Annotated in this window: 188 protein-coding genes and 2 tRNA genes (2 of these 190 running past the window's edge); 58 read left to right on the plus strand and 132 right to left on the minus strand. The window is 60.5% G+C overall.

From position 1 onward, the window contains the following. The 11 genes from JQS30_RS08325 to JQS30_RS08375 form a co-directional block, all read right to left on the minus strand. A protein-coding gene (locus JQS30_RS08325; RefSeq protein WP_213172883.1) for a class I tRNA ligase family protein crosses the window boundary here: on the minus strand, positions 1–512 show its start. Its footprint begins 1741 nt before the window's first position; 512 of the gene's 2253 nt are visible here — the first part of the coding sequence; its start codon is at positions 510–512; its stop codon lies beyond the left edge, outside the window. A gap of 15 nt (positions 513–527) precedes the next feature. Then, complete coding sequence (locus JQS30_RS08330; protein ID WP_213172884.1) at positions 528–1583, minus strand: NAD(P)/FAD-dependent oxidoreductase; 1056 nt, start codon at positions 1581–1583, stop codon at positions 528–530. Continuing rightward, positions 1571–2899 (minus strand): lysine N(6)-hydroxylase/L-ornithine N(5)-oxygenase family protein, encoded by a 1329-nt coding sequence (locus JQS30_RS08335; protein ID WP_213172885.1) that lies wholly within the window; start codon positions 2897–2899, stop codon positions 1571–1573. The genes JQS30_RS08330 and JQS30_RS08335 overlap by 13 nt, the downstream gene beginning before the upstream one ends. Before the next feature lie 363 nt (positions 2900–3262). Next, a complete protein-coding gene (locus JQS30_RS08340) occupies positions 3263–4438 on the minus strand; it encodes a saccharopine dehydrogenase C-terminal domain-containing protein (protein ID WP_213172886.1) in 1176 nt (391 codons plus the stop codon). Then, the gene (locus tag JQS30_RS08345) at positions 4435–5466 is read right to left on the minus strand and encodes a saccharopine dehydrogenase (RefSeq protein WP_213172887.1); all 1032 of its coding nucleotides are present in this window, start codon (positions 5464–5466) and stop codon (positions 4435–4437) included. Before JQS30_RS08345 ends, JQS30_RS08340 begins: the two co-directional genes overlap by 4 nt. Then, positions 5463–6584, minus strand: coding sequence for a cytochrome P450 (locus JQS30_RS08350; RefSeq protein WP_213172888.1), 1122 nt, complete (start codon positions 6582–6584; stop codon positions 5463–5465). The genes JQS30_RS08345 and JQS30_RS08350 overlap by 4 nt, the downstream gene beginning before the upstream one ends. A 100-nt stretch (positions 6585–6684) precedes the next feature. Then, on the minus strand, positions 6685–7836 hold the full coding sequence (locus JQS30_RS08355) for an acyl-CoA dehydrogenase family protein (protein WP_213172889.1): 1152 nt from the start codon (positions 7834–7836) through the stop codon (positions 6685–6687). 1 nt (position 7837) lies between these two features. Continuing rightward, on the minus strand, positions 7838–10057 hold the full coding sequence (locus JQS30_RS08360) for an iron-containing redox enzyme family protein (RefSeq protein ID WP_213172890.1): 2220 nt from the start codon (positions 10055–10057) through the stop codon (positions 7838–7840). Between the two features lie 84 nt (positions 10058–10141). Further along, a complete protein-coding gene (locus tag JQS30_RS08365; RefSeq protein ID WP_213172891.1) occupies positions 10142–11038 on the minus strand; it encodes a hypothetical protein in 897 nt (298 codons plus the stop codon). Positions 11039–11042: 4 nt separating this feature from the next. Continuing rightward, positions 11043–11876, minus strand: coding sequence for an isocitrate lyase/PEP mutase family protein (locus JQS30_RS08370; RefSeq protein WP_213169842.1), 834 nt, complete (start codon positions 11874–11876; stop codon positions 11043–11045). Positions 11877–11944: 68 nt separating this feature from the next. After that, the gene (locus JQS30_RS08375; RefSeq protein ID WP_213169843.1) at positions 11945–12808 is read right to left on the minus strand and encodes a thioesterase II family protein; all 864 of its coding nucleotides are present in this window, start codon (positions 12806–12808) and stop codon (positions 11945–11947) included. 968 nt (positions 12809–13776) lie between these two features. Here JQS30_RS08375 and JQS30_RS08380 point away from each other — a divergent pair. After that, on the plus strand, positions 13777–14934 hold the full coding sequence (locus tag JQS30_RS08380) for a glutathione S-transferase family protein (RefSeq protein ID WP_246497824.1): 1158 nt from the start codon (positions 13777–13779) through the stop codon (positions 14932–14934). Positions 14935–14964: 30 nt separating this feature from the next. Here JQS30_RS08380 and ybiA read toward each other — a convergent pair whose 3' ends face one another. The 19 genes from ybiA to JQS30_RS08475 all read right to left on the minus strand — a co-directional run bounded on the left by ybiA (position 14965) and on the right by JQS30_RS08475 (position 32177). Beyond that, entirely contained in the window at positions 14965–15561 is a 597-nt protein-coding gene (gene ybiA, locus JQS30_RS08385; protein ID WP_213169844.1) for a riboflavin biosynthesis intermediates N-glycosidase, read from the minus strand. Positions 15562–15776: 215 nt separating this feature from the next. Further along, positions 15777–16475, minus strand: coding sequence for a hypothetical protein (locus JQS30_RS08390; protein ID WP_213169845.1), 699 nt, complete (start codon positions 16473–16475; stop codon positions 15777–15779). Between the two features lie 128 nt (positions 16476–16603). Further along, complete coding sequence (locus tag JQS30_RS08395) at positions 16604–16885, minus strand: hypothetical protein (RefSeq protein ID WP_213169846.1); 282 nt, start codon at positions 16883–16885, stop codon at positions 16604–16606. Between the two features lie 145 nt (positions 16886–17030). After that, positions 17031–17107 (minus strand) — tRNA-Pro (locus JQS30_RS08400). Positions 17108–17205: 98 nt separating this feature from the next. Beyond that, positions 17206–18609: a ribosome biogenesis GTPase Der gene (gene der / locus JQS30_RS08405; protein ID WP_213169847.1), complete on the minus strand. Its 1404-nt coding sequence runs from the start codon at positions 18607–18609 to the stop codon at positions 17206–17208. Continuing rightward, entirely contained in the window at positions 18602–19294 is a 693-nt protein-coding gene (cmk, locus tag JQS30_RS08410) for a (d)CMP kinase (protein ID WP_213169848.1), read from the minus strand. The genes der and cmk overlap by 8 nt, the downstream gene beginning before the upstream one ends. A gap of 174 nt (positions 19295–19468) precedes the next feature. Further along, positions 19469–20209, minus strand: a complete 741-nt coding sequence (locus tag JQS30_RS08415) for a pseudouridine synthase (RefSeq protein ID WP_213169849.1) — start codon at positions 20207–20209, stop codon at positions 19469–19471. Next, positions 20202–21056 carry an SMC-Scp complex subunit ScpB gene (gene scpB, locus JQS30_RS08420; protein WP_213169850.1) on the minus strand — a complete coding sequence of 285 codons (855 nt, stop codon included), beginning with the start codon at positions 21054–21056 and terminating at the stop codon, positions 20202–20204. The genes JQS30_RS08415 and scpB overlap by 8 nt, the downstream gene beginning before the upstream one ends. Continuing rightward, a complete protein-coding gene (locus JQS30_RS08425; protein ID WP_246497825.1) occupies positions 21053–22003 on the minus strand; it encodes a segregation and condensation protein A in 951 nt (316 codons plus the stop codon). The genes scpB and JQS30_RS08425 overlap by 4 nt, the downstream gene beginning before the upstream one ends. Before the next feature lie 451 nt (positions 22004–22454). Further along, positions 22455–23168 carry a hypothetical protein gene (locus JQS30_RS08430; protein ID WP_213169852.1) on the minus strand — a complete coding sequence of 238 codons (714 nt, stop codon included), beginning with the start codon at positions 23166–23168 and terminating at the stop codon, positions 22455–22457. 605 nt (positions 23169–23773) lie between these two features. Further along, positions 23774–24502, minus strand: a complete 729-nt coding sequence (locus JQS30_RS08435; RefSeq protein WP_213169853.1) for an acVLRF1 family peptidyl-tRNA hydrolase — start codon at positions 24500–24502, stop codon at positions 23774–23776. 513 nt (positions 24503–25015) lie between these two features. Beyond that, on the minus strand, positions 25016–25471 hold the full coding sequence (locus JQS30_RS17540) for a metal-sulfur cluster assembly factor (RefSeq protein WP_213169854.1): 456 nt from the start codon (positions 25469–25471) through the stop codon (positions 25016–25018). Beyond that, on the minus strand, positions 25468–25920 hold the full coding sequence (gene sufU, locus JQS30_RS08445) for a Fe-S cluster assembly sulfur transfer protein SufU (protein ID WP_213169855.1): 453 nt from the start codon (positions 25918–25920) through the stop codon (positions 25468–25470). The genes JQS30_RS17540 and sufU overlap by 4 nt, the downstream gene beginning before the upstream one ends. Further along, positions 25917–27194, minus strand: a complete 1278-nt coding sequence (locus tag JQS30_RS08450; RefSeq protein ID WP_213169856.1) for a cysteine desulfurase — start codon at positions 27192–27194, stop codon at positions 25917–25919. Before JQS30_RS08450 ends, sufU begins: the two co-directional genes overlap by 4 nt. Before the next feature lie 370 nt (positions 27195–27564). Next, complete coding sequence (sufC, locus tag JQS30_RS08455; RefSeq protein ID WP_213169857.1) at positions 27565–28323, minus strand: Fe-S cluster assembly ATPase SufC; 759 nt, start codon at positions 28321–28323, stop codon at positions 27565–27567. 16 nt (positions 28324–28339) lie between these two features. After that, positions 28340–28678, minus strand: a complete 339-nt coding sequence (locus tag JQS30_RS08460; RefSeq protein ID WP_213169858.1) for a non-heme iron oxygenase ferredoxin subunit — start codon at positions 28676–28678, stop codon at positions 28340–28342. Next, entirely contained in the window at positions 28675–29865 is a 1191-nt protein-coding gene (sufD, locus tag JQS30_RS08465) for a Fe-S cluster assembly protein SufD (protein ID WP_213169859.1), read from the minus strand. Before sufD ends, JQS30_RS08460 begins: the two co-directional genes overlap by 4 nt. A gap of 134 nt (positions 29866–29999) precedes the next feature. Then, positions 30000–31430: a Fe-S cluster assembly protein SufB gene (sufB, locus tag JQS30_RS08470; RefSeq protein ID WP_213169860.1), complete on the minus strand. Its 1431-nt coding sequence runs from the start codon at positions 31428–31430 to the stop codon at positions 30000–30002. Positions 31431–31475: 45 nt separating this feature from the next. Further along, complete coding sequence (locus JQS30_RS08475) at positions 31476–32177, minus strand: helix-turn-helix transcriptional regulator (protein ID WP_213169861.1); 702 nt, start codon at positions 32175–32177, stop codon at positions 31476–31478. Between the two features lie 78 nt (positions 32178–32255). Between JQS30_RS08475 and JQS30_RS08480 the strand changes: the two genes are divergently transcribed. Next, the gene (locus JQS30_RS08480) at positions 32256–33233 is read left to right on the plus strand and encodes a COX15/CtaA family protein (RefSeq protein WP_213169862.1); all 978 of its coding nucleotides are present in this window, start codon (positions 32256–32258) and stop codon (positions 33231–33233) included. A 146-nt stretch (positions 33234–33379) separates the two neighbouring features. Here the strand turns inward: JQS30_RS08480 and JQS30_RS08485 are convergent, their stop codons facing one another. Next, positions 33380–34432 (minus strand): heme o synthase, encoded by a 1053-nt coding sequence (locus tag JQS30_RS08485; RefSeq protein ID WP_213169863.1) that lies wholly within the window; start codon positions 34430–34432, stop codon positions 33380–33382. 350 nt (positions 34433–34782) lie between these two features. Here JQS30_RS08485 and tkt point away from each other — a divergent pair, with 350 nt between their 5' ends. The 6 genes from tkt (at position 34783) to pgl (ending at position 43396) form a co-directional block, all read left to right on the plus strand. After that, the gene (gene tkt / locus JQS30_RS08490; protein ID WP_246497826.1) at positions 34783–36867 is read left to right on the plus strand and encodes a transketolase; all 2085 of its coding nucleotides are present in this window, start codon (positions 34783–34785) and stop codon (positions 36865–36867) included. 427 nt (positions 36868–37294) lie between these two features. Next, on the plus strand, positions 37295–38395 hold the full coding sequence (gene tal / locus JQS30_RS08495) for a transaldolase (RefSeq protein WP_425498862.1): 1101 nt from the start codon (positions 37295–37297) through the stop codon (positions 38393–38395). Between the two features lie 9 nt (positions 38396–38404). Continuing rightward, positions 38405–40015 (plus strand): glucose-6-phosphate isomerase, encoded by a 1611-nt coding sequence (locus tag JQS30_RS08500; protein WP_246497827.1) that lies wholly within the window; start codon positions 38405–38407, stop codon positions 40013–40015. Then, positions 40012–41688: a glucose-6-phosphate dehydrogenase gene (gene zwf, locus JQS30_RS08505; RefSeq protein ID WP_213169865.1), complete on the plus strand. Its 1677-nt coding sequence runs from the start codon at positions 40012–40014 to the stop codon at positions 41686–41688. Before JQS30_RS08500 ends, zwf begins: the two co-directional genes overlap by 4 nt. An 11-nt stretch (positions 41689–41699) precedes the next feature. Next, positions 41700–42638 (plus strand): glucose-6-phosphate dehydrogenase assembly protein OpcA, encoded by a 939-nt coding sequence (locus JQS30_RS08510; RefSeq protein WP_213169866.1) that lies wholly within the window; start codon positions 41700–41702, stop codon positions 42636–42638. Continuing rightward, complete coding sequence (gene pgl / locus JQS30_RS08515; RefSeq protein WP_213169867.1) at positions 42635–43396, plus strand: 6-phosphogluconolactonase; 762 nt, start codon at positions 42635–42637, stop codon at positions 43394–43396. Before JQS30_RS08510 ends, pgl begins: the two co-directional genes overlap by 4 nt. A gap of 516 nt (positions 43397–43912) precedes the next feature. Here the strand turns inward: pgl and JQS30_RS08520 are convergent. The 9 genes from JQS30_RS08520 to uvrC form a co-directional block, all read right to left on the minus strand. Further along, positions 43913–44269: an RNA polymerase-binding protein RbpA gene (locus tag JQS30_RS08520; protein ID WP_213169868.1), complete on the minus strand. Its 357-nt coding sequence runs from the start codon at positions 44267–44269 to the stop codon at positions 43913–43915. Between the two features lie 294 nt (positions 44270–44563). Next, complete coding sequence (gene secG / locus JQS30_RS08525; RefSeq protein ID WP_213173020.1) at positions 44564–44809, minus strand: preprotein translocase subunit SecG; 246 nt, start codon at positions 44807–44809, stop codon at positions 44564–44566. A 305-nt stretch (positions 44810–45114) separates the two neighbouring features. Next, positions 45115–45900 (minus strand): triose-phosphate isomerase, encoded by a 786-nt coding sequence (tpiA, locus tag JQS30_RS08530; protein ID WP_213169869.1) that lies wholly within the window; start codon positions 45898–45900, stop codon positions 45115–45117. A 9-nt stretch (positions 45901–45909) separates the two neighbouring features. After that, the gene (locus tag JQS30_RS08535) at positions 45910–47112 is read right to left on the minus strand and encodes a phosphoglycerate kinase (protein WP_213169870.1); all 1203 of its coding nucleotides are present in this window, start codon (positions 47110–47112) and stop codon (positions 45910–45912) included. A 15-nt stretch (positions 47113–47127) separates the two neighbouring features. After that, positions 47128–48126 (minus strand): type I glyceraldehyde-3-phosphate dehydrogenase, encoded by a 999-nt coding sequence (gene gap, locus JQS30_RS08540; RefSeq protein ID WP_213169871.1) that lies wholly within the window; start codon positions 48124–48126, stop codon positions 47128–47130. Between the two features lie 409 nt (positions 48127–48535). Then, on the minus strand, positions 48536–49516 hold the full coding sequence (gene whiA, locus JQS30_RS08545; protein WP_213169872.1) for a DNA-binding protein WhiA: 981 nt from the start codon (positions 49514–49516) through the stop codon (positions 48536–48538). 3 nt (positions 49517–49519) lie between these two features. Next, positions 49520–50452, minus strand: coding sequence for a gluconeogenesis factor YvcK family protein (locus JQS30_RS08550; RefSeq protein ID WP_213169873.1), 933 nt, complete (start codon positions 50450–50452; stop codon positions 49520–49522). After that, the gene (gene rapZ / locus JQS30_RS08555; RefSeq protein ID WP_213169874.1) at positions 50449–51360 is read right to left on the minus strand and encodes an RNase adapter RapZ; all 912 of its coding nucleotides are present in this window, start codon (positions 51358–51360) and stop codon (positions 50449–50451) included. Before rapZ ends, JQS30_RS08550 begins: the two co-directional genes overlap by 4 nt. Before the next feature lie 480 nt (positions 51361–51840). Continuing rightward, on the minus strand, positions 51841–53886 hold the full coding sequence (gene uvrC / locus JQS30_RS08560; RefSeq protein WP_246497829.1) for an excinuclease ABC subunit UvrC: 2046 nt from the start codon (positions 53884–53886) through the stop codon (positions 51841–51843). Positions 53887–54100: 214 nt separating this feature from the next. Here uvrC and JQS30_RS08565 point away from each other — a divergent pair, with 214 nt between their 5' ends. Continuing rightward, positions 54101–55354 carry a serine hydrolase domain-containing protein gene (locus tag JQS30_RS08565; RefSeq protein ID WP_213169876.1) on the plus strand — a complete coding sequence of 418 codons (1254 nt, stop codon included), beginning with the start codon at positions 54101–54103 and terminating at the stop codon, positions 55352–55354. A 109-nt stretch (positions 55355–55463) separates the two neighbouring features. Here the strand turns inward: JQS30_RS08565 and JQS30_RS08570 are convergent, their stop codons facing one another. The 10 genes from JQS30_RS08570 to JQS30_RS08615 all read right to left on the minus strand — a co-directional run bounded on the left by JQS30_RS08570 (position 55464) and on the right by JQS30_RS08615 (position 65871). Beyond that, positions 55464–56417 (minus strand): serine protein kinase RIO, encoded by a 954-nt coding sequence (locus JQS30_RS08570; protein ID WP_213169877.1) that lies wholly within the window; start codon positions 56415–56417, stop codon positions 55464–55466. A gap of 350 nt (positions 56418–56767) precedes the next feature. Next, positions 56768–57571 carry a shikimate dehydrogenase gene (locus JQS30_RS08575; protein WP_213169878.1) on the minus strand — a complete coding sequence of 268 codons (804 nt, stop codon included), beginning with the start codon at positions 57569–57571 and terminating at the stop codon, positions 56768–56770. Positions 57572–57642: 71 nt separating this feature from the next. After that, positions 57643–58533: a hypothetical protein gene (locus JQS30_RS08580; protein ID WP_213169879.1), complete on the minus strand. Its 891-nt coding sequence runs from the start codon at positions 58531–58533 to the stop codon at positions 57643–57645. Between the two features lie 2 nt (positions 58534–58535). Beyond that, positions 58536–59723, minus strand: a complete 1188-nt coding sequence (locus JQS30_RS08585) for an endolytic transglycosylase MltG (protein WP_213169880.1) — start codon at positions 59721–59723, stop codon at positions 58536–58538. Between the two features lie 6 nt (positions 59724–59729). Continuing rightward, complete coding sequence (gene ruvX / locus JQS30_RS08590) at positions 59730–60215, minus strand: Holliday junction resolvase RuvX (RefSeq protein WP_213169881.1); 486 nt, start codon at positions 60213–60215, stop codon at positions 59730–59732. Between the two features lie 8 nt (positions 60216–60223). Beyond that, entirely contained in the window at positions 60224–62908 is a 2685-nt protein-coding gene (alaS, locus tag JQS30_RS08595) for an alanine--tRNA ligase (protein ID WP_213169882.1), read from the minus strand. 15 nt (positions 62909–62923) lie between these two features. Further along, entirely contained in the window at positions 62924–63229 is a 306-nt protein-coding gene (locus tag JQS30_RS08600; protein WP_213169883.1) for a hypothetical protein, read from the minus strand. A 32-nt stretch (positions 63230–63261) separates the two neighbouring features. Beyond that, positions 63262–63804 carry a DUF948 domain-containing protein gene (locus JQS30_RS08605; protein WP_213169884.1) on the minus strand — a complete coding sequence of 181 codons (543 nt, stop codon included), beginning with the start codon at positions 63802–63804 and terminating at the stop codon, positions 63262–63264. Positions 63805–63973: 169 nt separating this feature from the next. After that, positions 63974–64501, minus strand: a complete 528-nt coding sequence (locus tag JQS30_RS08610) for a hypothetical protein (RefSeq protein WP_213169885.1) — start codon at positions 64499–64501, stop codon at positions 63974–63976. After that, positions 64498–65871 carry a replication-associated recombination protein A gene (locus JQS30_RS08615; protein ID WP_213169886.1) on the minus strand — a complete coding sequence of 458 codons (1374 nt, stop codon included), beginning with the start codon at positions 65869–65871 and terminating at the stop codon, positions 64498–64500. The genes JQS30_RS08610 and JQS30_RS08615 overlap by 4 nt, the downstream gene beginning before the upstream one ends. Positions 65872–66381: 510 nt before the next feature. Here JQS30_RS08615 and JQS30_RS08620 point away from each other — a divergent pair. The 3 genes from JQS30_RS08620 to JQS30_RS08630 are packed head-to-tail and all read left to right on the plus strand — an operon-like array spanning position 66382 to position 70038. After that, the gene (locus tag JQS30_RS08620) at positions 66382–67431 is read left to right on the plus strand and encodes an iron ABC transporter substrate-binding protein (RefSeq protein WP_213169887.1); all 1050 of its coding nucleotides are present in this window, start codon (positions 66382–66384) and stop codon (positions 67429–67431) included. Between the two features lie 52 nt (positions 67432–67483). Further along, positions 67484–69004 (plus strand): ABC transporter permease, encoded by a 1521-nt coding sequence (locus JQS30_RS08625; RefSeq protein ID WP_343076205.1) that lies wholly within the window; start codon positions 67484–67486, stop codon positions 69002–69004. Next, positions 69004–70038: an ABC transporter ATP-binding protein gene (locus tag JQS30_RS08630; RefSeq protein ID WP_213169889.1), complete on the plus strand. Its 1035-nt coding sequence runs from the start codon at positions 69004–69006 to the stop codon at positions 70036–70038. The genes JQS30_RS08625 and JQS30_RS08630 overlap by 1 nt, the downstream gene beginning before the upstream one ends. Positions 70039–70370: 332 nt before the next feature. On the opposite strand, the gene aspS is transcribed toward JQS30_RS08630, so the two are convergent. The 4 genes from aspS to metF form a co-directional block, all read right to left on the minus strand. Then, entirely contained in the window at positions 70371–72149 is a 1779-nt protein-coding gene (aspS, locus tag JQS30_RS08635) for an aspartate--tRNA ligase (RefSeq protein ID WP_213169890.1), read from the minus strand. A 192-nt stretch (positions 72150–72341) separates the two neighbouring features. Next, positions 72342–72800, minus strand: coding sequence for an SAV_6107 family HEPN domain-containing protein (locus JQS30_RS08640; protein ID WP_213169891.1), 459 nt, complete (start codon positions 72798–72800; stop codon positions 72342–72344). Positions 72801–73205: 405 nt separating this feature from the next. Next, entirely contained in the window at positions 73206–73748 is a 543-nt protein-coding gene (locus tag JQS30_RS08645) for a hypothetical protein (RefSeq protein WP_213169892.1), read from the minus strand. Between the two features lie 137 nt (positions 73749–73885). After that, the gene (metF, locus tag JQS30_RS08650; protein WP_213169893.1) at positions 73886–74818 is read right to left on the minus strand and encodes a methylenetetrahydrofolate reductase [NAD(P)H]; all 933 of its coding nucleotides are present in this window, start codon (positions 74816–74818) and stop codon (positions 73886–73888) included. Positions 74819–74912: 94 nt separating this feature from the next. Here metF and JQS30_RS08655 point away from each other — a divergent pair, with 94 nt between their 5' ends. Both JQS30_RS08655 and JQS30_RS08660 read left to right on the plus strand, forming a co-directional pair. Beyond that, complete coding sequence (locus JQS30_RS08655; protein WP_213169894.1) at positions 74913–75974, plus strand: polyprenyl synthetase family protein; 1062 nt, start codon at positions 74913–74915, stop codon at positions 75972–75974. A gap of 183 nt (positions 75975–76157) precedes the next feature. Then, positions 76158–76718 (plus strand): hypothetical protein, encoded by a 561-nt coding sequence (locus tag JQS30_RS08660; RefSeq protein ID WP_213169895.1) that lies wholly within the window; start codon positions 76158–76160, stop codon positions 76716–76718. Between the two features lie 304 nt (positions 76719–77022). Here the strand turns inward: JQS30_RS08660 and JQS30_RS08665 are convergent, their stop codons facing one another. From JQS30_RS08665 to mraZ, 10 genes are all read right to left on the minus strand, one after another. Further along, positions 77023–78414, minus strand: coding sequence for a serine hydrolase (locus JQS30_RS08665; protein WP_213169896.1), 1392 nt, complete (start codon positions 78412–78414; stop codon positions 77023–77025). Positions 78415–78533: 119 nt separating this feature from the next. Next, positions 78534–79763 carry a PrsW family intramembrane metalloprotease gene (locus JQS30_RS08670; RefSeq protein WP_213169897.1) on the minus strand — a complete coding sequence of 410 codons (1230 nt, stop codon included), beginning with the start codon at positions 79761–79763 and terminating at the stop codon, positions 78534–78536. After that, the gene (locus JQS30_RS08675; protein ID WP_213169898.1) at positions 79760–80377 is read right to left on the minus strand and encodes a hypothetical protein; all 618 of its coding nucleotides are present in this window, start codon (positions 80375–80377) and stop codon (positions 79760–79762) included. The genes JQS30_RS08670 and JQS30_RS08675 overlap by 4 nt, the downstream gene beginning before the upstream one ends. Positions 80378–80635: 258 nt before the next feature. Then, positions 80636–81733: a branched-chain amino acid aminotransferase gene (locus tag JQS30_RS08680; protein ID WP_213169899.1), complete on the minus strand. Its 1098-nt coding sequence runs from the start codon at positions 81731–81733 to the stop codon at positions 80636–80638. A gap of 305 nt (positions 81734–82038) precedes the next feature. Beyond that, a complete protein-coding gene (locus JQS30_RS08685) occupies positions 82039–83076 on the minus strand; it encodes a 3-isopropylmalate dehydrogenase (RefSeq protein ID WP_213169900.1) in 1038 nt (345 codons plus the stop codon). Positions 83077–83376: 300 nt separating this feature from the next. Then, on the minus strand, positions 83377–84285 hold the full coding sequence (locus tag JQS30_RS08690) for a proteasome assembly chaperone family protein (RefSeq protein ID WP_246497830.1): 909 nt from the start codon (positions 84283–84285) through the stop codon (positions 83377–83379). 385 nt (positions 84286–84670) lie between these two features. Beyond that, positions 84671–86998: a peptidoglycan D,D-transpeptidase FtsI family protein gene (locus JQS30_RS08695; protein ID WP_213169901.1), complete on the minus strand. Its 2328-nt coding sequence runs from the start codon at positions 86996–86998 to the stop codon at positions 84671–84673. Positions 86999–87004: 6 nt separating this feature from the next. Then, entirely contained in the window at positions 87005–87577 is a 573-nt protein-coding gene (gene ftsL / locus JQS30_RS08700; RefSeq protein WP_213169902.1) for a cell division protein FtsL, read from the minus strand. Continuing rightward, entirely contained in the window at positions 87574–88590 is a 1017-nt protein-coding gene (gene rsmH, locus JQS30_RS08705; RefSeq protein ID WP_246497831.1) for a 16S rRNA (cytosine(1402)-N(4))-methyltransferase RsmH, read from the minus strand. The genes ftsL and rsmH overlap by 4 nt, the downstream gene beginning before the upstream one ends. Before the next feature lie 335 nt (positions 88591–88925). After that, the gene (mraZ, locus tag JQS30_RS08710; RefSeq protein ID WP_213169903.1) at positions 88926–89357 is read right to left on the minus strand and encodes a division/cell wall cluster transcriptional repressor MraZ; all 432 of its coding nucleotides are present in this window, start codon (positions 89355–89357) and stop codon (positions 88926–88928) included. A gap of 298 nt (positions 89358–89655) precedes the next feature. Here mraZ and JQS30_RS08715 point away from each other — a divergent pair, with 298 nt between their 5' ends. Both JQS30_RS08715 and JQS30_RS08720 read left to right on the plus strand, forming a co-directional pair. Then, a complete protein-coding gene (locus tag JQS30_RS08715; protein WP_343076206.1) occupies positions 89656–90885 on the plus strand; it encodes a MurT ligase domain-containing protein in 1230 nt (409 codons plus the stop codon). After that, entirely contained in the window at positions 90875–91594 is a 720-nt protein-coding gene (locus JQS30_RS08720; protein ID WP_213169905.1) for a type 1 glutamine amidotransferase, read from the plus strand. Before JQS30_RS08715 ends, JQS30_RS08720 begins: the two co-directional genes overlap by 11 nt. A 156-nt stretch (positions 91595–91750) precedes the next feature. Here the strand turns inward: JQS30_RS08720 and JQS30_RS08725 are convergent, their stop codons facing one another. The 3 genes from JQS30_RS08725 to JQS30_RS08735 all read right to left on the minus strand — a co-directional run bounded on the left by JQS30_RS08725 (position 91751) and on the right by JQS30_RS08735 (position 95233). Continuing rightward, the gene (locus JQS30_RS08725) at positions 91751–92680 is read right to left on the minus strand and encodes a ParA family protein (protein ID WP_213169906.1); all 930 of its coding nucleotides are present in this window, start codon (positions 92678–92680) and stop codon (positions 91751–91753) included. A gap of 370 nt (positions 92681–93050) precedes the next feature. Beyond that, positions 93051–94166, minus strand: coding sequence for an alanine dehydrogenase (ald, locus tag JQS30_RS08730; RefSeq protein WP_213169907.1), 1116 nt, complete (start codon positions 94164–94166; stop codon positions 93051–93053). 512 nt (positions 94167–94678) lie between these two features. After that, complete coding sequence (locus JQS30_RS08735; protein WP_246497832.1) at positions 94679–95233, minus strand: NUDIX domain-containing protein; 555 nt, start codon at positions 95231–95233, stop codon at positions 94679–94681. Between the two features lie 189 nt (positions 95234–95422). Between JQS30_RS08735 and JQS30_RS08740 the strand changes: the two genes are divergently transcribed. The 5 genes from JQS30_RS08740 (at position 95423) to JQS30_RS08760 (ending at position 100008) form a co-directional block, all read left to right on the plus strand. Next, positions 95423–96292 (plus strand): hypothetical protein, encoded by an 870-nt coding sequence (locus tag JQS30_RS08740; protein WP_213169908.1) that lies wholly within the window; start codon positions 95423–95425, stop codon positions 96290–96292. A gap of 8 nt (positions 96293–96300) precedes the next feature. Further along, the gene (locus tag JQS30_RS08745) at positions 96301–97563 is read left to right on the plus strand and encodes a hypothetical protein (RefSeq protein WP_213169909.1); all 1263 of its coding nucleotides are present in this window, start codon (positions 96301–96303) and stop codon (positions 97561–97563) included. 290 nt (positions 97564–97853) lie between these two features. Beyond that, entirely contained in the window at positions 97854–99041 is a 1188-nt protein-coding gene (locus JQS30_RS08750) for an alpha/beta fold hydrolase (RefSeq protein ID WP_213169910.1), read from the plus strand. Beyond that, on the plus strand, positions 99038–99541 hold the full coding sequence (locus tag JQS30_RS08755) for an RNA polymerase sigma factor (protein ID WP_213169911.1): 504 nt from the start codon (positions 99038–99040) through the stop codon (positions 99539–99541). The genes JQS30_RS08750 and JQS30_RS08755 overlap by 4 nt, the downstream gene beginning before the upstream one ends. Further along, on the plus strand, positions 99538–100008 hold the full coding sequence (locus JQS30_RS08760) for a hypothetical protein (protein WP_213169912.1): 471 nt from the start codon (positions 99538–99540) through the stop codon (positions 100006–100008). Before JQS30_RS08755 ends, JQS30_RS08760 begins: the two co-directional genes overlap by 4 nt. Positions 100009–100069: 61 nt before the next feature. Here the strand turns inward: JQS30_RS08760 and pyrG are convergent, their stop codons facing one another. The 12 genes from pyrG to JQS30_RS08820 form a co-directional block, all read right to left on the minus strand. Continuing rightward, complete coding sequence (gene pyrG / locus JQS30_RS08765; protein ID WP_246497833.1) at positions 100070–101770, minus strand: CTP synthase; 1701 nt, start codon at positions 101768–101770, stop codon at positions 100070–100072. Positions 101771–101879: 109 nt separating this feature from the next. Next, the gene (locus tag JQS30_RS08770) at positions 101880–104321 is read right to left on the minus strand and encodes a hypothetical protein (RefSeq protein ID WP_213169913.1); all 2442 of its coding nucleotides are present in this window, start codon (positions 104319–104321) and stop codon (positions 101880–101882) included. Between the two features lie 3 nt (positions 104322–104324). Further along, positions 104325–105422 carry a glycosyltransferase family 4 protein gene (locus tag JQS30_RS08775; RefSeq protein ID WP_213169914.1) on the minus strand — a complete coding sequence of 366 codons (1098 nt, stop codon included), beginning with the start codon at positions 105420–105422 and terminating at the stop codon, positions 104325–104327. 4 nt (positions 105423–105426) lie between these two features. Next, positions 105427–107073 carry a murein biosynthesis integral membrane protein MurJ gene (murJ, locus tag JQS30_RS08780; RefSeq protein ID WP_213169915.1) on the minus strand — a complete coding sequence of 549 codons (1647 nt, stop codon included), beginning with the start codon at positions 107071–107073 and terminating at the stop codon, positions 105427–105429. Further along, positions 107070–107954 carry a hypothetical protein gene (locus JQS30_RS08785; RefSeq protein ID WP_213169916.1) on the minus strand — a complete coding sequence of 295 codons (885 nt, stop codon included), beginning with the start codon at positions 107952–107954 and terminating at the stop codon, positions 107070–107072. The genes murJ and JQS30_RS08785 overlap by 4 nt, the downstream gene beginning before the upstream one ends. 55 nt (positions 107955–108009) lie before the next feature. Next, positions 108010–108933, minus strand: a complete 924-nt coding sequence (locus JQS30_RS08790; protein ID WP_213169917.1) for a copper transporter — start codon at positions 108931–108933, stop codon at positions 108010–108012. Further along, a complete protein-coding gene (steA, locus tag JQS30_RS08795) occupies positions 108930–110111 on the minus strand; it encodes a putative cytokinetic ring protein SteA (RefSeq protein WP_213169918.1) in 1182 nt (393 codons plus the stop codon). The genes JQS30_RS08790 and steA overlap by 4 nt, the downstream gene beginning before the upstream one ends. 97 nt (positions 110112–110208) lie before the next feature. After that, positions 110209–111975 carry a DNA repair protein RecN gene (gene recN / locus JQS30_RS08800; protein WP_213169919.1) on the minus strand — a complete coding sequence of 589 codons (1767 nt, stop codon included), beginning with the start codon at positions 111973–111975 and terminating at the stop codon, positions 110209–110211. A gap of 183 nt (positions 111976–112158) precedes the next feature. Further along, positions 112159–113055, minus strand: a complete 897-nt coding sequence (locus JQS30_RS08805; protein ID WP_213169920.1) for an NAD kinase — start codon at positions 113053–113055, stop codon at positions 112159–112161. Positions 113056–113057: 2 nt separating this feature from the next. Beyond that, positions 113058–113852, minus strand: coding sequence for a TlyA family RNA methyltransferase (locus tag JQS30_RS08810; RefSeq protein WP_213169921.1), 795 nt, complete (start codon positions 113850–113852; stop codon positions 113058–113060). Positions 113853–114011: 159 nt separating this feature from the next. Continuing rightward, complete coding sequence (locus tag JQS30_RS08815) at positions 114012–114212, minus strand: hypothetical protein (protein ID WP_213169922.1); 201 nt, start codon at positions 114210–114212, stop codon at positions 114012–114014. Between the two features lie 10 nt (positions 114213–114222). Then, positions 114223–114678: a phasin family protein gene (locus JQS30_RS08820; RefSeq protein WP_213169923.1), complete on the minus strand. Its 456-nt coding sequence runs from the start codon at positions 114676–114678 to the stop codon at positions 114223–114225. 240 nt (positions 114679–114918) lie between these two features. Between JQS30_RS08820 and JQS30_RS08825 the strand changes: the two genes are divergently transcribed. Further along, positions 114919–115260, plus strand: coding sequence for an SCP2 sterol-binding domain-containing protein (locus JQS30_RS08825; RefSeq protein ID WP_213169924.1), 342 nt, complete (start codon positions 114919–114921; stop codon positions 115258–115260). 128 nt (positions 115261–115388) lie between these two features. Here the strand turns inward: JQS30_RS08825 and JQS30_RS08830 are convergent, their stop codons facing one another. The 5 genes from JQS30_RS08830 to JQS30_RS08850 all read right to left on the minus strand — a co-directional run bounded on the left by JQS30_RS08830 (position 115389) and on the right by JQS30_RS08850 (position 122250). Continuing rightward, a complete protein-coding gene (locus tag JQS30_RS08830; RefSeq protein WP_213169925.1) occupies positions 115389–116411 on the minus strand; it encodes an HAD-IIA family hydrolase in 1023 nt (340 codons plus the stop codon). Next, a complete protein-coding gene (locus JQS30_RS08835) occupies positions 116408–117520 on the minus strand; it encodes a hypothetical protein (protein WP_213169926.1) in 1113 nt (370 codons plus the stop codon). Before JQS30_RS08835 ends, JQS30_RS08830 begins: the two co-directional genes overlap by 4 nt. Next, a complete protein-coding gene (locus JQS30_RS08840) occupies positions 117517–118707 on the minus strand; it encodes a hypothetical protein (RefSeq protein ID WP_213169927.1) in 1191 nt (396 codons plus the stop codon). Before JQS30_RS08840 ends, JQS30_RS08835 begins: the two co-directional genes overlap by 4 nt. Before the next feature lie 111 nt (positions 118708–118818). Beyond that, positions 118819–120075: a tyrosine--tRNA ligase gene (gene tyrS, locus JQS30_RS08845; protein ID WP_213169928.1), complete on the minus strand. Its 1257-nt coding sequence runs from the start codon at positions 120073–120075 to the stop codon at positions 118819–118821. 48 nt (positions 120076–120123) lie between these two features. Next, a complete protein-coding gene (locus JQS30_RS08850; RefSeq protein WP_425498818.1) occupies positions 120124–122250 on the minus strand; it encodes an RNB domain-containing ribonuclease in 2127 nt (708 codons plus the stop codon). On the opposite strand from JQS30_RS08850, the gene def reads away from it, so the two are divergent. After that, positions 122135–122662 (plus strand): peptide deformylase, encoded by a 528-nt coding sequence (gene def / locus JQS30_RS08855; RefSeq protein ID WP_246497834.1) that lies wholly within the window; start codon positions 122135–122137, stop codon positions 122660–122662. The genes JQS30_RS08850 and def overlap by 116 nt on opposite strands. A gap of 160 nt (positions 122663–122822) precedes the next feature. Here the strand turns inward: def and bioB are convergent, their stop codons facing one another. Both bioB and JQS30_RS08865 read right to left on the minus strand, forming a co-directional pair. Next, positions 122823–123806 (minus strand): biotin synthase BioB, encoded by a 984-nt coding sequence (gene bioB, locus JQS30_RS08860; RefSeq protein WP_343076207.1) that lies wholly within the window; start codon positions 123804–123806, stop codon positions 122823–122825. A 903-nt stretch (positions 123807–124709) separates the two neighbouring features. Next, positions 124710–125900 (minus strand): hypothetical protein, encoded by a 1191-nt coding sequence (locus tag JQS30_RS08865; protein ID WP_213169931.1) that lies wholly within the window; start codon positions 125898–125900, stop codon positions 124710–124712. A gap of 269 nt (positions 125901–126169) precedes the next feature. Here JQS30_RS08865 and JQS30_RS08870 point away from each other — a divergent pair, with 269 nt between their 5' ends. Further along, positions 126170–126874 carry a hypothetical protein gene (locus JQS30_RS08870; RefSeq protein ID WP_213169932.1) on the plus strand — a complete coding sequence of 235 codons (705 nt, stop codon included), beginning with the start codon at positions 126170–126172 and terminating at the stop codon, positions 126872–126874. 283 nt (positions 126875–127157) lie between these two features. Continuing rightward, on the plus strand, positions 127158–128165 hold the full coding sequence (locus tag JQS30_RS08875) for a C40 family peptidase (RefSeq protein WP_213169933.1): 1008 nt from the start codon (positions 127158–127160) through the stop codon (positions 128163–128165). Positions 128166–128385: 220 nt separating this feature from the next. Here the strand turns inward: JQS30_RS08875 and JQS30_RS08880 are convergent, their stop codons facing one another. Next, positions 128386–129414: a TerC/Alx family metal homeostasis membrane protein gene (locus JQS30_RS08880; protein WP_213169934.1), complete on the minus strand. Its 1029-nt coding sequence runs from the start codon at positions 129412–129414 to the stop codon at positions 128386–128388. 332 nt (positions 129415–129746) lie between these two features. On the opposite strand from JQS30_RS08880, the gene JQS30_RS08885 reads away from it, so the two are divergent. After that, positions 129747–130049 carry an antibiotic biosynthesis monooxygenase family protein gene (locus tag JQS30_RS08885; RefSeq protein ID WP_213169935.1) on the plus strand — a complete coding sequence of 101 codons (303 nt, stop codon included), beginning with the start codon at positions 129747–129749 and terminating at the stop codon, positions 130047–130049. Between the two features lie 169 nt (positions 130050–130218). Here the strand turns inward: JQS30_RS08885 and uvrB are convergent, their stop codons facing one another. Further along, a complete protein-coding gene (gene uvrB / locus JQS30_RS08890; protein WP_425498819.1) occupies positions 130219–132588 on the minus strand; it encodes an excinuclease ABC subunit UvrB in 2370 nt (789 codons plus the stop codon). Here uvrB and JQS30_RS08895 point away from each other — a divergent pair. Beyond that, positions 132485–134020 (plus strand): hypothetical protein, encoded by a 1536-nt coding sequence (locus JQS30_RS08895; protein WP_213169937.1) that lies wholly within the window; start codon positions 132485–132487, stop codon positions 134018–134020. The genes uvrB and JQS30_RS08895 overlap by 104 nt on opposite strands. A gap of 122 nt (positions 134021–134142) precedes the next feature. On the opposite strand, the gene coaE is transcribed toward JQS30_RS08895, so the two are convergent. The 10 genes from coaE to JQS30_RS08945 all read right to left on the minus strand — a co-directional run bounded on the left by coaE (position 134143) and on the right by JQS30_RS08945 (position 146265). Continuing rightward, entirely contained in the window at positions 134143–135333 is a 1191-nt protein-coding gene (coaE, locus tag JQS30_RS08900) for a dephospho-CoA kinase (RefSeq protein ID WP_213169938.1), read from the minus strand. A gap of 220 nt (positions 135334–135553) precedes the next feature. After that, entirely contained in the window at positions 135554–137077 is a 1524-nt protein-coding gene (gene rpsA, locus JQS30_RS08905) for a 30S ribosomal protein S1 (protein WP_213169939.1), read from the minus strand. 566 nt (positions 137078–137643) lie between these two features. Continuing rightward, positions 137644–140352: a DNA polymerase I gene (polA, locus tag JQS30_RS08910; RefSeq protein WP_213169940.1), complete on the minus strand. Its 2709-nt coding sequence runs from the start codon at positions 140350–140352 to the stop codon at positions 137644–137646. A gap of 98 nt (positions 140353–140450) precedes the next feature. Beyond that, positions 140451–141056 carry an ANTAR domain-containing response regulator gene (locus JQS30_RS08915; protein ID WP_213169941.1) on the minus strand — a complete coding sequence of 202 codons (606 nt, stop codon included), beginning with the start codon at positions 141054–141056 and terminating at the stop codon, positions 140451–140453. Between the two features lie 162 nt (positions 141057–141218). Next, positions 141219–142166, minus strand: coding sequence for an acyl-CoA thioester hydrolase/BAAT C-terminal domain-containing protein (locus tag JQS30_RS08920; RefSeq protein WP_213169942.1), 948 nt, complete (start codon positions 142164–142166; stop codon positions 141219–141221). Positions 142167–142222: 56 nt separating this feature from the next. Then, positions 142223–142873 carry a response regulator gene (locus tag JQS30_RS08925; RefSeq protein WP_213169943.1) on the minus strand — a complete coding sequence of 217 codons (651 nt, stop codon included), beginning with the start codon at positions 142871–142873 and terminating at the stop codon, positions 142223–142225. Continuing rightward, positions 142870–144102, minus strand: coding sequence for a sensor histidine kinase (locus tag JQS30_RS08930; RefSeq protein WP_213169944.1), 1233 nt, complete (start codon positions 144100–144102; stop codon positions 142870–142872). The genes JQS30_RS08925 and JQS30_RS08930 overlap by 4 nt, the downstream gene beginning before the upstream one ends. A 305-nt stretch (positions 144103–144407) precedes the next feature. Further along, positions 144408–144662 (minus strand): hypothetical protein, encoded by a 255-nt coding sequence (locus tag JQS30_RS08935; RefSeq protein WP_213169945.1) that lies wholly within the window; start codon positions 144660–144662, stop codon positions 144408–144410. A gap of 1060 nt (positions 144663–145722) precedes the next feature. Beyond that, a complete protein-coding gene (locus tag JQS30_RS08940) occupies positions 145723–145986 on the minus strand; it encodes a hypothetical protein (RefSeq protein WP_213169946.1) in 264 nt (87 codons plus the stop codon). After that, entirely contained in the window at positions 145987–146265 is a 279-nt protein-coding gene (locus JQS30_RS08945) for a hypothetical protein (protein WP_213169947.1), read from the minus strand. Between the two features lie 434 nt (positions 146266–146699). Here JQS30_RS08945 and JQS30_RS08950 point away from each other — a divergent pair, with 434 nt between their 5' ends. Both JQS30_RS08950 and JQS30_RS08955 read left to right on the plus strand, forming a co-directional pair. Next, a complete protein-coding gene (locus JQS30_RS08950) occupies positions 146700–147512 on the plus strand; it encodes a Scr1 family TA system antitoxin-like transcriptional regulator (RefSeq protein ID WP_213169948.1) in 813 nt (270 codons plus the stop codon). Next, positions 147502–147675: a DUF397 domain-containing protein gene (locus JQS30_RS08955; protein ID WP_213169949.1), complete on the plus strand. Its 174-nt coding sequence runs from the start codon at positions 147502–147504 to the stop codon at positions 147673–147675. Before JQS30_RS08950 ends, JQS30_RS08955 begins: the two co-directional genes overlap by 11 nt. A 284-nt stretch (positions 147676–147959) precedes the next feature. Here the strand turns inward: JQS30_RS08955 and JQS30_RS08960 are convergent, their stop codons facing one another. Then, positions 147960–148973: a pirin family protein gene (locus JQS30_RS08960; RefSeq protein WP_213169950.1), complete on the minus strand. Its 1014-nt coding sequence runs from the start codon at positions 148971–148973 to the stop codon at positions 147960–147962. 325 nt (positions 148974–149298) lie between these two features. Between JQS30_RS08960 and JQS30_RS08965 the strand changes: the two genes are divergently transcribed. The 6 genes from JQS30_RS08965 to JQS30_RS08990 all read left to right on the plus strand — a co-directional run bounded on the left by JQS30_RS08965 (position 149299) and on the right by JQS30_RS08990 (position 156284). After that, positions 149299–149493 carry a hypothetical protein gene (locus JQS30_RS08965; RefSeq protein WP_213169951.1) on the plus strand — a complete coding sequence of 65 codons (195 nt, stop codon included), beginning with the start codon at positions 149299–149301 and terminating at the stop codon, positions 149491–149493. Positions 149494–149839: 346 nt separating this feature from the next. After that, entirely contained in the window at positions 149840–150322 is a 483-nt protein-coding gene (locus JQS30_RS08970; protein ID WP_213169952.1) for an anthrone oxygenase family protein, read from the plus strand. A gap of 669 nt (positions 150323–150991) precedes the next feature. Then, a complete protein-coding gene (locus JQS30_RS08975) occupies positions 150992–151870 on the plus strand; it encodes a GNAT family N-acetyltransferase (protein ID WP_213169953.1) in 879 nt (292 codons plus the stop codon). A 337-nt stretch (positions 151871–152207) separates the two neighbouring features. Further along, positions 152208–152999, plus strand: coding sequence for a class I SAM-dependent methyltransferase (locus tag JQS30_RS08980; protein ID WP_213169954.1), 792 nt, complete (start codon positions 152208–152210; stop codon positions 152997–152999). A 1229-nt stretch (positions 153000–154228) separates the two neighbouring features. After that, on the plus strand, positions 154229–154504 hold the full coding sequence (locus JQS30_RS08985) for a hypothetical protein (protein WP_213169955.1): 276 nt from the start codon (positions 154229–154231) through the stop codon (positions 154502–154504). Positions 154505–155279: 775 nt separating this feature from the next. Next, positions 155280–156284, plus strand: coding sequence for a hypothetical protein (locus tag JQS30_RS08990; RefSeq protein WP_213169956.1), 1005 nt, complete (start codon positions 155280–155282; stop codon positions 156282–156284). Positions 156285–157546: 1262 nt separating this feature from the next. On the opposite strand, the gene JQS30_RS08995 is transcribed toward JQS30_RS08990, so the two are convergent. The 4 genes from JQS30_RS08995 to JQS30_RS09010 are packed head-to-tail and all read right to left on the minus strand — an operon-like array spanning position 157547 to position 161832. Then, on the minus strand, positions 157547–158047 hold the full coding sequence (locus JQS30_RS08995) for an NUDIX domain-containing protein (RefSeq protein ID WP_213169957.1): 501 nt from the start codon (positions 158045–158047) through the stop codon (positions 157547–157549). Between the two features lie 19 nt (positions 158048–158066). After that, positions 158067–158873: an SDR family NAD(P)-dependent oxidoreductase gene (locus tag JQS30_RS09000; protein WP_213169958.1), complete on the minus strand. Its 807-nt coding sequence runs from the start codon at positions 158871–158873 to the stop codon at positions 158067–158069. Then, a complete protein-coding gene (locus tag JQS30_RS09005) occupies positions 158831–159943 on the minus strand; it encodes a hypothetical protein (protein WP_213169959.1) in 1113 nt (370 codons plus the stop codon). The genes JQS30_RS09000 and JQS30_RS09005 overlap by 43 nt, the downstream gene beginning before the upstream one ends. Then, entirely contained in the window at positions 159940–161832 is a 1893-nt protein-coding gene (locus JQS30_RS09010) for a hypothetical protein (RefSeq protein ID WP_213169960.1), read from the minus strand. Before JQS30_RS09010 ends, JQS30_RS09005 begins: the two co-directional genes overlap by 4 nt. 1050 nt (positions 161833–162882) lie before the next feature. Here JQS30_RS09010 and JQS30_RS09015 point away from each other — a divergent pair. Next, on the plus strand, positions 162883–164163 hold the full coding sequence (locus JQS30_RS09015) for a helix-turn-helix domain-containing protein (protein ID WP_213169961.1): 1281 nt from the start codon (positions 162883–162885) through the stop codon (positions 164161–164163). A gap of 13 nt (positions 164164–164176) precedes the next feature. Beyond that, the gene (locus JQS30_RS09020) at positions 164177–164641 is read left to right on the plus strand and encodes an SAM-dependent methyltransferase (protein ID WP_213169962.1); all 465 of its coding nucleotides are present in this window, start codon (positions 164177–164179) and stop codon (positions 164639–164641) included. An 875-nt stretch (positions 164642–165516) separates the two neighbouring features. Here JQS30_RS09020 and JQS30_RS09025 read toward each other — a convergent pair. Then, on the minus strand, positions 165517–167268 hold the full coding sequence (locus JQS30_RS09025; RefSeq protein ID WP_213169963.1) for a hypothetical protein: 1752 nt from the start codon (positions 167266–167268) through the stop codon (positions 165517–165519). 160 nt (positions 167269–167428) lie between these two features. Between JQS30_RS09025 and JQS30_RS09030 the strand changes: the two genes are divergently transcribed. The 5 genes from JQS30_RS09030 (at position 167429) to JQS30_RS09050 (ending at position 173039) form a co-directional block, all read left to right on the plus strand. Further along, complete coding sequence (locus JQS30_RS09030; RefSeq protein ID WP_213169964.1) at positions 167429–167767, plus strand: hypothetical protein; 339 nt, start codon at positions 167429–167431, stop codon at positions 167765–167767. A gap of 1349 nt (positions 167768–169116) precedes the next feature. Continuing rightward, complete coding sequence (locus JQS30_RS17825; protein ID WP_425498863.1) at positions 169117–169587, plus strand: endonuclease domain-containing protein; 471 nt, start codon at positions 169117–169119, stop codon at positions 169585–169587. 272 nt (positions 169588–169859) lie between these two features. After that, positions 169860–171140: a DNA cytosine methyltransferase gene (locus tag JQS30_RS17685; RefSeq protein WP_343076132.1), complete on the plus strand. Its 1281-nt coding sequence runs from the start codon at positions 169860–169862 to the stop codon at positions 171138–171140. 13 nt (positions 171141–171153) lie between these two features. Beyond that, positions 171154–172158, plus strand: a complete 1005-nt coding sequence (locus JQS30_RS09045) for a DUF4928 family protein (RefSeq protein ID WP_213169967.1) — start codon at positions 171154–171156, stop codon at positions 172156–172158. 20 nt (positions 172159–172178) lie between these two features. After that, positions 172179–173039 (plus strand): hypothetical protein, encoded by an 861-nt coding sequence (locus tag JQS30_RS09050; RefSeq protein ID WP_213169968.1) that lies wholly within the window; start codon positions 172179–172181, stop codon positions 173037–173039. A 285-nt stretch (positions 173040–173324) separates the two neighbouring features. Here the strand turns inward: JQS30_RS09050 and JQS30_RS09055 are convergent. Then, positions 173325–173398 (minus strand) — tRNA-Leu (locus tag JQS30_RS09055). Positions 173399–173750: 352 nt separating this feature from the next. On the opposite strand from JQS30_RS09055, the gene JQS30_RS09060 reads away from it, so the two are divergent. After that, positions 173751–174446 (plus strand): Rv1352/Rv1906c domain-containing protein, encoded by a 696-nt coding sequence (locus tag JQS30_RS09060; RefSeq protein ID WP_213169969.1) that lies wholly within the window; start codon positions 173751–173753, stop codon positions 174444–174446. Positions 174447–174554: 108 nt separating this feature from the next. Here the strand turns inward: JQS30_RS09060 and JQS30_RS09065 are convergent, their stop codons facing one another. Beyond that, positions 174555–177293, minus strand: coding sequence for an ATP-binding protein (locus JQS30_RS09065; protein ID WP_213169970.1), 2739 nt, complete (start codon positions 177291–177293; stop codon positions 174555–174557). A gap of 182 nt (positions 177294–177475) precedes the next feature. Between JQS30_RS09065 and JQS30_RS09070 the strand changes: the two genes are divergently transcribed. The 3 genes from JQS30_RS09070 to JQS30_RS09080 are packed head-to-tail and all read left to right on the plus strand — an operon-like array spanning position 177476 to position 180038. After that, on the plus strand, positions 177476–178438 hold the full coding sequence (locus tag JQS30_RS09070) for an ABC transporter ATP-binding protein (protein WP_213169971.1): 963 nt from the start codon (positions 177476–177478) through the stop codon (positions 178436–178438). Continuing rightward, positions 178435–179250 carry an ABC transporter permease gene (locus JQS30_RS09075; protein ID WP_213169972.1) on the plus strand — a complete coding sequence of 272 codons (816 nt, stop codon included), beginning with the start codon at positions 178435–178437 and terminating at the stop codon, positions 179248–179250. Before JQS30_RS09070 ends, JQS30_RS09075 begins: the two co-directional genes overlap by 4 nt. Next, the gene (locus JQS30_RS09080; protein WP_213169973.1) at positions 179247–180038 is read left to right on the plus strand and encodes an ABC transporter permease; all 792 of its coding nucleotides are present in this window, start codon (positions 179247–179249) and stop codon (positions 180036–180038) included. The genes JQS30_RS09075 and JQS30_RS09080 overlap by 4 nt, the downstream gene beginning before the upstream one ends. A gap of 261 nt (positions 180039–180299) precedes the next feature. Here the strand turns inward: JQS30_RS09080 and JQS30_RS09085 are convergent, their stop codons facing one another. From JQS30_RS09085 to JQS30_RS09125, 9 genes are all read right to left on the minus strand, one after another. After that, positions 180300–184253 carry an AMP-binding protein gene (locus tag JQS30_RS09085; RefSeq protein WP_213169974.1) on the minus strand — a complete coding sequence of 1318 codons (3954 nt, stop codon included), beginning with the start codon at positions 184251–184253 and terminating at the stop codon, positions 180300–180302. Positions 184254–184301: 48 nt separating this feature from the next. Continuing rightward, a complete protein-coding gene (locus JQS30_RS09090) occupies positions 184302–185345 on the minus strand; it encodes a 3-deoxy-7-phosphoheptulonate synthase (protein WP_213169975.1) in 1044 nt (347 codons plus the stop codon). Further along, entirely contained in the window at positions 185345–186163 is an 819-nt protein-coding gene (locus tag JQS30_RS09095; protein WP_213169976.1) for an isochorismatase family protein, read from the minus strand. Before JQS30_RS09095 ends, JQS30_RS09090 begins: the two co-directional genes overlap by 1 nt. After that, entirely contained in the window at positions 186160–187722 is a 1563-nt protein-coding gene (locus JQS30_RS09100) for a (2,3-dihydroxybenzoyl)adenylate synthase (RefSeq protein WP_213169977.1), read from the minus strand. The genes JQS30_RS09095 and JQS30_RS09100 overlap by 4 nt, the downstream gene beginning before the upstream one ends. Continuing rightward, on the minus strand, positions 187691–188842 hold the full coding sequence (locus tag JQS30_RS09105) for an isochorismate synthase (RefSeq protein WP_213169978.1): 1152 nt from the start codon (positions 188840–188842) through the stop codon (positions 187691–187693). Before JQS30_RS09105 ends, JQS30_RS09100 begins: the two co-directional genes overlap by 32 nt. Before the next feature lie 140 nt (positions 188843–188982). Then, positions 188983–189726, minus strand: coding sequence for an SDR family oxidoreductase (locus JQS30_RS09110; protein WP_213169979.1), 744 nt, complete (start codon positions 189724–189726; stop codon positions 188983–188985). A gap of 77 nt (positions 189727–189803) precedes the next feature. Beyond that, on the minus strand, positions 189804–190571 hold the full coding sequence (locus JQS30_RS09115; protein WP_213169980.1) for an ABC transporter ATP-binding protein: 768 nt from the start codon (positions 190569–190571) through the stop codon (positions 189804–189806). Positions 190572–190575: 4 nt separating this feature from the next. After that, the gene (locus JQS30_RS09120) at positions 190576–191646 is read right to left on the minus strand and encodes a FecCD family ABC transporter permease (RefSeq protein WP_246497835.1); all 1071 of its coding nucleotides are present in this window, start codon (positions 191644–191646) and stop codon (positions 190576–190578) included. After that, positions 191647–192723 (minus strand): FecCD family ABC transporter permease, encoded by a 1077-nt coding sequence (locus tag JQS30_RS09125; RefSeq protein WP_213169981.1) that lies wholly within the window; start codon positions 192721–192723, stop codon positions 191647–191649. Positions 192724–192894: 171 nt separating this feature from the next. Here JQS30_RS09125 and JQS30_RS09130 point away from each other — a divergent pair, with 171 nt between their 5' ends. Together JQS30_RS09130 and JQS30_RS09135 are read left to right on the plus strand one after the other, a co-directional pair. Then, complete coding sequence (locus tag JQS30_RS09130) at positions 192895–193842, plus strand: ABC transporter substrate-binding protein (protein WP_213169982.1); 948 nt, start codon at positions 192895–192897, stop codon at positions 193840–193842. Between the two features lie 4 nt (positions 193843–193846). Further along, positions 193847–194134 carry a DUF2218 domain-containing protein gene (locus JQS30_RS09135; RefSeq protein ID WP_213169983.1) on the plus strand — a complete coding sequence of 96 codons (288 nt, stop codon included), beginning with the start codon at positions 193847–193849 and terminating at the stop codon, positions 194132–194134. Between the two features lie 130 nt (positions 194135–194264). On the opposite strand, the gene JQS30_RS09140 is transcribed toward JQS30_RS09135, so the two are convergent. Then, the gene (locus JQS30_RS09140; protein ID WP_213169984.1) at positions 194265–195029 is read right to left on the minus strand and encodes a 4'-phosphopantetheinyl transferase family protein; all 765 of its coding nucleotides are present in this window, start codon (positions 195027–195029) and stop codon (positions 194265–194267) included. 144 nt (positions 195030–195173) lie between these two features. On the opposite strand from JQS30_RS09140, the gene JQS30_RS09145 reads away from it, so the two are divergent. Further along, positions 195174–196007 carry an MBL fold metallo-hydrolase gene (locus tag JQS30_RS09145; protein WP_213169985.1) on the plus strand — a complete coding sequence of 278 codons (834 nt, stop codon included), beginning with the start codon at positions 195174–195176 and terminating at the stop codon, positions 196005–196007. A 14-nt stretch (positions 196008–196021) separates the two neighbouring features. On the opposite strand, the gene JQS30_RS09150 is transcribed toward JQS30_RS09145, so the two are convergent. Together JQS30_RS09150 and JQS30_RS09155 are read right to left on the minus strand one after the other, a co-directional pair. Next, complete coding sequence (locus tag JQS30_RS09150) at positions 196022–196759, minus strand: hypothetical protein (RefSeq protein WP_213169986.1); 738 nt, start codon at positions 196757–196759, stop codon at positions 196022–196024. A 719-nt stretch (positions 196760–197478) separates the two neighbouring features. Then, complete coding sequence (locus tag JQS30_RS09155) at positions 197479–199080, minus strand: MFS transporter (RefSeq protein ID WP_213169987.1); 1602 nt, start codon at positions 199078–199080, stop codon at positions 197479–197481. Positions 199081–199168: 88 nt separating this feature from the next. Here JQS30_RS09155 and JQS30_RS09160 point away from each other — a divergent pair, with 88 nt between their 5' ends. Together JQS30_RS09160 and JQS30_RS09165 are read left to right on the plus strand one after the other, a co-directional pair. Beyond that, complete coding sequence (locus JQS30_RS09160; protein ID WP_213169988.1) at positions 199169–199711, plus strand: TetR/AcrR family transcriptional regulator; 543 nt, start codon at positions 199169–199171, stop codon at positions 199709–199711. Between the two features lie 345 nt (positions 199712–200056). Next, positions 200057–201370, plus strand: coding sequence for a S1 family peptidase (locus JQS30_RS09165; RefSeq protein ID WP_213169989.1), 1314 nt, complete (start codon positions 200057–200059; stop codon positions 201368–201370). Between the two features lie 131 nt (positions 201371–201501). Here the strand turns inward: JQS30_RS09165 and JQS30_RS09170 are convergent, their stop codons facing one another. Continuing rightward, positions 201502–203157 carry an MFS transporter gene (locus JQS30_RS09170; protein WP_213169990.1) on the minus strand — a complete coding sequence of 552 codons (1656 nt, stop codon included), beginning with the start codon at positions 203155–203157 and terminating at the stop codon, positions 201502–201504. Positions 203158–203430: 273 nt separating this feature from the next. Between JQS30_RS09170 and JQS30_RS09175 the strand changes: the two genes are divergently transcribed. Beyond that, positions 203431–205320: an AfsR/SARP family transcriptional regulator gene (locus tag JQS30_RS09175; RefSeq protein WP_213169991.1), complete on the plus strand. Its 1890-nt coding sequence runs from the start codon at positions 203431–203433 to the stop codon at positions 205318–205320. Between the two features lie 267 nt (positions 205321–205587). On the opposite strand, the gene JQS30_RS09180 is transcribed toward JQS30_RS09175, so the two are convergent. From JQS30_RS09180 to gltB, 5 genes are all read right to left on the minus strand, one after another. Further along, complete coding sequence (locus JQS30_RS09180) at positions 205588–206490, minus strand: acyl-CoA thioesterase (protein WP_343076208.1); 903 nt, start codon at positions 206488–206490, stop codon at positions 205588–205590. Further along, positions 206487–207902 carry a pyruvate kinase gene (gene pyk, locus JQS30_RS09185; protein WP_213169993.1) on the minus strand — a complete coding sequence of 472 codons (1416 nt, stop codon included), beginning with the start codon at positions 207900–207902 and terminating at the stop codon, positions 206487–206489. The genes JQS30_RS09180 and pyk overlap by 4 nt, the downstream gene beginning before the upstream one ends. Before the next feature lie 183 nt (positions 207903–208085). Beyond that, on the minus strand, positions 208086–208427 hold the full coding sequence (locus tag JQS30_RS09190; protein WP_213169994.1) for a hypothetical protein: 342 nt from the start codon (positions 208425–208427) through the stop codon (positions 208086–208088). A 145-nt stretch (positions 208428–208572) separates the two neighbouring features. Next, positions 208573–210033, minus strand: coding sequence for a glutamate synthase subunit beta (locus JQS30_RS09195; protein WP_213169995.1), 1461 nt, complete (start codon positions 210031–210033; stop codon positions 208573–208575). After that, positions 210026–214561 carry a glutamate synthase large subunit gene (gene gltB, locus JQS30_RS09200; protein ID WP_425498864.1) on the minus strand — a complete coding sequence of 1512 codons (4536 nt, stop codon included), beginning with the start codon at positions 214559–214561 and terminating at the stop codon, positions 210026–210028. Before gltB ends, JQS30_RS09195 begins: the two co-directional genes overlap by 8 nt. Positions 214562–215184: 623 nt before the next feature. Here gltB and JQS30_RS09205 point away from each other — a divergent pair. Together JQS30_RS09205 and JQS30_RS09210 are read left to right on the plus strand one after the other, a co-directional pair. Further along, positions 215185–215880, plus strand: coding sequence for a hypothetical protein (locus tag JQS30_RS09205; protein WP_213169997.1), 696 nt, complete (start codon positions 215185–215187; stop codon positions 215878–215880). Between the two features lie 390 nt (positions 215881–216270). After that, the gene (locus tag JQS30_RS09210) at positions 216271–217047 is read left to right on the plus strand and encodes a flagellar basal body-associated FliL family protein (protein ID WP_213169998.1); all 777 of its coding nucleotides are present in this window, start codon (positions 216271–216273) and stop codon (positions 217045–217047) included. A 126-nt stretch (positions 217048–217173) separates the two neighbouring features. Here JQS30_RS09210 and hisS read toward each other — a convergent pair whose 3' ends face one another. Together hisS and JQS30_RS09220 are read right to left on the minus strand one after the other, a co-directional pair. Continuing rightward, positions 217174–218508 carry a histidine--tRNA ligase gene (gene hisS / locus JQS30_RS09215; protein ID WP_213169999.1) on the minus strand — a complete coding sequence of 445 codons (1335 nt, stop codon included), beginning with the start codon at positions 218506–218508 and terminating at the stop codon, positions 217174–217176. A 115-nt stretch (positions 218509–218623) separates the two neighbouring features. Further along, on the minus strand, positions 218624–219304 hold the full coding sequence (locus tag JQS30_RS09220; protein WP_213170000.1) for an MBL fold metallo-hydrolase: 681 nt from the start codon (positions 219302–219304) through the stop codon (positions 218624–218626). Between the two features lie 122 nt (positions 219305–219426). On the opposite strand from JQS30_RS09220, the gene JQS30_RS09225 reads away from it, so the two are divergent. The 4 genes from JQS30_RS09225 (at position 219427) to JQS30_RS09240 (ending at position 224369) form a co-directional block, all read left to right on the plus strand. Then, positions 219427–219603, plus strand: coding sequence for a hypothetical protein (locus JQS30_RS09225; protein WP_213170001.1), 177 nt, complete (start codon positions 219427–219429; stop codon positions 219601–219603). Positions 219604–220039: 436 nt separating this feature from the next. After that, a complete protein-coding gene (locus JQS30_RS17545; RefSeq protein WP_281398342.1) occupies positions 220040–220891 on the plus strand; it encodes a peptidylprolyl isomerase in 852 nt (283 codons plus the stop codon). Positions 220892–221320: 429 nt separating this feature from the next. Beyond that, a complete protein-coding gene (locus tag JQS30_RS09235) occupies positions 221321–223987 on the plus strand; it encodes a RelA/SpoT family protein (protein WP_246497838.1) in 2667 nt (888 codons plus the stop codon). 94 nt (positions 223988–224081) lie between these two features. Next, positions 224082–224369, plus strand: coding sequence for a hypothetical protein (locus JQS30_RS09240; RefSeq protein WP_213170003.1), 288 nt, complete (start codon positions 224082–224084; stop codon positions 224367–224369). 226 nt (positions 224370–224595) lie between these two features. On the opposite strand, the gene secF is transcribed toward JQS30_RS09240, so the two are convergent. From secF to ruvC, 6 genes are all read right to left on the minus strand, one after another. Next, positions 224596–225801 (minus strand): protein translocase subunit SecF, encoded by a 1206-nt coding sequence (gene secF, locus JQS30_RS09245; protein WP_213170004.1) that lies wholly within the window; start codon positions 225799–225801, stop codon positions 224596–224598. 15 nt (positions 225802–225816) lie between these two features. Further along, positions 225817–227604, minus strand: a complete 1788-nt coding sequence (gene secD, locus JQS30_RS09250) for a protein translocase subunit SecD (protein WP_213170005.1) — start codon at positions 227602–227604, stop codon at positions 225817–225819. Positions 227605–228206: 602 nt separating this feature from the next. Further along, on the minus strand, positions 228207–228650 hold the full coding sequence (gene yajC / locus JQS30_RS09255; protein WP_213170006.1) for a preprotein translocase subunit YajC: 444 nt from the start codon (positions 228648–228650) through the stop codon (positions 228207–228209). Between the two features lie 134 nt (positions 228651–228784). Then, positions 228785–229948 carry a Holliday junction branch migration DNA helicase RuvB gene (ruvB, locus tag JQS30_RS09260; protein ID WP_213170007.1) on the minus strand — a complete coding sequence of 388 codons (1164 nt, stop codon included), beginning with the start codon at positions 229946–229948 and terminating at the stop codon, positions 228785–228787. Further along, positions 229949–230548 (minus strand): Holliday junction branch migration protein RuvA, encoded by a 600-nt coding sequence (ruvA, locus tag JQS30_RS09265; RefSeq protein ID WP_213170008.1) that lies wholly within the window; start codon positions 230546–230548, stop codon positions 229949–229951. Continuing rightward, positions 230545–230686 carry the final stretch of a crossover junction endodeoxyribonuclease RuvC gene (ruvC, locus tag JQS30_RS09270; RefSeq protein ID WP_213170009.1) on the minus strand. It continues 377 nt past the right edge of the window, so the window shows 142 of its 519 coding nt (coding positions 378–519); the start codon falls outside the window, past its right edge — the gene reads right to left on this strand; the stop codon is at positions 230545–230547. The genes ruvA and ruvC overlap by 4 nt, the downstream gene beginning before the upstream one ends.

Here is a 230686-nt window from a genome sequence, read left to right on the forward strand (position 1 = left end):
AAGTCGTCGCTCCCGGTCAAATGCCAGGCGTCGTGGCCGCGCCGACGTTGGTAGCGCACGTACACGTCCGCTCCCAAGTAGGGCCCCGAAAGGTGGCCCAAGTGCAGGTCGCCGTTAGGGGTCGGCGGTGTGGAGAAGACAAACTGCGGACGCCCCACCGGATGAGGCCGACTCCGCGAAGTCGCCGAGGCGGCCGCGCGACGCTCTCCGCGCCAGTACTGAGTGAAGAAAACCAAGTCCGATTCCCCGGTATTGGTGATGGTGTGTGATTCGAATGGCTCGAATAGCGCCACCGTGCCAGGCACGGCCCGATAGATGCGGCCATCGACCGACAACTCGCCGTGTCCGGCGACGATGACGAAGAACTCGGTCTCATCGTGCTGGTGGCTCGTTGAGGTCACGCCGGGGGCGACCCGCCCCCAACCAGCTCCAACGTCCAAACCGTCCACACTGGTCATGTCGATGCCGAAAGCCTCGCTCAAACGGCCCTCGTCGTAGTAGTCGAGAATCATGGGAACCTCTTTTCGTCACGTCTGAGCAGATGCGTTGCGGCGAAGATCGACCAGCTGAGCCGCTTCTTGGGCGATGGCGGGTGCGAGTCGGTAGCCCGCGCCATTAGCGGCCCCGGCGAAAATCACCCCTGGCGCCACTTCAGCGACCACCGGCTCGCGGCTGGGGCTATAGGCGTCGCAAAAGACCCGGCCCGACTTACACCGCTGGGCCAGATCTGGGCTGTACTGAGCCAGGACTTCACGCGCGGAGGCCAATGTCCGAGCGTCCAATTGCCCTGTCATCGTCATGGCATCGACATCCCACTCATCGCACGTGTAACTGAATAGCCAATGTCCGCGTCGATGCAGTGGCACGAGGAACGCGTCCTCGTCGTGGAAGATCGTCAACGGTGCCGACCGGTGAGGAACCGATTCGATGTGAACTGCGGCGACTTTCTTGACGCGCACCCCAAGGTCCCGCAACGGCTCCGCCCACACCGGCAAGGTCGCCCATGGCCCCGGGGCGATAACGACCGTTCCCGCGCGCAAGAGAGTGCCTTGGCCAAGCGTCACGGTCACGCCAGATTCCTCGGCGTCGATCCCCACCACATCCGTGCCTTCCCAGATGGTCACCTGGGAACGCAAATGCGAGAACAGCCGACGAGTGACTCCGGCGACATCGGCGTAGTGGCAGCCCTGAGCCCGCCACACACATCTACCGGCCGGTGCCTTCCACTCCTGATTGGCCGGGCGTTCCGTCGCCTGGAGCGCGGACTGTGAGATATAGGCCTGTTCTACGCTGTCGCGGCTCTCGGTATCGGCGACGACGAAAGCCTCCACCGACGTAATCGGCAACTGAAACCGGCCGCGAAGCCTATGCCACTGCTGGTGGCTGCGCAGCGTCAGATCTCGCACCCAAGGTGTGGCACCCCGGGGAAAGTGAACCCCCGCCGAATGCGTCGAAGCACCGGTGCCAACAAGATTGCGTTCCAGCACCGCCACGCTCAACCGAGGGTTGCGGTCGGTCACCTCGAGCGCCACATTGGCGCCAATCACCCCACCGCCGACGATGGCAACATCTACATACTCCATGGCGAATCACTTCCCGCCTTGGCAGACCAGTCCACAAAAGACACGGCCGATTCCATGCCAGCGCGGCCATGCAGTCGGTCGACGATGCGCTGTGCCCGCCAAGCGTTAAGGCTGAGGTTGACATCAGGCAATCCGCGCTGGCCGCGCACTGCGTTTTGGACGAAGATCGACCGGTCTGGGGGTCCATCCCACACCGCCGCGAAGTCTTCGTCGACTTTGAATTCGCCGTTTTCGGTCTCCCAGCGGCCGCGTAGTGGCGCGAGGAAACCTTTGGGGGCCGAACGGAAGCCCGTCGCCCATACCACCGCGTCGACGGTGAGGCTCTGTGTCTGGTCGGGCTCATCGTTGTGGCCGATCATCAACTCCCACCCGCGTCCGTTTGCCCCGTCGACTCCGAGCACTGTCCGGTTGGGGAATAGGCCGAATCCGCGTCGGTTTTCGTCGATGAATTGGAGGTGGTACAGCTTTTGGTATATCGCCTTCAACGTCGATTCTGAGATCCCGTCCGAAGCCAGTAGGTGCGACGTGCTCACCTGTTCGCGTACCGGGGCGGGGAGTCGGAAGAAGTAGTCCGAGTAGTGCGGCATGAAGAACTCGTTGGTGAAAGTCGAGTCATCGATCGGGAAGTAGTTGCGGCGACGCGACACCCATGCCACTTGTTCTGGCGCGGCTGGGCCCCTCCGGTTGACCAGGTCGAGGAATGCTTCGGCCCCGGACTGTCCCCCGCCGACCACGGCGACTTTGCGGCCCGCGAGCTGGTCGCAGTGGCGCAGGTACTGACTGACATGGAAGTGGTCTGGCCCCAGGTGTGGTTCGACGAAGTCCGGTACTTTCGGGACAGTGCCGACGCCGATGGCTATGTTTTCCGCGCTTAGGGTGCGTCGGTTGGTGCGGACTCGGAACATGCCGTCGAAGTCGACTTCCTTGACTTCTTCGCCGAATACGACGTCTTCGTTTGTGTCGGCCGCCCACTGCAAATAGTTGCGAAATTCCGCGCGGGGCACCTCTGAGAATTGAGCGTTGAGGAAGTGGTACATGCGCCCATGCGCGTGCAGGTAGGACAGGAAGCTGAATCGGTTCGTGGGGTTGGAGAGGCTAACCAGGTCTTTGAAGATCGACACTTGGAGGGTCGCTCCGGCGAGCAGTTGCTCGTCGTGCCAGGTGAAATGTTGTTTCTTGTCGAGAAAGAGGTGTGGAATCGTTGGCTCCTCGTGCAGCAGGGCGGCCAGGCTGAGGTTCGCTGGCCCCGCTCCGATTCCGAGTAGCCGATAGTGAGGCGAAGGAGTATCAGTCGATGTGCGTCGTTGCTGTCCCACGTTGTTCCTTCCGGTGGGGGTGGACGGAACCCATCCGTGTGGCGAGGGCTCGCTCAGCTGACCGCGCTCATGTCGGTAGCCGCCAGCCTGGGAGAACCCGGTCACGGAAAAGGGGTGGTGCATGGGGATCGCAGAGGTAGAGGCAGCACCACGAGGTGAGGCGCGTGGTACTGGCGTATTGATACGAATTGTCTGTTCGCGGGGAGGATGACAAACAGAACGGGGATGGTTCTTTGATGGAGGCGGGTGAGGAGGCCGGAGTGGAGCGTTCCTCATCGGCTGGTCATGTCGGCTTTCTCAGCGGTGGAGGCGCACGGGTTCGGATGTGGGCATCAGGGCGCCCGCGCCCTTTTGCGGGGAGGCTCATTCGTTGACGTCCTTACTGGTCGCCGAATACGTCGTGGTGGTGTGGAGCCCCCATTTCGAGAGTTGGTCCAGCCAGCGCCGAGCTTGGTCGGGGTTGGCCGTAGCCCGGTGCAGACCCGCGCTTGTCTGTGAATGCAGGATGGCGGCGATTCCTTCGACGAGGGCCAAGGAGACGCATCGTGCCATCGCGGTGTCGTTCGCGTCGCCCACGACGTCGAGGGCTTTGCGGCCTGTGAAGCAAGTTCCGTCACGTTCGGCGTCGATGTCGACCACGAGGACGACTCGGTCGCGGTCATTTTCGGTGGTGGGATATTTCTCGGCGAGGCGATGGGCCAGAGACCTCATCCGGTTGGTGTCACCGGAGGCTACGGTCGTGAACACATCGGTCCAGGCCGCCCGCCATCCTGCCGGGCGGAGCGTTCCACGGACGAAGGTGTCGACTTGTGGCACGCGAGTCAAGTCGTATTGTTCGACGAATGGCACGCTGTCGCGGTTGGGGTAGACCTCGAAGGTCTCGGCGCCCACCTGGAGTGTTTCGGTGGCTTCCCAGGGGTGCGCTACTTCGATGCGTTCGCCGTCTTGCAGGTAGGCGGCGGGCGATGCCAGCGCGGTGAGGACGCCTACGGGTGCCCAGCTGAACTGGTAGCGGAATTCTCCGGGTTGTTCGGGTATGCCGCCGCAGAAGGAGCGCAGCGAGACCCGGTCTGGGTTGCCGCCCAGTTCTTGGCGCATGTCGTCGACGAGCACGTGTGCCATGAGGTGGTCGATGCCTGGGTCGAGACCGGCCTCGGTGAGGACGGCGAGCCCGTGTGCTCCGGCGGTGGCGGCGAGGGCGGCGACTTCCGGGGAGGTGTAGCTCGTGCAGGCAAAGTGGGTGCCTTTGGCGATGGCTCGGGTCAGGAGGTCGGCGTGTTCGGTGGCGGGCAGCATTGACACGAGGATGTCGCCTGGTTCTAGATGGGCGTCAAGGTCGTCCTCGGCTAGTCCACGGATGTCGATCGGGGCGTCGATTCCGAGGGTTTCGAGCCGTTTTCTCGCCCGGTCGCGGCGGCGTCCCCACAGGGTCACCTCGGTCTTCTGTGCCAGGGTGGCCAGTCCTTCGCCTCCGGTGGAAAGGCCGGTACCGATCCAGTGGACACGCCCGCTTACCGGGGCCAGTGGTTGGTTGTTCATGTGGTGGCTCCTTGGTCGATGGCGTGTGCGTAGGCGCTGCGGGCGCGTTTCCAGGGCGCGCCGTCGCTCAGCTGCGGCAGGTGTGGGGTGAGCTGGGAGGAGAAGTCGGCGCTGGATTCGCGTGGAAGCAAAGAGGGCAGGTTGTCGATGGCTATGACGGTGAGGGGTCGGTCGACGTGACCTACGTGCAACAGTGGCCGCTCCCAGGTCGTCAGGTCCTCGTAGAGGGGCAGGAGATGTTGCGGGGAACCCACGTCGCAGGTGATGTCGGCGACGGTGGAGAGCCGGGCTCCGGGTTTCAGGTGGGAGGTGGTGAGGAACGGGTCTGCCGGTTCGGTCGTGGCTACCGCGTTGATGAGGATGTCGTGGTCTAGCAGGGCCTCGCGGTCGAGGTCCCGGGTCTGCTCGATGTCCCATCGGGTTACCGCGACACGTGAATGGGTGAGTGCGTCGGCCGCTCCTCGTCCGCAGCGGCCCAGTGCGCCGATGACGACGGCGGTGAGGCGGTCGGTGTTGGCCTGTAGCAACCGGTTGTCGAGCTCCGCACGGCTGGTGGCGGTCAGTGGTGTTTCCAGTTGGCCGCTTGCGTGTTGCACGGCGAGCGCGGCTCCGATGTATCCGGCCCAGTATCCGAAGGCGGCCAGACGTCGGCCGTTGTCGTCGACGAGGTATTCGAGGTCGAGGATCTCCCCGTTGCCGGCTTGGAAGCGTTCGAGAAGTTGGCCGGACCCATTTTGTCCTTTGTAGGCGTGGGCAAAGTAGATGTGCCGACCGGTGAGGGGCTCGTCGTTGTCCGGTAGGGCTTTCAGGCCCAGGATGAACGTATCGGCGCTCGCTGCGGCCCACGTATGTGGTTCCGCTAGTCGACAACCGGCCCGCTCATATTCGTCGTCGGCGAAGCAGCGCATGGGGGAACGTTCCACCGTCACCGTGAGACCTTCTCCGATGAGGGTGGCCGCGTCCTCGGGCGTTACCGGGGCACGGCGTTCACTGGGGTAGCTTTCGGCACGTATCCACACATGGGTCATGAAGGGCCTCCGTTGGCAAAGTTGGGGATGCGAGCGTTGCGCGAGGGGCGATAAGTGTGGGCCTCTGGCAAATCGGTGGGTTTCCATCCCTGGTGGAGTAGTTCTTCCCACACTCCGAGGGCGATGGCTATGGAAATCGTGCGCCCAGGGCACCGGTGTTTTCCTTGGCTGAAAGTGAAGTTGGTCGGCCCAGAACGAGTCTGGTCGAATATGTGGGGTTGCCGGTTGACTGCCGGGTCGCGGTTGGCGGCGGCCAGTACCAGTAGCACCGCTTGGCCCGTTTGCATCGTGTGGCCGTCGAAGGAGAACTCCGCGGCGGCAAAGCGCCGGGTGTTGTGGATGGGTGGATCCCACCGAGACACTTCCTCTACCACTGATGGCGTCGGTTCGAGGGTGGGAAAGCTGCGTGAGGCCAACAGCGTGTTGCCTACGAGTCCGGCACTCGCGTCGTACGTCTGTGACAACAGCCCGACAGTATTGGCCACGATTTCGCGGCGGGGCACCGAGCTGGCGGCGGCTGCGGCCACGATCGTCGACACGAGGCCGCTTTGCTCCTTCTCGGCGGTGTGGGCCACCTGGTGTAGATAAACGGCGGCGGCTTTGGCGGCGAGGTGATCCTCATGGCTTGTGGTACCGCTGATGCACTTGACGAAGTGGCCCACGACGCGGCCCAGATCGCTAGCTTCGATGGGTTTCAGGCCGCACAGGGAGGCTATGACGGCCACGGGCACGTTGAATTGAAGTCGTTCGTAGTCGATTCCGTCGGCCAGTTGGTCACGGGCGTGACTCCGGGCCAGCTGGTGGGCTTGACCTGGCTTGACGGTGGAGAGCGCTGCGATTATTGCGTCCTTTGTGTCAGGCTGCCCGGCATCGTCGCGCATCCGCACCAGATCGGCGAAGATCTCGGCGGCGACCGAGTCCTCAAGTTCCGGCGGTACGGGAACCCCGACGGGCCGCACTCGCATTGCGTTCGCGTTGAGGATTGCGGCGACGACATCGGCGCTCGCGGCGACCCACAGGTTGAGCTGAGGGTCGTATGACAATGGTCGCTCGCTGGTCAGGCTCGCGTAATAGGGATAGGGGTCGGCCGCACCAACCGCGGTTACCGCATCGAGCATGTGACCTCCTGATCGTTGTCGGCTCGCAGATGGGCCGAGACGTGGCCAAGAGTCGGTATCCCGATTCGTCGCCCTCCGGTAGTGGTCTTCAGTCTCGGTCTCACATTGCCTCCGCGATCGTCATTCGCAACAGTTCGCTTGGACCCTCGTAGAGCCGCAACGACCTCGCCTGGCGGTATAGGCGCTCGATCTCGCTGCCACGTTGGAGGCCAGCCGCTCCGAAAATTTGGACGGCGGCATCGACGGCTCGTCCCGCCGCCTCCGAAGCGTAGAGTTTCGCCGAGGCCGCATCGCGGACGTATTGGCCGCCCGTGTCTGCCTTCCATGCCGCGTGAGCTGTCAGCTTCGTGGCGGCCGATAGCTCAGTCGACATGTCGGCCAGCGCGGCTTTGACCAGTTGCAGTTCGCTGAGTTTCCCTTGGTAGGCGGGCCGGTTGCGGGCCCGTTCGAGGGCGAGATGTTGAGCGCGACGGGCTAGCCCTTGGGCGACGCCTCCGACGGTCATGCGGAAGCGTTCCACGACATCCATGGCGACCACGAAGCCCAGCCCGGGGCCTCCCAGGACCGCCTCGGGGCCAATGTCGCATTTGTCGAATCTGATTTGTGCCCACGAGCGGGGGGCACACAAGTCGATGGGCTCGACGGTGATTCCCGCGTTGTGGGCGGGGACGATGAACATCGTCAGTCCGAGCGGGCCTGGTCCTTCGCCGGTCCGGGCCAGCACGATATAGGTGTCGGCGACGTCTCCCTGCGCGATCCAGGTCTTGGTTCCGTCTATGAGGTATCCCGCGTCGGTCTTGGTGGCGGTGGTGGTGACGGCGGCTAGGTCGGAGCCAGCCTCGGGTTCGGAGAGAACAAACGCTCCGATGGAGCGCCCGGTCGCCAGGTCCATCAAGGTCCTGCGTTGTTCGCCTTCTCCGTAGTAGGAGATCGCGGCGGCGGAGAGTTCCTGGATGGCATAGGCGAAGTCGGCCACATCGCAGTGGTAGGCCAGAATTTCCCGGCGCAGGCACATCGCCCGCATGTCGGGTGGACCGGGCTTTTCCAGGTGCGCCAGCCAGTTGGCCTGGGCTATCTCAGATAGAAGCTGGCGGCTATTGGCGCTGCCGTTGTCTTCTTCGAGCTTTTCCCAGGCAGGTCGACGCTCCCGGCACCAGTTGTCCAGCTCCGTGGCGAGACTACGGTGTTCGTCGGTGTACAGCGGGGTGGAGAGCAGGTCCGCGTCGAACGCGGGGCGGGGGGTTGGGTTCATGTCAGATCAACAGCTCCGATTCGGCCAGGTCATGGCGCAGGGTGCGGACCAGTTCGGTTTCCAAGTAGTAGGCGAACGAGGCGTATCCGCGCCAGATGCGCTCCCACCGGCGCTCTACTTCAGCAGGGCCGGCGACTCGGCGTAGGTGGTCCAGATAGAACACGATGAGATCGACTGCCTGTCGTGCATGACCAGCTGAGAAGTTGTCAATGCTCAGGTGTGCCTCCTCATAGGAGGTGTCGAACCCCCAGCGGCGCAGTTTCTGGATTTCTTGCAACCGCACTCGGCCCAGGCCCAACATTTCTACTCCCAGGTTGTAGCCCATGATTTCTTCGTAGAAGGTGTCTGGGAAGGCCGCTAGCGACAGCTGATGTAGGGGAAAATCGTAAAGGTCTGGCAGGTGGTCCTGCTCAATGAACGCGGCGGTGCGAATATGCGGTATCGCTATGCCCATGCTGTCTAGGACCCGGTAGATGAGCGTGAGGTGATTTTTCGCGACGTCTCCGCGACCCATTTCATCGGCGTAGATGGCGGCCAACATGCCGTCGGTTCGGTGCCGCAGTCTGCCGGCTGACCCAATCCGGTGCGACCATGCGCCGTCAACCATGCTGCCAAAGGCATTAACTTTTTGGCCGAAGATGACCTCTTCGCGTCCGGGAACCTCGTCGAGCTTGCGGTAGGGCTCGACTAGTTTTGTCCAATAGATTTCCTCGGCCCGTTGTATGAGGGCCTCGGCGCTGTATGGGAAGAAGGACGCGTCGGTGTGCAGGCCACGGGCGCCGTGTTCGAAGAGGATTTCGGCTTCTTCCAGGGTTTGCAGGGCTCGTTGGTGGGCGGCCGGGAGCGCATTGGGGAAGTCTTCTATGTTCACCAGCTGGAACAACATCTGTCGTTCTCCGGCTGGAGCCCAAGTGGAGACAGTGGGTTTGAGGGTGCTCGATGCTTTTCGGACTCGGCGGATCCACTCATGGGATTCGCTGGTGCCGGTGAAATCGTCTGTCAGGGTTACTGTTCCGGTATTTCCGGCGGCGATCCATGACTCGAATACGTGGGCCTCCTCGGCATCGAATATTCCGAACATGGGCCCTCCGAAGCGGATCGATTCCAAGAAGCGATTGCCGCCATTGGATCGGGGCCGGACGGACTTGGAGGTACGGAAGGCTTCGAGGAATGCGGGGAGGTCTGCCGGTGGTGTGCCTGGGGGAAACCACTCGGTGATGAGCCGTCCGCCGATTCTCACGTTTTTGTGTTGCTTTCCCGCATAGGGCATGTGGCGGGCCACGATGCGAGCGACCTTGTCGTCAAGGCTCAGCTGTGCGTGCCATTGGGCCAATGCGCTCAGGTGGCGCACGTGGTAGGTCTCCAGCGTCACCAGCAGGGTGGCGCCTCGTAGCATGCGCTGCCAGTCGTCTTTGCCAGTCGCTGATTTCTCGCATAGCTGCCAATACGTTCGCAGGGTGTCGGCAAGTTCCTCGGCTGGGATGGTTTCGGTGGTGCCCAGTAGTTTGTCGTCAACAGCTAGCATGCTCGCGGCGCAGTGCGCGCCGACGATCTCGGGCAACAGTGAGGCCCCATTCAAGGAAAGTGCCAAGATCACGGCGGCATGAGCGGTGGTGATGTCGCGGCTTTCGCAATGGGTGCAAAAGTCGTCCGCTAGGAGGTCGGGAAGGGCGATTGCCTGGGCTTCGAGTTCTCGCCGACGTACGGCGGCGGTGGAGAGTTCGACAGTTCCTTCCCCGCGTGCGGCAAATCGGTGTGCGCCCAGCCGGTTGACGATGACGGCGGGTTCGCTCGCCGGTTGTGACACTGTGTCAAGCCAAGCTGGGCCCAACAGGGCGATGGGCGCTCGTTCTCGCAAGAGATACCGCAGCTGGGGCTGACCGCGAAGCCGCGCGATGTCGTGGCCGAGGGTTTCTGCTCGTTCAAGGAGGTAGCTCACGACCTCATCGGCCGATTGTGTATTCGTGCCCAGGTCTTGTGCTATCTGGTCGTTAGCCGCAGCGTGAAGGAACCCGTGGGCGAGACGCCGAGATAGCCATCGTGCCTGTTCGTTTTCGATGTCGCGCAACAGGGCTCCAAACCACGTGGGCGCCGAGGCGGCGATGGTGCGTTCAACGCCCACGACGGCCTCTGGGCTGACTTCTGGTGCGCGGATCGGTAGCGAAGTGGAGGTGTCGGGGAGGTCAAATGCGGGTGAGTGGTTATGGGAGGAGTGGGTCATGTCATTCTCCGTGCCGACTGATCGAGTGGGTGTCCAGATCGGTTGTCGCCATGAGGTGCCCCGTTTCACCTCGGCGGTGAATGGTCAGCGCCGTCGGGTCAAAATGGCGACGCGGGAGCCAGGAACGCTTGCGGCCAGCAGATAGTGCCCGTCGCTTTCGATGGCTGCGTTACGTTCTCGATCGGCTAGGTTGATGAGCGGGTCTGCCGCGAAGCAGTGTCCAATGCGGGTGATGTTGTCGGTATAAAGCTGGTCTTCGGTGAATCCCGCTTGTCGTTCTTTCAACGCCACGATCGGGGCATAGATGTTGTTGTGTGACAGACCGGCGATGGCGGAGGTGTCAATGCCGCTGGCGCGGTAGATGGTGTCGTTGACGTCGATGGCCAGTTGAGCCGAAATGTGGTCGTCTCCGGTCGAGTCGTGGCTGGCTGCGGCGGCTACTACGGTGTAACCGGCGGCGACGGGGGCCTCGGTCACCACGCAGGAGGCCGCACCATCGGAAAAAATTGCGAAATTGACAAATCTTTCCGTTTCGTTGGTAATACGGTCGGCGGTTATGACCAAGGCGGTGCGGCTCATTCCAGCGGCGACGGCGGCGGTGGCGGCACGCAGAGCGACCAAGGCGTTCGTACAGCGTCCCAGCGTGACGCCAGTGACGTCGGCATGGTCTAGTCCCAGCCGACTTTGAATCGAGTCGATGAGGTCGCGCTGCTGGGCCAGTGAAGAGGGGAAAGCGGTGCAACACAGATACAGCGAATCGATGTCTGCGGCCTCGATTCCGGCCTCTTTCAGACTCTGTTCTCCTGTCTGCACCGCCAAGTCGGCGATATCGCGGTTCGTGCGCCGGAGGCGGCCCCACCCCCACAGTTCGGGAAGCGGTGCCATGTTGTGCAGTTGTGCGGACTGTTCCCAGTTGGGTATGTCCTCGTAGGAAAGGTCCTCTTCTCCGAGGACGTAGGCGATCGCCGAAATATCTGTCATCGACTTATCCCAACAGCTTTCGCATATCGGCCATCGACAGAGACTCTGTGGTGAAGTCGCAGGTTCCCGCTTCGAGTACTTCTCGTGCGGCCTTGACGAAAGCGCCGTAGGCCGCCCGCGACAATGCCGATCCCAAGGAGACGCGAGTTGCCCCCGCTTGGAAAAGCTCACGCACGCTCAAGGAGTTTCCCACCCCGAGTAGGACATTGACCGGGGCATCAACTTCGGCGCAGACCCGCCTGATGGCATCGGCGTCGGGCAGGGCTGGCGCGTAGACTACGTCTGCTCCGGCAGCGGCGAACGCCTTCAGTCGAGCGATCGTGTCGTCAAGATCAGGGCGTCCGTAGAGAAAGTTCTCAGCCCGAGCGGTCAAGGTAAAGGGGAATCCGGCCCCACGCACGGCCGCGACGGCAGCTTCGACCCGTTCCACAGCGTCGGCGAAGCTGCGGATCGGCGCGGTCTCCTCGCCCGTGGTGTCTTCGATGGACCCCCCGACGGCTCCTGTGGTAGCCAGGCGGGCGAAGTTCTCCCCCACTCCGGCCGCGTCCACGGCGAATCCGTCCTCAAAGTCGGCGCTGACGGGCAATGTTGTGGCACCAGCAATAGCTTCGACATTGGCCAACGTGTGTTCGAGAGTGACGTCTTCGGCGCGATCGAGCACGCCAAGGCTTGCCGCGAGTCCGCCACTAGTGGTGGCAAGTGCCCGATAGCCTAGGCCCGCCAGCATGACCGCTGATCCAACGTCCCATGGATTCGGTATGACGAACGGGCCATCGCGATGGTGGAGATTGGAGAATTCTTGCGCCTGGTTCGAAACATTGACTGGCTTAGCGCACATCTAATACACACTTCCTCGGTGCGAGCGGGCATTAAGGCCTAGATAAACGTAACTCAATATTATGAATCTTAGATGAATTCTATATAAGAAGATTCGGAATCCGACTCCATGCTTTGGCGCGAGAAAAATTCGAAGGCATTTCGGATAATCTCGGTCAATACTTCAGGACGGGAATCAAAATAAAAGTGTCCTCCTTCGACGTCAACGAAGGCGACGCGGCCCGATGTCATTGACTCCCATTCCCTGGCCTTCTCTTTTGTCACATGGGGATCATCGTTCCCGACAACTACCACCAGGGGAATGTCCAGTGGCGGGCCTTCCCGGTATTCATACTTGGCCGCCATGACGAAGTCATGACGCAAACGCTCAAGGACGATCTCTTTCAGTTCCGCGTTTTCTCGTACTTCTCTCGGCAGTCCGCCGAAGAACTCCACCGCTTCGGCAAATTCCTCGCCGTTGAGACCAGCGGCATCCCGCACTCGTTGAGAGGGAAGCAACGGCGGCCCCGCGCAAGCGGAGACGATCAAGCCGCACGGAGATGTCCGCAGCTGGCGCGCAGTCTCGAAGGCGATCACCGCCCCCATGCTGTGACCAAAGAGAGCAAAAGCTCCCCCCTGGCGGTCGATTGCCGCGGCCGCACCGGCCGCGACTTGCGTGACTGAACCCAGTCTGCCTGATGAGAAGCGGTGCCCCACCCCCGGAGGACAAACTGCTTTGATCGCCACTAGATCCAGCAGGGACGGTTGCCAACTGAGAAAGTGCCCCGGTGAACCACCAGCGTGAGAGAAGGTATAGAGGCGGCTAGTCTCGGGGGCTGCCGCACTCGGGATCAGCGCGCTCGTCGCCCGCGCCTGGGACGATGATGACTCGATGAACCAATCGCCGGAATAGTCGTCTTCAGCGTTGCTTGTGGTGGTTTCCGCCAACTCCATGCAACTCACGGTAATGACCCAATACACGATTATCAACGTGACTTGAATCACTTAAATCTGCTTATGCAGCTAGAGGCTTCTATCAGCATTTGTCTGATCAACGACATTCTTTTCCGCAAATGAAATGGCAAGTCCACAATTGAATATTCACACATACTCGGAGCTGCGATAAAGCCCTCTTGCGAGGCAAAAATGCGATTCTAAGGCTTATCCATGGGATTCGGGTCTAGAAACGTGCGATGACTTCGGCACCGGGTTTCACCCTGCTGCGAGCAACTACAGGAATGACAAGATCAGTAAGGGCTTTCCTTTTAGCAAAGGCCGGAGATATTCACACCCTGAGATAGGTTCGAGGAGTAAATTGCAGAAATTCTTCCACTGTTCAGTCAAGGGAAAACTAAACGCGCGGCGTTAGATGTACTGTCGAATAGCTCAGTTCATGAACCGTTTCTACCGTCTCCCTCAGCAGCCAAGAACCGCAAACCTTAGAGCTCCTATCAGGTTTGTTTCCGTGGCGAGGATGGTGTGCTGTCAGTGCGTGGGGAGGCGGAGGCCCTTGTTCATACCCAGCGGGTATGGGCAAGGGCCGACAACGCGGCCAGGCGCGACATCACTCCACCGCAGTAGGAAGAGAAACCTGATAGGAGCTCTTAGCGCCAGGGCAGTTTCTTCAAAGAGTACTTCTTCGACCACACTCTCCAGAGACTCAAAACAGCTGGGGCAGATTCTGGGCCAGCGGCCCTGCCACTTCGTTAGCGCAGCTGAACGCAAGCTCATGGGAGCGGCACTTTACGACTGGCCCCGGAATCGTCTTCGATCCAGTCTGCGAAGGTGGTAATGGACGTCGCAGGGAGCGGCCAAACGCTGGCTTGGCGAGCCACCGGGAACGCCGCGGGCGCGTCACACACCAGCTTGGGTGAAATATCATTGGTCGCTATCCAAAAGCCTAAAATGCGTATGCTAGCCCCATGGCACCACATCAAGCGCAGCAGACCGAACCTGGCGAACCCCGACCAACCACCGGAAGCGAATACTCCACCAAGGGCGCATACGTGACCGGCGAGGAATTCACCCGGGACACCAACTACATCGAGGACCGGGTTGTCAGCGATGTCGAAGCGACCAGGTCAGCACCTACCGCAGAGTCTTCCTCCATCGGCGACCCGAGGATGACCGGTCTGACCGAGAACGCGGAAGCCTGGCCAGTAGAGGCACAGCGCTATCGGCTGGTTGCCGCGCGAGCGTGTCCCTGGGCGCATCGCTCCATCATCGTTCGCCGGTTGCTGGGGCTCGAAGAAGTCATCTCATTGGCGACTCCCGGCCCCACTCACGACGTGCGCTCCTGGACGTTCGATCTGAGCCCCGAAGGCCGCGACCCGGTACTAGGTACCGAGCGGCTACAAGAGAACTACTTCAAACGCTTCCCCGACTACCCACGTGGGATCACCGTTCCCGCACTTGTGGACGTCCCTTCGGCGGCCGTGGTCACGAACAACTATCCGCAGTTGACCTTCGACCTGTCGACCCAATGGTCGGATTATCATCGCAGCGGGGCCCCGGACTTGATCCCAACGCACCTCATCGACGACATGCTTCCAGTGATCAAACGGATCTTCACAGAAGTCAACAACGGCGTCTATCGGGCCGGATTCGCCGGTTCCCAACGGGCCTACAACCAAGCCTACGGACGCCTCTTCGACGCGCTGGACTGGCTCGAAGAGCGACTAGCGGACCGCCGCTACCTAATGGGCGAGGTCATCACCGAGGCCGATATACGACTCTTCACGACGCTGGTGAGGTTCGACGCGGTCTACCACGGACACTTCAAATGCAACCGGAACAAGCTCACCGAGATGCCCAACCTATGGGGCTATGCCAGAGATCTGTTTCAGACTCCAGGTTTTGGCGACACAGTGGACTTTGACCAGATCAAACGTCACTACTATGTCGTACACGAAGACATCAACCCGACGCAGGTAGTTCCGCTAGGTCCTGACCTGGAGAACTGGCTGACCGAACACGACCGCCAAGAACTCGGCGGCACGCCGTTCGGCCATGGCACCCCGCCTGGCCCAGTCTCGGCCGATGAACAGCCAACTGGTGCCAATCCGATCTATGGACGATGAGTTCACTATCCTCAGCCTGTCCAACTCAAGTCAGGGCTTAGTCGTGGGCGAAACCGTGGCTCTCGTCACGGTTTCGCCCCGACGCAAATAATCACGGACGGCCATGAGGGCGAAACCCAGTCGATTTTGGCCGGTCCATTGCCATACATCGCCACGACGAGGGTCGTCAATTGCTAGCCCGATGCCCCACAACGTGTCGTCTGAACTCGCCTCGACCAGGATGCTCTCGCCCGTAGACATGAGAAAGTCACGTAGAGGTCGGTGCTGGCTAAATTTCGCGAAGTTCCCGGCCACGACTACGTCGTTCCGGACACTCGCCCAGACGCTCTCATCAAAATCGGCCACATGGCGACCTAGCTGTTGCGCCTGAGCGGGGTTTGTGGATCTAAGTATTTGGCCAGCAATACCCACATCCTCGAACATCATCGCTTTGTGCCACATCATGAAGTGCTCGGCGGTAGCGAACCGCTGACCGTCGGCTTCTATTGGAGCGGGCCACCACTGGTCTAGGCACCCAGGAACAAGATTCCCTCCATGATTGTCCAGGTAATCCCAAAAGAATATGAACTCGAAGTCTCGGCCAACCTCTATCTGAGAGGTCAGGGTGTCAATATTCGATACCGGCACAGGTTAGCCTTCCCCAGGTCGTTTGCCAAGCTGATCGATGCGGGCGAGAGTGACCGGTTTGTTGGCACAGTAAGGTCGAGAAATTCTCCTAGTCAGAACGTGCACAGCGCTGGATTCAAAGTTCGCCGGAGAACTACTGGGCTTAGCCCTTCCCCCTTAAACGGGGAACGCTGGCGTAAACCGACCAACACGATCCCGAGCAGTCCATCGCTACGCTATCGCCATACCCAAGTGTTTACCCCGAACCCGAGCAACATGAAGCCATCGGCGTCGACAACTTCGAGGAGCTCGGCGCGGACAAGGCGGTCAGGTTGGCTGGTCGTGGTACACCACACCATGCCGGGCTCAAACCCAACCCCGGCCGGGTCTTGTGGGTCGACAATGAACTGGTCTAGATCGAAGTGGCCTTCGGTGGCCAATTCCCAGCATCGCTCAGCGTCAATGATGCTGGCGCTGGAGCCAAACCAACTGGTGGAGCCATTGGCAAGGGTAAACATGGCGTATTCGTAAGGGGTGCAGTGGTCCATGACCACATCAGCCGCAGGATGGTATCCAGAAGCGACGAACGTCTCGATCGTCCCCTCGGAATTAGGGCCAGCGTCCCAATCGACACCAGTGGGGTAACACGTCTGCGAGTCGATGACGGTAGGCCCGAGCACCAAGATTAGGTCAGAGTGTTCTTTCGTTAGCGACGGGCCAGTGCGGTCTTCTCCGGTATCAAAGACATACGGCTCAGATTCCGTCTCAAACACGGGAGGTTCGGCCTCCGCTTCGACACCGTGGCCGGGCAGCGTTTGATTCACCTCAGCGGCGTCAGATTCCTTCTGGTCAAGGTAGATCCATAGGGTGACCAAGACGCCAGCAACGGAGGCTAGGGCACCAATCGCAGCCCACTCCTTGTTTTCGCGGGTCATTTATGAAGTCTAATCAATTACGGCAAATTGGTGGGGTCTCGTTGTGCCGCTTCAGGAGTGGGACGCGGCTGGGCTACCCGCGCGGGGAGCACGAGTCGTTTCAGTGCCGTATTGGCGGCGTTGCGAGTTTATCCCTGCCTGGGCGCGGAGCATATTGATTGAGCTGGGGCGATACTGAGCAGGGCCATGGTGTCGAATCCAGCGTCGTCATGCGGGAGGGCTAGGTACTTCGTTCCGCCCCGATTGCGGTCGCGTTGAGAGACGTCGCGGCGAACCTGGACGGTCTCGGTCAGGTCGTGGCGCTTGCCGGTGAGAGGGTTCTTGCCTGCGTAGACGATTACTCTCAGTGACCCACTGGGGAGGGTCTGGATGTGTCCTTCGGGCCGGATGAAACTGTTCGTGTCACTCATGAGGAAAGAGCTTAAGAACGAACCTTTCACGACTCGTTGCACAAGACGTTGCACGACCGTTCCGGCCCTAGACGCGACAATGCCCGCCGATCAGTGATCGGCGGGCATTTGTGCTGGTTAAACCAGCTTCACAAGCCTGAGCTTTTGGTCGGGTTAACCGGATTCGAACCGATGACCCCTACACCCCCAGTGTAGTGCTCTACCAAGCTGAGCTATAACCCGTTGAGACTCAGACTTGTGTCGCTGCCTTAGAACTTGCCTTGGCAGCGAGGACTACTTTAGCGCATGCCTTACCCACAACTGAATGCGGTAGGGGGTTATCAATGCCCCTTGCCCTTGGAAGTCCTTTTGCCGCCTTTTCCGCTACGTTTGCGCTTCTCACGTGCCTTGACGGTCACCTCGATAGGTGATCCGGTGAATCCGAAGTCCTCCCGTAGGCGACGCTTGATGAAGCGTAGATACTGCGGTTCGAGATCCCCGGTGGTGAACAGCACAAAACGCGGAGGTTTCGTTCCGGCTTGGGTGGCAAAGAGGACCCGGGGTTGCTTGCCCGAACGCACGGGGTGGGGATGCGCCTGGACCAATGCGGAGATCCACTGGTTGAGCTCCCCGGTGGATATACGCTGTTCCCACCCGGCGAGGGCCTCGCGGATAGCGGGAGCGAGTTTGGTGACCGAACGACCCGTGACCGCGGAAACGTTCACGCGAGGAGCCCAAGCGACCTGAGCCAGTTCGCGATCAATTTCCTTTTCGAGGAAGTAACGCCGGTCATCGTCAATGAGGTCCCACTTGTTGTAGGCGACCACGAGCGCGCGCCCAGATTCGACCACCTGGGTCAAAATGCGTTGATCTTGCTCTGCAATGGGGTTGGAAGCATCCAGCAGCACTACCGCACACTCAGCCGCTTCCACGGCCGACTGGGTACGTAGCGTCGCGTAGTACTCGGTACCGGAGGCAAATTTGGCTTTCTTCCGCAGGCCTGCCGTGTCAACCAGGATCCAATTCTCGCCGTCGATCTCCACGAGACTGTCCACCGGGTCAACAGTGGTACCCGCGACATTGTCCACTACCGCACGGTCCTCACCCGAGAATCGGTTGAGCAGACTGGACTTACCGACGTTGGGTTTACCGATCAGTGCGATGCGGCGCGGTCCCACAGACGTCAGCGAGCCGGTCGGTTCTTCGGGAAATGAATCAAGAATGCGGTCCAGCAAGTCACCCGAGCCACGTCCGTGCAGGGCCGATATGGCTACCGGTTCACCCAGGCCAAGCGACCACAACGCGGCCGCTTCGGCTTCTTGACGGTCGCCGTCGACCTTGTTGGCCACGACGATCACAGGTTTCTTAGACCGCTGCAAGATGCGAGCTGCGGCGGAGTCCGATTCCTGGACCCCAACGTTGGCGTCGAGGACCAAAACGACCACATCGGCGGTCTGCATCGCGATTTCGGCTTGAGCCGCGATCGCCTTGGCCATGCCCGTGGCGTCGGGGTCCCAACCGCCGGTGTCGACAATGCTGAAGCGCTGCCCGACCCACTCCGCGTCATAGGCGATTCGGTCGCGGGTAACGCCTGGCTGGTCTTGGACGACGGCTTGTCGGCGACCCAGAATCCGGTTGACGAGCGTGGATTTCCCTACGTTGGGCCGCCCGACCACAGCGACAACGGGGACGTTCCCGGACGGTGCGTCGGTGGCGTCGGCTTCCCAGCCAGTGTCTTTAGTCATCAATTCCTCGGTCATTGAGAAGAGCTAGTAGTTTCGCCACCACTTCCACCACGCTGAGCTTGGTGGAATCGATGACGTGCGCGCCATCGGCGGCTTCCATCGGTTTGGTGGTCTTCGAGTCGGCCTTGTCGCGACGCTTGATGTCTTCGGCTGTGTCCGACGCCGTCGCTCCGATTTCCAGCGCGCGGCGGGAAGCACGGGCCTTCTCGTCGGCGGTGAGATAGACCTTCAAGTCGGCCTCTGGGGCGACGACTTCGGCAATGTCGCGGCCTTCCACGACGATGCCACCTTTTTTACGAGCCGCGTTGATCGCGGCCTTCTGCTCGGAAATTAGGTGCTCGCGCACCTTTTTATGTCCCGCTACCTGTGACACCGCAGCGGTGACACGCTCGGTGCGGATTTCCAGGTCGACAGACTCACCATTGAGGCGAGCATACGGGTCCTCGACGGTGGTGCCGATCTCGAGTTTGGCTTCGTTGAGGGCCGAGAGGATCTCATCAGCCGATGACAGGTCGACCTCTGCGTCAAGCGCGGCGAGGGTGGCGGCGCGGTACATCGCGCCAGTGTCGAGATAGCCAGCGCCGATGGCCGTTGCCAAGGTCTTCGCCGTCGTCGACTTCCCTGCTCCGGAAGGGCCGTCAATCGCGACCACGGGGTTGTTTTTCTTAGTGTCGGTGTCAGGCACGTCGCACTCCGATCATGTTCAGCTTTGCCCCAGCAATGTCGATAAATGCCGATGAACGTGCAGGCTAATACGCGGACGGTTTGGTTTTTTACCTGGGTTAGTGTTCGCACTGTGCAACTCGTTCGGCGCAGGCTGTGCCCTGCGGTTTGACCCGCAGAGCGCGGTTGAGCGCCGCTACAGGCCCACTTGGCGATACAGCTGGCCGATTTCGTCGGGACGTAGTTTGCGCAGCGTTCCCGGTTTCAGGTTCTGGAGCCGAATGGGCCCAATTTCGGTGCGCACCAGGCGTGAGACGGGGTGACCGGCTCGGTCCATGAGTCGACGCACGACGTGTTTGCGGCCTTCGTGCAAGGTGATTTCGATGAGTGACTGGCCGGCCGCTTCGTCGATGATGCGGAATTTGTCGGCTTTGACGAGGCCGTCGTCGAGTTCGATTCCATGCAGGATGCGTTTGATGGTTCGGCCATCGGGGACTTTGCGAACCTGGCAACGGTAGGTTTTCTCGACTTCCCAGGATGGGTGCATGATGCGGTTGGCCAGTTCACCGTCGTTGGTGAGTAGGAGGAGGCCCTCGGAGTCAGTGTCGAGGCGTCCAACGTGGAAGATTCGCTCGTCGACGCCGGTGACATACTCGGCCAGCGATTGGCGGCCTTTTTCGTCGTCCATGCTGCACACGACACCGCGTGGTTTATTGAGCGCGAAGTGCACGGTCTTGACGTCGGTGATGATGCGCTTGCCGTCCACGTGGATGACGCTGCTCTCGGGGTGTACTCGCTGCCCGAGGCGGGCTTTCTCCCCGTCGACGCGGACCCGGCCTCGCACAATGAGTTCTTCGGCCGCGCGCCTGGAGGCCACTCCTGCCGTTGAGAGAACTTTTTGCAGGCGGATGCCTTCGGCGTCAGCTTTGTTAGTCACTTTCTACTTCCGTCACATCGTCGGGCAGGTACGGTGCGAGCTCAGGGAGCTCAGCGACCGAGTTCAGGCCCAGTTTTTCCAAAAAGAGCGTGGTTGTGCAGTACAGCATCGCGGTGGAGTCGGGGTCGGTTCCACATTCTTCGATTAGACCCCTGCTCATGAGAGTACGGATGACTCCGTCGCAGTTGACACCACGGATCGCCGAGATTCTCCCCCGCGTCACTGGTTGCCGATATGCCACGACGGCTAGCGTCTCCAACGCGGCTTTGGTCAGGCGCGAGGACTGTCCATCGGTGACGAACCGCTCCACGTACTTGGCGTAGTCGGAGCGGGTGTAGAAGCGCCAGCCACCTGCTTGTCGGCGCAGTTCGAACCCTCGACCGTCTCCAGTGTATTCGGCTGCCAATCGTCCCAGTGTCTCGGAGACCTCCTGGAGTGGGCGCTCCAACACTGAGGCGAGAACGTCCTCACTGAGCGGTTCGTCGCAGATCATGAGGATCGCCTCTAGAACGCCTCCTAGTTCGACTTCGTCCGCCACGGGGACGGTGTCGAGAGCCTCGGCCGGTTCAGACGTACTGGCATCGGGGGCCGTGTCTTTGGAGTGCTGGCTATGCGCTGTTTCGACGTCATTGGCGGCCAGGGCTTGAGCGTACTCGTCGATGGCTGCGGCTGGTTCGTCTTCTGGAGTGTCGGGGCGCCGTGGAGGTGGCGCGGTGTCGCCGCGTTGCCATGGGGGTTTCCATTCGGCGACTTGTTCGGCCAGTTGGGCTTCGGTCGAGGCGTGGTCGTCGGTGGATTCGTCGTCGAGGTGAGGCTCGGTGTCGGTGCCGTAATGGTCTTCACTCATGGTGTCTGTTGCTCCCCCGCGTTGTGTGCTTCGGTTGGCACCGGTGTGTCGGTCCGTTCGTCGTTGGCATCGGGGCTTTGAAGAGGCTCGGAGTCGGCCTCGGGTGTGCCCGCGTACTCGTCGACGTCCAACTCGATGGTTTCGTGTCCGCCGATCCATCGAACGGTGAGCTCTCCGAGAGCCTGCATTTGTTCGAATCCGACGACGGCTTCGCGATAGAGCTCAAGGAGGGCGAGAAATCGGGCGACCACTTCGAGGCGGCTTTCGCAGTCGGAGGTTAGCGCGCGGAACGTCGCTGTCTCCACTCGTTGCAGTCGCCGGGTGAGGATGATGGCGTGTTCTTTTACCGATACCCGGGGAGAGTGCACGTGGTCGGTGCCGACCGTTGGTGGAGGCTTTGGTTTCAGGGCTTCCGCGGCGAGCTTGGCTAGCTCCTCAGGGGTGAGGTTGAGGTCGAGGTCGGGCAACAGACCCTTGTAGCGGTCTTCGAGCCCTGCGGTACGAGGGCTACGTTTGCTCGCGGTTTCGGCCATGCGGGCGAGGTGTCCGGCGACTTCTTTGTATGCCTTGTATTGGAGAAGTCGGGCGAAGAGTAGGTCTCGGGCTTCCAGGAGGGCGAGGTCTTCTTCGTCATCGACGTCGGCTGAGGGCAAGAGCCGGGCGGCTTTGAGGTCGAGCAGGGTCGCGGCGATGAGTAGGAATTCGGACGTCTCTTCGAGGTCCCAGGCGGAGTCGAGGCTCTTGACGTAGGAGATGAACTCGTCGGTGACTTTGTGAAGGGCCACTTCGGTGACGTCGAGTTTGTGTTTGCCGATGAGTTGGAGGAGCAGGTCGAAGGGGCCTTCGAAATTGTCCAGCGTGACGTGGAAGCCCCGGTGTTCGGTGTGGGCTTCGTCGTCGGGCCCTCCCCTTTGGGTGGGGATTGGGTCGGTCTCGGGCGATGTCACGTCGGCAAGCTTAGCCCAGGCGCGCACCGGGCGGGCCCGGATCGCCCGCTGGAGGAACGATCGCGTCGGCGCCCTGGCGCGCGCCTGGGCAATTCGGGGGGAGGTTGGTCTTTGGCGGCGGCTGGAAGCACCGCAGCGGACTGGCAAGGTTTTCCATAGGTGAGGAACGTCCGCTCGACGCCACATTGAACGTTTGGGGCCACGGGACTTTGGGACCCCACAGTGAGACAGACACCTTTGTTCTGAGTGTCTACGCTGACCCAAACGAGGAGCATTTGCTTCGGTTGGTTCAGCGGGCGCGTCGCCTACCGAGCCCAACCACACGTGTTTGCGACTTGAGGTTTGCTCGAGCGGCCACAGCCTCGCCTGCGGTCCAATCCTCTGGTGGGACTGATCAACAGATGCCTCCGCATCCAGATGTAGGTCCCCGCTTGGCGCGTGGCGCAGTCCCTTAAGCAGACTTGTAGGCGTCCAAGATGTCTTTCGCTTGGCCCTCGTGCTTGGCATACAAGGTTGGGTGGGCCGAAACCTGCACTCGCTGCGCGGCGTCTGTCAAGGCCATATTGCTGTAGTCGAACGTGTCGAGCCGCTCGAAGAAGTTGCGCGTCTGAAACTCGGGGTCCATGAGTTCCTCGACCGTTCCCCAGCCCATCGTGTGGCGCTGCTGGAAAATGCCGACCGAGTCGTGGTCGGAGCCAGTGCCGCCGCACGAGTCGTATTCGTGGGATTCGGGCACCACGCTGGATGCCAGGTTTCGGTAGTTGGTCTCCTGCGCGACCGTGGCGAGTCCGATCGTGATGGCAAAGTCATCCATGTCCATGTCGCGGCCGGTCTCAATCACCACCAATGCCGTCCCTGCCTGGCATTTGTCGAAACCGACTTCGTCGGCGATAGCCTCGAGGCGGTCTTGCTTCGACGGCTTGTCTTCACCTTTGTCTTCCTCGTCGGACTTATCGTCGCTCTTGAGAAGGCCTTCACCGTCTGCGGCGGCGGCAACCACGAAGCCTCGATCGATACTGTGCGATTTTATGGGGGAGGCCTCGACATCTTCTCGGTCCTCCCCCGCCATCACGGGGGCGGCCACGAGGGCGCTACCCGTTCCGGTGGCGAGGAGGGCTGCTCCTACTCCGGCCATGAGAGACCGGTTTCGATACAACCAAGACACAGAAGTGTCCCCTTTCAACTAAGCAGAAGGCGTTTCCTACAGCGCGCCTGAAGTACGATCGACCATGGATTGGAGTCGGTCACACTCGTTCCCCGGGCAGAGTTCGCCTAGGAATCCAAAGCTGCGACTGGCGCGGAGGCAATTTTTCCGATGATTCTTAAGTGCTGTTTGAATTCGTTTTCAGGCGCTCTAAGGGCCCTGACATTGATGCCTGAGTGAGCGGATTAAGAAATCTGGAATGTGCCTATTGGTTCTTATTCCTTGGGCACTCGGATTATGATTCTTGTGCTCAGGCCATCCGACAAAGCCCGCGACCACGCGCCACAGCACGCCCAGGGCTCAAATTCTCGGATTCCCATTAATCTATGCATAGAGACAGGCTGTTGCCTATTATTCAAAGGCGCTAGCCCGATGCACTCCTGCGAGGAGATGGCACATGGTCTCGTTACGCGTGGGTAACAGGGCCGCGTTGACCACTATTGCATAACGAAAACGCAACGCCAAATGGTCATTGCGCAGATCACTATTTTGGGCTCAGCAAGTGAGTATCACTGGGGAAATACAATGCTTTTGAGGGAGTAGGGGTCATTCATTCCGCGACCCTTTTACTCAATAAGATGAACCAAGAATCCGTTTATACGGTCCGCGCAGTCAAGCAAGACTGCCTTTTTCGCTTCTCCGACATCCCCCAAATGGAGGAGGGAACGTTTCGCATTTACTGCCGCCAATGTCGTATCAGCCAAGATCGCATCGACGGTGGGCTTGTCGCCTCCTGTGACAACAGTGTCCAGTCTGCGAACCTTCGACTCCAAAAGATCCTTGACAGCCTCAGAGGCCTTGTCCGAAGCCACCTTGGCCTGTCCCGCCCGACGGCGCGCATAGCGCTGCTGTGACCATCCGCCGGCCTTGGTCTTACCTTGAACGTATGAAGATCCTGTGCGGCTTCGTACTAGCCTCTGCCCCTCGAAGAGTCCAACGCTGAACGTACGGCGACGCGCCAACAGCAGACCGATGAGGCGCGGCTCGGCGGCCCGCTGGGCAAGCGTGTGCGCCATGTCCTCCCACTGCCTCGCAGCATCGCCCTGAGCGTCGGGCAGGTCGACCTCAACCTTCTGACGGGCCGCAAGCCACGCGGCGGGAATATCGCCCGTCTGCGCCCAAGCGACCTCACACCGGGCTTCGTCAGCTCCGGTCAGTTGCCATACGCCGTTAACCAGGCGAGCCGAGACAATCGAATGCCGCCGATCAAACCCGTGAACCCACCGGTCTATACGAGCTGCGGGAATTTCCAAGATTCGTCCCCCGCCAGGGGCCTCACGCGAGCGAACGGCCATGGGAGTGGACCTCCAACCTGGAGAGGACAGTGCGGAGCACCGCGCTCAAATCCGACAGGGCAAAAAGTGCAGAACCCCAACCTAGTGCCACCGCGATGGGCATTGAGCACCAGGACACATGGGGAGGGCGACCACCACGACTCGCCACAGTAGGTCGCGCTCAAAGCGCGACCAGCCCATTTATGCACGGGCCATGATGAACAGGCCCTATGGCCTCATACGGGGCTTGAGAGAACACCGGCCCAGGCTCGAGATGTCACCACGCTGAAGAGGGCTACGGGAACCAAATCTGAGCCGGTCGCGCGGCCTTTCCCATGACGACGACATGCCTTCACCCACGCCCTCATCGCTGGGAGGACCGGCACGACCTTCACACAGTGTGCGTAGGATCATACTACCAATGTGGCGCACTTTTTCAACGTCGTCGCCCGGCCGCATCACCTACCGGCCAAGACACCAAAGAGCCGACCACCGGTTTCCCGTGGTCGGCTCATATGAAAACGGCCAGTGTCCTTAGACGTTGAACCCCAACGCCCGCAACTGTTCCCGACCGTCATCGGTGATCTTGTCCGGTCCCCACGGCGGAATCCATACCCAGTTGATGCGGACATCATTGACCAGCCCGCCGCCAGCGCCGCCCGTCAATGCCGTGCGGGTCTGGTCCTCGATGACGTCAGTCAAAGGGCAAGCTGCCGAAGTCAAGGTCATGTCCAGGGTCGCGACATTGTCGTCGTCGACATGAGAGCCGTAGACGAGGCCGAGGTCGACGACGTTAATCCCCAGTTCGGGGTCGACCACATCGCGCATGGCCTCAGTGATCTCCTCGGATTTGGCCTTTTTCGCGGCCACATCCGGGTCAGTGGCGTCTTCGACGGACTCTTCGACCTGTTGCTCGACCTCTTGGTCGGTCGCAGGCGTGTCCGCCTCGGCCTCAGCTGGTGTGGTGTCGTGTCGGTCAACGTCGGTCATGAGTTACCTCCCGTGGTGGCGCTGGCGCGCGCTAGAGCGTCTTTGAAGGCCATCCATCCCAGCAGCGCGCACTTGACTCGCATCGGGTATTTGGAGACTCCTTTGAAGGCGATGGCGTCCTCCAGGCTCTCCTCATCCGGTTCGCCTTCGCCCCGGGAGCCCATCAGCTCGCTGAACTCCCCCATTTTGGCGAGGGCTACCTCGACTGTTTGTCCCTTTACCAGTTCAAACATAACTGACGTGGACGCCTGCGAGATTGAACAGCCAACCGCGTGATAGGACACATCGGCGACAATCGGGCCCTCGAGGTGTACCCGCAGGGTGATTTCATCGCCGCAGGTCGGGTTGACCTGGTGGGATTCGCCCTCGTGTGGGTCGCGAAGGCCCGATCCGCGTGGATTGCGGTAGTGGTCGAGGATGACTTCTTGGTATAGATCGTCGAGATTCATCGGCTGAACACCTTACGGACCTTCTCCAGGCCGGCGATGAGCCGGTCTATTTCTTCGGTGGTGGTGTAGACGTAGGCTGACAGCCGGGTCGTGGCTGTGACACCGTAACGGCTGCACACGGGTTTGGCGCAGTGGTGTCCCACTCGGACGGCGACGCCGTCGGAGTCGAGGACTTGCCCCACGTCGTGGGGGTGGAAACCGTCGAGGGTGAATGAAATCGTCGCACCTCGGGCAATGGGGACTCGGGGACCGATGACGTGTAGGCCCTCGACTTGTTCGAGGCGGGGCAGGGCGTAGGCGGCCAACTCCTTTTCGTGATGCAGGATATTGTCCATGCCCAGGTTGTCGAGGTAGTCGATGGCCGCCGCAAGTCCGACCGCCGCGGAGATGGGCGGGGTTCCGGCCTCGAATTTGGCGGGGGCGGCCGCGAAGGTCGTCTCTTCCATGGTCACCGTCGTGATCATGGATCCTCCGGAGAGGAAGGGCGGCATGGCCTCGAGCAGCTCCGCGCGTCCCCATAGCACGCCGATGCCGGTGGGACCGAGCATCTTGTGCCCGGTGAAGGCGACGAAGTCAGCGCCCATCTCGGTCACGTCAATAGGCATGTGAGGGACCGACTGAGCGGCGTCAACCAGTACCAACGCGCCGACGGCGTGGGCTCGTTTTGTCACTTGACTCAGTGGGTTTCGGGTACCCAAAAGATTGGATACGTGAGTGAGCGCGACGAGTTTGGTGCGCTCGGTGATCACCTGGTCGATGCTGTCGATATCCAGCCGGAAGTCGTCGCGCACACCGATCCACTTCAGCGTGGCACCGGTGCGTTTGCACAGCTCCTGCCATGGCACCAAGTTGGCGTGGTGCTCCATTTGGGTTACCACGATCTCGTCGCCTTCGCCAAGCCGGAAGCGTTCGTCGGCACCTTTTTCGACCGTGGCGGCGAGCATCGCGTAAGCGACGAGGTTGATCGACTCGGTCGCGTTCTTGGTGAAAATGACCTCATCGGCCGAGGGCGCTTTGATGAAGGCGGCAACGCGTGAGCGGGCGCCTTCATAGGCTTCGGTGGCCTCCGCCCCGAGTGTGTGCACCGAGCGGGAGATGTTGGCGTTGGAGTGTTCGGAGAACTCTCGCATCGCCTCTTCGACTTGGCGGGGGCGCTGCGAGGTGGCAGCGGAATCCAAATAGGCCAAGCGGTGTCCGCCGATGTCCCGGTTCAGGATGGGGAAGTCGGCTCGGATCTTCTCAACGTCTAGCCGCGGTGCGAAGGCGTCATTCACGGGTTTCCCTTAATATCTGTCGGGTTCTTGAAGCTCATTGGGTGCCTTGGGCGCGTCGGCGAACGGTCGCGAACCGCTGTTTGCGCGTAGGGCACAGGTGGCAATGTTTCTCGTTCACGTGCCATTCCACGGATTGACGGTAGCCATCGGCAACCTGAGGACAAGGCGGGAAGCGCGGTGATTCCTCGCATCTGGGATCACTACCCTGCTCGGCGAGGCGTTGGGACTCGACGACCAACGCATCGCATTGTCAAGCTGGGTCTTCACCGTGGTTCGATATCCACCACGGTACGCTTCCGCGCCCCCTCAAGTCTGGAATTGTGACGACGAACGAGAGCGTGCCGCACCCGTTTGTGGGTGGCCGACGTCGTTAGACGGCCGCGCCGGTGTAGCTTTCGTATCCCTCGGCTTCGAGCTTCTCGGCCAGCTCCGGCCCGCCCTCTTCCACGACCCGGCCCTTCATGAACACGTGCACATAGTCGGGCTTGATGTAGCGCAGGATGCGGGTGTAGTGGGTGATGAGCAAGATGCCGGAGTTGGTGTTTTCCTTGGCCTGGTTGATGCCCGCCGAGACGACGCGCAATGCGTCGATGTCGAGTCCGGAGTCGGTCTCATCCAGGATTGCCATTTTGGGCTTGAGTAGCTCCATTTGCACGATTTCGTGGCGCTTCTTCTCACCACCGGAGAAGCCCTCGTTAACGTTGCGCTGAGCGAACTCCTTGTCCATTTCCAGCTGCGCCATCGCACCGTTGAGGTCCTTGAGCCACGTGCGTAGCTTGGGGGCCTCGCCGTCGATGGCGGTTTTGGCGGTACGCAGGAAGTTCGACACGCTGACGCCCGGGACTTCCACCGGATACTGCATCGCGAGGAACAACCCGGCGCGAGCGCGCTCGTCAACGCTCATTTCCAGGACGTTTTCCCCGTCGAGGGTGACCGAACCACCGGTGATGGTGTATTTAGGGTGCCCGGCGATGGAGTAGGCCAGCGTGGACTTACCGGAGCCGTTGGGCCCCATGATGGCGTGCGTCTCGCCGGATTTGATGGTCAGGTCGACACCGTGCAGGATTTGCTTGTCGCCGTCCTCGGTAGAGATCGACACTTGCAGGTTACGGATTTCGAGAGTGCTCATGGTGGGAAGTCTTCCTTTACGCTTTCTGGGTTTCGGTGCTCTTAGGCGTCAGCGAGAGGTATACGTCTCCCTCGCGAACCTGGGTCGGATACACCTGGACGGGAACGGTGGCGGGCAGTCCGGTGGGCTCCCCGGTTTCGAGATCAAAACGGGAGCCGTGCAGCCAACATTCCAGGGCACAGTCTTCGACGTCTCCTTCGGAGAGCGCCACTGCCGCGTGGCTACATTCGTCGTATAGCGCGTGGACACGGTCGCCAATACGGACGAGCGCGATCTGGGTGCCGTCGATGTCGGCGCGAACTGCCTGCGATTGGGGCAGTTCCTCCAAAGCACATACGCGCAGGAAATCGCTCATGCCGCCTCCGTGGAGGTCAGCGTCTTCTCCAAACGCGACTCGATCGCGGCGGTCAGTTCGTCGCGCAGTTCCTCAGAGGGCACCTTCTGGATGACCTCGTTGAAGAATCCGCGAACCACGAGCTTACGGGCCTCGTCTTCATCGATACCGCGCGATTGTAGGTAGAACAATTGGTTCTCGTCGAAACGGCCGGTCGCTGACGCGTGCCCCGCGCCTACGATTTCGCCGGTCTCGATCTCTAGGTTCGGTACCGAGTCGGCGCGGGCACCATCGGTCAGTACCAGATTTCGGTTGATCTCGTAGGTGTCGGTACCGGTGGCTTGCGCTTGGATGAGCACGTCGCCGACCCACACCGTCCGTGACTGTGCGCCTTGCAACGCTCCTCGGTAGTTGACGTTAGAGCGGCAGTCGGGCTCATTGTGGTCCATCATCTGCCGGTGCTCGATGTGCTGGCCATTGTCGGCGAAGTACAGGCCATAGGCGTCAACGTCGCCGCCGCGTCCGGAGTACTCGGCCGACAAGAACTGTCGCACCAGGTCACCGCCGAGCGAAATCGCCACGTGGTTGAGTTTCGCGTCGCGGCCGAGGCGGGCTTTTTGATGCTGGAGGTGAACCGCGTCGTGGTTCCAGTCGGCCAAGGAGACAATCGTGACGTTCGCGCCGTTGCCCACCGCGATCTCAATGTTGTCAGCTAGCTGGACCGAACCACTGTGCCGCAGGATCAGCGTCACCTCGGCGGTTTCACCGATGTCGATGAACGTGTGTGCCCATGACGCGGCGTCGGCGGACGTTCCGACAATGTCCACCACTACGGGGGACTCGACGACCGCACCGCGATCCACGGCGATGAGCAGTGCTTCGTCGCTGTTGTCCCACGCGGACGCCGAGGGACGGTCGAACGGAGTGAGGATGCTTCCCAGTCGCTCATCGGTCTTGGCCACGGTGCTGACACTGACTCCCGCTGGCACATTGCGAGCCCCGCGCGTCAATGCGTTCACGGACTTGGCCTCGGCGTTGGCCAGATCTCCGATACGCCGCAGCGGCGTGAATCGCCAGTCTTCCTCACGGCCGGTCAAGGCCGGGAAGTCCGCTGGGTCGAACGACCGCAGCAGTTGCGACTTGGTTTTCGGTGGCACCTCGGAGCCTGCTCCGTGGCTGTGCGGGCGGGCCGTTGCCTCAATGGTCATGTGCTTTCGATTCTCCTCGACGTGTCTTTTCTCCCCAGTGGGTCCCCATCGCCACAGTTTTGGCGCATAGCTCGTCCAGGGGACGGCGCTAGGCAAAGCGCCAGCGGGATAGGGACCGCAGGTACCGGTGGGTTCTAACCCACGGCACCTTCCATTTGCAGTTCGATCAGCCGGTTGAGCTCCAGGGCGTACTCCATTGGCAGCTCCTTGGCGATCGGCTCGATGAACCCACGCACGATCATGGCCATCGCCTCGTCTTCGTCGAGGCCACGGCTCATCAGGTAGAACAACTGGTCGTCGGAAACCTTCGAAACAGTCGCCTCGTGCCCCATCTCCACGTCGTCCTCACGAATGTCGACGTAGGGGTAGGTGTCAGAGCGGGAAATGGTGTCGACCAGCAGCGCGTCACATTTGACGGTGCTCTTCGAGGAGTGAGATCCGTCGTTGACCTGTACCAAGCCACGATATGAGGAGCGTCCCCCACCTCGCGAAATGGACTTGGAGATGATCGACGAGGAAGTGTGTGGAGCCGCGTGGGTCATCTTCGCGCCCGTGTCTTGGTGCTGGCCAGCACCAGCCATCGCCACGCTTAGAACCTCACCTTTGGCATGTTCGCCAGCCATGACCACGGCCGGGTACTTCATGGTGACCTTGGAGCCCAGGTTGCCGTCGACCCATTCCATTGTCGCGCCCTCTTCGGCGACGGCGCGCTTGGTGACCAGGTTGTAGACGTTGTTCGACCAGTTTTGGATCGTGGTGTAGCGAACGCGGGCGTTTTTCTTCACCAGGATCTCGACCACGGCCGAGTGCAGCGAATCCGAGGAGTAGATCGGGGCCGTGCAGCCCTCGATGTAGTGAACGTAGGAGCCCTCGTCGGCAATGATGAGGGTGCGCTCGAACTGGCCCATGTTCTCGGTGTTGATGCGGAAGTAGGCCTGGAGCGGAATGTCGACGTGCACGCCCGGCGGCACGTAAATGAACGAGCCACCTGACCACACCGCGGTGTTGAGCGCGGCGAACTTGTTGTCGCCTACCGGGATGATCGTGCCGAAGTACTTCTCGAAGATCTCCGGGTGTTCCCGCAACGCCGTGTCGGTGTCGAGGAAGAGCACCCCCTTCTCTTCGAGGTCTTCCCGAATGGAGTGGTACAGCACGGTCGACTCATACTGAGCGGCCACGCCAGAGACTAGCTGCTGGCGCTCGGCCTCTGGAATGCCCAGCTTGTCGTACGTCTTCTTGATGTCCTCGGGAAGATCTTCCCAGGACTCAGCCTGACGCTCGGAAGCCTCGACGTAGTACTTGATGTTGTCAAAGTCGATACCGGACAGGTCTGCGCCCCATCCGGGCATGGGTTTACGACCGAAGAGCTTCAGGCCCTTCAGACGCAAGTTCAGCATCCATTCGGGCTCGTTCTTGCGAGCCGAAATGTCGCGCACGACTTCCTCAGTCAGTCCACGCCGAGCCCCAGCGCCAGCGGCATCTGGGTCCGACCAGCCGTATTCGTATCCGGCCAGAGAGGCTAGAGTCTCTTCCTGGCTAAGCGGAGCATTACTGGTGTCGGTCATGTCGAGTCTCACCTTTGACCTGTCGAGTTGGTACTTCGAATGTCATTACGTAGTCGGTCGGTCGCCTCTGGACGAGAGCGGGCCGGGGATGTGGGTCGTGCAAACGCCGTCGCCGTTGGCAATCGTCGCCAGTCGTTGCACATGCACTCCCAAAAGTTTGCTGATGACTTTGGTCTCTGCCTCGCACAGCTGCGGAAACTCCGAAGCCACACCCGCCACAGGACAATGATGCTGGCATAGCTGTCCGCCCCCGGCGAGTGTCGAGGAGGTTGCGGCGTAGCCCTCACTTGACAGTGCCTCGGCCAAGGCCTCAGCACGGCTCAGTGGGTCGTTTTCATCAATGTCGGCCAGCGCGGTCTTGCACCGTTCTTCCAGCCGGGACACCTGTTGATCGGCGAAGGATTCGACCGCGTGGTCGCCACCGTGGCGGTGAATCCAGCGCATGGCCTGGACAGCCAGGTCATCATAGGTGTGCCCGAAGGATTCGCGGGCAGCTGCGGTGAGCTGGTAATGGCGGGCGGGGCGTCCGCGACCACGGTGTGTGGAGCCGACGTCCCTGATCGAGACCAGTCCCTCGGATTCCATGGCGTCGAGGTGGCGTCTGACGGCCACCGGGGTGATGCCAAGGATGAGGGCCAGGTCGCGGGCTGTCGCGTGTCCGTGTTCGAGCAGCAGCTCAGAGACCCGACGACGGGTGTCGCCATCAGGTGTAGAGCAGCCCGAGTGGGCTCGCGTAGCCTTTTCCATAACACTAATGTTACTTAATTCTCTGGCTATGTCGAGTCACCCCCGAGTGAGGTGTCCCACCCGCGTATTCTGACGGTCGTGAAAAGGGTTTTGACCGCATCGATGTTCGCGGCTCCGCGCGCGATGCGCCGTTGGGCGATCGTCAATGTTTTTGTCAACGTTCTGATTGTGGTGACCGGTGGCGCGGTACGCCTGACCGATTCCGGTCTGGGGTGTCCCGAATGGCCACAATGCGAGCCCGGGACGATGACTCCTACGGCTGAGATGGGTATTCACGGAGCAATCGAGTTTGGCAACCGGCTTTTGACCTTCGTGCTGTTGTTTGTGGCACTGGGGACTTTGCTGGCCGCGTATGCGTTGAAGCAGCGGCGGCCAGATCTGGTCACTCTGGGCTGGCTGGTGCTGGCCATTATTCCCACGCAGGCCATCATTGGCGGCATCACGGTGTGGTCGAACCTGAATCCGTGGGTAGTGGGGCTACATTTCCTCGCCTCGATCGGGTGTATTGCCGCGGCCACGGCGTTGTTCATTCGCGCCGGGGAGAATTATGGCCAGCCGCGACTGCTAGTTCCCCGTCCGATCTGGCGGCTCGGCCAGACTCTCATCGGGGCGGTGCTTCTCGTGATCGCACTCGGCGTGGTCGTGACTGGCTCTGGCCCCCACGCGGGGGACCCCGACTCGCCCCGTATCAACCTGGATTCTGAGCTGTTGGCGCAGCTGCACGCCGACGCGGTGTGGGCTGTCATTGGCTTGAGTATCGCCATGATGTTCGCCCTCTTCGCCGTCAAAGCACCTGAACTTCCTAAGCGAGCCATGGGGCTTTTCATGGCGATTGTCGCGTTGCAGGCGGTCATCGGTTACGTACAGTTCTACACCGGTGTGCCCGAGCTTCTGGTCGGGATGCACATGCTGGGGGCATGTTTGCTGTGGATCGCCGTCATCAACGTGACGTTCTCCCTGCGCACACTTGAGGCGCCAGAGGCCTCACCGATGCCTGGGGCTGAGGTGCCCGCTGAGGAGGAGGCTCCGCGGAAGACAGCGGCGACTTCGCCGTAGTAGTAGGTGAGTGGCCGACCCTCGTGGTCGCATCTGCCACTTCATAGACAAGAGCGGACCGGCCAAGGCCGGTCCGCTTTCTCGTGGTGGGAGGCCACGAACCCGTCTTGGGCTCTGTGGCGCGGCCACTTGTTCTTGGTAGCGCCTTAGATGAGGAACGTGTCGACGGCTAGCGCCAGGAACAAAAGTGCAAGGTAGCTAGTGGACCAGTGGAAGAGCCGCATCGGTTTGAGGTCCTCGCCGCGCAGCGCGCGGCCCAGCAGCTTGTGGCATTCGAGTACGAACAGTCCACCGGTTACGGCGGCGACCACCACGTAAAGGTAGGTGACGCTGCCTAGCGGCCACAGCAGCAGCGAGGTCACCAGCATGAGCCAACCGAAGATGACCGACTCGACGGCGACCCGTTTGGCGGTGGCCACTGAGGGCAGCATCGGGATTCCGGCGGCCGAGTAATCGTCTTTGAACTTGATGGCCAGTGCGTAAAAGTGCGGTGGCTGCCAGAAGAAGACGACGGCGAAGAGCAGCCAGGCCTCGGCGCTCACGGTGCCGGTCACTGCCGCCCAGCCGATGAGCACTGGTGCCGCCCCACAGATTCCGCCCCAGACGGTGTTGGAGGGGGTGGTACGTTTCAGCCACAGGGTGTATACGAGGTCGTAGTAGGCAATGGCGCCGAGCGTGAGCGCTGCGGCCAGCCAGCCGACAGTCACCCACAGGCCACCGACGGCCAGAATTCCGAGCACGAGTCCGAAGATCAACGCGTTGCGTGGATCGATGTTGTGCTGCGGAAGCGGCCGAGACGAGGTGCGCTTCATCAACTGGTCTATATCGCGGTCGATGTAGCAGTTGATGGCGTTGGCCGATCCGGCTGCGAAGGCTCCGCCGATGAGCACGACGAGCACGACACCCAAGGATGGCAGCGAGTCCGAGGTGAGCCGTGAGGCTAGCAGCATCGTGGGCACGGTGGTGATCAGCAGCAGCTCGACTATGCGCGGCTTGGTCAACGAGACGTAGCCGGCGATGCGGGCCTTGAGGCTCGACGTCGCTTCGGGGTCGGATTCCACATCGCGGGAGCCCCCCAGAGGGGCACCCGGGGCAGAAGTGGGGCCGCTCGGGGCGCGTTGAGACTGTTCCTGGGTCAGGTCGAGCGCGGTAACGGGCTCTGCAGCCTTCGCGACACTCGCCGTCAGATTCTCGCTCATCGCAGGTCAGAGTACGGGTCGCACTAGTGTGACCTGGGCTTGGGTCAACGCCCCTACCAGCGAGTCACGAGTTCAGCTCACGCAGGTGGGTGAGTTCACATGATTCGGCCCTGAGCGAAGTCACTATGAAGATGCGTCTGTGTCTGAAGTAGGGAGGTAGGGTCTTGAATTGGATATCCGGGCTGGGAGAAGTCTCATTCGGACCGGTTGCCTCCAGGCTTCCGCAAACGAGTCTCAGGCGGCGTTTACGGTGGTGGGAGACCGGACGATACATCGGCACGGCGCGTATAGACAAGTCGGACGAGGGTCGCGGCACATAGCGATGAAGAAAATTAGTGAGGGAGTCAGCAGTGACTGGTAACAAGCTGGAATGGTCTGATTTGGACGATCGCGCGGTTGCGACTGCGCGCGTCCTGGCAGCCGATGCCGTAGAGAAGTGCGGCAATGGGCACCCGGGGACTGCCATGAGTCTGGCTCCAGCTGCGCATTTGCTGTTTAACAAGGTGATGAACCATGACCCGAGCTCCCCGGAATGGGTCGGGCGCGACCGTTTCGTGCTCTCGTGTGGACATTCATCATTGACGCTGTACATCCAGTTGTTCCTGAATGGCTACGGCCTGGAGCTGGACGATCTTAAGGAACTGCGCCAGTGGGGCTCGCGGACTCCCGGTCACCCCGAGTACGGACATACCCCCGGCGTTGAGACGACGACCGGCCCGCTGGGACAAGGTTTGGCTACCGCGGTCGGCATGTCGATGGCGCAACGACGGGAGCGGGGGCTGTTCGATCCCGATGCCGCCTCTGGTGAGAGCCCGTTTGACAACCGCGTCTACGTCATCGCCTCTGACGGCGACTTGCAAGAGGGCGTGACCAGCGAAGCGTCCTCCCTGGCCGGGCACCAGGAGCTAGGCAACCTGATCGTCATCTACGACGACAACCAGATCTCGATCGAAGACCACACCGACATTGCCTATTCGGAGAATGTCGAGCAACGCTACCAGGCCTACGGCTGGCACACCATCACGGTGGATTGGCGATCCGGCGACAGTTACGTCGAAGATGTCAACGCGCTGTGGGAGGCCATCGAGGCAGCCAAGGCCGAGACGTCAAAGCCGTCCCTCATCCGATTGCGGACCATCATCGGCTGGCCTGCTCCGAAGAAGCAAAACACCGGAGCTGTTCACGGCTCGAAGCTCGGGTCCGAGGAGCTGGCCGCGACCAAGGAGATCCTCGGTTTCGACCCGAAGTTGGATTTCGTCGTCGACGACGACGTCCTCAACTACACCCGTAGCTCAGTCGAACGTGGCCAGAAACTTCACACCGAATGGCAATCCCGATTCGACACTTGGGCCGCGGCCAACGAAGCCGCCAAGAAGCTTTTCGACCGTTTGTCGCAGCGAAGGCTACCTGAGGGTTGGGAAGATCATCTGCCGACATTCGAGGCCGACCCAAAGGGCATCGCGACGCGGGCGGCTTCGGGTCAAGTCCTCAACGCCCTCGCCGCTCCCCTACCGGAACTGTGGGGCGGGTCCGCCGACCTCGCCGGCTCCAACAACACGACTATGAAGGGTGAACCGTCGTTCGTACCAACGCGAAGGTCCACCGACATGTTTGAGGGCAACCCCTTCGGCCGTACCCTGCACTTTGGCATCCGCGAACACGGCATGGGCGCCATCCTCAACGGCATAGCCCTCTACGGGCACACCCGCCCATACGGCGGCACGTTCCTCGTGTTCTCCGACTATATGCGCCCGGCAGTGCGACTGGCCGCTCTTATGCAGGTGCCCGTGACATTTGTGTGGACGCACGACTCCATCGGCCTGGGCGAGGACGGTCCGACCCATCAGCCCATCGAGCACTTGGCCGCGCTCAGGGCGATTCCCGGTTTGGACGTGGTACGTCCTGCCGACGCCAACGAAACGACCGTGGCGTGGAAGACGATCCTGGAACACAGTTCACACCCTGCGGGGCTGGTCCTCACGCGCCAGGCTGTGCCCACGTTCGATCGTTCTCAGGTCGCCTCAGCCGACAACGTCGCCAAAGGCGGATATGTGCTATCCGATGCGCAGGGTCAGCCCGATGTGGTCATCATCGGTACTGGCTCAGAGGTGCACCTAGCTTTGGCGGCGCAAAAGCAGTTGGCTGACGACGGAGTACAGGCTCGCGTTGTGTCAATGCCGTGCCGCGAGTGGTTTGACGCCCAAGCCGAGTCCTACCGAGACTCTGTCATTCCGCCGACGGTAAAGGCCCGAGTCACCGTTGAGGCTGGCATCGCCGCCTGCTGGCGAGACCTGCTGGGAGACGCGGGTGAAGCCGTCTCCATCGAACACTTCGGAGCTTCGGCCCCGTACCAGCGCATCTATGAAGAATTTGGCGTGACTGCCGAGGCTGTCGCACTCGCGGCTCGCCGTTCTTTGGAGAACGCCCGGACCTAATGTCCAGTGCCCGATAGAAGAATTCGATAAGTTGAGGCGTATGCAACGGTGTGGTTTTCATACCGTGGGAGGTTCAGTTTGCGAAGAGGCTTCTGCGAAAGCGCGATCTCACGTCCACCGGAGGCGAAGTTTACGCTGGTGAACGAGCCGACGAGACGACCGAGAGCGCCTATTGCGACAGTCGCGACTGTGAACGAACCACCATGAATGAGGAAGGCCCACTCCGGGCACCTCATTCATATCCGGCATAGGTTTTGCTCGGTGGTCGAGCTCAGTAGGTGATGCAGACTCGACCACCGAGCCCGCACACGAAGAGGACATCGTGCGTGCATCTGGTAGCACTAGCGCCCTGGCACGCACATCCTCACATCCGTGAATCGACATCTGCCAGCTACACGCTGATTTAGGGGCACTACCCATGAATGCCATTAACGAGAACCTCGCCGCACTGTCCGAGGCTGGAGTAGCGATCTGGCTGGACGATCTTTCGCGAGGCCGCCTGCGCACCGGCAATCTCGACCAGTTGCGTCGCCAAAGTTCCGTCGTCGGAGTGACCTCGAACCCGACGATCTTTCAAAAGGCTCTTTCCGAGGGCAACGAATACGACCAGCAGCTCGAGGAATTGGCGGCTCGCGGAGTCTCGGTCGAAGAAGCCGTCCGAGAACTGACCACATACGACATCCGCTGGGGCTGCGATGTCCTCGCTGGCACTTTCGAGGAAACTGGCGGAGTCGACGGCAGAGTCTCGCTGGAAGTGGATCCGCGCCTGGCTCACGACACCATGGCCACTATTGCCGAGGCCAAGGCGCTTTCGTGGATGGTCGATCGTCCTAACGTGATGATCAAAATCCCCGCTACCCAGGAGGGACTGCCCGCCATAACCGCAGCTTTGGCAGCGGGAGTCAGTGTCAACGTGACCCTGATCTTCTCACTAAGTCGCTACCGAGAAGTGATCGAGTCGTTCCTCAGCGGCATGGAAATGGCACGCAACGCTGGGCATGACCTGTCCGAAATCACCTCCGTCGCCTCGTTCTTCGTCTCCCGCGTCGACGCCGAGGTTGACGATCGCCTCGACAAGATCGGCACTGCCGAGGCCTCCGCGCTCAAGGGTCAGGCAGCTGTGGCGAACGCCAGGTTGGCCTATCAGACCTATGAGGAAGTATTCTCCTCCGCTCGCTGGCAACCGCTTGCCGATGCTGGAGCCCGTCCGCAACGTCCGCTATGGGCCTCCACTGGAGTCAAGAACCCTGACTACCGCGATGTCTTCTACATTGAGGACCTCATCGCCCCCGGATGCGTCAACACCATGCCCGAATCAACAATGGAGGCGTTCGCCGACCACGGCGAGGCCCCCACGGACACCATCACCGGCAACTACGACGATGCGCAAGCCGTCATGGACTCGCTGTCCGACATTGGCGTCGACATCGACGATGTGACTTCCCTTTTGGAAACCCAAGGCGTGGAGAAATTCATTGCCTCGTGGAACGAACTGCTCGCCGACGTGAAATCGGCTCTGGAGAAGTGAGAATTGGCAATGGACACCATCATGCACTCCGGTGGCGGCCTGGCGGTCACCACCACTGTGGATCTTAATGCGACCTTGGAGCTGCTGCGCGACGAGAACATCGCCCAGCGCCTCGCCGATAAGGACGCCACCCTCTGGGGTCCCGACGCGGAAGACGAAGCCTCGATCCGCCTGGGATGGGTCGACACCTTCACTCGTTCCCGTGACCTGCTCCCGCAGGTCACCGAGCTAAAGCAACGGCTGGCCAGCGCCGGTATCAATCGCGTGGTGCTGTGCGGAATGGGCGGCTCCTCGCTCGCCCCCGAAGTCATCTGTCGCACGTTGGACCTGCCTTTGACGGTGGTCGACACCACCGACCCGCAACAGGTGGCCGCAGCGATGGGAGACGACCTTTCCGCCACGGTCGTGGTTATTGCTTCCAAATCCGGATCGACGGTGGAGACCGATTCACATCGACGAGTCTTCGAGGCTGCTTTCACCACCTCTGGTATCGAGGACACCTCGCCGCACTTCGTCTACATCACTGATGAGGGGTCTCAGCTAGACCAGTTGGGAACTGAGCAAGGTGTAACCGTCTTCCGTGCTGATGCCAACGTGGGCGGCCGCTATTCGGCGCTCACCGCGTTCGGTCTCGTCCCCTCGGCTCTGGCGGGGGCGGACATCGAAGAACTGATTGACCAGGCTGAAGAGTTCGCCACGACGATCACCTCCGAGGAAGACAATCCGGCGCTTCTGTTGGGCGCGGCTATCGCGGAATGCGAGACCATGACATTCGCCGCCGATGGGTCCGGCATCGTCGGATTGGGCGACTGGGCCGAGCAACTTATCGCCGAGTCGACTGGAAAAGACGGCAAGGGCACACTGCCAGTGGTAGTGGAATATCCTGGTTCACCGGGCGCACGTGGCGAAGACCGTATCGCGGTCTCCTATGGAGGCTCCGCTTCCGGAATCACCCCAAGTGGATCGCGTCTTGACGCGGCCGACGTTGCCGTCAATGGGCCTCTCGGGGCGCACTTCCTGTGCTGGGAACTGGCCACCGCCTATGCCGGGCGGCTCATAGGTATCGACCCCTTTAACCAGCCCAACGTCACCGAAAGTAAAGAGAACACCAACCGCATCCTTTCGGCGGGGCTTCCCGAGGATCGTCCCGACGCCGTTGACGGGGCCGTGCAGATTTTCGGGTCTACGGCAACGACGGTGACAGCAGTGATCCAACAGGCCCTCGATGACACGGGTAATGCCGACGCCTATCTTGCCGTCATGGCGTACCTCGATCGCAAAAGCCAAGGCATTTTGGACAATGTGCGTCCTGCCCTAGCGGAGCACACGGCCGCGCCGGTGACTTTCGGATGGGGTCCGCGTTTCCTGCATTCCACCGGGCAATTCCACAAAGGCGGTCGGCAAAGCGGCGTCTTCGTGCAAATCACGGGCAGTCACCACACTGACTTGGACATCCCCGGCCGCGACTATACGTTCGCGACCCTGCAAACTGCCCAGGCCGCCGGTGACCGACAGGCAATTCTCGAACGGAACCGTCCCTTCATCCGACTCCACCTCACCGACCGATCCCAAGGCATCGAACAAATCCTGGAAGCCGTGAAAGGGTTGGCCACGTCATGACCAAACGCGCCAGTGTCTCCCCGAGTCCGACCACCGATGACGGTGTCCCCAGTGAGGCTGACGCCCACGACCACGCTGGCGGCGAGCACAGCTCAACGCTGGGAGCCCCCGCCCACGACCAGCCCAGTTCCAGCGGTCTACCGCGCAGCGGTTTCGAAACCAACCCGCTGCGCGACCCGCTTGACCGTCGGCTGCCTCGCATCCCTGAGCCTTGCGCTTTGGTGATCTTCGGAGTCACGGGAGACCTGGCGCGCAAGAAACTCATCCCGGCCATCTATGACTTGGCCAACCGGGGGCTGTTGCCAGCCTCATTCGTGATGGTCGGTTTCGCCCGACGCGATTGGGACGATCGCACTTTCGAGGAGCTTGCTCGCTCAGCGGCCAAGGAGCACTCGCGCACTCCATGGAAGGAGGACGTGTGGCGACGGCTGTCGGGCAGTTTTAAGTTCGTGCCCGGGGCGTTTGACGACGACGAGGCCTTCGACACGTTGACAGACACCCTTGACGCACTACGAGAATCGCACGGCATCGTCGGTAACGCCGCGTTTTACTTCTCAATCCCTCCCAAGGCGTTCCCCACCGTCCTCAAACAGTTGGAGCGGACCAAGATGGCCGACAACTCCCGCCGGGGAGGATGGCGGCGCGTTGTGGTCGAAAAGCCCTTTGGGCATGATGCGAAGTCGGCCGACGAACTCAATTGCATTGTCGACCGCGTCTTCACCGCCCCCGACGTCTTCCGCATCGACCACTACTTGGGCAAGGAAACCGTCCAAAACATTCTGGCTTTGCGCTTCGCGAATGCGCTGTTCGAGCCGGTGTGGAACTCCCACTACGTTGACCATGTCCAGATCACCATGGCCGAAGACGTTGGAATTGGGAGTAGAGCCGGGTTCTACGATTCGGCTGGAGCCGCACGCGACGTACTTCAAAATCACCTTTTGCAGCTGTTGGCCCTGACCGCGATGGAGCAACCAGTTGGTTTCGACGCCGAAGAGATCCGGGTCGAAAAGCTCAAGGTCCTGCGAGCCATCACCCTTCCCACCGATTTGGCCAACTGCGCGGTACGTGGCCAGTATGCCGAGGGCTGGGTAGAGGGTAAGCCAGTGGTGGGGTACCTCGACGAAGACGATATTCCCGCCGATTCCACGACCGAGACCTATGCGGCGGTGCGACTGGGCATTCAGAATCGCCGCTGGGCTGGAGTGCCGTTTTACCTACGCTGCGGCAAACGCCTTCCTCGCCGCGTCACCGAGATAGCCGTGATGTTCAAAGCCGCGCCGCACATGCCTTTCGCCGACTATGAAACTGAAAAACTTGAGCCCAACCAGCTGGTCATCCGGGTCCAACCCGATGAAGGCGTGACGTTGAAGTTCGGCTCGAAGGTACCGGGTACGGGCATGGAGCTACGCGATATCGCCATGGGCTTCCGTTACGGGGAGACCTTTACCGAGTCCAGCCCCGAAGCCTATGAGCGGCTGATCCTGGATGTCCTGCTCGGCGACAAGACCCTGTTTCCCGATGCCGCCGAAGTCGCCGCTTCCTGGGCCGTTATCGACCCGCTCCAGGACTATTGGGAGAACACTCGCCCCGCCCGGTACGAGGCCGGGACTTGGGGGCCGATCGAGGCCCACCACATGCTCACCACCCGTGGCCGCGACTGGCGACGGGCCTAAGGAGTAACGACATGGAGCTCATCGACACCACCGCAGGCGAAGTCGTCAAAGGACTAACCCGTGCTCAACACAACGCCGGAGGTTCCTCCGGCCTAGCTCTGAACTTGGTCGTGTTGGCCTCCGAAGACCAGCGTCCGCAACTCGAAGAAGCCGCTAAACAGGCGGCGCAGGAACACCCCTACCGACTGCTCATTGTCTTCCCACGCGATTTCGACGCCCCCCAGCCACGGTTGGACGCGGAGATCCTCGTTGGAGAAAGGTTGGGTCCGTGCGAGGCGGTACTCATGCGACTCGACGGTCCCCTGATTAAACATGCCGCATCGGTGGTCATGCCGCTGCTAGAGCCAGATGTGCCCGTCGTGACGTGTTGGCTCACCGACCCGCCAGAGTGTGCGGCGGAGCATCCACTCGGAGCGGTAGCCGATCGGCGCATCACTTATTCGGCACTTGCCAGCGATCCCATTGGCACTTTGAAGAACCGGGCCCGTGACTATTCCCCCGGTGACACTGACATCTGCTGGACTCGCATCACCTACTGGCGCTCCTTGATCGCCAGCGCGTTCGACAATGTCACCTCTGAGGTCACTCATATCCAGTTGAAAGCGCTCGATAGCGACCCTTCGGCGCAGCTCATGGCATCGTGGCTGCATAACCGGTTGAACGTGAAGCCCGAAATCGTGGATACGGATGTGGTGCGCAATGGTGAGCACCTGCCCGGTATTGGCGAGGTGACCTTCACGCTAGAGTCGGGCGACCATATTTGTATCACCAGGCAGGCTGACGGGCAGACGTTCCTCAAGCAAGTGGGTTTCGCTAAACGGCAGTTGATCCTGCAGGGGCGTAGCCTGGGTCAGCTTTTGGCAGAGGAGTTGCGGCACATGGACCCCGACCGGGCTTTTCATGACACTTTGGAGCAGTTCGCATATGACCGGGGGGTGCGCCTCGCATGAGCGCCCCTTCGTTGGTTATTCACCCCACCCAACAAGTCTTGGTTCACGGTGTCGCCGGACGGCTCATTAACGCGTTGGCGGATGCGCAGGCGCGGCGCGGTGAGGCGTCTGTGGTGTTGACGGGCGGCCGGGTGGCCGCGCAGGTGTACGCGGCGGTGGCGGCTTCCCCGGCACGCGACGCGGTGGATTGGGCGCGAGTGCATTTTTGGTGGGGCGACGAGAGGTTCGTCCCGGCCGGGGATGAGGATCGCAATGAGATCGGGGCGCGGGCCGCGCTGCTCAACGCTTTGCCGGTCGATCAGAGGAATGTGCATCCGATTCCGGGCCAGGGCGCGTTTGCTGACCCCCAGGAGGCTGCCGCGCATTATGAGTCGGAGCTAAAGCGGGTCGGAGAGGGCGACTGGCCGACGTTTGACGTCTTGCTCTTGGGTGTGGGAGAGGACGCGCATGTGGCCTCGTTGTTCCCACATCATGAAGCTTTGCGGGTCGTTGAGCCGGCGGTGTTGGGTGTTCACGGTTCTCCCAAGCCTCCACCGATGCGGGTGACGTTGAGCCTGGGTGCGATTAATTCGGCGCGTGAGGTTTGGCTGGTGGCTTCGGGCCCGGGCAAGGCTGACGCGGTGGCTCTGGCGTATGGGTCTGTGATGGGCTCGAGGCAGGCCAGTGTGGAGGAGGCGCCCGCCAGCGGGGTGCGTGGCACGGAGGCCACGCGGTGGCTGTTGGACGCGGCTGCTTCGGCCCGGCTTTCCAGCGAGTGATCGGGTCAGTTCTCCGGCCAGGTCGTTGTGGGGGTTTCGCTAGTCATCAGGGTGTGTCCCAACGCGAAGAGAACGAGGGTCCACCCAATGGCTACAGCGATCCCCAGTATTGGGGCTAGGGCCGACACGGGCGCTTGTTCGCCTGGCATTGACGACACCAGGTTTAGCGGCGAGCAACCAACCCAACTGCTGACGTGGTCGAATACCAACGGTTTCAGAGCCTCGATCAGCACTTTTCCTCCCACGGTCGCGATGACACTGTTTCGACGTCAATCGCTTTGCCATTGCAGACACAACGACATCATTATGACGTCAATAACGAGTCTACTTGGCCGCCTAGGTAGTTCGCAGCTTGCACCCAGCCCAAGCTCAGGTTGGCACATCCGGTCGCGCACCGTAGTGACATCACTGCTCACCCAGCGTTGTGTCTAAATCCGCTGAGGCGTCCACGATGCGCAATAGGGGTGGCCCAAACATCTTGGGCCACCCCTATTCGCAGCCTGACGGCTGCCCTAGTCACGCACTCGCGCGCAGCTCACCTCGGGCCGCGGCTCGAGCGGCTAGCGCCTCGGCCAGGATTTCCTCCGCTTCTTCTTTCGAACGTCGCTCCATCACGTAGGCCAGATGGGTCTTGTACGGGCGGGATTCACGCCGCCCCGGGGGATTCTCTTCATCAAGACTGGCGGGCCAGCCGCACCGCCGACAATCCCATTCGAGCGGAAAGTCAGCGTTCAACGCGAACGATCGAGAGGTCTCGTGGCCGTTGGCACACCAGTAACTCACGTGCTGGCGCTCGACCGGCCGCCCGCGCTCGCTCATGCTTTCGGGGCCCGCGCCGACGCGAGTTCCCCGAATCGCTTGTCCATTTATCATTTGGGGCGAAACTCCTCACAGAGGGATCTACTGTGGGTTGTTCTTTGGTTGCGGCGTGGGGTGCCGCATACGTGATTTTATGACGCATTGCACAATAAGAAAAGTAAAGCTCGAAACTTTCTAACTTTATGCGGTTATGAGCCCGTACGGTGTCACCGGCGCGAAAGCCACCCAAATGGGGAATACCTCTTTGCCGATATATCTCTATTGATCCCACGACATAAAAATACTCCGGCCCCTAGTGGGAAACCGGAGTTACGTTTGCGTCGTCGCCGCACGCGCGGCGGCACAGCCTCAGCTCAGTACGCGCAGCACCAAACCGAAAGCCAAAACCGCGGCAAACCAGATGATGCCAATGCCGACGGTGAATCGGGACAAGTTCCGCTCAGCCACCGACGAACCCGACACCGCCGAGGACATACCGCCACCAAACATGCTGGACAGACCGCCGCCCTTGCCTTTGTGCATAAGCACCAACATGATCACAAGACCGCTGGAAACAAGCAGAGTCAACAGCAATGCGTACGTCACTACAGTCATCATGGCTGCTGGGGGTTCCTCTCGACTTTGGCACATGAACGGGCCGATCGGCGATCAAACAATATCGCATATTCCACGACCGGGCGTCAGTCTAACTCACCGCAGACGAAGACCATCGGGCGCATCACACCCCGACCGGGCCGTCCGCTGCGGCAGAATACCCGCAGACTAGGTCGAACCAATGTCCGAAACATGCCACGGGCCTGGTTGATCGCGTTGTTGTAGAGGTGGTGAGCACCTGAAATCCTCACCACCTCTACAACAACGCCACGGTTCTGATCGACTACGACTGGCCGACCCGCAGATCAACCAATGTGTTCGGGGAAGCGAACAATAGTGGTGAAGTCGTCGGCATTGAGGCTAGCCCCACCCACGAGAGCACCATCGATGTCGTCCTGACTCATGATCTCGGCGACGTTGGACCCCTTCACCGAACCGCCATACAGCAAACGGACCGATTCGGCGACATCGCCAAAGCTCTTGCGCAAGGCCGCACGCAAGGCCGCGATGACCTCTTGGGCATTCTCGGGAGTCGCGGTACGTCCCGTGCCAATCGCCCACACAGGCTCGTAGGCGACGACAACCTTGGCCACTTCCTCGGCGCTGAGACCATCCACCGCTGCCAAGAGCTGTTCAGTCGTATGTGCCACGTGAGTTCCCGCTTCACGAACTTCCAGCGGTTCTCCCACACACAGGATCGGACTGATACCTTCCGCCAACGCGGCCCGGACCTTCGCCGCGACGACCTCATCGGTTTCATTGTGGTACTGGCGGCGTTCGGAGTGCCCCACGGTCACATAGGTGCAACCCAACTTCGCCAACATGGAAGCCGCGATCTCACCCGTGTAGGCACCCGAGGCGTGACGGGACACGTCTTGAGCCCCGAAACCGATCAAGTAACGGTCACCGTCGATCAGCGTCTGCACACTGCGAATGTCGACAAATGGCGGTAGCACCACCGTCTCCACTTTCTCCAGCTGCTCAGGTGTGAGGCTAAATGCCAACTTCTGCACCAAAGCAATCGCTTCGAGGTGGTTGAGGTTCATTTTCCAGTTGCCAGCGATCAGCGGCCGACGCGAAGTTTCACTCATGGTTACTCATCACTCTTTCTCCAGTGCGGCAAGGCCCGGTAGCGTCTTGCCTTCCAGGTACTCCAGGCTGGCCCCGCCACCGGTTGAGATATGGCTGAACCCGTCCTCGGGCAATCCCAATCTACGCACGGCGGCGGCGGAGTCTCCCCCACCTACCACCGTATAGGCCGTGGCGTCCACGAGGGCCTGTGCGACCGTCTTGGTTCCCACCGCATACGAGGGGAATTCAAACACGCCCATCGGTCCGTTCCAAAACACCGTCCGCGCACCCGCGATCTTCTCGGCGAAGATGGCGGCAGATTTCGGGCCGATATCCAGCCCCATACGGTCGGTCGGAATTGCCGTGGCGTCAGACACCTGTGGGTCGGAATCCTCGGCAAAGCTCGTGGCGTTGACCGAATCAACCGGCAGAATTAGCTCGACACCGCGTTGCTCGGCCTCCCGAAGGAATCCCCGACAGCGTTCAATCTGGTCCTTTTCCAACAAGGACGAACCGACCTCGTGCCCTTGGGCCGCCAGAAAGGTGTAGGCCATACCGCCGCCGATGAGCAGCGCGTCAACCTTGCCCAGCAGGTTCTCAATGACAGCCAGCTTGTCGGAGACCTTTGATCCGCCAAGGATGACAACGTAGGGCCGCTGCGGGCTACCCGTCAAATGATCTCCGAGAACTCGGACTTCCTTTGCGACCAGCAGGCCCGCATAGGCGGGCAACAGCTCCGCCACGTCAAAAACCGAGGCGTGCTTGCGATGCACCGCCCCGAATGCGTCATCGACGTAGACATCGGCCAGCGCTGCCAAAGCAGTGGCAAACGCGGATCGTTCGGCGTCGTCTTTGGAGGTCTCACCTGAGTTGAAACGCAGGTTCTCCAACACGAGAACGTCGCCATCGCCCACCGCGTTGGCAGCTGCCTCGGCGTTGGTGCCCACAGTTTCGGTCACGAAGTTCACGGGGTGTTCCAGCAGCTGGCCCAATCTGGAGGCAACGGGTGCCAACGAAAATGCTGGTTCCGGCGTGCCCTTGGGTCGACCGAGGTGAGAACAGACAATGACGCGAGCCCCGGCTTGGGCAAGGGCGGCGATGGTGGGAGCGACGGCCCGGATGCGGCCGTCGTCGGTAATGGTGGTGCCGTCGAGCGGAACGTTAAGGTCGGCGCGTACCAGTACGCGCCGACCCGTGACGCCCTCGGCCAAAAGTTCGGCGAGAGTCTTCATCTGTGAATTCGGTTCCTACGCCGCAACCAGCTTGACGAGGTCAACCAGACGGTTGGAGTAACCCCACTCGTTGTCGTACCAGCCCACAATCTTGACCTGGTTGCCGTTAACACGGGTCAGACCCGCGTCAAAGATGCAGCTGTGCGGGTCGTTGACGATGTCGGAGGAGACGATCGGGTCCTCGGTGTACTTGAGGATTCCGGCCATCGGGCCCTCGGCGGCGGCCTTGACGATCGCGTTGACCTCTTCGACAGTGGTCTCACGACCGGCTTCGAAGGTGAGGTCGGTGGCCGAACCGGTCGGGATCGGCACGCGCATCGCGAAGCCGTCGAGCTTGCCTTCCAACTCCGGCATGACCAGGCTGATCGCCTTGGCGGCTCCGGTCGAGGTGGGGACCACGTTGACCGCGGCCGCACGAGCACGGCGCAGGTCCTTGTGCGGAGCGTCTTGCAGGTTCTGGTCCTGCGTATAGGCGTGGATGGTGTTCATCAGGCCCTTTTCGACACCAATGACATCGTGAAGGGCCTTGGTCATCGGGGCCAGGCAGTTCGTGGTGCACGAAGCGTTGGAAATGATGGTGTGCTTCGCGGTGTCGAATTGGGAGTCGTTGACTCCCATGACCACGGTGATGTCCTCGTTCTTGGCCGGAGCCGAGATGATGACCTTCTTGGCGCCGCCGGCAACGTGGGCCTTGGCCTTCTCGGCGTCGGTGAAGAAGCCGGTGGATTCGATGACAACGTCGACGTCGAGCGACGACCAGGGTAGATTGCCGGGTTCACGCTCGGCGAACGCCTTGATGGTCTTGTCGCCGACGGTGATCTCACCGTCTCCAGCGACTACCTCGTACGGGAGGCGACCCAAGATCGTGTCGTATTTCAGCAGGTGGGCGATTGTGTCTGTATCACCTAGATCGTTAAAGGCGACTACTTCGACATCGGCATCCGAAGCGAGAACCGCCCGGAAGAAGTTGCGGCCAATGCGGCCAAAGCCGTTTACACCAACGCGGATGGTCACTGCCCATCTCCTCGCAGAATCGATAAATCATGTGCTGGACTGAGGTCACCGTCAAAGTCGATATTGGACTCTTTCGGCAGCCTCGAACGCGATTCTGGACTCCCCCAAAACGGGCGACTCGGAACAGATCGCGCTGTTCGGCCTCGTCGCCGAGCTTGACTCGACCCTACCCAGGCTGTATCGCGCAGCTCATAGGTGGGCCCGCTGTGATGATGTCACACTCACAGCGCCAACGGGTAGTTAGTGCGGCCTGCGCCACATTTGCTGTCGCGACAACCGGGGCCTACTGATCAGTAATAACGTGGGGGATCGTGGACAACGCGAAGCGCCATCGCCCATGAGAAGACATCACCGCATACAAGACGCCCCACGCCATCGGGCATGACCATCCGCCTGTGCCGGAGCCGGCCTAGGCAACCATCATCTCTTCAGAAACCGCCTCATCTGGCCCGGGAATACCCGAGTCTGCCGCCCGTTTCGTCGCCATATTGATCAAACGGCGAATCCGTCCGGCGATAGCGTCCTTCGTCAGCGGAGGGTCTGCCAACGCTCCCAGTTCTTCCAATGAGGCCTGACGATGGGCCAGCCGCAGTTTTCCAGCGGCGACCAAGTGCTCCGGCGCTGTATCTCCCAGAATCTCCAGCGCCCTGGTGACCTTCGCCGCGGCGGCCACCGCCGCCCGGGCGGACCGACGTAGGTTGGCGTCATCGAAGTTGGCCAGCCGATTCGCCGTAGCTCGAACTTCGCGGCGAACCCGACGCTCCTCCCAGGTGAGAACCGAGGAATGCGCGCCCAAACGGGTCAGCATCTCACCGATGGCATCACCGTCACGAATCACGACCCGGTCGACCCCGCGCACGTCGCGGTTCTTGGCGGTAATGCCCAGTCGACGAGCTGCTCCCACCAACGCCAAGGCGGCCTCGGGGCCAGGGCAGGTCACCTCCATCGAGGAGGAGCGGCCCGGTTCGGTCAGCGACCCGCGGGCGAGGAATGCACCACGCCAGGCAGCTTCGGCGCAGCAGGGAAACGAGCCGACCACGTGGGCGGGAAGGCCTCGCACCGGGTAGCCGCGTTGATCGGTCAAACCGACCTGGCGGGCTAGGGCCTGCCCGTCAGCGATGACGCGCAAGACGTAGTGGCTGGTGCGCCGCAACCCAGCGGCAGCCAGTATGTGGATCTCGGAGTCGTAGTTGTACAGATTGGAGATCATCGTCCTGGTGCGCCGGGCCACCGAGCCGACATCGAGCTCAGCCTCGACGACCACCTTGCCGGTAACTAGATGCAGTCCACCGGCAAAGCGGAATATCGCTCCCAGCTCAGCGCGCTGACAGCAGTTCTTCGGGCTGGTCACCCGGCTGAGTTCGTCCTTGACCGCAGCGGTCATCGCCATAGATCAGCTACCACCTTCATCGTGAAGCAAATTGCCCAGCACTTTGGCCAGCGCTTGTGGGTCGTGGCTCGTCGAGTCGGCGGCGACGCGGCCCAAGACCAGCTGCGCTGACAGCGATTGTGCCGCCTGGTTCAACGACCGAGCTTCGTTCGAGCAACGGGTATCGTCCGCAATGACGTAATGAAATCGGACACCTGAGGCAAAATCCGCCAGGGCCTGCAGATGCCCGGGCAAGCTTAGGCCCGTGGTTTCGTTCTCCTCGGCCAGATTAACCACGACGGCCCGGCGGGCGGAGGCGGCCTTCACCGCATCTCGAAGTTTGGGGAGTAGCAGGTGGGGAATGACACTGGTGTACCAGGAACCGGGGCCGAAAATATGCCAGTCCGCCTGGCCGATGGCCTCTTTGGCCTCAGGGCAGGGTTCGACGTCGACGGGAGTGATGCGCAGGCGGTCCACGCGCCCGGGATTGACCGCGACGTTGTGTTGGCCATGAATGACGTGATCGGCACCGTTGAGGCAAATGTCGGCCTCGATGTCAAGACGCTCGTTGGCCATGGGGAGAATGCGGGCGCGGCACCCCAGCGCCTCCGCCGCCCGATCCAGTGCCTCCACCGGGTTGGGGTAACGCTCCAGCAGCGCGGTCAGGATGATGTTGCCGACGGGATGACCGGCCAGGAAGTCGGTGCCTTCGAATCGGTGACCGAAGACTTCGGTCAGGGACACCCTAGTCGGGTCGGCAGTGGCGATGAGGGCTTTACGTAGGTCACCGGGGGGAAGCACCGGCCGCGTGGCACGGATCTGCCCGGAGGACCCGCCATCGTCGGCGACGGTGACCACGGCGGTCAGGTCAATGTTGTCAAGACTGGACAGTGCGGTCAGGGAGGCGGCCAGTCCACGACCGCCCCCGAATGCCACGACTTTGGTGGGGCGCCTCATTCACGCCCCAGATCGCGGTGGTGGGTGTGGGCCGGAATGCCGATGGTGTCGAATCGTGTGGCCAGCTCTTCGGATATGGCCACCGAGCGGTGTTTGCCGCCGGTGCAGCCGATGGCGATCGTCATGTGACGTTTTCCTTCCCGTTCGAATCCTTCAGTGGTGGCGCTAATGAGCCGCTGATAGGTGTCGAGGAACGGTTCCGCCGATTCCTGGGAGAGGACGTACTTGGACACTTCGGCATGTTGACCGGTGTGTTCGCGAAGTTGGGGAACCCAGTGTGGGTTAGGCAGGAATCGTACGTCAGCGACGAAGTCGGCGTCTAGTGGGATGCCGTACTTGAATCCAAAAGACATGAACAAGATCTGCACCGGCGCTTCAGAGCGATCGACAAAGGCGTTCTCGACCCGGGAACGCAGCTGATTCTCGTTTAGGTGCGTGGTGTCGATGAGAGTATCGGCAGCTAGGCGGGCTGGGGCGAGGATGGCGCGTTCGGCGGCGATGCCGTCGGCCAGCAGGCCGTCTGACTGGAGAGGGTGGGAGCGGCGCACCTTCTTATAGCGTCGGATGATGACGTCGTCGTCGGCGTCCACGAAGACCAGGTGTGGCTTGTAGCCAGCTTCGCGCAGCTGGTCGATGACGCCCATCAGGTCGATGGTGAAAGCGTGCGAACGCACGTCTAGCACAATCGCGGTGCGGCGCGTGGCCGGGTCGTGGCTGGCCAGTTCGGCCATCTGGGCCACGAGTGCCTCAGGCAGATTATCGACCACGAAGTAGCCGATGTTCTCCAACGCGCGAGCCACGGTGGAGCGGCCACCGCCGGAGATACCAGTGACGATGACGAGGTCTAGGTGAGAACGGTCCGTTTGGCCGCCCCCATGCGATTCGGAAGTGGTGGCACTATGCGACATGGCGTTCATTATCCCCGTTTATGCGAGTGTTTTCAGCGACTGGCGGCACACTCAGCACAGCGAGTGTGCGCCTTTGTCCCCGGAATCGAGAGGTCGGATCGGTTTCGTTTCCCGCAGACGCCTCCGCGAATTTGAGCCGGGCCACCTACGGCCACGTGTAGACGCGGTGGAGGAGCTCACGACCAGATTGAACTGGACATAGGCGTGGCCCGAGGTGGTCTCGGGGCCAATGGTGAGGAGTCTATGCGGACCAAAAACAGCCCTCAGCAGCCGTGGGCTCCCGTTTGACATAGTGCACCTTAGAGCTCCTATCAGGTTTCTCTTCCTACTGCGGTGGAGTGATGTCGCGCCTGGCCGCGTTGTCGGCCCTTGCCCATACCCGCTGGGTATGAACAAGGGCCTCCGCCTCGCCACGCACTGACAGCACACCATCCTCGCCACGGAAACAAACCTGATAGGAGCTCTTATGGTCACCGAATCCTACGAGGAATCCTGGTCGTCCTGTTCCTGTTCCACCAGCTGCTCTGCCAGTGAGTGTTCCTCACCATTGGCCGGTGTCGCCGCATTCGCCGCAGAGGTATCGCCAGTCCGGCCGTCATCTGCGCCATTGTCAGTTGACTCCAACGCCAGGTGCTGGGCGATCGTTCCCGCCAAGCGGGGCCCAATACCCTCGACTTCCTGTAGTTGGGCGACGTCGGCTCGCCGAATTTGTTTGACCGATCCGAATCGCTTCAGCAAAGCCTTCCGTTTCGAGGGCCCCAGCCCAGGTACTGAGTCCAGAGCCGATGTCTTCATACGCTTACGTCGCCGGGAACGATGCAGCGAGATCGCGAAGCGGTGGGCCTCGTCGCGAAGGCGTTGCAAAAGGTAGAGGGCCTCAGAGGAGCGGGAGAGGATGACTGGGTAGTCATCACCGGGCAGCCACACTTCCTCTAGCCGTTTGGCCAAGCCGGCTAGGTGGACGGTATCGACTCCCAACTCGGTGAAAACCGCGTCCGCGGCGGCGACTTGCGGTGCTCCCCCGTCGACCACGATCAGCTGCGGAGGATAGGCGAAACGCTTCTTGTCGGTGTTTTCCATCAGCTCGCCGTCCTCGATGACATGCCCGGCCTCAACCGAGGCTTCGTCAGGTGAACCGGCGGGCTGGTCGCCCAAGCGTTTGAGCCGCCTCCGCAGCGTCTCTTGCAACGCGGAGAGGTCGTCAGTGCGTTCGCCCTTGATGACAAAACGGCGATACTCGCTCTTACGGGGGAGCCCCTCTTCGAACACGACCATCGAGGCCACAACGTCACTGCCGTGAGATTGGGACACGTCATAACACTCGATCCGCAGCGGCGCCTCCGCCATTTCCAACGCCTCGCCCAATTCCTCCAACGCTTTCGATCGCGAGGTCAGGTCAGAGGCTCGCTTGAGCTTGTGTCGTTGCAAGGCTTCTTCGGCATTGCGGCGCACAGTGTCGGCCAGCGATCGCTTGTCTCCGCGTTGCGGTACCCGCAAGACGACCCGGGCACCTCGTTTCTCCCGTAGCCACGAGGAGAGCGCCTCGGCATCGTCGGGCAAAGCTGGGACGAGAATTTCGCGCGGGAGGTCGTGAGCTGCCTCGGCGTAGAACTGGCTAAAGAAACTCTCCACGATCCCGGCCTCCCCCAGCGGCTCTGGTTTGTCGATAATCCAACCACGTTGGCCCCTAATGCGGCCGTTGCGCACGTGGAAAACCTGAACGGCCGCCTGTAGGTCGTCGTCGGCCACGCCGACCACATCGCAATCGGTGTCCTCCGACAGCACGACCACTTGTTTTTCCAGCGCCTTGTCGAGGGCGGCCAAATCGTCGCGAACTCGGGCGGCCTTCTCAAACTCCAGGTTCTCAGAGGCCTCCTGCATCTGGGCGATGAGACGCTTGCGTACCGCTGAGGTGTTGCCTCCCAGGAAAGAACAGAAATCGTCCACAATGGCACGATGTTCGGCCTCGGACACTCGTTGCACGCAAGGAGCCGCGCACTTGCCGATGTCGGCCAACAGACACGGCCGCCCCATGCGACGGGCTCGCTTGAACTCGGAGGGCGAACACGTCCGGGCGGGAAAGACCCGCAACAGGGAGTCGACCGTGTCGCGAATGGCCCACGCGTGCGAGTAGGGCCCGAAGTACCGCACGCCTTTCTTGCGATCCCCGCGCATGACCTGGATGCGTGGATATTCCTCGCCGAGGGTGACCGCGAGCCACGGATAGGATTTGTCGTCACGATAGACGACGTTGAATCTTGGATCGTAGTGTTTGATCCAGGTGTATTCCAGTTGCAGTGCCTCTACCTCGGTCGACACCACAGTCCATTCGACGCTGCGAGCCGTGGTCACCATCCGACGGGTGCGCTCGTGCAAGGAGTCGAGGTTGGCGAAATAGGAATTGAGCCGGTTGCGTAGGTTCTTGGCCTTACCCACATAGATCACGCGGCCGTCGCGGTCGCGGAAGCGGTAGACGCCCGGGTCGGTGGGAATGGTTCCTGGCGCAGGACGGTAATCGACACTCACCTTTACCAGGTTAATCCGTTGCCCTGACAAGTCCGGGGCACGGTGCCGGGGTCGATTCGCCGGATATGGGCGCCTCCGACTGTGGGTGGGAGCGCGGTGACACCTCTCATGCCAGAGTCCCCCCGCGAGGGCAGGGCGGTCATCCCGGAGGGGGACGGAAAGTTAGTTCCAGTGAGGGAGGTGATCAATCGGGCACTCTCATAGCCTTAGGTGCATGAGGAAACGAACGGTATTGACAGCGTTTTTGGCGACCAGCCTCCTGGCCGTCCCCGTCGCCGCTCACGCTCTAACACCCCAAGACCGGCTCAACTCTGACTATCTTGACGACGCACTGACCGAACTACACGACACCGGGCTCGACGCCGTCATCGCCGAAGTGCGACTTGGTGACGAGATCTGGGCCGAGGCGTTGGGAAGTCGCGACATCCACGGGCTGACCGACGCCGAACCGACCGACCGGTTCCGCATCGCCAGTCTCACCAAGTCGATGGTCGCCACGATCATCATGCAGCTGGAGGCCGAGGGCAAGCTCGACCTTGACGATCCGGTACAGAACCACCTGCCGGACCTGTTGCCCTATGAGGACGACATCACTGTGCGCCAACTGCTGCAACACACCGGCGGGCTCGGTGATTACGGCGCGAAGATCTACAGTGGCCTCTTCGAGACCGGCGACCCTCAGTCCCTGCGCGACAACATGTGGACCCGCTACTCCCCCGAACAGCACGTGTCTCTTATCGCGGGTGACCCGCTGCTGTTCGAGCCGGGAGACGCGTGGGCCTACTCCAACACCGGTTACTCGGTGCTGGGACTGCTGATCGAACACATCGAGGGCGAGGCCTTGGAGGACGTCTTCGACCAGCGCATCTTCGAGCCGCTGGGTTTGGAGGACAGTTACTTGGCCAAGCAGAACCACTTCTTCATTCGGGGAACGAGTCTGGACGCGAAGATCATCTTCAACTCCGAGGACGATCCCTATGTGGACACAACGGGTCTGTCGTTCTCCCAGCTGTGGGCTGCTGGCGGGGCGGTGTCAAACCCAGGCGACGTCAACGCCTTCTATGCGGCTCTCAGCGACGGAACGCTCGTGACCGAAGAGCAGTTCGCCGAAATGCTGGACACGGTCGCGACGAGTCCCGAGAGGCCGGAGTACGAGTATGGCCTCGGTCTCAGCACCGTGGCGCTGAGCTGTCCCTCATTGCCGGACGGCGTGGTCTACGGCCATTCCGGCGGCGGGCTCGGACACGTGTCCTATTCGCTGCACTCTCTGGACGGCGAGAAGCAGGTGACCGTCGCGTGGAACACCGATGACGGGATGGCTCCGCTCGACGGGCTGGAAGAGGCGATCTACGAGATGTTCATCGTCAGCCTGTGCCACGAGGACGTCAACAACCTCGACGTCGAAGCCATGGCCGCAGAGCTGGCCGCCGAACAACCGCTACTGAATCAGGTGCACGACCACCGGTAGCGAACGACTTCTCTGGAGGGTAGAGAAGACTGGCACGGTGGAGTAGCAAGCGCTCCATCACGCCAAGAGGAAGGGCCCGGCCGTATGGCCGGGCCCTTTTCCCACGGTCTCAGTTGAAACCCGCCTCGATCATGACGGTGGCCATCAGCCCGTCGACCTTTTCGGGTGCCATGCCTCGGTCGGTGAACCAGCGCCCGATATTGACCACGTCGCGACGCAGAAACTCCTGGCCCTTCGGGTTCAAGTACAGGTCGACGATCTGCGGCAAATCAAACAGGTACAAGCGACCCTCCCAAACGCACGAGTTATAGGCCGACAAGTCTCCGTGCGTATAGCCTTCGCGCACGATCGTGACCATGTCGTCGGTCAGCTGTTCCCACAGGCTCTTCAGTTCAACGGGGTCGGGACGCAATTGCTCCAGCCGTGGGGCGGCCTCGCCGTTGTCATCGCCGATGAACTCCATGATCACTTCGGTGCCGAAGACCTGTACCGGGTAAGGCACCGAGACACCGGCCTGCCACAACAACTTCAGGGCGTCGAATTCAGCTACCGACCAGCGGCCCGAGGAGACGAGCTTCCCGAAGGACGTGCCCTTCTTGATAGCCCGCGCCTGACGCGAGCTTTTGATACCGCGCCCCGCCACATAGTCCTCAGAGCGGTTGAAGTGCGAGTGATGGGCAGAACGATAGCGTTTCGAGGCCAACAGGCATCCGGGTTCGCCCGGAACAGCTCGCTGAATCAAAAAGACGTCGGCCTCCTTGCCGGTCTTAAGGACTCCGAGTTCATAGTCGACCGCTGCCAGTTCGGTGACCAGCCACGAGGGACGCGGTTCGGGCCCCTTCTCCAAGGGCTCCGACTGGTCCCAAATGGACCACCGATCGCCTTCGGGAGGACGGCCGTCAGCAACCTCTTGCTCGACAATCTCCGAAAAGAACGAACGGTAATACTCTTCGGTCTGCGCGTCATAAAGAGAAGCGTCAGCCTTCTTACGTTGAGATTTTTGATGTGAACGCATCCGGTGTACGGACATAGCGGTCTCTTCGTCGCGGTTCTTGCGCGCCACGATAGGTACTCCTCTGGGGAAAATCCCAGCGGCAGATGCGCGCGCTGATGAGCGCGGTACCTCAGAATGAGCAGGGACAACGGCCCCGCAGATCAGACAATGCTGTTTCAGAGAGTGTTGTTAGTTCTGCCGCTGAGAGGGAAAATGGACGGCTGCCGAACGGGCAGCCACAATGACGGTCATCATCGGTCTATCCCTCCTTCGTATCGCGGCTGGAGACTCGCAAGCCCCATAGAAAGCACGGTGTTGTGAATACACCCTCGCGCCAAAGCGCGAAATCGTCAATAGTCTGTCAGTGCTTCCAAGCAGACGCAAGCTATTTTCCGGCCACGGCCGGAAAATGTGTCACGCTAGCCGATCGCCGTGGCCAGAGCGCTGCGCATCTGTGCTACCGGGGCGTCCTTGCGTCCAGTGAACAACTTCCACTGCCGAACGGCCTGTGCCAGCAACAACTCGTGGCCGGGCAACACCAAACAACCGGCTTCCTCTGCCTTCGCCGCCAGCGCTGTGGGCCACGGGTCATAGACCACGTCGAAAAGTACGCCAGCGGGATGCCACGTGATTTCCAGGTCGTCGGCCACCCCTTTGGGAACGGTGGAAATGACGATGTCGGCCTCACCTGCGGCCCTAGCCTCGTCCCATGTCGCGGGGTGCAACGGCAGGGCCAGCGCCTCGGCGGCGGGCTTTAGTTCATCGATCGCGGCCTCACGGCGGGCGTAGACGGTGACGCCGACGGCTCCAAGTTGAGCGGCGGCCCCGAGAGCTGCCCGGGCGGTTCCGCCAGCTCCCAGGATTGCGACCCGGCCCCCGGCGCATACGCCCGCCTCGGCTAGGGCGTCGACCAGGCCCGCGGCGTCGGTGTTGTCGGCGATCCAGCCTCCCTCGTGACGCACCAACGTGTTGGCCGCTCCCAGCAGCCGGGCGATGGGTCGAACCTCGTCAGCCACGTCAAGGGCTACTTCTTTGAGCGGCATGGTCAGGGAAAGCCCGACCCACTCCGCGCCCAGCCCGGCGACGAAGGAGGCGAGTTCGTCCTCGCTCACTTGGTGCTTGTCGTAGCTCCAGTCGATCAATCCGGCGGCGGCGAAGCCCGCGTTATGGATGACCGGGGACAGCGAGTGAGCGATGGGTGAGCCGAGGACTGCTGCTCTCATGCGTTACTGGATTCCCTTAAGCGAGTGCGGACAGGTTTTGCACGTGGGCGCGGTGGCCGACTTCCTTCAGCTTAGCGGTCGCGCTGATTCAAGTCGGGAGCTTGCCAGTCACTGATAAGAGGTTCCCAAGACACATAGTCGTTGTGAGGGAAGTACGCCTGGAAAGCGCGCACGAGCGTATCTACCTTCGGAGGAGCCCCATGGGTAAACCGATCGAACTGGACGCAGATCTTCACAGCCTTGACGAAGTATCCGCCAGAGACGGCTGCACCAGCGTGGTCACCTGCTCGCGCGGCCGGTGTGGGCCAGGGATCGTACACGAGGTCCGTACACTGGACATCGGTCAGCCACGGTAGCCGTACACGGTCCAAGGCGCCTGGTGGCAGCGCCGATATGACGTGGTGGGCACCGAATGATTCCCACACATCCTCCCAGCGGCGCGCCATCAGGTCCAGTTCCAGGCGTTCCGCCGCCGGCCGCATGCCTTCTATGGCCTCAGGCGTCCTGGCGAACACCTCGACGTGCGCAGCTTCGTTTGTCCAAGCGGCACCCAGAGCCGAAAACGCGGCATTGCCCGCGCCCAGGATCGCATAATGGGTGTTACCCGCCGTTCCACTACGGCCTGCTCCGGCATCGATTCCCAAGAATTCCGTGTGGTCGGGAAGCCATCCATCATCGCTTCTCACCAAGGTATCGGCCCGCCGTAGCGCCCACGTGATGCTGACGTTTGGTTGCTGTGAAATCGGTTCCGTGGCAATCGAATACGCCAAAGGCTGTAGATCAGCCAACACGCTCAGGCCAGTCCAGGTGGAGTCCAGCGAGTCGACAAACTCGGCGAAATCCTCTGGAGCAACCGTAAACCGCTCACACGTTCCCTCCACGCCAGTGACCGAAAAACACGTTCGGAAAAGATGCTCGTAGATCTTCGGTGGCTCAGACGATCCGACAATCGCGATCTTCACGCCTATTGAATCCCGTTCTCACGTGCGACGTCCGTGCCCGCCTGGTGCTCGGCGTAGGTGTCAGAGAAGATCGCCAGGCCAGTGTCGGGGTAGGCGGTCACAAAATACTGCCAGTCTTCGCCTGGCGTGGGCTCCAGGGCACCTTCGAGTTTGTTGAGCCCGGGGCTGCCAATGGGCGTGGGAGCAAGCCCCTCGTTGGCGCGGGTGCTGACGGCCCAGGGGTTCGACTCATCGTGCATTTCGCTACCGTCCATGTCGCCCGAAGGGATCGGAGGAATTCCCATCAGACGGTTGCCGTAGTTCCACACCGCTTCCGTGCCTAGGCAGTTGCAGCCGTGTTCCTCGATAGCTCCAGGGTGATAGAGCCGGTTGTACATAACGCGAGCGATACGCGGATCGTCTTCGAGGTTGCCCGATTCGCCTTCGATGATCGCGGCAACTTGGAGCACCGCCATAGGCGTAGCGGGGACATCCATGGCTTCCACTCGGTTATAGAAGTCCATCTGCTCCATCTGGGAATTGAAATGTGCCACCATTTGTTCGAGAATTTCTTCGGCCGTGGCACCTTCGGGGAACTCATAAGTGGCCGGGTAGAGGAATCCTTCGATGCTCAGCTGATAGGTGCCGCCTTCGCCATCGTCAAACCACAGCGGGTCAACGCCGCGGGCGATCGGGTCGGAGGCGGCTTCTTCGAAGTCCTCCACAGGCAATCCGGTGTGTTCAGACAGGAGCTCGAACGTCTCGAAAATGCGGTGGCCTTCGGGCAGAGTCACGCCGTTGATAATGCGGTTGGCCGGATCAGCCAGATAGCGCAACGCGGACTCGGCCGACATCTCCTGTTCCATTTGGTAAATACCCGGTTGGATACGAGAGCCAAGTTCATCGTTTTGAGAGGCGGCGGAGACAAACGCTTGGGCCGAAAGAACAATGTCGGCTTCTTCGAGTTTTGCCCCCATTTGCGCGATACTCTCGCCGGAGGCTATCTCTATTTGTACGGCTATGCCGTTCCCGTCCCCCTCGTAGTCGGGGCCGTATCCACCTACGAATGTCTTGTATCCCCACCAGCCACCGACAGCAACGACTCCAAAGAGGATTATCACTGCTGCCATAGCCACGATGGTTTTACCCGATTCGCTTCGCCGATGGCCGCGTGGGGCGTCGTCACGGTCGTCGTCGAACTTGTCGAGCATGAATTGTCACGCCTTCCGGTGCAGCTCCAACCACTGTTGGAGTATCTCCACGGCGGCTGCCTGGTCCACAACCGCGCGTCGGCGTTTTCCTCGCACGCCTCGCTCGGCCAGTCGTCGGGTAGCCACTGCGGTGGTGAGGCGCTCATCGATCAGCCGAACTGGTACCGGGTCAATGACCTCGGTGAGGCGACTGACCCACTCGCGAGTGTGAGAGGCGGCCAGCCCTTCCTCACCGGATAGGGTAACGGGTAGACCAACTATTACTTCGACTGCCTCATATTCATCAATAATTGCAGCCAATTCTCGCAAATCCTGAGGCACATTGTCACTTTTAGTTTTCAAATCACGGCTGACAGTAGCTACCGGTGAGGCGAGAATTCCGTCGGGATCGCAGGCGGCCACCCCGATACGTACTTTGCCAATGTCGATGCCCAAACGGCGACCCCGCCGCCACTGCGAATCAGTGGCGGCGGGGTCAACGGAGTCGTTCACGTCAATACCTAATTCTGTCCGACGAGACGAGACACGGTCTCCAACAACTGCGAGGCTTCCGCGGCCGCGACGCCGCCACCTTGAGCGATGTCGTCATTGCCGCCTCCGCGTCCAGACAGGGCACCCTTGACGAGCTCGGAGGCGCTAAGGTCGCGTCCGCGAGCGGCATCGTTAACTCCGACCACAAGGGAGGCTTTCCCGCCAGCTGTGGCGACCACAGCTACGACGGAAGGCTCCGTCGAGCTCATGTGATTGCGGATCTGCATGACGAGTTTGCGCACGTCTCCGCCCTTGGTACCTTCCGGAGCCCGCACAGTAGCCAGATTGACCCCACCGACGAGGGACGCGTTCTGAGCGTGCTCGGCAGCCTTGGCCATGACGATCTGGCCACGCAGCTGCGCCAGCTCCTTCTCGGCTTCCTTCAGCTGAGCGATGGTGGCTTCCACCCGCTCACCGACCTGCTCAGAGGGGACCTTGTAGATCCCAGAAAGCTGGTTGACCAGCGCGTGCTCGCGAGCGAGGAATTGGAAGGCGTCGATACCCACCAATGCCTCCAGACGCCGCACACCAGCACCCACCGACTGCTCGGTGAGGAACTTGACCATGCCAATTTGACCAGCATGGGTGGTGTGGGTACCACCGCACAGCTCCCGGGAAAAGTCGCCGACGTCGACCACGCGGACCTCATCGCCGTACTTTTCACCGAACATGGCCACTGCGCCCATCTCCTTGGCCTCCGCCAACGAAGTGATGAAGGAGCGAACTTCCAGATCCTCGTTGAGGACCTCGTTGACCTGCTGCTCGGCATCGTGCAATACCGAGTTCGACACGGCTCCAGGCGTATTGAAGTCAAAGCGCAGACGCCCCGGGGAGTTCAGCGAACCGGCCTGGGTGGCCGTTTCCCCTAGGAAGTTGCGCATCGCCTTGTGGACCAAGTGGGTCGCGGTGTGGGCACGTGAAATCGCGCCCCGACGACGCCGGTCAATCTGCGCGAAGCCAGTTTCGCCGGAGCGAATACCACCGCGCACCACTTTGGCCCGGTGCACGATCAGCCCATCGACTGGTGTTTGGACGTCGTAGATCTCCAACTCACCGTCGGAGACGACCAAAGTTCCGTTGTCGGGCTGCTGTCCGCCACCTTCGGCGTAGAAAGGCGTGGCCTTGAGAATGACCTCAACCTCATCGCCTTCTTCGGCGTCTCGCACGGCTTGCCCGTTGGCTCCGATGAGAGCCAGAACGTCAGACTCCCTGCGATCCTCGGTGTAACCGGTGAAGGTCGACAGGCCGTTGGTGTCACGCACCTGGTGGTAGACGGACAGATCGACGTGACCGGTTTTGCGGGACTGGGCGTCGGCCTTCGCGCGCTGCCGCTGCTCGGTCATGAGCCGGCGGAAACCGGTCTCATCGACCTTGAGGCCCTGTTCCTCAGCCATCTCCAACGTCAAGTCGATGGGGAAACCGTAGGTGTCGTGCAATTCAAACGCCTTGGTACCGGAAAGCACCGCGCCACCTGAGCGCTTGGTCTCGGACACGGCAGTGTCGAGGATCGTCGTTCCGGTGCGCAGCGTGCGCAGGAAGGCGTCCTCCTCGGCGTATGCATAGGTGCTGATGCGCTCGAAGTCAGCGGCCACCTCTGGGTAGGCGTCCTGCATGCAGTCGCGGGCGACCGGCAGCAAGTCCGGGAGCGCGGCTTTGTCATAGCCCAGCAGACGCACGGAGCGGATCGCGCGGCGCATCAGTCGGCGTAGAACATAGCCCCGGCCCTCGTTGGAGGGCACAATTCCGTCGCTGATGAGCATGAGACTGGAGCGCAGGTGATCGGCGACCACGCGGAATCGCACGTCGTCAGGGTGAGACTGTGAGGCAGTCTGGCTGGTGGAGACACCGTATCGCTTACCGGTGAGCTCCGTGGTCTTGTCGATCAGGGGACGGACCTGGTCGATTTCGTACATATTGTCGACGCCTTGCAACAGGGCGGCCATACGCTCCATGCCCATGCCGGTGTCGATGTTCTTCTTCGGCAATTCGCCCAGAATGTCGAAATCGTCCTTACCCTTGCCTTCGCCTCGTTCGTACTGCATGAACACGAGGTTCCAGTATTCGAGGTAGCGGTCTTCGTCGACTTCGGGGCCGCCGTCGGGTCCGTAGGCGGGCCCACGGTCGTAGTACAGCTCCGAGCACGGCCCACATGGTCCGGGGATTCCCATGGACCAATAGTTGTCGGCCATGCCGCGGTGGACGATGCGCTCGGCGGGCAAGCCGATGACCTTATTCCAAATCTCGTAGGCCTCATCATCGTCGTGATAGACGGTGGCCCAGATCTTTTCGCCGTCGAGGCCGAAGCCTCCGTCCGCCACGGAGTTGGTCGACAGGGCCCAGGCGTGCTTGATGGCCTGTTCTTTGAAGTAGTCCCCAAAAGAGAAATTGCCGTTCATCTGGAAGAACGTGCCGTGACGAGAGGTCTTGCCGACCTCGTCGATATCAGGGGTGCGGATGCATTTCTGAATCGAGGTGGCACGGCGATAGGGCGGCGTGGCCTGCCCCAGGAAGTAAGGGACGAACTGCACCATCCCGGCAGGAATGAACAGTAGGTTCGGGTCGTCCATGGCCGGCAGGGGTGCCGATGGGACCACCGTATGGCCGTTGTTTTCGAAGTACTTAAGAAATCGTCGTTGGATTTCCGCAGTCTGCATGGTCTGGCACCTCCTTTAAATGGTCGACCGGCCCGGTGGCGATTCATCGAGCCAGATGTCTTCGTCGTCTTCTTCGCTCAGCAGCGGGGCAACATCCTCACCGCGCTCCATGGCGGTCCACAGCTGCAGTTCCTTGTCTGCCGAGGCTGCGGACACATCGTTCCAAAACTGTCGAGCTGAGGATTTTATTCCCGCCGCGCTCTCTTGGACTCGATGTGCGATTCCGCCGGGAGTGACACACTCGGCCGCTTTGGTGACCTTGCGAACCACGATCACACCGACGGCGACGCCCACTCCAAGCCACAGTATGCGTTTAAACACGCGAACTCCTCAAGCCAATTCTATCCGGCGGACTACTTCTTGCGACGCTTGCGCTCTTTGCGAGTGGCCTTCACCAAGTCTTTTGCTTCAGCCTCGTCGAGGTCCGCATTACGCTTCGTCACAGCACGACGCACCCCGAAACCGAATGCCGCAAGTTTCACCAGAGGCGTGGCCGCCGCCGAGGCAATCAAGGTAGTCACATTCGCCACATTGCCCGAGACCTGTTGCGCATGGTCAGTGATCGAAGACACCTTGACCAGCTGGCCGTTGACTTCGTCTAGTGACATGTGAACTTGACGCAGCGTGACATTTACGTTGTCTACAGTGGTGTTGACATTGTCTAGCAACGGCCCCGTGCGCTGTTCTACGTCGTCAAGCGTCTTCGACACTTTGGCGAGTATCCCCCGGACATAGACAACGAGGATGAAGCTCGCCGCGATACACAGGAGCAGAACCCCCAGACCAATCAGGAAAACTCCCATGTCCGAACCGCTGGTGAATTCAAAAGCCAAGGTCTGCCCCGACACCACTGTCCCCCACTCCTTCATGGACTCGAAAGCTCCGCGCAGTGCCACATTATGCACTTCGCCCGCAGAGCGATCATCCGTATGACTGTGCGTAAAAATATGCTGGTTGGCCACGAATGTGGCGCAAAGTCGACCATACCTTGCGTAACGACCTACATCTCGGCATGGTCACTAATGGGCGTGCGACTATCGATTATGAAACCGACGTCGCCGCTGGCTATTCGGAGAGTCGACTCCCGGCCACATTTGAAGCCACGAGAATCACCGCCCGCACACAGGCATCCTCCGAGTCATCGCAGGCCTGCTGGGGTAGCACCCACAGCAAGGCGAAAAGGTCATCGCGAACCCAACACGAGGCGCCAACCGCCCCGGGGCAACTTCTCTGCGGCCGCTCCTCCCAACTCAACTCCGTGAGCGAGGAGCCAAATGCCTCAGCGGTGGCCTGGACCGAACCATACGAATCCCACGTGCGCGTCCGCCGACGACAGCTCTCCACACACCAACGCGAACCTTCCACACTTTCATTTACTATCCCGGAGACCCAGTCCGGCACCGTGATCTCATCGACGGCACGCAGGGTTGGATCAGTTCGTAGATCTCCGGCGACAACTACCACACCCGTCATCACGAGCACTGCGGCGACAATCACCGCAACTGAGGCGGTCTTCAATCGCACGATGCGCCGATAGTCGGACGCCAGTTCACTGCGGATGCGATTGCTCGGGCTTTGCGCACGCGAGCTCATCGAGCATCACCGCCGGACTCCGCGCCACCAGAGCCCGAACGCACAATACGTCGCAACTTGTTGACCCGGTCGGACAAGTCAGCCTCGCCACCATAAGTGGTGGGCCGGTAGTAGTCCCGACCAGCCACGGGCTCAGGCGCGTAGTCTTGCGCCACGATGCCACGCGGATAGTTGTGCGGGTATCGGTATCCAGATCCATGCCCAAGCTTCTTCGCGCCTTGATAGTGAGCGTCGCGAATGCCAGCGGGCACCGGACCGACCAAACCTTTGCGCACATCGCTCATCGCCTCATCAACGGCGACAATGACCGCATTCGACTTGGGCGCGGTGGCGGCATGAATGACCGCCTGCCCCAAGGCCAGACGAGCTTCGGGCAAACCTATGCGTTCTACGGCCGCCGCCGCTGCCGTAGTCGTTTGCAGCAGCGTCGGATCGGCCATGCCCACGTCCTCAGAGGCGAAGATGACCAAACGCCGAGCGATGAAGCGTGGGTCCTCACCGGCCACAATCATGCGAGCCAGCCAATGCAAAGCCGCGTCCACGTCCGAGCCGCGCAAACTCTTAATGAACGCCGAGGCGATGTCGTAGTGGCCATCACCGGAACGATCGTAACGAGCCGCGGCCATGTCGATGGCCTTGGAAACCGACTCGACATCGATGACGGTTTCACCACGCGAAAGAACCGAAGCCGCCGCTGCCTCCAGTGCCGTAAGCGACTTGCGCGCGTCCCCAGCGGCGAGCCGAACCAAGTGCTCCCGGGCCTCTTCGGTGACAGAGACCGCCTGCGACAAGCCGCGTTGATCGGTTAGCGCCCGATCGATCAGCACTCCCAGGTCCTCGTCGGTGAGGTCGTGCAGAGTTAGGATTATGCACCTACTGACCAGCGGAGACACGACTGAAAAATACGGATTCTCGGTCGTGGCGGCCAAGAGGGTGATCGTACGGTCCTCAACCGCCGACAACAATGAATCCTGCTGGGTCTTGTTAAAGCGGTGCACCTCGTCGATGAAGAGAACAGTTTGCGCGCCTCCGGTACGCCGAATCTGGCGAGCGTGATCGATCTCGGCCCGCACCTGTTTCACCCCTGAGTCCAGGGCCGACAGCGACCGAAACCGGCGATCGATGGCCCCGGCGACCAAGTGAGCGATCGTGGTCTTTCCGCTACCGGGCGGCCCCCAGAGGATGACTGACATTGGTTGACCGCCATGCACCAGTTGCCGCAACGGCGCTCCGGAGGCAAGTAGGTGCTGTTGGCCAACCAGCTCCTCCAGGTTCGACGGACGCATCCGCACCGCCAGCGGGGCATCGGTGGGAATTGCCGAGGCCGCAGTATCGTCGTCATGACTGTCGAATAGTCCGGGAGTGTCCATCTACGCCAGAATAGTGCACTCCTAAGACAGCACGGAGAATCAGCCACTGTTGGAAATGGCTAGCGCCCGAGGTCTCACCGAACTCACATCGCTTTGTCATCGCGCCGAACCGAGCCGAATTCTTCTCACTTATCAACAATTCGGTCACCTTCGAACCCGTTCCTGCGGCACCAATCACAGACTGAGGGTGGCGACGCAATCCGAAATAAGCTAGGTTAGGCTTGCCTTAATCAGCTAAGGCTTACTTAACAGCACTAAACGACTAGTAAACGACAAACAAAACGCACGTGACATTTGGCGTTTATTGGTCGACAAGAATATAGACGACGAAGCCGGACCGAACCACATCGTGACATACGGATCAGCCCGGCTTCAACGGCCAGTGACGGTGCGCAACACCTCAGACCACCTCAACGACACTCGCCTCGTACGCGCGTGTCGCCCCAATGCGCCGGTGGCACACCGATCGCCCGCTCACAGGCCCTTCATATCGCCCTCTGGAAGGAACCAATGAAGTACCCGACTTTCAAGCGGACACTGGCGGCCTCAGCCGCCGCCGCGATGGCCATCAGTCTGGCCGCTTGCGGCAGCGACGACGACAATGACAATGGTAACGGCGACGACGACACGATCACGCTCTACTCCGGTCGCAACGAAACCCTCGTCCAGCCGCTGATCGACCGCTTCACCGAACAGACCGGCATCGAGGTAAACGTCCACTACTACAACACCGCCGAGGCCGCCAGCCTTCTGCTCGAAGAAGGCGAGGCAACCAACGCGGACATCTTCCTGGCCCAAGACGCCGGTGCGCTGGGCGCCGTCTCCAAAGCTGGACTCTTCGGCGAGATCGACAGCGACCTCACCGCTGACGTCGACCCCCGATTCAAAGCCGACGACGACACCTGGGTTGGCCTGACCGGTCGCTCCCGCGTCCTCATCTACAACCCCGACGAGATCGGCGACGCCGAACTTCCCGACTCGGTACTGGACATCACCGACGGACCATGGGCTGGAAATGTCGGCATCGCGCCGCTCAACGGTTCCTTCCAAGCTTTCGTCACCGCTCTCCGAGTGGCCGAGGGCGACGACGCCGCCGCCCAGTGGCTCCAAGACATGGCCGACACCGACGCGCCCTTGGAAGAGAACAACGGGGCGATCATCGACGCGGTTGTCAACGGCGACATCCCGGCTGGACTAGTCAACCACTACTACATCTGGGAGCGAGTCGTCGAAGCCGGAGTCGAGCTCGACGAGTTCGAAGGCCAGCTGCACTACTTCGCCGCCGGAGACGCGGGCGCGCTAGTGAACATCTCTGGGGTGGGCGTGCTGAACCGCGCCTCCGACAACGACAACGTGCGGGCCTTCGTCGAGTACTTGCTCAGCGAGGAAGGACAGAACTTCTTCGTCACCGAGACTTACGAGTACCCCGTCGTGACCGGAATCGCCGGCCCCGAAGGCCAGCCGTCGCTGGAGGAGCTCAACGGACCAGACATCAACCTGAACGATCTCGATGACCTGGAGACCACCGTTCAGATGATTCAGGAAGCAGGACTGGCCTAGCTTGCCACTTCGATCAACTCTGTTGCGGCCTGGGGCCACCCGAACACAACGGGTGGCCCCAGGCTGGTCGTACTTGTGGTGCATACCGGCCGTCATCGTTGCGATTACCCCTCTGATCTACCTGTGGGTCCGTACCTCTGAGTTGGGCTGGGAGACCATCGATGGTCTGCTGCGCAGACCACGGCTTCTAGAAATGGTCGGCAACACGCTCATATTGGCGGCAACGGTGACCGTCGGAGTCCTGGTCATCGGTATTACGACGGCGTTTTTGGTGTCGCGCACCGATATTCGATTCCGCGCGCTCATTCACATCCTGGCCGCGCTGCCGCTTGCCGCCCCCACTTACGTGACCGCCTTTGCCTGGCGGACCACGTTCACCGGATTCGAAGGATTCTGGCCCACGGCCATCGTTCTCACCCTCGCGACCTTCCCCTACGTTCACCTCCCGGTCACAGCGGCGCTCTCACGCACCGACCCCGCCCTGGAGGACATGTCGCGTTCGCTGGGGCGCGGCCCCTGGACGACATTTTTCGCGGTGACGATCCGCCAAATCGCACCGGCGGCAATCGCGGGAGGCCTGCTCGCCTCGCTGTACGTACTCTCCGACTTCGGTGCCGTCTCCATCCTCAAATACGAAACGTTCACCACCGCGATCTATTCCTCCCACCGGCTCGGATTCGCCCAAGACGGAGCACTCCTCTACTCCAGCGTCCTCGCCCTGATCGCCCTGGCGGTGCTCGCCAGCGAATGGGGAGTCAGCTCCCGGGGGCGTAACGTCCGACGCACCCGCGCTGACGGTGGAGCAGTCCGCACAGCCCGCCGCATTCGGCTCGGATGGCGGCAAGTGCCCATTTGGATCGGCATTGGAGCACTCACCTGGGCCTCACTGGGGGTCATGGCATGGAGCCTCCTGAAATGGAACATCGTAGGCGTCTCCCAGGCGGGCACCGCCGAGTTGTGGTCAGCCGCGGCCACCTCGCTGGGCTTGGCGGCGGTGGCCACAGTCGCGACCATGTTGCTGATCGTTCCCGTCGGCCTCTACGTGGCACGGCATCGAGGGCCGTTGGCGGCGGTCACCGAACGACTGATGTACATCGGGCACGCGTTGCCAGGAATCGTCGTTGGCCTATCGCTAGTCTTTATGGCCATCAACGTCACGTGGCTTCAAGAGAACATGTATCAGACCACCGCCTGGCTGATCGTCGGTTATGCCGTGATCTTCCTGCCATTGGGGCTCGGGGCCGTCAAGGCCGCAGCCGAACAGGCCCCGCCTCGTTTGGGTGAAGTGGCTCGGTCGTTGGGCCGGCGGCCCTCCGAAGTGTTCAGGACGGTCACGCTGCCGCTAACGGCGCCGGGCATCGCCGCTGGGGCCGCACTGGTATTCCTGACAGCGATGAAAGAACTACCGGCGACGTTGCTCTTGCGTCCCGCGCACATCGACACATTGGCCACCCGCCTATGGACGTACACCGATGTGTCGGCATTCTCGGCCGCGGCTCCATTCGCGGCGCTATTGGTCTTGTTGTCGGCCATTCCTACCTGGCTGCTGGCCAGTCGATTTGGGAGGAACTGATGGGTGAACTGCAACTGCGGAAAGTCTCGAAGAGATTCGGTCCCACCCGCGCATTGCACGAAATCGACCTCGACATTCCCTCAGGCCACATGACGGCCGTGCTGGGACCGTCGGGCTGTGGGAAGACGACACTGCTGCGATGTGTGGCGGGTTTTGAGTCTCTCGACGCCGGTGAAATATGGGTCGCCGGAGGCCGCATCGACAATCTGCGTCCCGAACGCCGCAACATCGCGGTCGTACCCCAAGAGGGTGCCCTCTTCCCCCATCTGACCGTCGCACGCAACATCGCCTATGGACTACGGCGCTTCGCGCGTAAGTCAGATCGAGTCAGCGAAGTGTTGGAACTAGTTGGTTTGCCCGGCTACGAAAAACGGATGCCACACGAACTGTCAGGTGGCCAACAGCAACGGGTGGCATTGGCCCGCGCCATGGCTCCGCATCCGGCACTGATATTGCTCGACGAGCCGTTCAGTGCCTTGGACGCAAGCTTGCGGGCGGACCTGCGAGCCCAAGTGCGCCAGGCCTTGGCCGCCGACGAGGCTACGGCGGTGCTGGTCACTCATGACCAAGAGGAAGCACTGAGTGTGGCCGACAAAGTAGCGGTGATGTGCGAGGGCCAGATCCAACAGGTTGACATCCCAACGCAGCTTTACAGCCGTCCCACCAACGAGTGGGTGGCGCGGTTCGTGGGAGAGGCAGTCATGGTTCCAGCTCAAGTTCGTTCGGGACGGGCCGAAACGTCGCTGGGGAACCTCCCGGTCGACGTTGCCGACGGTACCGCGCGAATAATGGTCCGCCCCGAGCAGATCCAACTGGACCATACGGCCGTCAGTGGGCCGACGGCGACAATCGCCCACATCGAATACTTCGGCCATGACACATTGGTAGACCTCCAGTTGAGTGATGGCATGGAGGTCACCGCCCGTATTCTCGGCGCGGCGCCTCAGGTGGGCCAGGAAGTCTCGGTAAGCGTCAGCGGTGACGTGGTGGCCTATCAAGCCGACAAGCCCCTCATCACTGAGAAAGCTGCCTAAGCGGATAGTGCGGGGTTTCATGGAACCTCGTACATATCCCCCAACCTGCCGAGGATGTCGGTCCACATGGGCCCACCTGTGGCCCTAAGGCGGAACCCGTAACTCAGAGACGCCCCAAGCGCTACCGCTCGCCTGTAAAATCGGCCCACCTGGTATGCCCATCGGTCACCGCAACCGTACGCAACGGCCTCTATGGTCTCGCACGTATTTCGCGCCAAGCGGCGTCGCGTTGAGAACTCCCCCAAGCCCGAATTGCCGCAGTATTCGCAGCACGAGTCGGGGGCACAGCTGTGAGTGCTGCGCCCCCGAACAACGGGCCTAAGTTCGCGACGCTATGCCTGGGCGTCGTCCTTCTTCGGCGGCACATAGTCAACGTTCGCTTCCTTACGCTGTGCCGGGGTGATCGGAGTCGGCGCACCAGTCAACGGGTCGGAACCGCCGCCAGCCTTCGGGAAGGCAATGACGTCACGAATCGAGTCGGACTTGGCCAGCAAAGCACAGGTCCGGTCCCAGCCGAACGCAATGCCACCGTGCGGCGGCGGTCCGTACTTGAAGGCGTCCAAGAGGAAACCAAACTTCTCCCGCGCTTCCTCTTCGCTGATACCGAGGGTTTCGAAGACCCTCTCTTGTAGCTGGCCATCGTGGATACGGATCGACCCTCCACCCAGCTCCGTACCGTTGCAGACGAGGTCGTAAGAATACGTCAGCGCTTCGTCTGGGGACTCGGTGAACTTCTCGACCCACTCTGGGTTCGGTGACGTGAACGGGTGATGGACCGAAGTCCAACCACCCTCGTCGGTCTTTTCAAACATGGGGAAGTCGACAACCCAGCAGAAGGCCCAGGCGTCTTGGTCAATGAGGTCGCACCGTTGACCGATCTCTAGACGCGCCGCGCCAAGCAGCTCCTGCGCCTCCCGCTTGTCCGGAGAAGCCGCGAAGAAGACCGCGTCGCCTGGCTTGGCACCAGCGGCGGCGGCGAGGCCGTCCAGGTGCTCTGCGGACAGGTTCTTGGCAACCGGACCCTTCGGCTCGCCTGTCTCCGCGTCGAAGAGGACGTAGGCCAGGCCCTTTGCTCCACGCGCCTTGGCCCACTCCTGCCAGCCGTCCAGCTCCTTGCGCGTTTGAGAGGCACCACCTGGCATGACCACGGCCCCGATGTGGCCGCCCTTGGCCAGCGCTCCCGCGAACACACGGAACTCGGTGCCTTGCAGGAACTCGGTGAGGTCGACCAGCTCGTTGCCGAAACGCAGGTCCGGCTTGTCCGAGCCATAGCGGTTCATCGCGTCCAAGTAAGTCAGACGCGGCAATGGAGTCGGAAGGTCATGGTCGGCCAGTTTGCTCCACAGTTCCTTGACGATCGCCTCTCCCAGTTCGAGGATGTCCTCCTGGGTGACAAACGAGGCCTCGATGTCCAACTGAGTGAATTCAGGCTGGCGATCCGAACGGAAGTCTTCGTCGCGGTAGCAGCGCGCGATCTGGTAGTAGCGTTCAAAGCCCGCGACCATAAGCAGTTGCTTGAACAGCTGTGGCGACTGTGGCAGTGCGTACCACGTTCCCGGCTGGAGACGCACGGGGACGAGGAAGTCGCGCGCGCCCTCCGGGGTGGAACGAGTCAGCGTCGGCGTCTCGATCTCGGCGAAACCCCGGTCGTGCAGCAGGTTGCGCGCGATCAGATTGGCCTCGGAACGCAAACGCAGGGCCTTCGTGGGTCCTGAACGCCGAAGGTCGAGATAGCGGTGACGCAGGCGCACATCTTCACCGACCTCGACATGGTCGTCAATGGGCACCGGCAGCGGTTGCGAGATCGACAAAACGGTGACCTCATGCGCTGTCACCTCGATGTCGCCAGTGGGAATGTCTTTGTTTTCGTTGCCCTCCGGTCGGCCGGAGACGGTACCGACGATTTGCACACAGTATTCGTTGCGCAGGTCGCGAGCCGCTTCGGCGGCGGCGTCCTCCCGGAACACCACCTGCACCGTGCCAGAAGAATCTCGCAGGTCGATGAACTCCACCCCGCCGTGATCGCGCCGACGAGCCACCCATCCGGCAAGGGTGACTTTTTGGTCAACGTCAGCGGAGCGCAATGCTCCGGCAAGATGAGAACGATACACGAGTTCCTGCTCCTTGGCAGTTGGAGAAAATTGACCTTTGTCGCAGCGTCCGCCGGTACACGACCGGTTTCCCGACGCTGACCAACAGTGTGGCAAACGTGCCCCACAGGCCGCAATTCTATAATGCGGCGTTGCCGATCAATCACACCGCCAAGCGCCACGTTCCCTATGCCATCGATAACCCAAGACGCTTCAGGAAGTGGTGGCGAATCCGAGCATCCGCGTCACCACCTGTTGAAACTGGCGAACCTCCAGGATGAGATCGTCCGCTTCTTGTCGAGTAACCACACCGGGGACGCCGGACTGGGCTCGGACTCGTTTACGAGCGGTCAAGGTGAAGAAGCTGGCCCACTCCCCCAGCTCAGGGGCGACTGATTCCAGTAGCGACCACGTGTCGGTGAGCGGGGCAACACGGCCGGGCGAACAATCCTCTCCCGAGTGCACCACTAGCACGGCCGCAGCAGCGCGAAGCGCCGCCAAGTGAGCCGTCGCGTATCGCAACCCCGGGTGAGAATGTTCTGCGGCGGCGGCAAGTTCCTGGCGGGAGAACCGCAGCAACTGCAACGGTGAACGGTCGGGAAGTCGAGTGGCCGACAACCGCACAGGGCGACGGCGCGTCTGAGTCGGTATCCGACGAGTATGTGCTGACATGATGTGTTGTCCTTCCCCGCCGGATGGTGCTCCGGCGACTGAGCAAGAACCCGTCAACAGCCAATAAACCAGGAGGGTATGACATTTCTTCGTGCATACGTACTGACCAGGCGTTTCGGCAGGTGACGTCGCGGTCGCGCGCGGTAGCCAATGCGGCGCGGCGACCACCTCGTTGGAAGATGCCGCACGGTCGAGTCGAGGAATCGGTTGGCCGTCGGCTTGGGTCGGGATAGGAACACTTTTCGAGCCCACGCGTCGCTAAGAGAGCTCCATCAGCTCAGCGAACCTGATCAGCCTGCCCTCCTTAGCCGCCTCAAGTTGTCCAAGCGGCGGAGAAGGTCGGTGGCCAGAGGTTGCGCGGAACCAACATACGCGAAGCTACGTGGGCGGCTTCATCTCACATGTCTAGGTCACTCCATTGCGGTTGCGGTTGTTCACCCGCAACGCAGTGTGCACCACAATCACCAGTTGGAGCAACCCCAAGGTTGACACGAGCAACCACGCGGTCGCCGTCACCGTCACGACGCCGGGCAACCAGGTTGCCAGCTCAGGGCCCCCAGCAATGGCCACCACAGCCGCAGCCGCGAAACCAACTCCGGCCAAGGTGGTCCGCACCGCCCGTTCGCCAAGTGTGAGCATGCCTAGGTGACTCAGGCCAACCTGACGGGCACGGGCTCGCGTATAGGAGTACATCCAGCACGCAGCGCCCGAACACACAACGATCCAGCCGGGAACGCCCATGACCCATAGAGCGGACAACCACGCGGCCTCGGTGAGACGTTCGACCAAGGGGGCGAAGACCAACGCCCGCCGGCTGATGTCCTCGGAACGAGTGGCCAGGAGAAGAAAGGCAGAGTCGCAAATGGCGACAATGCCCACCAAAGGAAGGATAGCCACGAGTGCGGGCCCGCCAATATAGGCGAGCATGGGCACGGGCAGTGAGGCCACTAGCGATACCCAGACCACAGTGCCTGGTTCAACGCCCGTGGACAGTATCGCCCGGCCCATCAATGAATCTGCTGGCACTCGCGAGCGCATGGCATATGTTTTAGCAGAAGCCATCGCCGGTGTCGATACAGCACTGGTCACAAGTGACTCACCAACTTCGCTTGCGGTGAAACGAGATTCGCCCAAACTTTGCGGGTGGAGTCGGAGTGATTCAGGGTGATGAAGTGAATCCCTGGGGCACCTTCCGCGATAAGTTTCTGGCTCAACTCTGTTGCTACCTCTACACCTATCGCACGTACCGCCTCAGGGCTGTCGGCTTCCCGACGCAGTCGCTGTGCCAGTTGCGGCGGAAAGCCCATTCCGGTGAGTTGAGCGAAACGTTCGATCTGATTCACATTCGTTACCGGCATAACACCGGGCACGATGGGAATGTCGCAGCCGGCGGCCACCACTGCGTCGCGCAGGCGCACGTAGTCTTGCCAATCGAAAAAGATCTGCGTGATCGCGAAGTCTGCCCCCGAGCGGCATTTTTCCACGAAGTGGCGCACATGCGTGTCCCAATCCGGGCTTCGCGGGTGCCCTTCTGGGAACGCGGCCACGCCCACGGAGAAATCACCCGAGGACTTGATCAACTCGACCAGCTCGCGGGCATGGAGGAAGCCCTCCGGGTGCTGTACCCACCGACCCTGCGGGTCGCCAGGGGGGTCTCCCCGCACTGCCAGGATGTTGCGCACCCCGACGTTGACAAAGTGGCCAATAAGGTTACGCAGCTCGGCGACCGAGTGATCAACGGCGGTGCAATGCGCCAGCGGTAGCAGCGTCGTCTCGGCTGCGATTCGATCCGTCGTCTCCACCGTTGTGGCCCGAGTCGAACCCCCAGCCCCATAGGTGACCGAGACATAGTCGGGGCGCAATGCCTCCAAACGGCGAATACTTCGCCACAGCGTCGCCTGTCCCTTTGGCGTCTTCGGCGGGAAGAATTCGAACGAATAGCGCACCGGGCCACGCCGCAGCAGGTCACCGATCGCCGGGGTGTTGTGGGGAAGGACCGAAGCGGTACCGAGTGTCATGGATTCACCTTACGAAATGAGACGAAAGTGGTCTGAGTGGCGGGAATACCCACCCATTACGTGAGACGACGACTCAAGGCTTAGGGTCGAGTCTGTGGAAGCTGCCAAACTAACAACCCGCGTCGAAGCCGAGCTCGAGGTATTTCTCGCCCGTCAGCGGGACATCATCGTCCAAATCGACCCGGTCCTCCAAGCTTACGCCGACGCGGTGGCAGATTACGTCCTGCGCGGCGGCAAAAGAATGCGCCCAACATTCGCCTACTGGGGATATCGCGGGGCGGCAGGTGTCGATTGCCCTGAGGTCGTACGCGGGGTTGCGGCATTGGAGCTGCTACAGGCGGCCGCGCTGATTCACGATGACCTCATTGACGACTCCGACACGCGCCGCGGCCAGCCGTCGATTCACCGGCGTTTCGAAGCACTGCACCGGGACAAAGGCTGGTACGGCCAGGCAAAGCACTTTGGGTCCTCGGCCGCCATACTGCTTGGCGATTTGTGCTTCGTGTGGTCGGACGAAATGTTCACTAGCTGTGGAATGCCCATGGACGTACTCATCGACGCCAGAGGCGACTTCGACCTCATGCGGACTCAAGTATCGGCTGGGCAATACCTAGATGTTCTGGCCGGGGCGCGCCGCGACACCAGCGTCGACACGGCGGTGAAAGTGGCACAGTTCAAAGCCGCGAAGTACACCGTGGAGCAACCGCTGCTCATCGGGGCATCGCTCGCTGGCGCGCCTATGGAGTTGCGTCGTCACTACAGCCGCCTCGGCCTTGCGCTGGGAGAGGCGTTCCAGCTGCGTGACGACGTACTGGGCGTCTACGGTGACCCACGGCAAACCGGTAAACCGGCAGGCGACGATCTGCGAGAGGGAAAGTACACCTATCTGGTCGCCAAAGCGTTCGCCAATGCCGACTCCGACCAAAAACAGCTCTTGGAGTCGCGGTTGGGTGATCGTGAACTCGATGCCGGAGCCGTCGAGAATCTGCGCGGAGTCCTCATTGACACCGGCGCTCTGAAAGCCACTGAAGACCGCATCGAGCTACTAGCGCAGGAGGCTCGTGAAGCCCTGCTCGAGGCACGTTCCGCCCTCACCGCCGATTCCGTCCCAGTCTTCGAGCAGCTGCTCGATGCGGCTGTGCAACGCAACGGGTGACAGGAGGGCCGCAGCCCAAGTGAGGACGCTCCCCGGCCGGTACTTCTTATGCCCCAATGCACCTTTTCGGATATTTTATCCGTCACCTGTGTGGGTTCATCCAGTGAGCGCCCAGTGTCTCCACGTCACCGTTTTCGTTGATCCCTGCGGTGGGAGTACATCGATCGCCGCTGGGAGGCACCCATGTCAGTTTTCGGCACGTTGGGCCGGGAGATCACCGGAGCCACACGGTCGTTCATCTACGACGTCCGTACATCAGGGCGATTCCGAACTGTCGTCACCTTGACTTTGGCCGCCGTGGCCTCTGGCATTGTCCTGATCGCCTTTACGATGCGTGGATTGGGCGGGATCGACGGCCCAGTGCCGGACCAACGGGACAGCGCCCACATCACCAACGGCTGGGGACAGATCGACTCACGCATCGTGGATCAACAAGAAAGTGACGAAGGCGCACCGCCCGCACCTTCTCCAGACGATGTCTCCACTCCTGCGCCGTCTACTCCGTCCTCGGCGGATACCTCGTCAGCCCCCAGTGGTTCCTCGTCTCCGCCCGACCGCATCTCTGAGTCCGGTACGCATCAGCCCGATGAACTGATACCCGTTCCGACCAGTTCGACGACACCGCCGGACGATGACGACGATGGGGACGATGACGGGGACGACGATGACGGGGACGATGATGATGAGGATGATGGCGGAGACGATGGGGACGACGACGATGACAACGGCGGCAAGCAGGATTAGCCTGCCTTCGGTCGGCTGCGGAGACATCGTCATTGATCAGGGGTAGGCCTACTATCCACGAATTGTTTAGCGTGGCCCCAACGGCCAATGGCCCCGGCAAAGGAGCCCGCGACCATCCATGGGACGGCAGCTTCATCGAATCCGGGCTCACCGCTGAGTTGGGAAATTGACCTGTGGGTGCGCCGGTGGTGCCGTGACCTAGCCACGGCACCACCGGCGCACCCTCGACCATTGCTCCGTAGCTTGGGCGATAACCCAAAGTTCCCACAGGCACTTCTCGTCGTCCCGTTCTTCACACTCGGGGTCAAGAACCGCTTTTCATCATTTCGAACGAGCCCGTTGCGATCGACAGCAACTCCGGGGTCAAAGTCTGCTCATCCAACAGCGCGGTGGAATTGTTAACCATGGCCACGACGATGTACCCGTCGCCATCGGTGTCGATACCAAGGTGAGTGTGCGCGTAGACGCCGGGCTCATTACCCCCTTTGAACCACAGTGTCGACCAGTCCTCCGCAGCCAGCTCCAGGCCTCCATCATGAACCGACATCGCCGAGTTAACCTCCTCGCTTTCCCCAACCATCGCCACGTAGGCGGCGCAAATGTCCTCAGGGGAGAAAAACCATTCCAGGGTGTCAATAGCGCGGGGTTCGGCGGTCCAGGCAAGAATGTCCGCGTCAGCTGGAGTGTCAAGCGCCTCAAAGGAGTCGAGGAACGCTTCTTTCTCCGCGGACGACGAATTCACATACGCCTCGAGGGCAGCTGGATAGTCGTTGAGTTTCAAATCAAAGAACACCCGCGTGTCGATCAACGGCAGGTTCGGATCGGCATCCGCAGCAATTGCCGCGACTTGAGCTTCTACCGCGTCACGCCCAAGGAGATCAATAAGCATGTCGGTAGCGGTGTTATCGCTGATGGAAATCATCAATTCGGCGGCCTGATAGACAGTAACGGTCTCACCGGCTTGCCGATCTTGAAGCTCTCCGGAAGGGAGACTACGAATGTCCTCGGTGATTTCGATGTGGTCATCCCAGGTGATGTCCCCAGCCGCGACGGCTTGCTCAACAGCGTGCAACACAAATATTTTGAATACCGAACCAACTGGTTGCATGATGGCCGCGGAAGATTCGTGTACAGCCTGACATTCTCCCTCGTCGATGTCCGCGGCGAGGAAACCGACGTTCTCGCTATCGGCGGCAATGCTGTCTAGGCGAGCATCGACCTCGTCCCAACTAGTCGGGCTAGCGGGGAGATCCATATCATCGGGAGGAAGGAAGAGCAGGGTCTCAATCTTGGAATCGGAATCGATTTCGATGATGATGTGAAAATCCCCTGTGCCATGGAAGGCTTCGGCCCGCAAGCGGCTGGGTTCGTCATCGAGAATGTCGGTAACGATGGTTCCCCGCATATCGCTCATGATGGGGTTAAGATCGGCCACCGGGACTTGGTCCAAGAACGTCTGGGCGAAATGTTGTTCGGCTTCCTCCTTCTCCAGTGGCAGCGATTCCAATTTGTCCAGGTACCACTGGAGTTTCTCTCCCACGGGGGTTTGCGGAATGTCCACCGCCACAGGCTCATCACCGCCGGTGTCGCCATCATCGGATTCCGCACCGCCCGAACAGGCAGTCAAGGCCAGTGTCACAGCGAGGACAGCGGCGAACAGCATCCGCCATCGGGCCAGTCGAGCGTGGTCGCGCATGTGAGTCCCTCGAAGCAAGATCGAGCGGGCCGCAGCCCCAAGCCGCTGATACCCGCTGGTAGCAATGGTGAGTCTCCACCATATGCGGCACGATCTGGCCTCGACGAGCCCCCATCGGGTTACTGATGGTTCGGCTCCTCGTGGCTAGTGTTCCTCTGACCGACTGGCTGCGGGTTCTTCTTTGCGCGCAACCGGGCCAGTTCCTCCCGGATGACCGCCAAGTTGCGTTTGCTGGCCTGCACGTCCGGAGCTTCCTCGGGATCGCCTGAGGAGCGTTGTACACGGGCCAGAGACTCTCCCAGGGACACCAGTTCGCGCTGCAACTGAGTCAGTAGCGAGCGACCGTCTTTGCCCAACTCCTTCTGGATTGCCTTGCGCTCCTGCAAACGGCTTCGCAGGGATCTCATCGAGGTCAGTTCGTCGGTGCTGATGACCCACTCGGGCTGATTGGACATGGTGTCGACGAACCAGCGCCACTCCCGTCGCGCGGCCGCCGAATACAACAGAACGAACAAACCTAGAATGATCAGGCCTTTTCCATAGGTCAATACTAGGATGAGGCCCGCGTTGAGGTCGGGGGCGAAGGGCAGATTCCACAGGGCGTGCATCGCCATGGAGAGAACGAACAAGCTACCGGCGACAGCGGCCCTCTGAGCGGTACTGCGCCGCCGCTGAGTCACGAAGTAGGCGATGCCCAGCCCCGCGACCGCACTGTAAAGAGGATGAGACCAAGGCCCAGCCACAGCGATGCGAATGATGGTGGCGCTGAGGGCTCCTGCCCAGTCGGAGTTGGGATTGATAATCGCGAAGTTGACCGCGTAGGTGACGTTTTCGACCACCTGGAAACCTAGGCCAATGAGCGCCCCGTAGATCAGACCATCCATGGGGCGGTGGAAGTGTTCCCGCACGATGAGCACGAGTAGCACCACCCCCAAAGCCTTAAACCATTCCTCGTTGATGGGCCCGGCGATCGCTGGCCCCCAGGTTCGAGCCCAGTCGGAGCCAAAGTTGGCCGCGAAGACGATCAGGGCCGAATTGTTGGCCATCATGGACACCGCGATCGAGGCAATGGCGCCCCACAGGAAGGCTGCCATACGCACAGCCACCGGCTCGCGCTCGAACAAATCCAGCCGGGCAAGTACCCACCAAAACGCCGCTGCGAGGGCGCCGTTGATAGCGATGGAAACCCACAGCGCACCGGCAATTTGGTCGAACGATGGGCCGAGTACCCCGCCGATATTGATGAGACCGAAAACGAGAAGCCCGGCAAAGAGCCAGAAAGCCGGACGGCGCACCCGCACGAAAGCGCCTTGGCTCTCAACGATGATGCGTTCGGTATGGACGGTCACTTGACCTCCAAGAGCATTGAGTCAAGGAGGCGTTCGAGTTCGGTCATCCCTTCGTCGAGGCGCCCGGCGGGCGCTAGGGCGATAACGGTGATAGCCCCGCGAGCCCGGGCGGCTTGATCATCGCCCGATCCGTTGCGAAGAACGACGATGGCCCCGGACGTAGAGCGGCCTACGAGGTCAGACCAGTACCCGTCAAGCTGCGCGGTGTGACTGCGGTAGGGGTGCGGGCGGGAGGCGATGACCTGGGTGTTGTTGGCGACTACGTTGTCGCTACGACGTTCCATGAAGCGTTCCAAGTCGTTTACTCCCGCGCTGACTTGGACGGTGAGGGTGATAGAGCCCCGCCGAATGGTGGCTTCGGCAGGGGACACACTGACGTCGTGTTGCCAACCCGAGGAGGGGATGGCGAAGCTCAGTCGGGCCCCATCTTCGGGGTAGGAATTCACGGTGATCATGCTGCCGCGTGGAGCGGCTTCGGACAGTTGGGAGGCTCCCCGCTCGAGAAAGGTCCAGAACATGATGGGAATGGCGATGGCCAACGCCACGGCCACCGCTGGCCAGGTGCGCCCCTGCTCCATCCCGAATCGGTTGAGTCGGACGGTCGCCTCTGCCACGCATTCACTCCCTCCGTGGGTCTACCTAGTCGATCGCTGGGGCCACTTCGGGTTTTGCCTCGAAGTGGCCCCTTCGTCGCGTTTCATTGTGGCTGGAATCCAGAGGGCTAGGTGGGCAAACGGCGTACTTTACCGACGGGCGGAACACGTTGGAGGAGTTTGAACGCAAATGAAGGAAGAGCGGCTAAAAGCCGCTCCTCCTTCATGCCCATCCGGGGGCGAGAAAAGTATGTAGTTTGTATAAAGTCTGGCTTCAGCTTACAGCAAGCGCTGCACCCATCCGTGGCGGTCCTCAGCCCGGCCGTGTTGCAGGTCAAGCAAGGTTTGACGCAACTGCATGGTCAACTTGCCAGCCTGGGCTTTCGAGATGGTGAAGTCCCCATCTGCTTCGCGCACGGTTCCCACCGGGGTGATGACAGCGGCGGTGCCGCAGGCAAACACTTCGGTGAGCGCTCCCGAGTTGGCGTCCTCACGCCAGCGGTCGAGGCTGTAGTCGACTTCACGCACTTCCCAGCCTGCTTCCCCAGCGAGACTGATGATGGCGTCGCGGGTGATGCCAGGCAAGATGGTGCCGAGCTTGGGAGTGTATATGACTTGGTCGTTCTCATATACGAAGAAAAGGTTCATGCCTCCCAGCTCATCGACGTACTTGCGTTCGACCGCGTCGAGGAACACTACTTGATCGCAACCGTTCTCGATCGCCTCGGCCTGCGCCGCAAGGCTGGCCGCGTAGTTGCCGCCGCACTTGGCAGTTCCGGTACCGCCGGGGGCGGCCCGAGTGTACTCGCGGGAGACCCAAATGGTGACAGGCTTGGGCCCAGATGCGAAGTAGGCTCCGGCCGGGGAGGCGATAAGCGTGTAGAGGAATTCCTTCGCCGGGCGCACGCCTAGGAACGCTTCGGTGGCGAACATGAATGGCCGCAGATAAAGACTGGCCTCAGCTTGAGTCGGGACCCAGTCCTTGTCGACGCTTACCAGTTGTTTGATCGACTCCATGAACAGATCTACCGGCAGCTGCGGCATGGACATGCGCTTGGCCGAGGCATTGAAGCGACGAGCGTTGGCTTCGGGTCGGAAGAGGCCGACTCCGCCATCGTCATAACGGTAGGCCTTCATGCCTTCGAAGATTTCCTGGGCATAGTGCAGCACCGAGGCGGCGGGGTCCAAGGTGATCGGGCCATAGGGCTCAACCTGCGGCTCGTACCATCCTTTATCCACGTGGTACTTGATGGTCACCATGTGGTCGGTAAAGAGACGACCGAAGCCCGGGTTTGTGAGGAGCTCGGCTCGCTTCGCCGCGTCAGTGGCGTGGGGATGGGGTAGCTGCGTGAAAGTCGGCAGTGCCTCAATCGTCATCTGGCAAGCTCCTTCAGTCGTCAATAAGTGCGGCCCGGAATGTTGTTCAACAGGGCACAGGTCCAACGTACTGGGCCGAAGCCGCAGGAGGGGATGCATTCGGTGCCGAGTGATTCGGCGGATGCTCTGGCAGCGCCTGGTGAACTAGCTTCCGATCACACCCTAACTTACCGTTCGTTAAGGTTGGAGAAAACCGCTACTGCCTACCTGCGGATTCACCCTGGCAGTGGCGGCCTTCACTTCCTGTTCCACCATCGAATTCGCTAGGGGTTCCCTTTCGCGCCCAAGCAGCGATTCCCACAAAGTCACATTCGCTTCTCGACTGCGGCGGCGACCCGGTCACCCACTTCGGCGGTGCGCACCGGCTGGCCGGGCTTACGGTCGGCAAGTTCGGCCGCACACGCACGGCGCACGATGTCGGCGTCTTCGGCTCGACCTAGATGGTCGAGCAACATCGCGGCCGAAATGATGGCGGCGATAGGGTCGGCAATTCCCTGGCCGGCGATATCGGGGGCCGATCCATGTACGGGCTCGAACATCGACGGATAGCTTTGATCAGGGTTGATGCAACCGGAGGCCGCCAGGCCGATGCCACCGGTAATCGCGGCGGCGATGTCGGTGAGGATATCGCCAAACAGGTTGTCGGTGACGATGACGTCGTAAGTTTCGGGCCGGTCGACCATAAACATCGAAGCCGCGTCGACGTGTTGATAGTCAGTTGTTAGTTCAGGAAAGTCTCGGACAACCTCATCGAAGGTACGCTGCCACAGGCTACCCGCGTTGACCAGCACATTCGTCTTATGCACGAGGGTAAGACGCTTGCGTTCCCGCAATGCGGCCAGCTGGCAGGCATGGCGCACGACCCGCTCCACCCCATAGCGGGTATTGAGGCTCTCTTCGGTTGCCACCTCAGCAGAGGTGCCACGCTGGACTACTCCCCCGGCTCCGGCATAGAGTCCTTCAGTTCCCTCCCGGACGACCAGAAAATCGATCTCTCCGCTCTTGACTTCTGCCAGCGGGCTGTTGACTCCAGGCCAAAGCCGCGCTGGCCGCAAGTTGACATACTGGTCGAAATCGAACCGCAGTTTCAACAGCAATCCGCGCTCCAAGATGCCCGGCCCAACGCTGGGGTCGCCGACGGCACCTAGCAATATCGCGTCGTGATCTGCCAGCTCAGCTTGTACCGATGCGGGCAAGGCTTCGCCAGTACGGGCGTAACACCGGGCACCCAAGTCGAACTCGGTCGCGGTGTGATTGGGGAGGGCAACCTCGAGAACTTTTTGCGCCTCGGAAATCACTTCGCGTCCGATACCGTCTCCGGGGATTACCGCAATGTTGTGCACGAGGCTGCCGCCCTTTCCTGCTGAAGTTTCTCTCGTTCGCGGGAAGCGTGCACGGCGGCCTATCGACCGGATGGTTCGCGTCGGTCATCGTCTTAGGAAGAGCCAGTGTCTGTGCGGATTCGCGCACGCTTCCGGGTACGCGGGGCCTGTCGTGGGCCCGCAACGTCACGAGGCCACATTACGTGGCCTCCGCGAAGGTTAGCGCAACCATCCCGCATAGCGAAAGCCGTCTCCCAATATGTGAACACGGCAACGCATGGCCACAGGTGAGGTGCGGTAGACCGGCACCTCACCTAACCGTTACTCCTTATCGGGGCGGTCCTGGTTGGCCAAGAAGTGTTCAAAGGCGGCCCCGAGTTCCTCGGCCGTGGGGACTCGCCCATCGGCAAGCATCTCGTCACTCTCGGCCTGTTCGGTAAACGAGTCATATTGCTCTTCAAGCGTGGTGATAATCTCTTCAACCTCGGAATTCTCCGCCACCTGTTGCGCGATTTCCTCGGCCACCTCTTCCCGTGACATCTCCAAAGAGCTGGTGGGCAGTTCCAAGTCCGTCGCCTTCGCGACGGCCTCTATCAGACGCAGCGAGGCGGCCGGGTACGACATTTGGGTCAAATAATGCGGAACATGAGCGGCCAAGCCGATCGCGTCGCGGCCCGACTGGCCAAGCCGGAACTGCAACAATCCAGCGGCATGGCCGGGCACCTGCATCTCTGAGAACACCGGCCGGTTGTCAAAGACCAACTCAGGGCGGGTCGCGTGCACAGTCAGGCCCAATGGCCTGGTGTGCGGAACCCCCATCGGAATGCCCTGTAGGCCAACAACCAGTGAGATCGCGAAATAGTCCACGAGGTCTTCGACCGCATCGACAAACCGTTCCCAGGCGAAGTCGGGTTCCGGGCCCGACAACAGCAAATAAGGCTGTCCCTGCGCGTCTCGCAACAAATAGACGACCAACTGGGGGGCATCGAAGTCCGACCAATGGTCGATGGAGAAAGTGAGGTTAGGCCGTCGGGACCGGTAATCCATCAACTGGTCGACATCGAACGACGCCACCGGCTGGTGATCGTTTTCCTCCAGGAGGGCTTCAACCACGCCCTTTCCAGCCGAACCCGCGTCCATGAAGCCCTCAAGATGAAGCAGCATGACAGCACCGCGCGCTTCAGGCTCGTCCGACAGGATGTCGCATAGCGACCAACGGTCAATGCTCACCGGTGAAGGCTCCTTACGTTTGAGTACCTCTGAATGCTAACTCCGGAATACGCTTTCGCATTCCACCATTTCCGCGCAAACGAGAAAATCAAGGATTTTTCACATTCTGGTTGCGAGCAGTGAGGGCACGAGCGAGGTGTCCGTACGCTCTCGACGGCGACACATCGGCAGCTCTCACTTTCAGTGTGAACGCCATTGAACCTCCTGACACCCACTCAGACGAATCCCCGCGTTGAGGCCGCCCATCGCCACATCCCTCTCTACGGGCAGAACCACCCACGGCATCGCACCCGGTTCCTCGGCCATTCTTCGCACCTGCAGCCGCCCACCGGACAGAAAGTTCACGCCAACGCACCATAGACGGCGCATCTCATCATGCCGTACCTCAGCCCCAGACATTGAACTCGGGCCGGTCGGCATCGGTCGGTGCCACCCGATAATGTCCCAGCGCGTACTCGTTGATCTGCCGAAAAGCATCAGCCGTGACCTCACCACCGCCGCCACCACCAGGTACATAGGCGAAGACCGCCACCGCGAACTGCGGGTCCTCGGCGGGCGCAAAGCCCACAAACGACGCCACATGGCCGCTAGCGTACTCTCCGTCCCGCACAAGTCCACCCGTACCGGTCTTACCCGCCAAGTGATAGCCGTTCAAGTCAGCCCGAGTACCAGTACCGGTCTCGTGATAGATCGTTGACTGAAGCAAATATTGCATCGCCTCCGCGGTCTCGACCGAAATCACGCGGCGGTCCTCGTTTCTTTCTGGCTCCAGGACTTGACCGTCTCTGTCGATCATGCTTTGCACCAGCGCCGGATTGGTATAGACACCATCGTTGGCGATGGTCGCGTATACAGCCGCCATCTGGATCGGTGTCGTGGTGATCTCGTGGCCGATCGGAATCGAACCAGCGGAAGTGCCCGACCAGTTATCGGGGTGAAGGAGCATGCCATCGGCTTCCCCGGCCACCCCTACTCCACTGGAAGTGCCTAGACCAAAGGCCTTCTGATATTCGTAAAGCTTTTCGGGCCCCAACATGTCCGCCAACATGATCGTGCCAACGTTGGATGATTGGGCGATGATCCCAGCCAACGTCAACGGCACTCCGCGCTGCGGATACGAGTCCGAGTACGTCGTGTTGCCCTTCACGATCGTCGGCGGAACCACAATGGAACCGTCCCGTTCGATCAGACCTTCCTCCAAGGCGGCGGCGATGACGATAGCCTTGTGAACCGAACCAGGGTCGACCGTCGCCTGCGTCGTGTGGTCGCGATACAGCTCCTCGTCTTCTCCAAACGGGTTCGCCGCGTCAAAGGTGGGCAGCGAGGCCATGGCCAAGGCCTCGCCGCTAGCCACCTCCAGCACCACGGCCGAGGCCCATTCGGCGTCGTGCTCCTCCACGGTCTGATCAAGAATTTTCTGCACCTGGAACTGCAAGTCCCAATCCAGCGTCAACCGCAAGTCCTGACCTGGCTGGGCTGGATCTTCCCGATAAAACGCCCCCGGGATCGGCTGGCCGGAGTGGCTCTGTTCGTAAGTGACCTCACCGTCGGTCCCAGACAGCCAGTTATTCCAGCCTCCCTCCAGACCCGCGAGTCCCTCACCCTCGTCGCCACCGGTGAAGCCAATGACATTCGCGGCCAAGTCATGTCCTGGGACGACCCGGCGTTCATCGGCACCGATGATCAAACCCTGATCATCCATCTGCGCAATTTGCTTGCCGATATTGATATCCACCCCACGCTGCAGATAGGCGAACTGTTTGGGGGTGCCGTCGGGAAACTCATCGGTGGCCAACAACGGAACCAGCTCCGAGGCGGGCCGTCCCAACAACGGCCCCAGTTCCGCGGCAAGTTCTTCCGGATCGCCTTGCAAACGGGTCGGGTCGGCAGCGATAAAGTTGGCCTCAATCGAATACGCCAGCCGATTACCGTCGCGGTCCAAGATCGCCCCGCGCGCGGCGGGCAGGGGCTGCGTGGTCACCCGCTGCTCGTGAGCGGCGGCGGCGTAGGCGGCCGCGTCAGTGACCTGCAGGTGCACCAAACGACCGGCAATGATGAGCATCAAGACCAAGCTGAGGGCATAGGCGACGCGGATTCTCCGCTGAGGATTGGCAGCTGGAGCGCTATTTCCATGTAGGCGTGGGTGCTGAACCGGGGAGGTTTCGCGAATACGGCGGGGCTTTTTAGACGGCTGAGGCTTACGGCCCTTTGACCCATTGCGGGGGGCAGCGTCAGCGCCTTTCGCGCCCGAACTACGTTGGCCGCCTCTGTTCCTAGGTTCTTTGGTCGTACCCGCACCAGAGGATGCTCCTCTACCGGCGGTGGTACGCCGGCGTCGGCGCTCGGCAGGCAACGTCTCACGGCTGCTGGTAAAACGCGCCTTTGTGGAGCGAGCCGAGCCCTTAGTCGAAGCCTTGCCGCTCTCCGCTGCGGTGATACCGCCTTTGCCGTTGGCGCCGTCGCGGGTGCGCGACTTCGGTTTCGCCCCGGTCTCGTCCTCACGCAGAATACGTAGCGAAGGGCGCTCGGCGCGCGCTGCGCGTCGGCGCAGATCCCGCCCCCGCGGGTCTTCACGTTCCCGGCTCGGGCGCTCCGAGGCAGCGTCACGCAGGCTACGGCCCCGTGGGGTCATACGTCGCGCGCGCGACATACTGCTCTGCTCGCGGGCCGGACGTGCACCGGATTCACCTGAATCGTCATTTTCGGCGCTCATCGGGCACTACTCACCCCCACTGCGGACGTTCACAGTCGTTCCATCGGGAAGGTGCAGGAAACTGATCTCCTCAGGCTCCTCCATGCCCATCTCGTCGGCTGCCGCTTGCAAGTTTCCCGGGGCGTTCAACTGCGCGAGTTCATTGGTCAGCGATTCCTCGGTTTGGTTGAGCACCGTCTGTTCCTGGCGCATCTCCTGTAGCTGGAATGCGTTCTCATTGATCACGGTGTTCAGCAACAGCAGTCCCAAAATACCGGCTGCCACGAGAGCCAGCATCGCTGAGACGAACGCGGGTTTGGGCAAGGCAATGGGATCGGGCGCGACGGCTGGTTCACGCCGCCGCTGAGGCCGAGCCTTCGGCGTGACCTTCGGTTCGGGAGCCTCAGGTACCGGCGGTGCCTCAATCGGCTCAACGGCCGGCGCAACCGCCAGCGCGCCGTCGGTTATTGGCCCGTCGGCCGGTTCGCCCATGAGCGCCCGGCGGCGGGAACTGGCGGCGCGGGTGCGCCGTCGGGTGGCTTTGATGATCTCTTCAGCGTTGGCGCGGGGACGCGCTCGTCCGTTCGGTGTGGCACTCATGATGCGCCCTCCTCTCCGGGTGCGGTGGTTGCTCGTCGTTCGGCGGCTCGCATCTTGACGGATGCCGCTCGCGGGTTTTCCTTGATCTCGGTGTCGGTCGCAGGTTCGGCTCTGCGGTTGAGCAGACGAATGGTGGGGCCGGTTCCGGGAAGGTCGACGGGCAGTCCACGAGGGGTCGTGGAGATAGATCGGGAGGCTAGTTCTTTCTTTGTGATGCGGTCTTCGAGCGAGTGGTAGGAGAGCACAACGATGCGCCCGAGGGGACGCAATGTGTCCAGGGCCGCCGGGAGGGCTCGACTCCAGACGTCCAGTTCACTGTTGACTTCGATGCGCAGGGCCTGGAAGGTGCGTTTGGCGGGGTTGCCGCCTTTGCGTTTTCCGGCGGCGGGGATCGCGTCACGGATCAGCTCGACGAGTTGCGAGCTGGTCGTAATCGGTGCTTGTTCGCGGCGTTTGACGAGGGCCGAGACGATGCGGGTGGCGAATTTCTCTTCTCCGAAGTGGCGCAGGATGCGCACGAGGTCGGCGGGCGGGTAGGTGTTGACGACCTGTTGTGCGGTGAGTGGGTCCTCGGGGTTCATGCGCATGTCCAGGGGCGCGTCTTGGGAATAGGCGAACCCTCGGTCGGCTTGGTCCAGTTGCATTGAGGACACGCCCAGATCGAAGAGGATGCCGTCGACTCCATCGAAGCCTTGTTCGGCGACGACTTCGGCGATGGCGTCGTAGACGCACGGCACGGCGATGAACCGGTCTTTGAAGGGAGCCAGTCGTTTTCGGGCGAGGGCCAGTGCGTCAGGGTCACGGTCGAGTCCGATGACGGTGAGGTCGCTGTGGGCCCGCAGGAGGGCCTCGCTGTGGCCTCCAGCGCCTAGGGTGCCGTCCACGGCGACGGCGCCCGGACGGTCCAGGGCCGGGCGCAGGGTCTGGAGTACGCGCTCTTTCAACACGGGAACGTGCGGGGCGTCCGCGCTATCCATAGCGTGGTCTGTGCTGTGGTCGTCAGTGGAACTCATGGTGTCTCGCCCCCTTTCGTCTCGCCGCCTGTGTGGTCTTGGTGTGTTCTTCGTGCCAAGGAGGCGTCAGAACGTCGTGTTCCGCGTGTGTGTGTTGTGCGCACTGTGGGTCGGAATGTCTTTCCGTGCAATGTCCTCAGGTCCTCGGCCGCCACCGGTGATGGTCTGTCACTAGGGAAGTACGTGAACGAGTCAGGCCGTTGTGAGCGACGTGGTGCTCGTCGGTGTACGACGTTGTGTCGCATTGCGTGCACCGCCGTGCCGCACTGTGACAGCCGAGGGCCTCAAGACACTGCGCTGTTGAGTTGTGGTTGTCGTTTCGTGGTCTAGCTATGTCACAAACCTGGCGGGAGGTCTCCCTCTTCGATGTCGGCGAAGGCCTCTTCCGAGGCGGTCAGGTATTCCTCCCACGCGGTCGCGTCCCAGATCTCCACTCGGGTGGAGGCTCCGATGACGACCAGGTCCCGTTCCAGTCCCGCGTAGGTGCGCAGGTGGGCCGGGATGGTGACACGTCCCTGTTTGTCAGGGATTTCGTCGTGGGCCGATGCGAAGAACACTCGGTTGTATGCCCGCGCGGACTTCGAACTCATCGGGGCCCGCTGTAGTTCGTCGGCGAGGCGCTGAAACTCCGGCGTTGGGAAGACGTAGAGGCAACGTTCCTGACCTTTCGTTACCACCACTCCCCCCGCTAGTTCGTCCCTGAACTTCGCCGGGAGGATCAGTCGTCCCTTGTCGTCGAGGCGAGGGGTGTGCGTACCGAGAAACATCGGCGTCACTCCCTCTTGCCTCAGCGGCCGTGAATTCCCTCGGCCCCACCACTTTGCACCACTGTACTCCACTCTCCCCCACCTTGGGTGCCCGAATTAGTGAATTCTCGCCGAGTGATCTTTTGAAATCGCTGGTCACAGGCGGTGGGGGAAAATGGAGGGTGACGGTGCACATCTAGCGACAGAGAGTGGACACTCATCACACCCCTGACGCCTGCGCCTGCGGCGCGGCAGTGTGACAGACTTTTTGTGGACCTATAAAGACATGACGTAAGGGCAACTTTGGATGAGTTCTCATTTGCCTCGGCGAGCAAAATTCGCCTCTGCCCTGCTGCGTACCGCCGCAGCTCTCTCGCGTGCGACTGGTCGAGGGGACGGGTCGGTCATTGGTGGCCGAGTCGGCCTGATCGTGGAGCCGCGCTTGCTCGAACTCCTGGCGGAAGGGCGCCAGGTTGCTCTCATCAGCGGCACTAACGGTAAGACGACCACGACTCGATTCACCACTGCCGCGGTCGAGGCGGCGGGTCCGGTCGCGACCAATTCCTTCGGGGCCAACATGCCCACCGGCCACACGACGGCGTTGGCCAAGGCCCCTCAGGCACAGTTCGCCATGCTCGAAGTCGACGAGCATTACTTGGGACAACTGCTGGAGGCGGCCCACCCGAAGGTGGTAGCGCTACTCAATCTGTCGCGTGACCAACTCGATCGAGCCATGGAGGTCACCTCTTTGGCTGGCAAGTGGCGGGATGTGCTCAAGGGAGTCGAGGACGTCCATATCGTTGCCAATGCCGATGACCCATTGATCGTGTGGGCGGCCTCGGTGAGCCCCAATGTCACGTGGGTTGGGGGCGGTCAGCGCTGGCAAGATGACTCGACGATATGCCCATGGTGCGGTAAACACTTGGACCGATTTGGAGAATACTGGCGCTGCACCGCATGCGGTGCCACCAGGCCAAGCCCACAGTGGAGCGTTTCGGACTTCGGTGACCAGGTCATTGGGCCGGACGGATCGCGCTATGAATTGGATCTGCAACTACCGGGGCGAGTGAATCAAGCCAATGCCGCGATGGCACTGGCGATCGCCTCGATCTTCGGAGTACACCCCGCCCAGGCGGCTCCACGCCTCACCAGCGTCAAGTCAGTGGCTGGCCGCTACGCGAAGGTGCAGCGCGACGGGCGCCAACTGCGGCTACTCTTGGCGAAGAACCCGGCTGGCTGGCTGGAGAATTTCGACATGATCGAGCCGAACACGCCGGTGGTGTTGGCCCTCAACGCCCGCGAGGTCGACGGGTTTGACACCTCGTGGATCTACGATGTCGACTTCACTCCCCTGCGCGGACGCCAGGTGTATGTCATCGGAGACCGCCGTACGGATCTAGCGGTGCGCCTGCAAGTTGACGACGTACGGTTCACCGTGTTGGAAGACATCAACGCGGCCGTGTCCACCGTCCCGGCCGGGCCAGTGGAGGTCGTCGCCAACTACACCGCGTTCCAAGACATTCGAAAGGAATTCGACCGTGTCAACTAGGTTCCTGCGTATTGTCTGGCTCTATCCCGATCTACTGTCCACTTACGGAGACCGCGGCAACCTGTTGGTGCTGGCTCACAGGGCCCGTAATCGCGGTATCGAGGTCGAGCCAGTTTTGGTGCGCTCTGACCAACGGATTCCCAGTGAAGCCGACATCTATCTCATCGGCGGTGGAGAGGACGGCCCGCAGGCGGGGGCCGCCGAACGTCTCATCAGCGACGGGGGCTTGAACCGAGCCGCCGACGCGGGGAAGCCGATCCTGGCCATCTGTGCCGGTTATCAGATTCTAGGCTCCTCGTTCTATGCCAGCGGGCAATCATACCCGGGCGCTGGAATCCTCGATCTGCATTCGGATCGGGGCGAGACCCGGGCCGTCGGTGAGGTCGCGGGTGAAGCCGACGCCCATCTGCCCTTGGGTCACATCACCGGTTTCGAAAACCACGGCGGTCGCACTCACCTGGGTGAGGCCGTGCAACCGCTGGCACGAGTCACTCACGGCATCGGTAACGACAATGGGTCCACCGAAGGCGCGTGGGCCGGACACGTCATCGGAACCTACATGCACGGCCCCGCGCTGGCACGCAATCCGCAGTTGGCCGACCTGCTATTGAGCTGGGCTACCGGTCTGCCGCTCAATGCCATGCCACAACTGGACGACTCATGGCCGCAGCAGCTACGCAAGGAACGATTTGACGCCCTAGTCGAATAGCCATATGTGTGTGGGCCCCGAACTTTCAGTTCGGGGCCCACACACATATGCACTGCAATGAAAGTCGAACTCGACTCGCACCGGCAAGGTCGCGAATGGCAGGCGCGTCCTGTCCCACCGCGCGCGACACAGCCCGCTACCGATGCGGCGAATCCGCTAATGCTTTTCGTCGACGGCGGCGATCAGTTCCCTGGCCAGTTGGCGGTAGGCGCGCGCTCCGGATGAAGCGGGTGCCCACGTGGTAATCGGCTCCCCGGCCACCGTCGTTTCTGGGAAACGCACCGTCCGCGCGATGACTGTTCCAAAGACCTTGTCCCCGAAGGCTTCCACCACTCGCTGCAACACCTGTCGTGAGTGCGTCGTGCGGGAGTCATACATCGTGGCGACAATCCCGTCCAGATCAAGGTCGAAATTGAGGCGCTCGCGCACCTTGTCGATGGTGTCCAACAACAACGCCACCCCACGCAGTGAAAAGAACTCGCATTCCAATGGGATCAAGACACCGTGCGCGGCGGTCAGAGCGTTGACGGTCAGCAATCCCAACGATGGCTGGCAGTCGACGAGAATGTAGTCGTAGTCAGCCATGACCGGCCGCAGGACTCGTGCGAGAGTCTGCTCGCGGGCAACCTCATTGACCAATTGGATCTCGGCCGCGGACAAGTCGATATTTGCCGGGAGCACGTGCAGGCCAGCCACATTGGTCTTGGTGATGACGTCTTCGATATTGACGTCCTCTTGCATGAGCAGGTTATAGACCGTCAGCTCAAGAGTATGGGGATTGACCCCGAATCCCACCGACAACGCACCCTGGGGGTCGAAGTCCACCAACAGGACCTTACGGCCGTACTCGGCCAGTGCCGCCCCTAGGTTGATGGTCGAGGTGGTCTTTCCGACACCGCCCTTTTGGTTGGCCATGGCGATCACGCGGGCAGGGCCGTGGCGCTCCAGTGGCTGCGGCTGCGGGATGCTGCGCTTGCCTGTGTAGGCCTCGGGGTCGGGGCTGGTGAAGTCCCCATCGCCTTCCGGTGGAGGCACTTGTGCCGCCCGGAGCGCTGCCCACTTGTCCTTGTTGTCCACACTGCTCATTTCTTTACGCCCATCCCAATACGAGGTTGGCGCCGCGTGCTCGGCTTGTCACCATGATGCCTGCTTCTGTGAATTTCCGCCAGGTTTCTGAGTCTATCGACCGCCGGGTTTGCGGATCAACCGGTTCCGACACACGGTGAGATAAGGCAAAACCATGGTCGGCCTCGTGTATGGCTTCTTGGGCGGACTTCCACCATAGGTGAGTTCAATTCTATGGGGTCGCTACCCGCGCGTACGACCAGAGGCCGTCGGCGCCAAGGATTGTGGCGACCGACGGCCTCGAGAGAACGTTTTCGATTATGGATCACTATCGTACGATCGACTCGTACCAGCGCATCCGCACTCGACCGGGACGAGAACTGTCGAGTTTCTAGCCCAGGACGTCAGCGACGGCTTTGGCCGGCAGGTTGTGCGCGGTGGCGACTGGCTCGTAGGTGATGAGGCCATCGTGAGTGTTGAGGCCCTCGGCCAGCGCCGCGTCGTTGCGCAGCGCTTCGCTCCAGCCCTGGTTCGCCAGCTTCATGACGTAGGGCAGAGTCACGTTGGTGAGCGCGTAGGTGGAGGTGTTCGGTACTGAGCCGGGCATGTTGGCCACGCAGTAGAACACCGAGTCGGCCACCTTGAAGGTCGGGTCGTCGTGGGTGGTGGGGCGTGAGGATTCGAAGCAACCACCTTGGTCGATCGCGATGTCGACCAGGACTGAGCCGGGTTTCATCTGCGCCACTAGTTCGTCGGAGATGATGGTCGGGGCCTTGGCACCCGGGACCAGGACGGCTCCAATGACTAGGTCGGCTTCCTTTGACAGGCGCGCGATCTCGTACTTATTGGAGACGATGGTCTTGATCTTGCCATCGTAGGTGGCATCGATCTGACGAAGCTTATCGATGTTGAGGTCGAGGACGGTTACGGTCGCGCCCATACCTGCGGCCACGGTCGCGGCATTGATGCCGGAGACACCTCCGCCGATGACGAGGACGTTGGCGGGCTCAACGCCGGGTACGCCACCCATGAGGGTGCCGCGACCACCGGCGGGTCGCATGAGCTGGTAGGCGCCGACCTGTGAGGCCAGGCGGCCGGCCACTTCGCTCATCGGTGCCAACAGCGGCAGACGGCCATCGGCGGTCTCGACGGTCTCGTAGGCGATGGCCGTGACCTTACGATCCAGTAGAGCCTGGGTGCACTCAGCCGAGGCCGCTAGGTGCAGGTAGGTGAAGAGGACCTGGCCAGCCTGCATGCGGTGGTACTCGGAGGCGATGGGTTCTTTGACTTTCAGCACCATCTCGCCAGCGGCCCAGGTGGCATCGGCATCGGGCAGGATCGTTGCCCCGGCGGCCTCGTAGTCCTCGTTGGAAATGGCGGAACCGACCCCGGCGTCTCGTTCGATGAAGACTTCGTGTCCGGCAGCGGTGAGCTCGTGAACACCGGCTGGAGTGATGGCCACACGGTATTCGTGGTTCTTGACCTCGCGGGGGACTGCGACTTTCACAGTGAGTTTCCTTCCCATAAGGCCGACCCATATGCAGGTCGGCGCCGTAGACGGCTGGATGTGGTTGTGGGACCGCAGGTGCTGTGCCGACTCAACGTCGGTGCGGCGAGAGTGGCTTCCCCGCTTGGCGTTCGGTTGTACGCAGTTCGCATTGCCATGTCGGCAACGGGTGCTGAGACTGCTTGGCTCGGGTCGCCGTCTGCGGCTGTTTTCTCTTCTCCGCGTCGACGGCAGCTCTGTGAGTCTTCCACACGCGGATCGCAGAATCCAATGCCAAGATCATAACTGATCTTTGTTTAGTTGGCAACGACCCCCACAAACCTTCTGTTACCCCTATGACGAAGTGGCTTATCGACCTATGAAACAAAGGAGACGCCCCTCAAATAGCCACCTCGCGCCGATGAAACCAAGGTCACATATCGAGAATATCCAATATCTCAAGGAGGCCACCTCAGAACAGAAAACACACGCCCAAACCCGACCCAACCATCATGGGCACTCCGAGGAGATCCTCATCCGAGGCGCAACCGCCGCGTAGCCAAGAACAGGCCCAAAGCGCACACTCCATTGACAATTTCGCCCGAGTCCAACGCGGCCAAAGCCTTGTCAAGCTCCCAAAACCGCAGTTCCATCTCCGCTTCCTCCTCCTTCCGCTCATAGCGCTGTGCGTCAGGAACCGTCGACAGATCTCGAGCTAGGTAATACATCACCTGCTCATCGGAGATGCCCGGCGAGTTATAGAACGACCCCAAATAGTCCCACCGCGCCGCACGCAGGTCAGTCTCTTCGGCCAGCTCCCGGCGAGCGGTCAGGTCAGGGGACTCCCCAGCGACATCGCGCAACCCGGCCGGTATTTCCCACAGACGCTGCCGAGCCGGGTGTCGATACTGCCGAATAAGCATCACCCGCTCATGGTCATCGACCGCGACGATGGCCACAGCACCTTGGTCCTGGAAATACTCTCGCTGGTGAACCGTGCCGTCGGACATGACGACACCATCCTTGCGCAGTTCATAGCGGTAGCCTTCGTAAATTAGCTGGGATTCGGTGATCTCATATTCATGCACTCCCCTACCCTAATGCCGCGAAAGATCGCGCACCGACTCACTGAACTGGCCCAGGCAGCCAAGGCGAACAGACCAGTTCCAACCCTGGACCCAGACAGGCAACCGGAAAAGTAAGCCCAAGACATACTCGTCGGCCTGATCCGCCCCCTTGAATGGCTCATCGAACAGGTCAGCGGAGATCCCAACGCCATGCGCAGCGCCGCCACCGTTTGGGGCCGCGTCGCCGAAGCCGACGTGGCACTTAGCCAAGCAGTGGTCAACGGACTGCAGCCGCTTTCAGACTGGGCCGGTCGCGACGGCGACACCTGCCGAGCGAAAGTGGACGACTTCGCCGCCGCCGTCCACGGACTCGCATCCGAATGCAGTGGGATTCAACGAATCCTCTCGGTCGCCCAAGTCCTAGCCGAACTCATTAAAGAGACGATCAAGTGGCTTCTCAGCGAGCTCATCAAGTACTTCGTCGCCTATATTGCCCCTCAGCTACTCATCGCACCCTTCACCTTCGGAGCCACCGCCGCGACTGCCACCGCCACCGCCACTGTTCAAGCCGCACAGACAACCAGTAAAGGTGCCAAGCTAGTCCAGCAAATGATCAGCGCGTTCACAAAGCTAAAAAGTGTCATGGTCCAATTCGCTACCGAGGCACTCCCTGGCATCGCCATCGCCGCGCTTCAAAGTTCTGTCGGTGCGGCGGACGGAGGAACGCGCGGTCACGGTGACGCTTCACAACTCGCGGGATCGAACGAATCAGTTCACCTAGATCCGGCAGCACTCCATAATGCCAAACCTCTGTTCGAGATGATCGCCGAAGACGCCTCAGGGGTGGCCGATGTGGTCGGCGAAGCCAGCGTCGACGACATGACCTGGGGCATGTGCGGATTGATCGGATTCGTCATGGACTATGAGACCAAGGTCGCCGAAATCGACGACCTGCATCGGGCCAGCTCCCGCACAATGGCAGAAATCGCCACCAAGATCGACGACATGGCCGGCGCGTGGGAGGAAACCGACAAGGCGCTCGCTGGTATTTTCGACGACTTCGACCTCTCCTTGGATTAGTGGCGTATATGAAAACAGACCAGGACCACACCACCGACGACTCTCACCCCGTACCAGAACTGTGGGACCTCACTGCGGAAGGAACCGACCACTCACATGGCGTCATCGCCATCACGGTATTCAATCCACGAACCGTGACCGACTTTGACGCGGAGACCAACACCGCTGGCCTGGTACATCCCCTCTACCCACTCATACGGGTCGACGGACAAACCGTCGAATTGAGCTCCCCGCACGCCCTGATCACTGTCGTGGCGGGTACCCGCCTCGTCGAAGTGATGGAAAACCAGTGCTATGTCTCGAAGAAAGTCGACGTCGCTGCCGAGGCCAGCCTCCCCCTGTGGATAGGAGTAGGCGGTGACACCGCTCATCCGTACCTGCTCGTGGGACCGGAGGCATACGCGCGACAAGCTAGGCGAGAGCGCGTCACACCATGGATGAAAGCCGCCGCCGCCAGCGCCGGGCTCTTTGTGTTGTTCCCGCTGCTCTTTGCCTTGGGGCTTCTCGTTGCCGAAGCGGCACTGGATTTCGAGGCTCACGACCTGGTGCGTGGTGGCCTCAGTTACGGTCTCATGGCAGTTGGCATCGGTTGCTTCTTTCCTTTGCGTTCGTGGTTCACCGGTCGCCAGGAGCGTGAATTCTACTCGGCGGAGCTATCTGTGGCGCCAGAGGAAATCGGCCCCTCCCCTGACCCAGCTCATGCGGTTACGCTTCTTCAGCCGGGCACGGCTTTGCCCTCAGCAGGTGCGGGCATCATCCTCAGCATGCGTCCCGCTCCGGCCTCACTAGCTCGTTTGATGGCATATCAAGGTGGCTCTGCCACCGCGCGCAGCCGAGTCTGGTTGCATTGCACAGATTTGCAAAGTTGGCTGGCCGCGCCCTTGGTTTATGTCGATGGGCATCGGATTTCCCAGCGGTGGGGAACCGTTTGGGTTCCGCTTTCCCCGGGCCGCCATCGGCTCACGGTGGTGTTGCCAGGGTTCAGTGACCCGCTGTTCGACGATCCGGAGCCTGTCGGCCCCAGGGCCGAAGAGTCTCTTGAGGTTGAGGTCGCCCTCGCAACGGTCGTGCGTCTGAGGGCCGAATACAACGTGATCGCTTTGGCTCGATCGCTGGCTAGCGAACATCCCGAGTCCAAGCCGTTGTGGTTGTCGGTACTCGATGTAGCTGGGCACGCGGGTCATACCAGTGATCAAGCTCGCCGTCCCCAGTTGACGCTGCGTGAGCTGGGGGTCGAACGGGTCCGACCAGGAACCCGTCTTCTCACCTGAGGCGGGTCGGCGAGGAAACGCTCACAGGTGGCTCCAGGATTGATCACGCCTGGATGCCGTGAGGACTGCCCTATCTTCGCTGAGTCTTCCCGTCACCTTTGTGTCCATTCGTGGCACGCGATGCGGCTCGGGTCTCACCTGTCCCCGCTTGAGAGCGGAAGCTCGGGTGAACGGCCGTGCCCTGAGACAGCACGCGCTGTGACGCAACCGACCGCAGGCTATGGGAACCTTTTGCCTGCGATCTGGCTCCCTATCTATACCAACTCGCCATCCAGACGCAGGGAGACCGCGTGACATCGACAGATGCCCCCACAACCCGACTGAGTCCATCGCCGCGCCCAGGTACTAGGGCCTATCCGTGGCTGAGGAGAGCCGCGCTCGTAACCGCGATTCTCCTCAGCGCACGAGTGCTCATCGGCCTCATTTGGTTCCTGGGCCTAGGGGTCCCATCCGCCCAGCCAGGTTTTTCATGGTTTAGCACTGGCCTCATCACCCTTTTGTGCGCCGCTGTGGTCGTTGCCATCCTGCGATGGGCGCGTTTCGATATGGCGCTTCTGCGCCATCGACTCGCCTTCGCGATTCCGCTACTGCTCACCGCTGGGCTCTTGTACGGAGCATACGGCTGGCAGCCCGCCGCACAGGACTATCAGGCGGACGAGGTTCCCGGGCCGCCATCGCACTATGTTGATACTGATCTGGCCCGCTTTCACTACACCGACCAGGGCGAGGGGCCGCCAGTGGTCCTACTGTCACCAGGTGCCGCTTGGACCATGGCCTGGCAGCCGCAAGCGGCGTATCTGGCCCAGACCCATCGCGTCGTGGTGGTCGATTTGCCCGGTCAAGGCTTCACCCAACTACGCGAGGATGACTTCGCCTTCGACCTACCGGCCATGTCCTCAGCCATCGATGCTTTCCTCGAAAGCCTCGATCTGCGCGGAGCTCATCTAGGTGGTATGTCGTGGAGCGCTGGATGGGCGCTGCACTATGCCTCGGAAAACCCCGAAAACGTCAATCGACTGATGCTGTTGGCTCCTTCGGGCGTCGATGAGCCCGACATCCTCACGTGGAGGCTCCTAGAGCCTCCCATCATCGGCGAGCTCGTGTCCAAACTCAGCGCCGTAGACCGCTCAAGCTACGCGAATATGGTCGCGGATATGTTCGCACATCAAGATCAGGTGACCGACGAGGTCATCGACGCGATGTGGAAACCAAATACCTTTGCGAATAACATTGCCGCGACCACACAGCTACAACGAGGACTGGACTGGCGGCTCACCGAGGCGGCCATGCCCGATCTTCCTCATCCGACACTGGTGTTGTGGGGAGAGGAGGACTCGGTGTTGTCCGTTGATCTCGCGCAAACCTTCGAGACCCTTATCCCAAACAGCGTCGTGCATCGATTCTCCGATTGTGGGCACGCACTTACCTTGGACTGTTCTGCGGAGGTCAACACGGCTATGGCGGAGTTTCTGACATGACGGTCGACGCCGAGGTGGTTGCGCTAGTCCGCCGGGCCCAGGCCGGGGACACCCTGGCCATGAACGACTTGCTCGACCACGTGGCACCTTACGTGGCCTCTCTGTGCGGCCCCATAGCCTTGTCCGAGGGCAGCGACGCCGCCCAGGAGGCACTCATCACCGTGTTTCGTTCGCTGAAGACTCTGCGCGACCCGGCTGCCTTGTACGGATGGGTGCGACAGATTTCAGTGAGAACCGCAATCCGTATGGCGTCACGCCACCGTAAAAGCGTTCCGGGCGACTTGTCTGAGCTACCTGCGTCCGGTCACGCGCATCTCCACTCAGACATCCTGGACGTTCTCAACCGTCTCAGCCCGGAGCACCGGGCGATACTGCTGCTGCGCGACCGGTTCGGGCTGACCGAACACGAAGCAGCCGAACATCTCAACCTTGAAGTGGGGACCGTGAAATCGCGTCTGCACCGGGCTCGCGATTACTTTCGAAAGGCGTGGACTTCATGACCACATGGCCGAACGCATCCATCGACACTGTGACTCGCTTCCGGGCACTATCGGCCGCAGTCGCGGGGGCTCACGTCGCGGAACGATTCATCAACGCACCTTTTGACGACGTGTGGGCATATATCTCGGACTTGGAAGGAGGCTTTGGAGACATCGAGCCAGACATGCGGAACATTCATGTTAGGCACTACGACGGCCATCGGATCGTTGCTGTGGCGCGCAGCCGGTTGGGGATGCGCGCGCTCTTGCGCGGCACGCTGCGTCCCGGATGGTGCTGGCTACAAAGCCGCTTCCTCATCATTGGCATTGCCGCGCAACCTGAGGGAACGGGCACGCGGGTGGCAATGACAGGAGGGCTGCGTGTCCCCGGACGCGCCCGTCTGGCACCACTGGGGGTGCGGCGGACGGCGCAACGATCACTTATACGCCTCGAGCGCCACTTCAGCCCAGCGGCAATCGAGGACTAGGCCAGAAGAGGATTGAGGCCGATGAGAGCGTAATCAACGCTTCCATCGGCCTCAATCCTCTTTAGCCCTCGTCGTCGTTCAAATCGAGTTCTTCACCTTGGGAGTATTTCACCGCTGCGGCGATCAACCCGTCAAAGAGCGGGTGCGGCTGGGTGGGCCGCGACTTCAACTCCGGATGGGCCTGAGTAGAGACAAAGTACGGGTGATGCGCGCGGTCCAATTCCAAGAATTCCACCAGACGGCCGTCCGGAGAAAGCCCTGAGATCACGAACCCCGCTTTGGACAACGCGTCACGGTAGGCATTGTTGACCTCGTAACGGTGTCGGTGACGCTCCGAGACGACGGTGCTGCCATAAACCTCAGCCACGATCGAGCCCGGCTCCAACTCCGCCGGATACGACCCCAGACGCATGGTGCCCCCCATGTCGCCACGCCCGGCCACGATATCGGTCTGATCAGCCATCGTGGAGATGACCAGGTGCTCGGCATCGGCGTTGAATTCCTCAGAATCGGCCCCGGTCAAGTCGCCAACGTTACGCAGCGCCTCAACCGCCATGCACTGAAGCCCCAGGCAAATACCCAGGGTGGGGATCTTCGCCTGCCGCGCGTGCGTCAGCGCGTTTATCTTTCCAGGCACACCACGGCTGCCAAAGCCACCAGGGACGATGATGGCGTCAATGTCACTGAGCGACTTCGCCGCGTCCTCCACTGTCGAACAGGTGTCCGACTCAACCCACACAATGTCGACGTTGGCCCGGTGGGCAAATCCAGCCGAGCGGGCTGCCTCGACCACCGACAGATACGCGTCGGGAAGGTCCACATACTTGCCGACGATACCGATGCGAATCGTGCGTTCAGGGTTGTGCACGCGGTCGAGCAAGTCGTCCCAGGAGCTCCACTCCACGTCCTTGAAAGGCAAATCGAGCCGACGCACCACGAACGCGTCAAGCCCCTCGGCGTGCAGATTCTTGGGAATGTCGTAGATGGACTTGGAATCCCCAGCCGAAATCACGGCTGAGTCGTCCACGTCACAGAAACCAGCGATCTTTCGTTTGAGATTGTCCGAAACCGTCCGATCAGATCGACACACGATCGCGTCGGGCTGAATACCGATGCTGCGCAGCTGAGATACTGAGTGCTGCGTGGGTTTGGTCTTCATCTCACCGCTAGCGCCCAAATACGGCACCAACGACACGTGCAGGAAGAAGCAGTTCTCGCGGCCCACATCGTGGCGGAACTGACGAATGGCCTCCAAGAATGGCAGCGACTCGATGTCACCCACCGTGCCACCCACCTCGGTGATGACCACATCGGGAACCTTGCCAGTACCCGGCTCGGGGTCAGCCATCGCCGAAATACGGTCCTTGATCTCGTTGGTGATGTGTGGAATCACCTGCACAGTCGCGCCCAGGTAGTCGCCACGACGTTCCTTGGCGATCACGTCAGAGTAGATCTGTCCGGTCGTCACATTGGCACGCTTGGAGAGATTTCGGTTGAGAAACCGCTCGTAGTTTCCAACGTCGAGATCCGTTTCTCCCCCGTCGTCGGTCACGAAGACCTCGCCGTGTTCATAGGGATTCATGGTGCCGGGATCGACGTTGAGATAAGGGTCGATCTTTTGCATCACGACATAAAGGCCGCGTGCGGTGAGAAGATTTCCCAAGCTGGAGGCGGTGAGTCCTTTGCCCAGCGCCGAAGTCACCCCACCGGTGACGAACAAGTGTTTGGTGGTGCGCAACTGGTTGTTTGAGGCGCTAGCCAAGGCGAACTCCCGTGGTGTGTGTTGTCACGACGGGCCCAAGCGGTCATCTTGGGCCGCAGATCGGGCAACCGACCTGGTGTTGGAAGCAATAACCGATACGGCCAGAGCCTCATCCACGGGATTCCACACTAACACTTTCGCCGCCCAAATCCTCATCGACCCACGAGGGCGCGACGACAATCATGTCGTTGTATTCCCCATCACGTACATGGGCCCGGGCCAGCACCCGGTGAGACACGATGACCGCCAACGGAACCATGACCGCCAGCGCCGATCCAAGCACCATGAGAGCCTTGCCCATGAAGATGCCCGCGATCAGCGAGGAGAACACGGCGGCGGAGAAAGCGGCCCGCAGCGGTGGATACAGTCCAAAGGCTCGGCGCAACCCTCCAGAGGGGCGCAAGAGCACCATCCAGCAGTACAAGCCCGCCACGAGAGTCACCACGGTCAATGGTGAGGTGAAAAGGGTGAGCATGTTGGTGCCCGCCACTCCCCTCACCACCAGGGTTGTCTCGCCTACGACCAAATCGGCGGCGGTGTTGCCCAACACTCCTCGCTCGGTGTGTTCCCGCAGTACGTCGAGGACGATGATGAGGAAGAGCGCGGCCAGACCGGCGATGATAGACCAGGCGACGCGGCCAAATGAGACCCAGCCTCCGCGAGCGAGCGCGGCCGCTAGGCACAGCCCGACGATGAGCGCCACAGCCGCCGGGATGTTGTCCCCCAGCCAGTGCGCCCCGATGAGGATCACTCCGATAATGCCAATACCGGCCATGACTGGTGCGCGTAGCTGTACGTCGAGCCGCCAGGCCGCCGAGGCGGCCAGTAGCCACAGGGAGCCGATGACGATACCGACGAGGACTGGGCCTGCCGCGACGTCGGCGGCTTCGGACAGCGAATGGTCGCCAATAAGTGCGCCCAAGTGGATGCGTCCGGTCAAGAGCATGGCCACGATCGCCACGGCCAGTCCGAAGAAGGACACCGTCATCATCAGGCCCATGGGGCTGCGTCGTTTAGGGGCGGCTATCGCCGCCACAGTGCACACCCCGGCGATGAGGATGGTGAGCCCCAGTGCCAACCAGGTTGGTTTGGCTACGTTCCACCAGCCAAAGAAGTCGACCAGGAACGCGGCGGGAGCAAGCAACGCACACCATAGGGCAGTGACGACGTTGGCCCGCATGAGCCAAAGCGGTGGCGGCCGCACTCCCGGTTGCCCGGCTTTGCGCAGCAAACGCAACAGTGGATAGGCAACCACCATAAGTACTAGGAGCGCCAGTACCAGCAACCACTGCATGAACGTACTGGCCCGTTCTGCGGCGACCAGATGCTCATCGGCCTCAGCTAGGGCTTCGGCTTGAGACTGGGCTCGGGAGAGAGCCTCGCCCTGGGTCTCAGTGGCCGGTGAGGGGATCGTGGTGAGCACCTGCCCGGTCATGGTCTCGCCGCCCGGAGCGTCGAGCATCGCCAGCAGCGTCGGCGTAAGGTCGGTCAGGTGCGCATATCCCGGGCGTCCGCCCGGACGCATAAGCTGCTGGGGCTCATCGGAGTCGGGAAGGTCCAACATCATGGCTAGCAGATGCTGCGGGTAGCCGATTTGGGAGATTCCGGCGACCAAAAGTGCGGTGTTCTCGCCTGCGGCTTCTTGGGCGATGCCGACCATGGCGTCAAGCTCGGCTAGCGCTGCCGCGCGGGCGGCCCCACGTTCGGGCAGAATGCCGCCGTCGATCATTGTCAGCGCGCATTCCTCGATGTCCAACGCGAGGGTACTGGCCGGGGGAAGCTGACCGTAGTAGTGGTTTACGCGGCCCACCGCGTTGGCCGCGGCGTAGGCAGCGGCGGGACCGACGGCGACAGCGCAGTTGACGGCGGTGGGCAAGACCCCGAGTTCAACATAGTTCTCTGGGTCCCGATTCTCGGCTACGAGATCGCTCTGGTCGCCGACCATAGCGTCGGGCCCGTTGACGATGATTTCCTCGTCTGTGACCGGGTCGCATTCAGGGCCCGATCCCAATTGGGTACCGGCTGCTTCGGCACCGGCGGAGAACGACAGCCAGCCATCCAGCGGGCAGGTGAGAGTTCGGCGCGAGTTCGTCGTCAACGCGGCGGCGGCCGAGCGTTCAGAGGTCTCCCACAGGTTGGGGGTGTGGTCAGGATCAAGGTCGGACCATTTCAGGCCCCCCACTCCCACCACGACCACCGAGTCGACCGCAGTTGGGGTCTGCGCATCGGGACGCGGTGGCAATAGCTGCCACGCCGCCAATAGTCCCAGGAGCGCGACGCCAACCCAGGCGACGATGCGGCGACGATGCCACCCGGCGGGCACAGCGGCTCCTCGGGCGGCGTTGCGGGTCCACGTGCGCATCCAGCCGCGGAAACCGGAAGGTGAGGTGGCACCGTCGGCGTTGGCGGTGGTGGGGGGGGCCTCCTCGCGGGCGTTGCCGTCCGCCTCGGCCGTTTGCCGGTCTGTCTCGGCGGCTGCCGGGGAGTTCACGCCAGTGGTTCCTGCGGCATCAGGCTGATCGTGCTCGGGGTTGGGGACCTGGTCCTGCACGACTTACCGCCCCACTAGCTCGCGATAGATCGCGTCGAGCTGGTCGATAGTGGCTGCTTCGTCGGGCCAGGTGGCAGCCTGGGCGGTGCCGGCTTTGCTACGTTCCTGACGCAGGCTCTCATCGCCAAGCAATGTCGCCACCGCTTCTGACAGACCCTCGACATCACCGACTTCGAACAGCGTGGCGGCGTCGCCGACCAGCTCGGGAATGCCACCGGTGCGGGTGGCGACCAGTGGGATTCCGGCCTGCAGAACTTCCTGAGCGAACAGTTGTCGAGCCTCCCATTGACTGGTGACCACCGCTAGGGTTGCGGCGGCCAAGAGGTTTGCGACGTCGCTGCGGTGTCCCAGCAGCCGCACGTCGACCCCGGCGGAGTCAATGAGACCTTGCAGCCTTTCGCGTTCGGGGCCATCCCCGGCAATGGCGACCACGGGTGAGGGTTCCATTTTCGACCACGCCGAAGCGGCGTTGACAAGGGTGTCGTAGTCCTTCTGTTGGTGTAGGCGCCCCACTGACACGATGAGCGGTCGCCCCTGGAGATCCAATTCTTCGGCGACGGCAGTGGGAGAGCCAGCGGCACGACGGTCTGGCGCGGCGACAGGAGCCAATCGCGCGTCGCGGGCGCCCAGTGAGATGAGGTGAGCCTGGAGGTCTGACGAGGCGGCGAGCGCGATGTCGACGCTACGGGCTAGCCGCTTCTCGGCACTGTTGGAGACGGTACGCTTTAGTCCTTCGGTGATGAGTTGGTTGTGCCAGGTGCACAGCAGGGAAGACGTCGCTGGTCGAGCCAGAAGCGCGGTAAGGCCACCGGTGAGTCCGTGGGCGTGCACGATGTCGACGCCACGACCGGAAATGCCGCTGAGGGCCTTGCGGGTGGCCTTCCATGCCAGACCGAGACCCGGCCCGGGCTTATTGCTGATCGGGGCGGCCACGAAGCGCGCTCCCTTGTCGGTAAAGCCGAAACGGTCCTCGACCTCCGCTGGCGCCACGACCGTGACTCGGTCCCCGCGCTGCGCGAAGCCGCCAGCGATCGAGGCCACGTGGGTGCCGATTCCTCCCGTAGAGGGCCCCAACACGAATGCAATTCGCCTACCACTCACAGGACTAGCCACCTTCTTCCCCATGTGCTTCCGCCGTTTGGTCGGCCGAAGTCTTCGAACTTGACTTGCGCTTAATATTCCCTAGCACTGCCACCGGATTCTGACCTGCGGCGGCTGATGCTGTGACCAGGTATGTCAGGGCGACTACAATGCCGACGACCGCACCTTGAACGAGGGCCGAACCCAAGGTGTCGGCCAATCCCCACCATGAGATTACGCCCCGCCCCACTCCAATGGCGACGGCCGTTGCGACGACTGTGGACACAAGCGCCCGACCGAAGCCACGCAGGCTCTCCGCCCCAGTATGGCGTCCAATCGCAACGGTGAGGAGCACACCCATGGCGACCATTCCCGCGCTCCAACCGATGGCCAATGCGATCGTCCGGTTCTCGATGGGCAAGGCAAGACTCAACGCCAACGCGACCGCGGCACCGACAGCCCACCCCGAGCAGGTTGCGATCGTGGCGGCCCTGGCCTGATCAACCGCGTAAAGGGCGCGACTGTACAGGGCGAACAGGGAGAATCCGACTAGGCCGAACCCAAGAAAGAACAAGGTGCCAGAGATCTCAGAAGCGTCGCCAGGAGTGGGTTGGAGAACATTGAGAACAACGGCGATGGGGTCGGAAATCGCGGTGAGGGCGACGACTCCCAGACCCGAAAGAATCAGGACTATCCGGCCAAAAGTCGCCAGCTGCTCGCGGTAGCGCTGCATATGCCCAAGCTGATAGGCCTCGGTGAGATTGGGGTAGGCGGCAGTCGCCAGCGGCACCGCCAATACTCCCCATGGCAGCAGAAAGAACATTTGACTGGCGGTAAAAATCGCATACGGGCCGCTACCGGCATCATTGGCCAAGATCATCATGAGGGCTTGGCATAGCTGCTGGGAACCCAAGATGAGGGTTCCAGCGATCGCGAGACTCCTCAGGTGAGAAGCGACCGCGGCATCGAGTTTCCAGGTCACCCGGAGTTTTACCCCCGTTTTGGCAACGGGGAAGAACAGGCAGCCACCCAAGACCAGCACGCCGAAGGTCGTACCTGCCGAAATCAGGAAAAGTTCACCGAAGGTGACATCAACCGGGTCGTCTTTTCGACCCGAGACAAGCCCGTAGGCGATATATACACCGATCATCGTCAACGAGGACAGCAGCGGGGCCAACGCGGGCCACGCGAAGCGTCGCTGGGCTTGCAAAACGCCCGTCAGCACGATGGCAACGCCATACAAGGGCAGTTGTGGGGCAAAGATGACGAGCATCCGAGTCGCCGCCGCAACCGTATCGGGATCGTTGGAGCCCATCATCACCCGCATCAGCGGGTCCGCCATAAGAGCTAGCAGGATGCCGATGGGGACCAAAGCGGTCAACGCCCATGTGAGCAAAGCCGAGGAAATGCGATTGACCTCGTCGCGGTTACCACGGGTCAACGGCCCAGTCAGTAGGGGCACCACCAACGCGGCCATCGCACCACCCGCGACGATCTCGTAGATGATATTGGGAATCTGGTTAGCCGACTGATAGGCCGTACCCAGACCCGCGAAACCGACTGCCCAGACAAGCACCATGGTGCGCCCGAACCCAGCCATGCGGGAAACGACGGTGATAACACTGATCAGGGCCGCATTCTTGCCAACTTCCCGGCCGGAATCAGTGGTCACGAGCTGGAGTTCTTCCGTCCCAGTTCATCGAGTTCACGCAGCACCGGGGTATCGGCGATGACTTGGGTAAAACTGACTTTCTCACTGGCCAGCGTCAGCGACGCGATACCAGTGAGAGCAGCGGCACGAGCCGCTGGGCCGGAACGGGCGACAAACGCCAATCCCAGTAGTGCTCCAAGCGCGTTCGCACCACAGTCCCCCAGCATGGTCTTGCCTTCTAGGTCCTCCGGCATGGCCGCGCTGGCCGATGTGACAGCGGCCGAGGCGGTATTGGCCGCCGAAACGGCGGTGGAGGGAGCGTCGGGCCCCGGTTGACGTGACAGCAACGTGCCGACCACGCTAGCGACCTTAAGCGCCCGGCCCGGTCGCAGATCGAAGAGGTTCAACAGGTTAGCCGAACCGGCGATGACTCCCGCCCCAAGACACGTGTTGACGAAGCGTTTCCAACCGCGCTGGCGCGGTTCGGTGGCATCGACAATGAGAGCGGCCGTGAACCCAGCAGCCCCTATGCTGGCGATCTTCACCGCACCCGAGGTGACTTCCCCACGGGTCAATGCCCCGAGGTGTCCCTTAAGGCCTTTTTCCTTCTGGCCCTGCGTGTCTGCCACGTCGTCGTAGAGCCCGGCCGCCCCCGAGACTAGACCCGCGGTCGCGGCGGCCACGGCGTAGCCGGAACTCTTGGCCCCGGCGACAGCTCCGGCGGTCGCACCAATGGTGACGCCCGGGCCTTCCGCGAGGGAGACGGTGTCACCCTTATGGTTGGTGCGCTCTAGGTCAGCAGCGTACTTCGACCGTTTGACGGCCTGGATCGACGCGACAGTGGCGCCAGCTGCTATACCCGCAAGAAGCGCGCGGCCAGAAGTACGAGTCAAGATGCCCACGGCAGGAACTCCAGTTCAACAAGTCAAAACGGCGTCGAGGACGAGTAAAGGCGATCTAGGAGGCGGCCGGAAGCAGACCTTCAGCTTCCGAACCAGTGCCCAGATGGCTGATCGTTCCGTCGGCCGCCAGTGCCGCGAGCGCGGCCACCACGGCCACTTCCCCCTGCGTGGACGACACGTTGTCAACAGTAGACAATGCAGTGTCCTCGTCATTGCGGACCGTAGCCAGGGGGTTGCCATCACCGGCGGACGTGGTTCCTCCGAGCACCGTATGCGCTGTGCTAGCAAAGGTATCAGCGAACGTGACCACGCCATCGTTGCGGGCCTCGGCGCCAGAATCCGTGGCGGTGCCACCGGTCAACACGATCACTGAGGTCGCCTCACCGGTCGGGTCGGCGTCAATGGTCAGCATTCCCATTTCCGTGAGGCCACTCAAGACGGCCGTGCGGTCGGAATTGGAGACTTCTTCGTCAGAACCCTCGGCCATGGTGACAGCCGCGAGCACCGAACTAATCGCTTCCACCCCGTCGAATGTCACCGGCACTTCAAAGCCTTCAGGTGCGGTTCGGTCGGCCAAGTCGGCCAGCGAGTCATTGTTAGTCGGGTCGAAGAAGTCATCGAGGATCATCATCCGTCCCGCGACCGAAGCCTCGGTGTATCCCAACATCGCCTCAACCTGATCGACCGTGTCCGAATCCACGCCGGGCAGGGCCACGATCATCGTCTCTTCAGCGGCCAATGTCCCCTCCAGGACATAGGGCGCTGCGATGGAGGCGAACTCCTGGTCATCGGCCAACTCATCTTGAAGCTCATTGATCTCAGCGCGCAACGAGTCATTCGCCGAAGTCAGATTCGACACCCGGTCGGAGAGGATTTCCACGGCTGGACCATTGAGCGCGGCCGTGCCCAAGATAAGGCCGACAGTCAAGGCCAAGAATACGGCGGTGAGGGACAGCAGGTGGTAACGGAAATTAATCAAGAGAACAGCCTTTGAATCTGAAAGATCAGCCCATCCCACCAGTCGGCGAAGATTTCCACGAAGGAACGCCCGACGGTAGACACGGCGACGGCAGCGGTCATGGCCGCGATGGCCGAGGTAATCAACAACAACATAGCCGACACGGACACGTTTTGCCGGTACAGGCGACTAACGCCCTTGGCGTCAACCAGTTTTCCCCCCACCCGCAAGCGAGTCAGGAACGTCGAGGCCATGCCACCACGTCCCTTGTCCAGGAACTCCACCAGGGTGACGTGGGTTCCCACGGCGACGATCAGCGAAGCGCCCTTCTCATCGGCCAACAACATCGCGATGTCTTCCGAGGTCGCGGCTGCGGGGAATGTGACGGCCGGGACTCCCAGTTTTTCCATGCGTTCCATGGCAGGGGCGCGTCCGTCCGCGTATGCGTGCACGACAACCTCGGCGCCGCAGCGCAACGCGTCATCGGAGACCGAGTCCATGTCACCGACGATCATGTCGGGCGTGTAACCGGCCTCAAGCAACGCATCGGAACCGCCGTCAACTCCGACCAACACCGGACGGAATTCCCGGATGTAGGGCCGTAGCACGTCGATGTCGTCTTTGTAGTTGTAGCCACGAATAACGATAAGGCAGTGCCGTCCGGAGAAGTCGGTCTCCACGTCGGGAACGCCGACGCCGTCGAGCAACAATTCACGCTCGCGCTTGAGATACTCCATCGTGTTGGCGGCGAAAGCCTCCATCTGCACGGACAGGCCCGCTCGCGCGGTGTCCATGTCCGCCGAGACCTGTTCGAGAGTCTGAGCGACCCCCGTGGCGATCTCTTCTCCCCGCACCAGAACTCGGTTGTCCTCAATTTCGATCTTCTGACCGTCCTTGAGGGCGTCAAAGACGTCCTCGCCGACCCCATCGATAAGCGGGATACCCGCTTTCAACAAGACCTCAGGCCCCAAGTTTGGGTAGCGGCCCGAGATCGACGGCACGGCGTTAACGACCGCGGCAGGTTTACACGCCACCAACGCATCGGCGGCGACCCTGTCGACGTCGACGTGGTTGATCACGGCAATCTCGCCGGGACGCAGACGACCGCACAACCGCTTGGTCCGCCGGTCCAGCCGTGCGGTACCGGTCAGTCGTCCGGTGTCCGTTGATTCTTCCCGGGTTCGTCCGGGCAAACGCATTCGACGCATCTTCCTCATCATGCCATTTGACGTCTCTTTGCTCAGGCACACTCCCGCTAGTGGCGTGGCACACCACCAACGGCCCTGAGCCGGCAGATCATCCCTCGGTGGGACGGAGCCGTAACTTTCCTGACTTCAACTTCGCCGCACTGGCCAGCAGTTCTTCGGCATGGGCCACACCAAGGTGGCTGTCAGGCATACCAGCGAGCATACGCGCCAACTCCCGGGCACGTTGCCCATCGTCGACAACTTGGACACCCGAGACAGTAACGGACCCGGACGTGTCCTTGCTCACCACCAGGTGTCGGTCGGCAAAGGCCGCTACCTGCGGTAGGTGAGTCACCACGAGAACTTGATGTCGCCGGGCGAGTCGCGCTAGACATCGCCCAATCTCCACGGCCGCCTGCCCACCGACCCCGGCGTCCACTTCGTCGAAGACCAACACCGGTGGTCCGCCTGCCCCTGCGAACACCACTTCGATAGCCAACATGACCCGCGACAGCTCGCCGCCGGAAGCTCCCTTGGTCAACGGAGCCGCGGGAGAGCCTGGGTGCGGACGCAATTGCAACTCGATGTCATCGATGCCCTCTTCAGTGGCACCATGTTCAGTGCCATCCACACACAGCCGCAAAGCGCTCTTTCCGGCTGGTCGCGGATTCACCGACGCGACGACACTCGCATGCGGCATGGCCAGATTCTTCAACTCCGATGACACGGCAGCCGAGAAGCGCTCGGCTGCCGAGCGCCGAGACTTGCTTAGCTGCGCGGCCTGGGTGGCGGCCTGTTCGGTAAGCGCGGCCAATTCCTCGGTCAATTCCTCAATGCGGTCGTCCGAGGACTCCAGTTCATTCAGGCGCTGGCGAGACGTCTCGGCCCACGCCAACACACCGTCGATGTCCTCGGCGTATTTGCGCAAGAGACCTTTGATGGCCAGTTGCCGTTGGAATATTTCCTCGAGGCGGGAAGGGTCGGCCTGCAGACCTTCTATGTAATGCAACAGGTCAGAGCCTGCCTCGGACAACGCGGCCGAAGCCTGGGACAGGCGCTCGGCGTATTCGGCCAACATGGGATCGGTGTCGGCCTGCGCATCCAGTAGGCGGGCGGCGGACCCCGACAAGTCCACAGCGCCCTGAGTGTCGTCATCGAGGCCGATCAAAGCCTGATGAGCAGCCGCGGCCGCCTGGCGCAAAGTCTCGGCGTGTTCGAGGCGTCGTCCCTCCTCGGCCAGCTCCTGTTCCTCGCCTGGCTGCGGGTCAACCGAAGCGATCTCCTCAAGCCCCAAGCGCAGCAGATCAGCCTCCCGAGCCATTTCCCGCGCGTCTCCTTGCAGCCGTGTAAGCTGCTCGGACACTGCGTGAAGGGAGTGAAAGGTTTCGGCATAGTCGGCCACCAACTTCAAGTGGGCCTCTCCAGCGAAACGATCGAGCGCAGCGCGCTGTTCACTGGGGTTGAGCAATCGCATCTGATCTGATTGCCCGTGTACGGAGACCGTCAACTCCCCCAACTCACCGAGGACGCCAATCGGGGCGGACCGCCCACCAACCCAAGCGCGGGAACGACCTTCAATCGATACGCTGCGTGCCAGGAGGAGTTCGGAGTCATCATCGAGCTCGGCACCGGCCGCAATGGCGCGTTCACGCAGTTGCGAGGGAACATTGTCGGTACGTATACGGCCCTCGACCACAGTTTTCTCGCCCGACGGCGGAACTTTCGAGGCCCTTCCGCCAAAGAGGAGACCTAGACCGGCGACCACCATGGTCTTGCCCGCACCAGTCTCACCGGTGAGGACCGTCAAACCGTCGGAAAATGGCAGGGTCGCGTCCGCGATCACGCCCAAATTCTGTATGCGCAGCTCTTCCAACACATACATGAGCCTAACGGCTGCTGACGACATACCGCAGCGCGGTGTTCGAGAAGTTAGTTCAAATAACTCACCTTTGCCATGCCCGCGCCCATTTGAGGAATCGAGAGGGCCCAGGAGGCTCGTCCGAATTGCTTTGCGAGACTTCAGGATCGCTTCCCAGCGCATATCTGTGTCAACCTGTGGTTAGGAAGATTCCCCGTGCCGCCAACCGTCAACCGGAAGCGACAGCTTCGAGACCAACCGCGACGGGAACGTCCGATCAAACATCCGCACAAGGAGTACCGGCCGATCTCCACGGGTGATGCGAGCCCGCGCGCCCCCACGCAGGTCGGCGACCCGCCGACCGTCGGCGATCAGATTGCCCTGTGTCCCATACGATTCCACCGACACATCGATAACCGCCTGCGGGCGCACCACCATCGGCTTGGTAAAGAGCGCATGCGCGCTGACGGGGACGACGACCATCGCGTCCACATCCGGCCAGACCACCGGCCCCCCGGCCGACATCGCGTGCGCGGTGGAACCGGCAGCCGTCGAACACAGTATTCCGTCACAGCCATACCGGGCCACACGAGTGCCATCGATGTCCACGATCACTTCCAACATTCGCGCTGGCTCGGCCTTCTCCACCGAAATGTCATTGAATGCCCAAGCCCGCCGCGAAGTACCGTCCGAAAGCACCGCTTGCACCTGGATTGTTGGAAGTTCCTCAAGCTCATAGTCGGCAGCCAAGATTCGGCTCACCACGATGTCCAGATCAGCAACCTCGGCCTCGGCTAGGAAGCCCACCCTCCCAAAATTGACGCCCAGCAGCGGCACATCAGCTTCCCCAGCCAAGCGGGCAGCGCGCAAAACAGTGCCGTCGCCTCCGAGGGCAATGATCAAATCGGCCTGGTTATGGCCGTTATTGGCCACGAGCAACGAATCGGGGTCGTCCAGCGTATCGGTGTCGCCGCTGATCACCGACACCTTGATACCGGCAGCGCGCAGTGAGGCGGCGACCTTTTCCGCCTGATCGGCCACATCAGAACGAAACGGGTGCGAGACCACCACAACCCGCTGCGGGACGAACGGTTCCATGTCTACTCTCCTACCGATTCGGTGACAGCGTCGATCTGGGCCCGGCTCATGGGAGAACCGTCGCGTCGCATCAAGCAGAAGAACTCAACGTTCCCTTTGGGGCCACGCAATCCGCTCACAGCGAGATCAATCGTGTTCCAGCCCAGATCCGCAGCTTGTGAGACGACATCCTCGATGGAGGAGGCCCACAAGGCGGGGTCAGTGACCACTCCGGTCGAGGAAATTCGTTCCCGGCCCACCTCGAACTGGGGTTTCACCATCGGCATAATCGTCCCGTCCTGCCTTGTACAGGCAGCGAGCGCGGGCAGCACCAGCCGCAAGGATATGAACGACAGGTCACCGACCGTCAAATCGACCTGGCCGCCAATGTCAGCAGGCTGTAGATAACGGGCGTTAGTGCGATCCCGTATCTCAACGCGGCTATCAGTTTGTAGTTTCCAGGCCAATTGGCCGTAACCGACGTCGACCGCTACCACTGAGGCGGCCCCGCGCCGCAACAAAACGTCGGTAAAGCCGCCAGTGGACGCGCCCGCATCCAAGCACCGCAATCCCTTGGGGTCGACCTCAGGGAAGGCATTGAGCGCACTGAGCAATTTGTGCGCGCCACGTGAGGCGTAGTCATCGGTCTGCCCGAGGATGCGGATCGAATCGTCCCCGGTCACGGTAGTAGCGGCTTTACGAGCGGTGATACCGCGCAGCTGAACACTTCCAGCGGCGATTAGTTCCGCCGCGTGTTCCCGGGATCGGGCGAGCTTGCGGCGCACCAGTTCGGCGTCCAAGCGCTTTCGCGCGGCCATGGGTGGTTTCCGTTTCGTTTGTGAGCGGCACGAACACAGTGTGGGCAGTGGCGTGTCCTTGCTGCGCGATACTCATCGATAGATCTTCGGCACGATGTGGGGATCTGCAACGGCCCCGCAATCGAGCTAACCGATGACACAGGCTGTGACGGCTGAGGATTAGCTCTCGTCGACGCTGTGCAAGACCTCGGCCAGCTCCTGTTGCACAGACTCGAAGACGGCCACATGTTCTACCACTGGCACATCTTCCAGTCCGTCGAGCTGCCCCAACGCCGACTTGATGGCTTCCTCAGCCTCACCGGTGTCAGTATCGGACGCGCCCCGGGTAGCGAGCTCGCCGGGGGTGGGCATCTCATTCATTGGACGACTCCTAGTTACCGCTAGCCTTCTTGGCCGTCTTTTTGGCCGTCTTTTTAGCCGTCTTCTTAGCGGCCTTTTTCGCCGGGGCCTTCTTAGCTACCTTTTTGGGCGGGGATGGGTGCTTTTGCGCGCGCTCGGCATCGTCCTCAAGCTTGACGATCCGTCGTTCGGCGTCGCGTAGCTGCTGTTCGAGCTGTTCGAGACGACCCGTCAGCGTCTCATTCTCTTCACGGGTGGCCAGGCCCAGACGGCCCAAGGTCTGATCCACCTCATAGCGGACTAGTTGACCTAGAGCCTCACGGTTGGCCGCTGAGGTGCTGATGACGTCATCTACTACGGATTTCGCCTGGTCAACAGACATGCCGCCCTGTTGCAGAAGTTTATCGACCATCTCAGTGGCCTTCTTACGTGAGGTTTCGGTCAGTCCTAGAGCGGTCTCCAGGTAACTGCGCAACACTTCTTGCATCGACGATGCCCTTTCGTCTCATTGCCGCCACAGTGCACGGGTTCAGGTGAATGTTGGTGACATTAGGCTTAACGGTACCGCGTGTCCGAGCTATTTCCGCGCCTTATCGGCAGGCGATTGCTCACTTTACGCGCCCTACCCTACCGTTGAGTAACTTAGGTGGGGCAAAGCTGCTAGATTGATCGCAACGGAAGGAGGACGAAGCCCACCAGCCAACGCATCCGGGCTTCGATTCGAATTATGGCTACAGTTGACGAATGCCGCGAGGCCCTGCACAAATTTGCTGAGCAGATGAGTGACGACCCCAAGAAGGTCAAGAAGCTCAAAGGCTTCAACCGGGCGCTAGCCTGTAATATCACCGACCTTGACGATGTGTCCTTCCACGGTCGGTTTGAAGGCGGCAAGCTCACCGACATCACCGACGGAGACAACGACGACGCCGAAATTCGCATGATCGTCAAGTCCGACGATCTCGTCGCTCTCGTGGCCGGTGAACTCAACTTCATGAAGGCATTCACCTCCGGGCAAGTAAAGGTCAAGGCCAACATGATGGACATGATGAAGCTCAAGACCGTCCTGTAATCACCATCGCCGCTGGCCAACAGCAACGGTGACACAGACATAGCAGTTTTCAGATCAGCTGCGAAAAAAGGGACGGTGACCCATTCGGGTCACCGTCCCTTTCTCGCTTCGCGGCTATACGTCGTAGCCTATGTGGTCGAGACCGGCTTATCTACATCGGCCACACCTGCGTCATGAGCGGCCCAAGCCAGTTCGCACAATGCCCGCCATGAATCCAGCTGTGTCCCCCCACCGGTCAACACCAGCTCACGACCTGCGCCGATACTGGCCTCCCAGCCTCCACACCGAACCAGCCACTGGTCGACCCACTTAAGTTCCGGATGCGCAGTGAACAGATCCGCCACCGATTCTCCCAAGTGAGTGGGGCGCCCTTCCGGAGGCAGCCTTAGCGCCTGCTGCTCATTGAGCACACCGGTGAAGACCAACAGCGAGTCGATTCCGGCGGCATTGGCACCAGCGATATCCGTGTCCCACCGGTCCCCCACCGCGATTGCCGCCGCCTCGGGACGGCGATTCATCGCCTGCTGATAGATAACCGGCTCCGGTTTACCCGCAATGAGGTGGGGGCCATGCCCAACCGCCATCTCCACTGCCTTGAGAAGCGAACCATTGCCAGGGAGCGGTCCATCGGGACTGGGCAGAGTAGCGTCCGTGTTAGTCGCAACCCAATAGGCACCCCGCCGCACCGCTACCGCCGCGCTAGCCAGGTCACGCCAACCCAAATCTGCGGCGTATCCCTGTACCACCACCTCGGCCTGGCGCGCCTCTGTAGTCGTGCGCAACCCAAGGTCCTGAATTTCTGCCTTCAGTGCTTCAGAGCCAGTCACGAGTACTGCCGGATCAGATTCGGCGAATCTTTCCGCGATCAAACGGGCGGCCGTCTGTGCTGACGTTTGCACCTCATCGGCCCGTGCGCCGATACCCATTCCAGTCAAAGCATTGGCGACCTCGTGGCTCCGGCGCGAAGCATTGTTGGTGACAAAGACAGGTTGGTTGTTGATTTCTCGCAAGCGGCGCACCGTCTCCTCGGCGCCCGGGATTGCCTGGTCAAGCAGGTAGATCACACCATCGAGATCCAGCAGGGAGAGGCCGTAGCCTGCGGCTAGCTCACCGACGCTGGATTGCAGGCGGGCGGGACGAGAGGTGGTCACCGGTCGGAGTCTCCATCAGTCGCAGTGTTTTCGACGCCGTCACGGTCAGCTTCCGAATCGGTATCCACCACAGAATCCGGTCCGTTAGTGGCAGCGGATACGGTGTCATCGGACAGGTTGCCTTCTGTGCTTGGCGCGTCTGCTCCGTTTGCCTCCTGCTCAACTTCCTCCTGGACGGGCGCGGCGAACGTAAGCGTCGTGGCCGGGGCTGTGGCTGGCTCCTCGCTCTCGGGGACGTGGGTCTCATCGCTTTCGGTCAAGGTCGGCTCGGCAGGTTCGGAAACGACGCGGTCGTCTGTGGCGTCGAGCTCATCGCCACGCACATCGCGTTCCTCGTCGCTGACATCCGCACCATCCTCGTCTGCTTCGTCCCATTCCTCCAGGTTCACGCCCTCCAATTCCAGCAGACGGTCACTGGCACCGACGTCACCGGTCATGTCAGCGGCGACTGCCTTCTTCAGCCATCGGCGTCCCTCTTCTTCGCGGCCATCCGCGAGCAATGCCTCAGCATAGGCATAACGCAATCGCGCTACCCATTCCTCTTCACGTGTGGAATTCAGTAGCTCGACTTGCAGCATGACAGTCGCGGCCTCACCCATGCCCATGTCTCGGCGGGCACCGGAGGCGACAATCAGCAGCTCGACTCGGTCTCCCAGCTGAATCTTCTTGTCATTGCCGAATTCACGAAAGAGGTCAATTGCGCGTTCAGGGCGCCCCAGGGCACGTTCACAGTCGGCAATCATGGCGACATGGTCATTGGTGCCTGAAAGTCGCTGCGCGGCTTTCAGCTCGGCCAGTGCAAGTTTCCAGTCGCCGGCGTTGTAGGCGGCGACTCCAGCAACCTCACGCACCGCTGCCACTCGTGATGCCTTGGACCGCGCATAGAGGGCGTGTTCCAGAGCCCCTTTCGGGTCTTCCTCAAGGAGGGCCGCCGTAACCAACATGCGCTTACCGACCAGCTCCGCGAGCTGCTTATTTAGGGTGCGCAGTTGACGCTTCGTGTCTTTGTCCAGGTCGTCGTAATCGAACTCCACGTCCCGAGGCATGTCGGGGGCTTGCCGAGATTCGTTCTTTCGAATCGGGCCCTCCGATAGATCGGGGTTCTTCATGGGTTTGCGTGAGTCGTCCCGACGGTCTCCATCGCGGTCGTCACGGCGATTGTCGCGGCCACGGAAGTCGCGACGTTCTCCCCGGTCGCCATAGCCACGCCGGTCGTCTCGGCGGTCACCGCCCCGGTAACCACCACGGTCATCCCGACGGTCACCGCCCCGGTAACCACCGCGATCATCACGCTTAAAATCACGCCGATCCCCACGATCATCCCGACGGTCACCACCTCGGTATCCACCACGATCATCCCGACGGTCACCACCTCGGTAACCACCACGGTCATCCCGACGGTCACCACCTCGGTAACCACCACGGTCATCACGCTTAAAATCACGCCGATCCCCACGATCATCCCGGCGATCTCCACCCCGGTAACCACCACGATCATCCCGACGATCACCACCCCGGTAACCACCACGATCATCCCGACGATCACCACCTCGGAAGCCACCACGATCATCACGCTTAAAATCACGCCGATCCCCACGATCATCCCGACGGTCACCGCCCCGGTAACCACCACGGTCATCCCGACGGTCACCGCCCCGGTAACCACCACGGTCATCCCGACGATCTCCGCCCCGGTAACCACCACGATCATCACGCTTAAAATCACGCCGATCCCCACGGTCATCCCGACGGTCACCACCCCGGTAACCCCCACGATCATCACGCTTAAAATCACGCCGATCCCCACGATCATCCCGACGATCTCCACCCCGGTAACCACCACGATCATCCCGACGATCACCACCCCGGTAACCACCACGATCATCACGCTTAAAATCACGCCGATCCCCACGGTCATCCCGACGGTCACCACCCCGGTAACCCCCACGATCATCACGCTTAAAATCACGCCGATCCCCACGATCATCCCGACGATCTCCACCCCGGTAACCACCACGATCATCCCGACGATCACCACCCCGGTAACCACCACGATCATCACGCTTAAAATCACGCCGATCCCCACGGTCATCCCGACGGTCACCGCCCCGGTATCCACCACGGTCGTCACGGCGGTCACCGCCCCGGTATCCACCACGGTCGTCACGGCGGTCGGAATGGTCGCGGCGTTCACCTCGGTCACGACGGTCATCGCGGCGGTCGTAGCCGCCCCGGCCTCCTCGATCGCTGTCGCCCCGACGGCCAAAGCCCCCGCGTTCACGACCTTGATCTTCACCTCGGCTATCAGCCACGGCCACTCCCCACAATCAAGCAATATTCGCCGCGCATAGCGCGGCGCTAAGAACCGCAATGGACACATTGCGGCAAACCAAACAATTATATCGGCCTAAGCGTCGAGCTCGGCCCCGGCAATGGTTTTCTTGCCACGGCGCACAACGGCGTAGCGACCGAAAAGCAGTGCGCTGCGGTCAACCTCTTCCGTGGCATCGGTGAGCTTCTCGTTATTGAGGTATGCGCCACCGTCTCGCACAGCTCGCCGCGCCTCCGAAGTACTAGAGACCACACCAGATTTGGCCAGCAGTTCCGCTACGGTAATTGGCTCCGTACCGACCTTCGTAATCCCGGCCTCGCTCAAGGCTGCTACCAGCGTAGCTTCGGAAAGCTCCGTCAGTGCCGCGCGGCCAAACAACGCTTTTGAAGCCGCGATTACCTGGTCGCACTCAGCCTGTCCATGCAAGAGCACGGTCATCTCCTCAGCCAGCGCCCGCTGGGCTAGGCGCGCTTGCGGCTTTTCGATCGTGGCCTTTTCCAGCTCCTCAATTTCAGCTTGGCTGCGGAACGAGAGGTACTTCAAGTATTGGACAATGTCGCGGTCATCGGCGTTAAACCAGAACTGGTAGAACGCGTACGGACTGGTCAAGTTAGCGTCGAGCCAGATAGCTCCGCCTTCGGATTTACCGAATTTTGTGCCGTCTGCCTTAGTGATCAAGGGCGTCACGAAGGCGTGGACGTGTTTACCGGAGCGTCGGCGGACGTAGTCAACACCAGCGGTGATGTTGCCCCACTGGTCGGAACCGCCAAACTGCACAGTGACGCCGTAGCGTTGGTTCAGTTCCCAGTAATCGTGCGATTGCAATAGCTGGTAGGCAAATTCAGTGAAGGAGATTCCGGATTCGAGGCGAGCGCGGACAACTTCGCGGTTGAGCATCTTACTGACGGGGAAGTGCTTGCCGACGTCGCGCAGAAAGTCGATCGCGGACAATTCGTCAGTCCAGTCAAGGTTGTTGACAGGCACTGCGGCGCTCTCTCCTTCGAACGTGACGAAGGGTGCCACTTGTTGCCGAATGTTTTCGACCCACTGGGCTACGGTCTCCGGCGGGTTGAGTGTGCGCTCTGAAGTGTCGCGAGGATCACCGATTTGCCCGGTCGCGCCGCCCACCAGCAAGACGGGGCGGAGACCGGCATGTTGCAACCGGCGGGCCGTGAGCGCCTGCATGAGGTGCCCCACGTGCAAACTAGCCGCTGTCGGATCGAACCCCACATAAAACGAGAGCTGTCCTGCGTCGATGTCTTTGCGGAGCGCATCAATGTCGGTGCTGTCTTGGATCAGGCCACGCCAGGAAAGTTCGTCGATTATGTGCATGCTGTTATTTTGCCTCACCCACCTCGGGCCCGGCATTGGCACACTGCCCTAGTCGGCGAGGAGATTGCTGTGTCGTTCGATTTGAGCGCGCAGCTGGGCGGCTGCTGCGGCCTTTGCCGCCTTCTTGGTCGCACCGGTTCCATCCGAGGCCAGTTCAGACATGACAGCGCTATTTTTGACGCCGTTGAATTTCGCGGTGGCCCGGCACGTGAATTCACGTTCGTGTGGTGGGCCGTCAAGCTCGTATTCCCAGTTCAGATCGGCTATAAGGCCGCGCTGTTCGTAAATCGTGACAGCTTGGATGGGATGAACGGCTGCTTCCAGCGCCCGATGGTTTTGGACGTTGGTCGGCACCGACGGTAGCTCATCGTCGGGTTCGGTCTCGCCTAGTCCAGCCAATTGAGCGGCCAAGGCCAGGGCCGCCAAGTTGCGGGCTTCGCGTTTGGAGCGGGCCGTGCGAGCAGGGCCGGTGTGATGTTCCTCCCCAAGTTCGAGCGTGAGGCGGGCGGAGAAGCGTGGTTCGTGGATGTCACCGCCGGTGTGAACTGACCAGGTCACGTGGGATGCGTCGAGCGGTCCACCCAAGACAGCTTGGGCATACATATTGACCAAGGAGACGGCTCGGCTGGGGTCGGCGGCAAGGTGTTGCCCGATGAGTTGTCGCAGGGGAAGCCACGCCGGGCTGACTGCGTCGAAGTACACCGCACCGAGTTCACGCAACTGTAGTTGCCCACTGTTGACACGTTGCTCGATCGTTTTGAGTAGATCCGGGTGGGTGGTGTCAGTCTCGACGGCGGCGCGCACGACCCGCGCGAAATCGGCCTCGTCGAGTTGTTCATAGTCGGCTTGAGAGAGTTGGCGGGCCGTGACGCGTTCGGCGGCTTTGCGGAAGTGTTCGCTTTTTCGTTGACGTTCTTCGGCGAGTCGCTCGTTGAGGTCCTCGGCCAATTCACGAAGTTCTTCTAGGTCATAAGGGCTGTCGTGACCTGAGGTCACGGCGAGAAGTATGCGCTGGTTGATCAAGTCAGGGTAACGCCGCAAAGGGCTGGTGTTGTGCGCGTAAACGGGCAACTGCAACCCGTGGTGGCCGGAGACACTGGGCCCGTAGGTGGCCGCGCGGGCGACCATACGCATTCGGTTGCGCAGAAGCTCCCATTCCTGGATGTCTCCGGATGTTTCAGCGGCGAGCAATTGTTCTTGCAGGTCGCGTGGATCTCCCGCTACTGCGGCGAGCCGATGATTTCGAAACAGGATTGGTATATCGCGTTCGGCGGCCCACGAGGCGATCGCGGCGTTGGCGGCGATCATAAGTTCCTGCACGATCACATAGCCAGAGTTACGGGTATCGTCCGCGAGCCGGATCAGCTGGCCTTCCTCATTGGTCGCGTATCCGCGCTGGAGGTCGTAGATGGCTAGCGCACCGCTGTAGCGACGACGTTGCAACAAGCGTTGCGCCAGGTCAGAGGCAGTTGCGAGCTGCTGATGGCAGGTGGCCTCTGGGTTGGTCGCGGCTTCTGCGGCTTCGGCGTAGGTCATGGTCCAGGCGCGGTCAAGAATCCCGCGACCTAGTTCGACGTCCAGAATGTTTCCCGCGACATCAGTACGGCAGTGGACGGTGAATGTGTCTTGGGTCTCGTCTGCCGCGGTTGTGATCGACGTTTCGGATGCGGCCGGGGATTCGCTCGGTTTGCGGCAAGCGCGCAGTGAAGCCTGCGCTTCGACTGGGCGTGGCAACATGTGCTTGGTATAGGTGCGCCTGTACAACGTGTGCATGCGTCGGCGCGCCTCGGCGTCTGCGCTGCTGCCACGAACAAGGTGGTCGGCTACACGGGCGATATGCACCCAAAATTCAAAACCGGTCTCGGTGGCGATCACCCAAATGGCATCGTCTCGATCGACCGTCTCCGCAGAGTCGATCATGATGCCACTCGTGTGGTCGAGACCCGGCATAAGCTCCCCCAATATGTCCGTAGCTTCAGGGGCTGATTCTAGTAGTACGTCCTCGCGGTGCCTAAGACCAACTGCCGAGTTGGTGTGCAATCCGTTTAAACTGGGAGGCGTGAAAGATACTGCGATTGCCAAGCCCATCACGATGTACGGCGAAGACGTTCTCCACCGTCCCTGCGCGGACGTGGAAAAGTTCGATTCAGAGCTGTCGGATCTGATCGATGTCATGTTCGCCAGCATGTACGAGGCTGAGGGTGTCGGCCTGGCTGCCAACCAGATCGGTCTGAGTCTGCGTGTTTTCGTGTATGACTGCCCCAACGCCGATGGAGAACACCAGATCGGGCACGTGGTAAATCCACGTCTGGAGCTTCCGGTCGCGGGTGCCGAGCTCGACGCCGACTATGAGGGGTGCCTTTCCATCCCAGGGCAGTCGGCTGTTATCTCTCGAACCGCGTTCGCGCGCGTGTACGGCCTCGACAAGGACGGAAACGAGATCGTCGTCGAGGGTGATGGGCAGATGGCCCGGTGCCTCCAGCATGAGACCGACCACTTGGACGGCTTTGTCTACATCGACAAGCTTCCCAAGAAGGCCCGTAAGCGGCTGCTTGAGGACTTCTACGCGGGCAACGACGAAGTTTAGGCCACTGCCCCGTCATGGGTCCACCTGCGTTGGGAACGTGTCGCCCTGTTGCATCTTTTGGGTATCAGCCCCGGCAGGCTAGCCGGGCCAGGTGGCTCTGTAAGGCAAAGTCGGGTGGAGAAACCGTAGGTTTCTCCACCCGACTGTCATAGGTGACTGTTTAGGCGTTCGGGGCGAGGCTGGTGCCAGCGCCGCGTTTGCGCGGGCGAACGAGCTCGTCGCGGCTAGCCTGTGGCTGGTTGTCTTCGACCGATTCGGGGAACGTCACCGGCTCCAGCGGTTCCATCCCGGCGTCGGATAGCAGCTCTAGGTCCTTCTTGGCTCCTTGCCCCTCGGTGGTGAGGTAGTCGCCCAAGAAAATCGAGTTGACCACCTGTAGCGCTACGGCCTGCAGGTTACGTAGGTGTACTTCCCGGCCCGCGCCGAGTCGGACTTCGGTGGAGGGGTGTGCCAGTCGCACCATAGATAGGATCTTCAGGCAACGCTGCGGGTCGAGGTCCCATGTTCCTTCCAAGGGGGTTCCCTTGACGGGGAGCAGGAAGTTCACAGGTACGGAATCAGCGTTCAACTCACGCAGGCGCAGTACTACCGACACTAGGTCTTCATCGGTCTCGCCCATACCGGCGATCAGGCCCGAGCAGGGAGAAAGTCCCGCGTCGCGGGCTGAATTGACGGTGTCGATGCGGTCATCGTAGGTGTGGGTTGAACAAATCTCGCCGTATTGGTCATCGGAGGTATTGAGGTTGTGGTTATAGGCGTCGGCCCCCAGTTGGGAGAGGCGTTCGGCTTGGCCTTCCTTGAGCAACCCTAGGCACGCGCACACCTCGACGTTCGGGTTCTGGCGTCTGATCGCGGCGATCGTTTCGCCGACTCGTTCGACGTCCTTGTCAGTTGGGCCACGACCTGAGGCCACGAGGCATACCCGGGAAGCGCCGCCTTGGACACCTGCGCTGGCCTGTGAGGTGGCGTCATCGGCAGAGAGCCACTTGTACTTGAGGATGTCGGCCTTGGAACCCAGTCGTTGTGAGCAGTATCCGCAGTCCTCGGGACACAGTCCGCTCTTGAGGTTTACCAGGTAGTTGAGCTTGACCTTGTTACCGAAGTGTTCGTGGCGCAGTTGCGCGGCTGCGGCGACGATCTCCATGAGGCGGTGGTCGGGAGCTGCCAGCACTTGGTGCAGGTCGGCGGCCTTAGGCTCCGTGCCGGCGCGTGCGGCGTCCAACAGAGAGGTGAGCGCGGTGGTTAGTTCTGCCATGCCACAGATACTGCCACAGCCCTACAATAAGTCTTAGAGGATACCTCCAGGCGTGGCGAAATCACCACTTGACAAACCGGCAGAGGCCTGAACGAAGGCTAGGTGACGACCTCACTGCCGTACCCGGACTGACGCGCCGGGTCCCTCCAGTGATCGGCCTGGAGTTGATTCGGGTAGAGACTGGGTCAACCTGGTTCCAGCAAGTCAAGGTTCAGCCCGTCCGCGCACACGTCACATATGGCTTTTGTGACTGTGCCACCCACTCTTGCGTGGACGACCAATTCGCCTGGTTCTACCAATTCCAAACTCAGCAGGCGCCCTTGCCCTGAAGTGTGCACAACCTTGTTTTCCGGGCAAGTAACGATCTGCCATGCGACGACCTTTCAGCTGGGTACAACTAGCGACTTGGAGCTGGATGGGGACTAGGCCGTTGTCATGCAACCATTCCACGTCTTTGTCATGCACGGCTTCCACATACTCACGCACGACTTTCACCGGATCCTCTTCACCGCCCAACCAGATGGGCATGGTGGCCGCGACGGCCAAGAGGAGTGCGGCCAATCCCAACAGTGCTTTCTTAGACCGAGACATTGTGGACCGTGGCGGTGGCCCCTGTGCGCCCTCCGCTGAGGTCACGTAGACCTTGATCTGTCGGGAGGATCCGGTCGGGCCTGTCATGGGTGGCCCCTCTAGCGGGAACTCCTGCAGAGGATGACCCATCGACCCGTTGACATCCCGGTGACCTCATTTGGCCGCGTTCACCCGCGTGCCGACGAATGCTCACATCGGTGGTCACAGCATGTCGCAGTCACCGCGCGGCGTCGGGACAAACGACTTCCAGCGACTGGCGTCGACTAGGCCGGGAGCGAGCCCGATCTCCTCATCATCCAACAAAACGACTTCGACATTTGATGGTTCTACAGTGCACAGCAACCCAGCGCTCGTGTTCTGATAGTAGGTGAATTCTCCGCTAGCCCGCACTTCCCCGCCGCTGCGAAGGCTGATCTCGAACTTCGAGGGATCATCTACGGCGGAACTCACCGCGATTTCGGCTCGGGTTTCGATCTGCCACTGGACGGGAGCCTCACGATCGCCATCGGTAAACCTGGTGGCATCGAATGGACAACCATTGCCGGTCGCGGCCCGTTCATAGGCGACGCACTGGTCCAACAGCTCGTCAAATGCCTCTTGCACCGTCGCGACTGTCGTCTCGTTGGGCGCAACCCTCGGAGTAAGTCGCAAGTTGTCATATACGTACTCGGTACCGAGTTCACGGTACGTACTTCCCAACACCAAGATGGATATCGGTTCTAGATCTACCGCTTCGGTCGACGTCGCATAGAACTGGTAGAACCCCGGAAACAAGAGGTAGGTGCGGGCGCGGGCATCCGCAAACGTAATACGGGTTCCATTGACGTCTACAAATCCGATCGCTCCGGGGGCGACCGAAAATCGAAACGGATCGACCCTCAACTCCCAGCCTTCACCAAAATTCTCCACATAGAACTTGTGGGCGTGCTCCGTGGAATCAGGGGCAGCGATGACAGCCTCGACCGAGGCCCAGCGATGCGCCGCAAACTCATCCGCGACCGGATCATCCAAGTCCCCCAAGGTTCCTTGGGCGATGGTCTCCACCGAGCCAATCTCCCAATCAGACCTCAGAACATCCGTACTTAGAAAATCGACGTGCTCCTCAGGACCCATTTGCGGGTAGAGGTCGTTGGCCCGCAGCCACTCCTCATCGGCGGCCCACACCGCTTCCAGGTAGTCTTCCACCAAGGCGGCTGGCTGTTGATCTGCGTGACTACGCAAAGGCACCGCCGCACCGACGGCTACAAGCGCAACTATCAGCCATGTGATGAGGAACGACCGGGCTGGAATAGGTACCAATGACCTTGAGCCAGTCCCCTTCTCTTCGGCGGAGCCATTCATGGCCGTAACAGTGAGGTTGATCTTCCCAGGTTGGGCAGGGGTAGGACTCATGCGGTTCCTCGCGTTGGCTCGGTTCGCCTGGCATCTCAATGGTATGACGTCGTACCAACCTGACCAATGTGGCACCAGACCTGGTCCTTTTGCGCGCTGGGGCTAAACTGGGCTGGAAGCTCTCTCCACTTGGGAAGGTGCGCGCGGTGATAAAACGTAGTATAAGCAGCGCGAAAAAGATACCCAATAGCTGGCTTGTGATTGCTTGCGTAGTCACCTCGCTTGCGGCATTGGCCACGATCGGGACCCCTCGACCGGGAGACCCAGAAGTGCCGACAAACGAAGTCGACGAACTCACTTTCGAGCCCACAGAGGTCGATGCGCACGTCGGGGCCGAACTAACGGTGACCGACTTCGGTTTCTACACCTACGAACACGAGCTCACAGCCGAGGACGTCATGACCTGGGGCGCTGTGGTCACCAATTCCAGCAGCGACCTCGATGCCGCATTCACCGTCTCTGTATCCGGTTTCGATGCCGAGGGCAATGAGCTTTCCCAGCTACAGATCGGCCAATTCACCACGGGAGACAGCGAAAGGTACTTGGTCGCAGCCGATAGCTCGCTGGGAATCGGGCGCAATTCACTCCCAGTGGACGTGCCAGTACACAACCTCGAGGTGGAAGTGGAAAACCTGACGTGGCACGAACGCGACCACGACTTTGATGGAACAACTCGCTTGCCCGTCCAGGCCCTCAACGCAACCTCAGCCGAACTGGAGCTGGCCGACAGCCCCGAGGGCACATCGGTAGCCCGATTCGAGATCGAGTCTGACTATGAACCAGCCGTGGCCAACGCGGCGGCCGCATTGCTCTACCGTGACAGTGACGGCAGCATCGTGGGCGCGTCAGTCCTCGACCTGGGAGTTGTACCACCGGGCTCCTCCGTAACTGGCGAGGTGGAAATTCCCGACCACCTGCCGCTGTGGTCAATCGAGCCCGAGGAAACCGACATCTATCTATATTGGGCCGAGTGACATTGACGCACGATGCTCAGGTTGCAAACGTTAATCCGATCACCGCCTGTGGCAGTTTCACGCCAGACAATTAACATGATGTCCAGCCATATGTCGGAAATGTCGTAAAAATGGCGAGGTGGCATTCGTGGCCGCAATCTGACTTGCTAGGTTAGAAGACTCAGCCGTACAGGCCGCTCAGCTCGGCCCACGCGGTGTCATCGAAGAGGCCTGATCAGGCGTACTTTTGCAAGGGAAGCCGGAGGCGACGCTCGAATGGAGTGAGCCGCCGGATGTTCCACGCATGTGCACCCGAACCAGCCTCGACCCTGATCACGCCACGTCACCCGGAGAACCCACCTTGTCATTCGCATCTGGACAGACAGCATTGGTTGCCGTTTCTGTCGCCACCCTCTGGACGCGACCAGACGCACCGCACGATCATGATCGGCTTGCGTTGGGAACCCCGGCGGCCGTACGCGACTGGGTCTCAGGACTTACGCTGAGCAAACGCACCGACGGCCTCAACCATCGGGCTATAACCCAAACATGGCTTGGCAACGAGGTCACGGTCCTCGACACCGAAGACACGTGGGTACATATCGCGGACCCTAGCCAGCCTAGGAGCCCCGACTGCAAAGAAGGCATCAGCGGCTGGGTTCCTGGCACACAGTTGGTTAGCCCACTTCGCGAAGAACCAGTCGGCCCAATACATCTTGTCAATTCCACGGCCACCGCTGTCCGCGACGAGCCCGGCGGAGACGTCAAGATTCCCGGTGTCACGCTTGGCACGCGTCTGCGCATCGCCGGAGGCGATTACCGTGGCTGGGCTCCGGTTTTCCTACCTGGTCCGCAAGAACCAGGCTGGGTACCGCTGCGCGATCTCAGCTACGAGCCAGCTCCGACCAACCCAATGCCACTAGTCTCGGGTGGCTTCGACGCCGTCAAGGTCGGACACCAGCTAATGGAAGTTCCCTACCTCCACAGCGGCATTAGCGCCTATGGCCTCGACGCACCCGGTCTGGTGCATGTGATCTACCGCCAGCTGGGAGGAATCATTCCGCGTACGACCGACGGACTCCTTGAGGCTGGCACCGAGATTGACCTTGACGACGCCCAAAGCGGAGACCTGTTGTTCTTCGAACACGGGCAGAGCAAGCACCAGGTCTCCATTGTCGCCGAGGTTGACGGAACTGACCGGCCGACCGTACTCATGGCGTCGCCCATCTATGGCAAGGTCGTGCAGGAGCAGCTATCGGACTCCCAAATGGCCACAATCTCGGCTGTTCGCAGGCCCATACCCCAGCACTAACCAGTGTCTGCGCCTGTTGGCGCAGACACTGGCGTAACGCTTCGACGCCGCTGCGGCACTTCCAGGAGATTCACTAGTCCTCTTTGTGCCGCGCGGCAGGCCACCATGGGCATGACCGTGAGATTCGGAATCCAATTCGAAGGTTCCCAGACCCTCACCGCCGTTTAGCCTGCCACCAACAGCGGGCCTCTCCGCAGCGAAAACTGCGTCTCAGGGCGGGTCAGGACTGCTTGAGCGATTCCTTAACCAACTCGTTGTCCTCAACGAACAGGGATCGGAAATTCTCGCCGTTGCGGCGCAACTCCACCCAGTTAACCACCACCACGGCGGTCAAGACCCCAAAGATCACGCCAAGTGACAGCCAAGTGGGCACTTCTGGCACCCCTACCGGCTGCCCATTGTTGATAATCCCCAGCGTGTTTTCGTGCAGCCCGTGCAACACCAGCTTGACGCCGATCCATCCCAAAATGATCGACAGGCCCAAAGACAAGTGCTTCAGCTTCTCCAGCAGACCGGCTAGCACAAAGTACAGCTGCCGCAAGCCCATGAGCGCGAAGGCAGTCGCGGCGAACACCAAGTACGGTTCCTGCGTCAGGCCGAAAATCGCTGGAATCGAGTCTAGGGCGAACAAGATGTCAGTCGAGCCGATCGCGATCATCACCAGCACCAACGGTGTCAAGAAATAGCGCCCTTTTATACGCACCCACAGCTTCGTGCCGTGGTACTCCTGCGTGAACGGCAGACGTTTCTGAGCCTGCTTCATGAGCGCGTTAGGTTCAAAATCATTTGGCATGGCTCCTTGTTTGACCAGGTGCCAGGCCGTATAGGCCAAAATCACCCCGAATATCAAGAAGACCCAGCTGAAGTGACTGATGAGCACCGCGCCTACGGCGATAAAGCCCGAACGGAACACGATGGCCAGGACGATCCCCACCATGAGCACCATCTGTTGCAAGTGCTTGGGGACGAGGAATGCCTGCATGATCAGCAGGAAGACGAACAAGTTGTCGACTGAGAGCGCCTTTTCGGTGACGTATCCCGCCACAAATTCACCGGCGTAGGTCGCCGAGGACAGGAAGAACAGACCGATAGCGAAGATAAATGCGGCCGCGATATAGACGAGCGACCACGTACCAGCTTCTTTGAGTGAAGGGGAATGTGGTTTACGAACGACGTGGATGAGGTCTGCGACCACCACAGCGCCGAGAATGCCCACAGTGACGACCCACACCCAAAATGGGAGATCCAATGCCGTGCCTCTTTCGGTTCACCAGAGTGCTAGCTGGTCTCTCCCGGCCCAACGCATGCTCGACCAAATCCCCTCGGGGACTTGGTTGGAGGTGCTGCAGTTAGACCCAATCCCACCGAAGGTGCTCATTCACACCTTGTGCTGACGATAGGACTGCCAGTGTCGATTGACGACACCTAGGGATACTCCCCATATGATGACTGGTCTCTCAACAGTATGCACTATCCAATTGTCTCTGTCTGCTGTCGGGAAAGTTACTTTCCACACGTGTCCTAGATCTCTATGCGCTACGGTTCTCTTCTCTCCTTAAACGGACACGGAAAGCTGTAGCTGTGGTTTTGGAAATAGCGCACATCACCGTCACCGAAGGTCGCGAAGACGAGTTCTCCGAGGCCTATCGGTCGGCCAGGAAGTTCGTATCGACGACCCCCGGATGCCTCTCCATGCGCATGACGCGTGGGATCGAGTCGCCGCAATCCTTCTATCTACTCATCGAATGGGAATCTGTCGCCGCCCATGAGGTCGGTTTCCGCCAGTCTGAGCGGTTCGACCAGTGGCGCGGAGCCATCGGCGAGTTTTTCGCTGTTCCCCCGACAGTTGAGCACTTCGAAGACATCGGCGAGAGCTCCGCCTAGTCACTGGGCTTCCACCAGCCAGTACGCTCAACGCAGCGGGCCTGCGCGTGAACGCACCACTGCGCAAAGGTGGCTTGCCCAGCCCAATACCGAGTAGTCGCGCATCGAGCTGGGCGACGAAACCATCAAACCTGCCGGGCCCATTCAAGGCCGTGCCCGCAGGCTGAGCCTACTCGCCGTCCACCGCTCGGCTGATCTGTCGCAGCTCCTTTTTCAACTCCGCAATCTCGTCGCGGTAGGCGGCCGCAACCTCAAAGCGCAATTCTCGCGCCGCCGCCAGCATCTGCTCGTTACGTTCCTCCAGCTGCCGCAGAATCTCCTCACGCATCTTCGAGGAGCCCTCGGCACCCTTCTTCGCCGCCTTAGAAACGGCCTTACCGTCACGCTTGGCTTCTTGTTCGGCCGCCGCAAGCGCTTCGGTGTCTTCCGCCTCCTCATAGAGGTCGGCCACGATGTCACCGATGCGTTTGCGCAATGGGGTCGGGTCGATGCCGTGCTCGGCGTTGTAGGCCAGCTGCTTGTCACGACGCCTTTCGGTCTCATCGAGGGCCGAGCGCATCGAGTCTGTGATGTGGTCGGCGTACATCAACACGGTGCCGGACACGTTTCGGGCCGCTCGACCAATTGTCTGAATCAATGACGTTGACGAACGGAGGAACCCTTCCTTGTCCGCATCGAGGATTGCCACCAAAGAGACCTCGGGTAGGTCCAGACCCTCCCGCAAAAGGTTGATACCGACTAGCACGTCGTACTCGCCACTGCGCAGTTCTCGCAGCAGCTCCACCCGCCGCAGCGTCTCCACCTCTGAATGCAGGTAACGTACCCGAATTCCGTTGTCGAGGAAATAATCGGTCAGGTCCTCGGCCATCTTCTTGGTCAACGTCGTGACCAGCACCCGTTCGTTCTTGTTCGCCCGTTCGGTGATCTCGGCCATGAGGTCGTCGATCTGACCGGTGGTCGGCCTCACCTCCACCTGCGGATCAACCAATCCCGTAGGTCGAATGATCTGTTCTACGTACTGGCCGCCAGCCTGCTCTAGCTCCCATTTCTGCGGAGTGGCGGACAGATATACAGTCTGCCCCACACGCTCACGAAACTCCGGGAACTTCAGCGGGCGGTTGTCCGCGGCCGACGGCAACCGAAATCCATGCTCGATGAGGTTGCGTTTGCGCGAGGCATCGCCTTCGTACATGCCACCAATCTGCGAAACGGTCACATGCGACTCATCGATGATGGTGAGGAAGTCCGAGGGGAAGTAATCCAGCAACGTGTGCGGGGGGCTGCCTGGCGGGCGCCCATCGATATGCCGCGAGTAGTTCTCGATCCCCGAACAGCTGCCCATCTGTTTCATGTTTTCCAGATCAAATGTCGTACGCATCCGCAGCCGCTGGGCCTCGAGCAATTTGTTCTGACCCTCCAGCTGAGCTAGGCGCTCTTCGAGTTCCTCTTCGATGGTGACCATCGCGCGTTCCATGCGTTCGTTGCCGATCGCATAGTGGCTGCCGGGAAAAATCACAACCCGGTCGGTTTCGGTGACCACGTCGCCGGTCAGCGGGTTGAGGAAGTAGAGCCGTTCGACTTCGTCACCGAACATCTCAATGCGAATTGCCAGCTCTTCATAGGCGGGGATGATCTCGATCGTATCGCCGCGTACCCGGAAGGTGCCGCGTTGGAACGCGTAGTCGTTGCGGTCATATTGTGTGTCGACTAGACGACGTAGCAGCTTGTTGCGGTCCCATTCCTGCCCAACAGACACCTCTGTGGCCGCAGCCAAGTACTCCGCGGGCGTCGCCAAACCGTAGATGGCAGAGACGGTCGCCACCACCACTACGTCACGCCTGGTCAATAGGGAATAGGTGGCACGGTGCCGCAAGCGCTCGACTTCTTCGTTGATTGACGAATCCTTCTCGATGAAGGTGTCGGTCTGGGCGACGTAGGCCTCTGGCTGGTAGTAGTCGTAGTAGGAGACGTAGTACTCCACTGCGTTGTTCGGCAGCAGTTCCCGGAACTCTTTGGCCAACTGCGCGGCGAGAGTCTTATTGTGGGCCATGATGAGGGCCGGGCGTTGTAGTTTTTCAATCAGCCACGCTGAGGTGGCACTCTTGCCGGTACCGGTCGCGCCCAGCAACACCACATCGCGCTCACCCCGGTTGATCCTTTCGGTCAACTCCGCGATCGCATTCGGCTGGTCTCCGGAGGGCGAGTACTCACTGACTACTTCAAACGTGCCGTCGGCTCTAGGTATATCGAAGCTCACGTCTCTTACCGTACGCCGCGAGTACGACAATTGCAGAGACAAGCGCCCCACTCCTAGCTGAGCCGACCGGTACATGACACATTCGCTTCCCCCAATCCAGTTACCTGTCTGAAACTGTCTCGTTATGCCCCATGTGAGTAATTCTGCACCCACTTGGAAACGCGCAACCGTCTGGTCAATGGCCGCCCTTCTGGTCATCGGCGGAGTGTCGTTTGGAGCTGCCGCCTGTGGGCTGGGCCCCGACGACGAATCCGCCCGCGACCTCACCCACGAGGAAGCCATCCGCCTAGCCAGTGTGCGGCAAACGAACGCCGAGGCCGACCCGACCGCTGTGCAGATCAGTATTCCCGCAGGCGAGCAATCCCATCGCATCAACGGATACATCGACTGGTCAGGGCCAATTCTCTATGCTTCTCTTCCGCCGATGGGCCAGCGGGAGTCGGGCCAATTCGTGCAAGTGATACCGGGCTTGGTAGCCACGCGCGAAGCCGATGACGATGCCGAGCTCGATCCGGCGAACATTCCCGCCGACGGCTGGTCAATCCGCCATATGATGTCCGGGCAGTCCGAACGGTCCGACCCATATCAAGATCAGTTCGACATCATCACCTCGGCGGTGTTCTCGCTCCAATCACGCCAGGCCGATGACGCCCGGTGGCTCCAGGAACAGTCAACCTGGCAAGAGTCCGCGGCGATCGATGGAGTGGAAGTCGACGTGTTCCGCGCACCGGTCATGCAGGACCAGGCCACGGGCGAGATCGACATCCTCGACGACGAACCCGGAGTCGAGGGCGAGGACGCCGACCAGGTTGAGGGCCCCCCGGCCGCCGGTGATGAGGCGGAAGGATCGGGAGGGGAAGAATCCACCGCGGACTCCGAGGGCTACAACGACGATCCCTCCGAGAGGGGCTCAACAGGGGCCGAAGCACTTTATTCCGTCGACGAACATGGGAAGCTGCACCGTTTTCAGGTCAATCCTGGAGGAATAGGGCTCGCCACCGTCGATTTCAAGCACACTCAGAACACCGTCATCGAACGTATCGAGTTGATCGACCTGTTCGGAGGAGCCCGGATCGATCCCGAACAAGTCGAAGAGGACTTCGCCGAAACGTTGGCAGGGATGCGGCACCGCAATTTCCAGACCATCAGCTCCGTGGAAATGGTCATACCTCAGGAAGACGGCAGCATGCTGTCAGGCTCAGGAGTCATTGACTGGAACACTTTCTCCGGATTCTTCCACCTGAGCGACGAAAGCGACCCCACCTTGTACTTGACCCGGCCCATGGGTCTCGCTCGGCAGGCCACCGACGAGCCGGAGCTACCGCAAGCCGTTCCGCAAGAGGGGTGGGACATGAGGACTTGGCTCGACATTCAGGAGAGTCAAGAGCTGGGAACCAACGAAATGATTTTCTATCGACTCCTCGAAATGGCCTCGGACCAGCTAGACGATGTCGGGCACGTGCACGAAAACTCGTACCTGCTGCGCATGGACACCGATGTGGACGACCGGCCCCTGGCAGTGGTGGAGTACCCCATGCAGGGCGATGCGGCATCCGAACCCGGGGCCGCCTCCTTCCGGTATCACGTCGGTGAGGATGGTTTCCTTCACAAGCTGGAGTTCTTGACTGAAATGGGCGTGGCAAACGTGGAATTTGCCCACGACGATGCCGAAGGTTTCGATATCCCTTGGGAAGTGACCAGTGAGATCGGCTAGCGCGCTATGATCGTCGCGGTCTAGAAAGCCGGTGTGGGGATGGAGAAACAGTCGACTGTTTCTCCATCCCCACACCGGCTTAGTTCAATGACCGCTAATGCCACCTCGGCGCTAGCCAGTGGTCAGCACAGTGGCGGCCTCCACCCAGTCTTGGCGGCCCACTCATGAGCCCCTGGCCAACCGAACTGTCCAAACCACGGTTCCTTCGCTCCCACATACTCTGTGGTGGACTCGTTGTTGGCGGCGGCTCGTTCCTTGATTTCCGCATAGGCGTTACGTGACTCGATGTCATCTCGCAACCAGTCGCGGAACATCAGCGCGTAGCGCTGACCTGGAGTCCCTACCTGGCGCATGTGAATGTGCGTGATGTTGCCTGGGTCTATCGACCCGTACAGGCGTTTCTCCCACTGGCTCTGTTCTGGAAACTCGGGTTTCGGCTCGTCAAACATTGTTCGCCCGAAAAAGCCAGCTCCGTTGAGTTGTGATTCCAGGGAATCCACAACCGACAAACGTAGAACTGTCACCTGGACATCGATCACGTCCTTGGCCTTGAGGCCCCAGATCGCGGTTGATCCAGTATGGTCAATACGCAAAGCATTGGGCCCCATCGCATATCGAAGGCGCGCCGCAATCCGTTCGAAGCGATGCGCCCACTCTGGATCGGGCTCCACCAGCTGCAGCTTCTCGGGCCGGGTCGCGGCACGCCGCAGACGCAAATTCTCCGAGGCCGGTTCGATCCGTTCGGTCCACAGCCGCCGCAACTCGGCACGCAAGTGATCGACGTCGCCACTGTTCTCTATCACCACGTCGCAAGCCTCGCGCCGCTGTCGGTCCGACGCTTGGGCGTTGATGCGCCTTTGTGCGTCCTCGGCAGCCATCCCTCGCTCAGCCAGACGCTGCAGACGCAGTACATGTGGAGCCTCGACATCGATGACTAGGTGAAAATGCGGAGCGCTGCGCGTCTCCACCAGCAAGGGGATATCTTCAACCACAATGGTGTCTTCGCTTTGGCGTTGCACAAGTTCATTCGCACGCTCGCGCACGAGAGGATGAATGATCGCCTCTAGCTGCGCCCGAGCCACGTCGTCGCCGAATACGCGCTGGGCTAGCGCCTTGCGATCAAGTGAACCCTCCTCGGTGAGGATGCCACGGCCAAAGTGTCGGATCACTTTTGCCAGGCCATCAGATCCAGGGGCCACCACCTCATGTGCCAGACGATCGGCATCGACAACGAAAGCTCCGAATTCGGCCAATATGGTGGCAACCGTGGATTTTCCCGCGCCGATGCCACCGGTCAGTCCAACTTTAAGCATTCTTATAGTTTCGCAAATGCACATTCGTCCCAACGCAACAACCCTGCACCAATCGGCAACGTGTCGCTGAATTGTTCCCAAACGAGTGACCTCATACCGACTTGTGGGCATGAAACTGGCCCCACACCATGCGGTGTGGGGCCAGTTGACGTTGCAAAGACTTCGCCACTATGGCAATCAGTCAATCAACCACGTACCGACGAGTCGCCTCGCCTGGAACTTAGTTACCAGCTAGCTTCTCACGCAGTGCCGCGAGAGCCTCGTCAGTGGCCAGGGTGCCCGAGGGCTCCTGCGGAGCCTCGGACTTCTTCTTGCTGGCCTTCTTCTCCTCGCCACTAGAGCTCGAGGACGAGCCGCCGTCGCTGTCATCGCCTTCGGAGCTGACGGGCTTAGCCGGCGGCTCGGAGATGACCTGCTCGGAGATTTGCTTGCCGTGTTCTTCCCAACGGGCACGGGCGTCGGCGTACTGACGCTCCCACTCTTCGCGAGCTTCGTCGAAGCCTTCCATCCATTCGCCGGTGTCGGGGTCGAACCCGTCCGGGTAGATGTAATTGCCCTGGTCGTCGTACTGAGCGGCCATGCCGTACAGCGTCGGGTCGAACTGCTCTTCGGCCTCAACATACGCTTCGTTGGCCTGCTTGAGCGACAAGGAGATACGGCGACGGTCCAGGTCAATGTCGATGACCTTCACCATGCACTCGCTGCCGACCTTGACGACCTGCTCGGGCACCTCCACGTGGCGCTCGGCCAACTCGGAGATGTGCACGAGGCCTTCGATACCATCCTCGACGCGCACGAACGCACCGAAGGGAACCAGCTTGGTGACCTTGCCTGGAACAATCTGGCCGATGGCGTGGGTACGAGCGAACTGACGCCACGGGTCTTCCTGGGTGGCCTTGAGAGACAGCGAGACGCGCTCGCGTTCCAAGTCGACCTCGAGAACTTCAACCTCAACGGGCTGGCCGACTTCGACGACCTCGTTGGGGTGGTCGATGTGCTTCCAGGACAGCTCGGAAACGTGGACCAGACCGTCCACGCCGCCCAGGTCAACGAACGCACCGAAGTTGACGATCGAGGACACGACACCCTTGCGCACCTGGCCCTTGGCGAGCTGGTGCAGGAACTCGGTGCGGACCTCGGACTGGGTCTGCTCCAGCCAAGCACGACGAGACAGGACCACGTTGTTGCGGTTCTTGTCCAGTTCGATGATCTTGGCTTCGAGTTCCCGGCCCACATACGGCTGCAGGTCGCGAACGCGGCGCATCTCCACCAGCGAGGCGGGCAGGAAGCCACGGAGGCCGATGTCGAGGATGAGGCCACCCTTGACCACTTCGATGACGGAGCCACGTACGACGCCGTCCTCTTCGCGGATCTTTTCGATGGTGCCCCAGGCGCGCTCGTACTGGGCGCGCTTCTTCGACAGGATCAGGCGGCCTTCTTTGTCTTCTTTCTGAAGAACCAAGGCCTCAACGTGGTCGCCCACGGCAACAACGTCGCTGGGGTCGACATCGTGTTTGATCGACAGTTCGCGCGAGGGGATGACACCCTCGGTCTTGTAGCCGATGTCGAGAAGGACTTCGTCCCGATCGACCTTGACGACGGTACCTTCTACGATATCGCCGTCGTTAAAGTATTTGATCGTCGCGTCAATCGCGGCAAGGAGATCCTCGTCAGAGGAAAATTCGTCAACCTTGGTGCTATTCTCAGCGGCGTTGCTCGAGGTGGCCTCGATGCTGCTCGTCATGTGGGCTGGTGCTCCGGATACGTTCGTTATGTCAACTCGCGTCCGCGCCGCGTGCACGGCCGCGAATGCTCGTCAGAATCTGGTCTGAGTCGCCCTGCCAGACTTCCATCACTCGATCCGCGTGGATGGACTTCGTCCATCCACGGTGTCGGAAGCGATGAGCCGCCAAATTCACGTTCCAGCTAGTTTCTCGATCCAGCCACAGCCTAAGCCTGGTACGAAACAATGTTTTTGCTGCTTAAACGCCTAGCATGTGACCTGCTCCCTTCCGAGGTCACAGGCATAACTCACACCATGTTCAAGGTTACCCTGCGCGATATCACCAATGCCAGTGGCATTGCGCATCGGTGTCTGGGCCCACGCAAAAACGTGACCGAACAGCTGGTCGGAGGTGGGTCGGCGAGGCCGACCTTTTCGAAGAGAGGAACTTCACATCAGCACGCCCAGGTAATCCGAGCAGTTACACAAGGCTGTGATTTCGATAAGCGTCTCTCGTGCCGTATCTCCTCACCCATGGCAGGCATGGGCCAGCGGTGGAACTGGGTACCGGCCCGTCCTGGTGTACCTCAGTGGGCTGCTTCATCCCAGGTACGACCGTAGCCAGCAGACACCGCAAGCGGAACCGACAGCTCACCTGCCGCGCCCATCGCATCGCTGACAACTTGTTCCAGCTGCTCGCGCTCCCCCTTGGCCACCTCAATCACCAATTCATCGTGTACCTGTAGCAATACCCGAGAATCGAGCTTGCGTGATTCCAGCTCACGATCCACCTTCAACATGGCGACCTTCATTATGTCGGCGGCCGTGCCCTGGATAGGCGCGTTGAGAGCCGCTCTCTCCGCCATTTCCCGACGTTGCCGGTTGTCCGACATCAATTCTGGAAAGTAGCGTCGCCGCCCCATCATGGTCTCGGTATAGCCGTCATGACGTGCCTTTTCCACGACTCTGTGCAAGTAGTCACGCACGCCCCCGAACCGTTCGAAATAGGTCTCGGTCAGTTGGCGGGCCTCCTCGGCCGAGATACCCAATTGTTGGCTGAGTCCATAGGGCGACAGGCCGTAGGCCAAGCCATAGGACATCGCCTTGATGCGGCGACGTTGCTCGGCGGAGACTTCATTTGTCGGCACTGAGAACACGGCGGCGGCCACCGTCGAATGCAGATCCTCGCCAGTGCGGAATGCGTCGATCAGACCCTCGTCTTGCGATAGATGCGCCATAATCCGCATCTCGATCTGTGAATAGTCAATGGTCATGAGCGTGTCATAACCAGAGCCGACGACGAAGCCATCGCGAATGTCACGCCCAGCCTGGCTTCGCACGGGAACATTTTGCAAGTTGGGATCAATGGAGGAGAGCCTCCCCGTGGCCGCGACAGTCTGATGGAACGTGGTGTGGATGCGTCCATCGCTTTGGATGGTGCCACGCAGCCCCGCCACGATCTGCTTGAGTTTCTCGGAGTCACGGAAACGCAGCAATTGTTCCAGCGACGGATGACCGGTCTTGGCGAACAATTGTTGCAGCGCCTCGGCGTCTGTGGTGTAGCCAGTCTTGGTGCGCTTGGTCTTGGGCATACCGAGATCCTCAAACAACACCTGCTGCAATTGTTTGGGCGAACGAAGGTTGAACTGCTTGCCGACAATGCGATAGACCTCGTCGGTGGCCTCCTTGGCAAGAGTGGAGAAACGGTCCTCCAGGCCTGAGAAGTGGTCGTCGTCAGCGGCGATGCCGACCGTCTCCATGTTCGCCAACACGACCCCTACCGGGTATTCCAGCGTGGAGGCCAGCTTCGAGACATGACGTTCTTCCAGTGCCTTGCGCAGTTCAACGGCCAGCTCCGCGATAGCCGCGGCAGCGGCGCAGTCGGCGGCCAAAAGAACCCGCGTATCGCTCCCGGCCTCGTCAAGGCCCGCTAGCGTGCCCTCTTCGGCCGTGGCTGCTTGATGCTCATCCAGTGTCCGTCCCAAATACTGCTGACATAGGTCGGACAACTCATATCCGCGCTGTTCGGGCCGAACCAAATAAGCCGCGAGCAATGTGTCGCACTCCATGCCCTCCACGCGCGGCCATCCGACCGAAGCGGCACCCCACAAGAAGTGTTTGAGGTTGTGCAACACCTTCGGTCGCGCGCAGTCAGCCAACCATGTAGCCCACGCGGACTCGTCGTCCTCATTGAGCTGCGAGGGTTCGAACCACAGCGCTTCGGATCCCGCCGCCAGCGCCACCGCCTCGATCTCGCCACCGCCAGCGGCGAACGTGCCACGATAGGCGATGCCAATCGGGCCCGTGGCGTGGTCGTCAAACCACTGGCCAAGGTTTCCTGGTTCCAGAGCCACAGCGGATAGGTCGAGAACGTCCTCGGGCTCGGTCACAATGCCGTCGCCTAGGGAAAACTCCGAGAGCTGCCGGTTGAGTCTCTCCCCCAGGCCTCGAAATTCGAGAGTGTCGAACAGGGAGTTCGTGGCCTCCTGAGACCAGCCTTGCCACGTCACGTCCGCGAGGTCACGGTCGAGATCGACGTCATCGAGGAGGCGGTTGAGATCGTAATTGCGGCGTACGTCGTCTAGGTGGTCACGAAAGCTTTGTCCGACCTTGCCGCCGATGGAGTCGGCGGAGTCGATGATCTGTTCTAGGCTGCCGTACTTGTTTATCCACTTGGCGGCCGTCTTTCCGCCGACTCCGGGCACTCCGGAAAGGTTGTCGGATTTCTCCCCAACCAAAGCCGCAAGATCGCGATATCGGTCGGGCCTGACCAGATACTTCTCTTCGACGGACTCGGGCGTATAGCGCTTGAGTTCGGTGACGCCTTTGACGGGGTAGAGCAGGGTGGTGGTGTCGTTGACCAGTTGGATCGCGTCGCGGTCGCCTGAGGAAATCAGCGTTTCCCAGCCCTGTCGTTGAGCGTGGGCGGCGAGGGTGGCGATGATGTCGTCAGCCTCGTAGGTGGCCTTTTCGATCCAGCAGATGTTGAACGCGTCGAGCAGTTCCTTGATCAGCGGGATCTGGCTCTTGAATTCCTGTGGGGTCTCGTCACGCCCTGCTTTGTAGTCGGCGTATTTCTCGGTGCGGAAGGTGTGGCGGGAAACGTCGAATGCCACAGCCACGTGGGTGGGTCTTTCCTCGCGCAGAAGTCCAATGAGCATCGAGGCGAAGCCATAGATGGCATTGGTGGTTTGCCCGGTGGAGGTCGAGAAGTTCTCCGCCGGTAGTGCGAAGAACGCCCGGAAGGCCATGGAGTGGCCGTCGATCAGCAGCAGTCGAGTTTTTTGGGAAGCCATCACTCCTTGAGCTTATCGGCGGAGTATGACAAAAGCGTGGGTGGCCACGCTTCGCGTGGCCACCCGAGTCGTCTATGGGGGTTGATGCCCGTGGTCGGCTATTCGCTGGCTTCCTTCGCGTCGGCCTCGTCGACAATGCGTTGAGCGACGTCCTTCATTGACAGGCGATGGTCCATCGCGGCACGTTGGATCCAACGGAAGGCATCGGGCTCGGCCATGCCGTATTGAGTCATGAGGAGGCCCTTGGCACGGTCGACCAGTTTGCGTACTTCAAGACGATCGGTGAGGTTCTCAACCTCTTTTTCCAGGGCCACCATTTCCTGGAAGCGAGTGAGCGACAGCTCGATAGCCGGCACCAGGTCGCTCTTTTGGAACGGCTTCACCAGGTAGGCCATCGCTCCGGCGCTCTGGGCGCGGGCGATGAGATCCCGCTGGCTGAACGCGGTCAGGATGACCACGGGGGCGATGCGAGCGGAGACAATCTTCTCCGCTGCTTGCAGGCCGTCCATGATCGGCATTTGAATGTCACAGATCACCAGGTCGGGTTCGTGTTCCGTGGCCAGCTGGACGGCGGCTTCGCCGTCCGCCGCTTCGGCGACCACGTCGTATCCCTCTTCGGTGAGCATCTCGGCCAAGTCGAGGCGGATCAGGCCTTCGTCCTCGGCGATGAGCACCCGCTTGCGCGGGACCTCAGCCTTGCTCATGTTCGCTTGTCCCTTTCCTACCCGGGTGTCGAGTTGGACCGTGAGTTTAGTTCCGGCTCACCTTGCGTGTAAGAGTAACCGGTCAGTACCCGCCCGGTCATGGGGCTATCGCCTCCCTCACGATTTTCCTGCGCTGGTGTGGTGTGACGCCCGTTGAGAGCGCTAGTCCTCCTGCATTGCCTCTTGCATGGGTCGGGGTAGATGAGTACGCAGGAACTCGCACGACATACGCCAGGCTTCGGCGCGAGCTTCCGTGTTGCGTTCGGGAGTGCCGCCTAGTTCGAAGATGACGCCCGGGCCAGGGCTGGTGGTCGACGTCTGGGGCTGAGCACCGGGTGGTCCGGCGACGGAATGGCCAGCGCCAGCTAGGACAATGTGGTCAAACGGATAGGGGTGTTCGTGTTCGCGTAGTCGTTCATACGCGACTTGGGAGTAGCTCACCGAGTCCCACATCTGGTCGTCCTCGGCACTGATGAGCAGCACCGCCCCCCGAATCCATTCGACGGAAATGGCCACCTGTTCCAGGTGGTCTGGGTCAAGGGGAACCTCAGGGAAGACATCACGCAGCGGGATGGGCACTTTCAAGTCAATGCGATGGCTAAGATCCTCCGGCGGCGAATAGGGCAGATAGGTGATGGCCTGCCCTTGTTCTGTCCACGAGTTGGTCCCGGCGCGCACGATGTCGTCCAGCCGCCCCTGGTAGTAGTCGATTCCCTCGGTGACAATGCCGCTACCAACCACGCTGACAACAGCGCCGATTCGGCTGTCTCGGCTGGCGTAGAGCAGCGAAGCCTCGCCGCCACGAGAGCCACCGAGCAGGCCGATCGAGCCTGCCGCGAAGCCCTGTTCCTCAAGAAAGGTCACAGCTTCGGAGAAGTACTCCAAAGGGATGTCCTTGAGAACTGGTGGCCTGTCCCCCGCGGCGAAGTATGCCAACGCTAGGGCGGTGAACCCTGCTTCGGCCAAAGCCGCGGCGTCACGTTCGTGCATGCCGCCTTCAGAACCGCCCAGCATGATGACCGCCGCGTCGGATTCAATGTCGGTGGGGCGACACAACACTCCGGTGAGCCCGTATTCGCGCAACGTTTCGCGATCCGATTCGATACTCATGTTGTTCACCGTAGACGGTCTCTGTTAGGCGCGGGCGTCTCAGCGCACGATTGTGGTCACCGGGCAGATGCGATTCCCTGCGACCAAGCCCACCCCGCTACTTCGACGCGGTTGCGCACCCTAAGTTTCTGTTGAATGTTGGCCAGGTGGTTCTTCGCGGTTCCAGCACTGATGAACAGGGCCTGGGCTATCTCGGAGTTACTCAACCCCTGGGCGACTAGCCGTGTGACTTCCAGCTCACGATCGGTCAGGCTGGTGAGGGCTGGCCCAGCAGTAGCACCTTCCCGCAAATGGCGCAACAGCCGCACTGTGACCTGTGGGCTAATGAGGGAGTCTCCGGCTACGGCGGCGCGAATAGCCTCGACCATGAGGGTGGGACCGGACCGCTTCAGCAGAAAACCACACGCGCCGCCTCGTAGCGCGGCGTAGACGTAACTGTCCAGATCGAAGGTGGTGACGACGACGACCTTCATGGGTTTTTCTATGTCGGGGCCCGCCAGCGCGCTGGTGAGTTCGAGTCCGTCCATTCCTGGCATGCGAATGTCGGCAAGAATCACATCCGGTTCGATCTGGCGGGCCTGGGAGAGGGCGCTGTGCCCATCTGCTGCTTCAGCGATAACACTCATGTCGGGTTGTGCGTCGATGACCATGCGGAACGCGCTGCGAATCGCCTCTTGGTCGTCGGCGAGGAGGACTCGGATCGTCATGAGTCTTTGCCCTCATTCGTCGGTTGCGTCGGGTTGCGGTGAGTGTGGATTTCGAGCGGAAGCCGCGCCTCGAGGCGCCAACCGTCGCGGGTCGGCCCGGCGGTGAGCCTACCGGCGAGAGCTTCGGTGCGCTCGTTTAGGGAAGGGAGTCCCACTCCGCCACGGGGTCGGACATTGGCGCAAGCGAGTCCTCCCGCGTTGTTCTCGACGACGACCACCACCTCATTGAAGTCGTTGGTGACGGCTACTGATATGTCAGTGGCGGTTGGGGCGTGCCGCCGTACGTTGGTGAGGGCTTCCACAATCAGTCGATATACGGTGCTTCCGATCTCGCGCGGTACCTCGTGGGCTTCTACTTCAATCACGCTAGTGACCTGGGCGGTGACCGAGGTTGCGAAGCGCTCCATCAAGTCTGGAAGTTCGGCCAGGCCCGGCAAGCTCACGGGGATTGCTGGCGCGTTGTCCTCGCAGCGTTGTGTGGCACGTAGCAGAGACACTGTGCGGTCCATGGAGGTCATTGCCGCGATCCCGGCCGTCTCGATCCGAGCTAGCGACTCCTTGAGCACCGCGTCTCTCGTGCCCCCTGCCGCCGAGTCGATGACCACTTGTGCGGCCTGGGCCTGGGCAATCATTCCACTGATGTCGTGGGCCACATAGTCGTGTAGATCGTGGGCGAGGCGAAGTCGCTCATCGTGCTGGGCGTCGGCGATTGCCCGCTGGCGACGGTTCTCCACGTAACGCAGGTAGACCCCGGCGATTGCCGCGCCGATGGGCCCCAAGGCCCAAAAGGCCGCGGCATAGAACAACTCCTGGCCACTGAGAGGTTCAAAGTGCTCTCCAGGCGCGACACGGTAGATGCTCGTGGCAACTGCCAAAGCTGCGAGGACTCCGGCGATGATGGCGCTGGCCGGCGGAGAGAAGCGACCCAAGAGGCCCACCAGTACGCACAGCAAGAGTGACTCGACCATCCCACTGGGAGGAACCGCTAGCGTCTCGAAACGAATTTCCAACATCGTGACTAGTAGCGATACGGCTCCGCTGATGCCTGTGAGGGCGGGCAACCACGACCGCGAGCGCGGCCACCACAGCAACGTGATGGCGACAGCGCTGCTGACGGTCGCGAGCGGAATCGACCAAGGATTCCCGAGTGCGGCGATACTCAACGCGCTCACGACGAACGTTCCCGCCAATAGGCGGGCTCGCTGATAGGGAAGGGCGGAGTCGCTCACAGGTTTAAGTCTAGGGAGTGCGGAGCTGTCTCACCTGTGCCGATCGGCATATTGAGGCCTTTCTGGGTCCGGTTTTGAGGCCGATCGGCATCTGGGCCCGGGGTTGGGCTGGAACGAGCATGGAGTGGTCAGCGAAAAAGCCACCTCGGTAGGGACTGCATCATGCGACCAAAGATCACCTTGTCGGCATCTGTCAACGATTCGAGCGAGGTCCAGCCCGGCCCACATAGTCCTGGGTGGCTTCGGCGCGGGCTGCGGGCTTGGCCTGATTGGTCGGGCTACGCGGCGGCTGCCTGGTCAGGATTCTACGGCCTGCTGGGAGGACTGTGGACTATGGGAATGCCCGGGTTTCCGTTCGGCGAGGCAGAGCCGGAGGAGGTCCGCAGCCACACGTTGTTTGGCGCGGAGACGGCCGGGAGCATGGGGCCGTGGATCGCTGCGCTGGGTGTGGCCGGTGCGGTTGTCGCGCTTTTGATGGCACGCGGCACCGCGCCGAAAACCATTGGGGTGGGGTTGAGTTTGTGGGCCATCACCTGGGCGGTTTCTCTTGTTGTTGTCATTCCTGACCACCGGCCCCTTATGGCTCTGGCATACACGCCGTTGGGCCTCGTGGGCACACCTTTGGGGTGGCCAAGCGATTCATATGCGGAGTTTTTCTCCCTGGTTTACCCCTGGACCACTCTCAATCTCTTTGTCCTCATGTTTGGGGGCTTGTTGTGGTCGCTGACCGCCATCGCGTTTCTTCGCCGATCATCAGGCCGATGTGTCCACTGCGGACGGCAACCGGGAGTGGAGGAGGACTGGACCTCTCCGAAATCGGCCGCCAGGTGGGGCCGTTGGGCCGTCTACGTTTCGCTAGTTGGCCCTCTGCTGTATGTGGTCACACGATTGGCGTGGACGCTCGGCTCGCCGGTCGGGATTTCCAGCGAGTTTCTCGATCAGATGCACCAGGACGGTTCGGTGTGGGCAGGTCTGTATCTAGGCTTGTTTGGGCTGCTGGGGGCACTCTTGACGTTGGGCCTCGTGCAGCGATGGGGTGTCGTATGGCCGCGCTGGGTGCTAGGGCTGGCCGGAAAGCGAGTGCCGCGGGCCTTTCCGATCACGTTTGCCTCCATCGTCGCCCTGTGCATCGGCTCGGCTGCCTCGACGCTACTGGTAGTGGCGGACTGGTCAGATACTGACCATCTGTTGGCCAATCCGGGTTTGCTGTGGCCACTGTGGGCTCTGGGCTTGGGGGCCGCGACGCTTGCCTACCACTACCGGACACGGGACGCCTGCTCATACGACATCACCGACCTTCGAGGCTTACTCACCCACAGGGTGCTTCCTACCTTGTCCCCGGCTCGTTGCCCCGATGTACGCACCTCCGATCGCCCCCTGAAACCTCACTCGGACAAAACCTCGCTGAGGAGGCGGCGTAGCCAGCGCGGCGAGAGGGGTTTGTTCGGAGCACGAGACAGCCCATCTCCAATACGCCTGCCATCACGAGGCACGGAGTCTGTGAAACCGCACAGAGTTGACGTCCGTGTTTGGATCGCCTCCACGTTGCAAAGACAATCGCCAAGCATATTGGAGATGGGCCGCCCTGCCCTAACATCACCGCAGGCAGGCTTTTGTGGGTCAGAATTCCGGATGTTTACTGGTGAACTCAACCAAATTCGCGTGGAAGTCAGTCAGGCCATCACCGGCGGAGCCAAACACGTACCACATGATCCACCAACCGCCCTTGGGCGTGAGATACGCGCGTCCCAGCGGACTGCCGGTACGGGTATCACTGCGATAGATGTCGAGCGAATCGCCATGGTTTGAGCCATAAAGGTGGTACATGTGCGCCTGGTTGGGAAACGAGCCATAGTGTTTGCCAGGTTCAATGCTGGCCGACATTTAGCCCACCCCCTTCAGGGCAGAGTCAAAGTTCGCCTCAGCTGCTGCCAGAAGCGCGTCCTGCCATTCGCGACTGCGGCCGCTGAACGGGGTTTCCCAATCAGTATCGGTTATGAACCCGCGCGACACCAAAATCGTGGCCACCGGGATCACCATGCACTGTCCCTGGAGATTCAGTGCCAATGCCGATCCACGTGCCGCATGTGGAGACACCATGTACGTGTCGGATTTGAAGACGAATTCCACCACTGAGTCAGAGGTCGGCTTGAAGTCTCTCATCAGCACCACCGGTTTCCCACCACCGAAAAGTGCTCGTCCCCAGCTGTTCGCATCCCTCTGTATCGGAAATCCGACAGTTCTGTCTGCCGTGGCATTGCGAGTAGCTCCTCGTAATGTCAAGACGACCCGTCAATAGTTGACCGTTTTCCCTGGCAGGTCGCCATTGTGATACCCAGGACCACCCCGGCTTCGCATCGTGAATCCCGTTGGTCCCAAACGAGATTGCTTCCACCGCAGCGTCTCTGAGGGTGAAGATTGCCCCACCAATTATGAGAATAGAAGAGCATTTGTCCTGGTAGCAAGCATAATCTGCGGCCGAGTTCTCTCACCACATTGCTTGGACACACGCAACCGTTGCACAAATTTTGTGCGGGTGACATTGTGAAATGCTCCTGCTACGGTGTGAAGATTGTTACGAGGCTTACGGAGTGCCAATGGCAATGTCAAAGTTGGCGGCTTGGTTTGTAGCGACTGAGATCCGCACACTTCGCAATGAGGCGGGCCTTTCCCAAGAACGGGCAGGCGCACTCATGATGCGACACCGCAACACGATTGCGGCTTGGGAGGCAGGAACCAGCCTCCCGGCACTGGACTCGATCAGGGGCATTTGTCATCACCTTGGTGCCACCGCTGAACGCACGGAATACCTGGAAGCCGTGATCCGACAGCATCGCACCACAGGGTTGGTGGACGACCTCGTTGACATCCACGATATCTACTGTCTCGCTCACGCCGAACGCTTCTACGGCGAAGTCAGCAAATGGGAGCCGCAATTCATACCCGGTGTCCTCCAAACTGAGGAGTACCACTTCAGTCCGCTTACACGCGACTACCGGGTCGATGAGAACATCCTGTCGCGGACCTGGCAGGTTAAGAGCAGTAGGCAAAAGGAGTATCGGGACCGCGAGCCGGTCCCGACCACCAGGGTAATCCTAGGCGGGGACTCCATCCGGTTTCTCGACCACATCGAGAACCGGCGCAAGCAAGTTGACTATCTGTTGGAGAGCGCTGAGCTCCCGGGCTGGGAAATCCGGGTCATTCAGCAACCTCACCCAGGTATGCGAGGTGGGTTCGATGTCCTGAAACCAGCGGGCTTCAAGCACGCTGGGCCCGCGTTCAGTTACGTGGAGACTCTGGACACGAGCTTGTATATCGAGGAGCAACACAGGGTCCAGGCTTATGATCAAGCCTACAAAGGAATGTGGGACCGCGCAATTCCGATCAAGGAGTATATAGATGGCACGTAATGTTTGGCGCAAGAGCTCGCGCAGTGGCAGTACCGGCAACTGCGTCGAGACGAAAGCCAGTGGTGGGGCGTTTTGCGTCCGTGACTCGAAACTCGGAGACAACTCCCCCGTGTTCGGCATGACCCGCGAGGATTTCTCCGGGTTCCTGCGGTCCACGAAGTAACTACATATCCAAGAGCGTCGCGTCAGGTGGGCTGATCAGCGGCGATAGATCATTTTTCGACACGAAGCTGGGAAGCGGACGAACCAAAGCTGGGAACTAAGGTTCGCGATTCTACGTCGGAGAGTGAACGATCCGAGACTCTCGACTCCGAGGGAATCACCAACTCGGACTGTCAGCGCGCACGCGGGCTCTTGAGACACAACTCCACACAGCATCGGGCGGCTCCACTACACGGAGCCGCCCCATCGTTGTTCGGGCCACAAACTCGATGATATGACGTTGGCTTACGTCCGACGACCGTGTCGGTTGCGAGCCTTCAGGGTTCCTCCCGGTAGCGGTGGGGCTGGCAACCGCTTAGTGGTGCCTTGGTAGCCCTCAACCTGACCAAACCGGTCGCTTTCGTTTTGCCACTCAGTGCGGAATCGCTCAATCTCCTCGTGGCTGCGTCCCACGAAGTTCCACCACATCACAATCTCCTCGGCAAATGGCTCGCCGCCCAGGAGCACAATCCTTGCCGGGCTCGATTTCAGCGTCCTCAACCGCAGAGTCTTTGCGCCCGCGTCACGGCAGCCAAGATCAGCGGGACCCAGCCGCACTCCCTCCATTGCCACCTCACCGGTATCTACGAGCACCCCATGTTCGAAGTCCGAGCGGACCTCAAGCACGAGAGTTGCGTCAGCGCCCATAGTGATCTCGACTCCCAATAGCGGGGAATATGTTGGCACCGGGGAGGTCTCGCCCGCGAGCGAGCCGATAAATACCCGGGCGTGAGCCTCCCCGCCGACGATTCGGCAGCCCGAGCGATCTGACAGGGCGATGCGTTCGGGGGCGTGATGCGTAAATTGGCGCGGGGCATCGGCGTCGGCCTCAGGCAAGGCCACCCACAGTTGCAGGCCGTGCAGAATCGCTGTCGAGGGCGTAGACACCTCCGAATGGGCGATGCCTCGTCCACCAGTCATGAGATTAACCTCGCCGGGGCGCACAAAGCCGTGTTCACCACCAGAGTCGCGGTGTTCGATTTCCCCTTCGAAAAGCCATGAGACGGTTTGAAGACCCGTGTGCGGGTGTGGAGGCACGTCCATGCCGTTGGCCTCACGGATGTCAGCGGGGCCATAGTGGTCGACAAAACACCAGGCTCCTATAAACGAACGCTCGCGATGAGGCAACGTTCGACGTACCAGCATCGACCTCGGACCGCCTAGAGGGACTTCGCGCCCAGAGAGCACTTGGATTGACGTTTCGGAGCCGGTTCCGCTGTGACAGTGGATTTCGTCTGGGCGGGCCTCGACGTTACTCATAGTGATTCCTCCTTGCGGCCATCGTGCCACGCGGACATGAGCGCCGAGGACGATTATCGCAGTACCAACGGTGAATAATAGGCACCACCGACATCGCCAGCCTGTTCGAGAATCCAAAGCCGACGCTGAGCAAGTGACAACGGGCCGCTATCGCCAATCTCTGTAGCGACCACTAGTTCGGACGGTTCCTCCCTCGGGCCACGCATGAGCTCAGCCATCCCTGCCACCGTAAGGGGCTCGAACACTGTGGCCAAGTCGAGTTGGAAATCGAACTCTTGCCTGATTTTGGATACCACCCGCAAAGCGAGCATCGATGATGCCACCTATGGAGAAGAAATCGTCGTTGGAGGCCGAAATCCTTGTGGCCCAAGATCTCCGCCCACATTTCAGTATGGTGTTTTCGACCGAGTCACCCACTCTCGTGGCGCTGCACGTCTCCGAAGCGGGTTCCAACTCTGGAGATGGGGGAACCCTTGGCGTTGGCGACGAGAAAGTCCTCTTGGCCACTGTAACCAGCTAGCATGATGACGCATAGCGCGCAATCGGTCTTAACCGCGGTGGCGCCATTGTTTTACCTAGGGCGTGGATGGCTGAAAACGAGGGACTGCAGGGTCTATAGAAAACGATGTGACTGGCTTCTCTTTGAAATGCACGATAGGCATGGGCCGAACATGACAACTGATGTGCGGCGGGAAAGATACTTCCTCGCCTTAACGCCACCTCATCTAGATCCAGGCTCGAACATCCGCCTGGGCCGGGCCCGCCCCAGTAGCGCCTCACCTCGGTATGGGCGACGCAAGAACATGGCCCCTCACCCAACACACTGTTAGCGTGGCTCTTAAGTCGGCGACCAGCGGAGGATGACCATGATCGAGTTTCTACAAAGTGCCTCGCTTTTGACCGCAATGCTCACCAGCGGACTACTCGCCGGACTGTTCTACGCCTATTCAATCTCCGTGATGCCTGGATTGGGTAGGGCCGACGACACATCATTCATCGTTAGCTTCCAAGGTATTAACGAAGCCATCATCAACGGTTGGTTCATGGCCAGCTTTATCGGCGGCCCGCTGCTGACGATCGTCGCCATTGGGTCGCATATTCCCGGCGAGCATCGCGACCTCCTCCCCTGGCTGGTCGCGGCCGCCGCAGCACATGTGTCCACGTTCGTCATCACAGGGCGGGTCAATGTGCCGCTCAACAACGCGCTGGCGGCGGCTGGTGAGGATTCCACGCCACACTCACAGGCACGGGAGCGATTTGAAACGCGCTGGAATCGATGGAACAACGTTCGCACTCTCACTAGCCTCGCAGCCTTCTTCTGCCTCGCGGTTGCCCTCTTCGTTCGCTGACAATCATCGACAGCGCCCGCCACCTCGACACGATGGGCGGAGGCTTGGCATCGGCTCCTGTAGACACATCTTTCGCGTATCTGTTCCACGCGGCCCAGCAAAGTGGGCGCACGCAATCTCGCCTCGGCAAAGTTTAGGCTGGTTGACCGACAGATGCGAACACTGGCAAGACCTCTTGCTTGAGCCTCACAGGAGTCTAATGTGACTCTCATCTTCCGTGCCCGTCTCCTCGCGGCCCCTGTTAGCCCTTTCCATAAGCTTCCAGGCAGTTGGGCCAACACTCAACGCCGTCAACATCTTCGCCAGACCTGATGTCTTCGATCGCCCTGCTGATCGCCGCACCTTTACCAGTCCGCTATGCGACCCCATCGCTGACGATCGCGTTCATTTGGGGTACTGGCGTCATCATCGTGGCAGCGATCGAACGCATCCATACGCCGGGGGCCAGCTCCTTCCTCGGGAACCTGGCCATCGCCGCCGCCTATTTCCTGGTAGCGGTCTCGCTGTTGCGATCACGTACGAAAATGAGGCGCGTTCGCCCGCGACCACATGATAACGTTTCACGACTGTTCGAAGGTCATTCTCTGACCGCTCAATACAGAAGGGAGAACTATCGCATGTCTAGTCTTGCCAATCTCGCAACCGTGCGGGATCTACTCAGGAGATTCAATGATTCATCTTTCCGTTGCCAACCTCGAACGCTTCGCACGATTGGGGAATAACCCCACCCTTCATCTCTCCCGCTTGCAAGGCCACAGCGAGCGAGGAAGCCTACTGCCCGAGCACGTGCTGGTCGCCCACGACGACGAACGCGACTTGGGACGCATCGCTATCGTGACCTATCCCGACGGAGCTACCCGCCTGTACCTGTGGGATTCGCCCCTGGACCACCCTGAGAGCGCGCCAGTTCACCGGGTACTCATAACAGGCGCCATCGATCGAGCTCGGGCTGCTGGCATGACGAACTTGGGCACCACGATCGTCGATCAAGACGATACCGACCCCGCTGGAAAGCGCGCGGCCCTCGCCGAAGACGGCTGGCTGGCCGACAGCGAACGACTGGAGCTGCAAGCAGATACGTCATCTCGACCGGTAGCCCCAGAGGTGGTACAGACGTCACCTCAGGATGCGAGCATCACCGCTGTCATGGCGGCTTCCATGTCGCACAGCCTTGACGACTACGACCGTAACCAAGTGGCGGAACTGGGAGCCGAAAAAGCTGCCATTGGTTACCGCGACATGATGACCTCCGGCAATTCGGAAACACCATGGCTGACATACCAGGGGCCCAATGGCTGCGATGGAGTGGCCGCGCTGATGCCGCTTGACGATGAACTCTGTTTGGGATACCTCGGAGTTGATCCGAGCGCTCGCAAGCAAGGCATTGGGGGCAAGCTAGTCAACGCGATGGTGGACATGGCTTACAAGAGCGGACTGAGCAAAGCTACGGCAAGTGTGGCCGTGGACAACAAGCCGATCCGGGCCACGCTGGATGCAGCAGGCTTTACCACGAGGTCGAAGCGCACCGACTTCGAACGAAAGCTCTAACACAATGACGGCCTCGCGGGAGCCCCGTCTCGCGAGGCCACTTTTTGATGCACGTTCCACAACACTGAACTGCGCATATCCTGCTACTAATAGCCCCGGGTACTACAGATAGCTCTGTATCGGCACGCCCGATAGTTCGGTGGGCCTGGAACGGCCGAGAACCTACCTACTTTTCTGGCCCGGGCTAAGCCAGCAAAACCGACACGTCAGTAGCGGCGCCGGGGCCGATTAGTTTTCTCGTCAGAGCCTCGGATGAGGCATACACACTAGACCGAGAACTATTACGCCCCTAGCGTATGTAGTGGCCACGCACGGGCTCCTGGCGCACACTGGTGCCATGGCCCAACGTTCCTTTAGCGGCGACGTCGCCGCTCTCTATACCCGTTTCCGTCGTGGATTCCCTGATCACGTCGTTGAATCTCTCCTCGCTAACCTCGAAGTACAACCGCACGACAGGGTTCTCGACCTTGGCTGCGGCACCGGGCAGCTCACCGTGCCACTCGCTAAGCGGGTAAAGGCCGTCATCGGGCTAGACCCCGAACCCGATATGTTGGCTCACGCTATCGCCAACGCCAACGACAAGGGCATTGACAACATCTCGTGGATGTTCGGGACCGATGAGGACCTTCCGACGTTGCGGAGACTCTTGGGGGACGAAGCGCTGGGAGCGATCACAACCGCGACGGCTATTCATCTCATGGATGAAAAGCAGCTCTTTACCAACTCCGTGCCTCTCTTGCGACCCGGTGGGACCGTTTCTGTCATCGCCAATGGGACACCCTTGTGGCTTCACGACGCTGACTGGTCACGGGCGATAAAGAACTGTCTGGAAGATTGGTTGGGGCGTTCGGCCGACAATCACTGCGGGACCGACTCCGCCTCAAGAGCCCGCTTCAGGCTGGAGATGGAGGCCGTGGGATTGACAGTCGCGGAAACTGTTATCGAATACACCGCGCAACTGAGCATGGAGCAATTGATCGGCAATGTCTTTTCGGCTCTATCGACCCATTTGCCGGGCGCAGCAGAACGCCTTGTCTTCGCTGAGCAGGTACGGCGAAGCCTGGGCGATGAACTCGATTTCTCCGAAAATGTTCGCGTCGCGGCGCTGATTGGCCGTAAAACAAACTGACGCGAACTCAGCCTGCGGAATACGCTAGTTACTTGCCCATACTCAGAGCCGTATGCGGAGGAATCGGCCGCTTAACTAGAGCGAGGCTACCTGATGATACAGGCTTTCCGAGAAGCGCAAGTGTGCCCTAGGCGGGATACGTCACGGACCTATACGCCAACGACCCAGCACGACTACGGCCCACGCCTGGATTCGCCATCCAGTGCACTTACGACCTACACGGACATCAGGTCGTAGCGAGTACTAAGCCTGAGTCGGCCACGTTTCTTCAAGACCAGTCTCAAACGGAAGTTGAGAGACGACAGTGACTTATCTTTATCAGCCTGCATTCTTCGTATTAACACCAACTTCAACCAGCCATAAGCCCACCAATATGTAAGTAGCTATCTGCAAGAACAGCAACTGAATGCCTCCTGAAGGGCGAAGTATTTCGATGTTAGTTTTCTACCAGGAGTCATTCCTCTGCGCATCGTCTACATCGCATCGCAACCGCGCTGTAATTAGCTCTGCCACTTTAAGTACATAACACCTTCATCGTAGAATCAGGTGCTCCGCAGCCATTATCGCAGGCAGTGGAGCCATCAGTCCGGATAAGGGATGGCAATACGCCCGTGGGCTTGCGGGCGAGAACCGTACATGTTAGGGTGCGTGACGTCAAAGATTACAGCCCCCTGCAACTTGCGTCCTGACTGACTTGCAGTTGCGCCATTGCATTGCACTTAGCCCCCAACGTTAACTGGAGTCAGATTCGCCCTTCATACACTAACTCTGCCCTGTATTAACGAGATGTGTCGCCCACCGTCGGTCTAATCCAAATACTAGGCCGCCCTATGACGCGTACCTACCGCTATTATCTTGCCAAAGCATAGCGACCGTCATCTTTACATAGGAAACTAAGGTCTACACTGGTAGTATGTCCCGACGTAGAAAAGTCTACCTCTCGTTTTTCATTTAGCCCAGCGACCTATGCTAAAGATGTTTCTTCGACGCACTCGTTGGCTCTATTGCTTATGCAAAGCTTACCTCGTGCGGCTACTGACGTAGATCTTTGCATAAGTTTCATGCCCAAAATCCCGCACAATCCCTTTATTATAAAATCCCTATAGATTTTAGGAATTCAGTGAACAGCATTTCGATAAAAGCAGCTAAGACAAGGTTCATAGCACTGCTCTCAGCTTTGGTACTAATGTTCGCTACATTCGCAATTACCTCTCAAGAGGCTCATGCGATTGGAAATAATCGAGAAATACATAGGCATTGCGGCGTTAACTGGGTTGCCAGTTTTGTTCATACCGGAGTACTCCAGCAATGGCAAGCAGTCACCAGAAAACAGAGCGGCTCTTGCCAAGGAAGACTATGGGCAGGGCTTAGCGGAGGTTCCGCTGGCGCACGTGAAGTCGCAGGAAACCGCTACGAAGCTAGCTTTAGTCGTTACCGAACTGCCACTAGAGGAATGCATCGCGGGTGCGACGGTTGCAATGTTTCATATACATAACATCAATTAGGAGCGATAACAGTGAAATCAATAATGGGCACGCTCATGAAATTCTCTATGGCACTAGTTCTGATTGGAGGATTCATAGTTACCTTTAGCCAGCCAGCGGAGGCCCTAGGGAATAACCGCCTTATAGAGAGGCATTGTGGGTCTAACTATATATCAAGCGGTGGAAACGGCTACACGGCCTGGGCACGGACCGATCGTCAAGATGGTTCATGTGCAGGTCGACTATGGGCCGGCCTAATTTATGATTATCGCCAGGAAGAAACAGCAGGTTCGTCTGACGAAGCAAGCATTCGCCGCTGGGCCTATCAGAACAGGGCAGACAATGGAATCCATCGAGGATGCGACAACTGCAATCCGAGTCTTAGTTAGTAATTATGGAAACAAAAATCTGAAAGGACCTATATTTTGTTTCTTAAGAGGGCAACGCGTTGTGCAATACTATCCACTATAGTCGTCCTATTTTCCACTCTAGCTTTTGCCGGTGCAGGCAGTACGATAGGCGACAACCGCACGATCCACCGTCATTGCGGATCAAACTGGGTCGGTAGTTGGAACAATGGTTCGGAATACGTTGCTGAAACCATTAAGGAATCCGGTTCCTGCCAAGGCAGGTTGTGGGCTGGCTTTCGCACTGTAGATAGTCGCATACTAAGACCTGGAAGTACACAGATGGCGCGCGCAACCCATCAGGGCTCCAGGGCATTTCAAGGACTTCATAAAGGGTGCGACGCATGTGCAGTATCGGAATCCTGACCTAACTTTACTTGGAGTCGTTTATGAAGTTCGTGAAAATAGCCCTAGTCTCAGTGATGCTAATTGTCGCTGCATGTTCACAGCCTGCGGAGAAGTTGACTGAGCGTGAGCGAAGTGAGATTTCAAGTGTCATTGAGTATGGCTATAGCCAGGGAGACGAGCTTGAAAAAACGCTTGAAAGACTCGCTCGTTTGTGCATGGAGGACAAAGGATTTGACATTCATCCTGGAGAACCGGATTCCTCACGGACTCCATTTCCAGCTTCATTTCCCCAAATAGAGATTCGAATGGGAATCCAGTTCATGTACCAGGATGAAGAATTTATCCAAGAAAACGGGTACGGGAGATCACCCTCTGAAATGCACCCGGACATGCTGGAAGAGCCTGGTGAATTTCTTTGGCTTAGCGAAACAGAGCAGGACAAATATTACAGAGAACTAAACGGAAGTGACGGAAGTTGGATACCAATTACCTGGCCGGACGGATCTGAAATAGTAACGTATCCGACTGAGGGCTGTATGGGAGAAGTATATCATTCAGTGTTTGGCGAGGAAATCACTGAATACCATCAAAGCCTCTATTATGCATATGATGCTTTCACTGCAGAAGCAATGGATTCCGTATTCTCTAATCGCGACCTCGAAAACCTAGAAATTGAATGGTCAAGTTGTATGGCGGCGGAAGGTTTTCCAGGATTGGAAGACCCTCAAGAAGCTGCTTTCAGCTTGGCTCCTAAAATTTATAATGACGCTGGAGTGAATGGACCTGACGACGACGGATTCTCAGACCTAAAATCTCAAGAAATAGAGCTCGCTACTGCGGATTACTATTGCAATAGTACGGTAGGTTTGGATGAAGCTCGCATTGAGATATTCTGGGATAGCGTAGGCGCCTTTCTTAAAGAATATGAAGTGCAAATATTTGCTTGGTCCGAACGTGTCGAAGAAGCTAATAAGATAGCAACTGAGATGCTTCAGCATTTACGGCTGAATAATTTACCTATTCGCAAGTCTCATTACTTTCTGTAGTTTGCTATTGGCATATTAAGAGTGTTATAGGCATTCGACAAGACTCATGGCACTTTATTCGATTGAAAGGATAGCTTCTTGAATATTACGAGACACTTGGGCACCAAGGTAGCCCAGTTTTCTGTAATTATCTTCCAGTCATTGATGTTCGCTTTTGCAGCTGCTACAAATTGGCTTTTCGTGCCGCCTTGGGAACAAGTAAAGTGGATAGCTAACAACGCTAATTCTTGGACCATAATATTTGAAGGACCTACGATCTCATTGCTAGTGGCAATAACATCAAGTGCCACTCTTATAGTGTTGATTGCCGTTCTTACTCAAATTATCAAGAGCGGAGATATATCGGAACGTGTCTGGAGTTATCTCGAGAGAACATTTTTTGCAAGGATTCTAATTGGCCTGCTGATCTTGGCTAAGGCAATACCTCACGGAGAATCGGTCATTACGTTTACGGCATTTCTAATGGGTACAAGTATTCTAGAGATCGTAATACTAAAAAGAGCTAGATCAGACGACGTTTTACATTCCAAATTCATCAAGATTTTAGGAGGTTTATGATGTATAAGACACTTAGTCAGTTTAGCGCAAAACTTGCAGTTTTTGTGCAAGTTTCGTTTTGATTGGTGCCACAATAGGTTCCATTGTTCCTTCAGCGGCTGAAGCGATTGGAAACGATCGAGTGGTTCATAGGTCATGTGGATCTAACTATATTAGCAGTCACTATTCATATAATCACATTGGCGAGTGGATGAGTGTTCATTCAAGAACACAAAAACAAAGTGGATCCTGCCAAGGGCGTTTGTGGGCGGGTATTCAGCGAAGTGGATCCGCTAACTGGTCTTCAGGATCAAGTGATAATGCCACTCACTCGCAGGCCAGTAGGGGTGGCGAGGTAGGCGTACATCGCGGGTGCGATAGTTGCGGAATTTCTTTCACATAAGTAGCTGTCAATCTTGAGACCCGTCTAACAGATTGAGTTTACTCTGTACACGCCTGGATTCGCCATCCAGTGCACTTACGACCTAAACGGATACAAAACTCGGGCCCAATTGAATCCCGGGTAAACCACGTCCGGTCAAGAGCGGAACCCACATTGAAGCTGAGGGCCGGTCGGTGAACAACTGCCGACTGAACCGCTCCGAGATAGCGGCTGCGCGCTCTCGCTCTTGGAGCGGTCCAAACAGGGCCAGCCAGCAAGTACGGCTATCCACGCCTCCTCCGTGCAACGTAATCCCCTCTCCCCACATGGCCCGCAGAAGCTATCAGCAGGGGTCGAGGTCGGCAATGGTTGGGAGTTCACGCTCCGGTACTGATCTCATCCCGGTGGTGGTGCCGGAGGCGATTTGTTCTTGTAGAAGCGCGTTCTTGAGTTCGGGAGGCAGGAGCGGACGTTGTCTCAAGTCCTCGTAGGTGGTGGGGATGATGTCGATGCCGTAGCCTCCTCGTGATGGGTCGGTGAATTCAGGGCCACTTGGAGCGTTGTTGCCGGTGTTCGGGTTTGGCATGTGTAGGGCGTAGATGATCTCAACCTCGTCGACGCACCGTTGGAGTTTGAAGACTGGCCGCGGATGGTCCTGTACTTCGGTGTCGTTTCCGAGTTCTTCACGCAGTTCGCGTATCAGGGCTTGTTCGAGGCTGGCGTCGGTGGGCTCCACATGGCCGCCGGGCAGTACCCAATAGGGCGGCTGGCCAGGTTTGGTGCGTTTGATGGTGAGGATGTTGTTTTCCCCTGTGTGGATGAGGGCGCGGACCCGGATTCGCATGGTGTGCTCCTGTTTATGGTCATGTGGGTATCCAGCCGCCGTCTACGTGGATGGTTTGTGCGGTGATGAAGTCGGTTGCTGGGCTGGCTAGGAATGCCACGACCGCAGCTACGTCGTCGGGTTGGCCTCGGCGGGGCACGCATTGTCGGGCGATTTGTGTGGCTGGTGATGTGCGGTGTTGTGGCGGTAGTTTGCGTTCGGCAGGCACTTCGATGGCCCCTGGCGAGACACCGTTTACCGTAATGCCGTGCGGGCCAAGTTCGCGTGCCAGTGATCGAGTGAAGCCTTCCATGGCCGCTTTTGCAGTGACGTAGGCAGTAAGGCCGACCCGACCAATGCGGGCGTTGACCGATCCGATGTTGATGATGCGACCCCATCCTCGGTGCTGCATGTGTCTGGTGACGGCTTTGGCCATTCGGTAGTGAATGTTGAGGTTAATGTCGATAGCTTCGTTCCAATGTGGTTCATTGAGGTCGTCCCATGTTATGCGTGGGTAACTTCCAGCACAGTTGACCAAGATGTCTACGTGTCCCCAGTTGTGCAGTGTCGTGTTTACAATCTGGGTTGGAGCGGCGCTGTCGCGCAGGTCTGCTGTGGTGACTGCGGCCTGTGTTCCATTGTGTTGACTGAATATGGCAAGTTTGTCCGCTTCCGGGCTCGGGTGCAGGCCGATCATCATGGTTGCCGCACCTTGGCTGGTCAGTTGGTTACTGATGGCCAAACCGATGCCGGTTGTTCCTCCGCTGACGAGTGCGACCCGCCCGGCGAGCGGAAGGGCTTGTGCTATAGCCGGTGTTCGGGGTACTCGCACGATGCGGGTGTCCATGGTTTCACCTCCTGTCCCAAGTCGGCTAGAAGGCTGTCGATGGTGGTTGCCGGATCAGAGACAACGGCTAGGGCCGACAGGCAACCCAGGATTTGATCAGGTTGCATTTGGGTGGGCGGGATGACTCCAAGTATGCGCGTGATGAGCCAGGGTCTCAAAGCGTCCATGAGGTTGTTTGAGTCCGTGGTCGCAAGGCACGCCTCGTATAGTGGTCGGCCCGGTGAGAGCCGGGCAATCAGTTCATCCAGCGCGGCAGCCCGTCCGAGGCCCATGTCCCAGCGAACACGAACATCGATATAGCTCCATTTCGATCTGGTTGTGGTGAACTTTATGAGGGGATGGTCGTAGCTTTTCGCATTTGGAAGAGTGCGCGCAAAGACTTTGGGTTGGCAGGTAGGCACGAGCCAACCACCTAGGCCGACTAGGTACCAAAGGAGGTTGGAAACTTCGCCGCAAATGGTGTTGCGACCGGCATACTCGAAATCTAGCCAGCACAAGGGTTCTACACCAATGTTGGGCTCGGTCGGGTCTCCCTGGGTTAGCGCGCTCATCCACTGGCTGTCCTCGGGTAGCATCCGGCGCGCTTGCTCGATAGAGTCCAATACGTTGAGCCCATAGGGTCTGCCGTTGAGTATGAAGTCGCAGTTTTTCCCGAAGTGACGTAGTTGTGTTGGTCTCGTGTCAAACAGTGCGGGTACCTTTATTCCGGAGTGCCTGGCGTACCACTGTTCAAGCCTGCCTTTTGGTGCCAGCCGGGAGCGATACAGCCCAGGAACACATTGGGACAGGGGCACGATGTCGCCAGTCAGGTCTATAGAGGTTTGCCATGAGTCGCACACTTGCCTGATGGCATGGCGGACTGTAGTGACGTCTGCATCGCTGTTGTCTGCCGCGCTTATGGCCTCTCCTAGCAGGTGCTGGCTGCGTTTGGAGGCGAGGATGTCTTCCATGAATAGCTGCGGCTCGCCTCGGTTGGTGAGGGTGTAGATCTGAGGGACCGGCATGATTCCGCGCAGTGCGATCAGCCCGGCTGCGCTTCGGGCGTCGAGTTGATATTCACGGCCAGTCACATCCTGCCCCCGTTCTCATCGACGATGTCTGACCACGCGTTCAAGACTGTTTCGGCAAGAGAGCGGCTGTGGCTTGCATAAACACGAGCTTTGACGAACAGTTCAGCTGGATGAGAGCGCGAGTACAAGGCACAGTAGTCGCGTAGTGCGTCTTGATCGTCTTCCTTGGTCGTGCCGTTGGCGACTAGGACCTTCTTGGCCAGAAGTGCCGCGCGTTTAAAGAGAACTCGGGGCGTGCTCTCGTCCACGAGGGCGCGCCGAAGTTCCATCGCCGTTTGCTGTGCGTCCGCCCAGGTGGCTTCGCGATCGATTTCCTCACTGATCAGTGGCACAACTGCGTTCTCTGCACGCCATTGAACGCCAGTGGCCCCATTGGAAATTTGTCGTAGAGCATGGGTCACCCGTGAGGGCAAAGCGCCGCATTCGATTTCAGCTGGTTTGAGGAACGTCAAACCGACGTGTCGGTTCCCCAACTGGCGGCGTAGCCGCCTGGTCACCTTGAGGAGTTTCCCCATGTCGTACCGAGTGCCGATGAGGAGCAGGTCTATGTCGCTCCACCAGGTGCGAAAGTTGGTTCGGCCCGCTGAACCAGTCACTGCGATCAAGTCGACCAACTGACGGTCATTGCCCGCCGTCAGGGACCCGATCCACTCTGACACTGCCTGTGTCTCTGTAGCAGGAAGACCTAGCGCCTCGACTGTGGTCAGCCGTGGACGCACCTTCTCCCGGGTGCTGTTGGCCAGCCGCGCTACGTGGTAGCCAAGATGGGCTTGTGAGGCGTTGTTTCCTATCCGCAGATCAGCGATGTGGCGAATTCGGTCGGCTCCTCGGGACTTCTTGACTTGGTCGCGAACCTCTACATCGTGAGGATCGGTACTCAGAGACCGGTGTCTGCGAAGTTCCTCAGTGGCATCGACATACACCGTCGATAGTTTGGGCCCCCAGTATTTTTGAAGCTGAAGGGCCAAGTCGTAGGAATGTAGGGACTCGATACTGATCGCGTGCTGATAGTGGTGGGCGCTCAACCAACGGTCGACCTCGTCGGTCACAAGCTCTGCTTGAGTTGGCGCAGGTTCGTCGTACGGGCGCGCGATGCCGTGCCGGGTTGCAGCAACGTCCATGAGGTAGCCCATCTTGAAACGGACGAAACCATGACGGTGTGCAAGCTGCGCCCCGGCGGTACTCTTGCCGCTTTCCGAGAGACCACCAAGGGCCACGATGTGTAGAGGTCGCTCGTACCACGGGTTCTCCACGTGAATTCCCTGAGCACGGAGTCCTTCTCGTAGCTCACCTTGCACCTGTACAACCGATTTGCCTTCGGTATTAATTACCTGTGTAAACATGTTCTCTTCTTGCTGCCTGCACATGATCTGGCACAAATGAGCTAGGTAGCGCTCGTAGGTCACGGTGGTGGACTCCTGACGGCCGATCGCTACCGCCACGCAGTCCTTAGGTTCATCAGAGTGAGTTAGCAACACGCTATGCTCGCGCTCCCAGAGCTGTTGCAACCGATCTCGCCACGGGTTCAACAGTTCCCTGGCATGATCCAGCGCCACGTCACTTTCCGACTTGGTACGGACTGCGATGGTCGCTGCCAGGCTGGCTTCAAGCATGGGCACGCCCCGATCCACCACCACGGGCACCGGAGACCGAACGGAGGCGTCATGACGCGCGATGTACGAGTCAGCCAACAATCCAGCCAACTCGCCGAGCGACGAAGTCTCAAACCACCACCTCGACAGATCAGGGGCAAGTTTGCCCCAGCGTGCGTCGTACTCGTCTAGACGACCCGCATCAGCCAACACCGGCCCCGCTCGCCGAAGCATGAGCCGTGCTTGGGTGGTCTTACCAACACCATCGACCCCATTCAATGCCACAAACCGAGACATCGTTGCTCCCTTCGTTCTTCGCTGTAGATTTGAGGTGGCCCGCGCCCTCGCCCAACCGATCTCGTCTCACCGCATCGTGAAACTCAACCTGTGGCCTGGCAAGTGGTTAGGGCTTCGTTGGATTAGCAGATTTCCCCACTTCAGCAGCGCTAAGCGCGATCTCATCTGCTAGAGCAGTACCCGGTTCCACGACGTTCTGATCAGAGCTTGGCTTCAAAACCGGTTTGCAACCTGCGCCCCACGACACCGGTCCAAGGTCGATCAAGTCGCTACCCTCGACTAGGTGGCACCACACTGACTCCGCACCGAGACGGCTCACCAGAACCACCACACTGCGAACATTCACAATGGCGAGGCGGTGTTCCACCGCTTGAATCGATACGTAAACTCGCGACATCACAGCCACTCCGCAAACCGCACTTAGCCTGGAGCATTCGGGCTATCTCTCGACGCTTCTCATCGAGAACGATCAAAGCTGCCCATAGGATCGCGGCAGCTTCACCTTGTGGCACCTGCGCATCTGCAAGTTCCAACCTTGTCGAGTCCGACTTCCCGAGCACGTTGACAACGGCACCTACGTAGTGCGCAAGTTTGCCCGGAGCCAGCGCTTGAATGAGTAGCTCGTTATCGTCCGGAACGAAGGTGAATCGATAACACCGTGAGTTGACCAAGGCATGGCCCACGTCAAATTCCTGCCATGGGGCCACGTACCGACGTTCAGTAAGCCGTTCGACAATCATGAGACGTTCCCTTCTCCCAGCTGTGCACCTTCGTACTGGGCGAAGGGAAGGGCACCTCTATACGGGGTCGAGTTGTCCGAGCTGAGACGCACCATCGCTCGCTGTCACAGCCCGATCAGCGGCACAACAACATCTGTCAACCACCGACCTCTTTGCTTCTCAACCACATCAAACGCGATAAGGACACAGGAGACCAGAACTAAAACCGATCATTTACCGAACACAAACCGAACAACAGACCTATACGCTGCGGCTTGGATTCCGATACACTAAACAGCTAATCTGGCACGCCAACTCCCTTTGGACGTATATGCCGCAACAACGAAGACTTCTTAGCGCGCGACGGAAAGCACGCGGATTCACTCAAGAAAGCCTCGGAGCCCGTCTCAGGGTGGCCTCTGTGACTGTCAGGCGCTGGGAGTCAGGCACGGCCAGTCCCCAGCCGGACAAGCGTCATCCACTGGCGACGGCGCTCGGGGTTTCGATGGACGAACTCGATGTTCTACTAGAGACAAACCCGCAGGCGAACTCCTCTGTAGCGCCTGAGGTAACCTCAGCTTCGGCAAGCAGAGAGGGTGCCCCAGTGAATAGACGTGATTTTCTCGCTGCTGGCGTTGGCTTCAGCTCAAGCTTTGTAGGGCTTGCGCACGACGACTCGGCCCAAAGTAATGATCGATCCAATGTCATTGAGATCGTTCGGGACCTCACGGTCACCTACTCCGCTCACGAGCAGCGCCACGGCGGCGGGAACCAAGCACGCGTCGCGGTCGAACACTACCTACAAACACAGGTAGCACCGCAGCTAGCCTCCGCAAGCTCTTCGGCTCGCCAGGACATGTTCCGAGCAGTAGCGGAGTTGCTATACGTCATCGGTTGGATGAGCTACGACGCCTCGGAACACGCCGTGGCAGATCGGTACCTGACATCAGCGGCAAGAATGGCCCACGAAGCTGGAGACGGGCCGCTTGAAGCGCATATCTTGCGGGCCATGGCACATCAAGCCATCGATTTGGGAGACCGCACGCGAGCGCTTGGCCTTGCGCGGCGCTCCATGACACCAGGTCGCTATGGTCGTGCGTGCCCACGGGAACGCGCACTTATTCAAGTCATTTACGCGCGAGCATTGATCGCCAACGACGAACACACAGCGGCGGCGCGCACGCTGCTTCATGCCGAGTCTGACCTTAGAAACGCTAGCCCATCTCAGGAGGAACCACAGAGGGTGTTCTTCTTCGGCGAAGCTTCCCTGTCCCATGAGACGGCGTGCGGGCTACGTGACATGGGGGACTTTACAGGTGCAGCAAAGCACTTCGCGCATTCCGTACGCACCCGAAACGCCGAAAGGTTTACCCGAACCCATGCACTTACCCTCGGCCTACAAGCAGACGTCGAGTTCCGTCGTGGAAATGTCGAAGAAGCATTCTCAATGTGGAACACATCGCTCGACAGCATGCACGGAATTCGATCAGGACGCACAAGAAACGTTGCAAGCAACATTCTCACCACGTTGAACTCGCAACCCACAATCAAATACCCAGGCAGCTCGGAACTCGCCGAACGTGCGGACCTCTACCTATCCCTTCCCCACTAAGGAGAATCTAGTAATGGAACAGTTCACGGTTGAGCCGGTTGGCTACGTCGTTGGAGGCCGAGTTAAACCAACAGATGACCACTGGGGAGGCACCGAAGCAATAATTCGGATCGACAGCACTCGCTTCCCAGTCGAATCCACCAAAAACCTGGACACATTCTCTCACCTAGAAATCATATTCCACTTCCACCTAACAGACCAGAACGACCTCAATCGCGGCGCAAGGAGCCCACGCGACAACCCAGAATGGCCGGAGGTGGGCGTCTTCGGGCATCGCCATATGCGGAGGCAGAACTGGCTAGGCGTCTCACGCTGCAAGCTCCTCAAAGTCGACGGACTCGACATCTACGTACAAGACCTTGACGCCGTGGACGGCAGCCCAGTCATCGACATCAAACCCTGGTTCAAGGAAATGGGCCCACGCGGCGAAGTATCGCAACCAAGCTGGGTATCAGAAATGTTGGGAAAATACTATTAGTTACTTCACCCGTGAAGGACTAGCGAATACACGGGGTAGTCAAAAACTCAGCTCCATGAGCACTCTTTAGGCAGGTGCAGTTAATCTTCACCTTGGGGCTTATGCAAAAGGAGACCTCGGTATCCTCGTCAGCTCTTTACTTATGCACATTCAAAGCCGCAATACTCGCATCTGCGAGAGCGAGGTCCGAGCAGCCCAGCTCATTCCGGAGCTCATTGGCATACTTTTCAAGGACTGTTTCTGGTCGATAGAGAGAACAATCGACTGGAATAAATCTCAACAGCCTTTACAAGTCAATAATATCCACGAATACGCTTTAGTTCCCCATAAAAGCAGGATTCCATGCTACCTGCACACCGAAGCGAGAGATCAACAATTGACGCTCAAGAAATGAATAGTCTACATAATTTACGGTGCCCTAGGCGAGATACGACACAGACCTACACGCCCCCGACCCGGCACGACTCCAACCCACGCCTGGATTCACCATCGAATGCACTTACGACCGAAACGGACACCAAATGCTGCCAAAGGCTACACCCGGATAGACCACCACTGATCGATGTTGGGACCCACGAGCGATAGGCCGAGGCTACTCAAAGTAGATGAGTAGCCTCGGCCGTGCTCGCCCGTCTCTGATCACGGCCACCGCCCTCATCCTCAGTAACGCCTGCAACGGACGGGAATGCCTACACGTATCCACCCTGAGATCACTGCCAACAAACACAGCAACGAACATTCAACACAAAGAAGCAGGCCAATAGGTAAGCGTCGCCACTGCATCATTGCCCACTGATCGTGTATGTCAAAGGATGCACGATTGGATTAGCAGCAATTTGGGCTCAGATCTCTAAACTAAAGCTTCAAAGCCTCTTTTACAGTTCTCTGTCTACGAGATAGAAGGAAGCCGCCAACGCTGTCTGGAGGAGCATCGCTGTACGCTGACGTTGCGGTTCCGTTGCCCAAAGGTGTGCGTGCGCGTTCCTCTGGTTGAAGCCGAGGTTTGGTTCCTTGCCAGTTTCGGTGTCGCTGACTGGATGGCTCGCCAGCAGGAGCATCATCTCGGCCCAGGAGGGTGGGAAGTCAGTCTTCGTCAGATCCTTGATGAGATCGTCGGTCGACTTTCCGCCCGCCCTCTCGATCTTCGTGGAATCAAAGCTGGGAGCCTTTCTGATTGGAACTTCGTTGGCTCGGAGAATCTCACGAGCCAGGCCATCAATCACGAGCGATGCCCAGTGGTCAGCGCTCCAGGCCTGCTCTGTGGAACCACTCCAGTAGTCCAGCAAGGCTTGGACGAGGTCTTCGGTGTAGTCGTGGAGCCGATTCACCGACAGCTTAGGAAGTAGCTGCTTGAGATCGTCGCGTGTAGGTTGGAACGCCCGGTGGACGGCATCGAGTTGATCAGCGAGCGGCAGTCCGAAGACATCGATTCCGAGGAGCCAGTTGCGTTGCTGTTCTACTACATCAACACGGTCTTGCGGTACTCGAAACTCGGTGTGTCCGTGGGGATTCTGGTATTCGGTCGGAAGGCGCAGGATGCCCTCGGGCATCTCGGGCTTCGGAGCGTACTCGGCTGGAGTTTTATCCCAGACGATCAACCTGAGCGCTGCGGCCAATGATGTTGCCCGCTCGATCTGGTCGGCCAGCTGCTGTCCATAGCGTGTGAGAACTTCCCCGAGTCCAGGCAGCTCCATTCGTATTGTCTCAAGGGGTATCTGCTCCTGAGCGACCTCGTGGCGAAAGCGAACGCGGTCATAGGTGTCATGCGTCTTGAGGTTCATCTGCTGGCACTCTTGAAGCAACCACGAAAGCGACCCAACCTGCTTGGCCGGCTCGCAAGTTGCGATCTGCTGGAGCCGCCGTTCGACATACCGAATGGCGAGGGTTTCGATGTCATCAGCAGAAGCGCCCTTGCGCACCTTCTCCCACTCCCAGCGTTCCTTCATAATCTCCGCCTTGTGTTCCGGGCTCGGCCAGCGGATTTCTGCCTGTTCAAACCAGGTAAGTACCAGGTCGTGGTGTCCAGCCGGCTTGCGCACCTTGAGGGCCGAAATGAGGCTGAGGACGTGGAGAGGCTCGGTGGCCCCAGGGTCGTTCAACAGCTGCTCGATGATCTCGCCCGCGACATCGACGACCTGCTCGAAGCTCTTGTTCTGGCCCGTGGACACAGCAAGTTCGGCTGCGTTCCGTACCATCTGAACGACAGGTATGAGATGTGGCAGCGGCACGAGCGAAGGAGAGAAGGTGTGCCGCTTCGGATGCTGCTGTATCTTCCGCACGCCGTCGAGGTAATCGTCAATTGCGCCGATGGCAAGCTCCCACTCACGGCCTGGCTTCTCCAAGGAGCTGAGCCAGATATGCCTCAAGAGCGCCCGGAACTCTGGGCGATTCAACCTGGACGCCCAGTCTTTCACTCGGTGGAGTGCCGCCGAGTCAGCGTCCTCGGGCACTTGTGGTGTGTCTTGCCCAGCAAGCGAGGCCGATACGAGATCAAGGGCAGCAGCCGCATCTGGGTCGGCCCCAGACCGATTCACCCCTAGTAGCATGCTTGAGGACAGCTCTATCGGTGGAAAGACCATCACCGGAGGTAGATCATCGATCACGGCAATTAGAGTGATTTCATCCATAACGTCAGCTTAGGGTCACCCCTAAGGGTTTTTCACGAGCGACCCAGTGATCTCGAACTCTGCAGACGGGAAGGCGCTTCGCTTCTGGACCGGACGTCAAGAGACCCGAGTAGGTGCACGAAGACAAGGGTTTCACGGTGGGCCAGGCATCGTGCCTATCTTGGCATCTTCGCTCACGGCTGTCATCGCGGACATGCGTCCGCCACTCGCCCAGTCGAGCGACAACTGCCTAGTTCTGATCAACACATACGGCAGCAACTACCTTCTCCACCGCATCGTGCTTGAAACCAACACCGGTGTGATGAGGTGGCCAAGACGGTGCGGAGTTCGGTGTCTCACGGACTTCGATCTGGACCTCGAAGGGCCGCATGGCCCTCAGACCCTGGCTCATCTAGTCCGTCAGAAAATCCACCTCGTCCTCGACGGGCACTCCGCCCACCGCGCCAACAGAGTCCCCGAATGGGTCACCAAGCGATCCGACCGGCTCAGACTGCGCTGACCTGCCCACCTGGGCCCCGCACCTCAACCCGGCAAGCTCCTCCACACGGTCTCAAGCGGCACATGGCCAGCCAAGTCAACAAGGACCACCGCCAGATAAAGCGAGCGGTCCAATCATTCTGCGACCGAGTCCAGAAACGAACCAGTCATGCCCTCGCCTACTTCCTGGCACCCCACACCGCATACGTTCAACCATCAAGTAGCGCGTCGGTAGCTTGCACATCTAAGCCACGAACCGTGCATCTAGTACTTGAACGTGAAAATTGTCGTATCTGAATCAGTGCAAACTACATCACTTCAATGGCTTAGTTGCCAGATTTTCACGGCAAGGAAGACACGCGCCTAAGCGCCTTAACACAATTCGTAACATTCCAATAACTCCATGCAATCGCCAGGGCTTGCGGGCAATGTTAGTAGACTAGTTTGCCCATGAAGCTGCCTACTTCTTACGGCCCCCTTTATGTCATACATGCGTGATACAACAGAGCGATGGTTAAGAAGCGTGACAAGAACCTCCCAACCAAGGTGCTCTCAACAGCGGCAGCAGCACCCCTGCCAATGTGGCACAAACCGAACGATGAGACATCTGAGCTTATACGGATTGCCGGCAACTTCGAGTCATATTTTGACTCCACGGAAAGTACTCAGATCTACTACCAGCCACCTCAGACTGACCAGACTACCGTCGAAAACACATGCAATTATGCTGTCGATCTCTCCTCAATCTACAAAATGCTTGACGCAATAGAGGACGGGAAAACTACTTCATCAGATTTGAAGCAGCAACTCGCAGCAGTTATCAGTGGTTCCTATCCTCTAAGCAGATGCTGCCCACAATGTGACAACATCTTTGAAGAGCACGCTGACGCAGTCAAAAGGCACAAAGCTGAGCTTGACAGGCGCGAACGCATCAGAAATGAACGAGCGGCACACGACTACCTACTTGAAATTAGGCACAGTTATCTTAGTGCTCAAGTGATAGTCCATACCGGCATCTGCACGAATGTTGACATTAAAGATCCTACTGCCCCTATGGAGCGACATAAATACGGCAGCGACCGCTACCATCAACAAGTTCAAGTTTACGACCCCAACGCCCTCCAAGAATATGACTTGATATCGCGCTCAGAGCTCCAAGAACGATTTTCTCCGTTCATTGAGTGTTACCACAATACGAGAGGGTCAACAGTATTCAATTCCTTCCTTAGCGTGCACTTTTGCCCAAAGTGCGCGCCAGATGGAAGGTCTACCCGCGAAAATCCCACTGAGCTCTTTTATCCATACTGCTGGAGCTGGAAGAGGCCGCGTTGCCAAATATCCATACACACAGATTCTGGCCATGTCAAGTCAATGAAGGCATGGCACGGCGGCAGTTGCGCCATCTGTGGCGTGAAGCCGGAGAAGCTCGACCTCGACCATGACCATGATTCGGGCCTTATCAGAGGTTTTCTATGCCGCTCTTGCAATGCGCGTGAGGCTAGATCGCAAGATGAGGTCTTTGTTCGCTATAGGCATCGGAACCCGGCTTCAATCTTGGGCCTAAAAATAGTCTACTCTAAGTCAATAAGTAGGCACACCCAATACCCTAGGCCTTCATACGGCATCTCACGATGCAAGCCCAGATTTGAGTTAACAGCCACTGAAAGGCCAAGAGTTGGGTCATCGAATTCACTATTCGATATGCCTCTTTATTGCACTCTAGGCGAGACGCACAACAGACCTCACGCCCCGGCACGACTGCGATCCACGCCTGGACTCATCATCCGGTGCACTTACGACCGAAACGGTCACAAGGTTATGGCTAGCACGAAGGCAGGATAAACTACGCTGGGCCAATGTCGAGACCCACACGCTGTAGGCGAGGGTTGGCTCACGGGCCGGTGAGCCAACCCTCGCCTACAGCAATTTCGCACCTGACGGGTGGACGCATGGAATCAGGGCACCATCTGGGCGCGCTTCGTGGCCTGTCTCGCAGGTACGGCACAAGTCTCGCCGTCAGTCCACGCGCTAGGGTTACAGCTGATCGGCATACTGTGTCGGAGCCACCCTCTATCCTGGCTTGACCGGTCAGGACCAAGATTCACGGGGGCCAGATGCTGAGCACGAACTGTAGACGCTCTACTATCGCTTCTGTGACAGATGCTCCGTGCGTACCCAAAATCAGCCCAGCTGCTAGCAGTTCCACTGGTCTCCAAGCGTTCGAGGTTGCCGAGTTTTTTGCAGGTATCGGTCTGGCGCGGCTTGGACTTGAGAACGCTGGCTTTCGTGTGACCTGGGCCAACGATATCGAGCGGGCTAAGTGGGAGATGTACCTTCGCCAGTTCGGTGACGCTGCGCAAGGTGATTTTCACCTCGGAGACATCACTGATGTTCGTGGAACTGACATCCCGGAAGGCACTTCACTAGCTTGGGCTTCATTCCCCTGCACAGACCTTTCTCTTGCAGGTGGACGAGGCGGGCTTGCGGGCAAGCAATCGGGGACGTTCTGGCAACTAGTACGAGTTCTCAAAGAGATCGACTACTCTCGCCCGGCAATTGTCGCCTTGGAGAATGTGAACGGGCTCGCCACCAGCCACAAAGGGGCCGACTTGAGCGCCGCAATCTCGGCCCTCAATCAACTCGGATACTCCGTCGATATCATGACCATCGACGCGCGGAGATTCGTCCCTCAATCGAGACCACGTCTGTTCATAGTGGCTGTCCAACACGACGTTCTGAGTGCAGCGATCTCTGCTGGCCTTCCCCTTCGTCCTACTCATACTGGGCCACAGCCGTTTTGCGTTACTGAATCTCAAACTCGCCCTAAGTGGCTTAGCGGATTCTTTGAGAACCAAGATCTCGAAACCCATCGCTTCGACCTCCGGGACCTACCTCCGCTACTCGATGGAGGTCTTACAACACAGGCTGAAGAGATGAGGTTGAGTGACGAGCGTTGGTGGAGCGAAGAGCGGATAGTCAGATTTGTCGCTGAACTCTCCGATGTGCAGAAGGCACGGCTTGACGACCTGACTATGAACGCACGTAGTCCGATCTATCGCAGTGCATACAGGAGAACTCGTAAGGGAAAGCCTGCCTGGGAGATCCGAGCGGATGACATCGCTGGCTGCCTACGAACTGCCCGCGGAGGCTCGTCAAAACAAGCTATAGTGCGAATCCAACGCGGTTCTCCCCTGCGAGCCCGCTGGATGACCCCAATCGAGTACGCCCGGCTCATGGGTGCGTCTAGTTACGTCATCAGTGACATTCGAAAGAATCAAGCCCTGTTCGGTTTTGGTGACGCAGTGTGTGTACCTGTAGTAGAGTGGTTGGGCCACAACTACTTTCGCCCCATCTTGGCAATAGCGTCCGCTGGCACCGTCAGCTCAGCCCCGTGAGGAAACCATACAATTGACATCACCAGCACCCTCTGGCCCCAACGATGTTGAAGTCTTCCGTCAGCTCGTAACAGAGATCGAGGGGTGGTATGAGGATCAACGGAAGTCCGACGGTCGCGTCGACCCAAACGTGATGTGCGCCGGAGTCTACGCCGCCGATCACCTTTCAAGAGCCTTCCCATTGACCGAAAACGACTATCGCACCAAGTCTCAGGTGAAGGGGGCCAGCGGGAGCCGCATCAAGAAACTTCTCGCCGCGCACGGCGAAGAAAGAGTGTTTCTTCGTGAAGGCGGCCGGACCTCCAGAGGAACAGTTACCCTTGTGGCAAGTCTGGCAAATCTGATCAACGATTGCTTGAGCAAGCACTACTCAACAGACCCAAACGATCAAGCACGAGCTTATATCGCATGGTCACTTCAAGAATGGTTCGTAAACAAAATTCAAGTCGACTTCTTCGACAAAGAACGTCTACAAGTCGAAATCGATCCGCAACTACCGGTAGCGGCTGCGGTTGCAGCCATGATTGAAGCTGGACGTGTTCGCGGTGGCAACGCAGCCGGAGCAGTAGCACAACACCTTGTCGGGGCAAAACTCGAACTTCGATTCCCTGACATCACGATCAACAATGAAAGCTACACAACGGCTGACCAGCAAACCAACAGAGCCGGTGACTTCCAAGTAGGAGACACGGGAATCCACGTCACCACGAGTCCAAGCCAAGCTCTATTCACCACAAGATGCGCCAAAAACCTCACCGACGGCTACCGCCCGAGAGTGCTCGTCCCTGACGACAAAGTCGCTGCAGCAGAACAACTTCGCGAACTCGCAGGACTTGGCCGTCAAGTCGCCGTCCAAGCTATCGAAGACTTCGTTGGAACCAATATCGAAGAAATAGCACAGTTTACGTCGGCCGGCGTAAAATCTGGACTCCGCCAACTGTTGGAAACCTACAACACGAGAGTCAACAAAGTAGAAGTTGACAAATCGCTAATGATCGAAGCACCACAAAATCTATAGAAGAGATTGAAGGCTGCTAGATGGCCGAAGTGCAATTTCCGCTATATAGGACCTATATTGCTGCTAGGACTGAAGCAAACAATGCCATGACGGCCATGCTTGCCGGCTCTCGGCTCGCGGCACACACTCTGCAACTCACGACCGGGTCTAAACGAACATTGTCCGAGTTGTTCCCGACTGTAGAACACATTCGCCGACTCAACTTGCGTAGCGACCGTGCCCGCTCACTGCTAGACAACGCGGACCATCATCTTGCATCTGTAGCACTACCCTACGCTCTTGCGACACACGAGCACTTTGTCCTCTCAAGCATCGAATTGCTTAGAGATGATGGGGTTGCAATTGGTTGCAAGGCAAGCGAACTCAAAGCCTGGAGTATGCATGAGACCTTGTTCGAGGCTGCAGGACATCCAATGCCCGAAAAATGGCTAGAAATTTTCCATCTTCTACGCAAGATGAGAAACTGCATTATCCATGCCGGGGGATACAGCCAACCCGCCCTTGACAACCATATTCAAGGAATGAGCGAAGAGTCTATAGAAGAGTGGCAAGAACTCAATGATCAGCTTCATAGCGGGGTTGTCCAATCTAACCGAGTGATACTAACTGCTGAACACATTCTGACAGGATTTGCAGTCACCAAACGGCTAGGACGTGAGGTCAACAGTGCTCTCGTACGTAAGTTGAATAAGAGCTCATGGGCACGTATAGCCGTCGAAGACTTTCAGGACACGACCTCGAAAGTGAAAAACTCACCAAACTGGCGTCGTGCCCTAAACGGATACACGCGACAATACTACAGTCCGATTGAATTGTCTGACGCTGATCTCGAAAGTGCGTCACGTAAATCAGGGAATTGGAGTATAGAAAGCTGGGGCTAAATAGCCCGATAAGCAAGAAAAATGGGCGCTCTATCCTATTGAGCTACATCCAGCGTTGCTGGAGCCGGGACTCGAACCCGGGTTACCCAGTTCTGTGAAAATCCTGGTCATGAACCACCAGAAGCCGATGCTTCAGATCTCCTAGCCCCATGCTACCACAATTTGCTTCACTCACCCATCGCCGACAAAAAGGCGACGCAGGTCACTTCCATAACGACCTCCGAGTGAGGGCAGCGGAATCGAACCAAGCGCAATAAAGGCAACCAGAGTGCCTAGCCATTAGAGTGCCCTAGGTGGGATTCGAACCCACACTGTACGGATTTTGAGGCCGTCTTCTCTGCCAGTTGGAATACTAGGGCCAGTGCTTGTACCGCGTTAGATCTTACCGCGTCCTCGATTGACAGACCACGACGCCCCCTCCTGTCGCCCACCGCAGGTCAAGGCCGAGCCTCGCGCTGAGGGCACCAGATAGCCACTGTCCACATATTCCGATAGTAGGCAAGGTCACTTTCGGCGAAGCGATGCTCCAGAATTTCTCGCGGCCTCGGCAGCACCCCCAGGAGAAGGCCCTTGCGGGGCTGCCTTAATAGCTACTACATGTCGTGAATCCACACGTATGTTCGTATTTTGCGCCGCATGACCTACAACTGGGTCCTAGGTTTTTGTCGGAAACCCGACAACCGATGGTGCGCCTGTTGCGATAATTCCCAGATGAACGAATTTCACTCTCAGCACGGCCTGAGTCCTCCCAGAGGGGTACCGCAACCACCCATCGTCGAACCGATGCACCATCGTCTACCTCCGAAACCACCACCGGCAACCGGCATGGGCCCGCATATGCCCTTCATTGGCATGGGAGCCGCCGCCTTGTTGCTACTGGGTTTCGCAGTCGGAACCGGCATCGGCAAGCAACCCGACAGGGCTGCTGTGACCACCGAATTCATTGAGGTTGACGTCGAACGTATCGTCACAGTCGATCCGGCGGAAGAACGCCTGGCCGAAATCGAGCAACACCAGGAGGACCTGTTGGAGCTCCAGAACGAGCTCGACAGTCGGCAAGCAGAGCTCGACCAGCGGGAGGATGAGCTCAATGAGCTCGAAGAGTCACTTCCAGGCACCGACACCGACACCGACACCGACACCGACACCGACACCGACACCGACACCGACACATCGATGATTCCCGGCGACGGGATCTATGTCGTCGGAGACGAAGTAGCGCCAGGAACCTACGAGGCGCAAGGCAACGGGAGGCTATGCTACTTTGCCCGGCTCTCCTCGCCCAACTCCACCGACGTCATCTCCAGTCACTTCGGTACAGCTTCCGTTTCAGTCCAGATTGAACCAAGCGACTACGCCTTTGAATCCTCCGGCTGCGGGGAATGGGCCGGTCAACAACACGACTAGTCGGCTCTCTGCCGAAAGAGAATCGCCCGCTGAGAAGCTGGTATCGCCCTCAGTGGTCGGCACACATGGCCCGGCACCGACGCCGGGCCAGCCTCATTCACTGAGCCTTCACAGAAAATGCCTTGCCGCCCAAGCCGCAGCCTCGGTCCGGCTAGCGGTCTTCGTCTTAGCCAAGATCTTCGAGACATGCACCTCGACGGTACGTTGGGAAATCTCAAGCCGACGCGCTATCTGACGGTTCGCCAAACCGGCAGCGGCCAAAGTAAGCACCTCGCGTTCCCTAGCGGTCAGGCTCACCCCCTCCGGCGGCAGAGACTTCAGGAGAGAATCGATGGAATCTCTACGGTGGCCCGGCCATCGCCGTAGCGTTCGCTCCGCTGAAAGCAACCAGGTTCGAGCCGCCTCCACGTTGCCCAGGTGCTGATGGGCCCGACCCACTATCGCCAGTATCGATGCTCGCAAAGGAGCCTGCGGAGGAACCACGAATTCAGGGCTCTCGGCTACCGACACCGCACCCGCGGCATCACCCTCATGAAAACGCAGCGCCACACACAACGAGTAGGCCTCGTCGAAAGCTCCGGGCACAATCGGCAGAGCAAGGCATTGAGTCACAAACGTGCGCACTTCGGTCGGAGACTGCCGCGCCTCAAGTGCCGCACACGCGACCGCGACGGCTCGATGAGCGCGGCGCCGGTGTTCCTCCACCGTGTTGCTATCACGATAGGTACGCACAGCCTCAGAGATTTGGGCGGCGTCTCCGCCCCGGCACGCCAGCGCTATTTTGAGCCACTGTGGATAGGTGACAGCCCAATGTTTGTCCATGTTGATCGATTCGGACAGGCTGCGACGATACAGCGTCGTGGCGGTTTCGATCTCATTGCGTTCGACGGCTATCAGTCCCGCGTGGGCTGCGAGAACGACGCGCTCGGTCGGATCGGCTTCAATGGGCAAGCGCTCGTGCAGCAACTGCCAGGCACGCTCTTGGAGTCCCTGCTCGATGGCCCGTCCCACCCCGATTCGGGTGATGGTTCCGCCGTGGATGGCCATCCCGAAATCGCCCACGGCCTTCGTCCCCCGCTCATAGAGGTCCCACGCCTCGTCATCATTGAGACGTCCCATTTGAATGAGGAGGAGGTTGTTTACGGCGCGGGCGAGTTTGCGAAGGTCGCCCAGTTTCTCGGCGTTGCGCCATACTCCTTCGAGAGTGGAAACGGCGGACTCCACGTCCCCATTATGGTGCTCAGCCATCGATCGACTGACGGCCAGGGAATGGACTTGTCGTTCCAGACCATGCCTTTTGGCCAGCGGTTCAGCTTGCTCGCACAGTGGAATAATCTTGCCCCACTCTTCGGCCCACACCAGGGCTTGGGCTCGCCCGGTCAAGCAGCGGGCATACTGCACACTGCCCTCTTCGGCCAGCGCCTCCGATCGGTCCAGGCAGGTCCACATATCCCCCACTCGGCCTTCGTGCCAGGCCACTGCCGCCAGTCGCAGGTGCGCCAGGCTCAGGCGCTCCGGGTCTGCCGATAGCGCTATGAGGCGCTGGTAAAACTCTTTTCCGGCGGGGAAGTCGCCCTGCTGGGTTGCGGATTCTCCGGCCAGTTCGAGCAGGTCGATATTGTCGGGCTGAACTTCAAGACCCAGCAACGCCATGTCCAACGCGGCCGTTGAGAGCCATCGGTCGAAGTACTCCCGTCCAGCGGCCAGAGCCGCTTGTACGGTTACCTCGGTTTGGTTGAGGGCGTGGGCGTGGCGCACGATGCCGCTGTAGTCGTTGCGACTTTGGGCCAGGCGGAGGGCTCGGGCGTGAAGCGCGGTCGATTCGGCGGGGAGGACGGTGGAGGCGATCGCCTCCCGGGCCAGAGCATGGCGGAATGAGAGTGTGGTCGCCGGGCCATTGGTGCCCGGGGTTGTGGTGAGAACTCCCGTTTCAATCAGGGTGGTGATCTCCTCGGTGATGTCTTCATCGATGAGGTTGGCCAAGAGTTCCAGGTCGACGGTTTCGCCCAGCTGCGCGATGGTGCGGGCCAGGGCTCGGGCGGAGTCGGGTACATCGGAAAGGCGCGCGCGGATGAGCGCGGCGAGGCGACCGGGCAGGGGCGCGTCAGTGAGGGTACCCGCGTTGATCAGTTCATTGATCCAAAAGGGGTTGCCGCCGGTGCGGCGGTGGATGGTTCGAATGTGATGCGCGGATACGCGTGGTTCTCCCCCGCGGCTGACCAGCTGACCTACTTCGGGCAGGGTCAGGCCGGTCAAGGTGCAGCGGTGGGAGTTGGCCAAGGCGTTGAGGCGAGTTAGAACGTGAGTGACGGCCTGCGGATGGTGGGCTTCGTCGGGGTCGCGGCTTCCGGCGATGAGCATGGCGGGCAGTCCGCGGGTGGCGGCGAGTTCGGCCCACAGGGTGAGGCTTTCCGAGTCAAGCCAGTGCAGATCGTCGACGACGATCAATGCCGGTTCGCCGCTGGTGAGCAGGCGCAGAGCACGGACGCCGACCCGTAGTAGGGCTCGGTCGGGCAACGATAGTGGGCCGTCGACGGGTTGTTGTTGCAGCACGTTCCAGGCCAACGGGTCGGTGTCGGCCGGTCGCTCGTAGGTGGCGGTGGCGGCGGCAAACCAGTCGTGGGGTTCGGCTGCGCTAGCGCGGGCGGTGCCATAGAGCGTGGTGGGCGCGTTGATCCGATCGACAATGGCGTGCAGGAGGCTGGTCTTGCCCATTCCGGCCTCGCCGGTGACGGTGTAGGCCACGGGGCCACTGTGTGGGTCGGCGGCGAGTTTTTCCCAGGCGGTGATGGCTGCGTCGAGGTCTGCGGCGCGGCCGAGGAGGGCGGGTGGGGCACTGTTCGTCACGTGGATCAACTCTACCCAGTTTCTTGGGCCGTCGCGAAATGGGTTAAACACTTCTCTCCTCACATAGCGCCATTGAACTGCGCAGATGTCACTGGTGGCGGCTTTGCGGAGGATACTTACGTAGCGGTACTACGTATAAGTACGTATTGCTGGGGCGGTCGCATCAGACAAAGCTTGTAGGCATGACACATTCACATCTGGCCGTCGAAGCGCAGGCTTTGACGCGCTCATTCACTGTCAAGGGAAAGCCTGACCGGGTGGCTCTCGAATCGCTGGATATCTGCGTGGAGCCCGGGGAGGTTCATGGGCTCTTGGGACCAAATGGCGCGGGTAAGACGACTTTGTGCAAAATCCTCTCCACTGTGTTGCTCCCCACGTCCGGGGAAGCTCGCATCCACGGGTACGACGTCGTGACCGAAGCGAAGTCCGTGCGACCTTTGATCGGCATTGTTTTCGGCGGCGAGAAGGGGCTGTACGCCCGTATGAGCCCCCGCCGAAATCTGCGATTCTGGGCGGCCTTGTATGGGCTGCGCCGCCGGGAAGCCCACCAACGTACGGAGTCGTTGTTGGAGCGGGTGGGCCTGACCCAGCGGGGAGACGATCCGGTGGAGACGTTCTCCCGGGGTATGAAACAGCGCCTGCATCTGGCGCGCGGCCTCATTGGAGATCCCAAGGTCGTGATCCTGGATGAGCCGACGGTGGGTATGGACCCGGTTTCGGCACACGAGTTCCGTGACCTCGTTGAGCAGCTCAGGGCCGAACATAAGGCGGTGCTGCTGACAACGCATGACATGGCCGAGGCCGAGGCATTGTGTGATCAGGTGTCCTTCATCGATAACGGGAGGCTGGTGACTCGGGAAAGTCCCCGTTCGCTGGGGCAGATGTTGAGCCGGTTTGAACGAGTCAGGGCCGGCGGTGTGAATGCCGATCTGGCCGCGCAGGTGGAGGCTTTGCCGGGGGTGGCTCAGGTGCGGCGGCCCGGCAACGACGTCCTCATTGCCGAAACTAGTGAGGATGGGGCGTCACATCGGGTGTTGCGGGCTCTCATCGATGCCGGAATCAGCGACATTTCGACCGACTCCCCCAGTTTGGAGGAGGTCTATTTGCACCTCATCGGCGATCGGGGAATGCAGGTGGCCCAGTGAATGCCACCTATCAAAGACCTGAGTCTCCTGGAAGTGTCGCGTTCGCCCCGGGGTTCTTCGCCGCCATCGGGTTCCAGGTGGCATTGATTCGCAAAGACACCTCGAACCTGTTCTCGTTGATCACGGCTCCGCTGTTCGCGGTGTCGCTCATGGCTGTTATTCAACATAGCGGGCGTACCGACCTTGCCGCCTACGCGGTGGTCGCGCCTGCGATCATGGCGATTTTCAGTATGGCGCTCTTCGAATCTGGCGAAATCATTTCCCGTGACCGTCAGTCGGGGGTTCTGGAAGCCATCATGGCCACTCCGGTGTCACTGTCCTGGGTGGTCTTGGGCCGCGTCGGAGCCATCACTGTCCTGAGTTTGATCGCCGTGCTGGAGTGTTGGTTGGTGGGAGCATTGATGTTCGGCGAATTCGTCTCCATTGGTCATCCACTGTTGTTCGCGGTGACATTGATGGCGCTCTCCTTGGGGGTCGCGTCGACCGGGGTGGTCATGGCGGCGGCCTTTGTGGTCGGCCGATCAGTGCGCAGCTTCCAAAACTCGATCTCCTTCCCGCTGTTCTTGCTGGGCGGCGTGTTGGTGCCAGCTTCGTTCCTGCCTGGGTTTCTACATCCGATTAGCAACGCGTTCTTCTTGTCGTGGGCCACCGATCTTCTCCGCGACTCGCTGACGGCGACGCCCGTTGAGGATGCTCTCTTTCGGCTGGGCGCCATCGTCGGGCTCAGCGCCCTCATGTATGCCCTGGGAATGTGGCTCATGCACCGGCTGTTGGTGCGCATCCGTCGCACGGGAAAGGTCAACTTCGCATGAACAGACTCGCGATTCTGGGCCAGTCCATGTCATCGGGCTCGGCTGATTTCAAACTCGTCTACACCCCCACCTCGTGGGCGACCGGTTGGATGGTGCGCGTCCTAGCGCAAGTGGCCTTCTACAGCATGCTGGGCACGCTCTTGGGAGACCACGAACGCACCCGATACATTCTCATCGGCGCGGCGGTATTCATTGCCGTGCTTGAGCCGATGATGACCACCGCCTCCACGACGTGGGAAAGAGTTGCTGGCACGTTGCCGCTGCTCACGGCCGCCCCGGCGGGTCTGGTCCTCGTCTTCGCCGGTCGTAGCTGGTATTGGGTTGCCACGGGGACGGCATCGTCGTCACTGGCACTACTCATCACCGCACCGATGTTCGGAATCCATATCAGCCTCACCCAGGCGTTTATCGTGGTGCCGCTGCTGTTTGTGGTAGCGCTGACGACCTATGGACTAGCGCTGACGACCGGTTCGCTAGCGTTGCGATTTTACGCGCACCGCAACGTGATCAGCAACGTCGTCGGCCTTGTCCTCATGGCAATCGGCGGGTTTATGGTGCCGGTGACATTCTGGCCCACCGCTGTGCAATGGGTCGCGCATCTCTTCCCCGGCACCCACGGCCTGACCGCCATCCGCGCGGCACTGGAGTCGGCTCCCGCCTCAGAAGTTCTCACCCACGCGGTATACGCCCTTCTTATAGGGCTGTGTTGGGCTTCCGTGGCGATGTGGTCGTTCTGGTTGCTGGCTGCCTCTGGTCGTAAGAGCGGCAACATCGAGTTCGGGGATTAGCCGGTTGGCCGCACACAGAAGTACGGACTTGGACGGGAAACCAAGAACCCCGCCTCTGCGGTGGACGACTAGCTCTTCTCACGGTGTGCCCCAGCGCATTGCAGGCAGTGCTTACCCGGGGTCATGCGGGTAGTCACCAGGCTGCGATGGGGACGCATTCGACGATGAAGAGGACTAAGGTCGCTATCGCTAGAGAGAGGGAAGGGCCGGGCAGAGGGTGTCAACTATTGACTCTGCCCGGCCCACCTCGCGTTAGAGCACCTATGGACTAGTAGGTGTCAGCGGCGAGGAGTTCGATTCGCTTTTCAGCCACTCAGCGAATCGATCATTGTGGATTGTGGGCTCTGCGGGGACGCTAGGCGCCTGGTGTTGAGCGAAGAAGGCGTGTAGTGCCTGCGCCTGTGCGGAGTCGTTGGCCTCGAGACGTTCCCGCCACAGTGGCATCGGAAGGAATTCAGCACCAATGCGCGCGGCCATTTCCTTCCACCTAGTCGACAGGTCTACCGGTTCACCGACGGTCAGATTCCACACTCCACGTGCTCCTCTCATTGCCAGTGCCGCTATATTGCGTGCCGCGACGTCGACCTCTATCCAGGGTTCCCGAATGGGCAGATCAGGAAGTGAGCCCATCGCTTGGCCTACGGCGTCGATTTGACTGACGAGGTCACCGGAGTTGGTGACGTCGGTGCCTGAGGGTGGGACGACACGCCCCAGCCGGTAACAGGCCACAGATAGCCCGGACTCGCCAGCTTGCCGGAGCAGCTCTTCGGCCGCCCACTTGCTGTGTTGGTAGCCGTCGGTCAGCCCATCGTGGTGTGGCACAAAGTCTTCGGGTAGCTCGCGGCCAACCCCGAGCGCCACAGTGGAGACATGGTGGAATGCGGTGCCACTTTCGGCGGCGATCCGCAGCAGCTGGCCCACCGCCAACGTATTGACGCGGCGCAGGCTGGAGTAGCCTCGCCCGAGGCTGACTTCAGCCGCACAGTGGATGATAGTCCCCACCTGCGTAAACATGGCGCGGCCGGTGGCGTCTAGTCCCAGATCGTCGCGGTCGAGTTGGCTCTCCAGAATGTGAAGGCGACCTAGCTGGGATGGGTCGGCTCCGGCGGCGAGGACGGCGGATTCCAGCCGCTTTCGGGTACCTCGTCCTAGGCAGTGAATGTGCCGGTCGGTGGTGCGCAACAGGTGGGCGATAAGCCAAGAGCCGACGAACCCGGTGCCACCGGTGACAGCAATGCTGGTCCCTTGGGGGGCGCGGATGTCGATGGGCTTCCAGGCGGTGTCTGTGGCTAGGTCCCATTCCTCGCCGGTGGCGTCGCCGTCAATTTGGGCTGCGAGTCCGGCGATGGTCGGGGCGGCGAATACGGTCGAGGCGGTGATGTCGCGGCCTAGCTTAGCGCTGAGACGGGAGGCGACGGCTACGGCTTTGAGGGAGGAACCGCCGTGATGGAAGAAGTCGGCATCTCGCCGAGGAGGGGCCGCCCCGAGGACGGCGGTGAAGATGTCGATGACGATCTGTTCGGTCGCGGTGGCGGCCTCGATGTCGCTAGGGCCGGCGGGAATGGCCAGCGAACGGTAGTCGAGTTTGCCGCTGGAGGTACGCGGTATTCGGTCCAGGCGGACGACATGGCTGGGGCGGGCGGCCTCGACTAGGTGGGCGCGGGCGTGATCGTGCAATGCTTCGGCGTCGATATCGCCGCTGACGAAGGCGACAAGCCGCAAAGGGGCGGTCGTTTGGTCAACTAGGACGGCTGCCTCGGCTACATCGGGGTGCCGCAAGAGCACACTTTCAACTTCGAGCGGGTGGACGCGATGGCCCGAGATCTTCACCTCGTCGTCGCTTCGGCCCACGTACGACAAGGTCTGGTCTTCGTGCACAGTCACAACGTCTCCGGTGCGATACCACTGCCGTCCGGCAACGGGCACACTCAGGGATGCGGTTGTGCCGAGGTATCCGCTGGCTAGTCCAGGGCCCGCGATGTAGAGCTCGTTCCCGGGCCCCACAGCGGCGGCGACTCCGGGCAAAGGTGTGCCAAGTCGCAGAGGTTCATGCGGGCGAAGGTCGGCGGCCACACATACGACTGTGGCTTCAGTGGGCCCGTAGGTGTTGATAAGTCTCACTTGAGAGCCTATGACCGCATGCCACTGAGCCAGACGTTCGGTGGCGGCGGCCTCGCCGCCAATGATGACGGTATGCACAGTGGGCGGCAAGCTGATCTGGCCCGTGTGAAGGGCCAGCGTGAGTTCGTGCCAGTAGGCGGTCGGCAAGTCAAGAATCGAGATGGAATTGCGGTGCACGAATTCCATGAAGGCCCGTAGGGATTCGGTGGCTGACTCGTCGCGAAGGACCAGGCAGCCTCCGGCGGCCAGCGTCACGAACACCTCTTCGACGTGGGCGTCAAAGTGCAACGGCGCAAACTGAAGCACCCGGTCTTGAGCGGAGAAGCCGTATCGTTCCAGGGCGGAGGAGACGAAGAAGTCGCGAGCCGCATGTGAGACGCGGACCCCCTTGGGGTCTCCAGTCGAACCCGACGTGAAGATGACATAGGCGTCGTTCTCAGCTCTAGCTGGCGCACGCTGCGGAGTGCCGGTGGGCAACGGTGAACTCAACCGCATGCGCGGCACGGCCGAGGCGATAATGGCGTCCCGCCGCTCAGGTGAGGCCCCTGGGTCAAGCGGCACATAGGCTAGGCCCGCATAGTGCACCGCGAGTATCGCGACAATGGCCTCGGCGCCCCGTGGCAGGTCCAATGCCACTAGCTCCCCCGGGCGGGCCCCCTGTTCGATGAGCGCCCCGGCCACTTCCTCCGCTCGCTGTTGCAGGTCACGGTAGGTGAGCCGCTGTTGCCCATCGATGAGGGCAACGGCGTCGGGAGCGGTGGCGACATGACGGTCCAGCCGTTCGGTCATCGTCACAGTCTTCGGGGCCGGAGTGGCGGCGAGTTCGCGCCATTGTCCCACCGGTGTGGAGCGCTGGGTGAGCATCGTAATGATGTCCTCAGCGATGCCGGGCAGATCCTCGGGGCGGTAACAGTCCGGGTTCGCCTCCATCGTCAACGCGTGCGGACCATGGGCGGTGATCGACAAATCGTCCACGGGACCGGCTGTGATCGGGTGGAGGCGCACCTCGCAGCCGGGAATCTGGGGAGGGTCGAAAAACGGTATGACGTTCACGACGGGGGCGAAGAGTCTCTGGCGGCTCGGAGACAGGCCCAGGTCCCGCCGCAGCCACTCATAGCGGTATCGCAGGTGCGGCCTACTGGCTTTGATGGTCGCGGACACCTGATCGGTCAGGTCTTGCACGCTGGCTTTCGCCCGGATGTCGACGGGTATGGGGACGATGTTCATGACCATCCCCGGTGTGCGAGCGGCGGGCCCCGTGCGTCCTGATACCGGCAATCCGATGACCGGGCGCTGGGTGCCCCGCCGCCGATGCAGTGCGGCTGCCACTGCGGCTAGCAAACGATGCGGCCAGGCTCCACCGCTTTCGGCCAGCGCGTTGGGCGGCAACGTGATGCGGTGAAGTAGCGGCTCGGCCCGAGGGAAGCCAATGGTGTCGCTGAAGCCGGTCGCTGTCGCATCGTCGAGTAGGCGCAGCCAGTATTCGCGGTCGGATTCGCGCTCGGGGCTGGCCTGGTAGGCCTGGTCGGCTCGCAGGAGTGTCTCCAGGTCTCCAAAGCCATCGCGGGTACGCATGGCGTCGCGGTAGCGGCGGCTGACCTGGGCGTAAAGCATTGAGTAGCCGTATCCGTCCGATACCAGGTGGTGTGCCTGGAGGTACCACAGCGCTTTGCCACCTCCGGTGAACAAGGCGGTCCGAAATAGTGGACCGTTGGCCACATCGGCGGCGGTGGACCGCCACTGGCGCATGAAGGGTTCGGCGGCGGCCCACAGGTCCACGTGTTCGCCGAGGTCGACGTGTTCCAGCTGCCAGTCAGCGGCCTGGTCGATGATCTGATGAGCTTCGCCATCGGCGGTCTCGACAAACCGCGTGTGGAAGGCGGTCGCTTCGCGCATCGTCGCGTTGATGCAGTCGCGCAGCCGGCTGCGATCGACCGGCCCGATGATTTCGCAGGCTACCGCTGTCCAATATCCGGGGTAGGCGGGGTCGAGCTTCTGGCCGCGATAGATGCCCTCCGCTGCCGATGTCAGTGGCAATTGCGTTGGGGGCACGTTGGTCGCTCTCACCGTCGAGGCGTAGTCGTCGCTGGTCATGGTCGGTCCTTCGCAGGGCTGATGTGGCTACGGCGTTGGGGACGTGGTTCAGGAGGACACCGAGGTGATGTGCCTTGGTCTGGCTTCGGTGGCGTAGCGGCGGGCGATGACGGCTTTGGCGAGCTGAGCGAGCCGGTGAGAGGTCTCATCGATGTCGATGCAGGCGTCGGTCACGCTGACCCCGTATTCCAAGGGCTCGCCCAGGGCTTGCCGGCCCGGCCGCAAGTACGATTCGAGCATGACGCCAGCGATGCCGTTTTGGCCCTCACCCACTTGTTCGCAGACTGCCTCGACCACAGCTCCTTGACGGCGATGGTCTTTCCCGCTATTGCCGTGTGAACAATCGATAACCAAGCGCGGGTTCTGCTGTGAGCTGGAAAGTTCCAGCAGGGAGCGTTCAATGTGGGCGGTGCTGTAGTTGGGTCCATCGTCGCCACCACGCAGCACCAGGTGGGCGTTGGGGTTGCCCGCGGAGTGATAGGAGCGCAGTTCTCCTTTGGCGTCCAGGTTGAGCATGGGTTGACTGCGGCCCGCGACTGCGACCGCGTCAATGGCGGGTCCGATCGCGCCGTCGGCTCGGTTCTTCATGCCCACTGGCATCGGCAGGTCCGAGGCGAGGCGTCGGTGGACGGGAGACTCGACGGTTCGCGCGCCGATGGCGGCCCATGAGACCAATTCACTCACGTAGGGAGCCAGATACGGATCGACGAATTCGTTGGCTATGGGCAGGTCGAGGGCGGCGATGGCGGCGAACATGCGGCGGGCCAGCTCGATGCCCTCGACGGCCGATCCGGTTCCATCCAGCTGAGGGTCAAGTAGCAGGCCCGGCCATCCGTGGCGGGTGCGTGGCTTCTCCACATAAACGCGGACGACAATCAGCAGTTCGTCCGAGTGCTCGGCGGCTAGGAGTCGCAGGCGGGCCGCGTATTCGTGCATCCCTTGAGGGTCGTGCGCGGAGCAGGGTCCCACAATGGCCAATAGTCGATCGTCTCGGCCCTGCACGATGTCGCCGATAGCGCGACGGTGGGAGGTGACTCTTTCGATGAGGTCGGGGTGTTGCCCGGCCTCGGAGAGGGTGGGAACGTTGCGCATCACTCACCGACCAAACTGGAATGGAATCCGCGGATAGTGGGGTCGGCGGCCAGATCGGTGAAGGATACTTCCAAACCCGCCGCTTTCCACGTCTCGATGAGGCTCATGACGCGAATGGAGTCGAGGCCCGCGTCCATCAGGTTCTCATCGTCCTCGGCGGGCTCATCCAGCAGCGCCAGCACGGCTTTACGCACGTCGTCCACGCTCGGGAGGGGGGCTGGCCCGGCCAGTTGGGCAGTCGTGGTGACAACCGAACTGGTGGCGCAGAGGTGGTCAAGGGCGCCTAGGTGGCGTTCCCGGTTGAAGTCGGCGATGGCGTCGGCGACGACAAACGGGGCGATGCCGAGGCTGAAGGAGTCCAGGGCCGTGGCGGTGATCCCGATATGCGCGTATACACCGCTGATGACCAGCTGGTCTCGGCCTAGGGTACGCAGGTGCTCGGCAAGGTCGCTGTCGAAGTAGGCGCTGTAGCGGCGTTTGGTGATGATGTGATCATTCGGGTGTGGTTTCAATGGGTCGATAATGGCGACACGGTGGTCAGGCCCCGGCCCCCACCGGTCGCTGAGTAGCCCGCGTTCCTGCGTGGTTTGGTGCGGTGGCTGCGCGGTGTAGATGGTGGGGAGGCCCAGGGACCGTAGGCGGTTGATGTTGGCCACCAGCTGCGGGTAGCCCGCCTCTCCGTAGAAGGCCAGAAAGTATTCCTGCATATCGTGGATGAGCAGGGCGGCCCGGTGGGGATCGAATTCCCAGGACAGCTTCGGTTCGGGAAGTTCGGACGCGATCGGCAACGGGTAGGGCTGCAAGCGGGGAGGAATCACGGCCTCATCTCTTCTCTGAGTAGTTTCTTGTCGATTTTTCCGATGGCGGTGTGGGGTAGTTCTGGGAGGAACCGCACCAGGTCGGGGATCTTGTAGTGGGCCAAGCCGCTATGGCGGACGAAGGCGCGCACGGCTTTGGCGGTGAGGTCGGGGTTGGTGGTGACACAGACGGCACAGGACCGTTGGCCGAGCCGATCATCAGGCAAGCCAATGACGGCGGCGTCCACAATGTCGGGATGGCTACGTAGCCATTGTTCGACCTCGGGCGCGGAGATCTTCTCTCCCCCGCGATTGACCTGGTCTTTGGCACGGCCGCACACCACTAGGTTGCCGCTGGCGTTTTGACGGACGATGTCACCGGTGCGATAGAAGCCATCGGTGGTGAAAGCGGTCGCGTTGTGGTCATCGGCGCGGTAGTAGCCCCGAATCGTGTAGGGGCCACGGGTGAGAAGATGACCGGGTTCTCCCAGCGCTACAGGCTGATCAGTCTCATCCACGATGCGAATCTCGTCGGCGGGGCTCGCTGGTCGTCCCTGTGTGCGGTAAATGACCTCGTCGGTGTCGCTAAATCGCGTGTAGCAAACGAGACCCTCGGCCATACCAAAGACTTGCTGGAGTCCGGCCCCCAAGATCTTGGGCACCTCCCGGGCGCGCTCGGAGTCGAACACGGCTCCGCCGACTTGGAGAGTTTGCAGGAACTCGGGCATCCAGCCGCGCGCTTGTGCCGCGTCCATCCACATGTTCGCCAACGCTGGCACCGCGCTAGTGAAGGTGACGCGATGGCGGTCGATGAGGTCGAAGACTGTCTCGGGGCTAGGGTCCTCCGCGTAGACGACTTGGGCTCCGGCGTAGAGGGCACCGAGTACCCCTGGGGAGGAGAGCGGGAAGTTGTGGGCTGTTGGCAATGCGCACAAGAACACGGTTTCGGAATCAAGTTCGCACACCTCGGCGGCCGCTCGCACGCTGTAGAGGTAGTCGTCGTGAGTGCGGGGAATCAGTTTTGGTACGCCAGTCGATCCGCCACTGAGCTGCATAAGAGCCAGTTCACTAGCGGTGGGCGGCTCGGGAAGGCTCGTGGGGTCGCCACTCATGGCCATCACGTCGGTCATGGTGAAGATCTGGGCGGCGTCATTACCCACCTCGCGGGCTATGTGTTCATACTCGCCGCCACCGGGATGGATATAGGCCGCGGCTGCGGTGTGGCGGCAGAAGTAGCCGATCTCGACCTTGCGGTGAGCTGGCAGAGCGCACACTGGCACGACCCCGAGGCGAAATAGTGCGAACATCAGGATCAGGTATTGGCAGGTGTTCTGAGCTTGGACGACGGCGATATCGCCGCGCCGGAGGCCGTTCTCGTACAGTCCGGAGGCCACTAGCAGGGCGTTTTCGCGTAGTTGGGCGTAGGTGAGGGTGCGGATGGAGTCGACAGCGGCCACTTGGTCTGGCTGGGATGCGACCCGTTGGTCGAGAAGGTCGACAAAGGTCAGTCCGGACCAATAGCCATCTTTGCGGTATCGGTCAGCGAATTCATCCGGCCACGGTGTGAATGGAGCGTCCATTGTCTACCTTTCCAGTGTAGTGGCTCAGTACGCCTTGCATGGTGGCGAGTTTGGCGTCGGTTTCGGCCAATTCGGACTCTGGCGTCGAGCCCTCGACGACTCCGGCCCCGGCATAGAGGCGAACGGTGGTAGCGGTGGCTTCGGCACAGCGGATGGTGACGGCCCACTGTCCATTGCCACGCGCGTCGGACCAGCCGACCATGCCGGTGTAAAAGCCACGGTCATAGCCTTCGAGGTCGTCGATGACGGCACGGGCGGTCGCCGTGGGAGTGCCGCATACGGCCGGGGTCGGGTGCAGGGCGTGGGCCAAAGCCAGGGCTGGGGGCGCGTCGGGTAGCAATCGGCCGGTGATGACGGTGCCTAGGTGCAGCATGCGGGAGGCTGCGACCACGGAGGGAGCGGTGGGGACGGAAAGTTCACGGCAGTATGGCGCCAACGCGGTGGCGATGGTGTCGACGACGAAAGCGTGTTCGCGACGGTCCTTGTCGGATTCCATAAGGTCGAGTCCGCGAGTGGTGTCCACATGCGGGTCACCTGAACGCGGCCGGGAGCCAGCCAGCGGCAAAGCCCGCACGGTATCGCCTTTGCGAGAAATCAGCAGTTCGGGGCTGGCACCCAGGAGCGTGCGTCGCTCGGGCAACTCGCAAGCGAACACATAGCCGTCACTTTGCTGGTGGCGCAGTATGCGCAGAGTCTGGGGAACGTCGAGGGGGCGTTGCAGTGGCACCTCGACGCTGCGGGTGAGCACGACCTTGTCGAGCTGTCGGGCATGAATACTGCCAAGGGCGGCGGCGACCGACTTCTCATACTCTTGTGGAGAGGGGACACATTCCCCGACGCCAGATTGTGGGCCAGTGACGGCCAGTGGCTGGCCTTCCAAGGCACTGGCCCATTGATAGGACTCAGGGACGACCAGGTGTGCCTGGGCGGTATCGGAGAACGGCACTGCCCCGACCAGGATTTCGTTTGGCCCCAGAGATTTCAGTACGGCGTGGGCGCGCATCCCGGCGTCGCCGCTGCGTCCTGGCAAGGTCACGGAGTGGCCGGTGGCGACTAGCGAGGCGTCCTTTGTTCCGAAGAAGAACGACTGTCCGATCGCATAGCCATCGACTGGGTGCATGGTTGCTCCTGGTTGGGTGGGGTAAGGAGGAAGTTTCGAGGTGATGACCGCTCAGGGCATCTGCTTTGTGCCGCTGGGAATCGAGTGCGGCCGAGGCCTGCTCAGTGGGAGGAGTGGAGGATGGTTGGCCGAGGAGCACCTCAGCGCAACGAGGCGCCGCCATCGACGGTGAGTTCTTGCATGGTGATGTGTCTGGCCTGTTCGGAAGCCAGATAGACCACCGCGTCGGCGATATCATCGGGCGTGGCAATGCGCCGGAGGGGGATGCCCAAGCGGTGCTGGGATAGGTTCCCCTCGATGAGGGAGGTGGCACCTTTTCCGGCCAACAAGTCCTGCAGCATGGGTGTGTCGGTCGAACCGGGTGCGACGACATTGCATCTAATCCCATGAGCGGCCAGCTCTAGACCGAAACAGCGCGTCAGGTGTGCGGCCGCGGCTTTGCTGGCGGCGTACGCTCCCAAGTCCATGCGTGGGACCAATGCGGCGTTGGAGGCGACGGTGACGATCGCCCCTGCCTTTCGTTGGGCCATTCGAGAGCCCACGGCGCGTGTCACGTAGAAGACACCAGTGGCGTTGACCGCCTGCGTCTTTTCCCAATCGGCGTCGGTCATGTCCAAGAGCGAACCCGGCCGCAGGATGCCCGCGCAATTGACGAGGGTGACTATCTTCCCAAGTTCGGATTCGATGACCTCGACCGCGTTGTCGACGGCTACCGAGTCGGTGACGTCCACGTGATAGCCGTGTGGCAGCCCCACAATCTCAGGGTCGAGGTCGCAGGCCGCCACGCACTGCCCGGCCGAGCGAAACGCGGCGGTAACGGCTGCTCCGATGCCCGATTGCGCCCCGGTCACCATTACCACTGTGCGGTTCTCGTGCACGGTCATTGCGCCTCCTAGTAATCAAATCAGGGCGGTGCGGCGATTGCGCCACCCCATTGAATCTTAGGTTAGGCTAACCTAAATCACTTCGGGATGACAACCGGTACGCCATCAGATGGGGCGAGGACCACATCTGACTCCACCTCGTACAGTTCGCGCACCAGATCCGTTGTGACAACAGCACTTGGGGACCCTTTGGCAACGACGAGCCCCTCCTTCATCGCCACCACGATGTCGGCATACCGGGCAGCGGCAACCAGATCGTGGAGGACCATAATCGCGGTGCGGCCATGGTCAGCCGCAGCCCTGATCAACTCCAACACCTCCACGGCATGCCCCAGATCCAGCGCACTAGTGGGCTCGTCCAACGCCAGTAGCGGCGTCTCTTGCGCCAGGGACATCGCCAGCCAACAACGTTGCCGCTGCCCGCCTGAGAGCGTCTCCAACGGGCGATCGGCCAGCGCCACTACCCCAGTGTCGACCATGGCCCGGTACACGGCCTCGTCATCAGACTGCGACCACTGCCGCAGTAGCCCTTGGTGGGGATGCCTGCCAAATGAGATCAAGTGCCGCACCGTTATCGCCTCGGGGGCCAAGGGGGATTGCGGCAAGAGCGCGATCCGGTGGGCCACTTCTCGTGGCTTGAGCGACCACACGTCGTCGCCTCGCATGAGAATCCTGCCGGAGTCAGGCTTGTGCAAGCGGGCGATCGTCTTCAACAATGTGGACTTTCCACAACCGTTGGGCCCCACAATGGCCACGATCGAACCCTCGGGCACCTCCAGACTCACGCCCCGCACCGCTGGCACCCCGGGAAAGGAGGCCACCACATCGACTACTTCCAGTTCCACCACTTCAGACCTTTCGCGTCAACAAGACCCACAACAAGAACGGACCGCCCAACAGACTGGTTAGGACGCCAACGGGCACCTCTGCGGCCCCCACGACCCGACCGAGTGTGTCGCATAGCGTCACCAGAGCCGCCCCACTCAGCGCGGACACCAACAGCGGTACTCCACGCGGCCCGGCTAGGCGGCTGGCGATGATGGGGGCGGCCAAGGCGATAAAGGCAATCGGGCCTCCCACGCCGACTCCCAGGCCCGCCAAACCGACTGCCACGATCAAGGCGGCGAAGCGGACCCGATTCAGGGGAACCCCCAGGGTTGTTGGCACCTCCTCCCCCAGCCGGGACAGGTTCAACCGGCGTGCCACCGCCAAGGCCACGGGCAACAGCACCGCCAGACCGATTGCCACTGGCAGGGCCGATGAATAGTCCCTGCCGTTGAGATAGCCCAAAGACCAGGTGTAGAGGCTACGGGCGGCATCAAGGTCTTGGCGAGCCAGAGTCAGCTGCACCAGCGAATCGAGCATGACGGCCACCCCGATGCCGACTACGAGGACGCGGTACCCCGTGGTGCCCATACTTCCCGCGGCCGCCACCACAATCGCGGCGGCGACTGCGGCCCCCGCTGGGCCAGCCCACCAGGCGCCAATTGCCGCCGCGGAGGAAGCAATCGCGACAAGCAACACGCCAGCCACAGCCCCGTCGTTAACGCCGATGATGTCGGGGGTGGCAAGCCGGTTGCGCGCCAATGTTTGAATCAAACAGCCCGCGACCCCGAGCGCGGCTCCAGCAGCAGCGCCCGCTGCGAATCGCGGTAGTCGCAATACCTGCACAATCTGTGTCTGGACTTGTGTGCCTTCGCCGAAGAGGGCTTTCACAGCCGTGAAACCCGTGGTCTCACCGGAACCCACCGCCACTGACAAGCATGCCGAGACGAACAAGAGTAGCCCCAGGCCAACCACAGCGGCACTGGCGCGTTTGGAAACGAGGAAAGAATACGAACCAGCCCGCACAGTCCACACGTCCGGATGCAAGTGGTGGCGATTTAGCCCGGTGCTCAGTTCAGGCATAGGATGCGTCATTCAGTGTCCTCCAGGTCGACGCAGGGTCATCATGCCGCGCGAACGAGCGATCACAATGAGCAACGGCCCGCCGATAACGGCGAGGATGACTCCAGCCGGGGCCTCATAGGGGCGAATAATCACGCGGGCCCCGATATCGGCCAGGATCAACACGCATCCGCCGATCCATCCGGCCAACAGCAGTTGCACACTGAACTTTTCCGGCTCGATGCGGCGTGCGACGAAGGCGGCCAGCAACCCCAAGAACGCGATCGGACCGCACAAGGCCACGGCGGCACCGGCCAGACAGGTGACAGCCATGATCGCCACCACCCGGGTGGTGGCGGGCCGGTGCCCCAATGCGGTGGCGACGTCGTCTCCCAGAGCTAGTGCCCCGGTGGGCCGAGCGAATATCAACGCCAAGGCGATGCCGAGGGCGAAGATCGGGAGCACGGCCAGAAATTCCCCGGTGGATATTCCCGATAGCGAGCCCAAGATCCAGTAGCGGTAACGATCGTAGGAGACGTCCGAGGAGGTCAATAGGAACGAGGTCGCGCCGCGGAAGGTGGCCGCTAGCGCGACTCCGGCCAAGACCAAATGCAACGGGGTGAGTTTGTTCTTGGTCGATGAGGCGATCGCCACAACGATAAGTGAGGCTCCGAGAGCTCCTAGTAGCGCCGCGACGATGGAGGCGGAGGAGGAATCAACTCCGAAGAGGCTGATGAGCGCGACGACTCCCAAAGCGGCTCCGGCGTTGACGCCCATGAGCCCGGGGTCAGCCAGTGGGTTACGCGTGATCGATTGGAGGAGGCATCCGGCGATGCCCAATGCCGCGCCCGCGCTAAGAGCTACTAGGGTGCGCGGCAGGCGCAGAGTGGTCATCACCATATGGAGGTGGTCGTTGGCGCGGGCCTCTGCGTTGCCGAGCAGGAACTTCGCTGACTGCCAGATTCCGTGTTCACCACCGCCGATGACCATGGATGCGGCTAGGAGGAACGCCAGGCTCAACAGCGGCACCCACACTGACATGGCTGAACGCTTCTTCAGGGGTGTGCGCGTTGGCTGCTTCGGCGGCAGAGTTGCCGATGCATTTTTCATTAGGCTAGGCTAACCTAACGAAATCAGCGGGCCCGGTCGCCCACCACAGACGTTCTCAGATTCACTCCTGAGCATGTAGGCGGTAATACTGCCAGCATTTTCGCTTGCACCGCAACGGCTGTCACCACATTCGCGCCGGGCTCGACCCTGTCAGAAAAGAGAGATGTACCTATGTCCTGGTCAATGACGAGCCGAGTGTTCTCGGTCACGGCGGTGGGGATTCTCGCCCTCTCCGCATGTGGGTCCGACAACGGCGACGACAACTCCAGCGTTGAAGCCGATACGCGCACCATCACCGACGCGCAAGGCACCGAGGTTGACGTACCCACCAACCCCGAACGAGTCGTGGCGCTTTCCGAACAAGATCTCGACGCGATGCTCGCGCTGGACTTGAAACCTATCGGGACCGTCAACGGGCGCGGCCAAAACACACCCCCCGCCTACCTGGAGGACGCCGCCGACATCGACATCGTCGGCAACATCGGAGAGATTTCCCTGGACTCGGTCCTAGAACTCGAACCCGACCTCGTGCTCTTCGGCGCCTCTCACGACCAAGAAGTTCTCGACCAGGTACGGGAGCTAGTTCCTGCCACAGTCGTGACCTACGAACTTGACGCCGACTGGAAGAGTGCGTTCCTAGGCACAGCCGAGGCGCTCAACGCCACCGACGCGGCTCAAGCGTGGCTCCAGGAGTACCAAGAAACCGCCGACACCGTTGCCGCCGGGCTCGGTGATGAGGCTGGAGCCGAGGTCAGCCTCATTCGATGGAGCCCCGATGGGCCGTCCATCATGCACGAAGGCGCCTTCGCGAGTCTGGTTATTCAAGACTTGGGGCTCAACCGCCCCGAAACCCAGCACATTGACGGATTCTCACACTCCGACCCGCTCAGCCTCGAAAACCTCTCCCAGATCGATGCTGACTGGCTCTTCGTCGGCACCCTCGTTCCAGGCAGTGACGAAGCGCTACAAGAGGCCCGAAACACCCCCGCCTTTGCCCAACTCGACGTTGTGGACAACGACCGATTCATCGAAGTCGACGGCACACTGTGGACCTCGCGCGGCGGGCCCATCGCCGCCGAACAGATCACCACCGAAATCGCCCAACACTTGGGAGGGTAAACACATGACGTTCACTTCGCACGCCCGCGTGGACACCGATCGACCCGCGCGTTACCTCAAACAGCTATGCAGTCACTTCGACCGCAAGGCGAACTCAACTTTTGACGAAGAAAAGGGCCGCACCGACTTCGAATTCGGTGTCTGTGAATTCCTTGTCGAACAAGGGGCTCTCGTCCTGGATCTCACCGCCGGGGACCTCGACCAGCTCGACAAGCTTGAGTTCGTCGTCGGTGACCACTTGGAGCGTTTCGGCAAGAAGGATGGCCTAGCCGTCAACTGGAAACGCGACTGAGGCGACGTCGAACCACGCCGCCTCGCCCGCGCATCGCCACCAACCAACGACAAAAGCGCTGACACAAGGTCGCAAGTTTACCCAGGTAAACAAGTCAATGGACACGCAGCATGCGCCCTAGGCGCTAGCGTCAACGATGGGCGGGCGAGGCCAACAATTCACTGCCATCACGTTCGACAACCGCCAATGCCGACCGATCGGTCACGACAGCGACGGTCGCGAGGTGACCGGTACGGGCACTCACATCACGCATCAGCATGGGCCCTGGCGCATCTTGATAACGCAAGAGAGCGGCACTTTGATCGGGACCGGTGACCGAAATATCCGTCATCGCCACTCGCAGCCCCACTCCCGCCGCCTTCAAGACCGCCTCTTTGCGCACCCAATATCGCAAAAATCCGCTATCGTACTGGGATTCTGGCAACGAGCGCAAGGTTCTACGTTCCCCTTCGGTGAGCACCAACTCATCGACCTCCGGCACCCTCTGGCTCGTCGGCTCCACATCGAGACCAATGGGACCGGCCTGCGTCAACGCCACCCCAACCAGATCTCCCGCATGAGAGACCGAAATGTGCCACGTATCGCCTGGAACGCGCGGCCGCCCATGGGGACGCTCACAATCGTCGCAGTGCCGACTCAGCGCGACATCTACCGGATGTTTCCCCAGTAGCCGCGCCAACGCCAAGCGAGTCATGACGCAACCTACGATGAAACGATTCTGGTCCACCGGTTGACGGTAGGCCCGGGCCCGCCCCCGTTCCTCGGGATTAAGCAAGTCGAAATGATGGCGCTGGGCTTGATCAGGCTGGCCCCACCAAACGGTGCACGTCGCCGAGTACCCCGAGGCGTCAACCACCGTGGAACCATCACGGTCGACATCTGTTCGCACGTCCATGACCCTAACCTAGATGGGCCGAGCCTAGGTGGTTCCACAGCGGGGCCACATTGCCCCACAGCTTGCCTGCCACACGGTGGACAGTAGCGGCATTTTCAGGCCGTCAAAAGCGACCATGCTCTCGTACTTCGTTAAGCTACGTGCATGGAAAAGGACAATCCGTGGCGCAGCCTCGCCCCCGGCGTGTGGGTACGGCGCTGGCATCGGCTCGACCTCAACCTAGGCCTAGTGGTGGGCAATGAACGTTGTCTGGTGATCGACACCGGATGCGACCTCAACGACGGTCGGCAACTGGCCGAGGAGATCCGCAACATCACCGATTTGCCCTGGCAGGTGGCCTATACGCATGACCACTTCGACCACTTCTTCGGCACGGCCGCCTTCAGCGATGTCCAGGCGGTCTGGGCCGCCGCTTCAGCCGAGGCATTCACCGTCTCCGCCGAAATCGCACGCACGCATTGGGCCGCCAACTTCGACAGGCAAGAGCGCCCGGACCTGGCTGCGGCGCTGCGAGAGACCCCGTTGGTCGTCCCGGATCGACTCCTCACCGAGGACACCCACCTAGATCTTGGCGGCCGCACCGTCACCTTGCGACACCCTGGGCGTGGGCATACCGCCTGTGACCTCATCGTCGAAGTACCGCCGATGGGCGAACGGATGAGCAACACTTCAGCGACCAGCGTCGTGTTCGTAGGAGACCTGGTCGAAAACGGTGCTCCCCCACAGTTCGGGGACGCCTTCGTTCACGAGTGGCCTGCCACCGTCGCCTCAACACTGCGAAGTAGACCGACCATCGTGGTCCCCGGCCATGGCGAACCGACGGATCTTGCCTGGGCCCTCGCCCAGCAGTCGGACCTTAAACGCATCGGCGATCTCTGCGAACAGATTAGGGATGGCCTCCTCTCGGTGGAAGAGGCCATCCCTGCGAGTCCCTGGGACGAGCCGACTTTGCGCCAGGCGCTCAGCCGACTCGACTAGGAGTCAGATGTGGACTATTGATTGCCCGGACCAGAGGTGTCGGTGTAACCCGTTGGCCCCTGGTTGTGCGGCGGATAGTTGGGCCCCTGAGGCGGGTAATTGGGCCCGGCGGGCGGATACCCGTGGGGCGGGTAGCCCGGGGGCATGCCACCGGCGGGCGGCTGCTTGCGGAAGAACTGGTTGGCCGCGGGCAGTGCCAAGAACACGATAATGAGGATGGAGCCCAGCAGCAATAGACCCAGCTGAATGTACTCGTTGATCTCCAGCCAGGCCGGAATAGCCTGTTCAAAGGCTTCCATAACCTCGGCTTCGACTTGTTCGTCTCCTGAGGACACCTGCATCGTGGCATCACGCTGACCAAAGGCGCCTGGCAGCCCACAGCATGCCAACCCGATGCTGGCCAAAATCCAGGTCAGAATACGAGCAGGCCGCTTGGCCTTACTGTTGAGCAGAGCCAAGATGGCATAGAACGAGGCGAAGACGAACAGTAGGATAGCGACCAACACCAGCATCATCAGGACGACGGTATCGATCATCTCCATGTCGGAGGCCGACAACTGTTCGCCCGATTCGCGGATCGCCGACTCCGCCAGGTCTCTGACTTCTCCTCGCATCGAAATGAACCCGATGCCGGAAATGACCAAGCTAATGGCGGTGGCATACATCAGCCACACCGCGGCCGTGACGACTCCGGGGCGAGGCGGGGGCCCTGCGGGTTGATGCATCTGTTGCTGCGGTGGTGGATATGCCATAGAAACCTCTCTCAATGCGGTGATCTTGCCCCATCTTAAGCCGAAGGGGCAACTACCGTACCCATCATGTGAACATCCAATCATTTGCCTCATATGCCCAGCCAACGGCCTTCTCACATGCCCTTGGGCATCGGGCGAAGTGGGAGAAGGCGCCTATTGCACGCAAAGTCGGTTCTAGGCCCTCTAGGCCCCAGCACTTGGGGCTTTGGACAGTGAGGTCTTGGCGCAGCGGCCTTCTGGTCGCAGACGAATTTCTCATGCTTGCTCCCACTGGGCGCTGATTAAGGTTGGCGTGGTCCTCGAAGTCGCCCCCATGCGGGGAAGGTGGCATTCGGGCTGTCGCGTGAATCGTCCTTAGGGGACTATGCAGCGGTAGGCTTCACCATTGACATCGACGAGGTGTCCGACCAGGGTGAGGCAGATACTGCCGGGTCTCGGCGGATTGACCACCGTCGGTAGGAGTAGGTCATGTGCTCCATTGCAGCCTTAGTTAGCCTGACAAAAGTGTGGCCACAGCTGTTGCACCCGTCGCTATCGACGAACTCGACTTCAAAGGCTGGTTTGGGTTCGATGTAAATGTGAGCAATGGCGCCAGCCTTCAAGCCTTCCTTGGCAGCTCGCCTACCAGTTCAATCACATCATTCTCTTTCATTGCTTCCCCGTGACAGGCCAGTGTGCCCGGACAATTCAACGCCCGGGCACACTGGGACCAAGTTGTATTACTCGCGTCCGGCCAGCACGGCGACGGGTCGATCGGACTGGGAGTGATCCGGTGGCGGCGAAGGACGCATGTGTTTCTTCCGCAACGTCGTAGCGACCATGATCATCGCCAGCACCACTAGTGCCGCACCGATGGCGGAGGTGAGGTGAATACCGTTGGTGAACGCGGTGTTGGCCGCGTCCATAAGGGCCGCCCCTTCCTCAGCCTCCATGCCGCGTGAAGCATTCACCGCACCGCCCAAGGTCTCCTTCGCGGCCGCGGGAGCCTCGGCGGGCAGGTGGAAACGGTAAAACGCCGACAGGACACTTCCCAGGATCGCGACCCCCAAAGCACCGCCCAATTCGTAGGCGGTCTCCGAGATCGCCGAGGCAGCTCCGGCACGCGCGGGCGGAGCCGCGGTGAGGATCGCACCGTTGGTAACCGTCTCCGCCAGCCCGATCCCCACACCGATCAGGCCAAACGCCACGGCGACGAAGATAGCGCCATCGGATTCCGGTAGTTGGGTGAGGGCAACAAATCCAGCCAACACGGTCGTCAACCCCATGAGGATAATGGCGCGCAGCCCCATCCACCGTGACAGTCGCACCGCGATGAAGCTGGTGACGACGGAGAGCGCCAGGCCTGGCAACAGCACCAGCCCCGCGTTAAACGGGGAAATGCCCAAGACGATTTGGAGATATTGCGTGAGGAAGAATAGGGCCGCGACCATCGAGAAGACAATCATCAGGTTGGTCGCCACCGAAGCGGAGAACGTGCGGATGGTAAACAGCCGGACATCGATCAGCGGGTGTGGCAGTCGCAATTGGCGGCGTACGAACCATGCCCCCACGGCCAGACCAGCGACCAATGCGGTCAACGCCAGGGCCAGGTTGTCACCGGTGGCTAGTTTCTTGACGCCATAGACGACCGGCAGCATTGCCGCTAGCGACAGCACCACACTTGGGAAGTCGAATTTGCCTGGTTCGGGGTTGCGTGATTCGCGTAGGACCAGCGGCCCCACTCCGATGATGACGACCATGACCGGAACGGCGAGCAGGAAGACCGAACCCCACCAGAAGTGTTCGAGTAGCCATCCGCCCACCAGCGGGCCAGCGGCCATTCCACCGGAGAAGGCGGAGGCCCAGATGGCGATGGCCAGCAGGCGCTGACTTTCGTTGGGGAACATGTTGCGTAGCAGCGACAAGGTCGATGGCATGAGGGTCGCTCCGGCGACTCCCAGCAGCACGCGCGCGGCGATGAGCATTTCGGCTGATTGCGAATAAGCGGCCACGACTGAGGCGACGGCGAAGCCGACCGCACCAATCATGAGCAGCCGGCGGCGGCCGATCCGGTCGCCAAGTGAGCCCATGGTGATGAGTAGGCCAGCCAGTACAAATCCGTAGACGTCCACGATCCACAGCATTTGAGCGCTGGTCGGTGAGAGGTCCTCACTCAGGTGCGGCACGGCAAAGCCGAGCACTGTCATGTCGATGGCGATAAGCAGGACCGGAAGGGTAAGCACGGCTAGGCCGAGCCATTGGCGCAGGCCAGCGCGGGGTTCCTCGCCGGAGAAGGAGTTGTCGTGGGTGATCGTCTCGGTGGAGACGTTGCCGGTAGTCATCGATTCCTCGTAACATTAGTGTACCGTCTGGACGGTAAATAAAACCGTCTGGTCGGTATAGTACCGCGACTCGTTTAGGATGTTCAAGGTGAAAACCAATAAGCGTGACCTAATTCTCGATGCCCTCCAGGACATCCTGGTCAATGACGGTACGGCGGCGGTGACGCTCGAGGCCGTAGCCGCCGCGGCCGGAGTCTCCAAAGGGGGGCTGCTCTATCACTTCCCCAGCAAGAGCGCGCTCTACACCGGGCTCGCCAAGCGGCTACGCGAGGCCGAAGAACTGGAGTTCGCGCGGGCCCGCCAACAAGGCATCGTGGAGGGATTCCTGCGCTCGTCGATCACGGAATCGACAGAGGGCAAGGCGGGCTACTGGGCGCTATTGACCGCACTGCAAGGCCGCCGGGAAGACCTCACCGATGAGGCCGTGGAGCATTTGCACTACGTATTCAACGAGTGGTCTGTACTTTTGGCCGAAGAGGTTGACGATCCAGCTCTCTTGGGCATCATTCGCCTGGTCGGGGATGGCCTATTCCTCACCGCGATCTCCGGGCTTCCCCAAGCGGGCCCCGAGGTTATCGACGCGGTGGTGGAGCGACTGGTTTCCCTCGTTGAGGTCGACAAGCAAGCATGAGGCCACATGGCCGTGCCTCACACCTGGGACATGACCCACCCCATGCCCCCGCCAGGCAGCTACCTACGTGACAGCGTGTGGCTTCGGCGTGACGTCAGCGCACCACTCTTTAAAAGTTACTGACAAGTATTCCACAGGGGATTTACCTGCTAATTAGCTCTGACCTCGGTATTCAACCTGCTCCCACTGAGCGACGATGAGCAATCGAAACTGTTGTATATATTGATATTTCGGCGCGAATTGCATAGTCTGATGGGTGCCCTGTCAACCAACCAATTCGTGTCCTTGAGGTTTCCCAACCTGACACATGGCTGCTTGTGCTTACCCCCTTGAAAGGCACGCACGATGAAACTACGCAGAACTTTCGCCGTTGGCGCGGCTGCCACCATCGCCGTGGCCAGCGTCTTTACATTCCATACCGCCGCCCATGCTGATCAGGAGATCATCGAACTAGGTGACCCCCGCGCCGACGCAGTTAGCCCAGTTGACCCCAGAATCGTCGAGGCCATGGCCGAGGCGAACGAAGAGACACCCGCCGAAGTCTATAACCGACTGGCCGTGCAGGACCTTGCCTCAGAGGTGGAGGAACAGTGGCACGACCATCCGAACTTCGGTGGTGTGTGGGTCGACGAAACTGCTGAGGAGATCTTCCTCGCCACCACCGACGCAAAGGCCATCGTTGATCCGCGGGCCACCACCGTCGAGGTGAACTACACGGTCAGTGAGCTCGCCGAGTACGTTGACCTCTTGGTCAATCCAGCTGAGGACCATTCCGAAGCCGACAGCTTGGCTTCACCATCCCAACTAGAGACTGACGACGTTGATTCGGAACGCGACAATGGCGAGATGCGGATCAACGGTCCAGGCATCCATGGCGGATTCGTCAATGTCATGGGAAACCTCGCCGTTGTCGAAGCTGTCGACTCCGAACCGATCGAGGAGCTTGCCGCGCGGGAGGGAATCCCCAGTGATGCCTACACCGTCGACGTGCGCGACGAGGGCAACGAGACGTTTCTGGCCGACCTAGACGCCGAGACCCAGGTTGGTCTCCAACCACGATTCGACGACAATCCCAACCACATTTACGGCGGCGACACCTACCACGCTGGCGGAGTTTGCACCGTGGGATTTGGCGTGATCAAGGCCAACGGTGGCGCCGCATTCGTCACGGCTGGACACTGTGGTTCGGTTGGTACCACCGTCACCCATGGAACTGCTGAGGGAAGCATATTCACTCAGTCGGTCTTCCCCGGTAGTGACGCGGCGGTCGTTGACGTTCCCCCGCACAAGACGATGATGAACGCAGTACGCGCGGCCAGCCATGTCGTGCAGATTCAAGGCAGCAAAGAGGCTCCGGTCGGTGCCACGGTATGTAAGTACTCGATGTTGCATGGAATCAGCTGTGGGGTTATCGAGGCGCGCAATGTGTCCGTAACCTACCCCCAGGGAATGGTCCGGGGTCTCACGCGGACCAATATATGCTCCGAGCCTGGAGACTCTGGTGCTCCGGTGATCAGTAGCGCTCACGCCCAGGGAATCGTCTCGGGTGGCTCAGGCAACTGTTCGATGGGCGGAACCACCTTCATACAGCCCATCAACCCGATACTGAACGCGTGGAACCTGACCCTAGGTGGAGCGACGCCTCCCACCACCTCATAGCGCCTACCGGCAGCTTAGAGAGCCGGATGCGTGTCCCGCCGCGCCCTTAACATCACCAGTGGTCGGCAATCCGTGGATTGCCGACCACTGGCTTTTGCCCTTCGTCTTTGGTTCAAGCAGGACTTTGGTCGCTATGCACCCAATCCGGAGGAGGTGCCACGCCTCGCCGATTCGGTCACAGTCTCACCCACAGCCACTGTCGAGGCGCCCTCAAGGCTGTCACCTTCGGTCGCGGTCGCGCTCTCGGCAGCAACCTCCGCTGCGTCATCAGCACCGATCACCGGCACCGACCGCAATGCGATCAATCCAAAGACAGCCAGGATGACCAGCGCAATCGCCCCACCGAGTGCACCGATGACGATTCCGGAGGTGAACGCCTCTTGTCCCTGGCTCAGCAGCGCCACCGCGACGTTCTCACTCAGGTGGGTAGCCGCCATGCTTGCCGCAGCCAAGTTGTCCAGCGCGGAAGACGGAACGTCACCTGGCAGATCGGCCGCACTCATATCCCGCACATAGACGGCTGTCATCACACTTCCGAAGACCGCCACCCCGAGCGCGGCCCCCAATTCCCCGGCGGTCTCCGACAACGACGAGGCGGACCCAGCCTGATGTTTCGGAGCCGAGCTGACAACCAGATTGGTGCCCAAGACGATCATCGGCACCGTTCCCAAGAACACCAGAACTACACCGGTCATCAACACGGCCATCCCGCCGTCGGCGGACAGCTGGGTGAGAATGGCCAATCCCAGTGCGGCGACCATGATGCCGGGACCGACCAACAACGCCGGGCGCACATAGCGGGCGGCAATCGGCACCAGGATCGAGGCGACAATATTGACCACGATCGGCAGCAATAGCCATAGGCCAGTCTCCAGGGCCGAATAGCCCTTCACGAGCTGCGCGAACTGAACGAAGGCCATGATGATGCCCGATACCAGGGTAAGTGTCAACATCATCAAAGCCAGAGTGGTGCCGAAGGCACGGTTGGCAAAAAGAGTCAAGTTCAGCAGTGGGTCGGCCAGCTGTCGCTGACGCTTCAGGAAAAAGTATCCGAACCCGGCTCCGATGACAGCCGCGATCAACACCGAGGGCTCCGGACCATTCTTGGCGAATTCCTTCAGCGCGAAGATGATCGGCAGAATAGCCGCGAGCGACAGACCCACACTGATCAAGTCCAAGCTCCCAGCTTTCTCATCCTTGAACTCCGGCAGCATGATGGGACCAAGAATCAGCAGCAGAGCCATAACGGGAACGCCCAAGAGGAAGACCGAGCCCCACCAGAAGTGCTCCAACATGACCCCGCCGACAATCGGCCCAATGGCAGTACCTCCAGTGAAGGCGATCATCCACACGGCTATGCCCAAGGAACGCTGCTTGGCGTCATGGAACATGTTCGAGATCAACGCCAGGGTCGAGGGCATCAGGGTGGCCCCGGCGATACCGAGCAGGGCACGGGTGACAATAAGCATCTCGGCCGACTGAGAATAGGCCGCCAAGATCGAGGCCAGACCAAAGGCTGCCGCCCCGATCAGGAGCAGTCTGCGACGGCCGATCCGGTCGCCTAGCGTCCCCATGGTGACCAGGAAGCCAGCGATCATAAATCCATAAATGTCCAAGATCCACAGCAACTGGGTGGAACTGGCCGACAGGTCAGTGCTCAGCTGAGGGGCGGCCATGTGCAGCACGCTCAAATCCAAAGCCAGCAAAAGGGTCGGCAGTGTCAACACTGCCAAGCCCAGCCACTCCTTGGTCCCAGCTCGCGCTGGCACGGTGACGGAAGTTCGCATGAGTGTTCTCCAAGTTTGGTGGTGTCGGCCCCAGCGCCAGACCACGGCTATGGGGGACCGTCGGGCAGTTGTCGGCGATCTCCCATTGACTGTTTCAGCAGCATGGGCGGCTATACCGCCTTCGAACCGACGAAATGGTTCAGTAGGTTTCCCACTCGCCATCGCGAGCAATACCCATGATGCAATCTGTGACTGACGATCGCATTTCAGTTTTCTTACGGCCCGTCTTTCCAGCCCGGCAAAAATTCCCCCCAGGGCGGATAATGTTGAGCAATGCAGTTTGGAGTACTCGGTCCCCTCCAGGTTTGGACCGACGATGGATCACCCGTTGAAGTGCGAGAACGTAAAGTTCGGCTTCTCTTGGCCGCCTTGATTCTCGAACCCGGTCGAGTCGTGTCGGCTGATTGCCTCATCGACAGCCTGTGGGGAAGGCAACTTCCCGCCAAACCCACGGCCGCCCTCCAGACGAAGGTCTCCCAACTACGGCGTGACCTAGAGTCGGCCGAGGCCGGTGGGCGAAAGCTCGTGCGACACATTGCCGGTGGATACCAACTCGACGTCGACAAGAACGCTGTGGACGCGGGCCGATTCGCCGAACTGGTAAACCAATGCAACAACTCCGACAATCCGCACTCAGTGGTCCAGGCAGCCGAACAGGCTCTCGCGCTGTGGCGCGGAGACGCGCTCGGTGAGCTGGCCTCAGAGCCATTCGCGCTCTCGGCGATTAATCGCTGGCAGGAGCTGAGGCTGATAGCGCAAGAACGTCGCCTCGCCGCCAAGGTCGAGCTGGGCGAACAAGCCGACGCGATCCCCGAAATTGCGGAACTGGTCGGGGATCATCCCCGCCGCGAGACATTGCGCGCGTTGCACATGGAAGCGTTGTATCTGGTGGGACGACACGAGGAGGCACTGGAGTCGTTTCACCAGCTACGCTCCCGGCTGGACGAGGATTCTGGGCTAAGGCCCGGGCCCCGACTGCGGTCGCTATATCTCGACATTCTGCGCCACGATTCGCGTCTATCGCACGAGGAATGCCACAGCGGGAACTTGCCAGCCGACCTCAACTGCATCATCGGACGAGAACGTGACGTAAAGGACATAACGTCTCTCCTTGAGCAGCACCGGCTGGTCAGCCTGGTGGGGCCCGGCGGGGTGGGAAAGACCCGGTTGGCGTTCCAGGTGGCCCGAGAGCACACCCGCGACCGCCAGCGCCCGGCCTGGCTCGTCGAGCTCGGAACCGTCCCCGGACAGCAGCGAGCCACATGTGAGTGGACGGTTGACGACATCGCCTATGCGATTATTCGCGCGCTGCCTGCCCAGTTCACCGGTCCCCCGCCGCCGTGCACCGACGATCAACCAATCACGCTGCGCGAATGCCTAGGTCATGTGTTGCGTGGGCAGGACTTCCTCCTCGTCTTGGATAACTACGAGCATGTTCGCCCGGCCGCGGCCCAGGTGGTCTCTGACTTGCTGCACGCGGTTCCAGGAGTGTCGGTTCTGGCCACTGGTCGCGCCCCTCTACATATCCCGGCCGAGCAACGATGGCCGGTGGCCCCGTTGGGGCTGCCCTCTCCTGACACCGCGACGGTATCGGGAGCCATGGAGTTGTTCCGGCAACGAGCCTCGGCCTCGGCGCCTGACTTCGCTCTGACCGAGGACAACATCGATCAAGTGGAGGCGATCTGTCGCCGTTTGGACGCTCTGCCACTGGCGTTGGAGTTGGCCGCGAGCCAGGTTGCGACTTTGGGCATCGCGGAGCTGGCGCGCCGTCTCAACGGAGGCGTCCCGCTGCCGCCGGTGCGGCGCTGGGGGGTCCCGGACCGACAGCGCACGATGAGCGACACTCTCGAATGGAGCTGGTCACTGCTCAATGAAGACCAACGAATGGTGGTGCGACGGCTGTCTGCGTTCCGTGGACCATTCACCCTCACGCAGGCAGTCGCCCTATGCGGAGACAGTGCGCTATCGCTGGTCCACATCGACGAGATCATTGCCGAGCTAGTCGACCAGTCACTGTTGCAGCTCACCACCACCGATGCCGGTGTGCGCTATGCGATGTTGGAGACGACCGCAAACTTTGGCCGGTCCAAGCTGCGCCAATCGGGCGAATTCGATGACATCATGCGTCGGGCGCAACGAGCGGCGCGACTAGCCAGGCGCTAGCTGGACCAAGTGGCGGCCGAGTTCGCGATGCGGAAACCCTACGAGCGGTCGGTTCCTTATATCCCAGTGGGTTCGCCGTCTCGGTGCCAGCCATTCGCCCGGTGGCGAAGACTTAGCACTATTTTCAGGTAGCGCACGTGGAGAATCGGGCAATGAACACAGCTTGCCGGCGCTCGGCCAAGCTGTGGCCGAGCGCCGGCAAGCATAGAGCGATGTTGGCCCGCTGAGAGCGGGAACGCACTCGATATGGCCGCTGGGCGAGTCTGCCTACGGCACTCCGGCTGGGACCGAAGGCATTTCGCGCAACAGTCCCTCTTGTACCGCCGAGGCCACGTGGCGGCCATCGCTGGTGTAGAACTCTCCCCGGGCCAATCCACGTCCCAGGGAAGCGGTTGGGCTCGAAGAATCGAAAAGGAACCACTCGTCGGCGCGGAACGGCCGATGGAACCACATCGCGTGGTCCAAGCTGGTGCCCAAGTATCCACCTGGTCCCCATACTTGGCCGTGTTGATTCAACACCGTGTCCAACAACGTCAGATCCGAGGCGTAGGCAAGCATGCACGAATGCACCAGCTGGTCGTCGGGCAGTTTCCCGTCGACCTTCATCCATACCCGCTGTTCGGCCGCGGCCGGACGTTGCCCCACAGCGGCATAGCCCGACTGGCCCACATAGCGCACGTCGATCGGGCGAGGCGTTCGCGCCCAAATTCCTAGTCGATCGGGATGCGCTTTCAACACCTCATGCAACGAGGGGGTGTCTTCGGGCTGCGGCACATCGGGCGGTATCGGGTCGCCGTGTTCGAGCCCCACCTCTCCGATGTGAAAGGAAGCCGACATAAAGAAGATCGGCTTTCCGCCCTGCAAAGCGGTCGCGCGGCGCACCGAGAACGACCGGCCGTCACGAATGACATCGACCGAGTAGATGATGGGGCGTTTCGGGTCACCCGGCCGCACGAAGTAACCGTGCAGCGAATGCACATTGCGGTCGGCAGCGACCGTGCGGCCTGCGGCGACGAGAGCCTGTGCGGCTACTTGTCCACCAAAGACTCGCTGCAACTCGGTAGTCGCACGCCTGCCACGAAACAAGTTCGCATCGATCTTCTCGAGGTCGAGGACATGCAGCAGCTCATCCACCGCGTCCTGTCCTACCAGTACTTCCACCACTGTTATTCGTCTCCACCTATCCGGTGCACGCGAATTGTGTTGGTCGACCCCGGAGTTCCCGGAGGCGACCCTGCCACGATGATAACGGTGTCCCCCGTCTCGGCGAGCGAATTGTCTCGCATCGCCGCATCTACCTGTTCGAACATCGCGTCGGTGTGGTCGACGTATTCGACCAGATAGGCCGAGGTACCCCAGGACAGTGATAGCTGATTGCGCACCGACTCAATCGGAGTGAACCCATAGAGCGGCATGTCGGGCTTCAACCGCGACATGCGCCGCAACGTGTCGCCGGTCTGAGTGAAGGCGACCAATGCCTTAGCACCCAGGGCTTCGGCAAGAGAGGCTGCCGCCGCCGTGACCGCGCCGGGCTTGGTGCGGGGGGCGTGCTCCAACGAAGGCGGAGTGAAGGGTCCTTCCTCGGTTCTGGTGACGATCTGCGCCATCGTGCGCACGGTCGCGATCGGGTAACGGCCCACTGAGGTCTCACCTGAGAGCATGACCGCATCCGCGCCGTCGAGCACAGCGTTAGCCACGTCGGAGGTTTCAGCGCGGGTCGGTCGCGCGTTCTCAATCATCGAATCCAGCATCTGGGTCGCCACGATGACGGGCTTGGCGTTCTCGCGCGAGAGCTGAATTGCGGCCTTTTGCACCATCGGCACCTCTTCGAGCGGCATCTCCACTCCCAGGTCACCACGAGCCACCATAATGCCGTCGAAGGCCAGCACAATTTCTCGCAGGCGCTGCACGGCTTCGGGCTTCTCAATCTTGGCGATGATCGGACGACGCACGCCGACCTCGTCCATGATCTTGTGCCCGAAGCGGACGTCCTCGGGGGACCGCACAAAGGACATCGCTATCAGGTCGACCCCAAGGTCAAGGGCGAACTTTAGGTCGGCGATGTCCTTTTCGGAGAGCGCGGGAACACTAATGGCCACATTGGGCAACGATAGGCCTTTATTGTCAGAGACCGGGCCGCCTTCCACCACGAGACATTCAATGTCCTCGCCCTCGACGCCGAGCACTTCCAGCGCCAACTTGCCATCGTCAACCAGCAGTCTGTCGCCCTTGCGGGTCTCGGAAGGCAGCTTCTTATACGTGGTGGAGACACGCTCGGCGGTACCTTCGATGTCTTCGGAGGTAATGAAGACCCGGTCACCGGCATTCCACTCGACTTTGCTCTCGGCGAACCGACCCAGGCGGATCTTCGGTCCCTGCAAGTCGGCGAGAATGGCGACCGGTTTTCCAGCTTCGTCAGCCGCCTGTCGCACCATGCGATATACCGACTCATGGTCTGCTTGCGTGCCATGGGAAAAATTCATTCGGGCGACATTCATGCCAGCGTCTATCAACGCTGACATACGTTCGGGCGTAGCCGTCGCCGGACCAATCGTGCATACAATCTTAGCTCTACGAGTCACTCTGTGAGCTTAGTCGATTGACTTATCTCACTGCCACGCGATAGCGGAACAATATTCATATTGCTGGTGCCCGATTCCTCCACTGATCACAGAAAAGCCAGTTCAGGGCATCGAAGAATGGTTTCAGTCCCGATAAGGATCGTTACCGACAAAGATATGGCGCGTTATGCACAGTAGTTGTGATCAATCCCGCCCCATAAACGCATCACGAATGAGCGCCTGCTGCCATTTCGCTCGCCGCAGACGCAATTCAGCGAAGTCGTCGACTTTGACGTCTTCCATGTATCGCCGATAGTCAGCGCGCAACTTCGCCGATCCATAGGCCATTCCTACCAAACCGACAACAAGCGCCGTAATCGCCAACGCCGACGATGGCGCGTTGGCTGTCGCACACGACACGACGAGCAGCCCTAGGGCCGCGATCATTCCCGTGTAATAGATGCGGTAGCCCCAGATTGCCTTTCCGTAGCGCTCCGAGGCACGCACGGATTCCAAGCTGTGGCGGGGTCCGGTTTCTTCTGACACCCCGTCAGCCTAGAGGCAAACGGTGTCTCAATTCAACCGCTATCGCCGATCCCGTTGCCACGCAATGCTTCTGCCAGAAGCGGCACAACGTGAACTCGAGATCGGCCCTGCCACTTCCGTCCCAGTGCGAGTGCTTGCGAGCCTCTCAGACCGTCAGCGGCTGCTGATGAGCGGTCACTGGAGCGGGAAGATTCCGGTTGCCACCCAGATAGGAGTCAATCGCGGAGGCAACGGCTCGCCCCTCGGCGATCGCCCAGACGATGAGCGAGGCACCCCGATGGGCGTCTCCGGCGACAAAGACTCCCTCAGCGGCTTGCCAATCGTCGTCACAGTCCAAGGCCCCCCAGCGGTTTCGTTCGATGCCAAACTGTCCGAGCAACGGCTGCTCCTCTGTGCCGCTAAAACCGATGGCCAACAGCACTAGGTCAGCCGGGACGACCTGCTCGGTCCCGGGCACCTGATTGATCTCGCGCTTCCCGTTTGACTTGTCTACAGTCACCTCGCTAATGCGCATGTGCGTCACCACCCCGTCCTCGCCGACAAACTCGGCGGCGGCAGTGGCGAAGTTGCGTTCCCCGCCCTCCTCGTGGGCCGGGTAGTTACGCAACAGCATCGGCCACACCGGCCACGGGTCGCGTTGCGCATCGCGCTCCTGCGGTGGTTGCGGATACAGGTCCAATTGACGTACCGACGCGGCACCCTGTCGATGGGCCACGCCCAAACAGTCAGCGGCCGTATCGCCACCGCCAATGATCACCACGTGCTTGTCGCGCGCGTCAATCTTAGGTGCGTCTTGGACTCCATCGACCGTTTCATTAGCCGCCACCAGGTGCTCCATCGCCTGATGGACACCGGCCAGTTCCCTCCCAGGCTGGTCGGTTTCCCGTCCTTCCAACGCACCGACGGTCAACAACACCGCGTCAAACTCTGCGCGCAGTTGCGCGGCGGAAATGTCGATTCCGACATTGACGTTGCAGCGAAATTCCACACCCTCGGCTTCCAACTGGCGCAACCGGGCGTCCAGCACGCCCTTGTCCAACTTGAAGTCCGGGATGCCATAACGCAGCAGCCCTCCCGGTTTGGCATCGCGTTCAAACACCGCAACCGTATGGCCGGCCCGAGCCAACTGCTGGGCCGCGGCCAGTCCAGCCGGACCAGAACCAACCACGGCCACACTCGTGCCCGTTGGTCCCGCCACCGGTTGCGGGGCAAAGCCCTTCTGGCCAGCGCGGTCGATGATCTCCACTTCGACTTGTTTGATGGTTACGGCCTCATCGGCGATGCCGAGTACGCAGGCGGCCTCGCACGGTGCCGGGCACAGGCGCCCGGTGAACTCAGGGAAGTTGTTTGTCGCGTGAAGTTGAGCCAGCGCGGAGTCCCAACGGCCAGTGCGTGCCAGGTCGTTGAACTCGGGAATACGGTTGCCCAACGGGCAACCGTTGTGGCAAAAGGGAATCCCACAGTCCATACAGCGCGAGGTCTGGTTGGTGATGAGCTCATCGGAGGCTCCTTCATAGACTTCACGCCAGTCCATGATGCGAACTGGTACAGGTCGCCGTGGCGGCAATGCGCGTCCGTGCTGCATAAAACCTTTCGGATCAGGCATTCTGGTCCTCCTTGTCGGTTGCCGCTTGGCGGGCCAGCACGTCCTTGTACTCAGTGGGGATGATCTTTGTGAACGCGGCGACTGAATTGGGCCAGTCGGCTAGGAGACGGTTGGCCACCGGAGAAGCGGTCATCTGCGCATGGCGTGACAGCAACCGGTTGAGGGTGTGCTGGTCGTCCTCGTCCAGGTCCTCAATCTCAACCAAGGCCGGGTTGAGATTGGCCTCATCGAGCCGCCATATGTAGGCGACGCCGCCCGACATTCCAGCGGCGAAATTGCGGCCGGTGGGGCCAAGAATGGCCACAACTCCACCGGTCATGTACTCACAGCCGTGATCGCCGACTCCCTCGGCTACGGCCATGGCACCGGAGTTACGTACAGCGAAGCGTTCACCGACTTGTCCCCGGCAATACAGTTCCCCGGTGGTAGCGCCGTAGAGCAGCGTGTTACCGGCGATGATGTTGTCCTCGGCGGCAAATGACGCTTCAGGGGCCGGTCGCAACGAGATGATGCCACCTGAGAGTCCCTTACCCACGTAGTCGTTGGCGTCTCCGTGCAAACGGAACGTCACGCCCTTGGGCAGGAAGGCGCCGAATGACTGTCCGGCGGTGCCATTGAAAGTCAGGTCTATGGTGTTGTCAGGCATCCCGGCGCGGTGGCGTCGACTCAACTTGGCGCCCAGGTAGGTTCCCACCGAGCGATCGGTATTGCGAATGTCGAGAGTTGCGGTGAATGGTTCTCCACTCTCCACCGTGTCGGCGGCCATCTGGGCTAGGCGAACGCCCAGTGTGCCCTCCAATTCGTGGTCCTGCTTGCGGAAGCGACGGCGGGGTCCCTGCGGTGGGATGGCCAGAACTGCCGACAAGTCGAGCTTCGCCAGCTTCGACCCCGCGTCGGTCGGTGCGACCTGCTTGAGGCGTTCGACATGTCCCACGGCCTCCTCAAGGCTGCGAAAGCCTAGCTGGGCTAGGTATTCGCGCACTTCTTGGGCGATATAGCGAAAGAAGTTCTCGACAAACTCGGCCTTACCCGAGTAGCGGGAGCGCAGGTCCGGGTTTTGGGTGGCGACCCCGACCGGGCAGGTGTCGAGATGGCACACGCGCATCATGACGCAACCGGCAACGATAAGTGGGGCGGTGGCAAAGCCGTACTGTTCTGCTCCCAACAACGCGGCGATGACCACGTCACGGCCCGTTTTCATCGCTCCGTCAACTTGCACGGTGACTCGGTCGCGCAGGCCGTTGCGCACGAGGATCTGTTGCGCCTCTGCTAGCCCGATCTCCCAGGCGGTCCCGGCGTGCTTGGTCGAGTTGGCGGGCGCGGCGCCAGTGCCGCCGTCATTTCCCGATATGAGGATCGTGTCGGCCTTGGCCTTGGCGACGCCAGCGGCGACGGTACCGACGCCTACCTCGCTGACGAGCTTGACATGCACGTCGGCTTCACCGGCCCCGGCGTTCTTTAGGTCGTAAATGAGCTGTGCAAGGTCCTCGATCGAGTAAATGTCGTGGTGGGGCGGAGGGCTGATGAGGCCCACTCCAGGCGTGGCGTGGCGGGTCTTGGCAATCCATGGATAGACCTTGCCTCCTGGCAACTGCCCCCCTTCGCCGGGTTTGGCTCCTTGAGCCATCTTGATCTGGATGGCATCGGCCGTGGCCAGATATTCGGACGTGACTCCGAAGCGGCCCGAGGCAACTTGCTTGACCGCCGAGCGTCGGCGCGGATCGTGCATCCGTTCGGAGTCTTCGCCGCCTTCACCGGAGTTGGACTGGCCTCCCAGCCGATTCATCGCGATGGCAAGGGTTTCGTGGGCCTCGGCCGACAGTGCCCCATAGGACATGGCTCCGGTGTGGAAGCGACGCACAATCTCCGAAACCGGTTCAACCTCCTCAAGGGGGATCGATTGCTTGGCGCCGGTGAACTCCAGCAGGCCCCGCAGGTGTCCGCCTTGGGCGGAAAGTTTGTCAACTTCGGAGGTGTACTGCTTGAATACCTCGTACTGGCCTGACTTGGTGGAATGTTGGAGCCGGAAGACAGTCTCGGGATTGAAAAGGTGGACCTCGCCTTCACGGCGCCACTGGTACTCCCCTCCCGGTTCCAAGGGCTCCTCGACGTCGACCGGTTGTTTCCAGGCTCGGTCGTGGCGGCGGGCCACATCAGCGGCGATGTCCTTCAGGGTCGCTCCCCCAATACGGGTGGGCGTACCGGTGAAGTGCCGGGCGACGAAGTTAGCGTCCAGCCCGTTGGCCTCAAACACTTGCGCGCCCGTGTAGGAGGCCACGGTTGAGATACCCATCTTGGACATAACCTTGAGGATGCCCGTACACAGCCCCTGGATGTAATTTTCGATGGCTTGTTCGGCGGCGATGTCGAGGTGCCCGACCTCTACTCGCTCCTCGATGGACTCGAAGGCCAAGTAGGGGTTGATGGCAGCGGCACCGTAACCCAACAACAGGGCCGCGTGGTGGACACTTCGGCAGTCTCCGCTCTCGACGATGAGCGCCACTTGGGTGCGAGTCTGTTCGCGTACAAGGTGCTGGTGGACTGCGGCGGTCAACAGTAGGGATGGGATCGGAGCCAGGTCAGCCGTGGAATCCCGGTCGGAGAGGACGAACAGCCGCACTCCATCGTCAATGGCCTCCGAGATATGGCGGCAGATCTCCACGAGGCGGTTCTTGATGCCGTCGGCTCCGCGCTCCAGCTGATAGAGGCCCGATACCCGCACAGCTTTGAATCCGGGCATGTCGCCGTCGGCGTTGATGTCGAGAATCTTGGCCAGTTCGTCATTGTCGATGACCGGACGAGTCAACTCCACCTGTCGGCACGAGGCCGCTGAGGCGTCCAGCAAGTTGTGCTCCGCCCCGATGGTGGTTCCCAACGAGGTCACCAGTTTTTCCCGAATCGCGTCCAAAGGTGGATTGGTAACCTGGGCGAATAGTTGCGTGAAGTAGTCGTACAGCAGCCGCGGACGTTGGCTGGCGGCGGCGATGGGAGTGTCGGTGCCCATGGAGACGACCGGCTCGGCGGCCGTGGTCGCCATCGGATCTAGCAGCAGCCGCATCTCTTCATCGGTGTAACCGAAGGTCAGTTGCCTCTTTCGCACCGACTCGGAGCCGTAGACGACATGTTCGCGCTCGGGAAGCTCTTCGAGCCGAATGCGCCCGGCGTGCAGCCAATCGCCATAGGGGTGCTCTATGGCCAGGGAGTGCTTGATTTCCTCATCCTCGACAATGCGCCCTTCGGCGGTGTCGACAAGGAACATGCGGCCCGGCTGCAAACGCCCCTTGGCGACCACATTGGCCTGTGGGATATCAGCCACTCCCGCTTCGGAGGCGAGCACGACCAAATCATCGCTGGTGCGCCACCAGCGCGCGGGGCGTAGTCCATTGCGATCGAGTACGGCACCAATCTGGGTGCCGTCGGTGAACGTCACGCATGCCGGGCCGTCCCACGGTTCGGTCAAGCTGGCGTGAAAACGGTAGAAGTCGCGGCGCTTGGGGTCCATCGTGACGTGGTTCTCCCACGCCTCCGGTATCAGCATGAGCATCGCGTGCGGAAGGGAGCGCCCTCCCAGATGCAGTAGCTCGACGGCCTCGTCAAAGTTCATTGAGTCCGAGGCCCCGGGAGTGAGGATCGGGAAAAGTCGGCGTAGGCGACCGGGCAGGTTGGGGCTGGCCAACTGCGCCTGGCGGGCATTCATCCAGTTGCGGTTTCCGCGAATCGTGTTGATCTCACCGTTGTGGGCTACCATCCGGTAGGGATGCGCCAGGGCCCAAGAGGGGAAGGTGTTGGTCGAAAAGCGTGAGTGGACCACTGCCATCGCCGAATGCAGGGCCTGGTCGGTTAGTTCCGGGTAGAACTGGTCCACCTGATCGGGCGTAAGCATTCCCTTATAGACAATCGTGCGCGAGGACAGCGTGACCAGGGATGCCTCTAGTCGGCGTTCCCGCAGTTCCCGTTCGGCCTGTTTACGCACGGCAAAGGCGACGCGCTCCAGTTCAAGACCGGAGAGGTCCTGGTCGTGGGCGATGAATACCTGACTGACGCGGGGGGCAGAGGCTCGGGCGGCGTCCCCCAGAGAACCCGGGCAGGTGTCGACTTCACGCCAGCCCAGGACCCGGCAGCCTTCGGCAACGGCAAATTTTTCCACGATCTCACGCACGCGGATTGTGGCGCGGTCCCGGTGCGGCGTGAAGACGAGACCGGTGGCGTAGTGGCCTTCGGCGGGCAGGGCAAAACGGGTGCGTTTGCGGTAATAGGAGTCGGGTATTTGCAGCATGATCCCCGCGCCGTCGCCTGAATCGGGGTCGGGCGCGGTGGCTCCGCGATGTTCCATGCGAACGAGCGCTTCGAGGCCCTGCTCGACGATGCGGTGGCTCTTGCGTCCCTGCATGTCAACGACGAAAGCGACACCGCACGCGTCATGCTCCCATTGCGGGTCGTAGAGACCTTGGCTGGCGCTAGGTGGGCCCGATGGGGCATCGAGGCCGGTAAGAGTTGCGGGCGGGAGTGCGTCACCTGAGTGAGGCACGGCGGTCGGTTGCGTCTTTAGCGCAGCCACTAGGCGCGCGTTGGCAGGAGTCGGCAAGGGGGCCTCCTTCGTCGTCACAGATAGCGTGCGAGCGTGCTCAAGGCATCTCGGTTGGCTTACGGGACGACGTCGGCCCGTGTTGCGGTCGTAACCCTTATGAATTGCGGCGAAGTTACCAACTGGTATCGCGCCGGGGTTGATCCACGAGTGTAAGGCATGAAAGCGCAAAGTCATAGTCACGTCTTGGCATTTGGGCACTGACCAGTAGTTTGATCCGCGGTGGCATCGGGGATCGGGTAGACGACGCATTATACAGTAAGAACCTCATAGATGAGCAAAAGTCAGCTCTAAGAACAGGAATATCCCGAATAATGACGTATCCCCCACAGGGCGGGCAACCTCCCCACCCTGGGCAACCACCACACCAACCGTCCCCACACGGTCCGCAGCCGCACCCGGGCGGACCCTACGCACATGGCACGCCCCCACCCCCAGGACAACCCCCGGCCCCGGGCCAACCCCCCATCCCAGGCCAGTATCCGCCACCAGCCTCTGGTGGCGGATATCTCAGTCCTTCTCCTCCGCAACGTTCCAAGAGCACGCTCGTTCGCATTGGAGCCGCGGTGCTCGGTGTCGTCGTGGTCGGAGGAATCGGTTGGGCCTTGAGCTCCGACTCCGACTCCAGTGACGATGATGGCCGCAATGAAGACGGCTCGTTCGCCACGCAAATGACCGACCCCTTTGCCGATGCCGGCCAATGCACCACCGAAGACCTGGAGAGGCGCGCCGAGGACATCGATGTCGTCTCCTGCGAGGACCCCACCGCCTACTGGGAAGTCACGGCAGTCTCCACTGATGTCGACGACACCATGTCATTCATGGGTTCCTTCTATGACAACTACGACAAGATCGAAGAGGTCTGCGGCCAATACTTCCACCATGGCCCTTGGAATGACTGGTTCGTCGTCTACGACGAGACAGATCGCAGTATCTACTACTTGATGTGCCTGGCTCCGCTGGACAAGCCCGACGCGGACGGATTCACCTTGCGGCTTCCCGCAGCTGGTGAATGCGTGGACGCCAACATGATCTTCGTCGTGGATTGTTCGGATTCCGCGGCCGAATACGAGACGCTGAAGATCGAACACCTCAGCGACACCCCACACATGGGGGCCGACATCATGGAAACCGAAATCCAAGCCCTGCTCGATTCCACCTGCGAGGGGACCGACTGGACCATGGGCTATTGGCATGAGTTGCCCAACACCGACATCGTCAACGGCGGAGTCACTCACGTCCTGTGCCTGACTGAGGCCTAGCGTTCGCGCATAAGCCAGCGCTGCCATAATCAGGCGGTGCCACTAACCCCGTTTTCGGGCCGCCACATCGTAGGTGTGCCGGCCCGTTCCCCCTCACTGTTGTGGAGCGTGACCGCCGCCTGAGGTTTGCCGCATAGTTCTTCGTCCCGCTTCCAACCAAGCGGACAAGGCAAGCTCAGATAGCACTGGTCGGCACGCCCGCGATCGGCCTGGGAGGGGCCGCTGCCACGACGAGCTATCGCGACTCCTCCGGTGAGCAATCCGGCCGTTTTACACTGCGGTCATCACACCGCCTGTGGGGTCGGTGTCGCCTCCATTGGCACATGATCAATATGATGGAACGCCAGCCCTGCAATGACTGACTAAATTCTGCAAGCGGAGACCCAACTTATGACCTATCCACCACCCCAGAACCCGTACCAAGGTGGCCCTTCCCAACCCAACTACGGGCAGCAGCCGCACCCGACCCAGCCGCAGGGTGCGCCGGGGCACCCTCCGCAGGACCCGTACACACAACCGGTATACGGCCAGCAGCAGTCTCCACCCGCCAGTGGCTATCAGCAGCCCGGATATCCCCAAGGTGGTTACCAGCAGCCTGGCGGCTACCAGCAGGGCGGATACCCGCCAGGTGCCCCGTACCAGGAAAAGAAGAACAGCACTGGCCTCGTGATTGCCCTGGTTCTGGGTGCTGTCCTTGTCATCGGCCTAGCTGGGGCCGGATTCTATTTCTTCGGCGACGACGACGATGACACGCCGCAAGCCACCGAAACCTCTGAGGCGTCCGAGGAGAACACCGACGACCCCGAGCCGACCGATTCGCCCGACCCGGCCGACGACGAGCCCGGAACTGACGCCGAGATGCAGTCGCTCATCAGCGAATACTCGCTTCCCGAAGTGGGCGAGTGCCTGGACGATGACCCGAACTACTACGTCATTGTCGACTGCAACGACCCCTCCGCACAGGTAAAGATTTTGCGTTGGGTCCCCAACCCAGCCGACCCCAACCCGAACGACCATGAACACACCGACGCGGCCGACGCGGTCTGCCAGGACCTTCCCGAGTACGACTGGTACTTCTGGATCGACACCTCGCAGATCAATGGCACCACCTGGGACCCGGCTGCCGACGAGATCCTCGCGATCGGGTGCGCGACCGAAGTCAACTAAGACACTCCAAGGTTCACCGGTCGACCCTGGCCCGCAAAGTGAGGCACTCCGCCTGAGCAGCAGGTCAGATACGCCAATGGCGGTGGGGAGCGACATCGAGAGTCGCTCCCCACCGCCATTTCGTCGCTAGTTTTGCTCTCCCATCAGTACCTGCGGAGTGAGATCCTCTTGGGGAGGCATCCACGTGTCGGCGTCGATGGGGACCTGCTCGCCAGAGCGCACATCGCGCACCTCGTTTCCGGCATCTGAGGGGAACAACACAAACGGAATGCCACGTTTGTCGGCGAACTTGATCTGCTTGCCGAACTTGCTAGCTGCCGGAGAAACCTGAGTGGCGATGCCACGGCTACGCAAGCGTTGCGCCAACCGCTGGCAGTCCCGCCGGTCTTCCTCTGCTGGCAACGCGACGAGTACACACGTTGGCACTGACCGGCTCGCCCTCACCTGACCGGACTTCAACAACGGCACCAACGCCCTCGACAGCCCGATGGAGAGCCCGACTCCCGGAAATGTGTTCTTCCCATCGGATGCCAGCGTGTCGTAGCGGCCTCCCGAGCAGATGGAACCCAAATCCTCCCGCCCTTCCATGAACGTCTCATAAACGGTGCCGGTGTAGTAGTCCAATCCGCGTGCGATGCGCAAATCGGCGACCACAAAGCCTGGCGATACCTCGGCGGCAGTCTCGACCAACTCCGACAGCTCCGACAGTCCTTCCTCCAGTAGCGGATCGGAGACTCCCAAGGCACGCACCCGCTCCACGAAGGAGGTGTCGGCGCTAGAGATCTCGGCCAACTTCAAACAAGCCTCAGCCTGGTCAGGGCTCGCGCCCAGGTTCTCTTGCAACAGCTTCGACAGTGCCTCCGGGCCGATCTTGTCCAGCTTGTCGACCATCCGCAGCGTCTCCATCGGATCGGACAAACCCAGACCTTGATAAAAACCCTGTGAGAGTTTGCGGTTGTTCACGTGCATCCGGGCTCGAGGAATCGGCAGCCCACGCAACGCATCGGCGATGACCAGAGGTAGTTCGACCTCATAGTGGCCAGGCAGCTTGTCGCGGTCCACGATGTCGACATCTGCCTGCCAGAATTCCCGGTAGCGTCCTTCCTGCGGCCGCTCACCGCGCCAAGCGGGCTGAATCTGATAGCGGCGGAACGGGAAGTGAAGCTTCCCGGCATTTTCCAACACATACCGCGCGAACGGCACCGTCAAATCGAAGTGAAGACCCAGTTTCGCATCAGAGGCGTCCTCACCCTCGGCTTGCAGCCGACGCAAGACATAGACCTCTTTGGAGGTTTCTCCCTTACGCAAAAGCTGATCGAGCGGCTCGACAGACCGCGTCTGAATCTCCGCGAATCCATGCATCTCGAAAGTACGACGCAAATGGTCGATGACCTGACTCTCCACGATGCGTTGATCGGGCAGAAGCTCCGGGAATCCCGAGAGCGGTTGAGGTCGAGACATTTGAGTCACTCCTTGCGAGAAATCTGGTCAAAGTGAAAAAACGGCACACCGCAACTGCGGAGGCCGTCGACGGTATGACAAGTAGCGGAAAGTAGATGTCGAGGTGGGAGAACCGTCAGCGACCGCTGCTATGGCCCGCCACATCGCGCAAAAACGGGTTAGAGCGGCGTTCCCGATCCATCGTCGTGCGCTCCCCATGCCCGGGGAGGAACACCGTGGCATCGTCCATCGGCAAGAGGACCGTGGCCAACGTGTGCCGCATCTGAGCATCGTCGCCCGTCGGCAAGTCAGTGCGACCAATCGTCGATGCGAACAGTACGTCTCCGGTGAAACAGTACGCGGCCACCGTCTCATCCCCGGCCAGCGAAAACAGAGTTGAACCACTCGTGTGCCCCGGCGCGTGCAGCGTCGAAACCCGGAGGCTTCCAAACTCAAGCTCGGTGTCGGCGCTGAACACCTCAACGTTCTTGGGCTCGGTCCAGCCCAACTGGCGAGCCATGTCCCCCAGCGGGCCGAGGGCGCTGAAAGGATCGACCAACTGGTGGGCATCCTCGGCGTGTATCAACACCGGTACCCCATAGGAGTCGCTGACAGCGGCCGCCGAATGAGTGTGGTCCATATGGCCATGCGTCAACAAGATGGCAGCCGGGGTCAGGCTTCGGGCTTCCAAGAGCTGCCCCAGCTGATCCCCAACCCCAATACCGGGATCGATGACCAGGCATTCGGCCCCTTCGGAAGGGGCAATGACATAACAATTGGTCCCGAAGATCTCCGATGTAACCGCGTCAATCAGCACTGTGTCCCCTCCCTTACACGTCCGGGACCACCTTACCGGTAGCCGGTGTGATCAACGACCTCGGAGGGTACGTATACACTGCCCAAACAACCCCATCTAGACGTATCCGAGGAGAGACTACGGTGGCTCCAGCCAAGAGCAAACACATGCAACGCCGTAAGGAACGTGCCACGAATGCCCGTAAGACGGCAAAACTGGCCGCCAAGTTCCGTAGGAGTCGACGAGTCAAGGCTACCGTCGGCCTAGCCATCATCATGCTGCTGCTGGTCGCGTACGTGGTCTGGCAGTTTGTTCTGTAAGCATTAACCAACGGGCGAACTACTCACCGCGGCTTAGTGGGGTACAACCCCGCACGAGTCCGCACGGTGACGAATTCGCCTCTCCTCGACTTAGAGCTCCTATCAGCTTTGACCCGCGGCGAGGATGGTGTGCTGCCAGTGTCGGGGAAGGCCGAGGCGCTAGTTCATACCCAGCGGGTATGGGCAAGGGCCGACAACGCGGCCAGGCGCGACAACACACCACCGAAGTGGGAGGCCTATGTAAAAGTGCACGTTCAAGGCCGCAGGAGGCGAAGTTTACGCTCCTTACCGAGCCGACGAAAACGCCGAAAGTGCCTTTTGCTCAAGCTTCTAGGAAGAAAAACCTGTTAGGAGCTCCTAGGACCGGTCGCTGCGAACGCAGCAGCCTGGCTCTACTCAGACAACCGATTCAATCGCGACACCTCAGGGAGAAACGGTGCCCTCATCGCAAGGCAAGCGCGACGCCGCTCGCCAACAGCTGCAAGAGAGAATGGCGGCCAAGGCGGCCCAGGAGAAGAAGGAACGCACCACGCAAGTCGTCATCGCCAGCGTGGTTGGCCTCGCCTTGGTCGGCGTCATCATCTGGGGCGTCGTGGCGCTCTCCGGAGACGACGAGACCACCACCGACGACACGGCTACCTCCGGCCCTGAAGAAGGCGGACCGGACGACGGCCAGCAGGACGCGCCCGGCGAACCGGTCGACGGTGACTGCCTCTACACACCCTTCGGCGACGCGGCGGTCCCCTCGCCCGACGCGCCTGAGGAAGGCATGCAGACCATGACGATCCAGACCAACCTCGGCACCATTGCCGCCGATGTCGACACTGCCGCGGCCCCCTGCACTTCCTCCAGTTTCACGTTCCTGGCCGAACAGAACTACTACGACGACACACGTTGCCACCGCCTGACCACTGATGGGATCTTCGTTCTTCAGTGCGGCGACCCCAACACTCAAGGCGGAATCGGCGACGACGCGGGATCGGGTGGCCCCGGTTACCAGTTCCCTGAGGAAAACCTGCCCGAGGACGCCGAGAACAACTACCCGGCCGGAACCCTAGCCATGGCCAACGCGGGACCAGACACCACCGGTAGCCAGTTCTTCCTCGTCTACGACGACACGACTCTCCCGGCCGACTACACCATCGTTGGCACCATCACCGAAGGCCTCGACATTGTCGAGGGCGTCGCCGCCGATGGAGTGATCCCCGATTCCGGCATGGCCCCCACTGACGGCCAGCCCGAAACTGAGGTCATCATCGAATCGTTGACGATGAGCGATATCTCCTAACAACTCGTCAATACCAAGTAAGCTTGGAAACGAGAACGTAGAACGGCCCATTGATGTCACCACCGTCCTAGACGGAGTCACCGACGTCAATGGGCCGTTCTTCGCGCCCGATCGTAGCGGTGCGATCCGGATATAAACAAAGCCACGTCTCAACCGCGGCACGCAGCATTGGGCTCCAGCCGCGCTAGAGCTACGATGAGACTCTGACCGTGATCGCTAGGTAAACAATTACCAGCGCCGTTTGTCGCAATTTCGGTGTTGGCAGTCTGTGAAAGGCACTTTGGGCCGTTCACGTGAGGAGAACCTCGGCGGCTATCGCGGCGGTTCTCATCAGCGAGACCGGCCAACGGCCGTAGTCTGAGCGGCAGCATGGCGGGTGCCTCTGGCGCACCGGTCGCTGTATTGACGGAGTCGAAGAAGGAGGGGCCGGTGGCCGATCAGGCTACAGAGTCCGGAGCAGGTGCCACCAGCGGCAACGCTCCCGAAGGCAACACCACCGACGGCGCTGCGCCGAAAGGCACCACGTCGGGCTCGGGAACGGGGAGTGACAACTCCTCCCCCGCCGCTGCCACCGGGGCTGGCAAAGGATCTTCCAGCCCAAAGGCCTCATCGCGGGACGGATCCTCTCACAGCGGTGCCTCGAAAGCCCCTGAAAACCGCTCATCGCCTAGCTCGGGCTCTCGCAACAACGCCGCCAACTCCAACAGTAGGCAGGGGGGAGCCGCAAAGAAGGGCAACTCCTCCTCCGGTGGGGCTAAGAATGGGGCGTCTAAACCTGGTAACGGCGCAGAGGCCCGCAACAGCTCGGGTGGCCCGCCCACAGGTCGTCGCATGCGCGCTCGCTTGGCCCGCTTTAACGCGCCGTGGCAGGGCCCGACGCTGCCGGAGGTCCTGGAGCCGCTCGTAGCCACACACCGGGCCGCTCATCCCCGAGCCGACATTCGTCTTCTGCAGAAGGCCTACGACACCGCTGACCGGCTGCATGAGGGTCAGTTCCGTAAATCCGGCGACCCGTATATCACCCATCCGCTGGCAGTGGCGTCGATCCTGGCCGAGCTGGGTATGGACACCAACACGATGGTGGCGGCGCTGTTGCACGATACCGTCGAAGACACCGCCTACGCGCTCGAGGAGCTCGAGGAGGAATTCGGTGGCGAGGTGGCGCTGCTGGTCGACGGCGTGACCAAGCTGGATAAGGTCAAGCTAGGCGACGCGGCGAAGGCCGAGACGATCCGCAAGATGGTCGTGGCGATGGCCAAGGACCCACGGGTTCTCGTCATCAAGTTGGCCGATCGTCTACATAACATGCGCACCCTGGCCTTCCTCCCTCAATCCAAACAGGAGCAGAAGGCACGCGAGACTCTGGAAATTCTCGCTCCGCTGGCCCACCGTTTGGGTATGAACACGATCAAATGGGAGCTGGAGGATCTCTCCTTCGCGACCCTGTACAAGAAGCGTTACGCCGAGATCGCTCGCTTGGTCGCCGACCATTCCCCGCAGCGGGAGATTTTGCTACAGCAGGTCACCGAACGGGTGAAGTCTGAGCTGAAGTCTTCCCGGATCAAGGCGAACGTGTCGGGTCGACCCAAACACCTGTACTCGATTTACCAGAAGATGATCGTCCGCGGTAGGGATTTCGCCGACATCTATGACTTGGTGGGTCTGCGCATCCTGGTCGATAGCGAGCGGGACTGCTATGCCGCGTTGGGCGTCATCCACGCCAATTGGCAGCCGGTACCGGGACGCTTCAAAGATTACATCGCCATGCCGAAGTTCAACATGTACCAATCGCTGCACACAACGGTGATCGGCCCCAACGGCAAGCCGGTGGAAATGCAGATCCGCACCTGGGCGATGCACCGCACCGCCGAGTACGGTATCGCTGCGCATTGGAAGTACAAGGAGACGCGATCGGCCACGGTGGCGGGCCCTCCTGCTCACATCGACGAAATGGCGTGGCTGCGACAACTGCTGGATTGGCAGAGGGAAGCGGCCGACCCCTCGGAATTCCTGGACGCGCTGCGTTTCGATCTGGCCTCCTCGGAGGCGTACGTCTTCACCCCGAAGGGCGATGTGATCGCGCTTCCGGCCGGTTCGACACCGGTCGACTTCGCCTACGCGGTGCATACTGAGATCGGCCATCGCTGTATTGGCGCGCAGGTCAATGGGAAAATAGTGCCGCTGGAGTCCACGCTCTCCAATGGAGACGTGGTGGAGATTTTCACGTCGAACTCCAAAGATGCTTCCCCAACCGAGGACTGGCTGACATTCGTCAAGAGCCCACGAGCTCGTACGAAGATCAAGCAACACTTTAAGAAAGAGCGCCGCGAGGAAGCCATCGAAATGGGCAAGGAGCTGCTGACGCGGGCGATGCGTAAGCGCCGCTTGCCCATGCAGCGCATCTTGACCACCGACAACTTGACGTCGCTGGCGCATGATCTGTCTTTGAAGGACGTCGAGGCGCTGTACGCGGCAATTGGCGAGAAGGACCATTCGGCCGAGCACATCATCGCGAAATTGCTCGATAGTCAAGGAGGAGCCGAAGGCGCCTCCGAAGACATCGCCGAAGTGGCCGCCCCGGTTGTTCCGCCCAGTAAGGTCGACCCTCAACATCATGGCGATATGCACACCGGCATCAAGATCGCCGGGATGGAAGAGGGCGAGATGCCCGTGCGACTCGCTCGTTGCTGCAACCCCATTCCCGGTGATGACATCATCGGTTTCTCAACCCGCTTCCACGTGGTGAGCGTGCACAGGCGCAATTGTGAGAATGCAGAAGACCGGGCGGAGCTGCAACCGGACCGGGTAGTCGAGGTCTCGTGGGCCGATCAGGCCGAACAGACCACTTTTGTGGCCACGATTCAGGTGGAGGCATTGGATCGCCATCGCCTGCTCGCGGATGTCACACAGGCGCTGTCGGGGGAACGTATCTCGATCCTCTCGGCGACGGTGACCACGACGCGAGACCGGGTCGCGTTGTCCCGCTTTACGTTCGAAATGGCCGACCCGAAACATCTGGACCACATCGTGAAGGTCACTCGCAATATCGAGGGCGTCTATGATGCCTACCGCTTGACCTCGGCAGACCCCCATTAAGAAACAATGGGCACGTTAGCACGAATCCGAGATTCCTCGGGACAATATTGGCGAATGGTTGTCATACCGGCTCAACGGCGTTACGTTGTGGAGTGTGGCCGTCACCAGAACGCACAGTTGCGCGACCGGCGGTCACATCGACGGAAATACCGTTTTCGGACTCTCGAGTCCGAATCACGAGGGGGAATTCGGCATGGGCATTGGTGACAAGTTCGATGACATGAAGGACAAGGCCAAGGATGTCATGAACGAGGCCAAGGAAAAGATGTCGGGCGATGAGGACGATAAGTCCGCCACCGACAAGCTCCAGGACAAGGCGGGCGATGCCCGCGACAAGGCCCACGAATTGAAGGGCCGCGCCAAGGAGAAGTTCGACAAATAAAGGTCGACATGTACTCCTAGAAAGCCCGAAAGCTGCCATGAGCACCTTCGTAGGGCTAAAGGAGCTTCCTCCAACTTCGATCCAATGGCGATGTTCCCTACGCAGTACCGCAGCCATCTGGGCTGCGGCCCACTCGCCACTTCCCAGTCAGTAGGGGCACCGACATGAAGTAGGGGCCCAAGACGATTCGTCTTGGGCCCCTACTTATTACCGTTTTTCGGTTCGGCTAATCGCGTCGACTGCGCGCCGATCGGCTGCCGCGGCTACCACGCGATGCGGGGCGGACCCCGGGCCGGGGTGTCGTGGTCGCTACAGCGGCGGAACGTTCGCCCTCATCAGCGTCAACCTCATCAACCTGCAGGTCGATATTGTCCGATTCATCACCCAAGGTGCGGTCGGGAACATCGTCTTCCTCGTCGCCGTCCTCGGAGATTCCGGCGCGCTTATTTGCCACCTTCTGGTTGTGCTTTTGATAGACCGGGCTGCGATTGGCCAAGTCCACCACGAGCGGCGCTGCTAGGAACACCGACGAGAAGGTACCGGTGATGACCCCGACGAAGAGGACCAAGGCCAGGTCCTTAAGCGTTCCGACACCGAGCATTCCCACACCGATGAAGAGGAGCCCTCCAACGGGAAGCGCACCGATAATGCTGGTGTTGATGGAGCGCATCAACGTCAAGTTCACCGCGTCATTCGCGGCCTCGGCGAACGTCTGGCGTCGACTCTGTAGGAGGCCTTCGGTGTTCTCTCGCAACTTATCGAAGACCACCACCGTGTCGTACAGCGAATAAGCCAAGACCATCAGCATTCCGACCAACGTCGACGGTGTTACTTCGAACCCGACAATCGCGAATACCCCAGCGACCAAGACCAGGTCGAAAATCAAGCTGGCCAAGGCGGCCACTGCCATCCGTTTTTCAAACCGGAGCCAAATAAAGAGCGTGACCAAGGCGATGAAGACCAGCAATGCCACCAGCGCTTGCTGTGACACCGCCTGCCCCCACGTTGAGCTGACTTCAGTCACCGACACGTCGCTGGTTTCGATCCCCAACAGGGAGGTAATCGCCTGCCGAGCGCCCGCGGTTTCCTCGTCCGACATGACGCCAGCTCGGATCACGTAGTTGGCGGCGTCTCCGGAACCGGCACGTTGAGCGGAGGACACCGGGACCCCGGCGTCTTCGACGGCTTCTTCGACGTCCTCTAGCGAAACGGTCGAGGATACCGGTGCCGCGTACTGCACACCACCGACGAAGTCGATACCCAGCGTGAAGCCCTTGAACAAGATGGCAATCACGCTAATGGTCATGAGAACCGCGCCCGCGATATAGAGCTTCTTGCGGCTGGGGACGATGGGAACGTCAGTTTCTCCGCGATACAGCTTACTGAAAATTGAAAGCTCGGAGCTGCGCGCTTGATTCTTCTGTGGACTCATAGGAATCAGTTCTCCTTAGCGGCGCACTGCGGAGCGCTCGAGGTCGGGGTCAATCGTCTTCACATAGAGCCCAGAGAGTTTCTTGTTGTTCAAGAGCGATCCGCGCGAAAGGTAAGACGCGATCGGATGCGTGAACAGGAAGACGACCATGATGTTGACCAAGGTGGACATGCCCAGGGCGAAAGCGAATCCGCGCACCGGGCCGATGGCCAGGATATAGAGCACCAACGCAGAGATGATCGACACCGCGTTGGCGGACAGAATCGTCCGCCTGGACCGGGCCCACGCTCGAGGCACGGCGGATTTGGCAGACCGTCCCTCCTTCATCTCCTCCTTGATGCGTTCAAAGAACACCACAAAGGAGTCGGCGGTGATACCGATGGCGACGACAAAGCCCGCCATACCCGCCAAAGTCAAGGTGAATCCGATCTCGGAACCCAGCAGGGAAACCGCTGGATACAGCGTCAAGGTCGCCACTCCGAGACTGCCCAGCACGATCAGACCCATGACCCGGTAGTAGGCCAGGCAGTACACGAATACCAGCAGCAAGCCCAGCCCACCAGCGAGCAGACCTGCCTGTAGCTGCGACACACCTAGGGTCGGTGTGACTTCGTTGATCGTCTCAATAGTGAACAACGAGGGCAGCGAACCGAAGTTCAGCTGGTCGGCCAGCAATCGGGCCTCAGTGGAGTTGAAGTCCCCGGTGATTGACGTGGAGGTGGAAGTGGGCTCCTGGATGACCGGAGCGCTCACCACCTCATTGTCAAGCACGATCGCTACTTGTTCCTGCACGTTCTCTGTGGTCAGACTCCCCCACAGGCCAGCGCCCGTCGTAGTGAACGTGACGTTCACGTTGAAGCGGGTCGGGTTGCCCGGGTCAGTTCCGATGTCGGCATCCTGCACATGTTCACCGAGGACCTCGGACGGAAACAGGTAGTACTTTTCGAAGTACTCGGTCTCACCGTCGGGCGCGGTCATAGAGCCGCAGGCCACAACGTCCACGTCTGGGTCTTGGATGGCTCCGGGCGGACGTGAGTCAAGCTGGTCGCACGAGATCGTCGGTACCAGGTATTGGGTTTCGGTCGGCAGGACGCTGACTTCTTCCCCGGACAGTTCACGGAAGGGGGCGAGCAATTCCATGGTCTCGACGTCGGTTGGAACCGATTCCAGACCTTGCGCGGCTTCGGCGGCTTCCTCTCCGACCTTGGCCCACACCTCGTCGAGCGACACGATTGGCTCGTTGTTGTCCTCGCTGGACTCCTCGGCGGCCTCATCGCCATTGTCGGTTTCGCGGGTTTCGTCGGCTTCGCCTTCGGTGCCGTTGTCCTCGCCCTCGGAGTCTTGGATTTCCTCCTCGACGCCCTCCAGATCCTCTTCTTGTTCGGCGAGGTCTTCTGGGTCCAAGTCAGACAGGTCCGGCATCGAGTCAGCGACGATACGGAAACGTAGTTCGGCTGGGGCTCCGACCGCGCGCAGACCTTCTTGGTCCGTGTCGGTTCCTGCCACGTTGACCACAATGTTGTTGCTGCCCTCGACATAGACCTCGGGCTCGGTCACACCGGTGGCGTTGACACGGTTCTCGATAATCTGGCGGGCCTGTTCGAGAGTCTCCTCGTCAGGGGTGCCGCCGTCAGGGTCGTATGCCGACAGGGTCATCGACAGACCACCCTGCAGGTCAAGGCCCAACCGGGGGGTGGGCAGCTCCTTGAAGTTGGTGGTGGCCAACGCCGAGGACCAGATCACGGCGAGGATGACGATGAGGGCGACGAAGTATGGCGCCACTCGCAGCCGTTTTTGCTTCACCTTTTTACGGGTTCGCGTCGGAGGGTGTTTGCTGCCCTTGGTTGCCACTGTCGTGTCTCTTCCTTTTTATCCGGTATCGATTCGTCGGCGAGGTCTCCGAGTGGCATCCGATGGCTCCAGCGTTTCGCTAAGCGGATGCGACACGGCGACCCTTGGCGGTTTTGACGGGGTGTGCCAAGGCCGCACATGATCTAGGCGCAATGTCAGTGGGTGCCCTGCCAGGACGGATCTCACAACGGCATGGTCCCGCGCCGCAACACTTCGTCGGTCAACGGCCACGCCTAGAGGGGCACTCCTGGACCACACTTCGCATGACGTGCTCGGCTAGGTGTCCGCTACGCGGTCTCGACGGCAGGTATCGCGAGTATGGCCCCACCAGCGGGCTCGACTGGGCCAGGTCGGAACCTGACACCTTAATGAGGCCTACTGCATGCACACGGGCGGAAGTAGCCTGGCAACGCCAACGCCGCAGTGCCTGTGGCGACGTTGTCCGGAGACGATGCCCAACAGGTCCATCGCCCAGGGAACAGTGTCCAGGGGGCATACCGACATAAGCCGGGACTCATGTCTCATTGCGCACGTTATTTAATTGTCAGTACTACTTAGTAGTACTTCTTGTCTTTTCCTTTGCCTTTATCGTCATCGTCACCTTTTTCGTCACCGGAGGTGAGTTTTTCCAAGTCCTCGTCGGTGATGGTGGAGTCGACCTCGTTGAGCGGTTCTTCCTCGGATCCGTCGCCCTCTTCCTCGACCTTGGCGACTGCCTGGCGGTTAAAGACCAGGAAGACGTCGTCGGAAGCTTCGAGCGTGATGGTCTCCTCATCAGAGTCGACCACGGTGCCAAACAGCCCGCCGATGGTCATCACTCGGGCGCCCACGGCCACCGAGCTTTGCATCTGCTGAGTCTCCTTGGCGCGTTTACGCTGCGGACGGATCATAAGGAAGTACATCAGCAGGATAAACCCGCCGATCATCAGGAAGAAGAACATCGAGGAGCCGCCCTCGCCTTCTTGGGCGAGGAGAGTTGCCGGTTCAGCCAGGAGCACGATTGGCCCTTTCCATTGTTTGACTATCGAGAGATACGTCTGCGCGGAGTCTAACCGGTCGCTTGCAGCCGGTGAACAGCGCCACAGGCTCAGAAACGTGATTCTGGGCCTGCCTGCGGTGTTTTGAACTATTTTCAACTTTCAGCATCGCAGTCGTTACTAAAAAGCGTATCTCCAGGTGAGGGTGATCCGCCTCCCTGGGGTGGGGTCCGTCCTAGGTGAATCCAGCCATGCCCGGTTGCGACTCGGCCTCGCGGTGTGCGCGCCAACAAGCCCGCACGCACCAGATACGGCTCGCACACTTCCTCAACCGTGTCGGCTGGTTCTCCGACCGCCACCGCCAAAGTGGTCAATCCCACCGGACCACCCCCAAAGGAGTCGATCAAGGCAGACAGCACCGCCCGGTCGAGCCGATCCAGACCGAGGTTGTCGACGTCATACAACGCCAAAGCGTCCTGGGCAACGGCCTCAGTGATAACCCCATCAGCCCTGACCTGCGCGAAGTCGCGCACTCGGCGCAATAGCCGGTTGGCTATACGGGGTGTGCCACGTGATCTCTTGGCAATCTCGGCCGCCCCCGCATCGGTCAATTCGACCTCGAGAATGCTCGATGAACGGATAAGGATGGTGTGCAGCTCGGCCGGTTCGTAAAACTCCAGCTGGCCCAGAAACCCGAAGCGATCACGTAGCGGGCCGGTCAAGAGTCCTGACCTTGTCGTGGCTCCGACCAGAGTGAAAGGTTCAAGGTCGAGAGGAATCGCGGTGGCACCGGGGCCCTTGCCGACAATCACATCGACTCGGAAGTCCTCCATGGCGGTGTAGAGCAGCTCTTCGGCTGGCCGGGCCATACGGTGAATCTCATCGATAAAAAGAACGTCCCCGGGGCCCAAGCTGGTGAGGATGGCGGCGAGGTCACCTGAACGCTCAATGGCGGGGCCGGACGTCTGCCGCAAGGCCACCCCGAGTTCGGTGGCGGTGATCATGGCCAGCGTGGTCTTTCCCAGCCCCGGTGGCCCCGACAACAATAGGTGGTCAGGAGAACTTCCCCGTTGCTTCGCACCTTGCAATAGCAACTGAATCTGCTCGCGTACCCGCGACTGACCGATAATCTCGTCGAGCTTGCCGGGCCGAATGCTGGCCTCGGCAACCCGATCCTCCACCCCCGCCTCAGCAGCCACAAGCGCGTGGTCAAACTCAGGCTCACTAACGAAAGAGGCACTCTCATCGACAGGGCCAGGAGGATGTTGGGGCTGCCCCTCGGGCCGAGGGTGGGGATCAGTGCGGTCCGGGTCGGTCATCTATTTCTTTCCCAGCAGACGGATGGCTTGTTTCAACAAAGAAGGCACGTCGGCCTCATCGACGCCTTCGGTGTCCAGTCTCGCAATGGCCGCTTCTGCGTCCTTGGCCGACCATCCCAGCGCCTGGATACCTTGGCTTACTTGAGTGCGCCAACCGGCGGGACGTTTGCCGTTGACCTGTTCGGGCACAGTTCCAGGTACGAACCCGACTTTGTCCTTTAGCTCCAAGACCAGCCGCTGGGCACCCTTCTTTCCCACTCCGGGAATGCGCGTCAGCGTCGCGGTGTCACCGGAGGCGATCGCGCGGCGCACCTTTTCCGGCTGATGCACCGCCAGCGCGGCCTGAGCCAGGCGCGGGCCAACTCCGGAGGCCGTTTGGAGCAGTTCGAACAGGTCGCGTTCGTCCGGTTCGAGAAATCCGTAAAGGGTCAGCGCGTCCTCACGGACGATAAGAGTGGTGTGCAAGAGGACGGTGCGGCCAAGGCGCAGCCCGGCAAGCGTGTTGGGAGTAGCCCGCACCGCATAGCCGACTCCGGCGACGTTGATGACGGCTCGGTCACCAGCGATGTGCACGATTTCTCCGTTGAGCAGGGCGATCATCGCCAGGCTCCCTTCTGGGTGGCGAGTCGGAGTTTGTTTTGGAGACTACCGCGCCACAGGTGGGTGATGGCGATGACGAGGGCGTCAGCGGCGTCGGCGGGTTTGGGCGGGTCGGTGAGGCCCAAAATGCGGGTGATC

Origin of the sequence: Natronoglycomyces albus (assembly GCF_016925535.1) — a bacterium.
GTDB classification, from domain to species: domain Bacteria; phylum Actinomycetota; class Actinomycetes; order Mycobacteriales; family Micromonosporaceae; genus Natronoglycomyces; species Natronoglycomyces albus.

Bases quoted from the DNA above. Each gene is read 5' to 3' on its own strand.
- JQS30_RS08330 (WP_213172884.1), bottom strand. From the start codon at position 1,583: ATGGAGTATGTAGATGTTGCCATCGTCGGCGGTGGGGTGATTGGCGCC.
- JQS30_RS08340 (WP_213172886.1), bottom strand. From the start codon at position 4,438: ATGAACAACCAACCACTGGCCCCGGTAAGCGGGCGTGTCCACTGGATC.
- JQS30_RS08345 (WP_213172887.1), bottom strand. From the start codon at position 5,466: ATGACCCATGTGTGGATACGTGCCGAAAGCTACCCCAGTGAACGCCGT.
- JQS30_RS08350 (WP_213172888.1), bottom strand. From the start codon at position 6,584: ATGCTCGATGCGGTAACCGCGGTTGGTGCGGCCGACCCCTATCCCTAT.
- JQS30_RS08355 (WP_213172889.1), bottom strand. From the start codon at position 7,836: ATGAACCCAACCCCCCGCCCCGCGTTCGACGCGGACCTGCTCTCCACC.
- JQS30_RS08360 (WP_213172890.1), bottom strand. From the start codon at position 10,057: ATGACCCACTCCTCCCATAACCACTCACCCGCATTTGACCTCCCCGAC.
- JQS30_RS08365 (WP_213172891.1), bottom strand. From the start codon at position 11,038: ATGACAGATATTTCGGCGATCGCCTACGTCCTCGGAGAAGAGGACCTT.
- JQS30_RS08370 (WP_213169842.1), bottom strand. From the start codon at position 11,876: ATGTGCGCTAAGCCAGTCAATGTTTCGAACCAGGCGCAAGAATTCTCC.
- JQS30_RS08375 (WP_213169843.1), bottom strand. From the start codon at position 12,808: ATGGAGTTGGCGGAAACCACCACAAGCAACGCTGAAGACGACTATTCC.
- JQS30_RS08380 (WP_246497824.1), top strand. From the start codon at position 13,777: ATGGCACCACATCAAGCGCAGCAGACCGAACCTGGCGAACCCCGACCA.
- JQS30_RS08390 (WP_213169845.1), bottom strand. From the start codon at position 16,475: ATGACCCGCGAAAACAAGGAGTGGGCTGCGATTGGTGCCCTAGCCTCC.
- JQS30_RS08395 (WP_213169846.1), bottom strand. From the start codon at position 16,885: ATGAGTGACACGAACAGTTTCATCCGGCCCGAAGGACACATCCAGACC.
- der (WP_213169847.1), bottom strand. From the start codon at position 18,609: ATGACTAAAGACACTGGCTGGGAAGCCGACGCCACCGACGCACCGTCC.
- scpB (WP_213169850.1), bottom strand. From the start codon at position 21,056: ATGAGTGAAGACCATTACGGCACCGACACCGAGCCTCACCTCGACGAC.
- JQS30_RS08435 (WP_213169853.1), bottom strand. From the start codon at position 24,502: ATGGCCGTTCGCTCGCGTGAGGCCCCTGGCGGGGGACGAATCTTGGAA.
- JQS30_RS17540 (WP_213169854.1), bottom strand. From the start codon at position 25,471: ATGACCGACGTTGACCGACACGACACCACACCAGCTGAGGCCGAGGCG.
- sufU (WP_213169855.1), bottom strand. From the start codon at position 25,920: ATGAATCTCGACGATCTATACCAAGAAGTCATCCTCGACCACTACCGC.
- sufC (WP_213169857.1), bottom strand. From the start codon at position 28,323: ATGAGCACTCTCGAAATCCGTAACCTGCAAGTGTCGATCTCTACCGAG.
- JQS30_RS08460 (WP_213169858.1), bottom strand. From the start codon at position 28,678: ATGAGCGATTTCCTGCGCGTATGTGCTTTGGAGGAACTGCCCCAATCG.
- sufD (WP_213169859.1), bottom strand. From the start codon at position 29,865: ATGACCATTGAGGCAACGGCCCGCCCGCACAGCCACGGAGCAGGCTCC.
- sufB (WP_213169860.1), bottom strand. From the start codon at position 31,430: ATGACCGACACCAGTAATGCTCCGCTTAGCCAGGAAGAGACTCTAGCC.
- JQS30_RS08475 (WP_213169861.1), bottom strand. From the start codon at position 32,177: ATGGAAAAGGCTACGCGAGCCCACTCGGGCTGCTCTACACCTGATGGC.
- JQS30_RS08485 (WP_213169863.1), bottom strand. From the start codon at position 34,432: ATGAGCGAGAATCTGACGGCGAGTGTCGCGAAGGCTGCAGAGCCCGTT.
- JQS30_RS08500 (WP_246497827.1), top strand. From the start codon at position 38,405: ATGGACACCATCATGCACTCCGGTGGCGGCCTGGCGGTCACCACCACT.
- zwf (WP_213169865.1), top strand. From the start codon at position 40,012: ATGACCAAACGCGCCAGTGTCTCCCCGAGTCCGACCACCGATGACGGT.
- JQS30_RS08510 (WP_213169866.1), top strand. From the start codon at position 41,700: ATGGAGCTCATCGACACCACCGCAGGCGAAGTCGTCAAAGGACTAACC.
- pgl (WP_213169867.1), top strand. From the start codon at position 42,635: ATGAGCGCCCCTTCGTTGGTTATTCACCCCACCCAACAAGTCTTGGTT.
- JQS30_RS08520 (WP_213169868.1), bottom strand. From the start codon at position 44,269: ATGATAAATGGACAAGCGATTCGGGGAACTCGCGTCGGCGCGGGCCCC.
- secG (WP_213173020.1), bottom strand. From the start codon at position 44,809: ATGACTGTAGTGACGTACGCATTGCTGTTGACTCTGCTTGTTTCCAGC.
- tpiA (WP_213169869.1), bottom strand. From the start codon at position 45,900: ATGAGTGAAACTTCGCGTCGGCCGCTGATCGCTGGCAACTGGAAAATG.
- JQS30_RS08535 (WP_213169870.1), bottom strand. From the start codon at position 47,112: ATGAAGACTCTCGCCGAACTTTTGGCCGAGGGCGTCACGGGTCGGCGC.
- whiA (WP_213169872.1), bottom strand. From the start codon at position 49,516: ATGGCGATGACCGCTGCGGTCAAGGACGAACTCAGCCGGGTGACCAGC.
- JQS30_RS08550 (WP_213169873.1), bottom strand. From the start codon at position 50,452: ATGAGGCGCCCCACCAAAGTCGTGGCATTCGGGGGCGGTCGTGGACTG.
- rapZ (WP_213169874.1), bottom strand. From the start codon at position 51,360: ATGTCGCATAGTGCCACCACTTCCGAATCGCATGGGGGCGGCCAAACG.
- JQS30_RS08565 (WP_213169876.1), top strand. From the start codon at position 54,101: ATGAGGAAACGAACGGTATTGACAGCGTTTTTGGCGACCAGCCTCCTG.
- JQS30_RS08575 (WP_213169878.1), bottom strand. From the start codon at position 57,571: ATGAGAGCAGCAGTCCTCGGCTCACCCATCGCTCACTCGCTGTCCCCG.
- JQS30_RS08585 (WP_213169880.1), bottom strand. From the start codon at position 59,723: ATGCTCGACAAGTTCGACGACGACCGTGACGACGCCCCACGCGGCCAT.
- alaS (WP_213169882.1), bottom strand. From the start codon at position 62,908: ATGCAGACTGCGGAAATCCAACGACGATTTCTTAAGTACTTCGAAAAC.
- JQS30_RS08610 (WP_213169885.1), bottom strand. From the start codon at position 64,501: ATGAGCTCGCGTGCGCAAAGCCCGAGCAATCGCATCCGCAGTGAACTG.
- JQS30_RS08615 (WP_213169886.1), bottom strand. From the start codon at position 65,871: ATGGACACTCCCGGACTATTCGACAGTCATGACGACGATACTGCGGCC.
- JQS30_RS08620 (WP_213169887.1), top strand. From the start codon at position 66,382: ATGAAGTACCCGACTTTCAAGCGGACACTGGCGGCCTCAGCCGCCGCC.
- JQS30_RS08630 (WP_213169889.1), top strand. From the start codon at position 69,004: ATGGGTGAACTGCAACTGCGGAAAGTCTCGAAGAGATTCGGTCCCACC.
- JQS30_RS08640 (WP_213169891.1), bottom strand. From the start codon at position 72,800: ATGTCAGCACATACTCGTCGGATACCGACTCAGACGCGCCGTCGCCCT.
- metF (WP_213169893.1), bottom strand. From the start codon at position 74,818: ATGACACTCGGTACCGCTTCGGTCCTTCCCCACAACACCCCGGCGATC.
- JQS30_RS08660 (WP_213169895.1), top strand. From the start codon at position 76,158: ATGTCAGTTTTCGGCACGTTGGGCCGGGAGATCACCGGAGCCACACGG.
- JQS30_RS08665 (WP_213169896.1), bottom strand. From the start codon at position 78,414: ATGCGCGACCACGCTCGACTGGCCCGATGGCGGATGCTGTTCGCCGCT.
- JQS30_RS08680 (WP_213169899.1), bottom strand. From the start codon at position 81,733: ATGACGATTGAGGCACTGCCGACTTTCACGCAGCTACCCCATCCCCAC.
- JQS30_RS08695 (WP_213169901.1), bottom strand. From the start codon at position 86,998: ATGAGCGCCGAAAATGACGATTCAGGTGAATCCGGTGCACGTCCGGCC.
- ftsL (WP_213169902.1), bottom strand. From the start codon at position 87,577: ATGAGTGCCACACCGAACGGACGAGCGCGTCCCCGCGCCAACGCTGAA.
- rsmH (WP_246497831.1), bottom strand. From the start codon at position 88,590: ATGAGTTCCACTGACGACCACAGCACAGACCACGCTATGGATAGCGCG.
- mraZ (WP_213169903.1), bottom strand. From the start codon at position 89,357: ATGTTTCTCGGTACGCACACCCCTCGCCTCGACGACAAGGGACGACTG.
- JQS30_RS08725 (WP_213169906.1), bottom strand. From the start codon at position 92,680: ATGAGCAGTGTGGACAACAAGGACAAGTGGGCAGCGCTCCGGGCGGCA.
- JQS30_RS08740 (WP_213169908.1), top strand. From the start codon at position 95,423: ATGCGCAGCGCCGCCACCGTTTGGGGCCGCGTCGCCGAAGCCGACGTG.
- JQS30_RS08745 (WP_213169909.1), top strand. From the start codon at position 96,301: ATGAAAACAGACCAGGACCACACCACCGACGACTCTCACCCCGTACCA.
- JQS30_RS08755 (WP_213169911.1), top strand. From the start codon at position 99,038: ATGACGGTCGACGCCGAGGTGGTTGCGCTAGTCCGCCGGGCCCAGGCC.
- JQS30_RS08760 (WP_213169912.1), top strand. From the start codon at position 99,538: ATGACCACATGGCCGAACGCATCCATCGACACTGTGACTCGCTTCCGG.
- steA (WP_213169918.1), bottom strand. From the start codon at position 110,111: ATGCGTTTGCCCGGACGAACCCGGGAAGAATCAACGGACACCGGACGA.
- JQS30_RS08805 (WP_213169920.1), bottom strand. From the start codon at position 113,055: ATGGAACCGTTCGTCCCGCAGCGGGTTGTGGTGGTCTCGCACCCGTTT.
- JQS30_RS08810 (WP_213169921.1), bottom strand. From the start codon at position 113,852: ATGGCCGCGCGAAAGCGCTTGGACGCCGAACTGGTGCGCCGCAAGCTC.
- JQS30_RS08815 (WP_213169922.1), bottom strand. From the start codon at position 114,212: ATGAATGAGATGCCCACCCCCGGCGAGCTCGCTACCCGGGGCGCGTCC.
- JQS30_RS08820 (WP_213169923.1), bottom strand. From the start codon at position 114,678: ATGCAAGAAGTGTTGCGCAGTTACCTGGAGACCGCTCTAGGACTGACC.
- JQS30_RS08825 (WP_213169924.1), top strand. From the start codon at position 114,919: ATGGCTACAGTTGACGAATGCCGCGAGGCCCTGCACAAATTTGCTGAG.
- JQS30_RS08835 (WP_213169926.1), bottom strand. From the start codon at position 117,520: ATGAAGAACCCCGATCTATCGGAGGGCCCGATTCGAAAGAACGAATCT.
- tyrS (WP_213169928.1), bottom strand. From the start codon at position 120,075: ATGCACATAATCGACGAACTTTCCTGGCGTGGCCTGATCCAAGACAGC.
- JQS30_RS08850 (WP_425498818.1), bottom strand. From the start codon at position 122,250: ATGACATCGATCAGATCCGACAGCTCTGAATCGAACTTTTCCACGTCC.
- bioB (WP_343076207.1), bottom strand. From the start codon at position 123,806: ATGGAGATCGTCGCCGCAGCCGCGCAACTGCGCCACGAACACTTCGGT.
- JQS30_RS08865 (WP_213169931.1), bottom strand. From the start codon at position 125,900: ATGAGTCCTACCCCTGCCCAACCTGGGAAGATCAACCTCACTGTTACG.
- JQS30_RS08875 (WP_213169933.1), top strand. From the start codon at position 127,158: ATGTGCACCCGAACCAGCCTCGACCCTGATCACGCCACGTCACCCGGA.
- JQS30_RS08895 (WP_213169937.1), top strand. From the start codon at position 132,485: ATGGCCGCCCTTCTGGTCATCGGCGGAGTGTCGTTTGGAGCTGCCGCC.
- uvrB (WP_425498819.1), bottom strand. From the start codon at position 132,588: ATGGCTTCCTCGTGGGTGAGGTCGCGGGCGGATTCGTCGTCGGGGCCC.
- coaE (WP_213169938.1), bottom strand. From the start codon at position 135,333: ATGCTTAAAGTTGGACTGACCGGTGGCATCGGCGCGGGAAAATCCACG.
- rpsA (WP_213169939.1), bottom strand. From the start codon at position 137,077: ATGACGAGCAGCATCGAGGCCACCTCGAGCAACGCCGCTGAGAATAGC.
- polA (WP_213169940.1), bottom strand. From the start codon at position 140,352: ATGGCTTCCCAAAAAACTCGACTGCTGCTGATCGACGGCCACTCCATG.
- JQS30_RS08915 (WP_213169941.1), bottom strand. From the start codon at position 141,056: ATGAGCAAGGCTGAGGTCCCGCGCAAGCGGGTGCTCATCGCCGAGGAC.
- JQS30_RS08920 (WP_213169942.1), bottom strand. From the start codon at position 142,166: ATGAGTATCGAATCGGATCGCGAAACGTTGCGCGAATACGGGCTCACC.
- JQS30_RS08925 (WP_213169943.1), bottom strand. From the start codon at position 142,873: ATGACGATCCGAGTCCTCCTCGCCGACGACCAAGAGGCGATTCGCAGC.
- JQS30_RS08935 (WP_213169945.1), bottom strand. From the start codon at position 144,662: ATGACAACAACAAGAGAAACCGCCCAGGTGATGGCCCACAAACTCAAC.
- JQS30_RS08940 (WP_213169946.1), bottom strand. From the start codon at position 145,986: ATGTCGGCCAGCATTGAACCTGGCAAACACTATGGCTCGTTTCCCAAC.
- JQS30_RS08945 (WP_213169947.1), bottom strand. From the start codon at position 146,265: ATGAGAGACTTCAAGCCGACCTCTGACTCAGTGGTGGAATTCGTCTTC.
- JQS30_RS08950 (WP_213169948.1), top strand. From the start codon at position 146,700: ATGGCAATGTCAAAGTTGGCGGCTTGGTTTGTAGCGACTGAGATCCGC.
- JQS30_RS08955 (WP_213169949.1), top strand. From the start codon at position 147,502: ATGGCACGTAATGTTTGGCGCAAGAGCTCGCGCAGTGGCAGTACCGGC.
- JQS30_RS08960 (WP_213169950.1), bottom strand. From the start codon at position 148,973: ATGAGTAACGTCGAGGCCCGCCCAGACGAAATCCACTGTCACAGCGGA.
- JQS30_RS08965 (WP_213169951.1), top strand. From the start codon at position 149,299: ATGGAGAAGAAATCGTCGTTGGAGGCCGAAATCCTTGTGGCCCAAGAT.
- JQS30_RS08970 (WP_213169952.1), top strand. From the start codon at position 149,840: ATGATCGAGTTTCTACAAAGTGCCTCGCTTTTGACCGCAATGCTCACC.
- JQS30_RS08975 (WP_213169953.1), top strand. From the start codon at position 150,992: ATGATTCATCTTTCCGTTGCCAACCTCGAACGCTTCGCACGATTGGGG.
- JQS30_RS08980 (WP_213169954.1), top strand. From the start codon at position 152,208: ATGGCCCAACGTTCCTTTAGCGGCGACGTCGCCGCTCTCTATACCCGT.
- JQS30_RS08990 (WP_213169956.1), top strand. From the start codon at position 155,280: ATGAAGTTCGTGAAAATAGCCCTAGTCTCAGTGATGCTAATTGTCGCT.
- JQS30_RS08995 (WP_213169957.1), bottom strand. From the start codon at position 158,047: ATGCGAATCCGGGTCCGCGCCCTCATCCACACAGGGGAAAACAACATC.
- JQS30_RS09000 (WP_213169958.1), bottom strand. From the start codon at position 158,873: ATGGACACCCGCATCGTGCGAGTACCCCGAACACCGGCTATAGCACAA.
- JQS30_RS09010 (WP_213169960.1), bottom strand. From the start codon at position 161,832: ATGTCTCGGTTTGTGGCATTGAATGGGGTCGATGGTGTTGGTAAGACC.
- JQS30_RS09015 (WP_213169961.1), top strand. From the start codon at position 162,883: ATGCCGCAACAACGAAGACTTCTTAGCGCGCGACGGAAAGCACGCGGA.
- JQS30_RS09020 (WP_213169962.1), top strand. From the start codon at position 164,177: ATGGAACAGTTCACGGTTGAGCCGGTTGGCTACGTCGTTGGAGGCCGA.
- JQS30_RS09025 (WP_213169963.1), bottom strand. From the start codon at position 167,268: ATGGATGAAATCACTCTAATTGCCGTGATCGATGATCTACCTCCGGTG.
- JQS30_RS17825 (WP_425498863.1), top strand. From the start codon at position 169,117: ATGAAGGCATGGCACGGCGGCAGTTGCGCCATCTGTGGCGTGAAGCCG.
- JQS30_RS17685 (WP_343076132.1), top strand. From the start codon at position 169,860: ATGCTGAGCACGAACTGTAGACGCTCTACTATCGCTTCTGTGACAGAT.
- JQS30_RS09050 (WP_213169968.1), top strand. From the start codon at position 172,179: ATGGCCGAAGTGCAATTTCCGCTATATAGGACCTATATTGCTGCTAGG.
- JQS30_RS09060 (WP_213169969.1), top strand. From the start codon at position 173,751: ATGAACGAATTTCACTCTCAGCACGGCCTGAGTCCTCCCAGAGGGGTA.
- JQS30_RS09070 (WP_213169971.1), top strand. From the start codon at position 177,476: ATGACACATTCACATCTGGCCGTCGAAGCGCAGGCTTTGACGCGCTCA.
- JQS30_RS09080 (WP_213169973.1), top strand. From the start codon at position 179,247: ATGAACAGACTCGCGATTCTGGGCCAGTCCATGTCATCGGGCTCGGCT.
- JQS30_RS09085 (WP_213169974.1), bottom strand. From the start codon at position 184,253: ATGACCAGCGACGACTACGCCTCGACGGTGAGAGCGACCAACGTGCCC.
- JQS30_RS09090 (WP_213169975.1), bottom strand. From the start codon at position 185,345: ATGCGCAACGTTCCCACCCTCTCCGAGGCCGGGCAACACCCCGACCTC.
- JQS30_RS09100 (WP_213169977.1), bottom strand. From the start codon at position 187,722: ATGGACGCTCCATTCACACCGTGGCCGGATGAATTCGCTGACCGATAC.
- JQS30_RS09105 (WP_213169978.1), bottom strand. From the start codon at position 188,842: ATGCACCCAGTCGATGGCTATGCGATCGGACAGTCGTTCTTCTTCGGA.
- JQS30_RS09110 (WP_213169979.1), bottom strand. From the start codon at position 189,726: ATGACCGTGCACGAGAACCGCACAGTGGTAATGGTGACCGGGGCGCAA.
- JQS30_RS09120 (WP_246497835.1), bottom strand. From the start codon at position 191,646: ATGACGCATCCTATGCCTGAACTGAGCACCGGGCTAAATCGCCACCAC.
- JQS30_RS09125 (WP_213169981.1), bottom strand. From the start codon at position 192,723: ATGAAAAATGCATCGGCAACTCTGCCGCCGAAGCAGCCAACGCGCACA.
- JQS30_RS09130 (WP_213169982.1), top strand. From the start codon at position 192,895: ATGTCCTGGTCAATGACGAGCCGAGTGTTCTCGGTCACGGCGGTGGGG.
- JQS30_RS09135 (WP_213169983.1), top strand. From the start codon at position 193,847: ATGACGTTCACTTCGCACGCCCGCGTGGACACCGATCGACCCGCGCGT.
- JQS30_RS09140 (WP_213169984.1), bottom strand. From the start codon at position 195,029: ATGGACGTGCGAACAGATGTCGACCGTGATGGTTCCACGGTGGTTGAC.
- JQS30_RS09145 (WP_213169985.1), top strand. From the start codon at position 195,174: ATGGAAAAGGACAATCCGTGGCGCAGCCTCGCCCCCGGCGTGTGGGTA.
- JQS30_RS09150 (WP_213169986.1), bottom strand. From the start codon at position 196,759: ATGGCATATCCACCACCGCAGCAACAGATGCATCAACCCGCAGGGCCC.
- JQS30_RS09155 (WP_213169987.1), bottom strand. From the start codon at position 199,080: ATGACTACCGGCAACGTCTCCACCGAGACGATCACCCACGACAACTCC.
- JQS30_RS09165 (WP_213169989.1), top strand. From the start codon at position 200,057: ATGAAACTACGCAGAACTTTCGCCGTTGGCGCGGCTGCCACCATCGCC.
- JQS30_RS09170 (WP_213169990.1), bottom strand. From the start codon at position 203,157: ATGCGAACTTCCGTCACCGTGCCAGCGCGAGCTGGGACCAAGGAGTGG.
- JQS30_RS09175 (WP_213169991.1), top strand. From the start codon at position 203,431: ATGCAGTTTGGAGTACTCGGTCCCCTCCAGGTTTGGACCGACGATGGA.
- JQS30_RS09195 (WP_213169995.1), bottom strand. From the start codon at position 210,033: ATGCCTGATCCGAAAGGTTTTATGCAGCACGGACGCGCATTGCCGCCA.
- JQS30_RS09210 (WP_213169998.1), top strand. From the start codon at position 216,271: ATGACCTATCCACCACCCCAGAACCCGTACCAAGGTGGCCCTTCCCAA.
- hisS (WP_213169999.1), bottom strand. From the start codon at position 218,508: ATGTCTCGACCTCAACCGCTCTCGGGATTCCCGGAGCTTCTGCCCGAT.
- secF (WP_213170004.1), bottom strand. From the start codon at position 225,801: ATGAGTCCACAGAAGAATCAAGCGCGCAGCTCCGAGCTTTCAATTTTC.
- ruvB (WP_213170007.1), bottom strand. From the start codon at position 229,948: ATGACCGACCCGGACCGCACTGATCCCCACCCTCGGCCCGAGGGGCAG.
- ruvA (WP_213170008.1), bottom strand. From the start codon at position 230,548: ATGATCGCCCTGCTCAACGGAGAAATCGTGCACATCGCTGGTGACCGA.